237 protein-coding genes, 12 tRNA genes, 3 rRNA genes and 7 pseudogenes (2 of these 259 only partly in view) are annotated in these 230,686 nt (G+C 28.9%); 152 read left to right on the top strand and 107 right to left on the bottom strand.

Annotated elements, in window-relative coordinates:
- From nuoD to ACD570_RS00325, 9 genes are all read right to left on the bottom strand, one after another.
- Positions 1 to 520 carry the start of an NADH dehydrogenase (quinone) subunit D gene (nuoD, locus tag ACD570_RS00285; RefSeq protein WP_200279884.1) on the bottom strand. Its footprint begins 707 nt before the window's first position, so 520 of the gene's 1,227 nt are visible here — the first part of the coding sequence; the start codon lies at positions 518 to 520; the stop codon falls past the left edge of the window.
- A 1-nt stretch (position 521) separates the two neighbouring features.
- Positions 522 to 1,313 carry an NADH-quinone oxidoreductase subunit C gene (locus ACD570_RS00290; RefSeq protein WP_200279881.1) on the bottom strand — a complete coding sequence of 264 codons (792 nt, stop codon included), beginning with the start codon at positions 1,311 to 1,313 and terminating at the stop codon, positions 522 to 524.
- 2 nt (positions 1,314 to 1,315) lie between these two features.
- Entirely contained in the window at positions 1,316 to 1,819 is a 504-nt protein-coding gene (locus ACD570_RS00295) for a NuoB/complex I 20 kDa subunit family protein (protein WP_200279878.1), read from the bottom strand.
- The gene (locus tag ACD570_RS00300) at positions 1,801 to 2,190 is read right to left on the bottom strand and encodes an NAD(P)H-quinone oxidoreductase subunit 3 (protein ID WP_239820769.1); all 390 of its coding nucleotides are present in this window, start codon (positions 2,188 to 2,190) and stop codon (positions 1,801 to 1,803) included. Before ACD570_RS00300 ends, ACD570_RS00295 begins: the two co-directional genes overlap by 19 nt.
- Positions 2,191 to 2,319: 129 nt before the next feature.
- Positions 2,320 to 2,985, bottom strand: a complete 666-nt coding sequence (locus ACD570_RS00305; RefSeq protein ID WP_239820238.1) for an ATP-binding cassette domain-containing protein — start codon at positions 2,983 to 2,985, stop codon at positions 2,320 to 2,322.
- Positions 2,978 to 3,688: an ATP-binding cassette domain-containing protein gene (locus tag ACD570_RS00310; RefSeq protein ID WP_337204943.1), complete on the bottom strand. Its 711-nt coding sequence runs from the start codon at positions 3,686 to 3,688 to the stop codon at positions 2,978 to 2,980. The genes ACD570_RS00305 and ACD570_RS00310 overlap by 8 nt, the downstream gene beginning before the upstream one ends.
- Positions 3,685 to 4,473: an ABC transporter permease gene (locus ACD570_RS00315; protein ID WP_239820236.1), complete on the bottom strand. Its 789-nt coding sequence runs from the start codon at positions 4,471 to 4,473 to the stop codon at positions 3,685 to 3,687. The genes ACD570_RS00310 and ACD570_RS00315 overlap by 4 nt, the downstream gene beginning before the upstream one ends.
- Complete coding sequence (locus tag ACD570_RS00320) at positions 4,466 to 5,401, bottom strand: ABC transporter permease (RefSeq protein ID WP_337204944.1); 936 nt, start codon at positions 5,399 to 5,401, stop codon at positions 4,466 to 4,468. Before ACD570_RS00320 ends, ACD570_RS00315 begins: the two co-directional genes overlap by 8 nt.
- Complete coding sequence (locus tag ACD570_RS00325; RefSeq protein WP_200279859.1) at positions 5,401 to 6,939, bottom strand: ABC transporter substrate-binding protein; 1,539 nt, start codon at positions 6,937 to 6,939, stop codon at positions 5,401 to 5,403. Before ACD570_RS00325 ends, ACD570_RS00320 begins: the two co-directional genes overlap by 1 nt.
- A 270-nt stretch (positions 6,940 to 7,209) precedes the next feature.
- Here ACD570_RS00325 and ACD570_RS00330 point away from each other — a divergent pair, with 270 nt between their 5' ends.
- The 5 genes from ACD570_RS00330 (at position 7,210) to cgb (ending at position 12,126) form a co-directional block, all read left to right on the top strand.
- Complete coding sequence (locus tag ACD570_RS00330) at positions 7,210 to 9,573, top strand: DMSO/selenate family reductase complex A subunit (protein WP_417904302.1); 2,364 nt, start codon at positions 7,210 to 7,212, stop codon at positions 9,571 to 9,573.
- A gap of 10 nt (positions 9,574 to 9,583) precedes the next feature.
- On the top strand, positions 9,584 to 10,243 hold the full coding sequence (locus tag ACD570_RS00335; protein WP_239820232.1) for a DMSO/selenate family reductase complex B subunit: 660 nt from the start codon (positions 9,584 to 9,586) through the stop codon (positions 10,241 to 10,243).
- Positions 10,230 to 11,099, top strand: a complete 870-nt coding sequence (locus ACD570_RS00340; protein ID WP_337200004.1) for a dimethyl sulfoxide reductase anchor subunit family protein — start codon at positions 10,230 to 10,232, stop codon at positions 11,097 to 11,099. Before ACD570_RS00335 ends, ACD570_RS00340 begins: the two co-directional genes overlap by 14 nt.
- On the top strand, positions 11,096 to 11,644 hold the full coding sequence (locus ACD570_RS00345; protein WP_337207610.1) for a TorD/DmsD family molecular chaperone: 549 nt from the start codon (positions 11,096 to 11,098) through the stop codon (positions 11,642 to 11,644). The genes ACD570_RS00340 and ACD570_RS00345 overlap by 4 nt, the downstream gene beginning before the upstream one ends.
- Before the next feature lie 68 nt (positions 11,645 to 11,712).
- Positions 11,713 to 12,126 carry a single-domain globin Cgb gene (gene cgb / locus ACD570_RS00350; protein WP_337207611.1) on the top strand — a complete coding sequence of 138 codons (414 nt, stop codon included), beginning with the start codon at positions 11,713 to 11,715 and terminating at the stop codon, positions 12,124 to 12,126.
- Between the two features lie 210 nt (positions 12,127 to 12,336).
- On the opposite strand, the gene ACD570_RS00355 is transcribed toward cgb, so the two are convergent.
- Positions 12,337 to 13,971: a multidrug ABC transporter permease/ATP-binding protein gene (locus tag ACD570_RS00355; protein WP_337200001.1), complete on the bottom strand. Its 1,635-nt coding sequence runs from the start codon at positions 13,969 to 13,971 to the stop codon at positions 12,337 to 12,339.
- A gap of 125 nt (positions 13,972 to 14,096) precedes the next feature.
- Here ACD570_RS00355 and fmt point away from each other — a divergent pair, with 125 nt between their 5' ends.
- The 26 genes from fmt to ACD570_RS00485 all read left to right on the top strand — a co-directional run bounded on the left by fmt (position 14,097) and on the right by ACD570_RS00485 (position 33,561).
- Positions 14,097 to 15,014 carry a methionyl-tRNA formyltransferase gene (fmt, locus tag ACD570_RS00360; RefSeq protein ID WP_337204949.1) on the top strand — a complete coding sequence of 306 codons (918 nt, stop codon included), beginning with the start codon at positions 14,097 to 14,099 and terminating at the stop codon, positions 15,012 to 15,014.
- Positions 14,995 to 15,630 carry a biotin--[acetyl-CoA-carboxylase] ligase gene (locus ACD570_RS00365; RefSeq protein WP_337196855.1) on the top strand — a complete coding sequence of 212 codons (636 nt, stop codon included), beginning with the start codon at positions 14,995 to 14,997 and terminating at the stop codon, positions 15,628 to 15,630. Before fmt ends, ACD570_RS00365 begins: the two co-directional genes overlap by 20 nt.
- The gene (locus ACD570_RS00370) at positions 15,627 to 16,412 is read left to right on the top strand and encodes a ParA family protein (RefSeq protein ID WP_137624032.1); all 786 of its coding nucleotides are present in this window, start codon (positions 15,627 to 15,629) and stop codon (positions 16,410 to 16,412) included. Before ACD570_RS00365 ends, ACD570_RS00370 begins: the two co-directional genes overlap by 4 nt.
- 3 nt (positions 16,413 to 16,415) lie before the next feature.
- Positions 16,416 to 17,264 carry a ParB/RepB/Spo0J family partition protein gene (locus tag ACD570_RS00375; RefSeq protein ID WP_200279836.1) on the top strand — a complete coding sequence of 283 codons (849 nt, stop codon included), beginning with the start codon at positions 16,416 to 16,418 and terminating at the stop codon, positions 17,262 to 17,264.
- A gap of 76 nt (positions 17,265 to 17,340) precedes the next feature.
- Positions 17,341 to 17,778, top strand: coding sequence for a FoF1 ATP synthase subunit B' (locus ACD570_RS00380; protein ID WP_200279833.1), 438 nt, complete (start codon positions 17,341 to 17,343; stop codon positions 17,776 to 17,778).
- Positions 17,775 to 18,269 (top strand): F0F1 ATP synthase subunit B, encoded by a 495-nt coding sequence (locus ACD570_RS00385; RefSeq protein WP_200279830.1) that lies wholly within the window; start codon positions 17,775 to 17,777, stop codon positions 18,267 to 18,269. Before ACD570_RS00380 ends, ACD570_RS00385 begins: the two co-directional genes overlap by 4 nt.
- 1 nt (position 18,270) lies before the next feature.
- Positions 18,271 to 18,792 carry a F0F1 ATP synthase subunit delta gene (locus tag ACD570_RS00390; RefSeq protein WP_337204950.1) on the top strand — a complete coding sequence of 174 codons (522 nt, stop codon included), beginning with the start codon at positions 18,271 to 18,273 and terminating at the stop codon, positions 18,790 to 18,792.
- A gap of 11 nt (positions 18,793 to 18,803) precedes the next feature.
- Positions 18,804 to 20,309 (top strand): F0F1 ATP synthase subunit alpha, encoded by a 1,506-nt coding sequence (gene atpA, locus ACD570_RS00395; RefSeq protein ID WP_337204951.1) that lies wholly within the window; start codon positions 18,804 to 18,806, stop codon positions 20,307 to 20,309.
- A gap of 8 nt (positions 20,310 to 20,317) precedes the next feature.
- On the top strand, positions 20,318 to 21,202 hold the full coding sequence (gene atpG / locus ACD570_RS00400) for an ATP synthase F1 subunit gamma (protein WP_200279821.1): 885 nt from the start codon (positions 20,318 to 20,320) through the stop codon (positions 21,200 to 21,202).
- Between the two features lie 25 nt (positions 21,203 to 21,227).
- A complete protein-coding gene (atpD, locus tag ACD570_RS00405) occupies positions 21,228 to 22,625 on the top strand; it encodes a F0F1 ATP synthase subunit beta (RefSeq protein ID WP_200279818.1) in 1,398 nt (465 codons plus the stop codon).
- Between the two features lie 2 nt (positions 22,626 to 22,627).
- The gene (gene atpC / locus ACD570_RS00410) at positions 22,628 to 23,014 is read left to right on the top strand and encodes an ATP synthase F1 subunit epsilon (RefSeq protein ID WP_239820226.1); all 387 of its coding nucleotides are present in this window, start codon (positions 22,628 to 22,630) and stop codon (positions 23,012 to 23,014) included.
- A gap of 3 nt (positions 23,015 to 23,017) precedes the next feature.
- Positions 23,018 to 23,572, top strand: coding sequence for a MotA/TolQ/ExbB proton channel family protein (locus tag ACD570_RS00415; protein WP_337198646.1), 555 nt, complete (start codon positions 23,018 to 23,020; stop codon positions 23,570 to 23,572).
- 9 nt (positions 23,573 to 23,581) lie between these two features.
- Positions 23,582 to 23,971, top strand: coding sequence for an ExbD/TolR family protein (locus tag ACD570_RS00420; RefSeq protein WP_200279813.1), 390 nt, complete (start codon positions 23,582 to 23,584; stop codon positions 23,969 to 23,971).
- A 4-nt stretch (positions 23,972 to 23,975) separates the two neighbouring features.
- Complete coding sequence (locus ACD570_RS00425; protein ID WP_337207612.1) at positions 23,976 to 24,752, top strand: TonB C-terminal domain-containing protein; 777 nt, start codon at positions 23,976 to 23,978, stop codon at positions 24,750 to 24,752.
- 13 nt (positions 24,753 to 24,765) lie between these two features.
- The gene (gene tolB, locus ACD570_RS00430) at positions 24,766 to 25,977 is read left to right on the top strand and encodes a Tol-Pal system protein TolB (RefSeq protein ID WP_200279809.1); all 1,212 of its coding nucleotides are present in this window, start codon (positions 24,766 to 24,768) and stop codon (positions 25,975 to 25,977) included.
- 78 nt (positions 25,978 to 26,055) lie between these two features.
- Positions 26,056 to 26,553 carry a peptidoglycan-associated lipoprotein Pal gene (gene pal, locus ACD570_RS00435; RefSeq protein WP_200279807.1) on the top strand — a complete coding sequence of 166 codons (498 nt, stop codon included), beginning with the start codon at positions 26,056 to 26,058 and terminating at the stop codon, positions 26,551 to 26,553.
- A gap of 3 nt (positions 26,554 to 26,556) precedes the next feature.
- Positions 26,557 to 27,516 (top strand): tetratricopeptide repeat protein, encoded by a 960-nt coding sequence (locus ACD570_RS00440; RefSeq protein WP_200279805.1) that lies wholly within the window; start codon positions 26,557 to 26,559, stop codon positions 27,514 to 27,516.
- 12 nt (positions 27,517 to 27,528) lie between these two features.
- Positions 27,529 to 28,086, top strand: a complete 558-nt coding sequence (locus ACD570_RS00445) for a peptidylprolyl isomerase (RefSeq protein ID WP_337198644.1) — start codon at positions 27,529 to 27,531, stop codon at positions 28,084 to 28,086.
- Complete coding sequence (fabD, locus tag ACD570_RS00450) at positions 28,086 to 29,009, top strand: ACP S-malonyltransferase (RefSeq protein ID WP_337196893.1); 924 nt, start codon at positions 28,086 to 28,088, stop codon at positions 29,007 to 29,009. The genes ACD570_RS00445 and fabD overlap by 1 nt, the downstream gene beginning before the upstream one ends.
- Positions 29,006 to 29,692, top strand: a complete 687-nt coding sequence (locus tag ACD570_RS00455; RefSeq protein ID WP_200279800.1) for a 5'-methylthioadenosine/adenosylhomocysteine nucleosidase — start codon at positions 29,006 to 29,008, stop codon at positions 29,690 to 29,692. The genes fabD and ACD570_RS00455 overlap by 4 nt, the downstream gene beginning before the upstream one ends.
- Positions 29,689 to 30,444, top strand: a complete 756-nt coding sequence (locus tag ACD570_RS00460) for an ATP-binding protein (RefSeq protein WP_239820221.1) — start codon at positions 29,689 to 29,691, stop codon at positions 30,442 to 30,444. The genes ACD570_RS00455 and ACD570_RS00460 overlap by 4 nt, the downstream gene beginning before the upstream one ends.
- Positions 30,445 to 30,449: 5 nt before the next feature.
- On the top strand, positions 30,450 to 30,974 hold the full coding sequence (locus ACD570_RS00465; RefSeq protein ID WP_239820220.1) for an isochorismatase family cysteine hydrolase: 525 nt from the start codon (positions 30,450 to 30,452) through the stop codon (positions 30,972 to 30,974).
- Between the two features lie 17 nt (positions 30,975 to 30,991).
- Positions 30,992 to 31,606 carry a recombination protein RecO gene (gene recO / locus ACD570_RS00470; protein WP_200279791.1) on the top strand — a complete coding sequence of 205 codons (615 nt, stop codon included), beginning with the start codon at positions 30,992 to 30,994 and terminating at the stop codon, positions 31,604 to 31,606.
- Complete coding sequence (gene ybeY / locus ACD570_RS00475) at positions 31,603 to 32,007, top strand: rRNA maturation RNase YbeY (RefSeq protein ID WP_200279788.1); 405 nt, start codon at positions 31,603 to 31,605, stop codon at positions 32,005 to 32,007. The genes recO and ybeY overlap by 4 nt, the downstream gene beginning before the upstream one ends.
- A 95-nt stretch (positions 32,008 to 32,102) precedes the next feature.
- The gene (locus ACD570_RS00480) at positions 32,103 to 32,750 is read left to right on the top strand and encodes an SLC13 family permease (protein ID WP_417904303.1); all 648 of its coding nucleotides are present in this window, start codon (positions 32,103 to 32,105) and stop codon (positions 32,748 to 32,750) included.
- Positions 32,644 to 33,561 carry a DASS family sodium-coupled anion symporter gene (locus ACD570_RS00485; RefSeq protein ID WP_417904446.1) on the top strand — a complete coding sequence of 306 codons (918 nt, stop codon included), beginning with the start codon at positions 32,644 to 32,646 and terminating at the stop codon, positions 33,559 to 33,561. Before ACD570_RS00480 ends, ACD570_RS00485 begins: the two co-directional genes overlap by 107 nt.
- A 164-nt stretch (positions 33,562 to 33,725) precedes the next feature.
- Here ACD570_RS00485 and ACD570_RS00490 read toward each other — a convergent pair whose 3' ends face one another.
- The 23 genes from ACD570_RS00490 to mqnP all read right to left on the bottom strand — a co-directional run bounded on the left by ACD570_RS00490 (position 33,726) and on the right by mqnP (position 48,885).
- Positions 33,726 to 33,932, bottom strand: coding sequence for a hypothetical protein (locus ACD570_RS00490; RefSeq protein ID WP_337198642.1), 207 nt, complete (start codon positions 33,930 to 33,932; stop codon positions 33,726 to 33,728).
- A 10-nt stretch (positions 33,933 to 33,942) separates the two neighbouring features.
- The gene (locus ACD570_RS00495; protein WP_337199991.1) at positions 33,943 to 34,365 is read right to left on the bottom strand and encodes a hypothetical protein; all 423 of its coding nucleotides are present in this window, start codon (positions 34,363 to 34,365) and stop codon (positions 33,943 to 33,945) included.
- 194 nt (positions 34,366 to 34,559) lie between these two features.
- Positions 34,560 to 34,883 carry an outer membrane protein assembly factor BamE domain-containing protein gene (gene bamE / locus ACD570_RS00500; protein WP_200279773.1) on the bottom strand — a complete coding sequence of 108 codons (324 nt, stop codon included), beginning with the start codon at positions 34,881 to 34,883 and terminating at the stop codon, positions 34,560 to 34,562.
- Positions 34,883 to 35,086: a YqaE/Pmp3 family membrane protein gene (locus tag ACD570_RS00505; RefSeq protein WP_200279770.1), complete on the bottom strand. Its 204-nt coding sequence runs from the start codon at positions 35,084 to 35,086 to the stop codon at positions 34,883 to 34,885. Before ACD570_RS00505 ends, bamE begins: the two co-directional genes overlap by 1 nt.
- Before the next feature lie 336 nt (positions 35,087 to 35,422).
- Positions 35,423 to 36,361 (bottom strand): thioredoxin-disulfide reductase, encoded by a 939-nt coding sequence (gene trxB / locus ACD570_RS00510; protein ID WP_200279768.1) that lies wholly within the window; start codon positions 36,359 to 36,361, stop codon positions 35,423 to 35,425.
- Positions 36,362 to 36,489: 128 nt separating this feature from the next.
- Positions 36,490 to 36,804 carry a thioredoxin gene (trxA, locus tag ACD570_RS00515; protein ID WP_200279765.1) on the bottom strand — a complete coding sequence of 105 codons (315 nt, stop codon included), beginning with the start codon at positions 36,802 to 36,804 and terminating at the stop codon, positions 36,490 to 36,492.
- A gap of 56 nt (positions 36,805 to 36,860) precedes the next feature.
- Positions 36,861 to 37,199 carry a YraN family protein gene (locus ACD570_RS00520; protein WP_200279763.1) on the bottom strand — a complete coding sequence of 113 codons (339 nt, stop codon included), beginning with the start codon at positions 37,197 to 37,199 and terminating at the stop codon, positions 36,861 to 36,863.
- A gap of 1 nt (position 37,200) precedes the next feature.
- Complete coding sequence (locus tag ACD570_RS00525) at positions 37,201 to 38,448, bottom strand: homoserine dehydrogenase (RefSeq protein ID WP_337207613.1); 1,248 nt, start codon at positions 38,446 to 38,448, stop codon at positions 37,201 to 37,203.
- 2 nt (positions 38,449 to 38,450) lie between these two features.
- Positions 38,451 to 39,653, bottom strand: coding sequence for an LL-diaminopimelate aminotransferase (locus ACD570_RS00530; protein WP_239820217.1), 1,203 nt, complete (start codon positions 39,651 to 39,653; stop codon positions 38,451 to 38,453).
- A gap of 10 nt (positions 39,654 to 39,663) precedes the next feature.
- Positions 39,664 to 40,470: a hypothetical protein gene (locus tag ACD570_RS00535; protein ID WP_239820216.1), complete on the bottom strand. Its 807-nt coding sequence runs from the start codon at positions 40,468 to 40,470 to the stop codon at positions 39,664 to 39,666.
- Entirely contained in the window at positions 40,464 to 41,402 is a 939-nt protein-coding gene (locus ACD570_RS00540) for a hypothetical protein (protein WP_200279755.1), read from the bottom strand. Before ACD570_RS00540 ends, ACD570_RS00535 begins: the two co-directional genes overlap by 7 nt.
- Complete coding sequence (locus ACD570_RS00545; protein ID WP_200279752.1) at positions 41,395 to 42,078, bottom strand: TrmH family RNA methyltransferase; 684 nt, start codon at positions 42,076 to 42,078, stop codon at positions 41,395 to 41,397. Before ACD570_RS00545 ends, ACD570_RS00540 begins: the two co-directional genes overlap by 8 nt.
- 14 nt (positions 42,079 to 42,092) lie before the next feature.
- Positions 42,093 to 42,917: a 16S rRNA (cytidine(1402)-2'-O)-methyltransferase gene (gene rsmI / locus ACD570_RS00550; protein WP_337207614.1), complete on the bottom strand. Its 825-nt coding sequence runs from the start codon at positions 42,915 to 42,917 to the stop codon at positions 42,093 to 42,095.
- Between the two features lie 2 nt (positions 42,918 to 42,919).
- Complete coding sequence (gene rpmE / locus ACD570_RS00555; RefSeq protein ID WP_137624064.1) at positions 42,920 to 43,120, bottom strand: 50S ribosomal protein L31; 201 nt, start codon at positions 43,118 to 43,120, stop codon at positions 42,920 to 42,922.
- Between the two features lie 79 nt (positions 43,121 to 43,199).
- Positions 43,200 to 43,856: a 16S rRNA (uracil(1498)-N(3))-methyltransferase gene (locus ACD570_RS00560; RefSeq protein ID WP_239820213.1), complete on the bottom strand. Its 657-nt coding sequence runs from the start codon at positions 43,854 to 43,856 to the stop codon at positions 43,200 to 43,202.
- Position 43,857: 1 nt separating this feature from the next.
- A complete protein-coding gene (locus ACD570_RS00565) occupies positions 43,858 to 44,265 on the bottom strand; it encodes a hypothetical protein (protein WP_417904304.1) in 408 nt (135 codons plus the stop codon).
- Positions 44,266 to 44,267: 2 nt separating this feature from the next.
- Positions 44,268 to 44,693: a cytochrome c gene (locus tag ACD570_RS00570; protein WP_239820212.1), complete on the bottom strand. Its 426-nt coding sequence runs from the start codon at positions 44,691 to 44,693 to the stop codon at positions 44,268 to 44,270.
- The gene (locus ACD570_RS00575; protein WP_200279737.1) at positions 44,693 to 45,274 is read right to left on the bottom strand and encodes a 6-pyruvoyl trahydropterin synthase family protein; all 582 of its coding nucleotides are present in this window, start codon (positions 45,272 to 45,274) and stop codon (positions 44,693 to 44,695) included. Before ACD570_RS00575 ends, ACD570_RS00570 begins: the two co-directional genes overlap by 1 nt.
- Positions 45,271 to 46,014 carry a 7-carboxy-7-deazaguanine synthase QueE gene (locus ACD570_RS00580; RefSeq protein WP_200279734.1) on the bottom strand — a complete coding sequence of 248 codons (744 nt, stop codon included), beginning with the start codon at positions 46,012 to 46,014 and terminating at the stop codon, positions 45,271 to 45,273. Before ACD570_RS00580 ends, ACD570_RS00575 begins: the two co-directional genes overlap by 4 nt.
- A gap of 2 nt (positions 46,015 to 46,016) precedes the next feature.
- On the bottom strand, positions 46,017 to 46,979 hold the full coding sequence (moaA, locus tag ACD570_RS00585) for a GTP 3',8-cyclase MoaA (RefSeq protein ID WP_337199274.1): 963 nt from the start codon (positions 46,977 to 46,979) through the stop codon (positions 46,017 to 46,019).
- Between the two features lie 15 nt (positions 46,980 to 46,994).
- Positions 46,995 to 47,513 carry a DUF6115 domain-containing protein gene (locus ACD570_RS00590; protein ID WP_200279728.1) on the bottom strand — a complete coding sequence of 173 codons (519 nt, stop codon included), beginning with the start codon at positions 47,511 to 47,513 and terminating at the stop codon, positions 46,995 to 46,997.
- Positions 47,510 to 48,010: a hypothetical protein gene (locus ACD570_RS00595; protein WP_200279726.1), complete on the bottom strand. Its 501-nt coding sequence runs from the start codon at positions 48,008 to 48,010 to the stop codon at positions 47,510 to 47,512. Before ACD570_RS00595 ends, ACD570_RS00590 begins: the two co-directional genes overlap by 4 nt.
- The gene (mqnP, locus tag ACD570_RS00600; RefSeq protein ID WP_200279723.1) at positions 48,001 to 48,885 is read right to left on the bottom strand and encodes a menaquinone biosynthesis prenyltransferase MqnP; all 885 of its coding nucleotides are present in this window, start codon (positions 48,883 to 48,885) and stop codon (positions 48,001 to 48,003) included. Before mqnP ends, ACD570_RS00595 begins: the two co-directional genes overlap by 10 nt.
- Positions 48,886 to 48,955: 70 nt before the next feature.
- Between mqnP and miaA the strand changes: the two genes are divergently transcribed.
- Complete coding sequence (miaA, locus tag ACD570_RS00605; protein ID WP_374260637.1) at positions 48,956 to 49,819, top strand: tRNA (adenosine(37)-N6)-dimethylallyltransferase MiaA; 864 nt, start codon at positions 48,956 to 48,958, stop codon at positions 49,817 to 49,819.
- Here the strand turns inward: miaA and ACD570_RS00610 are convergent.
- On the bottom strand, positions 49,809 to 50,375 hold the full coding sequence (locus ACD570_RS00610) for a manganese efflux pump MntP family protein (RefSeq protein ID WP_200279717.1): 567 nt from the start codon (positions 50,373 to 50,375) through the stop codon (positions 49,809 to 49,811). The two genes, miaA and ACD570_RS00610, sit on opposite strands and share 11 nt — an antisense overlap.
- 129 nt (positions 50,376 to 50,504) lie before the next feature.
- Between ACD570_RS00610 and ACD570_RS00615 the strand changes: the two genes are divergently transcribed.
- Together ACD570_RS00615 and sodB are read left to right on the top strand one after the other, a co-directional pair.
- Positions 50,505 to 50,579, top strand: a tRNA-Glu gene (locus ACD570_RS00615).
- A 116-nt stretch (positions 50,580 to 50,695) separates the two neighbouring features.
- Complete coding sequence (gene sodB / locus ACD570_RS00620) at positions 50,696 to 51,334, top strand: superoxide dismutase [Fe] (RefSeq protein ID WP_337196820.1); 639 nt, start codon at positions 50,696 to 50,698, stop codon at positions 51,332 to 51,334.
- A gap of 11 nt (positions 51,335 to 51,345) precedes the next feature.
- Here the strand turns inward: sodB and ACD570_RS00625 are convergent, their stop codons facing one another.
- Positions 51,346 to 51,540: a hypothetical protein gene (locus ACD570_RS00625; RefSeq protein WP_337202334.1), complete on the bottom strand. Its 195-nt coding sequence runs from the start codon at positions 51,538 to 51,540 to the stop codon at positions 51,346 to 51,348.
- A 382-nt stretch (positions 51,541 to 51,922) separates the two neighbouring features.
- Between ACD570_RS00625 and ACD570_RS00630 the strand changes: the two genes are divergently transcribed.
- Together ACD570_RS00630 and ACD570_RS00635 are read left to right on the top strand one after the other, a co-directional pair.
- Entirely contained in the window at positions 51,923 to 52,126 is a 204-nt protein-coding gene (locus ACD570_RS00630) for a hypothetical protein (protein WP_337204955.1), read from the top strand.
- Positions 52,077 to 52,613, top strand: a complete 537-nt coding sequence (locus ACD570_RS00635; RefSeq protein ID WP_417904305.1) for a methyltransferase — start codon at positions 52,077 to 52,079, stop codon at positions 52,611 to 52,613. The genes ACD570_RS00630 and ACD570_RS00635 overlap by 50 nt, the downstream gene beginning before the upstream one ends.
- A 12-nt stretch (positions 52,614 to 52,625) precedes the next feature.
- Here the strand turns inward: ACD570_RS00635 and ACD570_RS00640 are convergent, their stop codons facing one another.
- On the bottom strand, positions 52,626 to 53,831 hold the full coding sequence (locus ACD570_RS00640; RefSeq protein ID WP_200279708.1) for a saccharopine dehydrogenase family protein: 1,206 nt from the start codon (positions 53,829 to 53,831) through the stop codon (positions 52,626 to 52,628).
- 91 nt (positions 53,832 to 53,922) lie between these two features.
- On the opposite strand from ACD570_RS00640, the gene ACD570_RS00645 reads away from it, so the two are divergent.
- Positions 53,923 to 55,425, top strand: coding sequence for a putative transporter (locus ACD570_RS00645; protein ID WP_417904306.1), 1,503 nt, complete (start codon positions 53,923 to 53,925; stop codon positions 55,423 to 55,425).
- Between the two features lie 63 nt (positions 55,426 to 55,488).
- Positions 55,489 to 56,856, top strand: a complete 1,368-nt coding sequence (locus ACD570_RS00650; protein WP_200279702.1) for a hemolysin family protein — start codon at positions 55,489 to 55,491, stop codon at positions 56,854 to 56,856.
- Here ACD570_RS00650 and ACD570_RS00655 read toward each other — a convergent pair whose 3' ends face one another.
- The 10 genes from ACD570_RS00655 to tig are packed head-to-tail and all read right to left on the bottom strand — an operon-like array spanning position 56,857 to position 65,544.
- Positions 56,857 to 58,041, bottom strand: a complete 1,185-nt coding sequence (locus ACD570_RS00655) for a metallophosphoesterase family protein (protein ID WP_239820203.1) — start codon at positions 58,039 to 58,041, stop codon at positions 56,857 to 56,859.
- An 8-nt stretch (positions 58,042 to 58,049) separates the two neighbouring features.
- Positions 58,050 to 58,259 carry an alkylphosphonate utilization protein gene (locus ACD570_RS00660; RefSeq protein WP_417904307.1) on the bottom strand — a complete coding sequence of 70 codons (210 nt, stop codon included), beginning with the start codon at positions 58,257 to 58,259 and terminating at the stop codon, positions 58,050 to 58,052.
- The gene (locus tag ACD570_RS00665; RefSeq protein WP_337199978.1) at positions 58,252 to 58,971 is read right to left on the bottom strand and encodes a TerC family protein; all 720 of its coding nucleotides are present in this window, start codon (positions 58,969 to 58,971) and stop codon (positions 58,252 to 58,254) included. Before ACD570_RS00665 ends, ACD570_RS00660 begins: the two co-directional genes overlap by 8 nt.
- 12 nt (positions 58,972 to 58,983) lie before the next feature.
- Entirely contained in the window at positions 58,984 to 59,553 is a 570-nt protein-coding gene (gene purN, locus ACD570_RS00670) for a phosphoribosylglycinamide formyltransferase (protein ID WP_239820200.1), read from the bottom strand.
- The gene (locus ACD570_RS00675) at positions 59,544 to 60,899 is read right to left on the bottom strand and encodes an NAD(P)H-hydrate dehydratase (protein WP_200279687.1); all 1,356 of its coding nucleotides are present in this window, start codon (positions 60,897 to 60,899) and stop codon (positions 59,544 to 59,546) included. The genes purN and ACD570_RS00675 overlap by 10 nt, the downstream gene beginning before the upstream one ends.
- Entirely contained in the window at positions 60,883 to 61,581 is a 699-nt protein-coding gene (locus tag ACD570_RS00680; RefSeq protein WP_200279685.1) for an NYN domain-containing protein, read from the bottom strand. Before ACD570_RS00680 ends, ACD570_RS00675 begins: the two co-directional genes overlap by 17 nt.
- A 2-nt stretch (positions 61,582 to 61,583) precedes the next feature.
- Positions 61,584 to 63,089, bottom strand: a complete 1,506-nt coding sequence (locus ACD570_RS00685) for a YifB family Mg chelatase-like AAA ATPase (protein ID WP_337207619.1) — start codon at positions 63,087 to 63,089, stop codon at positions 61,584 to 61,586.
- Positions 63,086 to 63,613 (bottom strand): peptide deformylase, encoded by a 528-nt coding sequence (gene def / locus ACD570_RS00690; RefSeq protein WP_239820197.1) that lies wholly within the window; start codon positions 63,611 to 63,613, stop codon positions 63,086 to 63,088. Before def ends, ACD570_RS00685 begins: the two co-directional genes overlap by 4 nt.
- Positions 63,614 to 63,634: 21 nt before the next feature.
- Positions 63,635 to 64,219: an ATP-dependent Clp endopeptidase proteolytic subunit ClpP gene (gene clpP, locus ACD570_RS00695; protein ID WP_200279676.1), complete on the bottom strand. Its 585-nt coding sequence runs from the start codon at positions 64,217 to 64,219 to the stop codon at positions 63,635 to 63,637.
- Complete coding sequence (gene tig / locus ACD570_RS00700) at positions 64,219 to 65,544, bottom strand: trigger factor (RefSeq protein ID WP_200279674.1); 1,326 nt, start codon at positions 65,542 to 65,544, stop codon at positions 64,219 to 64,221. The genes clpP and tig overlap by 1 nt, the downstream gene beginning before the upstream one ends.
- A gap of 129 nt (positions 65,545 to 65,673) precedes the next feature.
- On the opposite strand from tig, the gene folE reads away from it, so the two are divergent.
- The 5 genes from folE to ACD570_RS00725 all read left to right on the top strand — a co-directional run bounded on the left by folE (position 65,674) and on the right by ACD570_RS00725 (position 69,894).
- Complete coding sequence (gene folE, locus ACD570_RS00705) at positions 65,674 to 66,246, top strand: GTP cyclohydrolase I FolE (protein ID WP_200279671.1); 573 nt, start codon at positions 65,674 to 65,676, stop codon at positions 66,244 to 66,246.
- Entirely contained in the window at positions 66,247 to 67,614 is a 1,368-nt protein-coding gene (gene fliI / locus ACD570_RS00710; protein ID WP_200279668.1) for a flagellar protein export ATPase FliI, read from the top strand. It begins immediately after the preceding gene.
- Positions 67,615 to 67,913: 299 nt separating this feature from the next.
- A complete protein-coding gene (locus ACD570_RS00715) occupies positions 67,914 to 68,387 on the top strand; it encodes a hypothetical protein (protein ID WP_417904308.1) in 474 nt (157 codons plus the stop codon).
- A gap of 18 nt (positions 68,388 to 68,405) precedes the next feature.
- A complete protein-coding gene (locus ACD570_RS00720; protein ID WP_417904309.1) occupies positions 68,406 to 69,179 on the top strand; it encodes a hypothetical protein in 774 nt (257 codons plus the stop codon).
- A gap of 271 nt (positions 69,180 to 69,450) precedes the next feature.
- Complete coding sequence (locus tag ACD570_RS00725; RefSeq protein WP_417904447.1) at positions 69,451 to 69,894, top strand: methyl-accepting chemotaxis protein; 444 nt, start codon at positions 69,451 to 69,453, stop codon at positions 69,892 to 69,894.
- A gap of 166 nt (positions 69,895 to 70,060) precedes the next feature.
- On the opposite strand, the gene ACD570_RS00730 is transcribed toward ACD570_RS00725, so the two are convergent.
- The gene (locus tag ACD570_RS00730) at positions 70,061 to 70,768 is read right to left on the bottom strand and encodes a class I SAM-dependent methyltransferase (RefSeq protein ID WP_417904310.1); all 708 of its coding nucleotides are present in this window, start codon (positions 70,766 to 70,768) and stop codon (positions 70,061 to 70,063) included.
- Between the two features lie 145 nt (positions 70,769 to 70,913).
- Between ACD570_RS00730 and ACD570_RS00735 the strand changes: the two are divergent.
- Positions 70,914 to 71,117: pseudogene (locus tag ACD570_RS00735) on the top strand (class I SAM-dependent methyltransferase); the annotation flags it as partial.
- A 166-nt stretch (positions 71,118 to 71,283) separates the two neighbouring features.
- On the opposite strand, the gene ACD570_RS00740 reads toward ACD570_RS00735, so the two are convergent.
- On the bottom strand, positions 71,284 to 73,260 hold the full coding sequence (locus ACD570_RS00740) for a methyl-accepting chemotaxis protein (protein WP_417904311.1): 1,977 nt from the start codon (positions 73,258 to 73,260) through the stop codon (positions 71,284 to 71,286).
- 121 nt (positions 73,261 to 73,381) lie between these two features.
- Between ACD570_RS00740 and ACD570_RS00745 the strand changes: the two genes are divergently transcribed.
- From ACD570_RS00745 to ACD570_RS00755, 3 genes are read left to right on the top strand one after another with little or no spacing between them, the layout of a single operon-like run.
- Positions 73,382 to 74,245 (top strand): metal ABC transporter solute-binding protein, Zn/Mn family, encoded by an 864-nt coding sequence (locus tag ACD570_RS00745; protein ID WP_337209654.1) that lies wholly within the window; start codon positions 73,382 to 73,384, stop codon positions 74,243 to 74,245.
- 8 nt (positions 74,246 to 74,253) lie between these two features.
- The gene (locus ACD570_RS00750; RefSeq protein ID WP_337197199.1) at positions 74,254 to 75,033 is read left to right on the top strand and encodes a metal ABC transporter ATP-binding protein; all 780 of its coding nucleotides are present in this window, start codon (positions 74,254 to 74,256) and stop codon (positions 75,031 to 75,033) included.
- Positions 75,034 to 75,042: 9 nt separating this feature from the next.
- Positions 75,043 to 75,849 (top strand): metal ABC transporter permease, encoded by an 807-nt coding sequence (locus ACD570_RS00755; RefSeq protein ID WP_337202445.1) that lies wholly within the window; start codon positions 75,043 to 75,045, stop codon positions 75,847 to 75,849.
- Here the strand turns inward: ACD570_RS00755 and ACD570_RS00760 are convergent.
- The 10 genes from ACD570_RS00760 to ACD570_RS00805 form a co-directional block, all read right to left on the bottom strand.
- The gene (locus ACD570_RS00760) at positions 75,820 to 77,202 is read right to left on the bottom strand and encodes an McrC family protein (protein WP_337207687.1); all 1,383 of its coding nucleotides are present in this window, start codon (positions 77,200 to 77,202) and stop codon (positions 75,820 to 75,822) included. The two genes, ACD570_RS00755 and ACD570_RS00760, sit on opposite strands and share 30 nt — an antisense overlap.
- Before the next feature lie 8 nt (positions 77,203 to 77,210).
- Positions 77,211 to 79,295, bottom strand: coding sequence for an AAA family ATPase (locus ACD570_RS00765; protein ID WP_337207686.1), 2,085 nt, complete (start codon positions 79,293 to 79,295; stop codon positions 77,211 to 77,213).
- A 69-nt stretch (positions 79,296 to 79,364) separates the two neighbouring features.
- Positions 79,365 to 79,805: a ribosome maturation factor RimP gene (rimP, locus tag ACD570_RS00770; RefSeq protein ID WP_337197205.1), complete on the bottom strand. Its 441-nt coding sequence runs from the start codon at positions 79,803 to 79,805 to the stop codon at positions 79,365 to 79,367.
- Positions 79,795 to 80,157, bottom strand: coding sequence for a 30S ribosome-binding factor RbfA (gene rbfA, locus ACD570_RS00775; RefSeq protein ID WP_239820313.1), 363 nt, complete (start codon positions 80,155 to 80,157; stop codon positions 79,795 to 79,797). Before rbfA ends, rimP begins: the two co-directional genes overlap by 11 nt.
- Positions 80,154 to 82,733, bottom strand: coding sequence for a translation initiation factor IF-2 (gene infB, locus ACD570_RS00780; RefSeq protein ID WP_337207685.1), 2,580 nt, complete (start codon positions 82,731 to 82,733; stop codon positions 80,154 to 80,156). Before infB ends, rbfA begins: the two co-directional genes overlap by 4 nt.
- Positions 82,720 to 83,016, bottom strand: coding sequence for a hypothetical protein (locus ACD570_RS00785; RefSeq protein WP_234284798.1), 297 nt, complete (start codon positions 83,014 to 83,016; stop codon positions 82,720 to 82,722). Before ACD570_RS00785 ends, infB begins: the two co-directional genes overlap by 14 nt.
- Positions 83,010 to 83,888 carry a homoserine kinase gene (gene thrB / locus ACD570_RS00790; protein ID WP_337207684.1) on the bottom strand — a complete coding sequence of 293 codons (879 nt, stop codon included), beginning with the start codon at positions 83,886 to 83,888 and terminating at the stop codon, positions 83,010 to 83,012. The genes ACD570_RS00785 and thrB overlap by 7 nt, the downstream gene beginning before the upstream one ends.
- A gap of 22 nt (positions 83,889 to 83,910) precedes the next feature.
- Positions 83,911 to 84,339 (bottom strand): tRNA threonylcarbamoyladenosine biosynthesis protein TsaB, encoded by a 429-nt coding sequence (locus ACD570_RS00795; RefSeq protein WP_239820311.1) that lies wholly within the window; start codon positions 84,337 to 84,339, stop codon positions 83,911 to 83,913.
- Between the two features lie 11 nt (positions 84,340 to 84,350).
- Positions 84,351 to 85,235, bottom strand: coding sequence for a UDP-3-O-acyl-N-acetylglucosamine deacetylase (gene lpxC, locus ACD570_RS00800; RefSeq protein WP_417904312.1), 885 nt, complete (start codon positions 85,233 to 85,235; stop codon positions 84,351 to 84,353).
- On the bottom strand, positions 85,232 to 86,599 hold the full coding sequence (locus ACD570_RS00805) for a M23 family metallopeptidase (RefSeq protein WP_337211439.1): 1,368 nt from the start codon (positions 86,597 to 86,599) through the stop codon (positions 85,232 to 85,234). Before ACD570_RS00805 ends, lpxC begins: the two co-directional genes overlap by 4 nt.
- Before the next feature lie 216 nt (positions 86,600 to 86,815).
- On the opposite strand from ACD570_RS00805, the gene bamA reads away from it, so the two are divergent.
- The 6 genes from bamA to ACD570_RS00835 all read left to right on the top strand — a co-directional run bounded on the left by bamA (position 86,816) and on the right by ACD570_RS00835 (position 92,751).
- Positions 86,816 to 89,032, top strand: coding sequence for an outer membrane protein assembly factor BamA (gene bamA, locus ACD570_RS00810; protein ID WP_337214089.1), 2,217 nt, complete (start codon positions 86,816 to 86,818; stop codon positions 89,030 to 89,032).
- Between the two features lie 155 nt (positions 89,033 to 89,187).
- Positions 89,188 to 90,030, top strand: coding sequence for an acetyl-CoA carboxylase, carboxyltransferase subunit beta (gene accD / locus ACD570_RS00815; RefSeq protein ID WP_337202959.1), 843 nt, complete (start codon positions 89,188 to 89,190; stop codon positions 90,028 to 90,030).
- A 1-nt stretch (position 90,031) separates the two neighbouring features.
- Positions 90,032 to 90,484 (top strand): 23S rRNA (pseudouridine(1915)-N(3))-methyltransferase RlmH, encoded by a 453-nt coding sequence (locus ACD570_RS00820; RefSeq protein ID WP_417904313.1) that lies wholly within the window; start codon positions 90,032 to 90,034, stop codon positions 90,482 to 90,484.
- 13 nt (positions 90,485 to 90,497) lie between these two features.
- On the top strand, positions 90,498 to 90,854 hold the full coding sequence (gene dksA / locus ACD570_RS00825) for an RNA polymerase-binding protein DksA (protein WP_200281521.1): 357 nt from the start codon (positions 90,498 to 90,500) through the stop codon (positions 90,852 to 90,854).
- The gene (locus tag ACD570_RS00830) at positions 90,851 to 91,837 is read left to right on the top strand and encodes a hypothetical protein (protein WP_417904314.1); all 987 of its coding nucleotides are present in this window, start codon (positions 90,851 to 90,853) and stop codon (positions 91,835 to 91,837) included. The genes dksA and ACD570_RS00830 overlap by 4 nt, the downstream gene beginning before the upstream one ends.
- Positions 91,834 to 92,751, top strand: coding sequence for a tRNA dihydrouridine synthase (locus ACD570_RS00835; RefSeq protein ID WP_200281517.1), 918 nt, complete (start codon positions 91,834 to 91,836; stop codon positions 92,749 to 92,751). The genes ACD570_RS00830 and ACD570_RS00835 overlap by 4 nt, the downstream gene beginning before the upstream one ends.
- A gap of 46 nt (positions 92,752 to 92,797) precedes the next feature.
- Here the strand turns inward: ACD570_RS00835 and ACD570_RS00840 are convergent, their stop codons facing one another.
- Positions 92,798 to 95,167, bottom strand: a complete 2,370-nt coding sequence (locus tag ACD570_RS00840; protein ID WP_417904315.1) for a ribonucleoside-diphosphate reductase subunit alpha — start codon at positions 95,165 to 95,167, stop codon at positions 92,798 to 92,800.
- A gap of 17 nt (positions 95,168 to 95,184) precedes the next feature.
- Positions 95,185 to 96,513, bottom strand: coding sequence for an adenylosuccinate lyase (gene purB, locus ACD570_RS00845; protein ID WP_337205081.1), 1,329 nt, complete (start codon positions 96,511 to 96,513; stop codon positions 95,185 to 95,187).
- Between the two features lie 79 nt (positions 96,514 to 96,592).
- On the opposite strand from purB, the gene ACD570_RS00850 reads away from it, so the two are divergent.
- The 6 genes and pseudogenes from ACD570_RS00850 (at position 96,593) to ACD570_RS00875 (ending at position 102,053) form a co-directional block, all read left to right on the top strand.
- Positions 96,593 to 97,498 (top strand): RluA family pseudouridine synthase, encoded by a 906-nt coding sequence (locus ACD570_RS00850; RefSeq protein WP_337209647.1) that lies wholly within the window; start codon positions 96,593 to 96,595, stop codon positions 97,496 to 97,498.
- A 76-nt stretch (positions 97,499 to 97,574) separates the two neighbouring features.
- Positions 97,575 to 98,489, top strand: coding sequence for a cytochrome-c peroxidase (locus ACD570_RS00855; RefSeq protein ID WP_337209648.1), 915 nt, complete (start codon positions 97,575 to 97,577; stop codon positions 98,487 to 98,489).
- Positions 98,473 to 99,105 (top strand): annotated as a pseudogene (locus tag ACD570_RS00860) (DAHL domain-containing protein); the annotation flags it as partial. The gene ACD570_RS00855 and the pseudogene ACD570_RS00860, both read left to right, overlap by 17 nt.
- Before the next feature lie 528 nt (positions 99,106 to 99,633).
- A complete protein-coding gene (locus ACD570_RS00865) occupies positions 99,634 to 100,260 on the top strand; it encodes a methyl-accepting chemotaxis protein (protein ID WP_267907002.1) in 627 nt (208 codons plus the stop codon).
- 95 nt (positions 100,261 to 100,355) lie between these two features.
- The gene (locus ACD570_RS00870; RefSeq protein ID WP_200281504.1) at positions 100,356 to 100,523 is read left to right on the top strand and encodes a dihydroneopterin aldolase; all 168 of its coding nucleotides are present in this window, start codon (positions 100,356 to 100,358) and stop codon (positions 100,521 to 100,523) included.
- Between the two features lie 12 nt (positions 100,524 to 100,535).
- The gene (locus ACD570_RS00875; RefSeq protein ID WP_337205085.1) at positions 100,536 to 102,053 is read left to right on the top strand and encodes a disulfide bond formation protein B; all 1,518 of its coding nucleotides are present in this window, start codon (positions 100,536 to 100,538) and stop codon (positions 102,051 to 102,053) included.
- A gap of 20 nt (positions 102,054 to 102,073) precedes the next feature.
- Here the strand turns inward: ACD570_RS00875 and ACD570_RS00880 are convergent, their stop codons facing one another.
- Together ACD570_RS00880 and queC are read right to left on the bottom strand one after the other, a co-directional pair.
- Positions 102,074 to 102,502: a GNAT family N-acetyltransferase gene (locus tag ACD570_RS00880; protein ID WP_337205086.1), complete on the bottom strand. Its 429-nt coding sequence runs from the start codon at positions 102,500 to 102,502 to the stop codon at positions 102,074 to 102,076.
- A complete protein-coding gene (gene queC / locus ACD570_RS00885; RefSeq protein WP_337205087.1) occupies positions 102,495 to 103,175 on the bottom strand; it encodes a 7-cyano-7-deazaguanine synthase QueC in 681 nt (226 codons plus the stop codon). The genes ACD570_RS00880 and queC overlap by 8 nt, the downstream gene beginning before the upstream one ends.
- A gap of 66 nt (positions 103,176 to 103,241) precedes the next feature.
- On the opposite strand from queC, the gene ACD570_RS00890 reads away from it, so the two are divergent.
- The 5 genes from ACD570_RS00890 to ACD570_RS00910 all read left to right on the top strand — a co-directional run bounded on the left by ACD570_RS00890 (position 103,242) and on the right by ACD570_RS00910 (position 107,575).
- Positions 103,242 to 104,468 (top strand): HD domain-containing protein, encoded by a 1,227-nt coding sequence (locus ACD570_RS00890; protein ID WP_200281495.1) that lies wholly within the window; start codon positions 103,242 to 103,244, stop codon positions 104,466 to 104,468.
- An 81-nt stretch (positions 104,469 to 104,549) separates the two neighbouring features.
- The gene (locus tag ACD570_RS00895) at positions 104,550 to 105,068 is read left to right on the top strand and encodes a YagU family protein (RefSeq protein ID WP_337197228.1); all 519 of its coding nucleotides are present in this window, start codon (positions 104,550 to 104,552) and stop codon (positions 105,066 to 105,068) included.
- A 93-nt stretch (positions 105,069 to 105,161) separates the two neighbouring features.
- Positions 105,162 to 105,809: a ferritin family protein gene (locus ACD570_RS00900; RefSeq protein ID WP_200281489.1), complete on the top strand. Its 648-nt coding sequence runs from the start codon at positions 105,162 to 105,164 to the stop codon at positions 105,807 to 105,809.
- A 161-nt stretch (positions 105,810 to 105,970) separates the two neighbouring features.
- The gene (locus ACD570_RS00905) at positions 105,971 to 106,834 is read left to right on the top strand and encodes a beta-1,4-N-acetylgalactosaminyltransferase (RefSeq protein WP_417904316.1); all 864 of its coding nucleotides are present in this window, start codon (positions 105,971 to 105,973) and stop codon (positions 106,832 to 106,834) included.
- A 165-nt stretch (positions 106,835 to 106,999) separates the two neighbouring features.
- Positions 107,000 to 107,575, top strand: coding sequence for a ribonuclease HII (locus tag ACD570_RS00910; RefSeq protein WP_337202962.1), 576 nt, complete (start codon positions 107,000 to 107,002; stop codon positions 107,573 to 107,575).
- Between the two features lie 18 nt (positions 107,576 to 107,593).
- Here ACD570_RS00910 and gltB read toward each other — a convergent pair whose 3' ends face one another.
- Positions 107,594 to 112,021 carry a glutamate synthase large subunit gene (gene gltB / locus ACD570_RS00915; protein WP_337207674.1) on the bottom strand — a complete coding sequence of 1,476 codons (4,428 nt, stop codon included), beginning with the start codon at positions 112,019 to 112,021 and terminating at the stop codon, positions 107,594 to 107,596.
- A 69-nt stretch (positions 112,022 to 112,090) separates the two neighbouring features.
- Positions 112,091 to 113,350, bottom strand: a complete 1,260-nt coding sequence (locus tag ACD570_RS00920; RefSeq protein ID WP_417904448.1) for a Na+/H+ antiporter family protein — start codon at positions 113,348 to 113,350, stop codon at positions 112,091 to 112,093.
- 236 nt (positions 113,351 to 113,586) lie between these two features.
- Between ACD570_RS00920 and ACD570_RS00925 the strand changes: the two genes are divergently transcribed.
- Together ACD570_RS00925 and ACD570_RS00930 are read left to right on the top strand one after the other, a co-directional pair.
- Positions 113,587 to 114,828, top strand: coding sequence for a sulfite oxidase (locus ACD570_RS00925; RefSeq protein WP_200281476.1), 1,242 nt, complete (start codon positions 113,587 to 113,589; stop codon positions 114,826 to 114,828).
- Between the two features lie 2 nt (positions 114,829 to 114,830).
- A complete protein-coding gene (locus ACD570_RS00930; RefSeq protein WP_200281474.1) occupies positions 114,831 to 115,169 on the top strand; it encodes a cytochrome C in 339 nt (112 codons plus the stop codon).
- 46 nt (positions 115,170 to 115,215) lie between these two features.
- Here ACD570_RS00930 and ACD570_RS00935 read toward each other — a convergent pair whose 3' ends face one another.
- From ACD570_RS00935 to dnaA, 4 genes are all read right to left on the bottom strand, one after another.
- Positions 115,216 to 116,172 (bottom strand): HrgA protein, encoded by a 957-nt coding sequence (locus ACD570_RS00935; RefSeq protein WP_239820297.1) that lies wholly within the window; start codon positions 116,170 to 116,172, stop codon positions 115,216 to 115,218.
- Between the two features lie 54 nt (positions 116,173 to 116,226).
- Positions 116,227 to 118,539, bottom strand: coding sequence for a DNA topoisomerase (ATP-hydrolyzing) subunit B (gene gyrB / locus ACD570_RS00940; RefSeq protein WP_417904317.1), 2,313 nt, complete (start codon positions 118,537 to 118,539; stop codon positions 116,227 to 116,229).
- Positions 118,540 to 118,574: 35 nt separating this feature from the next.
- The gene (gene dnaN / locus ACD570_RS00945) at positions 118,575 to 119,642 is read right to left on the bottom strand and encodes a DNA polymerase III subunit beta (protein WP_417904318.1); all 1,068 of its coding nucleotides are present in this window, start codon (positions 119,640 to 119,642) and stop codon (positions 118,575 to 118,577) included.
- A gap of 161 nt (positions 119,643 to 119,803) precedes the next feature.
- Positions 119,804 to 121,126 (bottom strand): chromosomal replication initiator protein DnaA, encoded by a 1,323-nt coding sequence (gene dnaA / locus ACD570_RS00950; protein WP_417904319.1) that lies wholly within the window; start codon positions 121,124 to 121,126, stop codon positions 119,804 to 119,806.
- A 93-nt stretch (positions 121,127 to 121,219) separates the two neighbouring features.
- Between dnaA and ruvC the strand changes: the two genes are divergently transcribed.
- From ruvC to ACD570_RS00980, 6 genes and pseudogenes are all read left to right on the top strand, one after another.
- Entirely contained in the window at positions 121,220 to 121,696 is a 477-nt protein-coding gene (ruvC, locus tag ACD570_RS00955; RefSeq protein ID WP_417904320.1) for a crossover junction endodeoxyribonuclease RuvC, read from the top strand.
- Between the two features lie 131 nt (positions 121,697 to 121,827).
- Positions 121,828 to 124,380 carry a flagellar hook protein FlgE gene (gene flgE, locus ACD570_RS00960; protein WP_417904321.1) on the top strand — a complete coding sequence of 851 codons (2,553 nt, stop codon included), beginning with the start codon at positions 121,828 to 121,830 and terminating at the stop codon, positions 124,378 to 124,380.
- A 194-nt stretch (positions 124,381 to 124,574) separates the two neighbouring features.
- A pseudogene (gene flgE / locus ACD570_RS00965) lies at positions 124,575 to 126,560 on the top strand (flagellar hook protein FlgE); the annotation flags it as partial.
- Between the two features lie 71 nt (positions 126,561 to 126,631).
- Complete coding sequence (gene queF, locus ACD570_RS00970) at positions 126,632 to 127,015, top strand: preQ(1) synthase (protein ID WP_337205128.1); 384 nt, start codon at positions 126,632 to 126,634, stop codon at positions 127,013 to 127,015.
- A 128-nt stretch (positions 127,016 to 127,143) separates the two neighbouring features.
- Entirely contained in the window at positions 127,144 to 127,794 is a 651-nt protein-coding gene (locus ACD570_RS00975) for an outer membrane beta-barrel protein (protein ID WP_337205127.1), read from the top strand.
- A complete protein-coding gene (locus tag ACD570_RS00980) occupies positions 127,778 to 128,758 on the top strand; it encodes a Gfo/Idh/MocA family oxidoreductase (RefSeq protein ID WP_337209752.1) in 981 nt (326 codons plus the stop codon). The genes ACD570_RS00975 and ACD570_RS00980 overlap by 17 nt, the downstream gene beginning before the upstream one ends.
- Position 128,759: 1 nt before the next feature.
- Here ACD570_RS00980 and ACD570_RS00985 read toward each other — a convergent pair whose 3' ends face one another.
- The 5 genes from ACD570_RS00985 to ACD570_RS01005 all read right to left on the bottom strand — a co-directional run bounded on the left by ACD570_RS00985 (position 128,760) and on the right by ACD570_RS01005 (position 130,899).
- Positions 128,760 to 129,392 (bottom strand): hypothetical protein, encoded by a 633-nt coding sequence (locus ACD570_RS00985; RefSeq protein ID WP_200282370.1) that lies wholly within the window; start codon positions 129,390 to 129,392, stop codon positions 128,760 to 128,762.
- A 195-nt stretch (positions 129,393 to 129,587) separates the two neighbouring features.
- Positions 129,588 to 129,663: transfer RNA gene (locus ACD570_RS00990), tRNA-Val, on the bottom strand.
- Between the two features lies 1 nt (position 129,664).
- A tRNA-Ala gene (locus ACD570_RS00995) sits at positions 129,665 to 129,740 on the bottom strand.
- 84 nt (positions 129,741 to 129,824) lie between these two features.
- Complete coding sequence (locus tag ACD570_RS01000; protein ID WP_337205126.1) at positions 129,825 to 130,784, bottom strand: glycosyl transferase family 90; 960 nt, start codon at positions 130,782 to 130,784, stop codon at positions 129,825 to 129,827.
- A gap of 27 nt (positions 130,785 to 130,811) precedes the next feature.
- A tRNA-Ser gene (locus ACD570_RS01005) sits at positions 130,812 to 130,899 on the bottom strand.
- Positions 130,900 to 130,982: 83 nt separating this feature from the next.
- On the opposite strand from ACD570_RS01005, the gene ACD570_RS01010 reads away from it, so the two are divergent.
- From ACD570_RS01010 to ACD570_RS01020, 3 genes are all read left to right on the top strand, one after another.
- Positions 130,983 to 131,059 (top strand) — tRNA-Met (locus ACD570_RS01010).
- A gap of 138 nt (positions 131,060 to 131,197) precedes the next feature.
- Positions 131,198 to 131,494, top strand: a complete 297-nt coding sequence (locus ACD570_RS01015; RefSeq protein WP_337198894.1) for a hypothetical protein — start codon at positions 131,198 to 131,200, stop codon at positions 131,492 to 131,494.
- On the top strand, positions 131,494 to 131,769 hold the full coding sequence (locus ACD570_RS01020; RefSeq protein ID WP_239820288.1) for a hypothetical protein: 276 nt from the start codon (positions 131,494 to 131,496) through the stop codon (positions 131,767 to 131,769). Before ACD570_RS01015 ends, ACD570_RS01020 begins: the two co-directional genes overlap by 1 nt.
- A 166-nt stretch (positions 131,770 to 131,935) precedes the next feature.
- On the opposite strand, the gene rlmN is transcribed toward ACD570_RS01020, so the two are convergent.
- Together rlmN and ACD570_RS01030 are read right to left on the bottom strand one after the other, a co-directional pair.
- Positions 131,936 to 132,943 (bottom strand): 23S rRNA (adenine(2503)-C(2))-methyltransferase RlmN, encoded by a 1,008-nt coding sequence (gene rlmN / locus ACD570_RS01025; RefSeq protein ID WP_417903770.1) that lies wholly within the window; start codon positions 132,941 to 132,943, stop codon positions 131,936 to 131,938.
- A gap of 76 nt (positions 132,944 to 133,019) precedes the next feature.
- Positions 133,020 to 133,565 carry a purine-nucleoside phosphorylase gene (locus tag ACD570_RS01030; protein ID WP_200282385.1) on the bottom strand — a complete coding sequence of 182 codons (546 nt, stop codon included), beginning with the start codon at positions 133,563 to 133,565 and terminating at the stop codon, positions 133,020 to 133,022.
- An 88-nt stretch (positions 133,566 to 133,653) separates the two neighbouring features.
- Between ACD570_RS01030 and rsmA the strand changes: the two genes are divergently transcribed.
- The 3 genes from rsmA to ACD570_RS01045 are packed head-to-tail and all read left to right on the top strand — an operon-like array spanning position 133,654 to position 137,170.
- A complete protein-coding gene (rsmA, locus tag ACD570_RS01035; protein WP_337205125.1) occupies positions 133,654 to 134,436 on the top strand; it encodes a 16S rRNA (adenine(1518)-N(6)/adenine(1519)-N(6))-dimethyltransferase RsmA in 783 nt (260 codons plus the stop codon).
- Positions 134,423 to 136,405: a ribonuclease J gene (locus ACD570_RS01040; protein ID WP_337203014.1), complete on the top strand. Its 1,983-nt coding sequence runs from the start codon at positions 134,423 to 134,425 to the stop codon at positions 136,403 to 136,405. Before rsmA ends, ACD570_RS01040 begins: the two co-directional genes overlap by 14 nt.
- Positions 136,406 to 136,408: 3 nt before the next feature.
- Positions 136,409 to 137,170, top strand: a complete 762-nt coding sequence (locus tag ACD570_RS01045; protein WP_337205124.1) for a pseudouridine synthase — start codon at positions 136,409 to 136,411, stop codon at positions 137,168 to 137,170.
- Between the two features lie 28 nt (positions 137,171 to 137,198).
- On the opposite strand, the gene ACD570_RS01050 is transcribed toward ACD570_RS01045, so the two are convergent.
- Positions 137,199 to 138,242 (bottom strand): type II asparaginase, encoded by a 1,044-nt coding sequence (locus ACD570_RS01050; RefSeq protein WP_337205123.1) that lies wholly within the window; start codon positions 138,240 to 138,242, stop codon positions 137,199 to 137,201.
- A 204-nt stretch (positions 138,243 to 138,446) separates the two neighbouring features.
- Between ACD570_RS01050 and ACD570_RS01055 the strand changes: the two genes are divergently transcribed.
- The 22 genes from ACD570_RS01055 to secY all read left to right on the top strand — a co-directional run bounded on the left by ACD570_RS01055 (position 138,447) and on the right by secY (position 150,014).
- On the top strand, positions 138,447 to 139,832 hold the full coding sequence (locus tag ACD570_RS01055; protein WP_337205122.1) for a dicarboxylate/amino acid:cation symporter: 1,386 nt from the start codon (positions 138,447 to 138,449) through the stop codon (positions 139,830 to 139,832).
- 435 nt (positions 139,833 to 140,267) lie between these two features.
- Entirely contained in the window at positions 140,268 to 140,579 is a 312-nt protein-coding gene (gene rpsJ / locus ACD570_RS01060) for a 30S ribosomal protein S10 (RefSeq protein ID WP_002779353.1), read from the top strand.
- Positions 140,580 to 140,589: 10 nt separating this feature from the next.
- On the top strand, positions 140,590 to 141,165 hold the full coding sequence (gene rplC / locus ACD570_RS01065) for a 50S ribosomal protein L3 (protein WP_200282398.1): 576 nt from the start codon (positions 140,590 to 140,592) through the stop codon (positions 141,163 to 141,165).
- Positions 141,162 to 141,776: a 50S ribosomal protein L4 gene (gene rplD, locus ACD570_RS01070; RefSeq protein WP_337205121.1), complete on the top strand. Its 615-nt coding sequence runs from the start codon at positions 141,162 to 141,164 to the stop codon at positions 141,774 to 141,776. Before rplC ends, rplD begins: the two co-directional genes overlap by 4 nt.
- Positions 141,777 to 141,778: 2 nt before the next feature.
- Positions 141,779 to 142,060, top strand: coding sequence for a 50S ribosomal protein L23 (locus ACD570_RS01075; protein ID WP_200282403.1), 282 nt, complete (start codon positions 141,779 to 141,781; stop codon positions 142,058 to 142,060).
- Position 142,061: 1 nt separating this feature from the next.
- Positions 142,062 to 142,892 carry a 50S ribosomal protein L2 gene (gene rplB / locus ACD570_RS01080; RefSeq protein ID WP_137623852.1) on the top strand — a complete coding sequence of 277 codons (831 nt, stop codon included), beginning with the start codon at positions 142,062 to 142,064 and terminating at the stop codon, positions 142,890 to 142,892.
- Between the two features lies 1 nt (position 142,893).
- Entirely contained in the window at positions 142,894 to 143,175 is a 282-nt protein-coding gene (gene rpsS, locus ACD570_RS01085; RefSeq protein ID WP_002779444.1) for a 30S ribosomal protein S19, read from the top strand.
- 14 nt (positions 143,176 to 143,189) lie between these two features.
- Positions 143,190 to 143,612: a 50S ribosomal protein L22 gene (rplV, locus tag ACD570_RS01090; RefSeq protein WP_200282419.1), complete on the top strand. Its 423-nt coding sequence runs from the start codon at positions 143,190 to 143,192 to the stop codon at positions 143,610 to 143,612.
- A complete protein-coding gene (gene rpsC / locus ACD570_RS01095; protein ID WP_137623850.1) occupies positions 143,612 to 144,313 on the top strand; it encodes a 30S ribosomal protein S3 in 702 nt (233 codons plus the stop codon). The genes rplV and rpsC overlap by 1 nt, the downstream gene beginning before the upstream one ends.
- Positions 144,314 to 144,315: 2 nt before the next feature.
- Entirely contained in the window at positions 144,316 to 144,741 is a 426-nt protein-coding gene (gene rplP / locus ACD570_RS01100) for a 50S ribosomal protein L16 (protein WP_137623849.1), read from the top strand.
- Positions 144,728 to 144,913 (top strand): 50S ribosomal protein L29, encoded by a 186-nt coding sequence (rpmC, locus tag ACD570_RS01105; protein WP_137623848.1) that lies wholly within the window; start codon positions 144,728 to 144,730, stop codon positions 144,911 to 144,913. Before rplP ends, rpmC begins: the two co-directional genes overlap by 14 nt.
- Positions 144,914 to 144,922: 9 nt before the next feature.
- Positions 144,923 to 145,174 (top strand): 30S ribosomal protein S17, encoded by a 252-nt coding sequence (gene rpsQ, locus ACD570_RS01110; protein WP_002779439.1) that lies wholly within the window; start codon positions 144,923 to 144,925, stop codon positions 145,172 to 145,174.
- Positions 145,174 to 145,542, top strand: a complete 369-nt coding sequence (gene rplN / locus ACD570_RS01115; protein WP_137623847.1) for a 50S ribosomal protein L14 — start codon at positions 145,174 to 145,176, stop codon at positions 145,540 to 145,542. The genes rpsQ and rplN overlap by 1 nt, the downstream gene beginning before the upstream one ends.
- Entirely contained in the window at positions 145,542 to 145,775 is a 234-nt protein-coding gene (rplX, locus tag ACD570_RS01120; protein ID WP_137623846.1) for a 50S ribosomal protein L24, read from the top strand. Before rplN ends, rplX begins: the two co-directional genes overlap by 1 nt.
- Positions 145,776 to 145,778: 3 nt before the next feature.
- A complete protein-coding gene (gene rplE / locus ACD570_RS01125) occupies positions 145,779 to 146,333 on the top strand; it encodes a 50S ribosomal protein L5 (protein WP_137623845.1) in 555 nt (184 codons plus the stop codon).
- A complete protein-coding gene (locus ACD570_RS01130) occupies positions 146,326 to 146,511 on the top strand; it encodes a type Z 30S ribosomal protein S14 (protein WP_002779433.1) in 186 nt (61 codons plus the stop codon). Before rplE ends, ACD570_RS01130 begins: the two co-directional genes overlap by 8 nt.
- 9 nt (positions 146,512 to 146,520) lie before the next feature.
- Positions 146,521 to 146,916, top strand: a complete 396-nt coding sequence (gene rpsH / locus ACD570_RS01135) for a 30S ribosomal protein S8 (protein WP_137623844.1) — start codon at positions 146,521 to 146,523, stop codon at positions 146,914 to 146,916.
- Positions 146,917 to 146,993: 77 nt separating this feature from the next.
- Positions 146,994 to 147,530, top strand: coding sequence for a 50S ribosomal protein L6 (rplF, locus tag ACD570_RS01140; RefSeq protein WP_200282422.1), 537 nt, complete (start codon positions 146,994 to 146,996; stop codon positions 147,528 to 147,530).
- Between the two features lie 12 nt (positions 147,531 to 147,542).
- Positions 147,543 to 147,899: a 50S ribosomal protein L18 gene (gene rplR / locus ACD570_RS01145; RefSeq protein WP_200282425.1), complete on the top strand. Its 357-nt coding sequence runs from the start codon at positions 147,543 to 147,545 to the stop codon at positions 147,897 to 147,899.
- Positions 147,900 to 147,909: 10 nt separating this feature from the next.
- A complete protein-coding gene (gene rpsE, locus ACD570_RS01150; protein ID WP_002779428.1) occupies positions 147,910 to 148,353 on the top strand; it encodes a 30S ribosomal protein S5 in 444 nt (147 codons plus the stop codon).
- Positions 148,354 to 148,356: 3 nt separating this feature from the next.
- Positions 148,357 to 148,749: a 50S ribosomal protein L15 gene (gene rplO / locus ACD570_RS01155; protein WP_200282428.1), complete on the top strand. Its 393-nt coding sequence runs from the start codon at positions 148,357 to 148,359 to the stop codon at positions 148,747 to 148,749.
- On the top strand, positions 148,749 to 150,014 hold the full coding sequence (secY, locus tag ACD570_RS01160; protein WP_200282431.1) for a preprotein translocase subunit SecY: 1,266 nt from the start codon (positions 148,749 to 148,751) through the stop codon (positions 150,012 to 150,014). Before rplO ends, secY begins: the two co-directional genes overlap by 1 nt.
- Positions 150,015 to 150,540: 526 nt before the next feature.
- Here secY and ACD570_RS01165 read toward each other — a convergent pair.
- Positions 150,541 to 151,809: an MFS transporter gene (locus ACD570_RS01165; protein ID WP_239820278.1), complete on the bottom strand. Its 1,269-nt coding sequence runs from the start codon at positions 151,807 to 151,809 to the stop codon at positions 150,541 to 150,543.
- Between the two features lie 155 nt (positions 151,810 to 151,964).
- Here ACD570_RS01165 and topA point away from each other — a divergent pair, with 155 nt between their 5' ends.
- From topA to ACD570_RS01190, 5 genes are all read left to right on the top strand, one after another.
- Entirely contained in the window at positions 151,965 to 154,064 is a 2,100-nt protein-coding gene (gene topA, locus ACD570_RS01170) for a type I DNA topoisomerase (RefSeq protein WP_417904322.1), read from the top strand.
- 63 nt (positions 154,065 to 154,127) lie between these two features.
- Positions 154,128 to 154,964 (top strand): biotin synthase, encoded by an 837-nt coding sequence (locus tag ACD570_RS01175; protein ID WP_337198884.1) that lies wholly within the window; start codon positions 154,128 to 154,130, stop codon positions 154,962 to 154,964.
- A complete protein-coding gene (locus tag ACD570_RS01180; RefSeq protein ID WP_239820275.1) occupies positions 154,945 to 156,126 on the top strand; it encodes a cation:proton antiporter in 1,182 nt (393 codons plus the stop codon). The genes ACD570_RS01175 and ACD570_RS01180 overlap by 20 nt, the downstream gene beginning before the upstream one ends.
- 36 nt (positions 156,127 to 156,162) lie before the next feature.
- Positions 156,163 to 156,924, top strand: a complete 762-nt coding sequence (locus tag ACD570_RS01185; protein WP_374263178.1) for a 3'(2'),5'-bisphosphate nucleotidase CysQ — start codon at positions 156,163 to 156,165, stop codon at positions 156,922 to 156,924.
- A gap of 17 nt (positions 156,925 to 156,941) precedes the next feature.
- A complete protein-coding gene (locus ACD570_RS01190; RefSeq protein WP_337209747.1) occupies positions 156,942 to 157,691 on the top strand; it encodes a hypothetical protein in 750 nt (249 codons plus the stop codon).
- Between the two features lie 2 nt (positions 157,692 to 157,693).
- Here ACD570_RS01190 and ACD570_RS01195 read toward each other — a convergent pair whose 3' ends face one another.
- The 4 genes from ACD570_RS01195 to ACD570_RS01210 are packed head-to-tail and all read right to left on the bottom strand — an operon-like array spanning position 157,694 to position 159,819.
- The gene (locus tag ACD570_RS01195) at positions 157,694 to 157,867 is read right to left on the bottom strand and encodes a hypothetical protein (RefSeq protein WP_200282449.1); all 174 of its coding nucleotides are present in this window, start codon (positions 157,865 to 157,867) and stop codon (positions 157,694 to 157,696) included.
- A gap of 36 nt (positions 157,868 to 157,903) precedes the next feature.
- On the bottom strand, positions 157,904 to 158,680 hold the full coding sequence (locus tag ACD570_RS01200; protein ID WP_337199504.1) for a UDP-N-acetylmuramate dehydrogenase: 777 nt from the start codon (positions 158,678 to 158,680) through the stop codon (positions 157,904 to 157,906).
- A complete protein-coding gene (gene fliQ, locus ACD570_RS01205; RefSeq protein WP_200282455.1) occupies positions 158,677 to 158,946 on the bottom strand; it encodes a flagellar biosynthesis protein FliQ in 270 nt (89 codons plus the stop codon). Before fliQ ends, ACD570_RS01200 begins: the two co-directional genes overlap by 4 nt.
- Before the next feature lie 9 nt (positions 158,947 to 158,955).
- Positions 158,956 to 159,819: a menaquinone biosynthesis family protein gene (locus ACD570_RS01210; protein ID WP_200282457.1), complete on the bottom strand. Its 864-nt coding sequence runs from the start codon at positions 159,817 to 159,819 to the stop codon at positions 158,956 to 158,958.
- Between the two features lie 133 nt (positions 159,820 to 159,952).
- Between ACD570_RS01210 and recA the strand changes: the two genes are divergently transcribed.
- The 15 genes from recA to ACD570_RS01285 all read left to right on the top strand — a co-directional run bounded on the left by recA (position 159,953) and on the right by ACD570_RS01285 (position 171,765).
- Positions 159,953 to 160,981 carry a recombinase RecA gene (gene recA / locus ACD570_RS01215; RefSeq protein ID WP_337201623.1) on the top strand — a complete coding sequence of 343 codons (1,029 nt, stop codon included), beginning with the start codon at positions 159,953 to 159,955 and terminating at the stop codon, positions 160,979 to 160,981.
- 1 nt (position 160,982) lies between these two features.
- The gene (eno, locus tag ACD570_RS01220) at positions 160,983 to 162,227 is read left to right on the top strand and encodes a phosphopyruvate hydratase (protein WP_337199502.1); all 1,245 of its coding nucleotides are present in this window, start codon (positions 160,983 to 160,985) and stop codon (positions 162,225 to 162,227) included.
- Between the two features lie 65 nt (positions 162,228 to 162,292).
- Complete coding sequence (locus tag ACD570_RS01225; RefSeq protein WP_200282461.1) at positions 162,293 to 162,496, top strand: hypothetical protein; 204 nt, start codon at positions 162,293 to 162,295, stop codon at positions 162,494 to 162,496.
- A complete protein-coding gene (locus ACD570_RS01230) occupies positions 162,486 to 163,142 on the top strand; it encodes an AMIN domain-containing protein (RefSeq protein ID WP_200282462.1) in 657 nt (218 codons plus the stop codon). Before ACD570_RS01225 ends, ACD570_RS01230 begins: the two co-directional genes overlap by 11 nt.
- Positions 163,142 to 163,981, top strand: coding sequence for a DNA ligase (locus tag ACD570_RS01235; RefSeq protein WP_417904449.1), 840 nt, complete (start codon positions 163,142 to 163,144; stop codon positions 163,979 to 163,981). The genes ACD570_RS01230 and ACD570_RS01235 overlap by 1 nt, the downstream gene beginning before the upstream one ends.
- A gap of 49 nt (positions 163,982 to 164,030) precedes the next feature.
- Positions 164,031 to 164,108, top strand: a tRNA-Pro gene (locus tag ACD570_RS01240).
- Between the two features lie 16 nt (positions 164,109 to 164,124).
- Positions 164,125 to 164,201, top strand: a tRNA-His gene (locus tag ACD570_RS01245).
- Between the two features lie 5 nt (positions 164,202 to 164,206).
- Positions 164,207 to 164,283 (top strand) — tRNA-Arg (locus tag ACD570_RS01250).
- 9 nt (positions 164,284 to 164,292) lie between these two features.
- A tRNA-Arg gene (locus ACD570_RS01255) sits at positions 164,293 to 164,369 on the top strand.
- Positions 164,370 to 164,373: 4 nt separating this feature from the next.
- A tRNA-Leu gene (locus ACD570_RS01260) sits at positions 164,374 to 164,458 on the top strand.
- 191 nt (positions 164,459 to 164,649) lie between these two features.
- Positions 164,650 to 164,919, top strand: a complete 270-nt coding sequence (locus ACD570_RS01265) for a hypothetical protein (protein ID WP_417904323.1) — start codon at positions 164,650 to 164,652, stop codon at positions 164,917 to 164,919.
- 59 nt (positions 164,920 to 164,978) lie between these two features.
- On the top strand, positions 164,979 to 165,728 hold the full coding sequence (locus ACD570_RS01270) for a hypothetical protein (protein WP_417904324.1): 750 nt from the start codon (positions 164,979 to 164,981) through the stop codon (positions 165,726 to 165,728).
- Positions 165,729 to 166,399: 671 nt separating this feature from the next.
- Positions 166,400 to 168,376, top strand: a complete 1,977-nt coding sequence (locus ACD570_RS01275; RefSeq protein WP_417904325.1) for a methyl-accepting chemotaxis protein — start codon at positions 166,400 to 166,402, stop codon at positions 168,374 to 168,376.
- A gap of 287 nt (positions 168,377 to 168,663) precedes the next feature.
- A complete protein-coding gene (locus ACD570_RS01280) occupies positions 168,664 to 169,239 on the top strand; it encodes a cytochrome C (protein WP_337197329.1) in 576 nt (191 codons plus the stop codon).
- 12 nt (positions 169,240 to 169,251) lie between these two features.
- Positions 169,252 to 171,765: a molybdopterin guanine dinucleotide-containing S/N-oxide reductase gene (locus tag ACD570_RS01285; RefSeq protein ID WP_337207774.1), complete on the top strand. Its 2,514-nt coding sequence runs from the start codon at positions 169,252 to 169,254 to the stop codon at positions 171,763 to 171,765.
- A 324-nt stretch (positions 171,766 to 172,089) separates the two neighbouring features.
- On the opposite strand, the gene pyrC is transcribed toward ACD570_RS01285, so the two are convergent.
- From pyrC to ACD570_RS01305, 4 genes are all read right to left on the bottom strand, one after another.
- Positions 172,090 to 173,082 carry a dihydroorotase gene (pyrC, locus tag ACD570_RS01290; protein WP_337207775.1) on the bottom strand — a complete coding sequence of 331 codons (993 nt, stop codon included), beginning with the start codon at positions 173,080 to 173,082 and terminating at the stop codon, positions 172,090 to 172,092.
- Positions 173,083 to 173,148: 66 nt separating this feature from the next.
- The gene (locus tag ACD570_RS01295; RefSeq protein ID WP_337198857.1) at positions 173,149 to 173,388 is read right to left on the bottom strand and encodes a replication/maintenance protein RepL; all 240 of its coding nucleotides are present in this window, start codon (positions 173,386 to 173,388) and stop codon (positions 173,149 to 173,151) included.
- Complete coding sequence (locus ACD570_RS01300) at positions 173,385 to 173,738, bottom strand: diacylglycerol kinase (RefSeq protein ID WP_337198858.1); 354 nt, start codon at positions 173,736 to 173,738, stop codon at positions 173,385 to 173,387. The genes ACD570_RS01295 and ACD570_RS01300 overlap by 4 nt, the downstream gene beginning before the upstream one ends.
- The gene (locus ACD570_RS01305) at positions 173,735 to 175,270 is read right to left on the bottom strand and encodes a phosphoethanolamine--lipid A transferase (RefSeq protein ID WP_337202965.1); all 1,536 of its coding nucleotides are present in this window, start codon (positions 175,268 to 175,270) and stop codon (positions 173,735 to 173,737) included. The genes ACD570_RS01300 and ACD570_RS01305 overlap by 4 nt, the downstream gene beginning before the upstream one ends.
- Before the next feature lie 111 nt (positions 175,271 to 175,381).
- On the opposite strand from ACD570_RS01305, the gene ACD570_RS01310 reads away from it, so the two are divergent.
- Positions 175,382 to 176,140: an exodeoxyribonuclease III gene (locus ACD570_RS01310; protein ID WP_200279643.1), complete on the top strand. Its 759-nt coding sequence runs from the start codon at positions 175,382 to 175,384 to the stop codon at positions 176,138 to 176,140.
- Positions 176,141 to 176,162: 22 nt separating this feature from the next.
- On the opposite strand, the gene ACD570_RS01315 is transcribed toward ACD570_RS01310, so the two are convergent.
- Genes ACD570_RS01315 through moaC form a run of 3 tightly spaced genes read right to left on the bottom strand, consistent with a single transcriptional unit; the run spans position 176,163 to position 178,022 of the window.
- Complete coding sequence (locus tag ACD570_RS01315) at positions 176,163 to 177,296, bottom strand: hypothetical protein (RefSeq protein WP_239820262.1); 1,134 nt, start codon at positions 177,294 to 177,296, stop codon at positions 176,163 to 176,165.
- Between the two features lie 11 nt (positions 177,297 to 177,307).
- The gene (locus tag ACD570_RS01320; protein ID WP_200279640.1) at positions 177,308 to 177,571 is read right to left on the bottom strand and encodes a DUF493 domain-containing protein; all 264 of its coding nucleotides are present in this window, start codon (positions 177,569 to 177,571) and stop codon (positions 177,308 to 177,310) included.
- Positions 177,549 to 178,022 (bottom strand): cyclic pyranopterin monophosphate synthase MoaC, encoded by a 474-nt coding sequence (gene moaC / locus ACD570_RS01325; RefSeq protein WP_200279637.1) that lies wholly within the window; start codon positions 178,020 to 178,022, stop codon positions 177,549 to 177,551. The genes ACD570_RS01320 and moaC overlap by 23 nt, the downstream gene beginning before the upstream one ends.
- A gap of 92 nt (positions 178,023 to 178,114) precedes the next feature.
- Here moaC and ACD570_RS01330 point away from each other — a divergent pair, with 92 nt between their 5' ends.
- Positions 178,115 to 178,258 (top strand): highly acidic protein, encoded by a 144-nt coding sequence (locus ACD570_RS01330; RefSeq protein ID WP_337209683.1) that lies wholly within the window; start codon positions 178,115 to 178,117, stop codon positions 178,256 to 178,258.
- Positions 178,259 to 178,269: 11 nt separating this feature from the next.
- On the opposite strand, the gene cheQ is transcribed toward ACD570_RS01330, so the two are convergent.
- Both cheQ and ACD570_RS01340 read right to left on the bottom strand, forming a co-directional pair.
- Entirely contained in the window at positions 178,270 to 178,746 is a 477-nt protein-coding gene (gene cheQ / locus ACD570_RS01335) for a cheVAW transcriptional regulator CheQ (RefSeq protein WP_200279634.1), read from the bottom strand.
- Positions 178,747 to 178,767: 21 nt separating this feature from the next.
- Positions 178,768 to 179,634, bottom strand: a complete 867-nt coding sequence (locus ACD570_RS01340) for an HDOD domain-containing protein (RefSeq protein WP_200279629.1) — start codon at positions 179,632 to 179,634, stop codon at positions 178,768 to 178,770.
- A 205-nt stretch (positions 179,635 to 179,839) separates the two neighbouring features.
- Here ACD570_RS01340 and ACD570_RS01345 point away from each other — a divergent pair, with 205 nt between their 5' ends.
- Complete coding sequence (locus ACD570_RS01345) at positions 179,840 to 181,852, top strand: methyl-accepting chemotaxis protein (protein ID WP_337199489.1); 2,013 nt, start codon at positions 179,840 to 179,842, stop codon at positions 181,850 to 181,852.
- Between the two features lie 7 nt (positions 181,853 to 181,859).
- On the opposite strand, the gene rplT is transcribed toward ACD570_RS01345, so the two are convergent.
- Together rplT and rpmI are read right to left on the bottom strand one after the other, a co-directional pair.
- Positions 181,860 to 182,213: a 50S ribosomal protein L20 gene (gene rplT, locus ACD570_RS01350; RefSeq protein ID WP_200279623.1), complete on the bottom strand. Its 354-nt coding sequence runs from the start codon at positions 182,211 to 182,213 to the stop codon at positions 181,860 to 181,862.
- A 90-nt stretch (positions 182,214 to 182,303) separates the two neighbouring features.
- Complete coding sequence (rpmI, locus tag ACD570_RS01355; RefSeq protein WP_002777995.1) at positions 182,304 to 182,495, bottom strand: 50S ribosomal protein L35; 192 nt, start codon at positions 182,493 to 182,495, stop codon at positions 182,304 to 182,306.
- 157 nt (positions 182,496 to 182,652) lie between these two features.
- Here rpmI and ACD570_RS01360 point away from each other — a divergent pair, with 157 nt between their 5' ends.
- The 4 genes and pseudogenes from ACD570_RS01360 (at position 182,653) to ACD570_RS01375 (ending at position 186,636) form a co-directional block, all read left to right on the top strand.
- A complete protein-coding gene (locus ACD570_RS01360) occupies positions 182,653 to 183,816 on the top strand; it encodes a hypothetical protein (protein WP_337204570.1) in 1,164 nt (387 codons plus the stop codon).
- A 100-nt stretch (positions 183,817 to 183,916) separates the two neighbouring features.
- Positions 183,917 to 184,325: pseudogene (locus ACD570_RS01365) on the top strand (hemerythrin domain-containing protein).
- 145 nt (positions 184,326 to 184,470) lie between these two features.
- Complete coding sequence (locus ACD570_RS01370; RefSeq protein WP_239820259.1) at positions 184,471 to 185,652, top strand: NifS family cysteine desulfurase; 1,182 nt, start codon at positions 184,471 to 184,473, stop codon at positions 185,650 to 185,652.
- A 12-nt stretch (positions 185,653 to 185,664) separates the two neighbouring features.
- A complete protein-coding gene (locus tag ACD570_RS01375) occupies positions 185,665 to 186,636 on the top strand; it encodes an iron-sulfur cluster assembly scaffold protein (RefSeq protein ID WP_200279610.1) in 972 nt (323 codons plus the stop codon).
- An 18-nt stretch (positions 186,637 to 186,654) separates the two neighbouring features.
- Here ACD570_RS01375 and ACD570_RS01380 read toward each other — a convergent pair whose 3' ends face one another.
- Complete coding sequence (locus ACD570_RS01380; RefSeq protein WP_337207690.1) at positions 186,655 to 188,520, bottom strand: mechanosensitive ion channel family protein; 1,866 nt, start codon at positions 188,518 to 188,520, stop codon at positions 186,655 to 186,657.
- A 5-nt stretch (positions 188,521 to 188,525) separates the two neighbouring features.
- Positions 188,526 to 189,155 carry a carbonic anhydrase gene (locus ACD570_RS01385; protein WP_417904326.1) on the bottom strand — a complete coding sequence of 210 codons (630 nt, stop codon included), beginning with the start codon at positions 189,153 to 189,155 and terminating at the stop codon, positions 188,526 to 188,528.
- A gap of 159 nt (positions 189,156 to 189,314) precedes the next feature.
- On the opposite strand from ACD570_RS01385, the gene ACD570_RS01390 reads away from it, so the two are divergent.
- The 8 genes from ACD570_RS01390 (at position 189,315) to ACD570_RS01425 (ending at position 195,142) form a co-directional block, all read left to right on the top strand.
- Positions 189,315 to 190,007: a Bax inhibitor-1/YccA family protein gene (locus tag ACD570_RS01390; protein WP_417904327.1), complete on the top strand. Its 693-nt coding sequence runs from the start codon at positions 189,315 to 189,317 to the stop codon at positions 190,005 to 190,007.
- A gap of 105 nt (positions 190,008 to 190,112) precedes the next feature.
- Positions 190,113 to 190,454 carry a preprotein translocase subunit SecG gene (gene secG / locus ACD570_RS01395; protein ID WP_239820256.1) on the top strand — a complete coding sequence of 114 codons (342 nt, stop codon included), beginning with the start codon at positions 190,113 to 190,115 and terminating at the stop codon, positions 190,452 to 190,454.
- 12 nt (positions 190,455 to 190,466) lie between these two features.
- A complete protein-coding gene (gene frr / locus ACD570_RS01400; protein WP_200279596.1) occupies positions 190,467 to 191,024 on the top strand; it encodes a ribosome recycling factor in 558 nt (185 codons plus the stop codon).
- A 2-nt stretch (positions 191,025 to 191,026) separates the two neighbouring features.
- Complete coding sequence (pyrE, locus tag ACD570_RS01405) at positions 191,027 to 191,635, top strand: orotate phosphoribosyltransferase (protein ID WP_337207453.1); 609 nt, start codon at positions 191,027 to 191,029, stop codon at positions 191,633 to 191,635.
- Entirely contained in the window at positions 191,636 to 192,058 is a 423-nt protein-coding gene (locus tag ACD570_RS01410) for an RDD family protein (RefSeq protein ID WP_239820255.1), read from the top strand. It abuts the gene before it with no gap.
- Positions 192,051 to 193,073, top strand: a complete 1,023-nt coding sequence (locus ACD570_RS01415; RefSeq protein ID WP_200279587.1) for a ribonucleotide-diphosphate reductase subunit beta — start codon at positions 192,051 to 192,053, stop codon at positions 193,071 to 193,073. Before ACD570_RS01410 ends, ACD570_RS01415 begins: the two co-directional genes overlap by 8 nt.
- A gap of 14 nt (positions 193,074 to 193,087) precedes the next feature.
- Positions 193,088 to 194,464, top strand: a complete 1,377-nt coding sequence (locus ACD570_RS01420) for a nicotinate phosphoribosyltransferase (protein WP_337206717.1) — start codon at positions 193,088 to 193,090, stop codon at positions 194,462 to 194,464.
- Between the two features lie 48 nt (positions 194,465 to 194,512).
- Entirely contained in the window at positions 194,513 to 195,142 is a 630-nt protein-coding gene (locus ACD570_RS01425) for a protein-L-isoaspartate(D-aspartate) O-methyltransferase (protein WP_200279581.1), read from the top strand.
- A gap of 1 nt (position 195,143) precedes the next feature.
- Here ACD570_RS01425 and ACD570_RS01430 read toward each other — a convergent pair whose 3' ends face one another.
- The 6 genes from ACD570_RS01430 to ACD570_RS01455 all read right to left on the bottom strand — a co-directional run bounded on the left by ACD570_RS01430 (position 195,144) and on the right by ACD570_RS01455 (position 202,228).
- Entirely contained in the window at positions 195,144 to 196,232 is a 1,089-nt protein-coding gene (locus ACD570_RS01430; RefSeq protein ID WP_337210245.1) for a DNA adenine methylase, read from the bottom strand.
- Positions 196,233 to 196,242: 10 nt separating this feature from the next.
- Entirely contained in the window at positions 196,243 to 196,968 is a 726-nt protein-coding gene (locus tag ACD570_RS01435; protein ID WP_239820254.1) for an EcoRI family type II restriction endonuclease, read from the bottom strand.
- Between the two features lie 10 nt (positions 196,969 to 196,978).
- A complete protein-coding gene (gene infC / locus ACD570_RS01440) occupies positions 196,979 to 197,497 on the bottom strand; it encodes a translation initiation factor IF-3 (protein ID WP_200279575.1) in 519 nt (172 codons plus the stop codon).
- Positions 197,494 to 199,305: a threonine--tRNA ligase gene (gene thrS, locus ACD570_RS01445; RefSeq protein WP_337207692.1), complete on the bottom strand. Its 1,812-nt coding sequence runs from the start codon at positions 199,303 to 199,305 to the stop codon at positions 197,494 to 197,496. Before thrS ends, infC begins: the two co-directional genes overlap by 4 nt.
- A 126-nt stretch (positions 199,306 to 199,431) precedes the next feature.
- Positions 199,432 to 200,229, bottom strand: a complete 798-nt coding sequence (locus tag ACD570_RS01450) for an undecaprenyl-diphosphate phosphatase (protein ID WP_239820252.1) — start codon at positions 200,227 to 200,229, stop codon at positions 199,432 to 199,434.
- Between the two features lie 7 nt (positions 200,230 to 200,236).
- A complete protein-coding gene (locus ACD570_RS01455; RefSeq protein WP_337202472.1) occupies positions 200,237 to 202,228 on the bottom strand; it encodes an OPT family oligopeptide transporter in 1,992 nt (663 codons plus the stop codon).
- 244 nt (positions 202,229 to 202,472) lie between these two features.
- Here ACD570_RS01455 and ACD570_RS01460 point away from each other — a divergent pair, with 244 nt between their 5' ends.
- From ACD570_RS01460 to ACD570_RS01490, 7 genes are all read left to right on the top strand, one after another.
- The gene (locus ACD570_RS01460; RefSeq protein ID WP_337206718.1) at positions 202,473 to 202,817 is read left to right on the top strand and encodes a hypothetical protein; all 345 of its coding nucleotides are present in this window, start codon (positions 202,473 to 202,475) and stop codon (positions 202,815 to 202,817) included.
- Between the two features lie 126 nt (positions 202,818 to 202,943).
- Positions 202,944 to 203,681 (top strand): hypothetical protein, encoded by a 738-nt coding sequence (locus ACD570_RS01465; protein ID WP_417904328.1) that lies wholly within the window; start codon positions 202,944 to 202,946, stop codon positions 203,679 to 203,681.
- Between the two features lies 1 nt (position 203,682).
- Positions 203,683 to 204,081 (top strand): hypothetical protein, encoded by a 399-nt coding sequence (locus ACD570_RS01470; RefSeq protein WP_417904329.1) that lies wholly within the window; start codon positions 203,683 to 203,685, stop codon positions 204,079 to 204,081.
- Positions 204,081 to 205,256, top strand: coding sequence for a replication-associated recombination protein A (locus ACD570_RS01475; RefSeq protein ID WP_200283645.1), 1,176 nt, complete (start codon positions 204,081 to 204,083; stop codon positions 205,254 to 205,256). The genes ACD570_RS01470 and ACD570_RS01475 overlap by 1 nt, the downstream gene beginning before the upstream one ends.
- A gap of 59 nt (positions 205,257 to 205,315) precedes the next feature.
- On the top strand, positions 205,316 to 206,044 hold the full coding sequence (gene dapB, locus ACD570_RS01480; protein WP_337198869.1) for a 4-hydroxy-tetrahydrodipicolinate reductase: 729 nt from the start codon (positions 205,316 to 205,318) through the stop codon (positions 206,042 to 206,044).
- Between the two features lies 1 nt (position 206,045).
- Positions 206,046 to 207,386, top strand: coding sequence for an amidophosphoribosyltransferase (purF, locus tag ACD570_RS01485; protein ID WP_337198870.1), 1,341 nt, complete (start codon positions 206,046 to 206,048; stop codon positions 207,384 to 207,386).
- 59 nt (positions 207,387 to 207,445) lie between these two features.
- Entirely contained in the window at positions 207,446 to 209,434 is a 1,989-nt protein-coding gene (locus ACD570_RS01490) for a methyl-accepting chemotaxis protein (RefSeq protein ID WP_417903796.1), read from the top strand.
- A gap of 166 nt (positions 209,435 to 209,600) precedes the next feature.
- On the opposite strand, the pseudogene ACD570_RS01495 reads toward ACD570_RS01490, so the two are convergent.
- Positions 209,601 to 210,308, bottom strand: a pseudogene (locus ACD570_RS01495) (class I SAM-dependent methyltransferase).
- Positions 210,309 to 210,442: 134 nt separating this feature from the next.
- Here ACD570_RS01495 and ACD570_RS01500 point away from each other — a divergent pair.
- Positions 210,443 to 210,646 (top strand): annotated as a pseudogene (locus tag ACD570_RS01500) (class I SAM-dependent methyltransferase); the annotation flags it as partial.
- Positions 210,647 to 211,028: 382 nt separating this feature from the next.
- On the opposite strand, the pseudogene ACD570_RS01505 reads toward ACD570_RS01500, so the two are convergent.
- From ACD570_RS01505 to thyX, 4 genes and pseudogenes are all read right to left on the bottom strand, one after another.
- Positions 211,029 to 211,461, bottom strand: a pseudogene (locus ACD570_RS01505) (methyl-accepting chemotaxis protein); the annotation flags it as partial.
- Positions 211,442 to 212,533 carry a cache domain-containing protein gene (locus ACD570_RS01510; RefSeq protein ID WP_417904450.1) on the bottom strand — a complete coding sequence of 364 codons (1,092 nt, stop codon included), beginning with the start codon at positions 212,531 to 212,533 and terminating at the stop codon, positions 211,442 to 211,444. The pseudogene ACD570_RS01505 and the gene ACD570_RS01510, both read right to left, overlap by 20 nt.
- Positions 212,527 to 212,784, bottom strand: coding sequence for a hypothetical protein (locus ACD570_RS01515; protein WP_417904330.1), 258 nt, complete (start codon positions 212,782 to 212,784; stop codon positions 212,527 to 212,529). The genes ACD570_RS01510 and ACD570_RS01515 overlap by 7 nt, the downstream gene beginning before the upstream one ends.
- A gap of 204 nt (positions 212,785 to 212,988) precedes the next feature.
- Positions 212,989 to 213,612: an FAD-dependent thymidylate synthase gene (thyX, locus tag ACD570_RS01520; RefSeq protein WP_337198955.1), complete on the bottom strand. Its 624-nt coding sequence runs from the start codon at positions 213,610 to 213,612 to the stop codon at positions 212,989 to 212,991.
- 123 nt (positions 213,613 to 213,735) lie between these two features.
- On the opposite strand from thyX, the gene ACD570_RS01525 reads away from it, so the two are divergent.
- From ACD570_RS01525 to rrf, 8 genes are all read left to right on the top strand, one after another.
- A complete protein-coding gene (locus tag ACD570_RS01525; RefSeq protein WP_337202548.1) occupies positions 213,736 to 215,370 on the top strand; it encodes a CTP synthase in 1,635 nt (544 codons plus the stop codon).
- Positions 215,357 to 216,958, top strand: a complete 1,602-nt coding sequence (recJ, locus tag ACD570_RS01530; RefSeq protein WP_337202549.1) for a single-stranded-DNA-specific exonuclease RecJ — start codon at positions 215,357 to 215,359, stop codon at positions 216,956 to 216,958. The genes ACD570_RS01525 and recJ overlap by 14 nt, the downstream gene beginning before the upstream one ends.
- On the top strand, positions 216,955 to 217,944 hold the full coding sequence (locus ACD570_RS01535; RefSeq protein WP_417903767.1) for a type II asparaginase: 990 nt from the start codon (positions 216,955 to 216,957) through the stop codon (positions 217,942 to 217,944). The genes recJ and ACD570_RS01535 overlap by 4 nt, the downstream gene beginning before the upstream one ends.
- Before the next feature lie 489 nt (positions 217,945 to 218,433).
- Positions 218,434 to 219,944 (top strand): 16S ribosomal RNA (locus tag ACD570_RS01540).
- Positions 219,945 to 220,038: 94 nt separating this feature from the next.
- Positions 220,039 to 220,114: transfer RNA gene (locus ACD570_RS01545), tRNA-Ala, on the top strand.
- 6 nt (positions 220,115 to 220,120) lie between these two features.
- Positions 220,121 to 220,197 (top strand) — tRNA-Ile (locus ACD570_RS01550).
- Between the two features lie 468 nt (positions 220,198 to 220,665).
- Positions 220,666 to 223,577, top strand: a 23S ribosomal RNA gene (locus tag ACD570_RS01555).
- A gap of 115 nt (positions 223,578 to 223,692) precedes the next feature.
- A 5S ribosomal RNA gene (gene rrf, locus ACD570_RS01560) occupies positions 223,693 to 223,809 on the top strand.
- Together the 16S, 23S and 5S rRNA genes with 2 tRNA genes alongside form the textbook arrangement of a ribosomal RNA operon.
- 1,343 nt (positions 223,810 to 225,152) lie before the next feature.
- Here rrf and ACD570_RS01565 read toward each other — a convergent pair.
- Both ACD570_RS01565 and ACD570_RS01570 read right to left on the bottom strand, forming a co-directional pair.
- Positions 225,153 to 227,720, bottom strand: a complete 2,568-nt coding sequence (locus ACD570_RS01565) for an AAA domain-containing protein (protein WP_417904331.1) — start codon at positions 227,718 to 227,720, stop codon at positions 225,153 to 225,155.
- Positions 227,680 to 227,853, bottom strand: coding sequence for a hypothetical protein (locus ACD570_RS01570; RefSeq protein ID WP_337210410.1), 174 nt, complete (start codon positions 227,851 to 227,853; stop codon positions 227,680 to 227,682). The genes ACD570_RS01565 and ACD570_RS01570 overlap by 41 nt, the downstream gene beginning before the upstream one ends.
- A gap of 155 nt (positions 227,854 to 228,008) precedes the next feature.
- Here ACD570_RS01570 and ACD570_RS01575 point away from each other — a divergent pair, with 155 nt between their 5' ends.
- Positions 228,009 to 230,686, top strand: the 5' portion of a protein-coding gene (locus ACD570_RS01575; protein ID WP_417904332.1) for an Eco57I restriction-modification methylase domain-containing protein. It continues 1,039 nt past the right edge of the window; the window shows 2,678 of its 3,717 coding nt (coding positions 1–2,678); the start codon lies at positions 228,009 to 228,011; the stop codon falls past the right edge of the window.

Below are 230,686 nucleotides of genomic sequence, written 5' to 3' on the forward strand. Positions count from 1 at the left end.
CGCCAATCCTCATTGAAGAATGTGTTAATCTTGCTCCACAATATTTTTCAATCAAATCTAAAACATATTCTCTTTCTCTAAAACAATACAAAAATACCGTCATAGCCCCAATATCAAGTGCATGAGTTGCAAGCCAAAGTAAATGTGATCCAATGCGATTAAGCTCTAAAAGTATCATACGAATAACTTGAGCTCTACGCGGAATTTCTAAACCACATAATTTTTCAACCGCGGCACAATAAGCGTAATTATTTGAAGAAGCTGCAACATAATCCATTCTATCAGTCGTAGGAATAAATTCTTGATAGATCATATTTTCAGCCATTTTTTCCATACCACGATGCATATAACCAATAGTTGGACGTGCCTTAACAACCTGTTCTCCATCAAGCTCCAAAATAAGACGCAAATTTCCATGTGCTGAAGGATGTTGAGGCCCTAAATTAATAATCATCTTCGAATCTTCTTGTTCAAAAGCTATATTTTCATAATAAGGTTTTAACTTGCTAGGAATTTGCATTTTAACGCCTTTTCTCTAAGATTTTTGCTTGATCTCGTTTAACTTTTTTTACAAAAGCAACACCTTCATCTTCTTGATATTCTTGTTTAAAGGATACTTCTTTAGGGTTGGTTCCTTTAGCGGTTTCATGATAAATTCTTGCAAAATTAAGAGTATCTTTATCATCTACAAAACCAGAATCTCTTTGTTCAGGTCCAACAATTTCACGATATTCTTTTCCAAAAATTCTATCAATTTCATACCATTGTGCAAATTCATCTCCCTTTAAAGGATAAGTTTTTAAAAGAGGATGACCATACCAATCATCAGGCATTAGAATACGTTTTAAATTCGGATGATTGATGATAAATATTCCATACATATCATAAATTTCCCTTTCGCTCCAATTAGCCCCTTTAAAAACACTAGTAACACTTTGCAGTCTTTCTTTAACTCCTACAAAAGTTTTGACTCTTACTCTTATTTTTTTATCAATATTTAAAAGTTGATAAAAAACTTCAAAACCGTTTTTAGAAGCAACAAAATCAACAGCACTTGCTTCTGTAAAAGATACATAACCTAAATTTTTAAGAATTTGCAAGGTTTTAATATTGTCTTCTTTATTGATTTTAATCACCCAAAAATCAAGCTCTACAAAAGAATCTAAAATTCCAATTTGATCTTTTAAAATTTCATAATCTTGTTTAAAATCACTATTATCAATATTTATCTTGGTTGTATGTGGAGCATGATAAAACCTATCTTTATAGTAGTTTTTTAATTGAACATCTTTTTTATCGCTATATTTTCTCATCTTTATACCAACCTTTTTGGTGCAATTTTACGACTTGCTTTTTCTTTGCGAATTCTTTTTTGCAAAATCATTAAAGCAAATTGAAAACTTTCAGGGCGAGGAGCACAACCTGGGACATAAATATCTACAGGTATAATACGATCTACTCCTTGTACCGTAGAATATGTATTGAACATTCCTCCAGTATTTGCACAACTTCCCATTGAAATAACCCACTTAGGTTCAGGCATCATATCATAAAGCCTTCTTGTAAATTCGGCGTGTTTTTTGCTTAGAGTTCCTGCAATAATCATCACTTCACTATGACGAGGAGAGGCTCTAAAAATAGTTCCAAATCGGTCAAAATCGTATCTTGAACCCCCTGCTGCCATCATTTCTATAGCACAGCATGCCAAACCATATGATAAAGCCCATAAAGAATTGCTTCTACCCCATTGAACGAGTTTGTCAACACTGGTTAAAACTACCGGTAAACCGCTAGCATAATTTACTTGATGCTCTGCCATGTAAACGCTCCTTTTTTATATGCATATAAAAAACCTACTCCTAAAAGCAAAATAAAAACGAATACTTCTAAAAGTCCAAACCATCCTAAATTTTTAAAAATTAAAGCCCAAGGAAATAAAAATACAACTTCAATATCCAAAAGAATAAATATCAAAGCGACAATAAAAAATTGAGAATTAATTTTATTTGCTTGTTTAACAGGTATAGGGCCGCATTCATAAATTCCAAGTCCTAATCTTTTTCGATTTTTTGACGCAAAATTATTACCAATTTTTGAGGCTAAAAAAACTAATCCAAAAAAGATTATGCTAGCAAGCACTATCATTAAAAAGATACCAAAATAAGGGTGTGCCACATCTATATGAGACATTTGCTCTCCTTCTTCAATTTTAAACATTTTTTATTGTCTTGCAATAAAATTTATCCCAATAAAGATAATATTTTACTCTAAATTTTCTATATTAAAACTTAGAGTAAAAAAAATTGTGTTAATTTTATATTAAAATTGGATTTTTTTATACTTAAATTTATCAAATAAATTTTTATGATGAGTTATAAAAATATAAGAAATATTATATTTTTGCTGATATTGATTTAAAAAATAAAGAATTTCATTAGAATTTTTTGTATCAAGCATTGAAGTTACTTCATCTAAAATCAATAATTTTGGTTTTAAAATTAAAGCACGAATAAGTCCTATACGAGAAGCTTCTCCACCGCTTAGTTCATAAGGTTTAAGTTCTAAAATTTGTTGTTTTAAACCAAAGCGATCTAAAAAATCAAAAATTATATCATTATTTTTTTTTAAATAAAAATTTTCCAAGCCATCCTGTATTAAATGTTTAATTTTTTTATAAGGATTTAAAGCCATTTTTTGATCTTGAAAACAATATTGTATCTCTTTTCTTAAAAGTCTTTGTTTTTCTTTGCTTATCTTGTGCAGATTATGATTTTTATATAAAACTTCACCCTCATTTGGTTTTTCTAAAAAGCAAAGTATTTTTGCTAAAGTCGTTTTTCCGCAACCACTTTGCCCTAAAATCATTAAATTTTCACCTTGATCTAAAGAAAAATTGATATTTTTAAAAATCATATATTTTTCTTTCTTTAAATACCAATGTTTTCTTATTTCATAAAATTTACTTAAATGATGCACTTTAAGCATTATTTTTTTCCAAAAATAGATTCGAAATATAAAGCCTAGCTTGATCTTTTTCTATAAGAAGAAATTTATCAGCTAAAGAATTTGCTAAATGTAAATCATGAGTAATACAAACTAAAGCTTTATCTTTTTTTAAATCTTTTAAAATTTCAATAATTTTTTGATTATTTTTTTCATCTAATGAAGCACTTATCTCATCACAAATTAAAACTTCTGGTCTATGTAACAAAGCCAAAGCTAAACTCACCCTCCTAGCCATTCCTACACTTAGCTCATAAGGATAAGAATGCCACAATAAATCCAAATTTTCAAATCCTAATTTTTCAAAATAAGAAAAAACATATTTTTTATATTCATTTTGATTTAAATTTGTATGAGTTTTTAAAATGAGAGAACATAATTTTCCTATATCTATATAAGGATACAAGCTTGATTCACTATCTTGCAATACTAGCGCTACTTTGGATCTAAAATGCCTAAGTTGATTTTTATTTAGTTTTAAAATTTCAATTCCATTAAAACTAAATTCATCGGCAGTTAAAATAAAATCAGAATTTAAAAGTCTTACTAAAGCTTTACTTAATATACTTTTCCCTATTCCGCTTTCTCCTAATATAACTAAAGCTTGACCTTTTTTTAAATCAAAACTAATATTTTTTAGCAAAATTTTATTTTTAAAACTTATGTTTAAATTTTTAATTCTCAAGATCTTAACCCCCAACGATCCTGTAAAAAATTACCCAACCATAAAAGTGGTAAAAAAAGTAATACAAGAGTTAAAAGCGGAAAAAAAATAATCCACCAAGCTCCTACAAACACTGCTTTTGAAAAATCATTTAATAAAATTCCCAAGGTTGGAATTTCAAATCCTACACCAAGTCCAAAAAAACTTAAAGTAGATTCTGTAGCAATAGCATGGATAATATTAAAAACAAAAAGTATAAAAATCAATGATTTCAAAGCTGGTAAAAGGTCTTTTAAAAAAATTTTCAAAGGAGTTCTTCCTAAAACTATACTCGCTTTGTAAAATTCCAAACTTTGCATTTTTTTTAATTCGCTTTCAATTATTCTAGCGATAAAACACCAATGCAATAAAGCGATTAGCACACTCATTAATAACATATTTATACTAATAAAATTTTGAAAAAACATTAATAATAAAAAAGAGGGTAAAGCTAAAAAAAGATCTAATATCCTCATCCAAAAAGCATAAAAAAATAAGCGAGCTAAAAAAAGATAAAAAATCGCAAAACAAATAGATAAAAACGAACTAAAAACTCCTATTATTAAGGAATTTCTTAAAGCAAAAAGCAAACGAGAATATAAATCTCTACCTAAAAAATCAGTTCCTAAAATATAAATTCGACTAGGAGCTTGATAAGCATTTTGTAAATGTATTGATAAGATATCAAATGAAGCTAAAAATGGCGCCAATAAAGCTAATATGAATAAAGCAATTAAAGGTGAAAGATAAATAAAAAATTTAAACAAGAGAATACTTTCTTAATTTTGGATTTAAAATTTGAGAAATGATATCACTGATAAAAATTAATAATGTTGTAAAAAGAACACTTAAAAAAATTAAAGCCGAAACTACAGGAAAATCTTTATAAATAATACTTTGAATCATTAAAAATCCAACACCGCTAAAATTAAAAATATTTTCTACAATATAAGTTCCCATAACAAAATTTAAAGCAGTAGCTCCAAAATAAGAAACAATTGAACCTAAACAATACTTTAAAACCAAACAATCAATATCCCTTTGCTTTAAAGCTCTAGCGTAAAGATTTTGAATAAAAATTTGATCAAAACATTCATAAATAAGATTTCTTGCTATTCTTAGATATAAGGCTAAATGAGATAAAACAAGAACCAAAATAGGAAAAACAAGATATTTTAAACGACTGAAAAAATCATTTTTAAATTCTATATCATCCATTGATAAAAAATTTCCAAAAAAGCTAAAAATAAATATAAAAATTAATGCGATCACTAAAGGAGGTAGAGCAAAAAAATTTAATGTTATAAAAGTAATTATTTTTTCTATAAAACTATTTTTAAAATGATATTCTACAAAAGCCAAGAAAATACTCAAAAAAAATAAAATACTTAAAGCGCTAAAACTTAAAATCAAAGTATTTAAAAATCTTTCTTTTATGATCTTTAATACCTTTTCTCCACTCAAAAAAGATACTCCAAAATCTCCCCTAAAAGCTTTAAAAAGCCAATTTTTATATTGAATTAATAAAGGTTTATCAAGTCCTAAATTTTTTTCTATTCTTTTAACAAATTCTTTATTTTGAGAATTTAAACCATTTGCATAAGCAATATTACCTTTGCTAAAATAAAGCATAACAAAACATAAAAAAGTGCTTAAAAATGCAACCATAATACCCGAAATAAACCGCAAAAGCACTATTGCTTACTCCAATCATAAATATTCGAGGTAAAACCTACGCCATGATGACCTAAAATTCTAGACTCAATTCCTTTAATCTCAGCATCATAAACTAAAGCAAAATCTAAATAAACGAGAAAAATAAAAGGAGGATCATCATATAAAGCATCAATGAAATCTTTATAGTATTTTTTACGTTCATTTATATTGAAAGTATTTCTAGCCTTAAGCAAAAAATCATCAACTTTTTTATTATGATAATGTCCAAAATTCCAACCTTGTTCATTTAAATCACTATCTTGAGAACTTTCAAAAACTCTAAAAGTATGAAAATCAGGATCAAAAGGACTTCCCCAGCCAATAACAAAACTATCAGCTTTAGAATAATCAAAACTACCAGCTGGTTTTGATATAACTTGCGTTAAAACTCCAATTTTTCTAAATTCACTTTGCAAAATTCCTGCCAAACTTACTCTTAAAGGATCATTACTCATGGCATAAATTTGAAATTTTAACTCTTTTCTATTTTTTTGAAAAATTCCATCTTTATTTTTAGTAAAACCAGCATTTAAAAGCAATTTTTCTGCCTTTAATAGATCATAATTAAAAAAATTAAAATGTTTAGGATTAGCCCAAGAATTTTGCAAAGGATGAAATGCAACTGTGCCATATCCGTGCAAGAGATTTTTCACTATACTTTCTCTATCTACAGCATAATTTAATGCTTTTCTTACTCTCACATCTTTTAAAAATTCATTATTTAAATTAAACATTAAAGCCCTATAATCAACTGATTTTTCTCTTAAAATCTTAAATTTTGGATTATTTTTAAAAATATTTAATAAAGAATTATCAATCAAAGCAGCATCTATTGTGCCATTTTTAAGCTCTATACTTGCAATTAAAGGATCAAAAATATGCTTGATGATTAATTTTGGGGTTTTAACCTTAGCTCGATAAAACTTATCATTAGCTTGTAATTTTACATATTCTCCTTTTTTCCATTCAACAAATTTATATGCTCCAGTGCCTATAGGATGCTCATTAAAATGAGCAGTATTTAAATCTTTATTTTCAAGCAAGTGCTTTGGCAATATTCCTATACTTAAAGCATCTAAAAAAGCTGGATAAGACTTATCGAGTGTAATTTTTATATGATAAGGATTGATTATTTGTATTTTTTTTACATTATCAAAATTAACATATAATGGAGAATTGTTTTTCGAATTTTTAAAAGCATCTATGCTAAATTTGACATCTTGAGCGCTAAATTTTATACCATCATGCCAAAAAACGTCATCTCTTAAAAAAATATCATATACCAATCCATTTTCGCTAATTTTCCAAGATTTCGCTAAATCCGGTTTTAAATTCATGTCTTGGTCAAAATAAACAAGTCCTGAAAAAATCAGATTAATAAGCACATCATGATCTTCGCTATATGCAGGGTTTATCCTTGAAATTTCATTTTCTACTGCGATTATTAAAGTGTCTTTTGGAATCTTTGCTTGTAAATTGATAAATAAAACTAAGATAAAAACCCAAAATCTCAACATCTTTTTCCTTGAAATAATATATTTATTTAATTATAAGATAAAACTAATATAAGCTACAAGCCCCTATGGGGGATAAATTAATATAAAATTTTTAAATTACAAAATTTAAATATTTACAAAAATTAGAATAAATATAAATGATAATTAAATATTAAAATTATACAAATAAATTCCTATTTTTAGATATTTTTATCTTAATTTTATTTGAATTTTATATTTTTTTGGATTATAATAATTAAATATTTTGTAACAAAATATAAAGGAGTACACATGCAGCAAAATCGTAGAGATTTTTTAAAATGGAGTTCCTTGTTTGGTGGTTTAGCTTTAACTCCTATGCAACTAAGCTCAAATTTATTAAAAACTTCTCCTATGGTAATAAAATGGGCAGGATGCAATGTAAATTGTGGAACAAAATGCCCTATTAAAGTTCATACTCAAGATGGAATTATAAAATACGTTAGCACAGACAATGAAGGAAAAGATGAATTTGACACACGTCAAGCTAGAGCTTGTGTTAGAGGTAGAAGTTCAAGATATAAGGTTTATAATGCCAATCGTCTTAAAAGACCTTTAAAAAGAGTAGGAAAAAGAGGTGAAGGTAAATTTATGCCTATTTCTTGGGAACAAGCATTTGACGAAATCGCTTTAAAAATGAAAGAAACTAAAGATAAATATGGAAATGAAGCATTTTTTATCACTTATGCTACAGGAACTACTGGAACTATTATTAATCGCTGCACCTCGGGTCCTTGGGCAAGACTTTTAAGCTTATATGGAGGTTATTTAAATTATCATAATTCTTATTCAACAGCTCAAATTACAAATGCTATGAATTATTTTTATGGAGGATCTCCAGCGAGCGATATTGCGACTCTGCGTTCTGCAAAACTCGCTATCTTTTTTGGTGCCAATCATGTAGAAACTAGAATGGGTGGAGGTGGTATAGGCTATGCTTATCACAAAGCTTTAGAAGAAAGTAATTGTAAGATTATCCATATTGATCCAAGATATAATGACTCTTGCATAGGGCATTGTGATGAATGGATTCCAATAGCTCCTGGAACAGATGCAGCTTTAATTGCAGCTTTAGCTTATGTTATGATTAAAGAAAATTTGCTTGATAGGAAATTTCTTGATACTTATACTATAGGTTTTAGCGAAAGCACCCTACCAAGCGATGCACCCAAAAATTCAAGTTATGAAAGTTATGTTTTAGGGGTTTGTGATGACATAGAAAAAACTCCTGAGTGGGCTAGTAAAATCACAAAAATTCCATCTCGCCGCATCATTCAACTTGCAAGAGAAATTGCTTTAACTAAACCTTGCTTTATCGAGCAAGGGTGGGGAGTGCAAAGGCATTCTAATGGGGAACAAAATGCAAGAGCTATTGCAACGTTAGCCTGTATGATAGGCAGCATAGGCATAGAAGGAGGCAATACAGGTTGTCGCACTGGATCAAGTAAAACTTATGATATTATGGGAATGCCTTATAAAAATCCTATTAAAGATTCTATCCCTTGTTTTTTATATACTGATGCTATTTATCGTGGTAAAGAAATGACAGATCTTAGTGATGGAGTGCGAGGGACAAAACAACTCAAACAAAATATCAAATTTATTTTCAATACAGCAGGAAATTGTTTAACCAATCAACACAGCACTATTAAAGAAGTTGATCGTATTTTAAGTGATGAAAGTCTGTGTGAATGCATTGTTGATATTAATGTTACAAGAACTCCATCGAATAATTATGCTGATTATATTTTACCTGATGCGACTATGCTAGAGCAAGAAGATTTTATTAGACCTAGCGCAGGATATTATAGCAATAGACCTTATATTATTTATTGCCAAAAAGCTATAGAGCCTGTAGGTGAAGCAAAACCTATTTATGAAATGTGTATTGAACTTGCTAAGAGATTAGGCATAGAGCAAGAATTTAGCGAAGGAAAAACCCAAAAAGATTGGTTAAAATATCTTTATGAAGAAAGCATGAAAAAAAATCCACTCTTGCCAAATTTTGAAGAAATGTGTGAAAAAGGACTTGTAAAATTTAATCCAGTCAAACCCGTTGTTGCACTTGAAGATTTTATAAAAGATCCCATCAATCATCCTTTAAAAACCCCTAGTGGAAAAATCGAAATTTATAGTAATGAACTTGCCAAAATGCAAAAAACTTGGAAATTAAGAGAAGGGCAACAAATTGTTCCTATTCCTGTATTTGAAAGTCAAAGAGAGGGTATACTTGATCCTTTAAAAGAAAAATATCCTTTACAATTTTATGGATATCACTATAAAGGGAGGACTCATTCTAGTTTTTGGGAAATTCCACAAATTAGAGAAACAAATCCTCAAGAAATCTGGATAAATCCTATAGATGCACAAGCAAGAGGTATTAAAACAGGTGATATTATCCAAGTTAGAAATGACTTAGGTATTATCCAAGGAATGGCAAAGGTAACGCCAAAAATCATACCAGGCTGTGCAGTCACTCCTCAAGGAGCTTGGGCTAAATATGAAAATGGTATCGATGTGGGAACTTGTGTTAATTCTTTGGCAAGTATAGTACCAACTGCTATTTCAAAAGGTAATGGGCAACATTCTATTTTAGTAGAAATTGCAAAAGTTTAAGGAGTATAAAATGAATTTAGAAGAAAACTCACAATTTGGCTTCATGCTCGATCAAAGCAAATGTGTAGGATGTAGAACTTGTTCTTTATCTTGCAAAGATTATAAAAATATGCCCGTTGGTGTAAATTTTCGTCGTGTTTTTGAAACAGAAGGCGGTAATTGGACTTGCAAAGAAGAAGATGGAAGTGTAGAACAAAATGTTTTTGCTTATTATACTTCTATATCTTGCAATCACTGCTCCGAACCAGCTTGTCTTAAAGCTTGTCCTACAGGTGCAACTATGAAGGTAAAATGGGGTATAGTGAAAGTTGAAGATAGCATGTGTATAGGGTGTAAGGCTTGTGCTATGGCTTGTCCTTATGGAGCCCCACAATTTAATCACGAAAGTGGGCATATGAGCAAATGTGATGGTTGTTATGATAGACTCAAAGAAGGAAAAAATCCAATTTGTGTGGATTCTTGTCCTTTTAGAGCATTGAAAGCTGGAGATATTGCCAAACTAAGAGAAAAACACGGGAATTTAGCTTCGATAACCCCCTTACCTGATGCAAGCATTACGCATCCAAATTTATGCATAGTGCCTGAAAAACATAGCTTACCTTCGGGAAATAAAAGTGCAATTTTTTATTTGCCGCAAAATTATCAAGGAGTAAAAAATGACATCCTTTAATCATATTTTTAGCGAAATGCCTTTGGTACTTTTTACCATACTAGCTCAAGCAGTAATAGGTCTTAGTTTTGTTTATACTCCTGCTTTTTTAAATGGCTATAAGAATTTTACTCATTTAAAATATTTTGGACTTTTTTTAGGTATAGCTATGATCATAGCTTTCATACCTTCTTTTTTTCACCTAAATGATATAAAGCATATTTTTAATGTTATAAATCGTATTGGATTTTTTTATGCTAATAATCAATGGTATATAGGTTGGATGAATAATGAAATTTTATTCTCTTCTCTTGTTTGCATTTTTGGTTTTTTACTTTATTATAAAAATAAAAAATGGATCTTTTTTTTAGCATTATTATCTGGAATTTTAGGAATTTTCTTTATGAGTGGAGCTTATGGTTCTATGGAAAAAAGCGTTCCAACTTGGGATTTTAAAATCACCTTACTTTATTTTTTTGCTAGTGCAATTTTTTTAGGTTCTATTCTTTATTATTGTTTTTTTGAAAAAAGTAAGCATGAAAGAAAAATGTCTTTTTTTGCAGGACTTATAGGTATAGGGCTCCTAAGTACAGCTATTGTTTTACAAACTTTACATGTAGGGCAAACTTGGATTATGGGACTTGTAAATCCTTTTGAGCTTTTAGGAGGAGCTTATATTTGGTTTATTAGCTTATCTTTTGCTTTCTTAGGTTTAAGTATTACTTGTTGGTATTTAAATAACTATCTTTATGAAAAATTCCAAAGCAAATTTTTTACCTATTTTGCCCTATTATGTGCATTTATAGGAGTATTTATTACTAGAATGCTATTTTATGGCTTAATAAGCACACAAATAATGCTTGGATATCCTCAATGAAACATCTAGCAATAGATATTTTCATTACTTTTTTTAAAAATCCGCCTAAGCAAGATTTGTTAAAGAAAATTCAAGAAGAACAACTCTGGCAAAGGTGGTTTTTAAAAAATGAAAATCCTTTGCAAAAACAAGCTCTAAAATTACTAAGCTATTCTAAAGAAGATGAAAAAATAATAGGATATGATTTTACCTGTCTTTTTTTAAGCGATATTGATTTTGTTAAAGCTCCACCTTATGCTTCTTTTTATCTTGATAAAGACAAAGAAATTTATTCAAACAATTCCGAAAAAGTCAAAAATATCTTTTTAAAATATAATTTTTTGACTTTTTTAGAAAACGAACCTCAAGATAGTTTGATTAACGAACTTTTATTTATTAAAGAATTGCTAAAAAACAATAACGAAGAAATATTAAAAGAATTTTTAGAAAAAGAATTTTTTACTTGGTTTAATGCTTGGAATGAAGATTTAGAAAAAGAAGCAAAAAGCGATTTTTACAAAGGCTTAGCTATGCTTATGAGAGATTTTTTTAATAATTTAACATAGGTTATTTTTTTATCCTTTGATTTTATATATAATTACCCTTGTTTTAAAATATTATTTTAAGGGGAAATATGACTCAAGAACAAATTCAAATCATTAAAGATTGTATACCAACTTTACAAAAAAATGGAGAGGAACTTACCAAAGAATTTTATAAAATCATGTTTAATGATTATCCTGAAGTAAAATCTATGTTTAACATGGAAAAACAAATTTCAGGAGAACAACCAAAAGCTTTAGCAATGGCAATTTTAATTGCAGCTAAAAATATAGATGATTTAGAAAAAATGAGATCTTTTGTTGATAAAGTTGCCATAACTCATGTGAAATTAGGAGTTAAAGAGGAGCACTATCCTATAGTTGGAACTTGTCTTTTAAAAGCCATAAAAAGTCTTTTAAATCCAGATGAAGCTACTCTTAAAGCTTGGGAAGTTGCTTATAATAAAATAGCTAAATTTTACATTGATATAGAAAAAACTCTATAAAAAAGTTATTATTTGCTTAAATATAAACAAAAGTTTAAGCAAATAACTATTAAAAATATAAAATTTTATAATATTTCAAAAGTTATTGAATATAAATATTAATTTTTATAAGCATGCTATTTTAATTACAAAGTAAAAATTCTAGGGAATTTTAAAAACTAAAAAATATTATATCATCCACATTATAATCTAAAAAATTATCATTAAATCTCACTCAAATTGATCGATTAAATTTTTAGCTTTTTCTTTAATATTTTCTCCTCTTAGCTCACTTATATTACCTTCTTGTGCGAGTAAAATTCGATCAGCACTATCAAAGTAAGCATCATCGTGTGTAATGGCAAAAATAGTTTTTCCTTGTGCTTTTAGTAAGGGTAAAAGTTTTTTATAAAAAAATTTTCTAAATACCGGATCTTGATCTGCAGCCCATTCATCAAGAATTAAAACATCTCTTTGTTCAAGCAAAGCTATAAGCATAGCTAAACGCTTTTTTTGTCCCGTGGAAAGCTTGGTAAAAGTTAGCTCATTATCTACAACACTTGTTTTATTCTTAAGCTCTAAAAAATTAAGCCAAAAAGCAATTTTATCTTCACTTGCAAAACCATTTTTACTTAAAGTTTTGCTAAAAAGATGAAAATCACTAAACACAGCAGAAATAAGCGATCTATATTGTTTTAAACTTTTTTCATCATCAATTCGTATATTATCTACATAAATTTCACCATTACTTGGCTTAAAAAGTCCCGTTAAAAGCATACAAAAAGTTGATTTTCCACTTCCATTTTTACCGATTAAAAATACAAGTTCGCCTTTTTTTATATCAATATTTACAGGATTTAAACTGAAATTTTTATCATAAGAGAAAGAAACATTTTTAAAAGAAATTTGTTTCCAGTCTTTAATATAATCTATCTTTTCAAAACCTTCTTTATATTCATCTAATTCTAATTTTTCAATTTTATCCAAAGCGATTTTTGCTAAAAGCAAGGTAGGAAAAGAAGAGATCATAGAAACCAAAGGAGTTCTCAAAAATAAAATAGAAAGAGCTATAGTTGTTGCTTCATTTACGCTTGCTAAATCATACTTTAAAGCTAGAAAAAATTCCATGCCTACCAAAGCTAAAAGCGTTATATTGGTCCAATTATTTGATAAATTATTGAAGAGATTTCCTAGGGTGCTATTTATTTTTTTTGCTTTAGCATTATTTTCAAATTCAAGTTCATAATAAAGTTTAGCCCTATCTTGATTAATTAAAAGTTCTTTATGCCCATCGAGTATATTTTGATAATTATTTTGCAAAGCGTCATCATTTTCCCTAGCTTTGCGAAAATAATAATAAACCTTCATCATTAAAAAATGATTTGTTATAAAAATAATCGCAATCCAAACAGCACAAAAAATAAAAATTTCAAAAGAAAGATAACATAAATAAACACTTGTGCAAAAAATCAAAATACTTGATTGCAAAAAATCAGGCAAACGCAAAAGCCCAAAAGATATATTTCTAACATCAGAACCTAAAGATGCTAGAATTCTTGCTTTTCCCACTTTGGCTACACGTAATAAAGGAGTATCTAGAATTTGTTTTACAATGCGTTTTTGCATTTTAAAAATAAAATTTTGCCCAAAAATACTCAATCCAAGCTCTACTATAGTCGAACTTATAAAAAAAACTAAAAGTAAAATTAGAAAGTAAAAAATAGGTATATTTTGCACACTTTTAAGCAAATAATCATTTATAAAAATTAAAGTAAAAACTCCAACAATACTCGTTAAAAAAGAAAAAAATAAAAAAGATAAAAATTTTAACTTATTATTTTTAAGCATTTCAATGATAAAAGACATTTTTCAACTCCAAATTATTTTTTATTATAAACTTTTCAAATAATAAAAAATAAAGAATACTAAAGATAAAGCATTTTTAAATTCAAATTAGATACCATTTTAAAAAAAATATCAAGATGGATCTAATGAAAAAAATAATTTTTATGGGAACCCCAGCTTATGCAACTTGCATTTTAAAAGCTCTTTTAGAAAATAAAAATTTTAATATTATAGCACTTTTTACTCAACCTGATAAGGCTGTAGGTAGAAAACAAATTTTAACTCCAAGTCACACTAAAGCTTTTTTAAATAATCACTCCCCTAATATTCCAATTTTCACACCTAAATCATTAAAAGATGAAGTAATTATTGAACAAATTAGGGATTTAAAACCTGATTTTATTGTAGTAGCTGCCTATGGAAAAATTTTACCTAAAGCTATTTTAGATATAGCCCCTTGCGTGAATTTGCATGCTTCTTTATTACCAAAATATCGTGGTGCTAGCCCTATTCAAAGTGCTATTTTAAATGGTGATGAAAAAAGCGGGGTTTGTACTATGCTTATGGAAGAAGGACTTGATACAGGCCCCATACTTGAAAGTTTAGAATGTAATATTAAAAATAAAAATTCAAGCGAAGTTTTTGAAATATTAGCAAATTTAGCTGCAAAGCTTATCATTTCCACTCTTTTAAATTTTAAAAATTTAATCCCAAAAAAACAAGATGAAAATTTAGCAACCCAATGTACAAAAATAAAAAAAGAAGATGGGATGATTGTTTTATATAATGCAAAAGAAATTTATCAAAAATATCTTGCTTTCAATCCTTGGCCAAATATTTTTTTAAACAATGGTTTAAAATTTTTAGAATTAGAACTTATAGATGAAAATAAGCAATTTAATCAAGAAGGAGAAATTTTAGAATTAGAAAAAGAAAGTTTTTTATTATCTTGCAAACAAGGCATTTTACGTATAAAAAAATTGCAAGAAAGTGGAAAAAAAGTCCTTGATGGACGTACTTATCTAAATGGAAAGAGGTTAAAAGTTGGAGATTGTTTGTATTAAAAGTATTAATTCAACTCATCTTTTTTTATGTGATCAAATTCGCAGTGGAAAAATAAAAAACAATACTGCTTTATATGCTTTAGAACAAACTCAAGGAGTAGGAAGTAGGGAAAATTCATGGCAAAGCTCAAAGGGAAATTTACATCTTTCTTTTTGCTTAAAAGAAGAAGATTTACCTAAAGATTTACCTTTAGCTTCAGTTAGCATTTATTTTGCCTATTTAATCAAAGAAATTTTAGCCAATAAAGGTTCTAAAATATGGCTTAAATGGCCTAATGATTTATATTTAGATGATAAAAAAGCTGGGGGGATTATAAGTACAAAAATTACTAATTTTATCATTGGAGGCATAGGATTGAATATAGCTTTTGCTCCAGAAAATAGGGCTTTATGTGATATTAAAATACCAATTGAAATTTTAGTTAAAGAGTTTGTAAAAAAGCTAGAAAAAAAAATTTTATGGAAGAATATTTTTAGCAAGTATATGTTAGAATTTGAAAAATCAAGACATTTTAGCGTCCATTATGAAGGCAGAATTTTTTCACTTAAAGATGCTTGTTTATATCAAGATGGATCAATTTTATTAGATAATAAAAGGGTATATAGTTTAAGATGAGCGAGATTATTACAATAGCAAATCAAAAAGGTGGTGTAGGAAAAACAACAACAGCTGTAAATTTAGCAGCTTCTTTAGCAGTAGCAGAAAAAAAAGTACTTTTAATTGATGTTGATCCTCAAGCTAATGCTACAACAGGACTTGGATTTAACCGCAATAATTATGAATATAATATTTATCATGTTTTTATAGGCAGAAAAAAGCTTTCTGATATTATTTTAAAAACAGAATTACCACAACTTCATTTAGCTCCATCAAATATTGGACTTGTAGGTATAGAGCAAGAACTTGCTAAGGGCGAAAACAATGAAAAGAAAACCGTATTAAAAAATCAAATTCAAGAAGTTTTAGATGAATATGATTTTATCATTATAGATTCTCCACCAGCACTTGGAAGTATTACTATCAATGCTTTTGCTGCAAGTGATAGTGTTATCATCCCTATACAATGTGAATTTTATGCCTTAGAAGGTGTTGCTATGGTTTTAAATACTATTAAAATCATTAAAAAAACACTTAATCCTAAACTTAAAGTAAGAGGTTTCTTGCCAACTATGTATAGTTCTCAAAACAATCTTTCTAAGGATGTTGTAGAGGACTTAAAGCAAAATTTTAAAAAACAGCTTTTTACAATCAATGGCAATGAGGATGATTTTATCGTTATTCCACGTAATGTTAAATTAGCAGAAAGTCCTAGTTTTGGCAAACCTATCATACTTTATGATATAAAATCGCCTGGATCTTTAGCTTATCAAAATTTAGCTTATTCAATTTTAGGATAAAAAATGGGATTAAATAAAGATAGAGGTTTAAAAAGCCTCATGGGAAATGTAGAAGAAGTATATACTAGAGAACTTGGGCTTGATAAAAATCAAGTTAAACTTATTGAGATTAAAAAAATTATCCCAAATCCCTTTCAACCAAGAAAAGTTTTTGATGAAACAGCTTTAAACGAACTTGCAAATTCTATTAAAGAATATGGATTAATACAACCTATTATAGTATTGCAAAAAGAAGATAAATTTATTTTAGTTGCAGGCGAAAGAAGACTAAGAGCTACTCAAATTTTAGGCGAAGAAAATATATTGGCTTTTGTATCTGATAGAGATGAAATTAAACTTAGAGAACTTGCTCTTATAGAAAATATTCAAAGAGAAAATTTAAATCCTATAGAACTTGCCCATTCTTATAAAGATTTAATCGAGGTGCATAATATTACTCAAGAAAATTTAGCTGAACTTATTCATAAAAGTCGAACTCAAATTACTAATACCTTAAGACTTTTAAATTTAGATAATCGAACTCAAAAACTTATTATTGAAGGTAAAATCTCTCAAGGTCACGCTAAAGTTTTAGTTGGATTAAATGAAAAAGATGAAAAAATGCTAGTTGACAGTATCATAGGTCAAAAACTCAATGTAAGAGAAACAGAAAAAATTGCTCAAAAATTAAAAAATAAAGAAAAAATAGAAAATAATGCTGAAAAAGAAGATACAGAATTTGAAAATTCTATGCAAAGCTTAAAACAAATTTTAAATAAAATCGGCTTTTCTTGCACCCATAAGAAAAATAATTTTATTATTCATTTAGAAAATATCGCTGAAATTAACAAGTTAATTAAAATTTTTAATTAATTTAACACAATTCTTATGTTTTATATGCTACAATAAGAAGTTTTTTAGGAATTATAGCAAAAAAAGGGAAATTTTTATGTTTGAAGATATGCATCCATCTATAATGTTTGCTACTATGGCTATTTTTTTAGCTATGATAGTCATTTTAAATACTATGCTATATAAACCTCTTTTAAAATCTATAGACGAAAGAAATGATTCTATTAAAAATGATGAAGCTAAAGCAAAGCAATACTCTCAAGATATATCAAATGCTAATGATGAAGTTGAAGCAATTTATGCTAATACCAGAGAAGAGGTTTTTAAAATTAAACAGCAAGCAATCAATGCTGCTAAAGAAGAGGCCAATCAAATCATTAAAGCCAAAAAAGAAGAACTAGAGCGAAGAATGAATAGTTTTTATCTAGAACTCGAAAATCAAAAAAAAGAATTTAAAGAAAATTTGAGTCAATATTTGCCAGATTTAAAACAAGCTTTGCAAAATAATATTAAAAAAATAGGAATAAAAGAATGAAAATTTTATATAGTCTCATTTTATTAAGTCCTATATATGCAATGGCTGCAACTGAGTATGATATTGTTCCTAGAACTATTAATTTTTTTATTTTTATAGCTATTTTATATTATTTTTCGGCAAATTTTTTTAAGAATTTTTATAAAAATCGTATTATAAAAATTTCTTCTAAAATTGATGAAATTCAAAAAAATCTCTTAGAAAGCAAAGCGAAAAAAATCGATATAATGAAAAAAATCGAAGAAGCTAAAGCTAATTCTGTAGCAGCTATATCTATGGCTAAAAAAGAAGCAGATATTTATATGCAAAAAATCAAAGAAGAAGCTCAAAATGAAGTTACTTTGCTTGAGCAAAATTTTGAAGATCAAAAAAAATACGAATTAAGAAAAATGAAAAAAGAAGTTGTTTCTTGTGCTTTACAAGAAATTTTTGAAGATATAAGATTAAAACAAAATGAAATTATAGATATAATATCAAAGAAAGTGTCTTAATATGGATAATTTAATTGCAAAAAAATATGCAAAAGCTATTATTAAAAGAACAGATATGGAAGATTTTTATTATCGTTTATCTGTTTTGAATTCTGCTTTTTGTATGCCTAAATTTAAAGATATTATCAATTCTAATCAAATTCAAAAAGATAAAAAATTAGATTTATTAAATTCTTTTTTTGAAAAAATAAATCCAAATTTTATCAATTTTCTAAAAATACTATTAAAAAATTCAAGACTTAATCATATCCCTCAAATTTTTAAAGAACTTCAAAGACAAAGGGCTTTAAAAGAAAATATATGCCAAGGTATTATATATTCAAAAGAAATTTTAAATGATGACAAAATAAAGGAACTTGAAAATAAACTTAATTTAAAATTAAATACAAAAATCAAATTAAAAAATGAAATAAGTCAAAATGATGGTATTAAAATTTATTTAGAAGAATTAGGTTATGAAATTGCTTTTTCAATAAAAGCTTTTCAAAATAAAATAAGTGAATATATACTTAAAATTATTTAAGGAGAATATGTATGAATTTTAAAGCTGATGAAATCAGTTCTATTATAAAAGAAAAAATCGAAAATTTTGATTTAGACCTTGAAATTGAAGAAACTGGAAAAATTATTTCTATAGCAGATGGCGTTGCTAAAGCCTATGGATTAAAAAATATCATGGCCGGTGAAATGGTTGAATTTGAAAACGGCGATAAAGGTATGGCTCTTAACCTTGAAGAAAGTAGTGTAGGTATTATTATACTTGGAAAAGGTGAAGGTTTAAAAGAAGGATCTTCTATAAAACGCTTAAAAAAACTTCTTAAAGTTCCGGTGGGGAATGCTTTAGTTGGAAGAGTTGTTAATGCTCTAGGAGAACCAATTGATGCTAAAGGCCCTATTGATAGTAACGAATTTCGTTGTGTAGAAGAAAAAGCTAAAGGTATTATGGCGAGAAAAAGCGTCCATGAGCCTTTGCAAACTGGAATTAAAGCAATAGATGCTCTAGTTCCAATTGGTCGTGGTCAAAGAGAACTTATTATTGGTGATAGACAAACAGGAAAAACGACTGTAGCTATTGATACTATTATAGCTCAAAAAGGACAAGATGTCATTTGTATTTATGTTGCTATTGGACAAAAACAAAGCACAGTAGCTCAAGTTGTGAAAAAACTTGAAGAACATGGGGCAATGGATTACACTATAGTTATTAATGCTGGTGCAAGTGATCCAGCATCTCTTCAATATATTGCACCTTATACTGGTGTTACCATGGGAGAATTTTTTAGAGACAATGCTAAACATGCTCTAATTGTTTATGATGATCTAAGCAAACATGCTGTAGCTTACCGTGAAATGTCTTTAATTTTACGTCGTCCTCCTGGTCGTGAAGCTTATCCTGGTGATGTTTTTTATCTTCACTCAAGACTTTTAGAAAGAGCGAGCAAGTTAAGTGATGAATTAGGCGCAGGGTCACTTACTGCTTTACCAATTATAGAAACACAAGCTGGAGATGTTTCAGCTTATATTCCAACTAATGTTATTTCTATTACCGATGGACAAATCTTTTTAGAGACAGATTTATTTAACTCTGGAATTCGCCCTGCAATTAATGTTGGCTTATCTGTTTCTAGGGTTGGTGGATCCGCCCAAATTAAAGCAACTAAGCAAGTATCTGGAACTTTAAGATTGGATCTTGCACAATATAGAGAACTCCAAGCTTTTGCTCAATTTGCTAGTGATCTTGATGAGGCAAGCAGAAAACAACTTGAACGTGGTCAAAGAATGGTAGAGCTTTTAAAACAGCCTCCTTATGCACCAATTAGTATAGAAAAACAAATTGTTTTAATTTTTGCTGGCGCTAAAGGACATTTAGATAATATACCAGTTTCAAAAATTCAAGAATTTGAAACTGGAATTTATTCATTTATTGAGACAAAATATCCAGATGTTTTTGAACAAATTCGTTCCAAAAAAGCTTTAGATGCGGAATTAGAAGAAAAATTAACTAAAGTTATTAATGAGTTTAAATCAAATCAGCTATAAGGTCTTTTATGTCTAATTTAAAAGAAATTAAAAGAAAAATAAAAAGCGTTTATAATACACAAAAAACGACTAATGCTATGAAGCTTGTTTCTACAGCTAAATTAAAAAAAGCTGAAGAAGCAGCTAGAAAATCAAAAGTATATGCTGAAAAAATTGATGAAATGTTAAGTGAAATTTCATTTCAAATCAATAAAATTATCTATAATGAAGATGATTCAAGATTTGCCTTATTTCATAAAAGAAATAAAATTCAAAATGTTGATTTAATTTTTATAACAGCAGATAAAGGGCTATGCGGCGGATTTAATATCAAAACTTTAAAAGCAGTTAATGATTTATTAAAAGATTATAAAGCAAAAAATATTAATGTTCGCCTAAAAGCTATAGGCAAAACAGGTGTTGAATATTTTAGCTTTCAAAGAATAGAATTATTTGAAAAATATATTGGATTAAGTTCTACGCCAAGCTATGAACAAGCTTGTTCGATTATTCATTCTTCTGTTAATGATTATATTAATGGAATTACAGATGAAGTTATTTTAATCCACAATGGATATAAAAATATGATCACCCAAGAATTGAAAGTTTCTCATCTCATTCCAGTAGAGCCTAAAAAAAATGAAGCGGAGCCGAGTTCTCTTTTAGAGCTTGAACCAGATAATGTTGGCTTATTAGAAGATTTAATAAAAACTTACTTAGAATATAATATATATTATGCATTAATCGATTCTTTAGCGGCTGAGCATAGTGCTAGAATGCAAGCTATGGATAATGCAACCAATAATGCAAAAACTAGAGTAAAACAGCTTAACCTTGCTTACAATAAAGCAAGACAAGAATCTATTACCACTGAACTTATAGAAATTATCAGTGGCGTTGAATCAATGAAATAGTAAATTTTTAAGGAGAGTATTAATAATGCAAGGATTTATTTCACAGATATTAGGTCCGGTTGTTGATGTAGATTTTGATAACTATTTACCTCAAATTAATGAAGCTATTGTCGTTAATTTTGAAAGCGAGGGAAAAAAACATAAACTCGTTTTAGAAGTAGCCGCACATTTAGGGGATAATAGAGTTAGAACCATCGCTATGGATATGACAGATGGTTTAGTTAGAGGAATGGAAGCTCAAGCTTTAGGAACTCCTATTAGTGTACCTGTTGGTGAAAAAGTTTTAGGAAGAATTTTCAATGTAACTGGTGATTTAATAGATGAAGGTGAAGAAATCACCTTTGATAAAAAATGGGCAATCCATAGAGATCCACCAGCTTTTGAAGATCAAAGCACTAAAAGTGAAATTTTTGAAACTGGAATTAAAGTTGTCGATTTATTGGCACCTTATGCAAAAGGTGGAAAAGTAGGACTTTTTGGTGGAGCTGGTGTTGGAAAAACTGTTATTATTATGGAACTTATCCACAATGTTGCTTTTAAACATAGCGGATATTCAGTTTTTGCCGGCGTTGGTGAAAGAACTCGCGAAGGAAATGATCTTTATAATGAAATGAAAGAAAGTAACGTTTTAGATAAAGTTGCTTTATGTTATGGACAAATGAATGAACCACCAGGTGCAAGAAATCGTATCGCGTTAACAGGTCTTACAATGGCAGAATATTTTAGAGATGAAATGGGACTTGATGTGTTAATGTTTATTGACAATATCTTTAGATTTTCTCAATCAGGTTCCGAAATGTCAGCTCTTTTAGGAAGAATTCCTTCAGCTGTTGGTTATCAACCAACTTTGGCAAGCGAAATGGGTAAATTTCAAGAAAGAATTACTTCGACTAAAAAAGGCTCTATCACTTCAGTGCAAGCTGTATATGTTCCAGCCGATGATTTAACCGATCCAGCCCCTGCTACTGTTTTTGCTCATTTAGATGCAACAACTGTTTTAAATAGAGCTATTGCTGAAAAAGGAATTTATCCAGCAGTTGATCCATTAGACTCTACATCAAGAATGCTTGATCCAAATATTATCGGAGAAAAACATTATAAAGTAGCGCGCGGAGTACAATCTGTTCTTCAAAAATATAAAGATTTGCAAGATATTATTGCTATTTTAGGTATGGATGAACTTAGTGAAGAAGATAAACTTATAGTTGAAAGAGCGAGAAAAATAGAAAAATTCTTATCTCAGCCATTCTTTGTTGCTGAAGTTTTTACTGGAAGCCCAGGAAAATATATCTCTCTTGAAGAAACCATAGCCGGTTTTGAAGGAATCTTAGAAGGCAAATATGATCATTTGCCAGAAAATGCTTTCTATATGGTTGGAAATATTGAAGAAGCAATTGCAAAGGCTGATAAAATCAAAGGTTAATAATGGATAATTTATTTAAAATTGAAATTATCACACCTATGGGTGTAATTTATGAAGGCGATATAAAATCAGTCACTTTACCAGGAAGCGAAGGAGAATTTGGCGTGTTAAAAAATCACGCAGCTTTAGTTTCTTCATTAAAATCAGGTATTATTGATATAGAAAAAAATGATTCTAACCATGAATTAATCGCAATTGATGCAGGACATGTTAAAGTAGATGAAGATAAAACTAGCGTTTTAGCAAAAGGAGCGGTTTGGATTTCGGGATCTGATGAAAGCGAAATACAAAAAAATCTTGCCAAGGCTAAAGAATTGATCAAATCAATGAGTTCAGATAATATTGCCCTAGCTGCCACTTTTTCTAAAATAGACAATATAAAAGGTTAACAAATGAATTTTGAAGCAATATTTAATTTTTTTGGTAATTCAAGCATAATTACCTATGTAGTTCTTATTTGGCTTTCATTGTATTTCATCCTCTCTTTTTCTATTTTTTTTTCAAGAATGAGCTATATAGCAGCTTGGAAAAATAAAGAAAAAGAAAGTTTAGAAACTTTACTTTTAGGGGAAAAGGATTTGAGTCGAACCGATTCTATTTTAAGAAAATGCACAGACACAAGCCTTAATCATTTAGAAATTTATAAAAATTTAGCTACTCGACGTGCTTCAGGTGGTTTAACTTGGCTTAGCATTATTGCTTCAACCTCTCCTTTTATAGGTCTTTTTGGAACAGTTATTTCTATATTAGAGACCTTTGGAGGTCTTGGAAGTCAAAACTCTTTAAGCATTATTGCGCCACAAATTAGCGAAGCTTTAGTTGCAACTGGCTGTGGAATTTTGGTTGCTATTCCTGCTTATACTTTCCATCTTGTTATTAAAGCTAGAGCTTTTGAACTTTTAAGCATTATTGATAGCGAAATTAAAGTTTTATCCAATCATAACTAAGGCTTTACAATGCTATTTGAAGAACATAAACCAGAACTTAATATTACACCTTTAGTAGATATTATGCTTGTTTTGCTTGCCATATTAATGGTCACAGCTCCAAGCATCACTTATGAAGAAAAAATAAATCTCCCTCAAGGAAGTCAAAAATCCACAAGTGCTCCAACTGTAAAAAGCTTGATCGTAAGTATTAATTCTAAAAAAGAAATTTTCTTAAATCAAGAAAAATATAATTTTGTAAGTTTTGCTGATAATTTAGCACAAAAAAAATCACAATTTAATACTGATGAACCTGTTTTTATTAGAGCTGATAAAAATTTAAAATATGATGATGTTATTTATGTTTTAAGAAGTATTAAAAATTTAGGTTTTACCAAAGTTGCATTACAAACAGAATAAAAATATGAAAAAATATGGTTTAAGCAATCTAAATTCTTTTTTATTGGCTTTAGTAGTTTATTTAATTGTTATTGCCTTTGTTTTTTTTAGGCTTGTAACCCAAGTTGCTCCAGCTATACAATATACAGATTTAAAAGATAGTTTTATTGATATTGAACTTTCAGAGCCTTCTAAACAAATTTCTACCAATCCAAATACATCAAAAAATTTACAAAAGCCAAATGATCAAGTTGATATCAATAAACTTTTCGCACAAACAACAAATCAAAGTGTTAAAACCGAAGATATTGATCAACAAGCAAATAATTTCAATGAACTTTTTGGCAATATAAAAGAAATGCAGGATGCAAAAACAACAAAAATACAGGCAAATGCTCAATCAAAAAGCTCAACAACTCTAAAACCTCAAGCTTCAGAGCTTATTAAAAAACTCAATGATAGTCTAATCGAAGAAGAAAATCTCACTCAAGGCGAAAGTACTGAAACTCAAAAAATGGGTGTCTATGATGAATTTCTAGGTAAAGTTGTACGTGTCATTACTCAAAGATGGAAACAGTACTATCCTAACAACAAAGAAATCAGCGTAAGGGTAAAAATATTTATTGATGAAAATGGAAAATTTGGTTATACTTCAGTGGAAAAAAGTGGTGATTCTTTATATGATGCTAAAGTAGCAGAATTTTTAGAAAGTCAAAAAGGAAAATTCATAACTTATCCACCTCAAAATAAAAGTATAAGTATAATTATGAATTTAAAAGATGAAATAAAAAATCAACAATAATTTAGGAGAAAAAATGAAAAAATTTTTTACTGTTTTTTTGCTCTTTGTGGGTGTTCTTTGGGCTGAAGATCCAACAATTACGGTCGTTAATTCAGGTGTAGTTTTACCAAAAATTATCGTTAAAGATAATTCTAATATAAATGATGCTGCTTTAAAACGCAGTTTTTATAATATAATTGTCAATGATTTAAAAGTAAGTTCAAATTTTGATGTTGTAAGCGATGCTACTGAAAAAAATAATTATGTTTTTGAATATGCTCTAAGCCAAAATGGAAATAGCTTAAATTTAAATGTTAAAATTAAAGCTGGAGGAATTGAAAAATCAAATCAAACTTATACATTAAATAGTATTGACCAATATCCTTTTTTAGCACATAAAAGTATCAAAGCTTCTGTTAGTGCTTTAGGTCTACCTCCGATTGATTGGATGGATCATAAAATTTTAATAGCCAGAAATTCAAGCTCTAAAAGAAGTCAAATTATCATAGCTGATTATACTCTAACATATCAAAAAGTTATTATTGATGGCGGTTTAAATTTATTCCCAAAATGGGGCAATAAAGAGCAAACTATATTTTATTACACAGCTTATGATAACAATATGCCTACACTTTATCGTTATAATTTAAATTCTAATAAAGCCAATAAAATTTTATCAAGTGGTGGTATGGTTGTAGCTAGTGATGTAAGCTCAGATGGCAATAAGCTTCTTATCACTATGGCTCCAAAAGATCAACCTGATATTTATCTATATGACCTAAGCAGTAAAAAATTAACACAACTTACTAATTATTCTGGCATTGATGTTAATGGTAATTTTATAGGAAATAATGATGACAAAATGGTCTTTGTCAGTGATCGTTTAGGCTATCCAAATATTTTCTTAAAAAATTTAGATGGCTCTAGTGGTGCCGAACAAGCTGTTTTTCACGGAAAAAATAACTCAGCAGTTTCCACTTATAAGGATTTTTTAGTATATTCTAGCAGAGAAGCTAATCAATATGGAGTTTTTAATATCTATTTAACATCAATTAATGGTAACGATGTAAGACAACTTACAGCCAATGGAAAAAATTTATTTCCAAGATTTTCTAGTGATGGTGGTAGTATAGTTTTTATTAAGTATCTTGGTGCACAAAGTGCTTTAGGTGTTATAAGAGTAAATGCAAATAAAACTTTTTACTTTCCTTTAAAGCTTGGAAAAATTCAATCTATTGATTGGTAAAATTAGTATTATGAGTTGCAATTAATAAAAAATTTAGATATAATACCTTTAAATCTATTCATATTGGAAAGGTCGGAAATGAAAAAAATTATTTTTAGTTCGATTGCCGCGTTTGCAGTAATCATTAGTGGATGTAGCACAAAAAGTACTAGCGTAAGTAGTGATACTAGTGTAGATTCTAACAAAGGTTCAAGTGGAAGAGATAATTGGGATATTGATTCAAGAATTTCTCAACTTAATGATACTTTAAACAAAGTATATTTTGATTTTGATAAATTCAATATTCGTCCAGATATGCAAAATGTTATCAATAATAATGCAAATATCTTCAATACTGAAGTAAGCGGAGCTAATATCACAGTTGAGGGTAATTGTGATGAATGGGGAACTGATGAATATAACCAAGCTTTAGGTTTAAAAAGAGCAAAAGCTGTTAAAGAAGCTTTAGTAGCTCAAGGAGTAAATTCAGATAGAATTTCTATTAAAAGTTATGGTGAAACAAATCCAGTTTGTACAGAAAAAACAAAAGCTTGCGATGCACAAAATAGACGTGCTGAATTTAAACTTTCAAAATAATCTATGAAAAAAATACTTTTAGTAGCTCTTTTTACTGGAGCTACTTTACTTCATGCTGAAAACTCGGCTTTTGGAGCAGGAGATATAACAAGTAATAATGCATATGGTTTAAGCTCGAGCGAAAGATTACTCAAAGAAAAACTTGATTCTTTAAGCAATAACAATTCTCAAATAAATGCAAGAATTGATGAAATTCAAGAAAGAATTGAAGGTTTGCAAAGTACCTTAGAGGGTATTAATTCTCAATATGCAAAATCTAATTCTAGATTAACTCAGTTAGAATCAAAAAATGATAGTTTAGAAAATAACCTAACTGTAGAAATTCAAAATTTAAAAAAATATGTTGAAGAAAGCAGAAAAATCCAAGAAGCCAATAATAAACAGTTTAAAAAAATTTTAACAGAACTTAGTTCTTTAGTAGATTCTATTAATGCAAATTATGTATCCAAGGAAGAACTTAAAGATATAAATTTGAGCATAAACAATATTTCATCAAACACTTCACATAACCATACTGATGATAATTTTAATGAAAAAAAAGACAATCATGCTACAAATAATATAGAAATTCAAGATGTGAATAAAACTATAGATGATTCATGGAAAAAGAAAAAAAACAATGAAATTTTAGACTTAGCAATACAAGATCTCCATAAAGATTTATATGAAGAATGTAAAACCAAATTAAATTATCTTATAGCACAAAAATACAAACCAGCAAGATCAAATTTTTGGCTAGGAGAGATAGAGTATAAACAAAAAAATTACAATGATGCTATTGTTTTTTACAAAAAAAGCTCTGCTATCAGTTCTAAAGGGGATTATTTTCCAAAGCTTTTATATCATACTGCAATTTCATTAGATAAAATAGGCAATACAAAAGCAGCTAATGGATTTTATAAAGCTTTAAAGAAAAATTATCCAAATACACCCGAAGCAAAAGCTTCACCAAATAGAAAATAAAAAAGGAAAAAAATGTCAATAGAAAAAAATAATGTCGTTTCAATGTTTTACGAACTTAAAGATGCAAATACTCAAGAAGTTTTAGAATCTAATTTATATGCTCAACCCATTTCTTTTATAGTTGGAAAAGGACAAATTTTAGAAAGCTTAGAAGAAGAAATTATGAAGCTTAATTGTCCAAGCAATAGCGATGTTTTAATTAAAAAAGAAAAAGGTTTAGGTGAATATGATGCTAATGCTATCCAAACATTACCTAAAGAACAATTTGCAGGAATTGACTTAAAAATAGGTATGGAGCTTTTTGGTGAAGGTGAGAATGGCGAAACCGTTCGCGTAACCGTTAAAGAAATCAATGAAAATGATGTTGTTGTTGATTATAATCATCCTTATGCCGGAAGAGATTTGCTTTTTTCGCTTAATATTGTTGATGTTAGACCAGCTAGCGAAGATGAAATTTTAACAGGAATTATTGCAGGAAGCCATAGTTGCGGTTGTAGTGGAGGACATCACGATCATCATCATCATGGTGGCGGAGGTTGCTGCGGTGGCGGAGGTTGCGGTTGTCACTAATAAATATTGCTTATATATTTCCAGGACAAGGATCTCAAGTTACTGGAATGGGAAAAAGCTTTTATGAAAATTCTAAAAACGCAAAAGAACTTCTTGAAAGTGCAAGTGATTTTTGCAAGATTGATTTTAAGCATTTACTTTTTGAAGAAAATGAACAGTTAAATAAAAGCGAATATACCCAACCTGCTATTGTGTTAAATTCTTTAATGGCCTATACAGCTTTAATAGAACAAAAATCAGATCTAAAGGCTATATTCTCATTAGGACACTCTTTAGGAGAATTTTCGGCTTTGGCAGTTAATGGAGCTTTAGAATTTTTACAAACCCTTGTTTTAGTCAATAAAAGAGGATTGTTTATGCAAGAAGATTGTTCTAAACTTGAAGCAGGAATGATGGTTGTTTTAGGGCTAGAAGATCAAATTGTAGAGAATATTTGCAAAAAAGCTCAAGGAGAAAGCAAAAAAATATTTGCAGCAAACTATAATTGTGATGGTCAAATTGTTGTAGCAGGTTTAAAATCTGATCTTATAAATTATGAAAATGAATTTAAAAAAGCTGGAGCAAAAAGAGTAATGCTTTTAAATATGAGTGTTGCAAGTCATTGCCCTTTATTAGAAAATGCTTCATTAAAACTTTGTATAGAGCTTGAAAAAATACTCAAACCAAATTTTAAAGCTGTAGTTTCAAATGCAAATGCTAAAATTTATACCGATAAAGAACAAGCATTAAAATTGCTTAAATCTCAACTTATTTCTCCTGTTCTTTATAAGCAAAGTATTAAAAATTATGAAAGTGAAATTGATTGCTTTGTAGAATTTGGTTCAAATATCCTTAAAGGCTTAAATAAAAAAATAAGCCCAAAAGAAACTTATTCTTTAACTAATTTTAGCGATATTGATGAATTTTTAAAGGTCATAAAATGAAAATAGCAATTTTAGGTGCAATGCCAGAAGAAATAACTCCTTTACTTGAGATTTTAAAAGAATATAAAAGTATTAAATATGCAAATAATACTTATTATTTAGCAAATTATAAAAATCATGAACTTATCTTAGCTTATTCTAAAATAGGAAAAGTCAATTCAACCCTAAGTGCAAGCATAATGATCGAAAAATTTGGAGCCGAAATTTTACTTTTTACAGGTGTAGCAGGTGCTTTTAATCCAGAATTAGAAATAGGTGATTTGCTCTATGCTACACAATTAGCTCAATACGATCTTGATATAACAGCTTTTGGGCATCCACTTGGTTTTGTTCCTGGAAATGATATTTTTATAAAAACAGATGAGAAATTAAATAATCTTGCTTTAGAAGTTGCCAAAGAATTAAATATTAAACTAAAATCAGGAATCATTGCAACTGGAGATGAATTTATCTGTGATGAAGCAAAAAAAGCAAAAATAAGAGAAATTTTTAAAGCTGATGCTTGTGAAATGGAAGGTGCAAGTGTTGCTTTAGTTTGTGATGCTTTAAAAATACCTTGTTTTATTTTAAGAGCTATGAGCGACAAAGCTGGAGAAAAAGCTGAATTTGATTTTGATGAATTTGTAATTAACTCTGCAAAAATTTCAGCTAATTTTGTTCTTAAAATGTGCGAGAAATTATGATAAACCTCAGCAAAAAGCTTATAAGACAAGTTGCTCAAGCAAATGCTAAATTTGGACTTATTAAGGATGGAGACCGTGTTCTTTTAGGTTTAAGTGGTGGCAAGGATTCTTTAGCTTTAGCACATCTTTTAAATCGTATGCAAGCTCATGCTCCTTTTAAATTTGAGCTCGAAGCTGTCACTTTAAGTTATGGTATGGGAGAAGATTATTCTCAATTGCATGCTCATTGTCAAGAACATGGAATTAAACATAATATTCTTGATTCTAATATCTATGAAGTATCAGGCGATACCATAAGAGAAAATTCTAGTTTCTGTAGCTATTTTTCAAGAATGCGTCGTGGAGCTTTATATACTTATGCTCTTGAAAAAGGTTTTAATAAGCTTGCTATTGCTCATCATTTAGATGATGCGGTAGAAAGTTTTTTTATGAATTTTATTTACAATGGATCATTAAGAACGCTAGCTCCAATCTATAAAAGCAAACGTGGCATAACAGTAATACGTCCTTTAATTTTTGTTAGAGAAAGGCAACTTAGAGATAATGCCATACAAAATGAACTTCAAGTCATAGGAAATGAGTTTTGTCCAGGTATGAAACTTAGTGAAAAAAATATAAAATTTCCACATGCAAGAGAAGAATCCAAACAACTATTAGCTAGCCTAGAAAAAGAGCATCCTAAACTTTTTACTAGTTTAAAAACTGCTTTTTCTAATTTACACATGGAAACCTTTTGGATTAATCAAAATTAAAAGTTATGGAAAAAGCTTTTGTTATTGTTGATTATCAAAATGATTTTATCAATGGAAGCTTAGGTTTTAAAAAAGCTTTAGAAATTAAACAAAATATTCTTAATCATTTAAATCAAATTGACTTTAACACTACACATCTTCTTATTACTTGTGATACACATGATCAAGATTATTTAAAAAGCAAAGAAGGATTAAATCTTCCTATAAAACATTGCATTAAAGGAACTCTTGGTTGGAAAATGCCTAGTGAATTTGATCCTTTTTTGCAAAAAGCCCATAAAATTTTTTATAAAAATACTTTTGGTAGTTTAGATTTTGCCAATTTCATCAATCAAAATTCATATAAAGAAATTTATTTTTGCGGTCTTGTTTCACATATTTGTGTATTTTTTAATATTATTTTGGCTTTTAGCGCAAATCCTGATTCTAAAATTATCCTATATCAAAATTCTACTGCTAGTTTTGATAATAATTTAGAATATTCAGCTTTTTCTTTGCTTAAAGCTTATGGAGTTAAAATAATAAGTTAAATTTCTTATAAATTGCTATGCAGGGTTTTATACTTCATACTCAAAAGGTAAAAGATGAGGATTTGATCGTTTCTATCTTAAGTCCAAAAAGATTTATAAAAACTTATCGTTTTTATGGAGTAAGACATTCTAGTATTTTAAATGGATATAAAATTGATTTTTCCTTAGATGAGCATCCAAATTTTCTTCCAAGACTTAAAGATGTATTACATTTAAATTTTTCTTGGATTATGCATAGAGAAAAAATGTTTATTTGGCAAGAATTTATTCGTCTTTTATTTAATCATTTAAAAGATACGGAAGTGATTGAAGAATTTTATTTTTTACTTTTAGAAGAATGTGTTAAACGATTTGAAAAACAAAATCCTAAAAGAGTTATAGTGGATGCTTATCTTAAAATTTTAGAATTTGAAGGTAGATTATTTCGAGATTTTATTTGTTTTTCTTGTGAAGAAAAAATTCAAAATCAAATCACTCTTATAAGAGCTTTTTTACCTTCACATAATCACTGTGCTTTAGGATATGAATTTGAAGAAAAAAAAATTAAATATTTTTATGAAAATCAAAATTCTCGAATTTTTAATGATGAAGAAATTCAAAATTTATATAATTTAATCAAGGAAGGTCTATGATACTTAGCGATGAAAAATATGAATTTTTGGAAAAAATAGCCAATTTTTTAAGTCCGAAAGATATTGAACTTATTTTTGTTAATAATAAAGAAATGCAAGAAATTAATTTAAATCAAAGAAATCAAAATAAAACAACTGATGTCTTATCTTTTCCACTTGAAAATATAGATGAAAATATTCCTTTAGGCTCTATAGTCATCAACACAGAATTAGCCCAAGAAAAAGCGAAAGAATTTGGCCATAGCTATGAAGAGGAATTAAGCTTGTTATTTATTCATGCTATGCTTCATTTATTAGGCTTTGATCATGAAAAAGATAATGGAGAAATGCGAAAAAAAGAAGAAGAACTTATAAAATACTTCAAATTACCTACAAGTTTAATTGTTAGAACCATAAGTTAAAAATTTATTTTTAACTTTAAATATTTTATTAATTTAAAATTTAAATATAAGATTCTTAAGATATAATTTATTTTTAAATTCTAAAAAGGACAAATATGTTTTATGTAAAACTTTTTATACCTTTTGTGGTTGGATTAATCGTTTATTTTATTCCAATACCAGAAGGTTTAAATGCTAACGCTTGGCTTTATTTTAGTATTTTTATAGGCCTTATTATAGGCTTGATTTTAGAACCTATTTCACCTGCTTTAATTGGAGTTATAGCGGTTACCTTAGCTGTTTTATTTAAAGTTGGACCTGTTGGTTCTAATAACATAGAAACCATTATTAAAGATTCTGTCGCGATAAAATGGGGACTATCAGGATTTTCTGATTCTGTAGTTTGGCTTATTTTTGCTGCTTTTACTATAGGACTTGGTTTTTCAAAAACAGGATTGGGTGAAAGATTGGCTCTTTATCTCGTTTCAAAACTTGGAAAATCTACCTTGGGTTTAGGTTATGCTATTGCTATAGTAGATTTAGTTTTAGCTCCTTTCATACCTAGTAATGCTGCAAGAAGTGGAGGAACGGTTTATCCTATAGTCAGCAACATCTCCCCTATGTTTGAAAGCTATGCGGATAAAAATCCTAGAAAAAATCGGTGCTTATCTTGTATGGATGGGTCTAGCAAGTTCTTGCCTTACGAGTTCTATTTTTCTTACAGGTCAAGCTCCAAACCCACTTGCTCTCTCTTTAATCTCTAAAAATGGAGTTATGGTCGTAGATTGGCTTAGTTGGTTTTTAGCCTTTTTGCCAGTAGGATTAATACTTTTTGTTATTACTCCAATTTTAGGATATTTCATATATCCACCAGAAGTTAAAGGATCAAAAGAAATAGCTATTTGGGCAAATGAAAAATATCAAGCCTTAGGAAAAATGCCAACTTCTCAAATTTTTATGCTTATTATTGCTCTTATTGGATTAGTGCTTTGGGTTGGATCAGGCTTTTTTAAAATCAATGCTACAACTACAGCTTTAATCATGATTATTTTAATGATAGCTTGCAAAATAATTACTTGGCAAGATTTTTTAGGCAACAAGCCAGCTTGGAATACTCTCGTATGGTTTGCAACTCTTGTTACAATGGCAGGTGGACTTAAAAATGTCGGATTTTTAGATTATTTAGCTAATTCTTTAGGACATAAACTTTCAGGTTTTGAGCCATTTATTGCCACAGTTTTACTTTTAATGTTATTTTCTTGGCTTAGATATTTCTTCGCCTCAGGAACTGCTTATGTTACAGCCATCATCGCCGTTTTTGTATCTTTGGCTAGCTCTATCAAGGGAGCAAATCCAGCAGAAGTTATGCTAATACTTACATTACCAATGGGCTTTATGGGTATCATCACTCCTTATGGAACAGGATCTTCTCCTTTATGGTTTGGAAGTAATTATATCAAAGGACCTCAGTTTTTCTTATTAGGTGGAATTTTTGCTTTAATTTACATGGTAATTTATTTTCTTGTGGGAATACCTTGGATTAAATTTATTATGCCTTATTTGAGTTTTCATTGAAAAATTTAATTTTCTCCTTTTTTGGAGAAAATTATTATATTTTTACTATTTTATTTCTTTACATTATTTTTTTGATTAATCCTGTTATTTCGTTTAACAAGGTGTATATAAAGAAAGAATTAATATTATCATTTATATCTTTAAATGTAAGAACATTTAAATCATTAAAATGCTATATATCCATTTTGCGTTTGTCTTAAAAGCCATATAATGCAATAAATTGCAAAAATACTTGCTCCCATTCCACTAAACAAGGCGTTATGAACGCCTTGAAACATTTTTTGAAACATAGGCGATACTGCATTTTCTATATAATAGCTTAAGGTATCTATCCAGTTTGAAGGCAAAATTGAAGGGGTTAATTGTTTCATATTCAGTCTTTTATTTTTGTAATATTGGTATTTCCATTATTTCGCATTTATCTTTATCTGGACTTTTTATTTTTACACCAAAGGCATTTGTATCACTATACGCTTTGTCGCATTTAACTTTTATTAATCTATATCTTCCATTTTTTTCTAATAAGATATAATTACTATAATGTTCTTCATCATTTTTGAAATATTCTTGATCAGAAAATTTATCTTCAATAGTATTCATTCTATATTTAGCTTCTTGAATACTTGAAATATTTTCTAGCGATTTCCATGAGTAAAGATTATAATTTGGATATTTTTCTTTAATAAGATTATTTGCCTTTTCAAATAATTCTTTATTCCCTTTTTCGTATTCAAATTTAACAAGTTTATCTCCACCACAAGCAATAAAAAATACTGCAACTATCGCAAATAACATTTTTTTCATTTTTTTCCTTTATCTAGTAATTTGGTATGTTTCAGTCTTTGTGATTTCTTCTTCCCCATCAGGACTGATTGATGTTTGAGTCTTTACTCTAAATAATTTATTGTTTTTATTGACAATTTCTTCTTTTTCTATAAAAACTCTTTCTTTTTTAGCATAAAGTTCGCTTCTTTTTTTGACTTCTTCTTTGATTTAAATTACCCACCTAACAAAGGATTTGAATTTCCAGAACCTGAAGTTTTATATTTTTTAACTACTATGCCTTTTTTATTAAATTCAAAAACTGTGCTTTCGTCTTTATCAAATCCAGGAACAGAAGAAATTCTAGTAAAATCATAATACCATACCTCTTTATTGCCCAAACTTGTTTTTCTTACAGGATAACCTATAATTTTTTCTACATCTTCTTGAGTACTCTTTCCTATAACAATAGAATTTAATTTATCTTGATTAACTTCTAAACCTTTTTGATAACAAGCGCCTAAAATAAAAGCTAAAATAATAGATAATAAATATTTCATTAAATTTTCCCTTCTTGGTTTTTTAAAATATTTGCAATTTTTTTATCTGTTTTATATTGGTTAAGAGCATATACAGCCCAAACCATAGCGGGTAGCCAGCCAATAAGGGTAATTTGCAAAATAAAACATATAATTGCAGAAAAGGGTTTGCCTATAGTAAAAAAACCGAGCCAAGGCAACAAAATACAAATGATTAATCTCATTCTTTCTCCTTAAAATTAAATTCGAAAAAATTATAACCCCCCCCCCTATTAATTTACACTGAAATTAAGAAATATTACATATAAAATCATAAAAATTATGAATTATTCTAAGCTCTTATTAATTATTCAATAACAAATAATGAGATTTCTTATAAATTTTTTAGTATAAAATTTTGATAAATTGATTTATTAAATAATGAAGTTAAAATAATGCTAAATATTTAAGCAATACTTCTGTATTAATGTAAAAAATTTTTAAAATAAATTATTTTTATTTTTGAAAGAAGATTTTTATAATTATCAAAATTAGGTTAGAAATTTTCTAACCTAAAAATATTAATGTAGGCTTTCTATATAAGCCATAGCACTAAGTGCAGCTATAGCCCCATCTCCTGCAGCACAAATAACTTGCTTTGGAGCATCTTTTCTCAAATCTCCTGCAGCAAAAAGCCCAGAAACACTCGTTTGCATTTTAAGATCAACACTCACTTGCCCACCTTCTTCCATAGAACATAAAAATTGGCCATTATCTTGCTTTAAAATTTCATTTCTCACATTTAAACCAACAAAAGTAAAAATTCCTGGAACTTTTAAATCTCTAATGCTCCCATCTTTTAGCTTCACTTTTACTCCGCTAACACCCATTTTATCACCATAAACTTCATCAATACTCGCGCTAGTGATCAATTCAATTTTTTCATTTTTCTTTACTTTTTCAACCGTTGAAGGAGCGGCTCTAAATTCATCTCTACGATGGATAAGATAAACTTTAGAACAAATATTAGCAAGATATAAAGATTCTTCTAATGCTGTATCTCCACCACCTAAAACAGCTACTTCTTTATTTTTATAAAAAAATCCATCACACGTTGCACAAGTACTCACTCCTTTTCCAAAAAATTCATCTTCTCCTTTAAAACCTGCTCTTTTTGGAGCTGATCCTGTGCAAACAATTACAGCTTTTGCTGTTTCTGTTTTTCCACCTTCTAATTTAATAGTGAAAGTTTTATCATCATTTTGTAAAATTTGCTCCACACCGACCATTTCATGTTTAAGACCAAAACGCATACATTGTTCATTCCAAGGAGCCATAAAAGAAATTCCATCCATAACTTGCGCCACACCTGGATAATTTTCAATTTCAGAACTTGAAGTGATCTGCCCTCCTGGCATACCTTTTTCAAACATTACTACATTTTTTAAGCCACCGCGAGTTGCATAAAGACCAGCACTAAGACCAGCTGGACCTCCACCTATAATTGCTAAATCTAACATATATTTTCCTTTTATTTTTATTTTTGTCAATAATAATATAAAAATTATTCTTAATAGTAGATAATAAAAATTATTATTTAGTATAAATTTGAAATTTGAAAAAGCTAGAATATACTAGCTTTTTAAGATTAAAGTAGAGAATTAAGTTTATCAGTGATAGCTTGTTTTGATTGCGCACCTACAAGTTGATCTACAACCTCTCCATTTTTAAAAAATATTAAAGTAGGAATTGATCTTACTCCATACTCTGCTGCTAAATCACCTTGTTCATCTGTATTGATTTTACAAATTTTTGCTTTTCCTTCAAAATCATTTGCAAGTTCATCAATTACAGGAGCAAGCATTCTGCAAGGTCCGCACCAAGGAGCCCAAAAGTCAACTAACGCGACACCTTCTTTTACTTGTGAAAAATTTTCAGAAGTTAATTCTATATACTTTCCCATTTTTTTATTCCTTTCGTAGTTTTATCTAATTTTAATTTATTTTTTTAAATATCAGCTTAAAAACTAACATTTTCAATAAATTCTATTATATTATTTTTAACGCAAATTAGATCAATTTGAAAATCATTATTTAATCTTTTTTTCAATAGATAAACTTTAATAGTTTTGATGATTTTTTGATATTTATTATAATCAAAACGTTCATAAATATCATAGCTATTTTGGGTAAATTTAACTTCTATGAAATGCAATATATCATCTTTTATAGCGATAATATCAATTTCACCAAATTTAGAATGAAAATTCCTCTCTAAAATAGTAAATTTATGTTTTTTTAAAAAAATACAAGCTTGATCTTCTCCTTTAATTCCATCAAGATAAGCTTTTAATCCCATTTTACTCTTCTATACGCATCATAAAAGGCTTATCTTTAACAAAGTCTTGTTTTTCTAATATTTTAATCAAGGCTTTGATACTTTTTTCATAAGTAAAATGTGTGGTAAAAAATAAAGTTGTATAGTTTTCATCTTTTTTAGATTTTTGTAAAAAACTATCTATTGAAATTAAATTTTTAGACATAAGTTGTGTGATTTCAGATAGCACACCTATTTTATCTTCAACTTTAATTCTTAAATAATATTTTGTATAAATTTCATCTTGTTTTAAAAGTTTAAATTCAATATTTTTTCTAAAACCTAACATAGGTGATCTAAGATTTTCCTTTGCAACATCAATTAGATCTGAAATAACAGCACTTGCAGTTGCCATTCCTCCAGCTCCAGCTCCATAATATAAACTTTCTCCTAGCAAATCTCCTTCAATAGAAATCGCATTCATCACACCATCTACTTTTGAGAGAATTTTATCCTTGCTGATCATAGTAGGATGAACTCTCAATTCTACACAAGAATTCTTTAATTTAGCAATACCTAAGAGTTTAATTGTAAAATCAAACTCTTTAGCAAAATACATATCTTCAGGTCCTATGTTTTCAATACCTTCAATTAAAATATCTTCAGGCTTGGCATCCAAATGATAAGCAATACTGGCTAAAATTAAAAGCTTATGGGCAGCATCTTTACCTTGTATATCAAAACTTGGATCTGATTCGGCATAACCTAATTCTTGAGCTTTTTTTAAGGCCTTGTTAAAATCCATTCCCTCTTGCATACAAGTTAAAATATAATTACAGGTACCATTTAAAATACCTTTTATACTTATAATATTATTAGCACTTAAGCCCTCTTTTAAAACTTTAATAATTGGAATACCTCCAGCCACACTAGCTTCATATCCAAATGCTAAATTTTTAGCTAAATTTTCAAGCTCATAACGATGATAAGCTAATAAAGCTTTGTTAGCTGTTACAACACTTTTTCCTTTTTTTAAAATTTCACTTATAAGTTCATAGGGTTTATCGATTCCACCCATAAGCTCAACAAAAACATCGATATCATCTCGATTTAAAATTTCATTGACATTTGTTGTTATTGGAATTAAAGCATTATTTTTTGGAGTTTTTGCTAAAGCAATTACTGGAATAATATCCTGTCCACATCTAGCCTTAATTATCTTTTGATTTTCTAGTAAAGTTTTAACAACTGCGCTACCTACGGTTCCATAACCTAAAATCGCTACTTTCATGATTATTCTTTAAGATATTTTTTTATATTTCTGGAAGCTTGACGTATACGATTTTCATTTTCTATTAAAGCAATACGCACATAATCATCGCCAGCTTCTCCAAAGCCAACTCCTGGGCTAACAGCCACATTAGCTTCTTGTAAAAGTTGCTTTGAAAATTCTAAACTTTTTAAATAAGCTTTTTGAGGTGGAAGTTTTGCCCAAACAAACATGCTTGCTTTAGGTTTTGATAAATTCCAACCTATATTAGAAAAAGACTCGATTAAAACCTGCATTCTTTTTTCATAATTTAATCTAATTTTTTCAACACAACTTTGATCAGAATTTAACGCAACGGTTGCTGCTACTTGTATTGGAGTATACATGCCATAATCAAACCAAGATTTAATTTTTTTTAAAGCATTAATTAAACGCTTATTTCCTGCTACAAAACCCACTCTCCAACCAGCCATATTATAAGATTTTGAAAGAGTATAAGTTTCTACAGCTACATCTTTAGCACCATCGATTTCTAAAATTGATGGAGTTTTGTAAGAATTATATGTTAAATCAGCATAGGCAATATCTGAAATAATATAAAATCTTTCTTTTTTTGCAATTTGAACTAATTTTTCATAAAAACTTTTTTCACAAATTACTGTTGTAGGATTATGCGGAAAATTAACAACTAAATATTTAGGTTTTGGAACACTTTCTTGTAAGGTTGTGTTTAAAATTTGAAAGAATTTATCTTCATCTAATTCAAAGTTTTCATTATAAATCAAAGGCATTTTAACTACATTGCCCCCAGCTATAATAAAAGCTTGAGTATGTATAGGATAAGCAGGAGTTGGAACTATGGCTACATCACCTGGATTAATAATTGCTCTAGCAAGATTAACAAATCCTTCTTTAGAGCCCATAGTTGCAACAACTTCGGTTTCAGGATCAAGGCTAACATTATATTTTCTTTGATACCAATCACAAATAGCTAATCTTAATTTAAAAATTCCAATTGAAGCGGAATAACCTGAGGTTTTATCTTTATTAGCACTTTCGCATAATTTATCAATAATATGCTGCGGAGTCTTTCCATCTGGATTTCCCATAGAAAAATCGATAATATCTTTCCCTAAACGTCTTGCATTCATTTTTATTGCATTAACTTCTGCAAAAACATAATTTGGCAATCTTTCTATAGTATTAAAACGAATTTCATCAAACATTTTTTTCCTTTTATTTTTTCAAAAGCACCTTTAAACCTCTACGAATATTATCTAAACTATACATATCACTTACTATAACATAAACCGACCCACTTGGAATAAATTCTTCAAAATGATTATTTTGTTTATTATTTTTTATACTTTTAATTAAATTGAGATTTTTATCCAAAAACAATATTTTAGGAAACCAAAAATCAGCATCGCTTGCATCTATGACTAATTTAGAGGCATTTTTAGTTGTGAAAATATAATCCTTAAGAGGTCTTTCCAAAATAGTTAAAGAATTTAAAGCAATGTTAACATTAGTATCTAATTTTGCATTATCAAAATTTAAATCATATTGATAAAAATAAGGTCCAATTTGTTTGATATCATCTATATAAACTGAATTTTTTTTCAATAATCTATACAAGGTTCCTGGATCCAATATATACTGGGAATCAACTTGCACTGTATAATCAATATTTCCCTCATGTAAAATTAACTCTGTAGGAATAAAATAAACATATCCACTCTCAACCAAAGCATCAGATAAAATTTTAAAAAAAATAACCGAATCAGCTTTTGCTCTAAAATTTAATTTTAAAGTTTGAGAATTTGGCAAATTTAAATTAAGCAAAGAATTGGTTTTTAAAACTCTTGAAATATTAGCAATATCTAAATTTCCCTTATCATCTAAATAAGAAGAATTTGCAAATAAAAGATTAAGTTGAGAATTTTTACTAGAATCATTAACTAAATTTTGGGCTAATTCTAAACTTGAAATCGCAAATACCGTCTGTATAGAAAAGAAAAAGGAAAAAAATATTCTTACCATTCTCTGCCTTTATTAAATTTCATAAATTCAGCTAATGTAATATTTTTAATTTTACCATCTTTAATTAAAAAGCGTTTAGGGCTTCCAGCTGGAAATTGATGCTCTTTATTGTTTTCATCAATAATACTTAAAGCAGAAGGACCCGTTAAAACCAGCTGATCAACATCTAAAGGAAGGGTAAAATCTTGACTTTTAACAAAACTTGTTTTTTTATATTTTTGCAATTCAATAATACCAATCCAAGTTTTAGTAGAAATTTTAAAATGAGCATTTTTATTAATACTATCTAATTCAGTATTTTGTTCTTTGGGTATAATATCTTCGTCAGTTTTGTTATTTTCTATTGTTATATTTTCATCTGTTTCTTGAATTGTATTTTGACCTTGTGTTTGAGAATCTTGATCATTAGATATTATTTCAGAACTTACGTTTTCATCTAATTTTTCTTTAGTTTCATTATTAATTACAACTACATTGCCTTCTAAAGATTTTAAATTATTTTGCGCCTGTCCTATAATATCTACAACTGCTGTGCTAGAATTATTTTGTTCGTTTTTAAAAAAACCTTTAATTGTGTCAAAATAATAAATTCCTAAAGCTAGAATAATAGCTATAATACAAAGTATAATCAAAGCGGCAAAATTAGTTGATTTTTGATGGTAAGCATCAAGCTTTGGAGTTGTAATTTTTATATTATTATTTTTAACGGTATTTAAATTATTTTCATTTAAATAAGCTTCGTATTCTTCATTAAAATCAGTAAAATCAAGATCATATTCTCGACTCAAAATTTTTATAAAACCTTTTACATTAAAACGGTGCAAAGTTGAAAAATCTTTTTTAATCAAGGCATTTAAAAAATCAAGTTCAATTTGTGTTTTATCCACAACTTCTTTTAAATTAAAATCTTCAATTTTTTTCCAATTAAGCATTTATCATCCTATCACAAAGTATTGCAAAAGCTGCGCTGACATTAAGACTATCAAAACCATGTTTCATCTTTATACCTAAACAGTCATCACACTTATTTATTATTTTTTGGCTCAATCCCAAGCTCTCGCTTCCTAAAATGAGAGCTTTTTTATTTTTTTCAAATCTAAAATCATGAATTTCTTTCCCTCCATTTGCACTAGCAAAAATTTTAAATCCAACTTGTTTTAACTCATTTATAACTGATAAAATATCACGATTTAAAACAATATCAAGATCCAAAGCCGCACCACTACTTGTACGTATCACTCCCTCCATATTTAATCTTTCTCCAATAAAAATAATTCCACCAGCTCCTAAAGCATAGCTAGTTCGTGCAATAGAACCTATATTTCCAACATCACTAATACCGCAAAGTATCACTATAAAATCGCTTTTTTTTAAGGAAGTTAATTCTTTAAATTGATATTCCTCAATGTCAAGTAAAAAACCTTGATGATTTCCACCTTTAGCATAAGCTTGAGCTGTTTTAAAATCAAGTTTTTTAATTTTAAATCCAAAATTTGCAATTTTCTTAAAAATTTCTTTATCACATTCTTTAGCCAAATAAAGCTCTTTAATTAGATCTTTATGATGCTCCAGAATGTAAAAAAATATTTGTTTTCCATAAACTATCATAAATTTGATTGTATCTAATTTTGACTTAAAAGCAGTTTTGCATAAATTTCTTTTGGACTTTTTCCATTGATTTTGGATAAAAGTTTGCTTTTGGTTTTCAGAGGAATATCAAGCTCTAAAATATCACTTTCTAATAAAGAATTATAATTTAAATTTTGATGATTTTTTGAAATAACAAGTACCCATTCTCCATTCAAATTTGCTTCTTTTAGTTCATTAAAAACTTCTTTGGCTTTACCTTTAAATTTTGTTTCAAATTTTTTAGAAATTTCTTTTATTGCAAAAATTTCACGATTTTCATCTATAAAAGAAATTTGCTCCACCAAAGATAAAATTCGCTTAGGCGATTCATAAATAATACTCGCATAAGAATGATTTAAAGCTCTTTGAATATCTTTTATACGATTTTTGCCTTTATTAGCTAAAAAACCCATGAAAACAAATTCTTTTTCACTTAGAGCTGAACTTACAAGAGCAACTAAAGCTGCATTTGCACCTGGTAAAACTTCAAATTTAATACCATTTTTTAAAGCAAAATCAATTAAAGCATACCCAGGATCGCTAATACCTGGCATACCTGCATCACTTAAAAAAGCTATATCTTGAGAAAAAATTTCTGGATTTAGATTCTTTAAAATTTCCTTTTCATTATGAGAATGAAAGGAAATCATTTTTTTAGTTTTAAAATCAATTTTAAATTTATGAGAAAGTGATAAAAGCAAAGACTTGCTTATTCTTGTATCTTCGCAAAAAAAAATTTCACAAGTCTTTAAAAGTTCTAAAGCACGAAAAGATATATCGCCTAAATTTCCTATCGGAGTAGGAATAAAATAGAGCATAATTATTGCATTGCGTATTTTTTCTTAAATTTCTCTACACGACCTGCAGCATCAACTATTTTTTCACTTCCTGTAAAAAAAGGATGACAACTCGAACAAATATCTACTCTTAATTCATTTTTATTAGACTTAGTTACAAAAGTATTGCCACAAGCGCAACTAACTTTACATTCTACATATTCTGGGTGAATTTCTTTTTTCATAACTTTTCCTTAAAAAATAAAACAATAAACGGTGATTATAGTAAATATAATATAAAAATTAGATTAATTTAAGTGTTTTTTAAAGAAGTATTTTTGAGGCAATTGATATAATAGCAGTTTGACTTTTAAGAATATTTTGAGCTTTCAATCTAATTTTTTCTTTAAAAATTTGTTTCTCACTTTGACTAAATCCTCCTTCAGGACCCACAAAATAAATTTTATTTAAATCAAATTCCTTTACTTCTCCTTCAAAATCAACCAAAACAGCTTCTGGAAATTTTTCATAAAAATCTTTTACATGGTTATAAATTTGTATTTTCATTTTACTTTCTCTTCCGCATTGTTCACAAGATGCGATGATAATTTTTTCAAAGCGACTTAAATCTATTTTGAAATTTCTTTGCGAAAAATCAGTAAAAACAAGATGTAAAGTTTCGACCCCAAGTTCATTTAAAAAAGGAAGTGTTTTTTCTAAAATCTTGATATCTATCACAGCTAAAGCTAAATTTAAAGCGGTATTTTTATATGTTGTTTTATTTTCCTTACCTAAAAAATGCAATTGGCAAGAATGACGTTCCACATTAGAAATTTTATAGGTATAAGCAAACTTATCCTTTAAATTTCTTAAAATTAATATTTCGTTTTCTTTAACCCTTCTTGCCTTTAAATGAGCAAATTCTTCACCTTTTAATTTTAAAATTTCCTCACCAGCCTGTTCATGATACAAAAATTGCATTTTATAAATATTTTTTTAAAACAAAAGGCAAAAATAACAATAACATTTCACAAAATAAAATCAAAAAACTCATCCATCTAAAAGCGATATAACGTCTTATTCTGCGAGCTTTTTTAAACTGTATAAAATGAAAAATTGCCAATGCTAAAATTAAAATCCAAGATGCAATCATTAACCAAAAATTTAAACTCATTTGAAATTTTTTTATGGCTAAAAGTAAAAAACCTGTAAAAAGCATAAAAGCTAAAAAAGTATAGTATATAGGCAAAAATAATCGAATTCTACGAATAAAAATAAATTCTGTTTTGAAATTGCCTTGAGTTAAAATCAAATAAAAAAACATTAAAAATCCACTTGCATATAGACTATAAAGATGTAATGCTATAAAAAAATGATAACTTTGTTCCATAATTATTTTACCTTAATAATATATTTTGCTAAATTATCGCTTTGTTCTTTTGTTAAAAAAGCATGAGAATTATCTTTTAATTTTTGAATTTTTAAAGTCCAATTTTCAAAACTTAAGTTCCTAATAGCTACACTTTTTTTAGGTTTTAATTCTCCTTTTTCTCCATGACAACTGGCACATTTTTGTTTATATAAAGAACCTACTATACTCGAATTTGTATTATAAGTTATATTAAAATTGTCCGATTCATCATCCACAGGTAAAGGCAAATTTGTATCGCTTAGTTGCGTTGTTTCATCATTTTTTTCTAACTCAACTTTATCCTCTATAGAATTTTGTTTTTTAGAATTTAACTCATCATTATCACTGCAAGCACTAATTGATAAAGCAATAAGAAAACTTATAATAGTAATTAAAATTTTGCCCATTAGATCTCCTTAGGATTTGTAAAAATATATGAATTTTTTAATTTGTCATAAAAATCTATATCATTCCACTCTGCTTTAATAGCTGGTGAAAATTCAATATCATTAAGAGAAATTTTTGGCAAAATATCTGAATAAGCATCATCTTTAAAAGCTTGAGCATAGCCTGTTCTTGTTTCATGGACTATAATACTTTGCAAATTCACGCCTTGCTCTCCATTAACCATCTTTGTTTGCTTAAGCAAAGCATCAATAAGTATAAAAAACACGCGACAAAAATTTTCAGCACTCACATTAACAGGCAAAGTAATCCATCTTTGAGAATATTTTTTCATCTCGTGCAAATAAGATTGATCATCTTGATTAAAAAGTGTAATAGCGTGATCAAAACTATCAATAATTTGACGAATATAAGTTTTTAAAAGTCCAAAATCATAAACCATTCCAGCATTATCCAAATATTTACTCTCAAGCAAAACTTCGACTTTGTAAGAATGTCCATGTATGCTACTTTTACAACGTTTTGAAGAGCAAAATCTAACAATATGGGCATTTTCAAATTCAAATAATTTTCTAATAATCATACGCTCTCTTTATCATTCCATAAACGAATATGAATTCTATCAGAATAATTATATCCATTCTTGATACAAAATTCAGCAATTTTTTTAGCATTTTTATCTAAATTAATCTGATTTTCCCCCATAGGCATACAAAAAACTTCATTAGGAGCTTCTTTTAAAATTTCTGAAATTTCTTCCGAAGAGGTTTTTAATGTATTTGCATCCAATACAAATTTATAAAAACTATCTTTGGAATTATTTTTAAATGATTTAAGAGCTTTAAAATTCAAACGTTTATGACGATCTACTCCGCTATTTTCTAATTTAACACTTAATGCAAAAATGCATTCTTTGTAAAAAGAATATTTTAAAAAATCAATTTCTATACTACCATTGCTTTCAAAATGAACTTCAAAATTTTCCTCTAATAAAGATTTGATTAAAGTAATAAATTCAGGATTTTGATGATAAATTAAAGGCTCTCCACCTGTAATTACTATGATAGGATTAAACTTATCTTTAAGTTTTATTACTTGATTAAAAATTTCATTTGCATTTAAAATTTTATATTTTTGCTTAAATTCTTGAGTAAAAACAGCTCTTATAGTATCACAACCTTTTAGAATTTTTCCATCTTTTTTAATTTCAACCCCAAAACCACTACAATTGAAATTACAACCTGCAAAACGAATAAAAATAGCTAATTTTCCAGTATATTTGCCCTCTCCTTGGATACTTAAAAAAATTTCAACAATTTGCAATTTTAACCCCCGGTTTGATAAAAGGCACGCATTGAAGTCTCATTATCTACAACACTCCATTTATTTTTTTCAGGCTTATTACGTAAAACTTCTTGTAAAATTTCTACAGCAGCTTTAACATCACCTTTTTTAATTGCTTCTTTGATGCTCAAAGCTTCATCAAAATAAAGACAAGGTATTAAATGTCCTTCAGCACTAAGACGGATACGATTACAAGAATCACAAAATTCATGACTGTGTGGATCTATAATCCCAAATTCATAACCATTAGCACTATAAAGACTCACTGGAGCTTTTTCTGCTTTTTTAATCAGTTTTATATCATATTTTTGACTTAAAATTTGAATGATTTCATCTCTTTTTAAACCTTGTAACTTACCATAGGCATGAGTATTTTCCATAAATTCTATAAAACGAATTTGCATATTTTTAGATTTAGCAAATTCTAAAAGAGCTATAAGCTCATTATCATTTAAATTTTTAAGTGCAACGGTATTTAATTTAACTTTTAATCCGACATTTAAAGCCTCTTCAATTCCAGCTAAAACACTCGATAAAACATCTTTTTGTGCTAATTTTTTTGCCTTTTTTTCATCCAAAGTATCTAGAGAAACATTTAAGCGTTTTAATCCTGCATTTTTAAGATCTTTAGCAAAATCTTTTAATAAAAATCCATTAGTTGTAATAGCCAAATCAAGCTCTTTTTTATAATCATGAATCATTTTGATAAAAATGCTTAAATCTTTACGTAATAAAGGTTCACCTCCAGTGATACGAATTTTTTCAATTCCTTCATCAATGGCTGCTTTTACAAATAAAAAAAGTTCTTCAAAACTCAACAAATTTTCTTTTGGTTGGTGATTAAATGGAATTTTTGGCATACAATAAAGACAACGAAAATTGCATCGTTGTGTTACTGAAATTCTAAGATAATTAATTTTTCTACCAAATTGGTCTATTAGCATTAAAACCCCTAAATATCATTTTATAAGCTGTTTAAATTTTAAAACAAGTTCGACATTTCCAATTCCTATTCTTAAGTCTTTGGCAATTTGCTCTATAGTTTTTCCTTCTTTAAACAGATCAATAATTTTTTGCTCTTCTGTATCATAATTTGGAGTAAGCTTGGTCATACTTTGTGCTTTTTGTTCTAAATTTAAAAGACGATTTTGTTGTTCATTTTGAAAATCTTCTATAATATGCTCCATCGTTTTAAGAGTTCTTAAAACAGGAGTGATTTTAGCGCTGATTTGTTTTTCAAGTTCAATTTGCATTTCTTCCTTTAAAAGTGTGATTTTGTAGTCTTCTTCATCATTTTCACCTTCTTCTTTTACTCCAAGCTCTTTACGAAAATAATGCATTTCCTTAGTTATATCCTCTATCACTCCTTGAAGTTTTGCAAGCTTTGTATTATTTTCTCTTTCTTTAATATTAATATAAGCTAACATTGCAACTAAAAGCACAAATACAAAAACTAAATAAATCACATCATTACTCATAATTCTAGCTCCTTTTTATTCCTAATCATATCTCTTTGTACCTCAACTACAAAGGCATCAAATGCTGTTTTATCTTCAGGTTTAATCTTAATAATTTGTGCTAAAGTTTGACTTTTAGCTTTTGCAAAAAGCGCCATTTTTTGATTATTAAGACTAAACCTTATATAATATTCTTTATCAATTTCTAAAATATTTTCTAAAAAATTAAGATGTTCAAAATTTAAAGATTCTACAATAGCTTTTTGTTTTAAAGGTATAAATTTTTCATTCTTATTTATAGCACTTTCAACTCTTAAAATATCTTCTTTTAAACTTAAAATTAAATCAAAAATTATTTTTTCTCCATCGCTAAAATCGATACGAGTTGCCATTTTTTTCCATTTTGAAAGTTGTGAAATAGCCCCTAATTTAAGATATTCTTGTAAAAAATAATTATCTTCTATTTTGCAACTTTCTAATTCAGCTTCAAATCCGGCTTTAAATAATTTTAATTCCATAATAAATCAACCAAAATAAAAATAAAAAATATCATACTCAAATAACCATTTAAAGTAAAAAATGCCTTATTAATATGATTAAAATTATTGCGAACAATTTTATGTTCAAAAAGTAAAATGACAGCACAAACACATATACCTAATAATGAAATATATCCTAAAGCTATACCCCAAACTTGCCAGACAAAAAGCAACCAAAATAACACCGCTAAAATATGAAAAAAGGCAGAAATTAACAAAGTTGCTTTAGCTCCAAATTGTGCAGGAATTGAAAAAAGTCCTGTTTTTTTATCATAATCCATATCTTGTAAAGAGTAAAGTAAATCAAAACCAGCAGTCCAAAAAGTAACACTTAAACACAAAATAACACTATAAATATGAATTTTGCCCATCACGATAACACTTCCAGCTATAGGTGCCAAACCTAAACAAAAACCTAAAACCAAATGCACTAAAGAGCTAAAACGCTTAAAAGCAGAGTAAATTGCTAAAATAAAAAGCACTGGCAAAGAAAGATAAAAAGCCAAAGTATTGATAAAATAAGAACAAAGTATAAAAATCAAAGCATTTACAATAATAAATAACCAAATACTTTTTTTACCAATTTTTCCACTTATATTAGGGCGATTAGCACAACGTGGATTATCTTTATCTATATCTTCATCCATTAAACGATTGCTTGCCATGGCAAAATTTCTAGCACTCACAGCACAAATAATACCTAAAATTAAAGCCTTAAAACCAAACCAAGCTGTATCATTTGCAAGTTTTGAGCCTACAATCATAGATGAAAATAAAAAAGGTAAGGCAAAAATAGAATGCTTAAATACAATGAGTTCTAAAATATCTTTAAATTTTGTCCAAAATAAATTCATTTTTCCGCTTTAAAAATTTTTGCTATGATTTTACTCAAATTTTAATAAATTTTAGGATAAATTTATCGTTATGTTTTTTGAAATAGCTATTATTGGAACAACTGCGAGCGGAAAAACTCATCTAGCTAATTTATTGGCCAAAAATTTTGATGCAGTTATTTTAAGCCTTGATAGTCTTTGTGTATACAAAGAAATTAATATTGCAAGTGCTAAACCGTCCAAAGAAGAACTCGAAAATTTTCATTATTTTGGCATAAATTTAATCAGCGTTAATGAACATTTTAATGTAGATTTATTTATTAAAGAGTATCAAAAAGCTAAAGAATTTGCCAAGCTAAAGAATTTGCCTTTAATTATAACAGGTGGAACTGGATTTTATTTAAAAACTATGATAGATGGTCTAAGTCAAAAAATAGAAGAAATAAAAACTGATCTAAGTAACGATGAAATTTACTCTTTAATATGTAAAATTGATCCTGATTTTAAAATAGAAAAAAACGACACCTATCGTTTGAGAAAATGGTTAAGCATCTATGAAATCACAAAAGAAATTCCAAGTATTTTTTTAAAACAAACTCGCAAGCAAGGAATTTTAAAAAATATAGAAATTTATGAAATTATTTGGGAGCGTAATTTGTTAAGGGATCGTATAAAAATAAGAACTGAAAAAATGCTTAAAAATGGTCTTTTAGAAGAAGCTAAAGAACTTTTTTCTAAATTTCATCATGATGCTAAAGCTTTAAATTGTATAGGTCTAAAAGAATGCAAAGAATATTTAAATGGCAAAATTTCTCTTAATGAACTTGAAAATTTAATCACAACACACACTGCACAACTTGCCAAACGACAAAGAACTTTTAACAAAAAATTTCAAAGTGTATCTTTAAATTTTAATGAAGCTTTCGAGTTTTTAAAACAAAAATTTATGCATTAAAAAATAAATGCTCGATTAAAATTTTCACACCCAAAATAATTAAAACAGCTCCTCCTAAAAATTCAGCTTTATTTTTTAAGAAAACTCCAAATTTATTACCTATTTTTAAAGCTAAAATACAAAATACAAAAGTAATAAAACCGATAAATAAAACTGCTATAAATAAGGGAGTTTCTAAAAATGCAAAGCTAATTCCAACCGCTAAAGCATCAATGCTGGTTGCAATAGCTAAAGAAAACATGATTTTAAAATTAAATTGATTGGCATTAATATCACAATCTTCGTTTTCAAATGCTTCTTTAATCATTTTTATTCCAATAAAGCCAAGCAAAATAAATGCTATCCAATGATCAATACTTGCTACAAAAGATGCAAAACTTAAACCAATAATATAACCAAAAACAGGCATTAAAGCTTGAAAACCGCCAAAATAAGCACCTACAATACAATAATGTTTTAAATTTAATCTCTTAACACTAAATCCTTTGCATAAAGAAACTGCAAAAGCATCCATTGCTAAAGCACAAGAGAGTAAAATAAGACTCAAATAATCCATAAAAACTCCAAAAAAAATGAAATTATAATCAAAAAATATTAATTTTTTCATATAAAAAATAATTTTAATGAATATTTAAGAATTAAAAATATATAATTTCGCTTTATTAATTTTTAAAATACAAAAAAAGGCCCATTCGTCTAGCGGTTAGGACATCGCCCTTTCACGGCGGTAACACGAGTTCGAGTCTCGTATGGGTCACCACTATAAATCTTTCAAAAATTAACCTAAAAAATATTTTTCATAAAAGCTTATTAAATTACTTTATTTTATGATTTTTTATGCTACAATTTTTTACCAAAAATAAAAAAGGAGAAAATATGTTTGAATTAAGAAAACTACCTTATGATATCAATGCTTTTGGCGATTTTTTAAGTGCTGAGACGTTTAATTATCATTATGGGAAACATCATAATACTTACGTAACCAATTTAAATAATCTTATAAAAGAAACTGAATTTGCCAACAAAGATCTTGTAAGTATTATCAAATCATCAAATGGTGGAATTTTTAATAATGCAGCTCAAGTTTATAATCATGATTTTTATTTTGATTGCATTACTCCTAATGCCTGTGAGGCAAAAGGGGATTTAAAAGCAGCCTTAGAAAAAGAATTTGGTTCTTTAGATAATTTTAAAGCTGAATTTATTAAAGGTGCTACTGGTCTTTTTGGATCTGGATGGTTTTGGCTTGTTTATAATAGCAAAAATCAAAAACTAGAATTAGTTGCGACTTCAAATGCTGCTACTCCTATCACTGAAGATAAAATTCCTTTACTTGTAGTAGATGTTTGGGAACATGCTTATTACGTTGATCATCGCAATGCCCGTCCTGCTTATTTAGAAAAATTCTATGCTCATATTAATTGGGATTTTGTATCAAAAGCTTATGAATGGGCTCTAAAAGAAGGAATTAATTCTATTAGCTTTTACGCTAATGAACTTCATCCGGTAAAATAATTTATTCCGCTTTATGCGGAATAATTAAAATTTAAAATTCCATTCTCTTTATCTGTTTTTCTTATAATTTCTAACAATTTACCGCATCCATTTATAGTCCCAAATTTCCCATATTTGAATACTTTATCAATTTTAAATTTACCTTCATCTAAGATACCCAAAACTTTGCATTTTTCATGATTAGGAATTATATCAGTGATTTTCACAGAATCCACCAAATAAGTAATTTTTAAAAATTTTGATTTTGAATGAAAGATATGGATTATATTGTTCAAAAGTTTCAATTTAAATAGGAGGTTTTTCTCCGCAACCTAAAAAAAATAATACTAAAATATACTTTAAGTCTTTTTATAAAAAACTTCCTTTCTCATTTAATAAATAAAAAAACATAAAACAAATATACTTAAAAATCTACAATAATAGATTAAAGATAAAAAATGACTCAAGATGAAATTGAAATTTCTAATTTTTAAAAACATTAAAGTCTAAATCAAAAATATTTATTTGCTAGCATCTTTATTTTAAGGTTATAATTTTTATTTTATTTGTATAATATTAAACTTTACATCTAAATATAAAGGAGAAATTATGGATAATTCTTTATCTGCTTATACTCAAAAATATGAAAAAGAGGGTTATGGATTACAATATCCTGATGGTCATGTTATAAGATTTTACGAAAGAATTTTAAAATACAAACTCAATAAAACAAGTGGAAATTTACTAGATTTTGGTTGTGGCAATGGTGTGCATTCTAAATATCTTCAAGATATTACTGGGGGGGGGGTATAAGGCTTATGGCTTAGATATAGTTCCTAGTTTAAAAGAAATTTGGGAAAGAGATCCTAAATTAAACTCTAATAATTTTCATGTTATTACTCCTAATTCAAGCATAAAAAATCTTTTTAATGTAAAAATGGATTTAATTTTAGCCAATCAAAGTCTTTATTATCTTCCTTTTGAAAGCTTTAAACAAACTGTTCAAGAATTGTATGATATTTGCAATAAAGGTGCTATCATCTTTGCAACTATGATGAGCGATAAAGGTTATAGTATGTATGAAAGAGGAGAAATCATGGAAAATGGCCTATGTGAAGTCAAAGAATGTCCAAGTGGTAGATTAAGTGGATCTTCTTTTATTCGCTTCACTAAAGATATTGAAGAATTAAAAGAAGAATTTAAGCCTTTTAAACCTTTATTTTGGGGTGATTATGAACTTATCAATCTTTACAATTTTGAAGGAAGTGTCCAACATTTCATTTATATAGGACAAAAGTAAGTGATTTTACACTTACTCTCCTAAACTTGGCGTCATTTCGATAATTTTCCAAGGAAGCCCGCTAGAATTAAGCTCATCCATGAAAGGCTTAGCATCAAATTCTTCCATATTAAACACGCCTTTACCTTGCCAAATTCCTTTAGCAATGAGTTTAGTCCCTATCATTGCTGGAACTCCTGTAGTATAACTTACAGCTTGTGCGCCAGTTTCTTTATAACATTCTTCATGATTACAAACATTATAAATATAAATTTGCTTATCTTTGCCATCTTTTATTCCACGTATTACACAACCTATATTTGTATAACCTTTAGTTCTTGGTCCCAAGCTTGCAGGATCTGGCAATAAAGTCTTTAAAAATTCTATAGGAATAATTTCTTTTCCTTGATGCATTATAGGTTTAATTCCAAGCATTCCAACGTTTTCAAGACATTTCATATGAGTAAGATAACTTTGGCCAAAGGTCATAAAAAATCGAATTCTTTTAAGCCCTTTAATATTTTTAACTAAACTTTCAAGTTCTTCATGATAAAGCAAATAACTATCTTTAACCCCAATTTCTGGATAATCCCACTCCATTTTTATTTGCATAGGCTCTGTTTCTATCCATTGTCCATTTTCCCAATAACGCCCTTTAGCTGATACCTCACGTAGATTAATTTCAGGATTAAAATTAGTTGCAAAAGCATAACCATGATCGCCTGCATTACAATCTAAAATATCAATATAATGAATTTCATCAAACAAATTTTGTTGCGCATAAGCACAAAAAACATTGGTAACTCCAGGATCAAATCCACTTCCTAATAGTCCTAAAATTCCAACTTCTTTAAATTTTTCATTTCTTGCCCATTGTTCTTTATACTCAAATTTGGCCAAATCAGGATGTTCGTAGTTTGCCGTATCTATATAATGAATTCCTGCTTTTATACAAGCATCCATTAAACTTAAATCTTGATAAGGTAGAGCAACATTAAGTAAAATTTGCGCCCCAGTTTTTTTAATAAGCTCTACAACTGCATTACTATCATCAGCATCAATATGAGCAGTTTCAATGTGCACTCCTAAACGTTCTTTAATAAAAGTGGCAATTTCGTCACATTTGCTTTTAGTTCTACTAGCTAAAGTGATTTTAGAAAAAGTATCAGAATTCATCGCACATTTTACGGTAGCTACGCGGCTAACTCCTCCTGCACCTATGATTAAAAGATTTTTCATTATTTATTCCTTTAATAAGCTAAATGCCGTATTATATCATTTTTTACCTTGCTAAAGTAGAATATCAAAATATAATTAAATAAGGGGATTAATGTTTTGTTCTTTTTTTGCTTCTAAAAAATGGGCTTTATGGGCTTATTTAGGACTCTTTTTGCTTTTGCTTTTTTTATATCTTCAAACAAGTTTTAATGTAGCGCTTAATTCTTGGTATAATGACTTTTATAATGCTATACAAAAACCAAAAATTAATGCTATTATTTTAAATTTTGACGAAGCAAAATTTAAACAAAATTTTAAAATCACACCTTCTTTACTTAGAGAACTTCATATTAACTCTAAAGATTATAATCAAAGTCTTATATATGAAAAAGCTAAAGCTAAAAAAATTCAAGAAATTCAAAATGAAAACAAACAAAGACAAGATATTGAGGCTATGCAAAATTCATCCTATATTGACAAAGATATTTTTAAGCAAATTATTACAATTTTAAAAGATCAAAAATCCTATAAAGAACAAAATTCAACTCGAATTTCTCAAGAAATTAAAGATAAAAATATTTTAAAACAAAATTTATCTCTAGATCAAATTAATTCAGTGGTACAAAGCATTATCAAAGCTAACGAACAGGCTCAAAATTCTTTTGAAAATGCGAATTTTATTAATAAATTGGCAATTTATTATTATCAAACCCTATTGCAACATTTTCTTTATACACCCGCAATACTTGAGAAACCTTTCTATGATTTGCAAGATTTTTATTCACTCATTTTTGTTTTTTTAGGAATTGCTATCCCTTATGTTATTATTGCAACAATCAATATTTATTTCGCGAGTATTTATGCTTTTAAATGGCGAGAAGCTATGACTTTTTCTTATTTAAAATTTTGGAAAAATAAAGATGATAATATCGAAGGAAGTTCTCAAAGAATTCAAGAAGATGTTTATAATTTTTCCAAAATTGTAGAAAGCCTTGGACTTTCATTTGTAAAAGCCTTGATGACTCTTGTGGCTTTTATTCCTATTTTATGGAATTTAAGCGATTTAGCTACTAAAGCATTATTTTTCAATTTAAATGAAAATTCAAGTTTATATTTTTTAAAAAATATAGATGGCTTGCTCGTTTATGTTGCTCTTTTTATTTCTTTAGGCGGCTTGATAGCCTCTTGGTTTGTAGGGATTAAACTTCCAAGCTTAGAATATAACAATCAAAAATCAGAAGCAGCTTTTAGAAAAGAATTGGTCTATGCAGAAGATAATCGAAAAGAATTTGCAAAAAACGAAACCATAATAGAACTTTTTACTGGACTTAAATTTAATTACAAAAGGCTTTTTTTACATTATGGTTATTTTAATATTTGGCTAATTTTATTTGAGCAAATCATTGTTATTATTCCTTTTTTAATCATGGCTCCAAGTCTTTTTGGAGGTATTATAACACTTGGAATTGTAATGCAGATAAATAATACGTTTGATCAGGTAAGAAGTTCTTTTAGTGTTTTTATTACAAATTGGACAACTATTACTCAACTTAGAAGTATTTATAAACGTTTAAAAGAATTTCAAATCAGCATAGATTATAAAATAAAAAATTAAGCAAAAATTTTACTTTTAATTGTGTATAATTAAATATTTTATTTTAATTTATAAGGAGTTTCATTGGACCCCAGTCAGGTTTTTGATTTAAATCAAACTTTACCTTCTTCATCTTTTGATTTAGGATATTCTATATTTATGGTTTTTGTTGCATTATTTTTAGTGCTTTTAAATGGATTTTTTGTTTTATCTGAATTTAGTATTGTAAAAGTAAGACGAACAAAAATCGAAGAAATGATTAAAGAAAAAAAACCAGGTGCCAAAAAGGCATTAGAAGTTACTTCTAAACTTGATACTTATCTTAGCGCTTGTCAATTAGGTATAACTTTAAGTTCCCTTGCTTTGGGTTGGATCGGTGAACCAGCAATTGCAAAAATGCTTGAATCTGCTTTATTAAAACTAGGTTTTAATGCTGTTTTTATCCATACTATTTCTTTTATTATTGCTTTTAGCATTATCACTCTCTTGCATGTGGTTTTAGGAGAGCTTGTACCAAAATCTATAGCTATAGCTATAGCTGATAAAGCAGTACTTTGGATAGCCAGACCTCTAAATTGGTTTTGGATATTGTTTTTGCCTTTTATTAAAATTTTTGATTTTCTAGCGGCAATTAATTTAAAAATTTTTGGAATTAAACCTGCTAAAGAAAGTGAATTAACCCATAGCGAAGAAGAAATTAAAATCATTGCAAGCGAAAGTCAAAAAGGCGGTATTTTAGACGAATTTGAAACTGAAATTATCCGCAATGCAGTTGATTTTTCAGATACAGTTGCAAAAGAAATTATGACACCACGTAAAGATATGATTTGTTTAAATAAGCAAAAAACTTATGAAGAAAATATGCAAATTATTTGTGATCATAAACACACACGTTTTCCTTATATAGATGGTTCTAAAGATAGTATTTTAGGGATGATTCATATACGTGATATAGTTCAAAATGAACTTAATTCTAAAGATAAAAATTTAGACTCTTTTGTTAAACCTCTTATTTTAGTTCCTGAAAACATCAGTATTTCAAAAGTTTTAGTAAGAATGAATAAAGAAAGATCCCATACTGCACTTGTTGTTGATGAATATGGTGGCACTGCTGGAATTTTAACCGTAGAAGATATTATGGAAGAAATTATTGGTGAAATTAAAAACGAAAATGAAGAAGATAGCTATAAAAAACTCGCTGAAAATATTTATGAATTTCAAGGACGTTGTGATATAGAAACGGTTGAAGAGATGCTTTTAATTAGCTACGATGAAGATCTTGAACAAGTAACTATAGGGGGTTATGTTTTTAATTTATTAGGTCGTTTACCGGTAGTAGGTGATCGTATTGAGGATGAATTGTGCTATTATGAAGTTAAAAAAATGGATGGCAATTCCATAGAACGAGTTAAAATTGTAAAAAAAACTGGCAATGAAGAAGAGATAGATTAACTATTTCTTCTTGTAAATATTATTTTTTATTTCTATGCATTTAAATCCTTGCTTATTTAAGGTTACAACACGCAAATATCCCCCAGCATCAATTTTTCCTTCACATAAAAAAACACGCTTTGCAATTTGAGTTGGTAGTTTTTCTCTGTTTCTGTGTCCGAAAATTTGATAAATATTTTCTTTATTTAAATTGCAAAACTGATTAGCGATGCTTTGACTATTTTCATAATGTCCAACTCCATAAATAAAATCATAACTTGGCATAAAGCTAATCTGAGAAGGATTAGAAGGTAAAACATCCACACCCCCATGAGAACAAAAAATTAATTTATCTTCGAATTTATAGTACAAACATTCTTTTAAATAAGGATAAAATTTCTGTGCATCATTTGGAGTGAGTTTTTCTTTTCTAAAATCTTTTAATGTATTTTCATTAAATTCCTTGGAATTGGCAAATTCTCCATTTGCCCAATTTATAAGATATTTTTCATGATTTCCTTCTAGTAAACACACATTTTCTTTTTCACAAATTTTTAATAAAAATTTTAAAACCTTACCATTTTCTATGCCTCTATTGATATAATCTCCTAAGAAAATATAATACTCATCTTCCTTAATCTTTTTAATATATTCTCTTAAAACGCTATAGCATCCTTGGATATCTCCTATATGATGAATTTTTTTATAATTGCTTAAATTAGGAACCTTATAAAGACATTCCCTCCAATTATCTGGAGCTAAAATTGGATACTTTTTAGGAATTTTCTCTAGTAAAAAATGCATTCTCTCTAAAAGATCATAAGGAATTAAAAAGCCTTTTTCTTTAGCTTTTTGTATATTTTTTTTAAAGCATTGCTCTAAAGAACTTTTAAATTCTACAATATAAATTGAGTAACGATACTTATTTGCTAATTCTTTATAGTTTTTTAAGATTTGATCATATGTATTAACAACACAAAATTCACCTTTTTGCATACGTAATTCTAAAAGAGTGAATAAAATTTTATAAAGTTGAGTATCATCTTTAGTGTTTAAATTTCTATATTCACTCGGAATTTCTTTCACACTTCCAGAAAGAGAGCGAAAAAAATTCAAATCGAGTGTAAAATCTTGCAATTGATTTTCAATGATAAATTCTTCTTGTCCTGCATAATAATTTCCTCGCAGTATGAGCAAAATTCGCAATTTTTTACCTAAATCTTCTTTAAAAATTCTGTTTTAAGAACAATGGTTCCAAATTTATCTACTTTTGCTTCAATTTCATTATCTTTTGAGCTTAATTTAATATTTTTTATTGTTGTTCCTCTTTTTAAAGTAGTACTAGCCCCTTTTACTTTAAGATCTTTAATCACATTTACATTATCTCCTAAATTTAATTCAACTCCATTAACATCTTTAGGCATTTTTTTCCTTTCTTTGATCTAAAATATTTAACATTTGCACAATTAAAGCAAAAATCATGGCAACATAAACATAAGCTTTATTTATATGTATATCAAAACCTTCAGCTACTAACACACCCCCGATTAATACTAAAAATGTAAGTGCTAAAATTTTTATACTAGCATATTTTTCAACAAAATTAGCAATGGGTTTAGAAGCAAAAAGCATTACCCCTACGGCAAAAATTACTGCTATAATCATAATCGTAACATCTTTAGCAATTCCTACAGCTGTAATTACACTATCTAAAGAAAATACTATATCTATAACTGCTATTTCAGCTATAACTACCCATAATTTATTGCTTGCCTTAAATTGACTTTCATTTTCTTCTTTGTGCAGAATTTGATCTTTAATTTCTTTCATTGATTTTACAATCAAAAAAAGTCCACCAAGTAAAAGTACCAAATCTCTACCAGAAATTTCATTACCCACGATATCAAATAAAGGTTTTGTAAGTTTCATAACCCAAAAAAGCGATAAAAGAAGTAAAATTCTTGTTATCATTGCAAAAGCAAGACCTAAAATACGACCCTTATCCCGAGATTTTGGAGGTAATTTAGCTACCAAAATAGCTAAAAAAATGATATTATCGATCCCAAGCACAATTTCAAGCGCTGTTAAGGTAATCAAAACAATCCAAGAATCAAAGTTAAAAATCCATTCAAACATTATTTTTCCTTATTAAGATTCAAATATTTTTATCACACTATCAGGTAAAATCTCATACTCTAAATCATGAATTTTTTTTTCAAATTCACTAAAATTCATTTCTTCTTTTTCAAAAGCTTTTTGTGAAATGATTTTTCCACCATCAAGTTCTTCATTAACCCAATGCACACTCACTCCAGCTACCTTCATGTCACTCTTAAAACTCTCCTTTATGGCATGAGCTCCTTTAAAAAGTGGGAGTAAGGAAGGGTGAAGATTAATTGCTTTAATATTTTTTGTAAAAATAGGACTTAAAATTCTCATAAATCCAGCTAATATTGTCAAATCTGCTCCACTTTGCTGAATTTTTTCTACCAAAACTTGATCAAATTCTTCTCTAGAAGAAAAATTTTCATGCTCAACAATCACACTTTCAAGTCCATATTTTTTAGCTCTTTGTATACCAAAGGCATTTTTTTTATTACAAAGACAAAGTACTACTTCATAAGTATTACCTCTTATGGTTTTTTGGTGAAGTTTTTCTAAAATATTTTCTAAATTACTTCCGTTTCCGCTAAAAAGAATTGCTAATTTTACAAGCATTTTAATCCTTTTATAAGTTTAATTGCATCAAAGCTATTTTTGTTAAATTTATATTTTTTAGCAACTAGAGCATGGGCTAAACAAGCATTTTTAGCCGCCTTTAAAGCTTTAAATTTAGCCCCTAAAAGTGTAGCTATCATTCCACTTAAAACATCCCCACTTCCACCTTTTGCCAAAGCTTCATTGCCTAGATTAATTACAAATATTTTTTCTTTTTGTATTACAATAGGATTTGCCCCTTTAAGAACTAAAACACAATTATAATTTTTAGCAAATTTTTTGGCATAAAAGAAACGATTTTTCTGTAAATTTTCCACACTCAACTCTTCATCAAAGCACATTTTCCAAAGTCTTGTAAATTCTTTAGGATGTGGAGTAATTACAACATCTTCTCTATTTAAATACCACAAAATTGCTTCGCTTAAAAAACAATTGGCATCTAATACCAAAGGAATATTTTGCAATATTTCATCTTTTAAAAAATCCAAATTTTCAAGCCCCATACCCAAAGCTATAGCTGTGGCTTCTTTTGAAATTTTTCGCTTTAGCATTAACAGAGGAGAGAAAGTTTTTTTAGCAACTAAAGATACAAGTCCGCTCCCAAAATTAAGCGCTCCAAGTCCTGCTAAAGTTCCTGCACTTGAATTTCCAACTATATAAACATGACCAAATTTGCCTTTGTTAGAATTTACATTTCTTTTGATCGTTTTTAGATCTTTTTTTTCCAAAAGATTGCATTGACTAGGGGCAAATTTTTTCATATTTACACCCAAATTTAAAAGTTTTATTTTCCCTACAAATTCTTTAGTAAAATCTTCTAATAAAATTTCTTTTAGGGCACCCATACAAACTGTAATATCAGCTTTAAAACAAGGATTAAAATTTAAATTTGTAGGAATATCGCAAGCTATTTTTAAAGCTTTACTTTTATTGATTTTTTCCAACAATAAACAATACTTTTCATCTAAAGCCCTATTAGAACCTGTACCTAAAATACAATCAACAATAATTTTAAATTTATGAATTTTAGGTTCTTTTTTTATCATCTTAAAGCCAAAATTGATTAAAATTTGCTCTTGCTGTTTAAATGTATCATTTTCCCTAAGACCCAATTTATAAGCTTTAACTTTTTTAAGATGTCTTATAGCAACAAGCCCATCTGCTGCATTATTGCCACCACCTAATAAAAATAAAATTTCAGAATTTTTAACTCCTAATTTTTTAGCTTTTTGTGAAACAAACCTTGCCAAAGCTGTGCCAGCGTTTTCCATTAAGATAGTTTCGCTTAAGCCTTTATTTATAGCATTTTGTTCTAAAAGTCGTATATTATCAGTAATAGCTTTCATCGTCTTTGGCCACTAAAAAATAAATATTTTTTTCTCTTTTTTCTTTAAATTTTTTCATCTTGGATAAAAATTTTTGTATCAAAGCACGAAAATTTTTAAATCCATAATTTTGAGGATTAAAATCAGAATATTTTCTATTCATATTGGTGCGAATTTGAGCATATTCTGCACGACCTTTTTCATCAATAAGTTGTTCTGTTATATTGACTAAAGTCCTTAAATAATCACTGCTTAAAACAGTTTTTTTCTTATTTTCATTTTGATCTAGATAAAAGAATTCGCTAAAGGCATTCACATAAGATTGAATTGATTTTTCAAGCCCCATTCCAATAACTTGCTTTTTATTTTCTCTAAGTTTTTGAATGAGTGAAGTATAATCACTATCACTTGAAACAATTACAAAAATATCAATATTTTTCTCATAAAATATACTCATGATTTCTGTAATCAAATACATATCACTAGAATTTTTATTGGCTGCAAAATTAAATTGTTGCATAGCAATGAGCGAATATTGCGCAATTTGCTCTTTCCAATTTTGGATACTTTTTTGGGTCCAATCTCCATAAATTCGCTTGATAATAATCTCTCCATAATCTGAAGCAATATCAAAAATACTTTGAGCATATTTTGCAGGAATATTTTCCGCATCAATAAAAATAGCTATGCTTTTATTTTCCATCATTAACCTCTTATTCTGAAGCTTAAAGTTTCTAAAATATGACTTTTATTAATAATTTCTTTTTCTTGTAAATCCGCTATACTTCTTGAAACTTTTAAAACTTTATTAACAGATCTTAAAGAAAGGTTATAGCGAGAAATTGCTAAATCAAGTGTTTCTTTAGCATCTTTTTCCAAGGGGCAAAAATTTTGCAAATCTTCATCCTTTAATTTTCCATTAAATTCTTTTTGTCCTCGTTTTTTTCCAAAAATAAAACCTTGCAAAATTTTTTCACTCATTTCTTTTGAAGTCATACTTGCTTTATCATCTTTGCTAATTTCATCCATAGCAACATACAAATCAATACGATCCATCACAGCAGATGAAATATGGTTTTTGTATTTTTTAATTTCATTATCTGTACAAGTGCAAGATAAATTTTTCGAAAATAAATTAGCACAAGGGCAAGGATTTTGTGCTGCAACAAAACTAAATTTTGTTTCATAAGTAGTCTTAGAATTTACTCTTGAAATATGAATTTTATAATCCTCTAAAGGCTCTCTTAGACTTTCTATGATTTGTTTATTAAAATGCGGAAATTCATCAAAAAATAAAACCCCTCCATTTGCAAGCGCTACTTCTCCAATTTTAGCATTTTTAGCACCACCCCCAAAAATACTTGCCCTAGTAGAAGTGTGATGTGGATGACGAAAAGCCCTTGTCTTAGCAAATTCACATTCTTTAGAATTTAAAGACATATAAGCATTTTGTATTAACACTTCACTTAAGCTTTGAGGAGGCATAATATAAACTAAGCGTTTTGCACACATACTTTTTCCACTCCCAGGACTCCCCTCAAAAAGTATATTATGCATTCCAAGTGCAGCAATCATACAAGCTTTTTTAGCCTTCTCTTGCCCTTTTACGTCTTTAAAATCTAAATCAAACTGATTATTAGAGATAAAAATTTCACCATTGATTTTTAAAGGATTGTTAAATAAGGGATGATTTTGTAAAAATTTAAATTTTTCATAATTCTTTTCTTTAAAAAATTCAATTGCCTCGTTCAAATTTTCAAGTCCATAAATCTCTAAATTAGGAATCATAGACGCTTTTAAAGCTATGCTTTTTGGGACAACAACTTTAGCATGATTTACTTTAGTAGATAAAAATAAAAGGAGAGAAAAAAGTTCATTTGTACTTTTTATACTTCCATCAAGTCCTAATTCTCCTACTACAAAGAAATCATCTAATTCTTCATTTTGAAGTAAAATAAGTATAGCAATAGCTAAATCAAAATGCGATCCTTTTTTAGGAATTCCTGATGGGCTTAAATTGATAGTAATTTTCTTAGCTGGAAATACAAAATCGCAACTTAAAAGTGTCGCTTTTATACGTTCAATGCTTTCTTTTATCGCTGTATTTGCAAGTCCTACTATACTTAAATTAGGCAAACCTCTTGTAAAGGTTGATTCTACATCAATAATATCTAAATTTTCATCATAACTGATGCATTTTAATTTTTTCATTTAATTTTTTTTTGATTTTTCAATTTCTTTTTAAAATCTTTATCAAATTTTTGTCTTTTTAAAAAAGAAATTTTTTCTATAAATAAATGACCATTTAAATGATCATTTTCATGCTGAATGGCTACAGCTAAGAAATCTTTAGCTTCTAATTCTTTGTGTTCTCCAAAACGATCTTGATATTTTAACAAAATATGATTATAGCGCCGTACTTCTTCAAAAAAATCAGGAATACTCAAGCAACCCTCAGTATAGACAATTGTTTCTTCGCTTAAAGGTATAATCTCAGGATTAATGATTTCAAGCAAATCTTCTTTTTTTTGCTCTCCGTTTTCATCTAGAATATTAACCAATAAGACTCTTAAGGGGATATCAACCTGTATGGCAGCTAAACCTACTCCTTGACTTGCAATCATTGTTTCATACATATCATCAAGCAAATGATGTAAATTTGAATCAAATTCTATAACAGGTTCTGATTTTAAAAATAATCTCGGATTAGGATAAGTAATAATCTTTCTAACCATAAAATGCTATCACCTTAAAAATTACTTAAAACTTTTTTCTAAAACCTTATCGATTAAACCATATTCTTTAGCTTCTTGCGCCGACATAAAAAAATCTCTTTCTGTATCTTTAGCTATTTTAGCAACTTTTTGCTTAGTATTTTCAGCCAAAATATCATTAAGTATAGTCTTAAGTCTTAAAATTTCTTTAGCTTGAATTTCTATATCTGTTGCTTGTCCTCTAGCACCACCTAAAGGCTGATGAATCATAATTCTTGAATTAGGTAATGCAAAACGTTTGCCTTTTGCACCGCAACTTAATAGAAATGCCCCCATAGAAGCTGCTTGACCTATGCAAATAGTACATACATCCGGTTTGATGTAATTCATAGTATCATAAATACTAAAACCGCTTGTAATCACTCCACCTGGAGAGTTAATATAAAGGTAAATATCTTTTTGTGGATCTTCGGCCTCTAAAAAAAGAAGTTGAGCTACAATTGAAGCCGCAAGTTCATCATGAATTTCACCGCTAAGCATTACGATTCTATCCTTTAGAAGTCTAGAATAGATATCATAACTTCTTTCTCCACGACTTGATTTTTCAATAACATAAGGAATAACCATTATTTATCCTCTTTTTGTTTTTTACTCGATTTTTCTGTTTTTGGCATAAAAATATCATTAAAAAGTTTTTCTTCAACCAAAGCCATTTTTACAGCTGGTAAAGCTCCTTGTTTTTTATAATTATCCAAATGTTCTTTTGGATTCATTCCATAACGATATGCCTCAAAATAAATTGCTTGAACAAGTTCTTGATCGCTTACTTCTATATTTCGAATTTTTGCAAGTTCATCAATAATAAAAGTTAATTTTACGCTTTTTTGTGCTTCTTCTTTAAAAGAATCACGTTTTTCTTGATATTTTTCCTTATCAGCTTTAATCTCTTCAATTTCTTTTTCGCTAAAAGTATTAAATGCTGCACGGAATTGCATGTCTGTTTCTTGCTCTACTATACCACGCGGTAAATCAAAATTATATTCCGCAATTAAAGCATCTGCAAATTTAGCTTTTAACTCATCATTTACAAGTTTAAATAATTTTTCATTTTTAATTTGCTCTTTTAATTTTTCCTCTAAAAGCTCTACGCTAGGTTTTTCTTCGTTTGGTAAAAGTTTTTTAATCATTTCTTCATCAAGTTCTGGCATTTTAAGTTCTTGAATTTCATGAAGCTTTACTTTAAATACTGCATCTTTTCCTGCTAAATGAGAGGCGCCGTATTCTTTAGGAAAGGTAACATTAATATCTTTTTCTTCTCCTATTTTCATTCCTACCATACCTTCTTCAAAACCTGGTATAAATTGTTTAGAACCTATTTCTAAAATATAGTTTTCAGCTTTTCCACCATCAAAAGGCTTTTCATCCACAAAACCTTCAAAATCAAATTTGGCAAAATCTCCTTCTTTTAAAGCTCTTTTTGTTTTAATAGCTTCAGGAGTTGCAAATCTTTTTAATAGTTCTTCTTTTTTTTCATCAATTTCTTTTTTTGTAACCTTAGGGGTTTGATATTCTGGGATAAGCTTTTCATAACCATCTAGCTTAAGAACTGGTTTGAAAGAAAGTGCTAATTCTGCAATGATTTCTCCATTTTGACGATCAAATTTTTCAAAATAAGGCTCACCAACAAGCTCTTTGGCTTCTTTTTTTAACTCTTTTAAAGCATTATCTACAGCAGATTTAAAAAGATTTTGTTCTGCATCTTGAGTCAATTCTTTTTCATATCTTTTAAGCACAGCTGCGACTGGAACTTTTCCTGGTCTAAAACCATCCATTTTTATATTTTTAGAAGCTTTTTTTGCTAAATTTTCTACTTCACTTTTAATCATTCCCGAAGGAATTTTTACACTAGCAGTCGCATTTACAGAATCTAATTGCTTTGCTTTTACTTCCATGATTATTTTTCCTTACAAAATAAAATTTAGCTTTAATAATAGCAAATTTTTCCTTATTACTTGCATAAAATTTTAAAGCAATTTATGATAAAATGATAAAAATTAAAATAAACCTTTATGGAGATAATTTTGCAAAAAGAATTTGAAAAATGTATAGCAACTATACTTAAATCCGTAGGAGAAAATCCTAATAGAGAAGGATTATTAAAAACTCCTAATCGTGTTTTTAAAGCTTTTCAATTTTTAACTAAAGGTTATCATGAAAATATTAAAGATATTTTAAATAATGCCCTATTTGAAAGCTCTAATAATGAAATGGTTTTAGTCCGTGATATAGAATTTTATAGCCTTTGCGAACATCATCTTTTACCATTTTTTGGACGTGTTCATGTAGCTTACATTCCTGATCAAAAAGTTGTAGGTTTAAGTAAAATTCCTCGTTTGGTAGAAATTTTTGCAAGACGTTTACAAATTCAAGAACAACTTACAGAACAAATTGCTGATGCACTTATGGAAAATGTTAATGCAAAAGGGGTAGGAGTTGTTATAGAAGCACGCCATATGTGTGTAGAAATGCGTGGAGTTCAAAAAGTTAATTCTACTACTTCTACTTCAGCTCTTAGAGGATTATTCTTAAAAAATGAAAAAACACGTAAAGAATTTTTTGAACTTATCAATTCTCCCAAACAGGTTCGTTTTTAAATGAATTTAGAAAAACTTCGATCTAAACTCGGTAAAGAAAATTTAAGTGCCGTTTTTGGAGAGATTACAAAAATATCAGCTACTAGTATAGAAATTCGAGGACTTAAAACAGGGGTTGGAGATATTGTCAAACTTGTTTCTAATGAAAATCCAAATTTAAATACTCTAGCTATGGTTGTAGAAATAAAAGAGCAATTTAGTTATTTAAGTCCTTTTAGTTTTATCGAAGGTTTTAAAATTGGCGATCGTGCTTTTATTAGTGATGCTGGAATGCAAATAGGAGTGAGTGATGAACTTTTAGGGCGTGTAGTTGATCCTTTTATGCGCCCTAAAGATGGAAAAGCTCCTATTGAAGTGAGTAAATATATGCCCATTATGCGTGCTCCTATTGATGCAATGAAAAGAGGTTTAATTGAAGAAGTTTTCCCTGTAGGTGTTAAAACTATTGATGCTTTATTAACTTGCGGAGTAGGACAAAAATTAGGTATTTTCGCAGGAAGTGGAGTGGGAAAATCTACTCTTATGGGTATGATAGTTAAAAATTCAAAAGCTCCTATAAAAGTGGTAGCTCTAATCGGTGAAAGGGGTCGTGAAATTCCTGAGTTTATTCAAAAAAATTTAGGTGGAAAACTTGACGATACTGTTATTATCGTAGCAACGAGTGATGATAGTGCTTTGATGCGTAAATATGGTGCATTTTGTGCTATGAGTGTAGCAGAATACTTCAAAGAACAAGGTAAAGATGTTCTTTTTATTATGGATAGTGTAACACGTTTTGCCATGGCTCAAAGAGAAATAGGACTTGCCCTAGGAGAACCTCCTACAACCAAAGGATATCCGCCTAGTGTTTTAAGCCTTTTGCCACAATTGATGGAAAGAACCGGAAAGGAAGAGGGAAAAGGCACCATAACAGCCTTTTTTACTGTTTTGGTAGATGGGGATGATATGAGTGATCCTATTGCAGATCAAAGCAGATCGATTTTAGATGGACACATAGTTTTGAGTCGAGAACTTACTGATTTTGGAATTTATCCCCCTATTAATATACAAAATTCAGCTTCAAGGGTTATGGGAGATATCATCACACCCGAACACAAACTCTTAGCAAGAAAATTTAAAAGATTAAATTCTTTATTAAAAGAAAATGAAGTTTTGCTTCGTATTGGTGCTTATCAAAAAGGAAGCGACAGAGAACTTGATGAAGCTATTGCTAAAAAAGATTTTATGCAAAAATTTTTAGGACAAAATCCTGAAGAAAGTTTTGAATTTGATGAAACTATAAAACTTTTAGAACAAATCGATTCAACTCCTCAAAATACAAATATGGGTAGTATGAATGCTGTTTTACCAAATCCAAATCAATCCTAAATAATAAATTTTCTAAAACTTTTTACTTTAAATTATTCTCAAAAATTAAAAATATTAATACGAAAAATAAATTTTTAAAAATTTTTTATCATTAAAAGCAACAAAAAATAAATAATTTAATTTAAAAAATTTAATATAAATTTTTTAAATATGATGAATATTTTATGAGTATTTTTGTAACATTTTTTAATATCAATTTTTGATTTTTAATAAATTTTATTTATTTTTAATTTTTACTTTTTATATAATTAAGAGTTAATATATCTTATTTGATTTTTAAAAAAAGGAGAAAATTTATAATGAAAAGTTTAAAATTTAAACTTTCACTTGTAACAAATGTCATAGCAATTATTGCTTTAGTTATCTTAGGAGTTGTGGGTTTTTTATTTACAAAAAACGCATTATTTAAAACCATAGAAAAGACCGAAATCAATGCCTTAAAAGTTTCAAAAACTGAAATGGAAAATTTTAGAGCTAAAAATCTTTCATCTTTACAAAAACTTAGTGAAGATATTTTAGCACTTCCTTATGAAAAGTTAAATTCTCAAGAGGCTTTATTGGCGAATATAGGAGATATGTTTAAATCTTACAAACGCTCTGCAAATCTTCTAGCTGTTTATATAGGTTTGCCAAATGGTAATAATATTGTAAGTGATATTGAGAGTGAAAAACATGGAAAAAGTTTAAGGATAAATGGCAAGGATAATGGATATAATGCAACCACAAGAGAATGGTATCAAGGAGCCAAAAGAATAAATTCAATTTATGTGTAACCTTATTATATTGATCCTGTGAGCAATGAAACTGTATTTACTTATTCTAGAGCTCTTTACAAGGATGGTAAATTTATAGGCGTATTAGCAATTGATATCTTAACAAAAGATTTACAAAAAGAATATGAAGCAAATCCAGGAAGAACTTTTGCATTTGATAAAAATAATAAAATTTTTGCAGCTACAGATAAATTTCAATTAACTGAAGATTATGATGCTTCTCATATTACAGTTCCTGCTAGAACAAAAGCAGATTTTGAACCTTTTGAATATATAAGAAAAAAAGATGGCTCTCGAGGGCTTGCCATGTGTGTTAAAGTAGGAGAAAACAGAGTTTGCACAGGTCAATCAATTAATAAAATCGAAGAACCTATTAACAAAATGAGTTATATTCAAATTGCAATTATATTAATTGCAATTGTGATTAATTTTATATTGATATACGTATTAGCGGCCAAACTTCTCTCCCCACTCACCATCATCCAAAACGGTCTTAATGCCTTCTTTGATTTTATCAATCATAAAACAAAGAATGTCTCTACTATTAATATAAAAACTAATGATGAGTTTGGTCAAATCTCAAAAGCCATTAATGAAAACATCCTTATTACTAAACAAGGTTTAGAACAAGATAATCAAGCTGTAAAAGAATCAGTCTCTACAGTTCAAGTTGTAGAAAAAGGAGATTTAACAGCAAGAATTACTGCAAATCCAAGAAATCCTCAACTTGTAGAACTTAAAAATGTTTTAAATAAACTCTTAGATGTCTTTACAAGAAAAAGTAGGTTCTGATATGAATGCTATTCATAAAATCTTTGAAGAATATAAGAGCTTAGATTTTAGAAATAAATTAGAAAATGCTAGAGGTAGTGTTGAAGTTACTACTAATGCTTTAGGTGAAGAAATCATTAAAATGTTAAAACAAAGTTCTGATTTTGCTAATCACTTAGCAAGTGAAAGTTCTAAATTACAAAATGCTGTTCAAAACCTAACTAGCTCTTCTAATTCTCAAGCAGCTTCTTTAGAAGAAACTGCTGCTGCTTTAGAAGAAATTACTTCTTCTATGCAAAATGTTTCTGTTAAAACCTCTGATGTAATCACTCAATCAGAAGAGATTAAAAATGTTACAGGTATTATTGGAGATATTGCAGATCAAATCAATCTTTTAGCATTAAATGCTGCTATAGAAGCAGCGCGTGCAGGAGAACATGGACGAGGCTTTGCCGTTGTGGCTGATGAAGTTAGAAAACTAGCAGAAAGAACTCAAAAATCATTGAGTGAAATAGAAGCTAATACTAACTTACTTGTTCAATCTATTAACAATGATATGGCAGAATCTATTAAAGAACAAACTGCAGGTATTACTCAAATCAATGAAAGTGTAGCTGCTATTGATCAAACTACTAAAGATAATGTTGAAATTGCTAATGAGAGTGCAATCATTTCTAATACTGTTAGTGATATAGCTAATAATATATTAGAAGATGTTAAGAAGAAAAGATTTTAAGAATCTTTTCTTTAAATTATAATCAAATGATTATTCTTTAAATCATAATCTTTAAACTATTATCTTAAATCATTATTTTTAAATAGTTATTTTTAAATAACTATTTTTTATGATAATTGAAGATTCATTATTAAATTAAGCAATTAATCTTTTAATGGATTTTTTATTAAAAGATTAAAAGCTTTATTTTTGATTTAATAATTTCTTTAATTTTATCTTTTGTAACTAAATTTTTAAGTTCATTACTTTCTGCTTTAATTCCATTCATACTTAAATGCCATAAAGCATTTTCTATAGCTTCATCTTTTTTTCTTTCTACTATGCGTGTTTCATCAAAAATAAATTTATAAAAAGTTATATTTTTTTCTAGTAAAAAACTTTCTAAATCTTGTTTATTAAATCCTTTAAATTCAGTATTAAAATGTTTAAATATTGGGTCTAAAAAATCACTTTTTCTATAATCAGCCCAGCCAAGATATATTCTTTGAGAAGCTAAATTTAAAAAAGCTTTGAAATCATTTTCATTTTGCAAAGCTAAAGACATACTCAAAAACGCTATATCAAAGTTTTCTTGATTTTCTTTATAAAAATTTTCAAAATCTAAATGAAGTATTTTAATATTATTAATATTATTTTTTATAACATCTTCTTTTAAAATTTCAAGCATAGCTTTAGAATTATCTATACCTAAAACACTTTTTGCTTTTTGTGCTAAATGTAAAGTCCAAACACCTGTGCCACAACCTATATCTATAATATTTTTATTTGTAAAATCAATATTTAATTCATTTAACTTCTTAAAAGTTTGCTTTTGGATATCGTTTAATTTTGCATATCTTGCATAGCTTTTAGCCTTTTTATCCCACAAATTCATATTCATTCCCAAAAAATAATTAAAATATAATTGTAAAATGTTTCTTTTTTTTTTTTTTTTTTTAACTATACAAATAAATAAAACTAATATCAATAAATCTTTAATTTAAAGTAGTATTAATAAAATAAATAAAAATCTTTAATATTTAGAAAAAAATATAACTTTTTATAAATTTATTTTTGATGAAACACGCATAGTAGAAAGAAAAAAAGATGAAGCTATAGAAAATGCTTTATGGCATTTAAGTATGAATGGAATTAAAGCAGAAAGTAATGAACTTAAAAATTTAGTTACAAAAGATAAAATTAAAGAAATTATTAAATCAAAAATAAAGCTTTTAATCTTTTAATAAAAAATCCATTAAAAGATTAATTGCTTAATTTAATAATGAATCTTCAATTATCATAAAAAATAGTTATTTAAAAATAACTATTTAAAAATAATGATTTAAGATAATAGTTTAAAGATTATGATTTAAAGAATAATCATTTGATTATAATTTAAAGAAAAGATTCTTAAAATCTTTTCTTCTTAACATCTTCTAATATATTATTAGCTATATCACTAACAGTATTAGAAATGATTGCACTCTCATTAGCAATTTCAACATTATCTTTAGTAGTTTGATCAATAGCAGCTACACTTTCATTGATTTGAGTAATACCTGCAGTTTGTTCTTTAATAGATTCTGCCATATCATTAATAGATTGAACAAGTAAGTTAGTATTAGCTTCTATTTCACTCAATGATTTTTGAGTTCTTTCTGCTAGTTTTCTAACTTCATCAGCCACAACGGCAAAGCCTCGTCCATGTTCTCCTGCACGCGCTGCTTCTATAGCAGCATTTAATGCTAAAAGATTGATTTGATCTGCAATATCTCCAATAATACCTGTAACATTTTTAATCTCTTCTGATTGAGTGATTACATCAGAGGTTTTAACAGAAACATTTTGCATAGAAGAAGTAATTTCTTCTAAAGCAGCAGCAGTTTCTTCTAAAGAAGCTGCTTGAGAATTAGAAGAGCTAGTTAGGTTTTGAACAGCATTTTGTAATTTAGAACTTTCACTTGCTAAGTGATTAGCAAAATCAGAACTTTGTTTTAACATTTTAATGATTTCTTCACCTAAAGCATTAGTAGTAACTTCAACACTACCTCTAGCATTTTCTAATTTATTTCTAAAATCTAAGCTCTTATATTCTTCAAAGATTTTATGAATAGCATTCATATCAGAACCTACTTTTTCTTGTAAGACATCTAAGAGTTTATTTAAAACATTTTTAAGTTCTACAAGTTGAGGATTTCTTGGATTTGCAGTAATTCTTGCTGTTAAATCTCCTTTTTCTACAACTTGAACTGTAGAGACTGATTCTTTTACAGCTTGATTATCTTGTTCTAAACCTTGTTTAGTAATAAGGATGTTTTCATTAATGGCTTTTGAGATTTGACCAAACTCATCATTAGTTTTTATATTAATAGTAGAGACATTCTTTGTTTTATGATTGATAAAATCAAAGAAGGCATTAAGACCGTTTTGGATGATGGTGAGTGGGGAGAGAAGTTTGGCAATAAAAATATACAATAAGAAAGAAATGATTACAACCATTATCACAGAAGAAACGATTTGTATATAAGTCATTTTAAGAATAGGTTCTCTTATAATATCAAGTGGTTCTCCTATACAAATGGTTGAGTTTTCATATTTTGCACACATAGCAAATCTTTCACTATTATCTTTTTTTCTTATATATTCAAAAGGTTCAAAATCTGCTTTTGTTTTGGATAAGGCTGCAATTTGATCGATATTATAGCCTTCTTGAAGCTGCTCCTTATCTGTAGCTGCAAAAATTTTATTATTTTTATCAAATGCAAAAGTTCTTCCTGGATTTGCTTCATATTCTTTTTGTAAATCTTTTGTTAAGATATCAATTGCTAGAACACCTATAAATTTACCATCTTTATAAAGAGCTTTAGAATAAGTAAAGCATGGAAGTTTTGAAGTAATATCAATATAAGAAGGAGTGATATAAATATCATTTGTTTTTAAAGCTCCTTGATACCAATCTCTAGTTCTTGCATCATAATTATCTTTTTTGCCATAAGTTCCAAAATCAACTCCCTTGGCATCTGAATCTGTATCTGATACAACCAATTCTCCATTTGGCTGAGCGATATATGCTGCTAAAAAACCGCCAGTATCTCTTAAAATCTTAAGCTCTTCTCCTACATTTTCCATAAGAGCTTTTTCATTATCTAATTCATTAATTGGAAAATGTAAAATTCTTGCACTATAACTTTGTAAAACTTTTAAATTAGCTTCTTGAAATCCCATAAGTGAATTTTTAGCTACTTTTATATAATTAGTTTCTGATTTTATCACCTGATCATAAATTAAAGTTTTAGCAAAAAAATAAGTAATAACACTTAAAACACTTAAACAAATTATAATAATTAAACTCGCAACAAAAGAAACTTTAAATTTTAAATTCCCCATAAATATTCCCTTTTCAATTTTAAATAATTTTTACAAAAAAAATGATATTATAGCGAATCAAAAATTTATTTTATATTAAAAAATAATCTCATAAAATATTTAAAATATAAGGTTTTTAATGATAAAAAAACTATTTTTTCTGTTTATAGTTTTAGGTTCTTTAAATTTAGTTTTGGCTCAAAATTTTAACACAAAAAATAATAAAAATACTCCCATTGTAAGTGTAAGCATACCACCTCAAGCCTTTTTTATTGAAAAAATAGCTGCAAATACTTTAAAAGTTAATATTATTTTACCCCCTAAGACCAATGAACATCATTTTGAGTTTAAACCAAGTATTATGAAAAAATTGGAGCAAAGTGAAATTTATTTTACCATAGGTTTAGAATTTGAAAAAATTTTTATAGATAAATTTCACCATAATTTTCCTAACTTAGAAATTATTAATATGCAAAAGAATATTAAATTATTAGATTTTCAAGATTCTCATCATGGTGAACAAAAAGATCCTCATACCTGGCTAGATCCTATATTGGTTCAAACTATGGCTTTAAATATTTATGATGCTTTAGCTCAAAAATATCCTGAAAATAAAAATTTTTATAAGGAAAATTTAAATAAATTCTTAGCAGAATTAGATAATCTCAATTTACAAATCTCTTCAAAACTTGAAAATACCAAACAAAAAGAATTTATTGTCTACCATCCTTCATGGGCTTATTTTGCCAAACGCTATCATTTGATTCAAATTCCTGTAGAAATTTTAGGAAAAGAACCTAAAATAAAAGAATTAAAACAACTGATAACTTTTATTAAAAATAAACACATTAAAACTATTTTTGTTCAAAATGGTTTTCCTGAAAATGCGGCAAAAGCCTTAGCTCGTCAATGCGATGCTCAAATTTATGTTATCAATCATCTTTCAAAAGATTGGGAAAAAGAACTTTTAAATGTCAGCGATGCCTTATCTAAAGCTTTAAAATAGGTAATTTTATGGAATTTTTTTCTATTAAAAATCTTAATTATTCTTACAATAAAGAATGTGTTTTAAAAAATATCAACCTGACCTATAACAACCAAGATTTCTTGTCTATAATAGGCCCAAATGGTGCTGGAAAATCTACACTCATAAAGTTGATTTTAGGACTTTTAAATTCGCATAATTCAATCACATTTAAACAAATAAAAAAAACTGAAATTGGCTATGTTCCACAACATACCTTAGCTAATCCGAATTTTAATCCTAGAGTCCTAGAGGTTGTACTTATGGGACTTATCAATAAAAAAAAATTTGGTTTTTATAAACAAGAAGATAAAAACAAAGCCTTAGAAGCTTTAAAAAAAGTCCAAATGCAAGATTTTTGGAATAAAAAAATCAATCAATTAAGCGGAGGACAAAGACAACGCGTATTTATAGCAAGGGCTCTGGTAGATGAATGCAAAATGCTTATATTAGATGAACCAACTGCGAGTGTTGATAGCAAATCAGCGATTCAAATTTTTGAACTTTTGAAATCTTTACATGAAAAAGGTATTGGCATTTTACTTGTTTGTCATGATATCAATTTAGTCCTTGCTTATAGCGATAAAATCGCGCACTTAAATAAAGAATTATTTTTGCACTCCAATCAAAAGGAAAAAAAGAAGAATGATTTTTTAAAACATTTATACGAAAATCATTCTCATTTTTGCGATGTAGAAATGAGTTTAAATTCTTGCCTATGTAATCATAAATGCAAAGATGAAAATTTAAAAACCACTGTGTCTTTCTAAGGAAAAATAATGTTTGAAATTTTTCATTTTACTATATTTCAAAACGCTCTTTTTGCGGCAATTTTAGTCAGTATTGCCTGTGGAATTATAGGCACTCTAATCATGATTAATCGGCTTTTTTCAATGGCTGGAGGCATTACGCATGGGGCTTTTGGAGGTATAGGGATTGCTTTTTATTTTTCTTTACCTATTTTGCTTAGTACAAGTATTTTTACCTTAATTTTAGCCTTTATTGTTGCCTTTTTAGTCAAACGTTATGAGCATAGAAGTGATAATATTATTGCTGTGATTTGGGCATTTGGTATGGCAATTGGTATCATACTTATAGATTTAAGTCCCAGTTATAATACTGATCTTATGGCCTATCTTTTTGGAAATATTTTAGCAGTTGAAAATCAAGATTTATATTTAATGGGACTGATTGATGCGATTGTGATTTTTTTAATGCTTTTATTTTATAGACAATTTGAAGCAATAAGCTTTGATGCTGAATTTGCAAAGGTACGTGGAATCAACACAACTTTTTTTCACTATCTCTTAATCGCACTGATGGCATTTTGTATTTGTATTTCGATCCGTCTTGTTGGACTTATTCTTATTATGGCATTACTGAGTATCCCTAGCTTTATTGCTGAAAATTTTAGCAAAAAACTTGGCTTTATAATGATTCTAGCAAGTTTTTTAAGTATGATTTTTTGCTTAAGCGGGCTTTTACTTAGCTATTATTTTGATCTTTCTAGCGGAGCTTGTATTATTATCATCGCTTGTTTTGGTTTTTTAATCAATTTAGGTATAAAAATCATTTGCAAAAGGTAAGGGTGCGAATAAGATTTTTAATTTTATGCGATCTTTTGTAGAATTTGCAAGATCACTTGCTTTAAAAAAATACTCATCCTTTTTGCTTTTCTCTTTTAATTCTAAAGTCCTCCCGCACAAAGGATAAATAAGCCAAACCTCTTTTACCTTGAATGTAACAGCATAAGCAAACATTTGATAAAGATCACTTTGTACGATAGGGTATTGTTTTTTATCATCACTATCGCTTAAAATTTTCCATTTAGTATCTGCGATTATATGATCTTGGATATGAAGATCTGGCTTAAGTAAAAAACAATCTTCAATATTATTTTTACTCATTAGAAATTTTGTTTTATCTTGAGTCTTAATCTTAACTTGCTCATTGGCTATTTTAAACATATGAGCTACATAGTCTTCAAAAAGTTTTTCCATGGGAAAAAGCAAAGCAAAAGCTTCGTTGCTTCCTTTATAAGGAGTAAAAGTTTCATTTTGTAAAAAAATTTTACACCAAGAAAGCAAAGTTTCATAATAATCAAAATGTCTTGAAATTTTATACTCGAAATCTTTTTTATAATTTTCAGATAACTGCACCTCATCAAACATTTGCAAGACTTTTATGACTTTAAATTTATGTATTGTTGTTTTGGATTTTAGAAATTCAAGAGTAGATTTTATCAAACGATTTGGCGGAACATCCAAGATAAACTCATCACTTTGTGTGAAAAATCTTTCTTTATGAGTGAGATTGTATTTTAAATTTTCTCTAAAAAGCAATTTTCCCTTTAAAAAAGCCCTGTTATCTTGTATACTCACATAATCTTTTTTTAATCCTTTTTTAAAAACTATATCTAATTCTTCTAAAAACATAGAAATAAAAATTTCAAATAAAGGCATTTTAGAAGTTTTTAAAGATGAAATATGACTTTTTTTAAAAGGAGAATTTTTTAAGGTTGTAAGCAAATTTAACAAAAGTTGCTTAGAAGGAAAGTTGTAATTTTTTTCATAGTTAAAATTTACAAATTTTTCTATTTTAATCTCGTTTTTAGACCCGTTCTTTTGTATATCTAGTTTATAAATTTGTTTTAGTTGATGAAAATTTATTTTTTTAAAATTCTCATCTTTTTCTCCTTGATAATTTTCTAGATCGGTGCACTTGGGCAAAATCTCCAAAATCCCGCTTTTTGTTTGTATCATGCCTACATAATTTTTAGCTTTTAAAGTATTTTTATTTTTAAAACCTAAAAAAATTTCATTATTTTTAGCAAATTCTTCTAATTCTTTATAAAATTTATTTGCCCTATTTCCAAAATCTTTTTTTAAGTCATTCTCACCAAAAGCTTGATACTCAATAACTTGAAAAACATTAGTCATTGTTTTAGTTAATTTTCTTTGGTTTTATTATCGCTAATTTGATTTTTATAAATTTTTTGATACGTTATTTCATTATCCCAAATTTTACTATCAAAAGAGGTAATATTATAAATAATTTTCTCGTTATATATTTCTAGCTTCCTAATACTATGCAAATAATCATTTTCTTTATTTTCTACAACTTCTTCAATCATGCCATTATTATTTAAAACAGCATTGATTAAAGCATAATCATCATAAAAATATTCTTGCAATAGAGGGATAATTTTATTTTGAAAAACCCATTTTAAATCATTTAAATTTTCAATATTCATAAAAAATGCATGTCCTATAGTCTTTTCTCTATCTAGCAAGTATTCTATGCGAGTATTTATTGCTTCAAGTAATTGTTGCAATTCTACTTTTTCTTGATCTTTTTTTACAAATTTATTACTTAATTTACTTAAATCAGGCATCATCTCTACAAATTCAAAACGCCTTCTTAAGGCTGTATCAAGCGAAGTTATGCTTCTATCAGCTGTATTCATGGTACCTATAATATAAACATTTTCAGGTACCCCAAATTTTTCACCACTATAAGGCAAAGTTACCCTTAGCTCTTCTTCCTTGCTTATTCTTTTGCTTGGTTCTATCAAAGTTATAAGCTCACCAAAAATCTTACTCACATTACCGCGATTGATTTCGTCAATAATAATAACAAATTTCTTTTCTGTATTATCATCAATAGTTTTTATATCAATTTGTTCTTTTTCGTTTTTTATTTTTTCTAATAAATCATTAGCCCTGATTCTCCACAATTTATAAACTGTTTTTAAGGTTAAATTTTTATTATCATTAAGCTCATATAAGCTAATTTCGCTATCTTTTGATATCCATTCAACATCTCTGTAAGTTCGATATTCTTCTTTATCGTCGCCGTATTTGACATCACTTTTTATAATACCAACGCCTTTTATAGTTTTTAAAGAATTAAACACACATACCAAATCGCCTATTTGCATTTCATCTTTAAAATTATTAATGGTGCTTTTATCATTTGTACCAAGTGCTAAAAATTCTTCATTCATATTTTCTGGAATTTTATTCCACCCTATATAAATTTTATTTTCCTTAAAACACTTGTCTCTTAGTGAAGCGTTAGGTCCTAAAGAAATTTTCCATATTGGAGTATCATTATTAATAGTTATATCATCAATTTCATTATTATCAACTTTTCTTTCTTTATTCAACGCTCTATTGCATATTCTTTTAAAAATTCCATCTTTTATTTCATAATCTAATTCTTTGGAATTTCCATTATCTTTATTTATAATAGGTTTTATGCCTTCTATAAATTCTTCATATCCATAACTTTGATGAAAGGTCGTAAAAACTATTTGTCCATTTTTTACATACTCATCAAATTTTACTTTTTTGTCTATTCTATTTTCTAAATTTTCACCCAAAATTTCTAAAGCTTTATCTATAGTATGATAAGTTTTTCCAGTACCTGGAGGCCCGTAAAGAATTTGATTTTTAAAAATTATTTTATTATTTTTATTTAATCGAAAATCATTTTCACTGAAAGAATTAAAATAATTCATCATTTTTAAAAAGTCTTTTAATAATTTATCTTTATCGCTCAAATCACAAATAAAATCAAATTTTTTTAAATATCCATCATTTTCCATTTTATTTATGGCTACACATCTAGAATTTTCAATATTTCCTTGCGGAAAACCAAATTTCAATACGATGTGTTTATTATCTTCTAAATAACCAGAATATGCTATAAATATATAAACCCCTTTTGTCGGAGTTATTTTTTTACCATTAATTAAGCCTTCCTTTAGCAAATCATTTCTGGCAAACATAATCCAACTATCAGAATTTAAAAAGCCTCCAGAATTTCCTATAGCAATTTTAAAAGAATAGTTATATTTTTTATCAATAAATTCTAAATACTGCTTAATATTTTGACTAGAGGAACCCTCGATGCTAATTTTACCTTGTTTTGTTCTTTTATTTCTTGAAATACAATCATCTACCTGTTTTATTAACTCATCTATAGCTTTTATAAATTCTTCTTTATCTTCATTTGAAAATTCAATCATAAATTATTCCTTTTTTTATCAATCATAATTTAAAACTTGTAATAAATTATTATTTAAATCATTTTCAAACTACCACTGCACAAAAGTTCTAGCTTTTTTTATATCACTAAATTTAAGAGTGATTTTTTCATTATCTAAGGTTTGTAAATTTATATTTCCATTTTCAACGCTAAGAATTTTTGCTTCGATTTTTTCTTTTTCATTGGTTGTGATTTTTACAAGCTCATTGATACTTTTTTCAAAATGTTCTATTTTACCAAGCTTTCTTTCAAGCCCACAGCTTGAAACTTCTAAAAAATACTCTCCACTTACAGGTGGTTCTACATCAAAAATAGGCGATAAAATCTCACTAAGTCTAGCGCAATCATCCAAATTTATCCCCACTCTTTCACCTTTTTCATTTAAAGGATTCATCACATAAATTCGATAAATTTTTTTTCCATTTTCACTGACTAATTCACTATCATAAAGTTCTAAATTTGCTTCTTTGCATAAGGCCTCAAGATTCATTTTTTTCCTTTTTTATCTTTTCAAAAAGTGCATCCATATGATTTTGATATTCAAGCCTATCATCAAATTTAAAATGAAAATTCGGACAGCGATACCAACCTTGTTCACTCATACAATAATTTTGCAATGCCTTTGATGCCTTTTTTAAAGTATTGAGAATTTTTTCTTGCTCATGAGTGTTAAAAAACATCTTATCAAGATATACAAAAGCATCATATCTACCCTTTTTGCATTCTACATCCACAACGCAAAGATTTTTCAAATTTTCGTCATCTAAATTTGCCAAAGCTTCAGGAATAAGCTCTTTTAAAATGCTTTCTGTGCGTAATTTTTTAATCTCAGATGGATTCATAGACTCACTTTTTCTTCAACTTCTTTATAGCTTTCTATATAATCGCCTACTCTCATATCATCACATCCTTGTATACCAACTCCACATTCATAGCCTTTTGCAACCTCTTTAACATCATCCTTAAAGCGTTTTAAAGAGCTTACGCTTCCTTCAAAAACCACCACGCCTTCTCGTATGAGACGAATTTTAGCTCCTCTATTAATCACACCCTCTGTAACCATACAACCAGCAATTTGACCCAATTTTGGCACATTAATAACTTGTCTGATTTCAGCTTGACCTAGTTGCTCTTCAGAAATAATAGGACTCATCATACCCCCGAGCAATGCTTTAACATCATCTAAAAGATTATAAATAACATTATAAGTTTTTATTTCAACGCCTTTATCTTTAGCGCGCTCTTTGATTTCTCCTGTTGGACGTATATTAAAACCAAGTACGATAGAATTTTCACTTGCACTAGCAAGTTCAATATCACTTTGCGTGATTCCACCTACTCCACTATGGATAATATTAACTTTAATTTCATCATTTTTTAACTTTTCTAAACTAGCTTTTAAAGCCTCTAAAGTTCCTTGAACGTCCGCTTTTAAAATAACAGGCAAGGCTTTAATATTGCCTTCTTTGATCTTAGCTCCAAGTTCATCAATACTAACTTTTGTAGATTTGCTAAGTTCTTTTTGACGATTATATTCATAACGTTTAGCTGCATACTCTCTTGCTTCTTTGTCAGTTTTAACAGCGATTAAAATTTCGCCTGATTGTGCTACTTCACTTAAACCAACTATCACTCCACATTCGCCTGGTTTGATCTCTTTAAGAGCTTTTCCTTGATCATCGCTCATAGCTTTTATTTTTCCATAAGAAACACCCGCTACAACCGTATCACCTACTTTTAAAGTTCCATTTTGCACTATTACAGTGGCCACAGCACCACGACCCTTTTGTATAGAAGATTCTATAATACTTGCTTTTGCATAATTTTTAGGATTTGCCTTTAATTCCAAAATATCAGCTTGCAAAAGCACAATTTCAAGTAAATCTTCTATCCCCATTCCAGTTTTAGCAGACACACCTACAAATTCATAACTTCCACCCCACTCCACTGGCATGATCTCAAGTTCAGCAAGTTGAGTTTTTACCATATCAGGATTTGCGCCTTCTTTATCCATCTTGTTAATCGCTATAATAATAGGCACATTGGCAGCTTTTGCATGATTAATCGCTTCTTTTGTTTGAGGCTTAACCCCATCATCAGCAGCTACAACAATAATAACAATATCGGTAATACTCGCACCTCTTGCACGCATTGCTGTAAAAGCTTCGTGACCTGGAGTATCGATAAATGTGATTTTGCGATCATTTTTTTTCACCATATAAGCACCCACGTGCTGAGTAATTCCACCTGCTTCGCCACTTGCAATACGAGATTTTCTAATAAAATCTAGCAATGAAGTTTTACCATGATCGACATGTCCCATTATCGTAATAACAGGCGCTCTAGTAATTAAATCTTTTTCATCATCTTGAGCTTCATAATCTTTTACATAATCAAATTCATCTGCTTCATTGGTAATGCTTACTTCTATACCAAATTCAGAGCCCAAAATCTCAATAGCATCTTCATCTAAAAAATCATTCTTAGTTGTCATCATGCCAAGCATAAAAAGTTTTGAAATTACTTCACTTGTGCTTTTACCTATTTTATCGGCAAATTCATATACTCTAATTTCTTTAGGAATTTCAACACTTGTAATCGCTTCATTTTCTTTTTTTTCTACTTTTTTAGGTGGCTTTTTGCGACTTCTTCTTTGAATTCCACCCTCAGCAAAATTAACAGAATTACCAACAGCTTGACGTAAAAAATTAGGCTGTTTTTTAATTGCATTATTTGGTTTTTCCTCTTCTTTGACACTAAAATCAGGTAAAACAACCTCATCTTCATCATCTAAAGAAATTTCAGCAAAATCTTGATTTCCTAGCAAATCCATTTTTTGGGCACTTTCTTTTTTTACTGCAATATTAGATTTTTTATCTTTTTTCTTTCTTTTTGCAGAATCATCAAGATCAGTATTTGAAAACATCGTTTTTAAATTAATTCTTTCTTGATTTGAAGAAAGCTCAGAGACATTTTTTGATTCTTCTTTTTTTACAAGCTCTTCTTCAGTTTTTTTCTTTTTAACGATCACGAGACCTCTTCTTTTTGCTAAAGTAGCACTTGCTAAACTTTCTTGAACTTTTTCTTTAGATTCTTCTTTAATTTCTTCTTTTGGCTTGATCATTTCTTTTTTTTCTACTTTTTCTTGTTTTGCTGAAGTCGTGATTTTTGTAGCTTGAACTTTATCTTCTTTTATTTTGGCCTTTGTTTTTTTTGCCGGAGTTTGCTTAATATTTTTTTTAAAAGCTTCGGGGATAACTTTGGTTTGTATATATTCATAAATTCCGGCAGCAACATCAGGTTCTACGGCATTTGATGCAGTTTTAATATTAAGCCCTAATTCATTTGCCTTTTCAATGATTTCTTTGCTATCATATCCTAATTCTTTCGCGATTTCATGAATTCTAATTTTTGCCATTTAAAATGATCTCCTTTATATTCTGCTGAGTGATTTTTATATTTAATTTTTTACATATTTTCGAGAATGTGGCTTGAAATTTTTCATCTTCAATTAAAAGACAATGATCGCACAAATAAATACTACGACCAAAAGCTAAATTTTGGTATAACCCAGCCTTAAAAACCTTTAATCTATGCAATTCTTTTTGAAAAAAACGATTTTTGCAAACCACGCACATTCTAACTGGTTTATGTTTGTCTGCATTTTTAGAATTATATCTTTTTTTTTCATTTTTTAGCAAATTTCAAAACCTTTATTATCAAATTCTAAAACTAAAATTTTAAAATTTTTAAATTTTTGCTCAAGTTGCTGTTTTAAATAATTTGCATCTTCTTTATATACAAGATTAAAAAAACTAGAACCTGATCCTGAAAGAGTACTCATTAAAGCTTTATTTTCTAGAGCAAATTTTTGCACCTCAAAAAGTTCAGGTAAATTTTTCATTCTACAGGTTTGGTGTATTAAATCCTTACTAGCTATGGCTAATAAATCATATTTTTTTTCCAAAAAACAAGCTGTAAGAAAAGAAGAATGAGATAAATTAAACACACATTCTTTAAGATTAAAACTTGATGGCAAAGCTGTGCGACTTTGATCTGTACTTATAAATACATTTGGAATAGCCACAACAGCACTTAAATTGTCATCTATAGGTTTTTTTATACTAAAAACACTTTCATTTTCAATCACAGAAACTACAAATCCACCTAAAGTTGCTGGAGCTATATTATCTGGATGATTTTCATATTTTAAAGCCTCATTTAAAATTTTTTGTTTTTCAATCTTAAATCCAGCCATTTCAAAAGCTGCACCAATAGCCCCAACAATCACAGCAGAAGAACTCCCAAGTCCTCTAGATAAAGGAATTTTATTTTCAAAAATAAAGCGAAATTTTTCTTTTTTTCCACTCAATCTTTCATAAAATTCATTAAAAATACTCACAAAAATATTATTTTTTTTAAGACTTAAATTTTCGCTACCTTCTCCATAAACGCTAATACTAAAAAAATTGGATTTTTCGATAATAGTGCTATTAAAAAGCCTCATACTTAAGCCAAGACAATCAAACCCTGGCCCTAAATTTGCACTCGTTGCCGGTACTAAAATTTTCAATATTGATTCCTAATAAAATGATTTAAATTGCAGGTAAAAAATAAAAAGGTAGATTATCATTTTTTTTATTAAGCTTGCTTAAATTTAAAGGCAAAACAAACTCTCCTGAAGTAGCCTTTTCTAAAAAAATTTCATCCCCTTTTTTTACAAAACACATTTCTTTATGAGCACTAATAGGCTGATTGTTATTTAATTCAAATGCACTGATTGCAAATAATGGGATATTTCTAACTATACTTAAAGTACTCAAACTCACATAAGAAATTTTAATTCCCATAAAAGAACCTGGACCATTAGCATAAATAAGCTCATCAAAGGTGAAATCTTGAAGTAATTCTTGTAAAATTTTAGGTATAAATTCACTCGCTTTTTCATAACTTGTTATACTTTTTACTAGAAGATTGTTTTTATAAATACCAAGCATTAAAGGCTTAGATAAGGCATTAAGCAAAAGAGAAGTTTTTATGCAAAAACCTTTTCATAAGCTTTTACATTTGCTTTTTCAAGGCTAACTATCTCATAAGCTTCTTTATCTTTTAATACCTCTTTAGTAAGCAAATGATTTAAATGATGGCTTCCAGCAAAAGATATATAATCACCAAAAACTCTATATCCAAGCAAGGTTAAATCCCCAATAGCATCTAAAATTTTATGTCTTACGAATTCATCTTTAAAACGCAAACCTTCCGGATTTAAGATTCTACTCTCATCTACAACTATAGTATTTTCCAAACTACCGCCAAGGGCTAAATTTTTATCTCTAAGCATTTGAACATCTTTTAAAAAACCAAAAGTTCTAGCTCTTGCTATATTTTCTATATAGTTTTTTTTACTGAATTCAAAATTATAAGTTTGCTCACCTATAACAGCATTATCAAATTTAATTGTATAATTAATACGAGGTTCTTTAGTTGGTATCAATCTTACAAATTTATTTCCATCTCTTACTTCTATTGGTTTTTTAATAACCATAATTTTTTTAGGCGCATCTAGTTCCATAGCTCCTGCTTCATCGAGCATCATGCAAAAACTAATACTTGATCCATCCATAACCGGAGCTTCATTTGCATTTAAAACAATTCTCACATTATCAATTCCATAAGCATTTATTGCGCTCATTAAATGTTCTATAGTTGAAATAAAACCACGATCATCTCCTAAAACAGTAGCCATTTGAGTATTGATTACATTTTCAGGAATCGCTTTATAACTTACATTTAAATCGCTCCTAAAAAAAACTATACCACTATCAGCCTCTAGAGGCTCAAGAGTAATCTCAATAGGTTCACCTTTGTGCAACCCTATGCCCACACCTTTTACTGATCTTGCTAAAGTTAATTGCTTCATTGTTGCTGTCCTAAAATTATTTTTTTTCCAGTATTTAAAACTTTATAAATATTTTCCTCGATCCATTTTCTATCTTGCCACTGCTCTGGACGCGTTTCTACCCCTTGAACTAAAACTCCAAAATGCAGATGATCTCCAAGAGCCAAACCACTTTTTCCTGTTCTTGCAATCACACTTTGACTGGCTATATTTTCACCAACATTAATATTTTTAGATGAACAATGTCCATAAAGACTATAAACACCAAATCCATGATAAACAATCAAATTAAGTCCATAAATTCCATTTTTTTGTGCAAATATGACTTTTCCAGAATTATTGCTAATTATTGGGGCTTCTCTAACACTAGCTAAATCTATACCCATATGATAAGAATCGCTAACAAATTGACCATTGTAAGAATAATATCTATGATCAGCAAAATCCCCAACTTTTAACGCATGTTTAAGTGGCAAAAATAAATTAAGAGAAAAATCATTAATTTTGTCCTCTAAAACATTTGACGTAATTTCATGTATCAATTTTTCATTATCATTTCTTAAGGTTTCATTGACAAATTTAAATTTATCAAAACGCGTGAAATTATTATCTTTTGGAGCGTATTCTTGGGCTAAATTTTCAATTTTACCATCTAAAAATCCATCAGTAAGATTGATATTAGAAACTTTGTATTTTCTGTTTAAAAAATAATATCTTATACGCTCTTTAGAAATATTTCCAGCCTTATCCGTTGCAATAACATAAGCCCTAAATTCATCATCTCTTGCATCCCAAGCAATAAGAGCTGCATAATAACCATCTTTAACATAAGGAGTTGCTTTAAAAATTTTTCCTCTATTAGTCTGGATATAAACTTGATCTAAATTAGTATCTTTTGCAGAAAATACAACGCTTGCTGCTCCACCTTGTTCAATTTGATAGGAATTGCTTAAAATATTTATTTTAGGAGCAGTATTATCAATTATAATTGCGATTTGCTTCTTTGCCTTATCTTTATCAAAAATATTCCAAAAACAATCATTTTTAACAATAATCTCCATAATAAAAGATTTTGATTTTTCACTACTTTTTGGCAAAACAACTTGTAAAGTAATATCATTTAATTTTTTTATTTTTTCATCTGCAATTAGTGTTCCAGTATCTTGATCATCTTTTTTTAAAATGATTTGTACATTCTCAATAGAATGATTCTCATCTTTAATGTGTACAGAAATAGGTTTTTCAAGATTTGTATAGACAATATCAGGCATAAGAATTTGAGGCAAACTTTTTTTAACTATATTTTCTTTTACAATAAAAAAAGCTACCAAAACAACAAGGATTAAAAAATACAGATAAAAAGCTTTTTTCTTTCTTCTTGCCATCTTTTCTTCCTAAAAATCAATAAAATAATTTAATTTAATTTTTAAAAAATTTTATAAAAATATAGTAAATACTTAAAATTATGGAAAATTAAAAATCTTGAAGAAGTTTAATTTAACCAATTTTAAACAACCTTAAAATATCTTGTTTTTGTTAAAATTTTTCTGATATAATCATAACTTTTTAATATAAAGCTTATTTATTAGGTAAAAAAATCAATGAAAAAAATTATCAGTGTTTGTTTATTGGCCACTTTAAGTGGTGCTACTGTTATAAAAGAAATTAAATTTAGCGGCTTAAATCATCTTTCAAATACAAGTGCGCTTAATATTACTGGCTTAAAAATTGGAGAAAAACTAGATCTTTCTAAGGTTAATAAAGCCATACTTAATCTTTATAAGCAAAATTATTTTGATAATATTGCTGTAAAAGAAAATAATGGAATTTTAAATATTATTGTTACAGAAAAACCAAGTATTGCTAAAATCACTGTTACAGGGATTGCCTCTAATGACCGTAAACAGATTGAAAGCATACTTGGGATTAAAAAGGGTAATTTATTTGATGAATCAAGTGCTAAAGAAGCATGTGATCGAATTAAAAATTACTATGAAGCAAGAAGTTATTTTGACACTATTGTAGAGTATAAAACAAAAACTCTAAACAATACAGATGGCTTAGAGCTTGAATTTATAGTAAATCGTGGGGAAAATATTATTATCAACAATGTTTATTTAAGTGGAGCTAAAAAGCTATCTTATTCCAACATAGAACCTGCCGTAATTAATAAAGAAAAAGAATTTATGGGCTGGATGTGGGGAAGAAATGATGGAAAGCTTAAAATATTTGAATTAAACAATGATAGTGCAAGAATTAGCGATGAATACATGAAAAAAGGCTACTTGGATGTACAAGTTTCTGCGCCCTATTTAAAAACTTATACTGATATATATCAAGCCGATTTAACTTATTTTATCAAAGAAGGTAAACCCTATAAAATTAAAAATATTTCTATAGAAAATCCTTTATTTGAAGAAAAACAAAATTTAAAAACAATTAAAAATCTGCGTTCTAGCGTTGGCAAGATTATTAATATTGAAGATGTTAGAAAAGATGTAAAAACTTTAGAAACGCAAAGTGCTGATTTGGGTTATGCCTTTGTTGAAGTTTATCCAGATATCCAAAAAAATGATGAAACTCATGAAGCTACAATTAATTTTAAAGTCATTCCTCATGAAAAAGTCTATATCAGAAATGTAATTATTGCAAATAATTCTCGCACAGTGGATCGTGTTATACGTAGAGAATTATATATCACCGAAGGTAATTTATACAATAGAACAGATTTGACTGAATCTAAAAACGCTCTAAAAAGAACTTCTTATTTTGATGATGTTAATATTAAAGAAAAAAAAGTTGATGATACACATATTGATCTTATTGTCGATGTTAAAGAAGCCTCTACAGGTGCAATTTCTGGGGGTATAGGATATGGATCAAGTGATGGATTGCTTTTAAATGCTTCTCTTTCTGATACAAATATTTTTGGCTCAGGGATTAAAAGTTCAGTAAGTGTAGACAAAAGCAATGATACTTTATCAGGAAGAATCAGTTTGCTCGATCCAAGAGTTCTTGATAGCCAATATAGTTTAGGAGGGACTCTTTATTCTAATGATTATGAATGGGATAATTATTCAGAAAAAAACTATGGGTTTGATATTACCCTTGGGCGTCAATTTGCAAGATATTATAATGTAAGTCTAACCTACAATCTAGAGCAAAGTGATATCTACCATCTTAGCCCAACTCTTTTAAGAACAGGTTATGATCTTGGAAAAAGTATTAAAAGTTCTATATCTCCAGCCCTTTCATTTAATAATACGGATGATTATTATCTACCAAGATCAGGAATCATTGCTTCAACAAGCCTTGAATACGCTGGAATTGGCGGAGATCAAAAATTTTTATCCTCAAGTACTAGATTTAATTTTTATCAAGGTTTGCAAGATTATATAGGTTATGACCTTATCTATCGCTACAAAGCAAGTTTTTATAAAGTTTGGAATAGAGGTTATTTACCGATTAATCAAAGAATTTATTTAGGCGGTATTCGCTCAATTCGTGGTTTTGAAAGCAGAACCGTAAGTCCTAAAAATGAATGGGGTGATGAAGTGGGTGGAACCATAGCTTTTGCTAATTCCGTAGAACTTAGCTTTCCTTTAATAGACAGAATAAAACTCCGTGGAAGCATGTTTTTTGATTATGGTATGATTGGGCGCAAAAATTTAGATGAAATCAAGAGAATGAGTACAGGCGTGGGCTTAGAATGGATAACTCCTATTGGGCCTTTACAACTTATCTTTGCTAAACCGTTAAATAAGAAAAAAGGCGATGATACAAGTACTTTTGAATTTAATCTAGGAACACGTTTTTAATATTTTTAGATGCGTTAAAACATCTAAAAATTTAAATATTTATCATAAATAAATTCCATTGGATGGAAATTTATATTAAAAAATATCTTTTGCAAGAAAAGATAAGAAAAATTTGATATAATTCTTAAATCTTTTAAATCTAATTAGGTGATTTTATGAATTTTGCAGATATTTTTTCAAAAATTAGAAGACAACAACCTAGCGTAAAAGAAGCACCAAATCATTGGATAAAATGCCCAAGCTGCCATGCTTTAATGTATTACAAAGAAATAGAATCTTGTTTTAATGTATGTCCTAAGTGTTCTCACCATATGAGGATTTCTCCTACAGAAAGAATTAATCTTTTAAGCGATGAAAATAGTTTTATAGAATTTGATACAAATTTAGAAGCTATTGATCCTTTAAAATTTGTTGATAGTAAATCTTATAAAAAAAGATTAAGCGAAAATCAAAGCAAAACAGGTAAAAAGTCAGCAGTTGTAAGCGGAGAATGCACAATCAATGGAATTAAAACCCAATTAGTTGTGTTTGATTTTTCCTTTATGGGTGGTTCTTTAGGATCAGTAGAAGGTGAAAAAATAGTTCGAGCTATACAAAGAGCCATTAGCAACAAAAATCCTTTAGTAATTGTAAGTGCAAGCGGAGGTGCTAGAATGCAAGAAAGCACTTATTCTTTAATGCAAATGAGTAAAACAAGTACCGCTTTAAAACTTTTAAGTAAAGAAAAAATTCCTTATATTAGCATTTTAACAGATCCAACTATGGGAGGGGTTAGTGCTTCTTTTGCTTGGCTTGGAGACTTAGTAATTGCAGAACCAGGAGCTTTGGTAGGCTTTGCAGGAGAAAGAGTTATAAAACAAACCATAGGGGCTGATTTGCCACAAGGCTTTCAAAGAGCCGAGTTTTTACTAGAACATGGGCTTATAGATGCAATAGTTGAGCGATCTGAAATGAAAAAATATCTTAGTGATGTACTTAAGTTTTTTTGCGGAAATTGATTTGCAAATTAATATTTTTTATATACAAAAAAACGATGAATTTGAAATTTTAGATCAAAAATATTTCAAATTAATATCTAAATTTGCCACAATTAAAGAATATAATCTTTTTAATAAAAAAATAGCCAATGCGCAAAATCTTAACAATCCAGAATTAGCAAAAAAAAGCTACGAAGAAGCATTTAGTACACACAAAAAAGGTTTTAATATAGCTCTTGATGAGAGAGGTAAAGAACTAACGAGTTTAGAATTTGCCAAAATGATACAAGATAAAATTGAATTAAGTTTTTTTATAGGTGGGGCTTATGGACTAAGAAAAGAATTTACAGAAAAATTAGATTTTAGCTTTTCGTTGAGTAAATTGACTTTGGCACATTATTTTGTTAAAACTTTGCTTTTAGAACAAATTTATCGCGCCTTTTGCATTAACTCCAATCATCCCTACCACAAATGAATTAGGAAATTTTATGAAAAAAAATGACTTAAACTTTTTTAAAGATAATTTAGAACAAAGAAAAAAAGCTATCAAAGAAGATTTACAAAGTAATTCCAAAGAAATCGAAGCCTTACACAATAGCGTTCCTAGCGATAGTGTTGATTTTTCAGTTATAGAAACAAATTCTCAAATTGATCTTGCTATTAGTGCCAACTTAAAACAAGAATTAAAAGAAATTGAAGAATCTCTTAATAAAATCAAAAATAATACTTATGGTATTTGTGAATCTTGCGATGATGAAATTGCCATTGAAAGACTTAAAATAAAACCTCATGCAAAATATTGTATTACTTGTCGCGAAAATTTAGAAAAAGGAAAAAATTTATGAAAGTTAAATTATTTTTGGGTGCTAGCCTTATTTACACTCTTATAATTTTTGCATTTGCTTGGTATTTAAAACTTGGTAGCTATACTCTAAATTTTAGCACTTATAATTTTGAACTTCCAATTATGATTTGGCTGATTTTACCTTTAATTCCCTTGATTTTTTTTGCCACTTTTCATATAATTTTCTATCATTTTTTATTAACTTTTAAATTTAAACATTTCTTTAAAGATTCTGCTAAGTTTGAAAGTTATATTCAAAATTTACTTCTAGAAAAAGAGTTAAATATAAGCTTTTATACTCAAGAATTTAGAAAAGTAGCACAATTTGCAAAAATTTTAAAGACTCATGAAAAAATTCCAAATGAAACTAAAATCAATGAAATTTTAGATCTCATTGACGCTTTAAATAATCAAGAATATAAAAATATTTCTAAATTTAAACTTCCAAATAATAATATTTTATTTTTAAAAAATGAGCAAAATCGCATTCAAAATGATATTAATTATGCTTATTCTAAAATAAAAAATATTACTGAAATTAAAGATGAATTTGAAGAATTAGCCTTTAATACCCTTCTGCAAAAAGGTAATTATGAACAAATTAAAAATATTAAAATTTCTAAAAATTCTCATCAAGTTTTAAACTTAATAAAACGCTTTAAAGATGGAAGTCTTGAACTTAATACTGCTGAATTTGAAGTTTTATTGTCTCATTCTCTCTTAAACGAAAAGGAATATTTAAGCATTGCAAAAATAAGCACTAAATTTTTTAATCCAGATGCAATACTAGGAATTTTTTCCAAAATAAAAAATGAAAAAAATGAAGCTTTAAAAGCATACTTATATTTACTTGCCGAATTTGGCCTTTTAGATGAACTAAGAGAGCAAATCAGAAAAGATGAAAAAAAATTTAACGATTTTAAAGCTTTTTTAATCCTTAAAGAAAATAATATTAAATTTGATTTAAATCATCTTATACAATGATAGATTTTACCAATAAACCTTTATTTCTAGCTCCAATGGCAGGTTTCTCAGATCTACCATTTAGAAATGTAGTTAAAAAATTTGGAGCTGATGTAACTATCAGTGAAATGATAAGCTCTAATGCTTTAGTTTACGAAAGCTCTAAGACTTTACATATGCTAGAACGTTCAGAATTAGAAAAACCCTATATTGTGCAAATTGCTGGAGGCGATAAAGAAATACTTAAAAAAGCTGTTGAAATACTTAATGAGATGGATTTTATAGACGGTATTGATTTTAATTGCGGCTGCCCTGTGAATAAAGTAGTTAAGCAATGTGCTGGTAGTGCTTTATTAAACGATTTAGAACTTTTTAAAACTTTAGTGGGAGTAATCAAGCAAACCAATAAAAAAAAATTAACAAGTGTCAAATTTAGATTAGGATTTAATGAAAAATATCCTGAAAAAATGGCAACAATTTGCGAAAATTTAGGTGTTGATTTTATAAGCATCCATGGGCGAACAAGAAAACAGCTTTATAGTGGAAAATCTGATTATAATTCTATAGGCTTTGCTAAAGCAAGTGTAAAAATTCCAGTAATTGCCAATGGAGACATCGATGCAAACAACGCTCTTGAAGTTTATAATATTACAAAATGCGATGGATTGATGATAGGAAGGGCAAGTATAGGTAACCCTTGGATATTTTATGAAATAAAACACAACAAAAAAGTTGAAGAAAAATTAAAAAAAGAAATCATACTAACTCATTTTGAAGAAATGTTAAAGCATTATCAAAATCAAGCCGTAAGTATATTTCGCAAACATTTACATGAGTATTCCAAGGGTCATAAAGAAGCTTCAGCTTTTAGAGATGAAATCAATCGCATCAATGATGCAAAAGAAATGATTAAAAAAATAGATTCTTTTTTTTAATCATTTTAAATTTAAAGTTTTTAAAAATAAAAACTTTAATAAATTTTTACTGACATCCCTCACACTCTATACTACGATCAGCCACATTTACTTTTTCGCTATTAGGGCTTTCACTTCTTAAATAGTATGTAGATTTAACACCAAGCTCCCAAGCGAGCTGATAAATTTCATTAAGATAGCCCCCGCTTGCCTTATCCAACGATAAAAAGATATTTAAGCTTTGCCCTTGATCTATCCACTTTCCGCGTATAGCAGCTGCTTTTACCAAAATTCTTTGATCAAGTTCATAAGCTGGAGTATAATATTCCCAAGTTTCAAGACTTAAATTTGGAACAACAACAGGTATCATACCGCTCAAATTTTGTTCAAACCATTTACGCTTATAAACAGGTTCTATAGTTTGAGTGGTCCCTACTAAAATAGATATAGAGGAAGTAGGAGCGATTGCCATTAGATATCCATTTCTCATGCCATCTTTTTTAACTTTTTCTCGAAGCTTATTCCAATCACAATCGCTTTGATTAAACAAACCTTCTCTTAAAGTTAAAGCTTTAGCCTGTTCATTAGCAACATCAATAGGAAAAATTCCCTTGCTCCAGTTTGATCCTTGAAAATCAGGATAAGATCCCTTTTCTATGGATAAATTAGAACTTGCATTTATAGCTTCAAAACTAATTTTTTCCATAATCTTATCAATTATTTCAAAATGCTCTTCACTCCCCCAATGAATTCTAGCTTCAGCAAGCATTTGTGCTTCACCCATAACTCCAAGTCCTATGGAGCGAGATTTTAAATTTATATCTTTAACTTTCCTATGAGGATAAAAATTCAAATCAATTACATTATCAAGCATACGAATAGCTGTAGGTACAACGCGTTCGATATCTTCATTAGAATGCACCTTGCTTAAATTAATACTTGCTAAATTACATACAGCGGTTTTACCATCATTTTTATACTTTTCAACTATATAAACTTTATTACCATCAATACTATCTAAAGTTGAAATTTTCTTGGCTGATTTTTCATAACCACCGTCTATAATTACACGCTCTTCTTCGTCAAAATGTCTTTCATCTCCATTTTCAAAAACAACTTTAATTTGATAATAATTAGGATCAGTATTTTGAAAAATTTCTGTACATAAATTTGAACTTCTAATAATTCCTGCATGAGAATTTGGATTAGCTTTATTAGCAGTATCCTTAAAACATAAAAATGGCAAACCTGTTTCAAAATAATTTAACAATATTTTCTTCCAAAGCTCTTTTGCCTCTACAATTTCTTTAACAATACTTTCATCTTTTTCGTATTCTTCATAACGTTTTTCAAATTCTTCCCCGTACAAATCACATAAATCAGCTGTATCGGCAGGATCAAAAAGTGTCCATTTGTCGTTAGCTCTAACTCTTTTCATAAAAAGATCATTAATCCATAAAGCAGGAAAAAGCTCGTGCGCTCTACGTCTTTCTTCTCCAGAATTCTTTCTTAAATCTATAAAATCGCTTATATCCATATGCCAAGGCTCTATATAAACTGCGATAGCACCCTTTCTTGTTCCAAGTTGATCAACTGCAACAGCAATATCGTTTGTAATTTTTAAAAAAGGAATAATTCCTCCAGCGGCATTTTTATGTCCGTCTATACTTCCACCCATAGCACGAACTTTGGACCAATCCCAACCTATACCACCACCAAATTTTGATAAAAGCGCCATTTCTTGATAAGAGTCAAAAATTCCTTCAATATTATCAGGAGTACTCCCTATATAACAAGAACTAAGTTGATGTCTAGTAGTTCTAGCATTTGAAAGAGTTGGAGTAGCCAGCATAATTTCAAATTTGGAAATCAAATCATAAAATTTTTTAGCCCATTCTCCAGGATTGAATTCATTTTGTGCTAAAAACATAGCTATAGCCATAAACATTTGTTGTGGAAGCTCTATAGGCATACCTTTACTGTCTTTAATTAAATAGCGATCATATAAAGTTTTAACACCCAAATAAGTAAATTGCATATCACGCTCAGGCTTGATATAATCATTTAAATCATCTAAATCATATTTTTCTTTTAAACCTAGTAAAATTCTCCCCTCTTTTTCACCTCTTTCAAAATAATCACGTAAATGATTATAACGATTCATGCCATTAACTTTTTTATATAAGTCAAATAAAAAAAGCCTAGCTGCAACAAAAGTCCAATTTGGACAATCAATATCTATCTTATCTACAGCTGTTTTAATAAGAGTTTTTTGAATTTCTTCAGTTGAAATTCCATCTCTAAATTGAATTTTAGCATCAAGCTCTAATTCACTTAAACTTACACCCTCTAAATCTCTTACAGCATCGGAAGTACATTTTTTAATTTTAGCAATATCTAATTCTTCTGTTCGTCCATTTCTTTTTATAACTTTCATTGTTTTCCTTAGCCTAATTATTTAAATGTTCTTGCAAAAATAGCATCAATATTTTTTGTATAGTAATTATAATCAAAACATTTACGTATATCCTCTTCATTTAAACTTTTTCTCAAATCCTCATCATGTAAAAGCGCTATTAAAAATAAACTTTCATTTTTATCATTAATTGCCTCTTTGCCATTTTGCAAATCAGACCATACCTTCATAGCATTTCTTTGAACGATTTTATAAGCTTCTTCACGACTAATTCCCTTGAAAGGAAGCTCTAATAAAACACGTTGAGAAAAGACAAGTCCTCCGGTAAGATTCAAATTTTTCATCATATTTTCCGGATATATTAAGAGATTTTCAATTAAATTTGTAAGACGTGTAAGCATAAAATCAGCTGTTATAAAAGCATCTGGTAAAATAAATCTCTCTACACTAGAATGAGAAATATCTCTTTCATGCCAAAGCGCAACATTTTCCAACGCTGGATTAACAAAAGATCGAAGAACTCTGCAAAGTCCCGTAATATTTTCACTCAAAACTGGATTTCTTTTATGCGGCATCGCTGAACTTCCTTTTTGCCCTGTGCTAAAAAATTCTTCAGCTTCATAAACTTCTGTTCTTTGAAAATGCCTTATTGCTACAGCAATTTGTTCGCAAGATGAAGCTAAAATAGCAATAGCTGAAATCACTTGCGCGTAACGATCTCTTTGGATAATTTGATTAGAAACCGGAGCAGGCTTAAGATCTAAATTTCTACAAACCTCTTCTTCAAATTCTAAAGGAGCATGAGCAAAATTTCCCATCGCACCACTAATTTTACCATAGCTAATCACTTCTTTAGCATGCATTATAAGATCTTTAGCATGTAAAATTTCATCATACCAAATTGCCATAACAAGACCAAAAGTTATAGGTTCGCCATGAATTCCATGACTTCTTCCAACCATCAAAGTATTTTTATGCTCCATAGCTCGTTTTTTAATGGCCTCTAAAAGCAATGAAATATCCTCTAAAATAAGTTCTAAACTTTCTTTGATTTGCAAAGCAACAGCAGTATCAATACAATCAGAACTCGTCATTGCATAATGCACAAAACGACTCTCTTCTCCTAAACTTTCACTCACACTTGTAAGAAAAGCTATAACATCATGTTTAGTTGTTTTTTCAATTTCATCGATTCTATCAATATCAAATTTTGCATTTTTTAAGATTTTTTCACAGTCGGTATCATTAATAAGACCTAATTTATTCCAAGCTTTAACAGCAGCTAATTCTACTTTTAACCAAGCATCATATTTAGCCTTAATATCCCATTTTTTAGCCATAACTTCTCTGCTATATCTTACAACCATGCTTTATAAACCTTTTTAGCTATAATTTTAAATCATAAAAAATAGAATTCTATCTAAAAAATTCTAAGAAAGAAGTTAAATGCCCTATATAAAAATAAAACTACCTAATAATGGAAAAAAGGCGTTTCAAGTCTTAATGGAATCTTTAAAAATTCCCATAAATGAAGCGCAAAGATTGATTGATAAAAAAAGACTTTTTTGTAATGGAAATTTAGTTGAAGAAAAAAATAAAATTTTAAATGGAATTGTAGAGCTCATTGTTTATGAAAATCATCCAAGAGGAGTGGAAATCGTATTTGAAAATGAAGATTTTGCTGTGCTTGAAAAACCGAGTGGTGTTTTAAGTCATCCTAATGGAAGGCATTGCCAATATAGTCTTAGCGACGAAATTTGGCATTTATGGGGAAAACAAGCTTGCATAGCCCATCGCCTTGATAAAGAAACAAGTGGGTTAATTCTAGTTACAAAAAATAAAAATGCCCAAATTGAATTTAAAACCATGTTTGAAAAAAGACAAATTCAAAAAGAGTATTTAGCTTTAGTTTCAGGGAAAATAGAAAAAAATTTTAAGATTGATGCCTGTATTGATTTAATCCAAAATTACGATGATGTTAAAACCAGAATGCAAATCTGCGAAAAAGGAAAAAAAGCTTTGACCGAATTTGAAATTTTAAATTTTTTTCCTAAATATAATTGCACTCTTTTGCTTTGCAAACCTTTAACAGGAAGGCAGCATCAAATAAGAATTCATTTATATCATGCAAAATATCCTATATTAGGTGATCCGCTTTATGGTTTAAAAAAGGAAGAAATTGAAGCTATACTAGATGGAAAAATAAATCCTAGCGAAAGAATCCGTCTAACAGGTGCCAAACGTTTATGTTTACATGCTAATGCTTTAAAATTTACTTTTAAAAATAATCAATTTATTATCAATTCTAAAAAAAATATTGAAAATGAATTTATACAAATCTTACATATCTAATGCTTTAAAAATTTATTATTAATTAATAAATTTTACATTATGATTATGAAACTTTAAAAATTAAGGAAACTAAACAATGAAAATATTTTATACGATGTTATTTTTAATAACGACAACATTTGCAATTGATATGATCACTCCGCTTCCAAATAAAATAAACTATAACAAAGAAAAAGCTATTCTTGGAAAAAAATTATATATGGACACCTCCTTATCTAAAGATGGAAAGATATCTTGCAATACTTGCCATAATATTAATAATTATGGGGTTGACAACACTACAAATTCAATAGGAGTAAACAATCAACTAGATACGCCTTTTAACACACCAACAACTTTTAATTCTGTATTTAATTTTGTCCAATTTTGGAATGGACGAGCACAAAATCTACAAGAGCAGGCAAAAGTACCTTTGTTTAATCCTAAAGAGATGGGATTAACTCCAGAATTTCTTTTAAAACAAGTAAATGCAAATCCTGACTATGTAAAGAGTTTTAAAGATATTTATGGAGAAATTACTGTAGATAATATAGCTGATGCGATTAAAGAATTTGAAAAAACACTTATTACTCCAGATTCTCCTTTTGATAGATATTTAAAAGGGGATAAAAATGCAATTTCTGAAAAAGCAAAAAGAGGCTATGAAGAATTCAAAGCTCAAGGTTGTATTTCTTGCCATCAAGGACAAAATATAGGTGGTAATATGTTTCAAAAAATTGGTATTTTTCAAGAATATCCTAATCAAGAAAATTTAGGACGTTATGAAATCACAAAAAAAGAAAGCGATAAAATGGTATTTAAAGTACCAAGCCTTAGAAATATTGCCAAAACAGCTCCTTATTATCACGATGGAAGTATACCAACTTTAGATGCTTGTGTCCAGTTTATGGCTTATTATCAACTTGGAAAATTTTTAAATCAAGAAACTGTAGATGATATAGTAGCTTTTCTAGAAAGCTTAACAGGAGAATACCATGACAGCATCCAATAAAAAAATTTCTTTTTTATATCAATTTATTTTTTTGGCAATTTGTACATTGATTGCTATTTTTATATTATTAGGAATTATTTTTAATAACTACACCTCAAGCAAAAATGCTAAAGAAATTATAAATACCTTGCAGACACTTCAAATTTTAAATACCCGTATTGATAAAGTTTTTCAAAATAGTTTTAATTTTATCAATTATGATGAAAGTGTTGCAGCAGTTGAACAAATGGAAAATATGCTAAAAAACTTAAAAAAATTAGGGATTGATGGTTCTCGCACTGAAACTATTTTTCAAGAAAAATTAGCACAATTAGATCATTTCAAATCAGCAAATTCAATTGCAGTAAATTCTAAATTTTATCTTTTTGAATTAGCTAAAGATTATTTTGATGAAACTGAAAATAATTTAAGCAAAAAAGATATTCAAAATATAAAAACAATGAATGCTATTCTTAGGATTATTGCGACAGAAAATGTTTTAGAAAAAACCACCTTAAAACATTTAGATGCTTTAATACAAAATTTATCGATGATGAAAAATAATGATACCCTAGAGCTTTTTGCAACCCATTATAGAATGATTTTAAAACAAATTCAAATTATGCAAGGTGATTCAACTATTTATACTGATGCTACACTGGCCAAAGAGCTTAATCGCCTCAATCAAATCACACAATCAAATATTGATAAAATTAATATACAAAAATTATATGTGGCAATTGGAGTTTTTGCCTTGATTTTTGTTTTATTAATCTTATTTATTTCTATTACCTTAAAAAAAGTTATTATTCCTGTAAGAATCTTAGAAAAATTAAGTACTAATCTAGCTAGCAAAGAAGCTAATTTATCCTCTAGATTAAATATCGATCCAAAAAGTGAATTAGGAAAAAGTGCTGCATATATTAATACTTTTATTTCGGTTGTTCAAAATTCTGTACTTGAAGCAATTGAAAATGCAGAAGCCAATCATAAAAATTCTGAACAATTGAAAAACAATGCTAACACTCTTGAAGAGAGTTCAAATTCTCAAAATAATCAAATTGAAAATGTTAAAGAAATTACCAATGTCTTAGATGATCATATCGTTTTAGCTGGAAATTTAGCACAAGAAAGTGTTGATAATATGCAAGATATGCATTTACTGATGAATAAAGTCGGAAGCACCCTTACTCAACTTGTTGATCTTATTAATGAAAATAATGCAAAAGAACAAAATGTTGTTGTTAATATGGATAACTTAACTCAAAGTGCTGACAATATTATAGAAATTACTGACTCTGTTAGAGATATAGCAGATCAAACCAATTTACTTGCCCTTAATGCAGCTGTTGAGGCAGCTAGAGCGGGTGAGCATGGTAGAGGTTTTGCAGTAGTTGCCGATGAGGTTGGAAAACTTGCTGAGAAAACAAGCAAATCTCTTTTAAGTATTAATGCTACTGTTAATACTATTGTACAACAAATCAATGATAATAAATCTTTGATGGATCTTATTCACGAGTCCATGAAAGAAACTTCAGACAAAACTAATAGTTTGCAACAAGAACTTATTAATTCTATGCATAAGCTAGAAAGCTCTATACAATCGACTCAATTTATGAAAGATAAAAGTACAGAAGTGCAAGAAAAAATGATTGTTTTAAGAAATAGCGTTGATAAGGTAAATGAACTTGCTAATCTTATTAAAAATCTTTCTTGTGAAATAAATAATATTTCTAGCAATGTTTTCAATGGGGCTTCTAAGCTTTCGCAAAAACTTAATAATTTTAAATAATTTTTTCTGTATTTTATAAATACAGATTAAATATTTTATTTTTATTTTATTTTAATGAGGTACAATTTAATAACTTTAGCTAAAAAGGAGTTATTATGGAGTTTTTGGAACTTTTATTAATTTTTGTTGCCTTAATACTCATTATTAAAAAACCAGAAAAAGAAAATTTGGCTTTTAGTTTAGTGATGATAGCTTGGCTTATGATGATTATTTTTTATGTTGGTCACAAATCAACTGGACTTTTAACCATAATGAATTTGTAAAAAGGATAAAAAATGAACGAAATTAATAAAGCAAAAAAATTTTATACCTTAATGTGTCTAGCAGGTTTTTTAATCATACTTTTACCTGTAGGAACTGCAAATATTATTTTTGGTTACTTTCTAGCTGATAGCCCTTGTGTACTTTGCTGGGGACAAAGAGAAGCGATGATTTTTATCGGGGTAATGGCTCTTTTCATAGTTCGTTATGGTATGAAAGGAAAATATTTAGCTGCTCTTTTGATTATGACTGCAGCGGGTCTTTATCAGTCTTTTGCTCATTTTGGAAATCATGCTATGGAAGATTTAGATCAAGGTTTTGGCTTACCTGTTTTTGGAATTCATACCTATTTTTGGGCCGAAGTTGTATTTTGGGCTGTTGTATTGCTTTTAGGTTTTATTTTTATTTTTGCGCCAAAATTCAGTGCTTTTGATAAAGAATTAAATGGTGAAAAATTTAGAAAATATACCGGCTTCTCACTTGCCGCTGTTGTTATTAGTGCTATTATTGTAGCTTCTAATGTTTTTCAAGCTTTTGTAGGAACTGGAATATTCCCTTATGTAGGCCAAGGAGATCCTGTAAGATTTACCCTTAATCCAAAATATATTATTTGGAGTACAGATAGTTGGCATGGATTATGGCAAAATATCTCTTTCTTAGGAAAACGCGATGTTAAAGCTCCCGATTATGCTTTTGCACCAGCAAGCGATAAACTAGGAATTAAATTTGATAATGATGTCAATAATTCTCCATTTGCAAAAATCGATGAAAATCTTAAAATATTAGATGAGCAAACTATTAATTTCAATAAAGCAATCAATACTCTAGACTTTATCAATAATGAATTTGTAGCAAGTTCTAAATGGGATGTGTATTTCTTAGATAATAATTTTACCACAAAAGATAGTTTTGAACTTGATCCATATTTTTCAGCAAGCATTGATCCTATTATAGGAATCATTCCTTATATGAATGATAAATTTATCCTTATGGGCTCTAATAAATCTTTCTTAAGATTTAAGAAAAATCCAAATGCAAATGATACTTTACAATATGCTGATTTTGTAAAAGGAGCCAATCACTTTGAGGGTCAAGGAAAAGATTTGGGTCGTGGAAGATTAAGCACTGTAAGATCTAAATTTAATCACGTAGCAAGTATGACTACAGATGATAAATATTTTTATCTTGCTACAGTTCCAAACAATAAAGATGCTAAAACCTTTGTTATCTCTAAATACTCTTTAAAAGATCTTGTTTTATCTGGAGAATTCACACCAAAAGCAGATCTTAAAGAAGGTAGAACTTTGGGCGATCTTTATATCACTTCAATGACTGATAAAGATGGAAAAATATATGCTCTAAGTAAAAATCATAATGTTATAGCAGTGATTGATCCAGTTAAAGAAGAAGTTGTTAAAACTCTATCTTTTCCAAATACTATAACTAATGCAAGAAGTATTTTCTTTAAAGATGGAAAAATCAATATTCTTTCTTACCAAGATGGAGCAAATAAACTCTTTACTCTAAATTAAAACTTAAGTTCTAGTTAAAGCTAGGACTTTTGCATTTTTAAAAGCTTAAATCCGAAATCATCTTGATATTCCCCTACGATTTGAAAACCAAATTTTTGATAAAATTTTAAAGCTTTTTTATTGTCAAAATTAACTTCTACTTTATTTAACTTAAAATCCTGCATCGCCTTTTTTAAAAGTTGAGATCCAAAACCTCGATTAAAAAACGAAGGGTGTATAAAAAGCATTTGAATTTCTTCTTGATGAAAACCTAAAAAACCTGCCAATTCATCTTTTTCATAAGCAAATAAAAAATCTAATCCTTTAAAATCAAAATCCATTAAATATTTTTTAATGATTTTAAAATTCTTTTCATCTAAAAAATCATGACTTGCCTTAACACTTTCTTCCCAAAGCCCCAAAAGCTTTTCTATTTGAGTTTTGCTTAATTCTTTATAGTGTCTAATCATTTTTATATTTAATCCTATCTTTTATTCCTGCTTTTTTAAAACCTTTTAAACGAAGCAAACAGCTATCACATTCCCCACAAGCTTCATTATTGCTTTCATAACAAGACCAAGTAAGCTCCAAAGGCACATTTTCTTTTAAAGCTAACTCAACGATTTGCCCTTTATTGAGATTTATAAGCGGAGTTTTTAGTGAAACTTTAAAATTTTTACTCGTTCCGTTATTGATAAAATTCTCTGCTTTTTTTATAAATTCAAAAGTACAATCAGGATAACCACTACCATCTTCTTCCACAACCCCTATAAAAATACTTTCACAGTTTTCTTTTTCAGCTAAAGATCCCGCGATGCTTAAAAAAATTCCATTGCGAAAAGGAACATAAGTTATAGGTGGATTGACATTATTTAAAAGAAGTTCATTTTTAGGTATACTTAACTCTGTATTAGTTAAAGCATTTCCACCTATAGTTTTAATAAAACTTACATCCAAAATATAAGTTTTTTCAACTTTTAGAGTCTGACAAATTTTTTCAAAACATTCTCTTTCTTTTTTTTGAGTTCTTTGTTCGTAATCAAAATGCAAAGCTACAATCTCATAGCCTTCTTTTTTAGCTAAATAAGCACATAAAGTACTATCCATTCCTCCGCTGATTATACAAAGTGCCTTTTTACTCATTCTTATCCTTAATTTGTTATAATTTTTGTTATTTTAACGAATTTTTTTAATCTAAAAGGTAATTATATGATAAATATAAAACTTATAGAACATATTTTTAAAGCCGCTTCTATTAGCCGCTGGAATGATTATCCAAGAATGGCAAATTTAGTTGAACTTGACAAACAAGCGCATAAATTTATTATCGCATATTTTATTGCCAAAATGGAAAAAGATATTGATATGAAAATGATTATAGAAGGGGGTATTTTTGAATTTTTAAGTCGTGTTGTAGTAACTGATATACGCCCTGATGTTTATCATGAAATCGTACGCCAAAAAAAAGATGAAGTGAATGCTTGGGTTTTAAGCAAAATTGAACCTATGATAATAGATATTGAAGATGGGGAATTTCTTAAGCGTTTTGAAAACTATCTTAATAGCAATTCTTATGCCAAAGAAAGGCTAATTTTAAAAGCCGCTTCTTATTTTGCTACAAAATGGGAATTTAATATTGTCTATCAAACCTCAGCTTTTTTAAGCGATATTGATGAAATTAAAAACAAAGTTGAAGAAGAATTAGAAGACTACTATGAATTAATAGGAGCTAGAAAAATCGCATTAAATCAAAAAATAGCAAAGATAATTGATCTTAGCGGGAGACTTCGTTTTCAAAAACGCTGGGCACAAACTCCAAGAATTCCAGAAACTGCGGTACTTGGACATATGCTAGTAGTTGCGATTTTAGGTTATTTTTATTCTTTAAAAATCAAAGCTTGTGATAAAAGATTGGAAAATAATTTTTATTGTGCTTTATTTCATGACTTACCAGAGAGTCTTACAAGAGATATTATTAGTCCTGTTAAATATGGGATAGAAGGTCTTCATGAAATTATAAATGATTACGAAATGAAATTAATCAATGAAAAAATTCTCCCTTTTGTACCTGAAAATTTAAGAGCTGAATTCTCTTTTATACTTGGCATTAGAGAAGGAAGAGCAGGGGAGCCTAATTTTGTTAAAAATGAATTTGAAAATCGCACTTATAAAAATAAAAAAATAGAGCTTTGCAGTGGCAGCTTAAGTTCTTTTAATGAAAATGATTTTGGAGCAATTGACGGTAAAGCTTTGAAATATTGCGATAAGCTCGCTGCCTTTATAGAAGCTGGACTTAGTATCAGCTATGGCGTTAAATCCAAAGAACTTGAAAATGGTTTTTTAGGAATGTATGATTTTTTTGAAAAAAACCGCACTATAGATGGAGTAAATTTTTTTGAAATATGCACAAAGCTTAAAGAATATTTTAAAATTTAAAATAAATTAAATATATTTATTGACAAAAAAAATTGAAAGCAGTAGAATTAATTGTAATCAAATCCAAAAAAAGGAGAGACTATGAAAACTGATAGAAAATATACTCTAGCATTTTTTATAGGGATTTTAGCAGGTATTTTTGGTGCAATTGTAAAATGGGGATGGGAAGTACCTTTTCCTCCTCGAAATCCTAATATATTTTGGCCAATAGATGCATTAGAGCGCACAACTCCGCCTAAAATTTTTCTAGAACAATTAGGATTACCTACCGATTGGACTTATACATTTTCAGGCATACAAATGCCTTTGTCGATTTTTATAGTTCATGTGGGATTTTCTATTATATTTGCAATAGCATATTGTATGATAGCAGAAAAATGGCACAAAATAACAATGTGGCAAGGAGCTGTTTTTGGTTTTTTTGTTTATCTTTTTGCTCATGTAATTGTTATGCCTTTAATTGCAGAAGTTCCTCCTCTTTCAGAAATTCCTTTTGATGAGCACTTATCTGAATTTTTTGGGCATATAGTTTGGCTTTGGGGTATAGAAATTGTACGTCGTGATATAAGAAATCGTATCACAAAAGAAATCGAAAATTAAAAATTTTTATCTTTATAATTGATAAAAATTATCAATTGACAAAAATATTTTTTTATAATATAATACGTGCTCATATTTAAAAAAGGAGTCTAAATGAGACAGTATGAAACTTATAAATGCTCAAAATGCGGCAATGAAGTTGAAATTCAAGTTGTAGGTGGAGGCAAACTTACCTGTTGTGGCGAAGAAATGCAATGTATAACAACAGATTTAACGGCTGTAAATCTTATGAAAGCTTTTGCGGGAGAGTCTATGGCTAGAAATAAATACGACTTATTTGCTGATGTTGCAGAAGAAGAAGGATGGCATGCAGTCGCTAGACATTTTAGAGAAGCTGCTGAAAATGAAAAATGGCATGCAAGAGCTGAATTTAAAGCTTATCATGAAATCGTAGATGGAAAACCTTTAGAAGTAACAACAAAAAATCTTGTAACCGCAGCAGAAGGTGAAAACTATGAACATACAACCATGTATCCAAATTTTGCTAAAATTGCAGAAGATGAAGGTAAAAAAGCTATAGCAAGACTATTTACCGCTATTGGAAAAGTAGAAATTGAACATGAAAGAGAATATTTAGCTCTTAAAAAAATGCTTGAAGAAGAAGAATTCTTTAATAGCGAAGAAGAAGATTTATGGGTTTGTGAAGTTTGCGGACATATCCATCGTGGTAAAAAAGCTCCAGCAGCCTGTCCTTTATGTAAAGCTCCAAGAGAATATTTTAAAAGAGAATTTTTAGGCTAATTTAATAACACTGCTTTTGTATTTTAATAATGCAAATTTAAATACCTAAGCAGTAAAAAATTTTCACTCTTTCTTTAATAATTTAAATAAATAAAATTCTAATTAATAAAAACATCTATTTGTGTTAAAATATTTCAAAAATTAATCAGGATTGTTAAAATATGATAAAAGATATTAATCTTAATGATATTGATATTTTAATTGACTCAAAATTATTAAAACAAATTCATTCTTTTTCTAATGAATATTTTATTAAAAAAATGAACAATATGGGGGGGGGTCATTATGGATTTTTTAACCTCGATAAAAATTCAAAAAATACAAAATCGCCACTAAATCCTTGGGCTTTTATAAGGGTAAAAAATGAAATTTCAACTTTAAAAAGTTCCTTAGAAGGTATTCTTCCAGCAATACAAAGAGGTATCATTGCTTATAATGATTGCGATGATGGAAGTGAAGAATTTATTTTAGAATTTTGTAAAAAATATCCAACTTTTATTCCTAAAAAATATCCCTTTTCTATACAAATTCAAAACCCTAAAAAAGAAAAAAATAAACTTTATTACTATTATAATTGGGTTCTTAGCTTTATTCCTAAGGGAGAATGGTTTATCAAAATCGATGTAGATCAAATTTATGATGCCCAAAAACTTTATAAAAGTTTTTATATTCCCAAAAATGAAAATGATGTTGTATCTATAGCAAGAATGGATTTTGCTGTAATTAAAGAACAAGTTTATATCATTCCCAAACCAACAAGTAAGACTTTATTTATAGATGAAATAGATCATTGGCTTATTAAAAATGAAAATTTATGTTTTAGAGAAGCTCTAGTTAAAGGAGATTCTCGTAATTGGAATGAAATTGATCCTGCAAAAATATCAAAATATAATAATCTAAAATCATATGAAGCAATAATTATCAATAAACCTCATATCACTTTTTACCAAACACAACTTACAAACTATCATTTTCCTTTTGTAAAAAAAGACAAAGTGATTTATAAAACCAAAAAAACTGGATAAAATTAGAAAAATATATTGACAAAAATTTAGATAATCTAATCGGTATAAAAATCGATCCTTCTTTTTTAAAAAAAGAAAAAATTATACAAATTTACAAAACTTTCAATCTTGAAAATTTCAAACAAAATAAAGAACATAAAATAAAAAACTGGTTAAAATATTTTTATGAAACTTTTATTTCCAGAAAATGAACTTTTACCCGAATATGATGAAAATTTAGTAGGTATTGATGAAGCTGGACGTGGAGCTTTGGCAGGTCCTATGATGATGGCAGCTTGCAAGCTTAATAAAAAAATAGACGGACTTTGCGACTCTAAAAAACTTAGTGAAAAAAAACGCGAAAAACTTTATGAAATAATCATACAAAATTCAAACTATCTCATTCTAGCTTTTTCATCTGAACAAATTGATAATCTAGGACTTAGCGCTTGTTTAAAAACAGGTTTAACACTTATAAAAAGACATTTTAAAACATATTCTCATTTTTTGTATGATGGCAATACGAATTTTGGAATTAACAATATCAAAACTCTAGTTAAAGCGGATGCTAAAATTTTACAAGTAAGTGCAGCTAGCATACTTGCCAAAGTAAGCAAAGATAGAGTTATGAATTTTTTGGCTAAAGAATTCCCCTATTATGAATTTGAAAAAAATAAAGCCTATGGTACCAAAATTCATAGAGAATTAATAGCCAAATTTGGAATTTGTAAATTACATAGAAAAAGTTTTAAACTAAAATGATAAATTCATTTTAGTTTATTATCCTTGTGTGATTTTCAAAAAAGCTGCCAAATCTGGATCTTTTTCATGCTTACAAATTTCAAGCATTTTTAACATTTTTTCATAATCCCTTGGCATAATTTTAAAAAAATCTTTCTTATCAAATTTATCTAATATATCTTTAGCTTTTTTAGAATCAGTATAAAAAATATGCTTTTCTATCATATTTTTTAATTCTTTTTCATCTTTAGTGCTCAAATCTTTAATATCTACAAACTCAGTATTAACATGAACTTCATTGTGTCTTCCTAATATATAAGCAACACCTCCACTCATACCAGCTGCAAAATTAGCACCTATATCACCAAGCACAACCACAAGCCCACCTGTCATATATTCACATCCATGAATTCCCATTCCTAAAACCACAGCTTTAGCACCTGAATTTCTTACACAAAATCTCTCTCCAGCTATACCATCAAGATATACTTCACCTTCGGTTGCACCATACAAACAAGCATTTCCTGCAATAATATTTTCTTCAGGTGAAAAAGTTGCTTCATCTGAAATTTTAGCGATGATTTTTCCTCCACTTAAACCTTTTCCTAAATAATCATTGCTATCCCCGATAATCTCAAGCTTGATCCCTTTTATCAAAAAAGCTCCAAAACTATTTCCAGCATTTCCTATAGCTTTAATATGAATATTATCTTCCATTAAAGCGTCTTTTCCATAAATTTTTAAAATTTCACTTGAAAGCATAGTAGCAAAAGTTCTACTTTGATTGCCTACTTCTAAAGAAAGTTTAATCGGTTTTTTTATAGCATTTTTGCAAAGTGGGAGTAAAATTCTATAATCAATCGTTTTTTCAAGTTTATTATCTTTATAATCTTTAAAATGCACCGCGGTTTTATTGTAAGTGGATAAAGATTTTAAAATTTTATCTAAATTAATTTTTCCTGCTTTAGCTTGAACATTTTTTTGATAAAGTTTATCTACGCGACCTATCATATCATCTAAGCGTTCAAAACCTAATTTAGCCATATATTCTCTCAATTCTTCAGCTATAAAATACATAAAATTAACAACTTCATCCACTTTTCCTTTAAAATTCTTTCTAAGATTGATATCTTGAGTGGCGATTCCAACTGGACAAGTATTAAGATGACAAACCTTATTCATACTACAACCCATTACTATCATAACTGCAGTAGCAAAACCAAATTCTTCAGCTCCTAAAAGTGCTGCTATAGCTAAATCTCTTCCTGTCATAAGTTTGCCATCAACTGCTAATTTTATTCTATCTCTCAGTTTATTTAAAATAAGAGTTTGATGCGCTTCAGTAAGGCCTAATTCCCAAGGAATTCCGGCATGCAAAATAGAAGTTCTAGCACTTGCTCCTGTTCCTCCATCATAACCTGAAATTAAGATAGAATTTGCTCCTGATTTTGCAACACCAGCAGCAACAGTTCCTATACCGTTTGCACTAACAAGCTTTACTGAAATTTTGGCATCTTTATTTGCATTTTTTAAATCATAAATAAGCTGAGCCAAATCTTCAATAGAATAAATATCATGATGTGGCGGCGGAGAAATAAGCGTCACAGCTGGAGTAGAATGTCTAGCCTTGGCAATCCAAGGATAAACTTTAAAGCCTAATAATTGACCTCCTTCTCCTGGTTTTGCACCTTGGGCAACTTTAATCTGAATTTCTTTTGCATGAATTAAGTAATTTAAATCTACTCCAAAACGCCCACTTGCAACTTGTTTTATAGCAGAATTTTTATTGCTTTCATAGCGTTGTTCATCTTCACCTCCCTCACCTGAGTTTGATTTTGCACCTATTTTATTCATTGCCATAGCCAAACACTCATGAGCTTCTTTAGAAATTGATCCATAGCTTATAGCACCTGTTCTAAAACGTTTTACTATGCTTTCTATGCTTTCTACTTTATCAATACTAATAGCTTCATTAAAATCAAATTCCATTAAAGAACGTAATGTAATTTGTTTTTCATCGACCAAAGAAGAATATTTTTTAAAAATTTTATAATCATTGTTTTGACACGCTTTTTGAAGATTGAAAACAATCATAGGGTCGATTAAATGTTCTTCTTTAAAATCTTTGTCATTAAAAACATTTTTATAAAAATAAAGAAACTCTTTTTCAAAATCATGTAAGCTAATACCCTCTATACGAGAAACAGTAGAACCAAAATATTTATCAATCATTTTAGAATTTAATCCCAAGCATTCAAAAAGTGCTGATCCATTATAACTTTGCAAAGTAGAAACGCCCATTTTAGAAGCAATTTTTACTATACCATTTGAGCTTGCATGGATGAAATTTTCAACCGCTTTTTCATAACTTAAATCAAGTTCTTTATCTTGAATAAGTTTATAAATACTTTCATAAACCAAATAAGGATTAATCACTGTAGCACCATAGCCCAAAAGACAAGCAAAATGATGAATTTCTCTTGGCTCTGCACTTTCTATAATAATACTTGTATGTGTTCTTAAATTTTTTCTAACTAAATAATTATGCACTCCAGAAACTGCAAGCAAAGCAGGGATGTAAGCATTATTTTCATCAGCTCCTTTATCACTTAAAATAACAATAGAAGTCCCTTTTTTTATCTCTTTTTCTATTTCTATAAAAAGATTATCTAAAGCTTTTTCTAAATTCATTTTAGAATAATCATAAAGTATAGAAAATTCTTTTACTTTAAAATTTTTCAGAGATCTAATCTCAAATAATTCTTCATTACTGATAATTGGTAAAGAAATTTTTACACGTTTAGCATTTTTTTCATCGGGTTTTAATAAATTTCCCTCACAACCTAAATAAATTCTTGTTGAAGTTACAATTTCTTCTCGTATAGAATCAAGCGGAGGATTAGTCACTTGTGCACAAAGCTGCTTAAAATAATTATACAAAGGCTGGTAATTTTTAGATAAAATAGCTAAAGGCGTATCAACTCCAGTAGAAATGATTGCTTCTTTACCATTTTGTGCCATAGTTTTTATGCTAAGCTCGACTTCATCCCAACCAAAAATTTTTTGAAGTTTAAAAATTTCATCTTGTTTTAAAAATTTGTGTTTATAAACTCCACTATTTTGTTTTTCAAGATCGATCAAATTTGTAAGCCATTTTTGATAAGGCTTAGCATTAGCATAATGCTCTTTAATTTCATTATCAGTTACCACCCTTCCCCTTGCCGTATCAACAAGTAAAAGCTTTCCTGGCTCCAAGCGTTTTTTAGCTTTAATATTTTTTTCATCTATTTTTAAAGCCCCTGTTTCGCTAGAAAGTATTAGCATATCATCTTTTGTAAGATAATATCTTGAAGGACGAAAACCATTTCTATCTAAACTTGCCCCCATAATCACACCATCTGTAAAAACTATGGCTGCAGGACCATCCCAAGGTTCCATCAATAAAGAATGATATTCATAAAATGCACGCTTATGAATTTGCATATTTTCATTTTTATGCCAAGGTTCAGGTACCATCATCATAAAAGCTTCTTCTAAAGTTCTACCATTTAAAGCTAAAAATTCTAAAGTATTATCAAACATGGCAGAATCACTACTTTCTTTAGCAATAATTGGAAAGATTTCATCCAAATTTTCAAAATAATCGCTTTGCATCAAATCTTGTCTTGATCTAATACCATCAACATTACCTCGTATAGTATTAATCTCACCATTATGCACCATATAACGATTTGGATGTGCTCTTTCCCAGCTTGGAAAAGTATTAGTAGAAAAGCGAGAATGTACCAACGCTATGGCTGATTTCATATTGACATCTTTAAAATCAAGATAAAAATCACTCAATTGCGTTGAAAGCAACATCCCTTTATAAACAATAGTTCTAGAAGAAAAACTAGAAAAATAAAATTTAGGCACATTTATGGCCCTTTTTTCTATAAGACGACGGCAAGCATAAAGCACTCTTTCAAATTCAATTCCTGCATTAACCTCATCAGGCTTTTTCACAAAAGCTTGTAAAAAATAAGGCATAGCTCTTAAAGCACTCTTTCCTATATCGCTAGGATTAAAAGGAACTTCTCTAAATCCTAAAAATTCAAGATTTTTGTCTTTTAAACCTTGTAAAAATATGGCTTTAGCTTCTTCTTTAGCCTCTAAATTAGGAGATAAAAACATTTGTGCAACAGCGTAATTGCCTTTTTTAGGAAGTTCAAAGCCTAATTCTTGAGTTTTAAAAAAATCGTGTGGAATTTGGATTAAAATTCCAGCTCCATCTCCTGAATTTTCTTCAGCTCCAAAACCTCCTCTATGCTCAAGATTCATTAAAATTTCTAAAGCATTACAAATAACTTTATAAGAAGCAATACCACGTATATTAGCAACAGCAGCAATCCCGCAAGCATCATGCTCATTTTTAGAATCATAAAGTCCTACGCTTTGATTTTTTTCTAAAATATCCTCTAAATTCATCTTCACTCCTTATAAATTAATTTCACTATTTATAAGGATTATAGCATAAATAAGAATATAAACTAGATGCTATAAAAACATAGCAATAATACTTCCTAAAATCAGTAAAGGACCATTGTAAAAAATAAAAGTTGGTATGCAGGTATCTTTAATATGATCGTGTTGTCTATCGGCATTTAAACCTACAGTTGTTCCCATTGTAGTTTCACTAGCAGGGCTCCCAGCATCTCCTAAAGCTCCAGCTACTCCTAAAATAAAAATCGTCAAAGGAATGCTAAAACCAAGCTCTATACAAATAGGGCAAAAAAGCGTAGCAATGATAGGTATAGTACCAAAAGAAGTTCCTATGCCCATAGTTACAATAAGTCCAATTAAAAGCATTAAAAAAATAGCTAAAAATTTACTTTGCTTTATCCATGGAATCACAAAATTAACAAGTTCTTGCACTGCTCCACCATGTCTTAAAACTTCTCCATAACCTGCTGCTACAAGAATAACAAAGGCGATAAATCCCATAGTCTTAAGCCCATCATCAAAAATCTCATTAACATTGCTATATTTAATTCCACCTAAAATAACCATTAAAATAAAGCCTAAAAGTCCTGATAAAGGTAAATTCATAGTAACAATTTGCAATACTAAAGTTAAAATCAATCCAGCTAAAACACCCCATTCTTTACGTGTCATTGTTAAATTTTCTAAGTCGATTTTAGCTAGTTCAATTTCTTTGTATTCTTTTGGTTTACGATAAAAAACAAAAATTGCTAAAAAAAGTCCAGCGATCATACAAATAGCTGCAAAATACATAGTATGGGTGACATCATTTAAAGTCACATTAATACCATTTTTTTCAAGATTATCTCTTAAAAGATCTTGAAAAGTCAAACCAAATCCAACAGGCAAAACCATATAAGGAGTTGTAAGACCAAAAGTTAAAGCACAAGCAACCGCTCTACGATCTATCTTTAAGCGATTAAACAAACTTAAAAGTGGCGGTATCAGCAAAGGGATAAAAGCCACATGAATAGGAACTAAATTCTGAGAAAAACAAGAAATTAAAGCAATAGATAAAATCAATAAATATTTTTTATGAGAAATAAAATGACTTACTATTTTAATCAAATATGCTGTTAATTGAGTGCGAGAAATCGCCGCAGCAATTGCACCTAAAATAACATAGCTTAAAGCCGTTTTTAAATTTCCTTGCATACCATCAATTAGAACGTTCATGCTTTCTGTTAATGGCATATGATCTAGCATTCCTGCTACAAGTGCTGAAATTAAAAGGCTTAAAAGTACATTAAAACGAAACAAACAAAGTAAGCTCATCAACAAAACACTTACTATAACTGGATTTATAAGTAAAGTCAATTTTTCTCCTTAAATAATAAAAATTTTGATTATATAAAAATCATCGAAATGTTATTTTATTATAAAATACTTAGTTTTGTATCATTATTTTAAAATAATAATTTTTTTTAATGAAAAACATTAATATTATAAATTATTTAGATTATTTAAATTATACTAAAATTATCGTATTTAAAAAATTAAAGGAAATTACAATGAAAAAAACTGATCACAATGAAGAAAATAGAAGAGATTTTCTAAAAAATTTAGGAGTTAGTTTGCTTGGAATAAGCGTGTTATCTAGTTTTTCTTTCAAAAATTTTTTAGGCAGCAAAGCTTTAGCGAAAGAATTATCAAATTTTAAACTAGAAGGAAAAAAAGATTTGATCTATCATGGTGATAGACCAATGACTGCAGAAACAGAAATTTATGCTTTAGATAGTGATTTTACAAAACCTGAAAATTTCTTTGTTAGAAATAATGGTGTTCCACCTACTCTAGAAACTATCAAAGCAAGATTAAAAAAAGGTTGGACTTTAGAAATTGGTGGCGAAAGTGTTGTAAATTCTAAAACTTATACTTTGGATGAATTGAAAAAGAAATTTAAAACTTATACTTATGCTTTAACCGTTGAATGTGGTGGAAATGGAAGAGCAGAAGTTTTACCTAGCACTAAAGGAACTCAATGGGGTTATGGTGCTGTAGCTTGTGGTAGATGGACTGGAGTAAGATTAAAAGATATTTTAGAAGATTGTGGTCTTAAAAAAGATGCTGTTTATATTGGATATTATGGAATAGACACTAAATTAAATGGTGAAGAAAGTGCTCCTATTAGCCGTGGTGTTCCTATTTCTAAAGCTTTACAAGATGAAACATTAGTAGCTTGGGCTTATGAAGGAAAAGACATCCCACTATATAATGGCTATCCTTTACGTTTAGTTTGTGGGGGTTATCCTGCAAGTACAAGTGGAAAATGGTTAAGCAAAATCGTTGTAAGAAATAAAGTTCATGATGGTGAAAAAATGGAAGGATCTTATAGAGTTCCTGTAAATCCTGTTAAACCAGGTGATTTTAACTATAAAGGCGAAACAAAAATCATAGAATCAATGCCGGTAAGATCTGTAATCACCAATATAAAAAATGGCACTCAAGTAAAAGTTAATAAAAAATTTGAAGTTAGAGGAAAAGCTTGGGCGGGAGAATTGTTTGTAAAAGATGTTTTTGTAAGTTGTGATTATGGTGTAACTTGGACTAAAGCTAAAGTAGAAAAACCACTTAATCGTTTAGCGTGGCAAAAATGGAGTGCTGAAGTTTCTATTCCGACAAAAGGATATTATGAAATTTGGGCTAGAGCGGTTGATAGTGAAAACAAAAGCCAACCTATGGTTTTAGCACAATGGAATCCAGGCGGTTATTTAAACAATGCTTGCCATAGAGTGAATGTATACGGAGTTTGATTATGTTTAAAAAAATTTTATTTTTACTTGCTTTAAGCTTGAGTTTTTCTTTTGCTCAAGATTATAAAGTAAATCCAGAAACAGGTTTAATCATCGATCCTGTTTCACCTTTAGTAGAGGCTAATTGTCTTGCTTGTCATAATTCAGGACTTATTACAAATATGCACGCTAACAAACAAGCTTGGTTAGCTGCTATTAGATGGATGCAAGCAGAAGAAGGCTTGTGGGAAATTCCAGCTGAAGATGAAGAAAAGATTTTAAATTATCTTGAAAAATACTACGGAGAACAATACAACACTAGAAGAAGAGTTCCTCTAGCTGTTATTTTAGAAAATAAATAATTTTAATTTTATCAAAAAAAGTGAATTTCTTTTTTTGATAAAACTCTTAAATAATTTTTTTATCTTTTAGATATTTTTGCATTTTTTCATCATTATAAATTTCATCATAAAATTTATATCCTATTCTTTCAATATCTGATATATTGATATCCTTATTTAAATTTTGTATAAATTCGTTAAAATCTTTATTTTTATTTACTAATAAATCTAAAGTAATAAGATCTAAATTCGATTTTTCTCTAGCTTTAATAATCACTTTAGAATCATTAATATCTCTAACATCAAGCTTAATAAAACCTATTCCAAAAGCATTATTTAATCTCCAAAGCTCATTCATAATCTCATCATCAAATTCCAAAGCAACCAAATAACCTTCATTTGCCCAACTAGAATTACTCACAGCTTGAAAATAACTTTGTCTTAAATTTGAAAAATCAAGTTTTATTTTAAGCTCAAAACTATAAATTTTATAAGAAATTTGATTTAAATTCTTGCAAAGTTTAAAAGTTTCATTTTCATAATCTTTAAAAGGAAAATGCACACCTACTATATCAGGATGAATCCATTCATTTTCACCACTTTTTCCTTTATGAGATTTTTCATGAAAAATAGTTTTAGAATAAAGATTAAAATCAGGACTTTCAAATAAAAACTTAACTACTAAAGGATGTAAATCCCTTTCTCTAAATTTACTTTCTTCTTTTTGAATTTCTATATTTTTTGATTTTACTAGATTGAGTTCATTTTCTCTTTCTTTTAACCAAAATTTCGTTGGATTTTTAGAAACAACTAAAATTGAAGAATTTTTACTGTTTAAATTAACATAAATTTTAGCAGTTAAACTTGCAATAGGAGTTTTAGTTAAAGTTCCATTTTGATAACTTTGGAGTTTTTTATCAAAATTTTTATCTAAAGCATATTGCCAAATTTCATTTGCACTTAAAGGAAATTCAGTTTCTTTTAAAACATCTATGATCAAATCTAAAAAACTATATTTTTTCATAAAATTATCTTTAAATCAGTTTCTAAATAAAGAAGAAAAATCTTCTTTATTTGATTACACATCCAAATGCTTCACATCTTTAGCGTGTGCTTGGATATAATCACGTCTTGGCTCTACCTCATCGCCCATGAAAAGATTAAAAGTATCATTAGCACTTTGTGCATCTTCTATAGTAATTTTAAGAAGTCTTCTTATGCTTGGATCCATAGTCGTTTCCCAAAGTTGTTCAGGATTCATCTCACCTAAACCTTTATAACGTTGGATATAAGCTCCTTTTTTAGCATTTCTTTCAACTTCATCTAAAATTTCTAAGATATCTTTTTCAAAAGTTAAATCGCGTTCTTTGATTTTACTAAAGATATAATTTGCTTCTTCATAAAGTGGATGCGCAAATAAATCATCATTGATGATTAGCTCTTCTAAGCCATTTTCAGTTTGTATATACATACGAATTTCATTTTCATTGATATAATGATTTAAGATATTATGCCCTTGCTTGTCTAAAAATTCTTTGATGATTTTAAAAAGTTCTTCATTATTTTCTTTGATAAAATCAGGATTTTCTATAAGATAACGAATCACAGAAATCACATTAAAACGTTTTTTTAGATCATTTAAAACCGATCTATAAGCAGCAACGATTTTTAAAAAGTCTTTAAGATCATTTAATCCTATACCTTCATAATTAGAACTTTCAATTCCTGTTTCGATCAAATAATCATTTAAAGCTTTTTCATCTTTAAGATAAATTTCTTTTTTTTGCCCTTTTTTATAACGATAAAGTGGCGGTTGTGCAAGATAAATATGTCCATTAGCTACAAGTTCGTTCATAAAACGGAAAAAGAAGGTTAAAAGCAAGGTTTGTATATGCGATCCATCCACATCCGCATCCGTCATAATGATGATTTTATGATATCTTAATTTTGAAATGTCAAAATCATCACCTATACCACAACCAAAAGCAGTAATCATATTTTGAATTTGTTCTGATTTTAAAATTTTATCCAGTCTTGCTTTTTCAACATTAAGAATTTTACCACGCAAAGGCAAGATCGCTTGAAAAGATCTTTCACGTCCTTGTTTTGCAGAACCACCCGCAGAATCACCCTCAACAAGATAAATTTCACTTTCACTTGGATCTTTACTTTGACAATCAGCTAATTTTCCTGGCAAAGTTCCAACGCTTAGACTTTCTTTTTTACGGGTTAATTCTCTAGCTTTTTTAGCTGCTTCTCTACCGCGTGCAGCCATTAAAGCTTTATTCATAATAGCTTTTGCTTCGATAGGATTTTCTTCAAAATATTTAGTCAAATATTCAAAACTAGCTTTTGAAACGATAGGACGCACATAAGAAGATCCTAATTTGCCTTTAGTTTGTCCTTCAAATTGTGGTTCAGGTACTTTTACACTTACAACAGCGATTAAACCTTCTCTTACATCTTCACCTGTTATTTTATTGTCTTTTTCTCTAGCACTAGCATTAGCTTCGATATAATTACTAATTACACGAGTTAAACCCATTCTAAAACCAGCTTCATGAGTTCCACCATCTGGAGTTTTGATATTATTTACAAAAGAAAGTAAATTTTCACTATAAGTATCATTATAAAGCAAAGCTACTTCGACATTGACATCTTCTTCATCTACGCTAAAAAAAATTGGTTTTGTTAGAGCTTCTTTTTTATTCATATCGCTTACAAATTGTGAAATTCCGCCTTCAAAATGAAAACTTTCACTTTTTCCTACACGATTATCTTTAAAATTAATAGTGATTTTTGGATTTAAATACGCAAGTTCTCTAAATCTTTTAGCCAAAATTTCATAATCAAATTCAGTCACTTCAAAAATAGTATTATCAGGCCAAAATTCAATTGTAGTTCCTGTTTTTTTACTTTTTCCTATCACACCAAATTCACTTGTAACTTTACCTTCTGAAAATTCTTGACGATAAATTTCTCCATTTCTTTCAACTGTAGCTACAAGTTTTTTAGAAAGAGCATTTACAACAGAAACTCCAACTCCATGTAAACCGCCTGAAACTTTATAAGTATCTTTATCGAATTTACCTCCTGCATGAAGAACGGTTAAGACAACAGTTAAAGTAGGCATATTTTCAGTCGGATGCATATCTACAGGAATACCACGTCCATTATCACTTACGATACAACTTCCTTCAGTAGTAATTTCTACATCAATAGTATCACAATGTCCAGCCATGGCTTCATCGATAGAATTGTCTACTACTTCATAAATCATATGATGAAGTCCACCTATATTGGTATCACCTATATACATTCCTGGACGTTTTCTAACAGCTTCTAAGCCTTTTAAAACTTTAATATTACTTCCACCGTAATTTTCTTGCATAATTTTCCTTTTTATCTAAGCTTTTAAAAAATTTCTTACAAAATCATAGGCATAATGATCATAGATAAACCTTGAGATTTAACTACGAAAGCTAGATTAGATTCATTAACATTTAAGCTGAATTTTTCTTCTTCTATAGACATTAAAAAATCTAATAAATATTTTATTTTTATAGTTAAAGTAAATTCTTCACTTACACCTGTTTGCATTTCAAGTTCAGTTTTTGCTTCCATGTTATCTAAGCTTATACCTTCAAAGATAATCTTATCTTTATTAAAATGAAGTTTCATTTTTTCAGTTACAACGCTAATTTTTTTAAGACTGTCAATAAAATCTTCGGTTGAAAATTCAAGATTTTGTTTAAATTCCTTTGGTATAACTTTTTCATAATCTGGAAATTTATCATTAATCAATTTAGTAAAAAATTCAAAATTATCGTTTTTAGCAATAAGCATATTTTGATCATAGTAAATTTCTATTTTTTCATAAAAAAGTTTTTGCATTTCCATAATAGCTTTTTTAGGAATACTTATAGAAAATTCTTGAGAATTATTTTTATCAAGAGTATAAACAGCAAGGCGTCTAGTATCAGTTCCAACAAAATTAATTTTATCTGTTTTAATATCTAAAAAAGCACCATTTAAAGAATATTTTGGATTATTAGTATCAATACTTGGTAAGATTTTTTTAAGAGAACGACTTAAATCACTTGAATCAATATCAAATTGATTTTTCCCTTCTGTTTTTGGGAAATCTGGAAAATCTTCATAATTAAACATAGGCAATTTATATTTTGTTCTTTTTTGTCTTATAAATAAAAAATTATCGATGGTTTCTAAGACAACTTCTTCATTATTTAAACTTTTAATAACATCAGCTATATTTTTTGCATTTGCAGTTGCAAAACCACTGCTTTCAACGCGAATTTTTCTTATTTTATAGTTAATTCCTATTTCAAAATCACTTGCTTTGATGATAAGTTTATCTTCTTCAGCTTGAAAAAGTAAGTGTGAAGTAATCGTGCTAGAATCTTTTTTTTCAACGTAGGCATTACATAAAAGTATAGCGGATTCAAGTATATTTTTATTAATACTAAGTTTCATTTTTTCTCCTTGCTTATATTTAATTTTAAAATTCGTCGTAATAATAGGGTTGTTGAAATTGTGAAATTTTTCAGCAAAAAATCATTAAATTTGTATTTTATCATACTTTGCTTAATTCTATTTTTTTCACATAGCCTTTCTATTTTTTCACCTTTTTTCACTTAAATTTGACTTTTTACTAAAATTTTATTTTTTAATTCTTCTATTTTGATTTTTGTTTCGCTATTTTTTTCCATTAATTCTTTGATTTTTTTCACATTATGTGAAATAGCTGTATGATCTTTCATTACGAAAAAATTAGCCAATTGCGAAAAAGTAAGACTAGTAAGTTCTCTTGCTAAGTAAATTGCAACGCGTCTAGCAGTTACTACATTTTGTTTTTTATTGTTTGATTTCACATCACTTGGTTTGATGTTAAATTCTTTACAAACTAAAGCTAAAATATCTTCTATACTGATATTTTCTTTTTTTTCTTTGATGTGATCTTTCATAACACTTTTTGCAAGTTCAAGTGTAATTTCTTGTCCGACTATATTTGCATAAGCGTTTAAACTGATGATAATTCCTTCAATTTCTCTTATATTATCCCCTAAAGAAGTTGCGATGTAATTTATGATGTCATTAGAAAGATTGATATCATTAAATTCGCATTTTTTTCTTATAATAGCGATTTTAGTATCAAGTTGTGGTGGAGTGATATCAGCGATAATCCCATGTGCAAAACGACTCTTTAAACGTTCGGTGATGCCTTTTAACATATTAGGTGGATTATCTGAAGTCATTATGATTTGACCATTATTATTTTTGATTTCATTAAATATGAAGAAAAATTCTTCTTGAATTTTATCTGTTTTTCCTAAAAACTGCACATCATCTATGAGCAAAACATCACAATTTCTATATTTATCATGAAATTTATCTAAAGAGCCATTTTTTAAATTTGAGGTAAATTCATTGACAAAATTTTCACTTGTTGCATAAATAACTTTTTTACCCATTTCTAAACTAGCATTACCTACAGCTTGAAGCAAATGGGTTTTACCAAGTCCTGTAGGTCCATAGATAAATATAGGATTATAAAGCTTACCAAGTTTATCTTTATGTGCGATTGCCTTACAAGCTCCATAAGCGTATTTATTAGAGTCTCCAACGACAAAACTTTCAAAAGTAAAAGAAGGATTTAAAATCGTGCTTTGTGCTTTGATATTTGCGATATCGATTTTAGTTGTATTTTTACTATGTTTTTGATTTTGTGCTTGTATGTTGATATTAGCTTTAATTCCACTTTGTACTTCATAAAAATGTGAAATTTGGCGGGCGTATTTTGTTTGTATGAATTTAGCGATAAGTTCATTTGGAGCATTGAAAACTAAAAAATCAGCTTTGCTTAGCTTTTCATTGAATTTTAACATAGATATATAATTTTCATATTCGTTTTGATTTAATTCTTTTTTTAAAGCTAGGAGTATTTCGCTTGGGTTCATAATCTCTCTTTGAATTTTTTAATTGTATAAATTTTATCTTAAATTTTATAAAAAAAGGTTAAAATCTTTATTTTATCTTTATTAAGGCTAGTTATGAAAATTTTAGGGATTGATCCAGGTTCAAGAAATTGTGGTTATGCTATTATAGAAGCAGATAAAAATAAAAATGTATTGATAGAAGCAGGACTCATTAAAATGAAGCCTAGCACTTTACAATATCAAATCACAGAGCTTTGCGAAGGTTTAGATCTGATCTTTAAAACACATCAATTTGATGAGGTAGCTATAGAGGATATTTTTTTCGCTTACAATCCAAAAACCGTTTTAAAACTCGCGCAATTTCGCGGGGCTTTGAGTTTAAAAATTTTACAAATTCATGGAGATTTTGCAGAATACACCCCTTTACAAGTTAAAAAAGCCGTCACAGGTAAGGCAAAAGCCACAAAAGAACAAGTTGCCTTTATGGTAAAAAGACTTTTAGGACTAAGTAAAGAAATCAAGCCTTTAGATATCACAGATGCTATAGCAGTAGCCTTAACTCATGCTGCAAATTTAAGAATAAGAGTTTAAGGCTATATTTTTAAAATTTCAAAAAATTTCTTATATTTATCTCAAAAATTTCAAAAGTTGGAACAGAACTTGCTTATAAAATTGCATAAACGCGAATGCGTTAAAAGCAATATTTTATAAAGGATTCAATCATGATGAGATCACTTTGGTCCGGAGTGAGCGGACTTCAAGCACATCAAACAGCAATGGATGTTGAAGGTAATAACATCTCTAACGTTAATACAACAGGTTTTAAGTATTCTCGTGCTGATTTTGGAACCATGTTTAGCCAAACTGTTAAGATTGCTACAGCGCCAACTGATGGTAGAGGCGGACAAAATCCACTTCAAATTGGTTTAGGTGTTTCTGTAAGTTCTACGACAAGAATTCATTCTCAAGGATCGATTCAAACTACCGATAAAAATACCGACGTTGCGATCAATGGTGATGGATTTTTTATGGTGAGTGATGATGGAGGTTTGACAAATTACCTTACAAGAAGTGGGGATTTCAAACTTGATGCTTATGGAAATTTTGTCAATAACGCAGGTTATGTTGTCCAAGGTTGGAATATCAACTGGGATACTCAAAGCATTGATTCATCAAGATCCCCTCAAAACATCTTCATCGATCCAGGCATGCATATCCCCGCCGCAAAATCAACCGAAGTAGCCATTAAAGCAAACCTAAACAGCGGTCTAAACATAGGCACAGCTAGCAGACCCTTATATTCTTTAGATTCTATCCATGGTTACAATAAAAAAACTGGTGAAACCAAAGACGAAAACGACACAGGCACTACTCAATTTTACACCACTTCTAAAAATGCCATCGATGTAACCGAAAAAGGGGTTGATTGCGCTTCTTTATTTAACGCTAGCGGTCAAGGACTAAATTTACGAGAAGGCCAAGGCATTTGGGTATCTTATGCTGATGCGAAATACCAAACCAATAAATTAGGTGTAAGCGCCTTTGATGCAAACAATCATACTAATCAAACAAATATTTTTTGGGGTGATGAAAACCAAAAAACTAAACTAAGTATAGTCTTAAATGGAGTTAAAATTGAAAATGAAGATATTAAAAGTATCGATGAGGCGGTAAATTATATTAATACCTTTACCGTAGCTAATGATAGCAGACCAGGCACAGGAGTAAAAGCCGTTAAAAATAAAGATGGTAGCGGTATAGAATTTGTTAATGACAATTCAAACGGCACCACCGATAATATGAAAAACATTAATTTAGTAGTAAATAAAGAAAATACAGCAGGTGAAGTTTGGACTTCAAATTGGCAACAAGGAGCAGATGGAAAAGAAGGTAGTTTTACACACACCATTGTAACACAAAATAATGCTTCTATTTGGACAGCTACGACAGGAACAGCATCAACACCTAATAATTTACAAGGTGGTTTTAATGCAGAAGTTATTACCGCCCATAAATATATCTACAGCTCTTCAGCCCAAGATCTTCCTCCTATGTATAATCCTGATGGAGGTGCAAATTATGTTCCAGGAACAAATGGACAAGCTCCTACTGATCCTGCCTCTAAAAATTATTATGAGGCAGTAATGAATGGATCCTTATTAAATACCAATGAAAGAACTTTCCATTCCACCGAAGATCTAAGAGAGCTCTTACAAAGAGATGCCAGATACGGGGTGGATTATGATGGCAGTGGTTCTTTTGCAGCAGCTGATGTCAATGAAGCTGTTAAAGTAGTAGTCAATGACTCAGGAGCCTTTTCTATCACCAATCCTAATGAAACTAGCACAAGTCCTACTCTTTCAAATACTCAAGGACCATTAAATTTCACTGCCCACAACATGAATTTTAACATCACCTCCTACACAGACAGCCAAGGTAAAGTAAGCACTAATGATGCCTTCACTAAAATCTTTAAAGGCCTTGATGGAGTTTTCCCTGCAGGAAACCAAGTCAAACAAAGCGAACTTTTAAAACTAAGCTCTTTCTCAGCCGGACTTGAAATTTATGATTCTTTAGGTTCTAAACACACCCTAGAAGTACAATTTGTAAAACAAAGCACCACTCAAGATGGAGGAAATGAATGGCAAATGATCATCCGTGTTCCTGAACCTGCTGAGATTAATACCACAGGTGAAGGCCCAAGCAATATCGTTGTAGGAACAGCAAGATTTAACAATGACGGATCTTTATCCTCATACAATCCTAGAACCCTAAATTTCTCACCAAATAACGGTGCAGCACCAAATCAACAAATCAAACTCAGCTTTGGTACAAGTGGTGCTAATGATGGTCTTGTAAGCTCAAATTCAGCTTCAGCACTCACAAGCCAAGCAACCGATGGTTATCCATCTGGAAATTTAAAACCAGATGCTATACGTGTAGATGATAAAGGAAATATCTTAGGTGAATTTACCAATGGTAAAACCTTTGCCGTTGCAAAAATGGCTATGGCTTCTGTAGCAAATAACTCAGGACTTGAAGAAATTGGCGGCAATCTTTTCAAAGTGACTGCTAACTCTGGTAACATAGTAGTAGGTGAAGCAGGAACAGGCGGTCGCGGCGATATGAAAACCTCGGCGCTTGAAATGTCAAATGTGGATTTGAGTCGTTCTTTGACAGAACTTATCATCATCCAAAGAGGTTATCAAGCAAATTCGAAAACTATTTCAACTAGTGATCAAATGCTTCAAACTTTGATCCAATTGAAACAATAAATTTTTGATCTTTTGATTCTTTATAAAATTTTTCCCACTTTTGTGGGAAACTAATCTTGCTTTACAAGTCTATTTTCTGGTAGATTTGTAATACTGGATTGGACTTGACTACCTTCAAAATTATTGCTAACTCGCTCTTTTTAGAGTGAGTTGCAAATAATTTTGAAAAAAATTATAAAAAGTATCGATTCATTTGGAATATCAACTGGGATACTCAAAGCATTGATTCATCAAGATCCCCTCAAAACATCTTCATCGATCCAGGCATGCATATCCCCGCCGCAAAATCAACCGAAGTAGCCATTAAAGCAAACCTAAACAGCGGTCTAAACATAGGCACAGCTAGCAGACCCTTATATTCTTTAGATTCTATCCATGGTTACAATAAAAAAACTGGTGAAACCAAAGACGAAAACGACACAGGCACTACTCAATTTTACACCACTTCTAAAAATGCCATCGATGTAACCGAAAAAGGGGTTGATTGCGCTTCTTTATTTAACGCTAGCGGTCAAGGACTAAATTTACGAGAAGGCCAAGGCATTTGGGTATCTTATGCTGATGCGAAATTTACTACTGAAAAAGGTACTGTTTTTGATGAAACTAATCATGCAACTCAAAATGATGTTATTTTTTGGGGAAATACGGATAATCCTGTAACTTTAGATATCACTTTAAACGGAGTTCATATCCAAAATTCAACTATTAAAAGCATTGATGAAGCAGTAGCTTATATTAACACTTTTACTGTTCCAAATGATAGCCGAGATGGCACAGGAGTAAAAGCTGTTAAAACAGCTGATGGTAGCGGTATAGAATTTGTTAATGACAATTCAAACGGCACCACCGATAATATGAAAAATATCAATTTAGTAGTAAATAAAGAAAATACAGCAGGTGAACATCAAAATCTTACTTGGAGTGAAGATAATAAAAAATTTACAGTCCAATTAACTCAAGCAGGTCAAGATAGTGATTGGTTTAATGATAACCTGATGGAGGGTCGAGTAAATAATCATGTAGAAATCATCACAGCTCATAAATATATCTATAGCTCTTCCCAGCAAAATTTATCTCCTATGTATAATCCTGATGGAGGAAAAGGATTTGAAGCAGGAACGGGTGGGAATGCTCCAACGGATCCTGCCTCTAAAAATTATTATGATGCTATACAAGGAGGCTTAAGAAATACTGATGCGAGAATCTTTCATTCCACCGAAGATCTAAGAGAGCTCTTACAAAGAGATGCCAGATACGGGGTAGATTATGATGGAGATGGTTTAAAAGGATATGATGCTGATGATATTAACCAAAGTGTAAAAGTAACTGTCAATGACTCAGGAGCTTTTTCCATCACTAATGCGAATGAAAAATCAACTATACTTGCTAATGCAGGTGCTGGAGCTCAAGCTGTTTCAATAGATGCTAAAAACATGAATTTTAACATCACCTCCTACACAGACAGCCAAGGTAAAGTAAGCACTAATGATGCCTTCACTAAAATCTTTAAAGGCCTTGATGGAGTTTTCCCTGCAGGAAACCAAGTCAAACAAAGCGAACTTTTAAAACTAAGCTCTTTCTCAGCCGGACTTGAAATTTATGATTCTTTAGGTTCTAAACACACCCTAGAAGTACAATTTGTAAAACAAAGCACCACTCAAGATGGAGGAAATGAATGGCAAATGATCATCCGTGTTCCTGAACCTGCTGAGATTAATACCACAGGTGAAGGCCCAAGCAATATCGTTGTAGGAACAGCAAGATTTAACAATGACGGATCTTTATCCTCATACAATCCTAGAACCCTAAATTTCTCACCAAATAACGGTGCAGCACCAAATCAACAAATCAAACTCAGCTTTGGTACAAGTGGTGCTAATGATGGTCTTGTAAGCTCAAATTCAGCTTCAGCACTCACAAGCCAAGCAACCGATGGTTATCCATCTGGAAATTTAAAACCAGATGCTATACGTGTAGATGATAAAGGAAATATCTTAGGTGAATTTACCAATGGTAAAACCTTTGCCGTTGCAAAAATGGCTATGGCTTCTGTAGCAAATAACTCAGGACTTGAAGAAATTGGCGGCAATCTTTTCAAAGTGACTGCTAACTCTGGTAACATAGTAGTAGGTGAAGCAGGAACAGGCGGTCGCGGCGATATGAAAACCTCTGGTTTCAAAGACAATATAATTTTTTTGTAAGATGGAAATTTGCTATAATTTGGATTTTAAATTATTGCAAAGGAAAATAAATGCGTTATGGTGAAAAAGAAATCAAAGAATTTAATGTAGACAATATGGAAATTTGGCCAAATGATGTTAAAAATGATTATATCATAAAGATTACTTTGCCAGAATTTATGTGCTGTTGTCCTAGGAGTGGTTATCCTGATTTTGCAACTATATATCTTGAGTATATGCCTGATAAATTTGTAGTAGAGCTTAAGGCTATAAAACTTTATATCAATACTTTTATGTATAGAAATGTTTCACATGAAGCAAGTATCAATGAAATTTACAACACCCTAAAAGATAAACTCAAACCAAAATGGATCAAAGTTATAGGAGATTTTAATCCTCGTGGAAATGTTCATACAGTTATAGAATGTCGTAGTGATATTGTAGTACCTAAGTGAGTAAAATATTCCCATTTTTGAATAAAAAATTAAAATTTATTTAAAATAAATTTGATATTAAATATTAAAATTATATAATTTAGAAATCTAATTATTTTTTTAGATTGATTAAAATTTTAAGGGAAAACATGAATAAAAAATTATTGAGTATAGTTGCTGGCACGTGCTTATTTGCTAATCTAGCTATGGCAGATGAAAGATCAGGATTTTTTATAGGTGTTGATGCTGCTTTAATGAATGCTAAAGTAAAAGCTGATCTTAAGCATAGTAATAAAAATAAAAACTCTACTTTTAATGGTAATATTTCACAAACAATTCCGGTTTTAGATCTTAAATTGGGATATCGTTTGAATGAATCTCATAGAATTTATTTTACTTATGCTGGCTCTGATGATTTTAATGATTTTATAAAAACTTCTGTGCTTTCTATAGAGGGTGATTTTTCTACGCAAAAATTTTTATTGGGTTATGATTTTACTCCAAAGCTTTTTACAAATACAAGGGCGGTTTTAGGTGTGTATTCTGGTTATGCAAAAACAGATGTTGATTTGAAAACTTCATTTTTAACTTTATCTCAAAATTATGATGGTTTTGTTTATGGGGCAAAATTGGGTGCTATCTATGAAATCACTCCGCATAATGAAATAGAATTGGGTGTTAAAGCAGAACAAATACACTATAATACTAAGAATTTTTACCAAAACCAAGTTGGATCAAATTTCTATGATCCTAAAGAAACAAATTATAGTGCTTATTTAGGATATGCTTACAAATTCTAAGCGAAAAAATGTCGCTTTTTTAGGTGCTGGTTCTATAGCAAACAAAGTTGCACCAATGCTAAAACAAGCTAGATTCCATCCTTATGCGGTGGGATCTTTAAATCATGCAAAAGAATTTGCTTTTAGACATGGTTTTGAAAAATTTTATACAAATTATGAAAAATTGCTTGAAGATAAAAATATAGATCTTGTTTATATCAATACTCCGCATTCTTTGCACTACGAACATATAAAAATTTGCCTTGAAAATTATAAAAATGTCCTTTGTGAAAAATCCTTTACTTTAAATTTCAAACAAGCCAAAGAGCTTATAGAATTAGCAAAGACTAAAAAATTACTTTTGGCTGAAGCTATTTGGACGCGTTATATGCCTTATATAAACATCATTAAAGATTTTTTAGCAAAGGATTTAATCGGCGAAATAGTTAGCATAGAAGCAAATTTAGCCTACAATGTCATGCATAAAAACCGCATAACAAGCTTAGAGCTTGGTGGAGGTGCTTTGCTTGATGTTGGAATTTATACTCTTAATTTTGCACTTAGTTTTTTAAAAGATGAAATTAAAAATATAATCGCAACTTGTAAAAAAATGCCTAGTGGCGTAGATGAAAGCAATGGAATTATTTTAGAATTTCAAAAGGGTGCTTTTGCTTTTTTAAATTCAAGCGTAGCTGCTATTAGCGATAGAAAAGGCGTTATCAATGGAACAAAGGGTTATATTTGCGTCGATAATATCAATAATCCTAAGTCTATAAAGGTTTATAACAAAGAAAGAAAGCTAATCAAGCATTCTCTTGTACCAAGTCAAATCAATGGCTTTGAATATGAATTTCAAGCCTGTTTTAAAGCTCTAGAGCAAAATAAAATAGAATGTGATGAAATGAATCATGAAGAAATCTTAAAAATGATGAATTTGATGGATAAAGTGCGTGAAAAAATGGGAGTAAAATTTATCGGTGAGTGATTTAATTGCCTCCACCGATAAAATATTTTTCAACATCGTCGAGTAATTTTTCACAAATTCTTGATTCTGTGTTTTTATCTACAACAAGATTGATTGCAGTTTTTGTATCTCTAAAGCTTCCAGCTGATTTTGAATTTTCGCGTGAAAGTTTTTGATTGTCCCTAGTATATTCTATAGTGATATTAAATTTAAGAGCAGCACTTGCTTCACCTAGATTGGTTTTTACTAAAACATTCATTTGAGAAGCTTTAGCTAAAGTCGCTTGAGTTTTATTGACTATTTCTTTAAAGCGTTGGCAAGAGCGGATTAAAGAAGAGATAAATTTATTATCAAGTCCTTCATAAGCAACTTTGAGTTTGTTTTTAATATCTTTCGTGCTTTCTTTTTCTGGTGCAACAAAAACCATATAAAAACCATTTTTTATTGGAACATTATCGCTTTTTGTATCACGTCCACTTGACATTACCTTAACATAAATTGCATTATCAAGATATACACGATCAACCATAGGACCGTAAATTTCATATTCTTTTCTACGAACAATAACTTCTCTTGCTAAGACATTGAGCTTGACATTAGCTTCATGGATAATTGGCTCCATTTCTTTTTTAATTTCAAGTAATTCTTTTAACATAAAAAATCCTTTTCTTGTTAAACGCGTTTAAGGTTGATTTTGAAAAATTTCTTTAAAATATCAAATCTTAGTTTTTATATTTTTAAAACTAATAATTATATCATAACTAATTTACTATATCGTTTTAATGAGAATTTATTTTAATCCATTTTGTATTAGAATGATCAAATTAAGGATTATTAAAAGTTTAAAAAATGGTGGCTCCGATTGGACTTGAACCAACGACCACTACCATGTCAAGGTAGTGCTCTACCAACTGAGCTACGGAACCATGGTGGAGCATAGCGGGTTCGAACCGCTGACCCCAACGCTGCCAGCGTTGTGCTCTCCCAGCTGAGCTAATGCCCCTTATTTTTAAGGAAATTGAATTCTAATAAAATATTACTTTTTTTTGCCTGAAAATTTTAAGTAAAAATTAAATTTTTTGTAATTTTATTGGAATATTTGCAAAATTTCTTTTTGATTGATTTTTAATTGGTCTGAATAATAAAAATATTTGGCTAAAACTAATATGCTAATATGAAATTCTTTTTTTCTATTTAAAAATTGATTGATAAAATTATGAGCATTATTGATAATTTCAATCGCTTGTTTTGGGTGTTGTATAAAATAATTTATTGTATCTAGTAAATTTTCATTATTAATTAAAACAAAATGTTCATTGGCTTTTAATTTTCCTTCCATAAACCAAGTTTCACAAGTCATTTTTGTAGATAATACTAAAGAATTTGAACTCATTGCCCATTTTAGATTTGTTGCAACATCGTTTCCTTCTAAAGAGATAATAAATTTATATTTGCTTTGTTCTTTTTTACTTAAAAAATTTTTCTTATAAAGGCTATCATGTTTTCCAGTATCTCCTATATCGCAAAAATTTGCATTAAAATAGCTTTCAAAAAATTTTTTTCTATGTTCTTGATATACTGCACCTCTATAGATGGCTATATCTTTTTTTTCTTTAAATTTTAAAGGATCTTTAATAAATACAAAATGTCTATTTTTATCAAGATTGAGTAAAATATTATTAGAACTTTCTTTTATAGGTCTTGATTTGCAAATTGTGGGATTTGAAAAGATATAATTGACATCTGAAAATTTTTTATTCCATAAAAAGCTATCTTTGAAATATTTACTAATTTCATAAGCATCATATGCATAAGATGTATTTTTAAAAGGCAATTTTCCTATTTTGTTTACTTTGTTATTTTCAATACTAAAATGACTTTTTATTTTATTGTAGTAATTGACTCTAGTAGCTATATGTTCTAATTCAAAATCTTTGTATTTTAAAATTTCATTAAAAATTTTATCTAAATTTTTTTGAAATATAAATCTTGGAACAAAAGCACTTGAAATTCCTTTTAAATTCATAAATAATCTAGATTTAAACATATTTTTTCTTAAAATATTTGTAATCGATGGCAGACAGGAAGGGATTCGAACCCTCGAAAGCTTGCACTTTACACGCGTTCCAGGCGTGCTCCTTCAACCGCTCGGACACCTGTCTAAAATCGTTATTATAACTAAAATTTTTTAGAATAAAGAAAAATTTTAGAAAAAAAAGCTATAATTTTGACTCAAAAACTTTTTGTCAGGGTAGCTCAGCTGGTTAGAGCGCTGGTCTCATAAGCCGGAGGTCGGGAGTTCAAGTCTCCCCCTTGACACCATTTCTCAATTTTATCTCGCTTTATTTAATAAATTTTAAATTATTATTTTATAAATATTAACTTATTAAAGATTTTTTATAATTTTGCTAATTTTTAAGTAATTTATGCTAAAAATAAGTTATGGAAAAAAATATTATTTTGGAGAATAATTCGTATTTAGAAAGATTCTTTTTATATCTAAAAATAGATAAAGAATCAGTTTATAAGACTATTTGTGAAAATACAAAAACCTTTATCAATCAAGCTCCACATAAAATAAAAAAAGTTAAAGGATGTAAATATCAAGATAAAACGATTTATGAGTATAAGTTAAAATTACCCAAACAAGCTTACCGTTTGGCGTATATTTTTGATGGAGATAAAATCAAGATTTTTTATATTTCTAAGACTTTAATCAAGGCTGATTTTGTAAAAGAAATATCAAAAGTAGTGTAATGATACAAAATAAAGATTTTATTCAAATTTGTTTTAAAAATTTGAAACAAATAAGTCCTTTAGATATTTTGATTTTCCAAACCTCTAAAAAAGATAGATCTATAAAAATTCAAAAAATATCAGATGAAAAATTCAATATTTATGAGGAAGGTTTCTTTCATAATGAATTTTTAGATTTGGACTTTAAAGAACTCAAAAAAATCCTAAAGCAACTTCAAAAAATAGAATTTCCAAGATCAAATCAGCTTTGGTTAAAAATAGTTAAAAATAAATGATTGATTTTATTTTTTGTTGCAGATTAAGGAGTATCAACTAATAAAGTTAAATAGCTTTGGAATTAATTTTTATTTGTTTTATCTTTAAAAATTACCCAAGCCATTCCAGAAAAACCAACAATCACTACTATTGATACAAAAATAATTTCAAAAATATCTAAACTTGTCACGATGTTTTTATCCTTTCTTTTAATTGTCCGCAAGCAGCCGAGATATCAAGACCTTTACTTTCTCTTATGGTGCAAGTTATACCTTTTTGACTAAGTAAATCTTGAAATTTGATAGCATTTTCTAATTTAGGACGTTGGTATAAACTTCCTTCATGAGGATTAAAAAGTATTAAATTTACTTTAGCTTTAATACCATTTAAAAGCTTAACAAGCTCTTTGGCGTGTTCTATTTTATCATTTATATTATCTATCAATAAATATTCAAACATTACTCTTTTTCTTTGATCTATAGGAAATTCTTTAACCGCTTCCATGATAGCAGCGATATTGTAAGCTTTATTGATCGGCATTAATTCTGTGCGAAGTTCATCATTTACTGCATGTAGAGATATAGCAAGAAGTACTCCTAAATTCATCTTGCCTAGTTCTTTTATTTGTTTAGCTAATCCGCTTGTGCTGATAGTTTGTCTGCGAGGGCTGATAGCTAAACCATCATTACAGGAGAGTATTTTAACTGCTTTAGCTACATTTTTAAGATTATCAAGAGGTTCTCCCATCCCCATATAAACTATATTGATTCTTCTTTCATAAGGAATTTGATTATCCTTTTTAATGTAAAGAATTTGTGCAACAATTTCTCCAGCGCTAAGATTTCTTTTAAGCCCTCCTTTTGCGGTTAAACAAAAACTACATCCGCTTTTACATCCTACTTGAGATGAAACACAGATTGTAAATTTTGCATGAGCTATTCTTTTTCCCTCTTCATTAAATTTCTCTTTTTTCATCGGTAGCAAAACGCTTTCTATGCGTAATCCATCTTTTAATTCAAAAAGATATTTAATACTTTCGTCTTTACTTTTTTCTTTAAAAACACATTTTACTGCATCAAAATAATATTCTTTATTTAATTCTTCTCTTAAATTTTTAGGTAAAGAGCTCATTTCTAAAAAACTATCAGCGTATTTTTGATAAATCCATTGATAAATTTGTTTCACGCGAAACATTGGTTGAATTTTATTTTCTAATTCTTCAGGAAGGAAATCTAAAATATTAATACTCTTTTGCAATATTCTTCCTTGATTAAATATATTTGTGTTCTTGTAAGTAATTTTCTAATTTTTCTTTAGCTTTTTTATGATTTTTTAGAAAATCTTCATGAGCATTTTCATTGCAAAAATTTGTCGCACACAAAATACATTTTGCTTGAATATTAAATTTTTTTGCGACGCTAAAGACAGAAAAAACTTCCATGTTTTCAAAATCCAATCCAAATCGAGCTAATTTTTTAGCTGCAGAAGTGTTTTGACAAATATAATTTGAAGAATTTATTTTATAAGATGTTTCTTGTGAAACATTTTTAACATCAGAATTAAAATGAATTTCATTAAGCGTTGGTGTATAAAAATTTTCGCTGATTTGAGAATATTCTATATTAAAAACATGAGAACTTTCATAAATTCCAAGAATTTCTCCTTTGTCGTAAATTCCACAACTTCCTATAAAAAGTAGGCTTTTAGGTTTTTCTTTTAAACAAAGTTCTGTTAAGTTAATGCTCGATTCTATGAGACCAATTCCAATACTTTTAGCAAAGGAAAAATTTTCATTACCGCCAGCACAAACAGTCATAAAGTTCTCCTAAATATATTTTTAGTATAATTTTAACTAAATAAGACTTAAAATTAAGAATTTTTGGCTAAAATAAAAATATTGAATTATGGTAAAAGCGAAAAAACATTACGGACAAAATTTTTTAAATAATAAAAGCATATTAGATAAAATCATCCAAGCCATACCCAATAGTGTAAAAAATATAGTAGAAATTGGGCCTGGCTTAGGTGATTTAACGCAAGAGCTTTTGAAAATTTCTAATGTAAAATCATATGAGATTGATTCAGATCTTATACCTATTTTACAAAACAAATTTCAAAAAGAGTTAGAGTGCGGAAGGCTTAATTTAATTCATAAGGATGCAAGTGAAGTTGCATGCCTAGATGAAAAAAAGTATTTTTTAGTTGCCAATTTGCCTTACTATATAGCAAGTCATTTGATTTTGAAAGTTTTAGAGGATGAAAATTGCTTCGGCTTAATAGTAATGGTACAAAAGGAAATGGCATTGAAATTTTGTGCCAAACAAGGCGAAAAAGATTTTTCTGCTTTGGGAGTTTTAAGCACTGTCATTTGTGATTGTGAAATACTTTTTGATGTTAGTCCTGAATATTTTTCTCCACCGCCTAAAGTGATGTCAGCGGTGATAAAAATGACTAAATTTAGGGAATACAAAGATTTTTGCCATATCGACACTTTTAAGAGATTTTTAAAAGAATGTTTCAAATCTCCAAGAAAGCAACTTATGGGAAATTTAAAAAACCATAAGATAGAATTGGAAAAGATTTTTAAAGAGTTGGAAATTAAATTAAATTCAAGACCACATGAAATCTGCGTTGATTCATACCTTAAAATTTACGAAAGAGTAAAGGAAGACTATGAACGAAAATAACAATGAAAATACTGAAAATTCTGTAAAAACAAAAAAAAATAGATTTTATAATAAATTTAAAAATCGCAAGAAAAAAACAACAGATTCTGAAAATTCTAATGAAGCGCAAGAGCAGGCAAAATTTAAAAATTCAAATGAAAAGATTAATGCCAATGAAGAATTTAAAGAAAAAAGAAAAAAGAAAAATCGCAACCTACCTTCTAAGCTTAGCGGAAATGAAGATTGGCAAATAGCTCTTGCAGAATGTATAGAGGCAAATCGTGTTTCACATGAAAATCGTTTACATCCATTAAAATATAATAATTCTAGCGAACACAAAATTCGCGTTATTCCTCTTGGGGGGCTTGGCGAAATTGGTGGAAATATTACCGTTTTTGAAACCAATAATGAAGCAATTATTGTAGATATTGGTATGAGTTTTCCAGATGGAACAATGCACGGGGTAGATATAATCATACCTGATTTTAGCTATATTAGAAAAATTAAGGATAAAATAAAAGGTATTATTATCACTCATGCACATGAAGATCATATAGGAGCTGTGCCATATTTTTTCAAAGAATTCCAATTTCCTATTTATGCTACGCCTTTAGCTCTTGGAATGATTTCAAATAAATTTGAAGAACATAATCTTAAGGCTGAAAGAAAATGGTTTAGACCAGTTGAGAAAAGAAAGGTCTATGAAATAGGCGAATTTAGTGTAGAATGGATTCATATTACTCATTCTATTATTGATGCTTCAGCTTTGGCAATCAAAACCAATGCGGGAACAATTATCCATACAGGAGATTTTAAAATAGACCAAACTCCAATAGATGGTTATCCTAGTGATTTAAATCGTTTGGCCTATTATGGAGAAGAGGGCGTTTTATGTCTTTTAAGCGATAGTACTAATTCTTATAAAGAAGGTTATACTAAAAGTGAAAGTTCAGTAGGACCAACCTTTGATCAAATTTTTTCTAAGACTAAAGGTAGAGTGATTATGAGTACCTTTAGTTCAAATATACACCGTGTTTTTCAAGCAATAAGTTATGGGCTAAAATATGGTAGAAAAGTTTGTGTTATAGGTCGCTCTATGGAAAGAAATCTTTATACGGCTATGGAGCTTGGCTATATTAAATTAGATCGTAAAATTTTTATCGATGCAGATGAAGTGAATAAATTTAAAGATAATGAAGTTTTGATTGTAACCACTGGAAGCCAAGGTGAGACTATGAGTGCACTATATAGAATGGCAACGGATGAGCATAAATTTATCAAAATAAAACCTACAGATCAGATTATTATTTCTGCTAAGGCAATTCCAGGTAATGAAGCTAATGTATCTGCAGTTCTTGATTATCTTTTAAAGGCTGGAGCTAAAGTTGCATATCAAGAATTTAGCGAAATTCATGTGAGCGGTCATGCAAGCATAGAAGAGCAAAAATTAATGCTAACACTTGTAAAACCTAAATTTTTCTTACCAGTACATGGAGAGTATAATCATATTTTAAAGCACAAAGAAACAGCTATGAAATGTGGAGTTCCAGAAAGAAATATTTATCTTATGAGCGATGGAGATCAAGTTGAAATTTGTCAAAAATATATCAAGCGCGTTAAAACGGTTAAAACCGGTAAAGTTTTTGTAGATAATCAAATCAATAAGCAAATTGCTGATGATGTTGTAATCGATCGTCAAAATTTAGCGGATAATGGTATTGTAGTGATTATTGCTCAGCTTGATAAAGCGACAAAAACTCTTATTAACAAACCTAGAGTTTTTAGCTATGGACTTGTAGCTGATAAGCATGATCATGCTTTTTCTAAAGAAATGGCGGATATTTTGAGTCAGTTTTTTGCCAATGTAAAAGACGAAATTTTAAATGATCCAAGATTTTTAGAAAATCAAATCAGACAGGTATTAAGAAAGCATATTTTTAGAAAAATCAAAAAATACCCAACTATAGTTCCAACTATTTTTGTAATGTGATCAATGAGAATCAATAAATTTATATCGCATAATAGTCGTTATTCTCGTCGCGAAGCTGATGAGCTTATTAAACAGGGCTTAGTGAAAATCAATAATAAAATAGCTCATTTAAGTGATGATGTTAAATTTGATGATAAGGTTTTTTTAAAAGGAAAAAGGCTACAAAAAAGAACGCAATTTAGCGTCATCATTTATCATAAACAAAAAGGCGAAATAGTCAGTAAAAAAGATGATCGCGGAAGAAAGACGATTTATGATACTTTGCCAAGACAATTTAATACTTGGCTTAGTGTAGGAAGACTTGATTTTGCAAGCGAAGGTTTGCTTTTACTAACAGATTCTCCTGTTATAGCTGATGCTTTAATGCATAGTGATTTAGAGCGTGAATATTATCTTAAAGTCAAAGGCATAGTAAATAAACAAGTCATAGAAGCTATGCAAAATGGCTTAGAGATAAAAAATGAAAAAAAAGGCGCTCATGTAAAAACCAAAATTACCTCTATGACTTTTTCTCCTTTTTTGGATTTCGAAATTTTTGGCTCTAGCGGTGGTTATACTAAGTTAAGAGTAGTTATTAATGAGGGTAAAAATAGAGAACTTAGGAGATTTTTTGGGCATTTTGATTTAGAAGTTATGGATCTTAAACGTGTGGCTTTTGGGGCTTTAGATTTGGGTATTTTAAAAGCTGGAAAATATCGCTATTTGGAAAATGGAGAATACGATAAATTAAGAGATTTTTTACAATCCAATGAAATCAAATATTAAAAAGTCCTTTTTTGGACTTTTTAATATTTTAGTATTTTTCAAAATATTTTTGAATTTGAGTATTATTGTGAGTTTTTGTAAGAGCCAACATCAAAAGAACTCTTGCTTTTTGCGGGTTTAAATTTTGAGCACTAATAAAGCCTAAATTTTGATCATCTTTATTTATTGCTACAGATCCTGCAACGACTCTAGTGCTTACAACTACTTTCAATCCTTTTTTTATCAAATCCTTTAAGACTTCTTTTTGATTCTCATGAATGCTTCCAGCTCCACTTCCTGCTATAACTAAACCTTGTGTACCATTTTCAAATAAAGCTTTAGCTGCAACGCCACTTCCATCATTAGAATAAGTATAAAGTATATCAACTTTTGGCAAAGTTTTTAATTTACTAACATCAAAAGGAGTTTTTGTAGTGTGATCCTTTGAAATTGTATTGTAGAAAAAGACTTTTCCATCAACAATATAACCTAAATTTCCAAAATCAGGTGAAGTAAAAGCATCAACATTAAGAGTATGGGTTTTAACTACTCCTCTTGCACCTAGTATTTTATCATCCATTGCAATCATTACACCTTTATTTTTTGCATTTTCGTTGGCTGCTAAAGCTACAGCATTGTAAAGATTTTTAGGACCATCTGCGCTCATAGCAGTTGCTGGACGCATAGCGCCTACTAAAACAACAGGCTTATTGCTTTTTACGGTTAAATTTAAAAAATAAGCAGTCTCTTCCATAGTATCAGTTCCGTGAGTAATTACAATACCATCAACATCTTTTTTAAGTAATTCATTGATTTTTTTGGCTAATTTTAACCAAATCTCATCATTCATATTAGAACTATCGATATTAGCAATTTGTTCTCCACTTACTTGAGCTATATCTTTAATTTGAGGAACAGCCTTGATTAAAGTTTCTACTCCTATAACTCCAGCTTTATATCCTGTTGTTTCAAGTTCACTATCAATTGAACCAGCTATGGTTCCACCTGTGGCTAAAATTACAATTTTTGGCTTAGCTTCTAAGCAACTGACACTCAATAGTAAAAATACTATCAATGAAATGATATTTTTCATATCTTACCTCCTTTTTTAAATATTTAATAATTATAATATAATTTAAATAAAAATAAACAAATTTTAAATTAAATATTTAAAATTAAGCAAGTATTTTTTTATTGTATTTATATAAAATAATAAAATTGATTTTTAAAATTTTAATGCTATAATTTAGCCCTTTTAAGTTTGCAGGTTGCAAAATAACATTTTTAGAGGTTTTTTATGGAAAATTTTTTAATTAATTTTTTTCATTTATCCCAAATTAAAAGTTTATTGCTACTTTGTTTTATCACTTGTCTTTTTGCTTTGCTTAAATTTTTTAAAAAAAAGCTAAAATTTTATTTGATTATGGTAATTTCTTTAATTTTAGGTTTTGCTTTGGGATATTTTTTGCTTTATTTGGCAGATTTTCCTAATGAGGAAATATCAAAATTTAATTCTTTGAATTCTTTGCGTTGGTTTTATGAAATTCATATTTGGATGAATTTTTTAAATACTTTGTACATAAGTATTTTAAGACTTTTAATTATCCCTTTAGTGTTTATTTCTTTAATCCATGTTCTTATACATTTGGATGAAAAAATTCAAGTGAAAGCTTTGTTTTCTCGGGCTTTTTTTTGGTTTTTGTTTTCAACAGGTATTTCAGCTTGTATCGGAATTACTATTGCAATAATTGCAAATCTTGGAAATAATATAGCCCTTCAATCAAATTCAAAAAATCTTCATGAACTTAAAAGCCTAGATGAGATTATTTTAAATTTAATTCCAAATAATATTATTAGCGCTATGAATTCAAATAATATTTTGGGAGTAATTATCTTCGCCTTTATTTTATCTTTTGGAATCAGAAATTTAAAAGAAAATCGCGGATTTAGAATTTTTTCTTTACTGACTAGTTTTTTACATCAAGTTATTATGAAAATTAGCCTTTATGTGATTAAAATCATGCCTTATTTTATTATTACGATGATTGCTAATGCGTTGATTTTAAATGGCTATAAAGTACTTATTGATTCAATTTATTTTATAGCTTTGCTGTATGTCGCTTTTATGGCCGTTTTTATTTTGCATGCATTATTATTATTATTTCATGGATTAAATCCTTTTATATATTATAAAAAAGCCTTTCCAGCTTTGTTAATGGCTTTTAGTTCAAGAAGTTCAGCAGGAACTTTGCCAGTTACTATTTCTACTTTAACTCAGAATTTAGGCGTTACCCATACTAATGCTTCTTTTGTTGCAAGTCTTGGTACAACTATGGGAATGAATGGTTGCTCCGGATATTATGCAGGTATGATAGCTGTTTTTATGTTTCATGCCCTAAATATACCCATAGGAATGAGTGAAATATTGACAACTGTTGCTTTATGTATTATTGCTTCTTTTGGGATAGCTGGAATTCCTGGTATTACAATAATGATTATTTCTGTGATGCTTTCAGGACTTGGAATGCAAAGTCATTTTGCTTTATTGGCAGTCATTTTAGCTATAGATCCTATACTTGATATGGCAAGAACTTGTAGTAATGTTTCAGGCGCTATGGTTGTAAGTCTGATAACAGATAAGGAAATGAAAAATTTAGATATAAAAAAATATCAAGAAAGCTAAAATATAAATTTTTAAATATGGAAAAAATTTTCAAAGAATTTAATTAGAATTGTTAAATTCTTTGAATTAAAATTAAATCGTAAAATTTTTACCAGATATGTAAATTTTGATATTTTGTTAAAAAGTTTTTATATATCTAAAAATACAATTATTAATCTAAGTTTTAATATTAAATTTTAGGCATATAATACCACTAAAATAAAATTTCAATTAAAAATAGCGAAAATTTGTATTTTACTTATTTTAATTAAAATTTATTTTTTTAGTATTTGCAAAATTTTTATTACAGATATAATTATATTATTTTCCTTTTTAAAAGGATAAAAATATAATTTTTTATTAAATTTTCTTGACTTTTGAAAGCCAAATTTACTATACTCTCATTTTTATTTTTGGTTAGTTTAAAGCTAACGAGTTCTTTTTAAAGGAAAAATTATGGAAAGAATCAGGCTTAAGCTAAAAGCTTATGACCATCGAGTACTAGACAGAACAGTTGCAGCAATCGTAGAAGCTGTTAAAAGAACAGGTGCGGATATTAGAGGTCCAATACCAATGCCTACAAAAATCAAACGCTATACAGTTTTAAAATCTCCACATATTAATAAAGATTCTCGTGAGCAGTTTGAAATTAGAATTCACGCTCGTATGCTAGATATAGTAGCAGCGACTCCAGATACAGTTGATTCTTTAACTAAGCTTGATTTGGCGCCAGAAGTAAGCGTTGAAGTTAGAGCTATGGGTAAATAAAGGATAGAATATGGAATATATTGTAGAAAAAATTGGAATGAGTAGAACTATCAATAGTCCAAGTATCGCTGTAACTTTGCTAAAGGTTGTTAATACAAAAGTATGCGAAGTTGAAAATGGAAAAGCGATAGTAGCATATTCAAAAGGTAAAACAAATAATAAATGTATCGCGGGACAACAAAAAAAATACAATCTTTCTGCTGAATTTAATCGTTTTGCAACTTTAGAAGTGGCAAATACTGAAGCAGGCGATTTAGATGAAACCCCATTGAGTGAAGCTAAAATTTTAAAAGTAAGTTTCAATTCTAAAGGTAGAGGTTATAGCGGTGTTATGAAACGACATAATTTTGCTGGAGGTCCGGCAAGCCACGGTTCAAGATTTCATAGACGCCATGGTTCTATCGGTAACAGAGAATGGCCAGGTCGTGTTCAACCAGGTATGAAAATGGCAGGGCATTATGGAAATACAAAAATAACTGTTAAAAATGAAGTTGTGTCTTATGATAGTGAAAATAAGATTTTAGTTGTTAAAGGTGCAGTTCCAGGATATAATGGAGCTATGGGTAAAATAAGGATTGCAAAATGAGTAAAGTAACCGTTTTAAATGATAAACTAGAAAAAGCAGGTGAACTTGATTTACCTTCAAAATACGCAGAAGTAAATCCACATAACCTTTACTTATATATAAAATCTTACCTTGCTAGTCTTAGAGCAAACACAGCTCATACTAAAGGCAGAAGCGATGTAAGTGGTGGAGGTAAAAAACCTTGGAGACAAAAAGGTCGCGGTGGTGCTCGTGCAGGTTCAACTAGAACAAATGTTTGGGTAGGCGGTGCTGTTGCTTTTGGTCCAACAAATGAAAGAAATTACTTTCAAAAAGTAAATAAAAAACAAAAAAGATTAGCGCTTGAAAGAGCTTTGGCAGATAAGGCGGCTAAAGGTGCTTTATTTGCTACAGATTCTTTAACTATAGAGAGCGGCAAAACTAAAGATGCAAATGCTGTTATTAAAAAACTTGGCGTAAAAGATGCTTTAATTGTTAAAGATTTACTTGATGAAAAAACACTTTTAGCTTATAGAAATTTAGCAAATTGCTATGTTGTAGATGTAACCGAAGTTAATGCTTATTTGGTATCTGTGTTTAATGCTGTTATCGTAGAAAAATCGGCATTAGAATCTATTACAAAAGAAGGATAATTATGGCAGATATTACTGATATTAAAACAATACTTTATACAGAAAAAAGTTTGAATTTGCAAGAGCAAGGTGTCGTAGTTATTCAAACTTCTCCAAAGATGACTAAAACGGGTTTAAAAGCTGTTTTAAAAGAGTATTTTGGCGTAACTCCACAAAGTATTAATTCTTTAAGAATGAGTGGAAAAGTTAAGCGTTTTAGAGGTCGTTTGGGGCAAAGAAACGATTATAAAAAATTCTATGTTAAGCTACCTGAAGGTGTTAGCTTAGAAAATGTGGAGGCTTAAAATGGCAATTAAAACTTATAAACCATATACTCCAAGTAGAAGATATATTACTGGTTTAAGTTCAGAGGATATTACAGCAAAACCAAGTGTTCGTTCATTACTTGTTAAACTTCCATCTCATGCAGGACGCAATAGTTATGGAAGGATTACAAGCCGTCATAAGGAAGCTGGTGCTAAGAAACTTTACAGAATTATAGACTTTAAACGTCGTAAATTTGGTATCGAAGGCAAAGTAGAAGCAATCGAATATGATCCATATAGAAATTGTAGAATCGCTCTTATTTCTTACAGAGATGGCGAAAAAAGATATATTATTCAGCCACGTGGGTTAAGCGTAGGTGATATTGTTGCTGCAGCAGAAGGCGGACTTGATATTAAACCAGGTAATGCAATGAAGCTTAAAAATATTCCTGTGGGTACTATTGTTCATAATATTGAGTTAAAGCCAGGAAAAGGTGGTCAAATGATCCGTTCAGCAGGTGCTTATGCTCAGCTTATGGGTAAAGAAGAAAAATACGTTATCTTAAGACTTGCAAGCGGTGAAATGAGACAAGTTTTAGCTGAATGTATGGCTAGTATTGGTGAAGTAGGCAATGAAGAATGGTCTAATATTACCATAGGTAAAGCGGGTAGAAATCGCCACAGAGGTATTCGTCCTCAAACTCGTGGTTCTGCGATGAACCCAGTTGATCACCCACACGGAGGGGGAGAAGGTAAGAAAAATTCTGGACGTCATCCAGTAACTCCATGGGGTAAGCCAACCAAGGGTGCAAAAACTCGCCGTAAAAAAGCTAGTGACAAATTAATAATTTCAAGAAGAAAAGGAAAGTAAGATGGCTAGATCACTAAAAAAAGGTCCTTTTGTTGATGATCATGTAATGAAAAAAGTCATCGCTGCTAAAAAGGCTAACGATAATAAACCTATAAAAACTTGGTCTCGTAGAAGCACTATTATTCCTGATATGATAGGTTTAACTTTTAACGTCCACAATGGAAAAAGTTTTATTCCAGTTTATATAACTGAAAATCATATTGGTTATAAGCTTGGAGAATTTGCTCCAACTAGAACATTTAAAGGCCATAAAGGTTCTGTTCAGAAAAAGATAGGTAAATAAGGAGAGGGGTATTTATGAGTAAAGCTTTAATTAAATTCATAAGATTATCTCCAACTAAAGCAAGACTTATTGCTAGAGAAGTTCAGGGGATGAATGCAGAACTTGCAATGGCTAGTTTAAAATTTATGCCAAATAAAGGAGCAAAGTATATTGCAAATGCAATTTCAAGTGCAGTAGCAAATGGTGGCTTTGAAGCAAATGAAGTGATTGTAAAAAGTTGTCGTGTGGATGCAGGTGCTGTCTTAAAAAGATTTAGACCACGTGCTAGAGGAAGTGCAAGTCGCATAAGAAAACCTACTTCGCATATTTTAGTTGAGGTGGCGAAAGTAGAAACAAAGATCGAAGAAAAAGCAGCTAAAAAAGCTTCTGAAAAAAAGGCGACTGCAACAACTAAAAAAACAAGCACTAAAAAAGTAACAGCGAAAAAGGAAAGCTAATGGGACAAAAAGTAAATCCAATTGGTCTAAGACTAGGAATCAATAGAAATTGGGAGTCAAGATGGTTTCCAACTAAAGCTAATTTAGTAGAAAATATTGGCGAAGACTATAAAATAAGAGCTTTCTTAAAAAGAAAACTTTATTATGCAGGAATCAGTCAAATTTTAATTGAAAGAACTGCTAAAAAGCTTCGTGTAACTGTAGTTGCAGCAAGACCAGGTATTATTATTGGTAAAAAAGGTAGCGATGTTGATAATTTAAGAAAAGAATTACAAGATCTTATTGGAAAAGATGTCAATATCAATATTAAAGAAGAAAGAAGAGCGGGAGCTTCTGCGCAACTTGCAGCTGAAAGTGTAGCAACTCAGCTTGAAAAAAGAATTGCTTTTAGAAGAGCAATGAAAAAAGTAATTCAGGGAGCACAAAAAGCGGGTGCTAAAGGAATTAAAGTTTCAGTTTCTGGTCGTTTGGGTGGTGCTGAAATGGCAAGAACAGAATGGTATCTTGAAGGGCGTGTACCACTTCATACTTTAAGAGCAAAAATTGATTATGGTTTTGCTGAAGCTAGAACGACTTATGGTAACATAGGTGTTAAAGTTTGGATTTTTAAAGGTGAAGTATTGCAAAAAGGTTTGCAGGCTGAAAAAACCGAAGAAAATGCTCCAGCTAAAAAACCAAGACGCACAAGAAGGAGTAAGTAATCATGTTAATGCCAAAAAGAACAAAATATCGTAAAATGATGAAAGGGCGTAACAGAGGTTATGCTAATCGTGGAACTGAATTTACTTTTGGCGAATTTGCTTTAAAAGCAACTGAAGCTGGAAGAATTAATTCACGTCAAATTGAAGCGGCTCGTATCGCTTTAACTCGTTTTGTTAAAAGACAAGGTAAGACTTGGATCAGAGTTTTTCCTGATAAACCTTTAACTAAAAAACCTTTAGAAACTCGTATGGGTAAGGGTAAAGGTGCTGTTGAAGAATGGGTAATGAATATCAAACCAGGTCGTATTATATATGAAATGGCAGGAGTAAGTGAAGAAATGGCTAAAGAAGCATTAACTTTAGCAATGCATAAATTACCATTTAAAACTAAGTTTGTTACAAGAGAGAGCCAAAATGAAATATACTGAGATTAAAGATAAAACAGCAGCTGAGCTTGCAACAATGCTAAAAGAAAAAAAGGTGCTTTTATTCACTTTAAAACAAAAGCTAAAAACAATGCAACTAACTAATCCTAAAGAAGTTAGTGAAGTTAAAAAAGATATTGCTAGAATAAATACAGCAATTAACGCTTTAAAATAAGGATAAAAAATGGCATTTAAAAGAGAAATTCAAGGCGTTGTTGTAAAAATTGCTGGAGAAAAAACAGCAAGTATTTTGGTTGAAAGAAAAGTTGTTCATCCAAGATATAGAAAAATCGTAAAACGCTTTAAAAAATATCTAATTCATGATGAAAGAAATGAAGTTAAAGTTGGTGATACTGTTGTTGCTGTAGAATGCAGACCACTTTCTAAAAGAAAATCATTTCGCTTAAAATCTGTATTAGCAACAGGAGTTGAGTAATGATTCAAAGTTTTACAAGACTTGCAGTAGCTGATAACAGCGGTGCAAAAGAACTTATGTGTATTAAGGTTTTAGGAGGTAGCAAAAGAAGATATGCTACTGTTGGTGATGTTATTGTTGCATCTGTAAAAAAAGCTTTGCCAAATGGTAAAGTAAAAAAAGGTCAAGTTGTAAAAGCGGTTATTGTTAGAACTAAAAAAGAAATTCATAGAGATAATGGTTCTTTAATTCGTTTTGATGAAAATGCTGCAGTAATTCTTGATAATAAAAGAGAACCTATAGGAACTCGTATTTTTGGACCAATAGGTAGAGAAGTTAGATATGGTGGCTTTATGAAAATTGTTTCACTAGCACCGGAGGTATTATAATGGCGGTTAAATTAAAAATAAAAAAAGGTGATAACGTAAAAATTATCACAGGAGATGATAAAGGTAAGACTGGTAAAGTTTTAGCTGTATATCCAAAAACTCTTAAAGTGGTAGTTGAGGGATGTAAAATTGCTAAAAAAGCGATTAAGCCTAGTGATAAAAATCCAAATGGTGGATTTATTAATAAAGAAATGCCAATGGATATTTCTAATGTGGCAAAAATTCAGGAGTAAGCAATGATGAGATTGAAAGAAAAATATAATCAAAGCATTAAGCCTGCATTGGTTAAAGAATTTGATATTAAAAATCCTATGCTTATTCCAGCAATTGAAAAAGTAGTTATTAGTGTAGGAGCTGGAGAGCTTGCCAAGGATCAAAAAGTATTGCAAAATATTGCCGACACAATTTCTTTAATTGCTGGGCAAAAAGCTGTTATTACTAAAGCAAAAAAATCTGTGGCTGGTTTTAAAGTTCGTGAAGGGTTTCCAGTTGGAGTTATGGTTACTTTAAGAAAAGACAATATGTATGCTTTTCTTGACAAATTAATCTCTATTGCTCTTCCAAGAGTAAAAGACTTTAGAGGTTTGAGTAGAGATGGCTTTGATGGACGCGGAAATTATAATTTTGGTCTTGATGAACAACTTATGTTTCCAGAAGTTGAGTATGATAAAATTTTAAGAACCCATGGTATGAATATTTCTATAGTTACAACAGCACAAAACGATAAGCAAGCTCAAAAACTATTAGAACTTATCGGTGTACCATTTGCAAAAGGAAGAAAAGATGGCTAAAAAATCAATGATTGCAAAAGCAGCACGTAAGCCTAAATTTAAAGTAAGGGGCTATACTAGATGCCAAATTTGTGGACGTCCGCATTCAGTTTATAGGGATTTTGGAATTTGCAGAGTTTGTTTAAGAAAAATGGGCAATGAAGGTTTAATTCCAGGTCTTAAAAAAGCAAGTTGGTAAGGAAATAAAATGATAAATGATATAATTTCAGACTCATTAACAAGAATTCGCAATGCGGGAATGAGAAAACTTGAAACAACTAAACTTTTACATTCTAAAGTTGTTGAAGCTTTAGTTGGAATTTTTCAAGCTAAAGGTTATATTGAAAGTTTTAATGTTATCGAAGAAGATAAAAAGAAATTTATCAATGTGATCTTAAAATATGATGAAAAAGGCAAAAGTGTTATTAATGAACTTAAAAGAGTTTCAAAGCCTGGTCGTCGTGTTTATAAAGGAAAAGATGAAATTAAACGTTTTAAAAATGGTTATGGTACTATTGTAGTAAGCACAAGCAAAGGTGTTTTGGCTAACGATGAAGCTTATAAAGCTGGAGTTGGCGGCGAAATTTTATGTACCATTTGGTAAAAATCTGCTTTTTATGGCATTGGGTATCCATTCTTTACAAAAAGTAGAAATATCCTAGACAAATAAAAAGGAAAAATATGTCTCGTATAGGTAAACAACCAATAGTTATTCCTAGTGGAGTAGAGGTTAAATTAGAAGGAAATTTACTTAAATTTAAAAAAGGAAATTTAGCAAAAGAGCTTGATACAAAAGCTCATGTTAATGTTGAGATTAAAGATAATAATATTCTTTTTTCTCCAAAAGGTGAAGATAGACAAAGCAGAGCTTATTGGGGAACTTATAGAGCTTTAGCTTATAATATTGTAATAGGTTTGACTCAAGGTTTTTCAAAAACTCTTGAAATCAATGGAGTAGGTTACAAAGCTGCTTTAAAAGGAAAAATTTTAGAACTAAGTTTAGGTTTTTCACATCCTATTAATTATAATATTCCTGAAGGCATTGAAATTGTAGTTGATAAAAATAATGTAATTGTCAAAGGAAGCGATAAGCAAGTAGTAGGACAAGTTGCTGCTCAAATTCGTGAATTTAGACCACCTGAGCCATATAAAGGAAAAGGCGTTAAGTATTCAGATGAGCGTATTATCCGCAAAGCCGGTAAGACATCTAAGAAATAAGAGGACTAAAGAATGAGAGCAAATATATTAAAAAGAAAATTAACTTTAAGAATTAAAAGAAAAAAGAGAATCAGAGCAAAAATTTCTGGTTGTGAAAATTTTCCAAGAATCTCTGTATTTAAATCAAATAGAACTCTTTATATCCAAGCAATCGATGATGTTAAAGCTGTAACTTTGGCTGCAGCAGATGGACGCAAATTAGGTATTAAAGCAAATAAAGAAGGAGCTAAAAAAATTGCTGCTGAATTTGCGAAATTATTGAAGGCTAAAAAAATTGAGCAAGCTGTGTTTGACAGAAATGGTTATGTTTATCATGGGGTAATCGCAGTTTTAGCAGAATCTTTAAGAGAAAATGGTATTAGGCTATAAGGGGTAATTGATGGAAAAATATAATAGAGAAGAATTTGAAGAAGTCATTGTTGATATTGGTAGGGTTACTAAGGTAGTTAAAGGTGGTAGAAGATTTAGATTTACTGCTTTAGTGATTGTTGGTAATCGCAAAGGTTTAGTGGGTGTTGGTTATGGAAAAGCTAAAGAAGTTCCAGATGCTATTCGCAAAGCAGTCGATGATGCATTTAAAAATATTGTTGAAGTAAAAACTAAAGGTTCGACTATTGCTCATGATGTAGAAGTAAAATACAATGCAAGTAGAATTTTACTTAAACCAGCTAGCGAAGGTACAGGAGTTATTGCTGGTGGTTCTACACGTCCTATTGTAGAGCTTGCTGGTATTAAAGATATTTTAACTAAATCTTTAGGCTCAAATAATTCAGCTAATGTGGTTCGTGCTACCATTAAAGCTTTAACAATGTTAAAAGGATAAGTAATGAATTTAACAAAAGCAGCGGGTTCAACGCATAAAACTAAAAGAATTGGCCGCGGTCAAGGTTCTGGTATGGGTAAGACTGCTACCAGAGGAGGTAAGGGTCAAACTGCTAGAAAAGGTTATAATGAAAAAAGAGGTTTTGAAGGAGGTCAGCAACCACTTCAAAGAAGATTACCAAAAGTGGGTTTTACATCTAAAATTGAAAAGCCTTATATAATTAATGTTGAAAAAATTACAGCTATAAAAGATTTGGCTGAAATTACAATTGAAAATATTAAGAGTGTTCATAAGCTTTCAAAATCTGTAAAAAAAGTTAAACTTATCGGTGCTAGTGCTAAAAGCTTAGTATCAAAAATTAAAGACGAGAATATTAGCGTCACTGGAACAAAATAATGAATAGAGCATTGACGAATAAGATCTTAATCACTTTAGCTTTTCTATTTGCTTATAGGGTTCTGGCTTATATTCCAGTTCCTGGCGTCAATGCTGATGTGATTGCAGATTTTTTTAATCATAATCAAAATAATGCTTTAGGTTTATTTAATGTTTTTAGTGGTGGGGCAGCTCAACGTTTTTCTATTATTTCTTTAGGGATTATGCCTTACATCACTGCTTCTATTATAATGGAACTTTTCGCAGCAACTTTTCCAAGTATTGGAAAGATGAAAAAAGAACGCGATAGTATGCAAAAATATATGCAAATTATCCGCTATGCTACCATATTAATAACTTTAGCTCAAAGTATAGGTGTAGCTATAGGTTTGCAAAGCTTGCACGGCAAGGGTGGATCAAGTGCCATTATGATGGAAAATTTAAATATGTTTATTGCACTTTGCGCTATTTCAATGCTTGCAGGAACTATGCTTTTAATGTGGCTTGGTGAGCAAATTACTCAAAGAGGCATAGGAAATGGTATTTCTTTAATTATTTTTGCAGGTATTGTATCAGGAATTCCAAGAGCCATTTCAGGAACTATAGGGCAGGTTAATTCAGGAGAAATGAATTTCTTAACCGCTTTTGCTATTTTTGTTTTGATTTTAATTACAATAGGTGCTATTATTTATGTTGAACTTGGAGAACGTAGAATCCCTATTTCTTATTCTCGTAAAGTAGTAATGCAAAACCAAAATAAACGCATCATGAATTATATTCCAATTAAGATCAATCTTAGCGGAGTTATTCCTCCAATCTTTGCAAGTGCGATTTTAATGTTTCCAACAACCATTTTACAAACTAGCACAAATCCTTATATACAAGCTGTCAATGATTTTTTAAATCCTAATGGATATATATTTCACATTTTAACCTTTATCTTTGTGATTTTCTTTGCTTATTTTTATGCTTCTATAGCATTTAATGCTAAGGATATTGCAGACAATCTTAAAAAACAAGGCGGTTTTATCCCAGGAATTCGTCCAGGAGAAGGAACTTCAAATTATTTAAATGAAATTGCTTCCCGTTTAACTTTATCTGGCTCTATTTATTTGGGAATCATAGCAACTTTACCTTGGGTTTTAGTAAAATTTATGGGAGTACCTTTTCAATTTGGTGGCACTTCTGTGCTTATTGTGGTACAAGTTGCACTTGATACAATGAGAAAAATTGAAGCTCAAATTTATATGAATAAGTATCAGACTTTAAGTGCGGTAGGTTTGTAAAATAATAATACAAAAAATAAGCAAGGAAATCTAAATTCCTTGCTGTCATTTTAAAAAAGTAATGCTATTATTTTTTAAATCAAAAATTTAGTTAGTTTAAAATTTAAGTCGATTTTCTTTAATACAGAAAGAAAAAGATATTAAAATTAAGGTTAAAATAGAGAGCAATAATTTTAAAACTTTAATTTGCGACATCTAAAGAATATTTCAAAACCTTATACATTTAAATTTTTTTATAAAAATACATTTAATTTTTCAAGATAAATATCTAACTGTTAAAAATTAATATATTTAAAGTAGCATGACTTTGAAAAAAAATATATTGATAGAATTTAAAGGATAAAAAATTAGAATAAATTTTTAAAGATATTATTCAAAATTTGCAAGATTTTAAAATTTCTAAAAAATCTATTTTTAAATTTAGACAAAATAAGATAAAGTAAATTTTTAGATAAATATGAAGTCAAGAAGTATTTTTTTTGGTATTCATGGCAGAATTTGATAGTGGAAAAGCTAAGATTTATTCTTAATTAATCCTAGCTTTCTGTTTCAAAAATATAAATATTATACAAACTGTAAAAATTACAATAGCCCATATTAAAAAAGCATCAACCAATCCTATTTGTCTTACTAAGGGTTGAGATATAATAGGGCTTAAAAATTGTCCAAGAAAAATACAACTTGCTAAAATTCCATAAGCTCTAGCTCTTGCATCTTCTGGACATATAGAAAAAAGATAAGCAGTATTGTTAACAAGCATGATGCCCCCTCCAGTTCCTAATAGCGCTAAGGCTATTAAAACTGCTATAAAATTATGGACTAAAAACAATAACAAAAAGGAGCATCCTACTATAAATAACGTTAAAATATAAATTTTTTTAATACTTAAAAAACGCATAATATATTTATAACTGAGTGAAAAAACCCCATAACAAAGAGCAGAAACAGACATTGAAATTCCTATATATTTAGGATCTAAACCTAAGTGCCCTTCTATATAATAAGGAAGTTGTGTTGGAGAAATATAATATACAACCATGATAAAAAATCCTATAAAATAAATAGGAAGAAACTGCCAATAATTTGTCTTTGTTTCTACTTTAGTGTGATTGTAAAATTTAAAATGTGGCTCAAAAAGATAAAGTATAGCTATAAGAGTAATAAGTATCCCGAGTCCATAAACTAAAAAAGGATAACGCCATGAATAACTAGAAACAAAACCTGCAATAGAGATAAAAACAGCACCTCCGACTGCACAGAAAAAACCTTGCAAACTTAAGGCGTTTTCGCGTCGATTAAAACCACCATGGCTGTAATAATCTCCAAGCAGAGCTGAAGCTCCTGTCATGATAAAAGCTGTAGCCATCCCAAAAATAGCTCTAGAAAGCAAAATAGCATAAATATTATTAAGAAAAAATCCACTCACACCAGCTATAGTCCATATTATCATTGCAGGAAAAACAAATTTTAATTTGCCAAATTTATCCATCAAAATTCCAGCAAAAGGCGATAAGATAACGACGAAAATAGCAGGCATAGTTAAAACTAATCTTACTAAGATATCAAGGTGGGCTAAAGTAAAACTTGTTGAGCTTGTAGCACCTGCTTGAATTAAAAGATTTTCAAAATGTTTGCTTATGGCTGGCAATGCTGAAGAAATAACTACGCTACCTAACATAGTCATAGCTGCCATAGAAAATACTGCGATTTTAAAGGTAGATTTTTCAGTAATTTCAACTATTTTTTTATCTAATTTTGTATCATTGGGGTGAAATTGATAATGTTTTTTTTGCATTTTAAAGCCTTTTTTATTTTATTATACTCCAAATTAATTATATGTTTCTATTTTTGGCAATTTATAAGTAAATTTTTAAATTTTTTTAGCTAAATTCAGCTTTTGTTTATTAAGATAATGAAATGTTTTTAAAATCAGCATTTGAGGTTTAGCTCATGAAAAAAAATTTAATTATAGTAGAATCTCCCGCTAAGGCTAAAACTATAGGTAATTTTTTAGGAAAAAATTATGAAGTTATAGCTTCTAAAGGACATATAAGGGATCTACCTAAAACAAGTTTTGGTATAAAAATAGAAAATGACGAATTTATACCAGAATACAGAATAACAAGTGATCACAGTAGTTTAGTTAAAGAGCTTAAAGAAAAAGCAAAAAATGCTGCACAAATTTATCTTGCAACAGATGAAGATAGAGAAGGTGAGGCTATAGCATATCATATTGCAAAAGCTATAGGAAAAGATGAAAATATTTTGCCTCGTATCATATTTCATGAGATTACTAAAAGTGCTATTGAAGATGCTTTAAAAAACCCAAGAAAACTTAATATGCATTCGGTTAATGCTCAGCAAACAAGACGTTTATTGGATCGTATAGTGGGCTATAAATTAAGTCCTTTATTGGGGCAAAAAATTCAAAGAGGTTTGAGTGCTGGACGAGTTCAAAGCGCTGCTTTGAAAATTATAGTTGATAGAGAAAAGGAAATTCGTGCTTTTGTGCCTTTGGAATATTTTAGCATTGATATGATTTTTAATTCTGATTTGGATGCTGAGTTAGTTGAATTTGATAAAATAAAAATTGAAAAGCTTACTATTACCAATAAAGATCGTGCAAAATTAATTCTTGAAGCTTGTAAAAATGATATTTATACGATAGAAAATATAGAGAGCAAGGAAAGAAAAATTGCTCCACCTCCTCCATTTATGACTTCAACTTTGCAACAAAGTGCAAGCAATCGTTTGGGGTTTAACCCTAAAAAAACAATGATCCTAGCTCAAAAGCTTTATGAAGGGGTTAATACTCATCAAGGTATGATGGGTGTGATTACCTATATGAGAACTGATAGTTTGAATTTGGCCAAAGAAGCGGTAGATAAGGTAAGAAAATTAATCCAAAAAGATTTTGGAAAAGATTATTTGCCTAGTAAGGCTAATATTTATGTAACAAAAGCTAAGGGTGCGCAAGAAGCACACGAGGCTATCCGTCCTACAAATTTGGATTTTACACCACAAATTGCAGCTAATTTTTTAGATAAAGATGAATTAAAGCTTTATACACTTATTTATAATCGTTTTTTAGCTTGTCAAATGAATCCTGCTATTTCTCAAACACAAAATGTCTTTGTAAAAAATGATAGAGCTTTATTTAAAATAAGCGGTAGAAAAATTCTTTTTGATGGATATTATAAAGTTTATGGGGATATGGATAAGGATAAAATTTTACCTAATCTTCAAAAAGGTGAGAAGTTAAAAATTCAAAAACTAGAAATGAATTCACATTTTACTGAACCACCTTCAAGATATTCTGAAGCAGGGCTTGTGAAAAAATTGGAAAGCTTAGGTATAGGCCGTCCATCAACTTATGCTCCAACTATTTCTATACTGACAAGCCGTGATTATGTCAAAATTGATAAAAAACAGCTTATCCCTAGCGATATTGCTTTTAATGTAACTGAAGTGCTTGAAAAAAATTTTAGTGATATTGTGGATAGCAAATTTACTTCAAATCTTGAAAATACTTTAGATGATATTGCTGAAGATAAAGCAGATTGGCAAAATATCTTAAAAGGATTTTATTATCCTTTTATGAAAAAAATTGAAGAGGGAAAAACAAAAATTGCAAGTCAAAAAACAGTGACAAAATTAGGCGAATCTTGTCCTGATTGCGGAGGAGAATTAGCTATAAGAAAAGGGCGTTTTGGTGAATTTGTGGCTTGTTTAAATTTCCCAAAATGTAAATATTCTAGAAATTTAAAAAATGAAAATAAAACAAATGATGAAAATATCACTACAAAAAAAATCAATAGTATAGGCATAATCTGTCCTAGCTGTCAAAAAGGTGAAATTGTAGAACGTTTTTCTAAGCGTGGAAAATTTTATGGTTGTAGTGCTTATCCAAAATGTAATTTTATTTCAAAATATAAACCAAGCGATGAAAAATGTGAAGAGTGTGGTGAAAATTTGGTAATTAAAGAATTAAAAAAAGGTACTTTTTTAGAATGTCTTAAATGCAAGATAAAAAAAGAAATAAAAGAATAAAAGAAATTTGTTTAAGTCTTTTTTTGCTAGAATGCAAGTTTTAATTGTTAGATAGGAGAAACGATGCAAATCATGCTTTGTGCTATTTCTAATATAGCAAGCGGAAATTGCTCAGAAGATTGCAAATATTGCACTCAAAGTGCTTATGTAAAAACAGATATTCAAAAATATAGACGTAAAGAAATTTCTCAAATTGTTTTAGAGGCTAAAATTGCTAAGAAAAACGAGGCTTTAGGATTTTGTTTGGTTACCGCTGGACTTGGTCTTGATGATAAAAAGTTAGAATATGTTTGCGAAGCTGCAAAGGCGGTTAAAAAAGAAGTTCCTGATTTATTGTTAATAGCTTGTAATGGTATGGCTAGTGTTGAACAACTTAAAGAGTTAAAAAAAGCAGGAATTTTTTCTTATAATCACAATCTTGAAACTTCTAAAGAATTTTTCCCTCAAATTTGCACCACGCATACTTGGGAAAGTCGCTTTCAAACTAATCTTAATGCTAAAGAAGCAGGACTTATGCTTTGTTGTGGTGGAATTTATGGCATGGGTGAAAGTTTTGAAGATAGGATAAGTTTAAGAAAATCTTTACAAGAATTACAACCTTTCTCAAGTCCGATTAATTTTTTTATTGCTAATGATAATTTAAATTTAAAAGTTCCTAAATTAGATGCTGATGAAGCTTTAAGGATTATTAGTGATACTAAAGAAGCTTTACCTCAAACTGTAATTATGGTTGCAGGTGGAAGAGAGGTTGTTTTAGGTCAAAGACAATATGAAATTTTTAAAGCAGGTGCAGGTGCTATTGTTATAGGCGATTATCTTACAACAAAAGGAGAAGAACCAAGTCGTGATATAGTCGAGTTGAAAAAGATGGGATTTACATTTGCATCAGAATGTCATTAATACACAAGGTTTAATTGATTTAAAAATTCTTATAGTTATAGCGCTTTGTTTATTATTTTCTCCACATATTGCTAAAATTCTACGTTTGCCAATTTCAGCTACTGAAATTATTTTAGGATCTATTGTAGCTTATTTTGGTTTTATTGGTAAGAGCGAGAATTTTTCTATTTTAGCTAATGTGGGTTTTTATTATCTGATGTTTATTGCGGGTATGGAAATTAATTTAAGAACTTTTTTTAGTCTCGATAAAGAAATTATTAAAAAAAGTTTTTTATATATTATTTTGCTCTATATTTTATCTTTGGTGATTGTGTGGATTTTTAAACTTGCTTTTGTCTTTGTTTTGATTATCCCTGTTATGAGTGTAGGACTTTTATCCTTGCTTTATAAGGATTTTGGAAAGGAATGCCATTGGCTAAATATAGCAATGATAGTTGCAACTTTAGCTGAGGTTATTTCTATAGTCTTTTTAACAATAGCGGGAGCATTTTTGCAAGAACAAACAAAAATTGTTGATGTAGTACAAAGTATTTTATATCTCGGTATTTTTTTAAGCCTTTGTTTTTTGATTTTTAAATTTCTTGGCGTTCTTTTTTGGTGGTATCCTCAATTTAAAATTGTTTTAATGCCTTGGGAAGATAAAAATGAAAAAGATATTAGGTTTTGTATGGCAATTTTTATTTTAATTATTGTAGCTATGATTATCACAAAACTTGAAATCGTTTTAGGATCTTTTATAGCAGGATCTTTTATAGCAACTTTTTTAGGTCATAAAAAAGATTTAGAATATAAAATTTCGACTTTTGGTTATGGTTTTTTAATTCCAATTTTTTTTATTTATACAGGTTCAACTTTTAATTTATCAATGATTTTAAATTATCATATTGTATTAAAAGCTATTTTATTAATGTTAGTGATGATAGGATTAAGAATTTTATGCGCCAGTGTTTTTATAAAAATAATTGGTTTTAGAAATATAATTTTATTTGGACTGGGTCATTCTATGCCTTTAACATTACTAATTGCAACAGCCACTCTTGGATATTCTGCAAAAGTGCTTGATCAAGAAATTTATTCAGCACTTATATTAACGGCTTTATTTGAGGCGATTTTGGTGATGAGTGTGATTAAATATATCTCAAATATTAAAAATAATTTTTGATATTTAGATTTGTAAAATTTGAAATTAAGGAAAATAATGCGCTTGGATTATTGGTTAGAACTTGCTATTGAGGCTGCAAATAAGGCTTCTAAGGCTATTATGCAAGAGCGAAAAAATTTAAAAGATTGGAAAAAGCAAGATGGCTCAGTTTTAACTTCAGCTGATTTAGCATCTGATCAAATTTTAAATGATATTTTAGGAAAAACAGATATAAAAGTTTTATCTGAAGAAAAAATTTTAAGCCAAAAAGAAAGTAAAAATTTACAAACTTTTTGGCTGATTGATCCGCTTGATGGAACAAGTGGATTTTTAAAAGGTTCGGATGAATTTTGCATCATGATTTCTTTGATTCATGAGAATCGACCTATTTTATCACTTATTAAAAGTCCATCAACTGAAGATATTTATTATGGACATAAAAAAAGCAAAGTTTATAAAAATAACCAGTATTTAAATATAGATGAAAAACAGTTTAAGAATAATCAATTTAAAGCTTTATTAAGTGTCAATCATTTAAGCAAAATTGATTTAGAATTTGCACAAAAACATAAATTAGAAGCTATTAATATTGGCTCTGGACTTAAATTTTGTGCTATTTTAGAGGGTAGAGCAGGAATTTATAGACGTCTTGAGAGATTAAATATTTGGGATATAGCAGCTGGAGATTTTTTAGTCAATTTAAATGGTGGTTTTATGGGGATGTTGGATAAAAATTTAATTTCTTATAGTCCTTTAGAGCATAGATCGCAATTTTTCATATGTGTTTCTAAAAAAAACTTTTTAAAAGATTTTTTATAATTATTAAAGGATAATTAATGAAATTATTGTTTGTTTTATTTATAAGTTTGTTTTTAAATTCGAATCTTTTTGCCAGTAATTTATCGCAAAAAAAGATTATTAAATTAAAGTCAAGTGAAGATAATTTCGAATTGATAGATCTTGGACAAAATGTAATTAATTCTAATTTAGATGATCAAAAAGCAGTTTTTGATAGCTCAAGTTTGATTGAAAAAAAGCCTATTTTAGTTAAAGATAAAGACAAGGATTTTGCTATTGTTTTAAGCTTTAGAAAAAATTTTGGATATTTATCTGATGGGGTTAGTGTTGATGCTAAAGAGTTTTCAACTTTATTTTCTAAAAGATTGATTAATGATTTAAAATTAAATTTTGCAAATTCTATAGCAAATAATTTATATCAAAATTCTAAAATTTTATCAAGATTTAGCCCTAAAGATGCTAAAATGATAAATGTTAGCCCTTTTTTGATGCATGAAAAAAATAAAATTTATACCAAATCAATAGATTATCTTATCGTGATTAATTTGGATGATTTTTATGTAATTACTACGAATTATTTCATAACCCTAACTAAAGATGCTGTTGCTAAAATCAATTTCAAGATTATTTCTTTAGATAATGGTAAAATTCTTAAAGCAAAAAATGTAAAATTAAATTTTGCCCTTGATGTTAAAAATTTAAGCAAAAATTATCAAAATGTCATAGATGAAATGCCTAAAATGCTATCAGAAGTTATCGATAAAGAAGTAAAAACATTGATGCATTAATTTTATGCATTAATGTTTTTAATTTTTTCTTGTAATTCTTCAATGCTTAAAAATTCTTCTCTTAATTCTTTTGCTATTTCATGTGCACTTATAGGATCAAGTTGAGATAGAATTTTTCTAAGTTCATCTTTGATTTGCCATTTATTCATTTCTTCTAAATTGATATAAATTTGCATATTTTTTCCTGTATTTTGAATTAATAAGAATAAAAATTAAATAATAATGACTTCATTTTCTAACATGATTCCAAATTCTTCAAAAACTTTTTTTCTTGCAAGTTCAATCAAAAAGATCGCATCTTCATAACTTGCATGTTTTTTATTGATGAGAAAATTAGCGTGTTTATCGCTTAGCATTGCATCACCTTTGCTAAAACCCTTTAAGCCAACAGCCTCAATTAAACGTCCAGCAAAATCTCCTTGAGGGTTTTTAAAAATGGAGCCAAAACTTGCTCCACTAGGTTGATTGTTTCTAGCATTTTTTAAAGTTTTATCTTTTACGTGATCAAAGCCAAATTCTAATTTAAATTCTGCCCAAAAAAAAGGCATTTTTAAAGGACAAAATCTATAATCAAAATCGATATTTTCACGCAAAATTTCGCCTTTTGAAGTAGCGATTTTGATTAAATTTTGACTGATGCATTCTCCTTTAAGCCCCGCATTCATTTTCAAAAGTCCTCCTAGGGTGCCAGGAATTTTACTAAGGTATTCAAAGCCGCAAAGATTATTTTGTTTAGTAAAATTATATATTTTTCTAGAATTAGTTCTGCACCCTATGCGAAGATGCAAAAAATCTAATTTTTGATCTAGAATTTCAATAAAATCAAATTTTTCACCTAAAATTCCTATATTTTTTGGCTTAGGGCTCATGAGTAAATTATTAGCCCCTCCTATTAAAAAACCTTCAAAATCACTGATTTGATCTAAAATTTGAACTTCAAATTCATCGCCTATGCGAATAGATGAATATTTTTTAAAATCAATAATCATTTAATAAAAGTTGGAATTTGATTGAGGATATTTCGCGTAAAATCAATCATCGTAGTTGTCATCCAAGGCATTAAGAAGATGATTACAATGACTACTAAAATAATTTTAGGCACAAAAGAAAGTGTCATTTCATTGATTTGTGTTGTTGCTTGAAATATACTGATAATCAAACCCGCGATCAAACCTGCTAAAAGCATAGGTAAAGATAGCAAAAGTGTGATTTTAAAAGTTTGGACCCCTAATCCAACTAAAGTACCTTCATCCATGTTTTCTCCTTAAGAATTTCTTGCTTGTTTATATTCGCTAGGTATAAGATAATCATTGACATTTATAATTTTATCATAGAATTTGTAATCATAACCCAATCTAAACAATGTATCAATAGCTTTAAATTGAATTTCATTCATACTAATAGAATTCTTATTTGCATAGAGATTAAGATAAGTATCAAGTTTTTCTTTATCCACGCGGATTAGATTTCTTTCTAGTAACATTGGAGCTATAATTTTGCGATTTGAATCGGCGATTTTTACGGCAAGAGTTAAATCTTTTTCAATTTCAATAGCATCATTTAAAGGCAAAGATCGACGCAAAGCCATTCCACCCAAAGGTAAAGGTAAATTTTCTCTAGCTAATTCCAGCCATATATCCCAAATTTCAGCCTCTACGCAAAGATTTTGATTAAAGTCTAAAATACTTTCATGAATTAATACCCCAGCATCCACTTCTCCACTTAAAACTGAATTTTCAATATCTAAAAAGTTTTTATAAATGATTTTAGCTTCGGGATATTTCATGCGAAAAATTAAGGCATTGGTTGTATTAGCGCCACTAAGGGCAACTTTGAAATTTCTTTTTAACCGGCTATTTTTTTTCTTAATTAGTTTAGGACCATAGCCTTGACCAAAACTTACTGCTGTGCGTAAAAGTGCGTATTCTTTGGCGATTAATGGATAAAGTCCAAAAGAAATAGCACTAGCATCAAATTCATTTTTTAGCGCAAATTCATTAAGAGTTTGTATATCTAAAGCAGTATTTTTATAATTAAAATGATTGCCTACCCAGCCAAAATGAATCGCCATAAACATAAATATATCATCAGCATCTGGAGAGTGTGCAACTGTTATCGTTTTTTTCATTTGTGTAGTTTAACCTTAAGTAATTTTTTTATTGAAATTATTTTATAAAATTTCATTTAAAAATTTATAAAAATAAAACATTATTTAATTTTATTTTGTAGAATTCTTAAATTAAAATTTTTTAAGGAATATAATGGACGATAATAAGAAAAAATCTTTAGATGCAGCCTTAAAAAGCCTTGATAAAGCTTTTGGAAAAGGGACAATTTTAAGGCTAGGAGATAAGGAAGTTGAACAAATTGATAGTATAAGTACTGGATCAGTTGGCTTAGATCTTGCTTTAGGTATAGGAGGCGTACCTAAAGGAAGAATTATTGAAATTTATGGTCCTGAAAGTTCTGGTAAAACAACTCTTACTCTTCATATTATTGCAGAATGTCAAAAAGCGGGTGGAATTTGTGCTTTTATAGATGCAGAGCATGCGTTAGATGTTAAATATGCTAGAAATTTGGGTGTTGATACGGATAATCTTTATATTTCTCAACCTGATTTTGGCGAGCAAGCATTGGAAATTGTAGAAACAATAGCTAGAAGTGGTGCTATCGATCTTATTGTTGTTGATAGCGTAGCTGCTTTAACACCAAAAGCAGAAATTGAGGGTGATATGGGAGATCAGCATGTAGGTCTTCAAGCAAGATTGATGTCGCAAGCCTTAAGAAAACTTACTGGTATTGTGCATAAGATGAATACAACGGTTATTTTTATTAATCAAATTCGTATGAAAATAGGTGCTATGGGTTATGGAACTCCAGAAACGACAACTGGAGGGAATGCACTTAAATTTTATGCCTCTGTGCGTTTAGATGTTAGAAAAGTAGCAAGTTTAAAGCAAAGTGAAGAGGTTATAGGCAATCGCGTGAAAGTAAAAGTGGTTAAAAATAAAGTCGCTCCTCCATTTAGACAAGCTGAATTTGATGTGATGTTTGGAGAGGGCTTGAGTCGTGAAGGTGAATTGATTGATTATGGTGTTAAACTTGATATTGTAGATAAAAGTGGTGCTTGGTTTTCTTATAAAGATAAAAAATTGGGACAAGGTAGAGAAAATTCAAAAGCATTTTTAAAAGAAAATCCTGAAGTAGCTGAAGAAATTACTAAAGAAATTCAAAATTCCATAGGTGTTGAAGGTATGATCAGCGCCTCTGAAAACGATGAAGAGGATTAAGATGTTATTGATTGAAGATGTAAGAGCTTTTGAGGTTTTAGATAGTAGGGGTAATCCTACTCTTAAAACAGAAATAATGTTAAATGATGGGAGTATTGGATCTGCTATAGTTCCAAGTGGTGCAAGTACTGGTTCAAAAGAGGCTTTAGAATTACGCGATAATGATGAAAGATTTTTTGGAAAAGGTGTTTTAAATGCTATCTCAAATGTTAATGAAATTATCGCTGAGAATATTATAGGGCTTGATGCGTATAATCAAACTCAACTTGATGAGGTATTAAAAGAGCTTGATGGGACTAATAATTATTCTAAAATTGGAGCCAATGCGACTTTAGGTGTTTCCATGGCCTTAGCACGTGCTGCTGCTAATTCTTTAAATATCCCCCTCTATCGTTATTTGGGTGGAGTTAATGCAAGTATTTTACCTATTCCGATGTGTAATATTATTAATGGGGGAGCCCATGCAAACAACAATATAGATTTTCAAGAATTTATGATTATGCCTTTTGGTTTTTCAAGTTTTAAAGAGGCTTTGAGATCAGTTTGTGAAATTTATGCTAATTTGAAAAAAGAATTAGCAAGTCTTGGATATTCTACAGCTTTAGGAGATGAGGGCGGTTTTGCCCCTAATTTATCTAGTAATGAAGAAGCATTAGAACTTTTAATGACATGTATTAAAAAAACCGGATATGAAAAAAATATTAAATTAGCTTTAGATGTAGCAAGTACTGAATTTTTTAAAGATGGTAAATATCGTATAGAAGGTAGGGCTCTTTCTAGCGATGATTTGATTGAAAAATATATTGAACTTTGTTCAAAATATCCTATTTTTAGTATTGAAGATGGTTTAGCTGAAAATGACTTTGATGGATGGATTAAGCTTACTCAGAAATTAGGAGATAAAATTCAGCTCGTTGGAGATGACTTATTTGTCACCAATGAAGATATTTTACGAGAGGGTATTATTAAAAAAATAGCTAATGCTGTTTTAATAAAGCCAAATCAAATTGGAACTATTACTCAAACAATGAAAACTGTGCGTTTAGCTCAAAGAAATAATTATAAATGTATCATGTCTCATAGAAGTGGGGAAAGCGAAGATACTTTTATTGCTGATTTTGCTGTTGCTTTAAATACAGGACAGATTAAAACTGGTGCTTTGGCACGTGGGGAAAGAACTGCAAAGTATAATCGTTTGCTTGAGATAGAGTTAGATAATGATGAATATTTAGGAGAGAAACTCTGAGTGATTTATTAAAAGAATATGATGAAAGCACTAAGAAAAAAGGCTTTTATGTTCATATTGTAAAAATGTTTTGTTGGGCTTTAATAGTTGTTGTTGGAGCGATTTATTTTGGAAATATGCTTTTTGGACAATATTCCTTAGATACTTTACTTTCCTTAGAGGCCACCAAAGAAGATTTAACTAAGCAAATATCTTTACTTAAAAAGCAAAATGCTAAAGCCCAAAAAGATTATTTTGAATTAAAAGGATTGTATCCAAATGAAAACTAGAATTTTGACAATATTTTTAATTTTTACATCTTTTTTGAATGCTGATGAAAATCCCTTTAAAGTAGAAACAAAAGAAAAAATGATTGTACCACAAGAATTTCAAGAAAGAACTTTTAGATTTAATTCTGATGCAAGAATTTTAAAAGGCATTACCTTTCACTATATTAAAGCAGATGGCAGTGAAGATAAATTAAGTGTTGATATTAATAAAAGCATCGATTGGCATGATGCTTATGTTTTAACACATTCTAAAACTCCAGAGCCTTCAAAAATTTTAGATGTTTCTGTTACTATACCGCAAAATACTAGTCAAGAAACAAATAAAACAACAGAAGTCGATATTCCTTTGCAAATTGCTAAAATTTATGATTTTATATCTTATACTGTTTATAAAAATAAGATTAAATTAAATACTCAAGATGACCTTATCAGTGATTTTTCAGTAGGCAATCCTAGTAAGATTATTATTGATTTTAAATCCACATCAATTTATCCGACTAAAAATATACGTCTTAAAAATTCTATATTTAAACGTATAGATTTTGGATCTCACAAAGGATATTATAGACTCGTGATTTATCTTGATGGTGTGTATAATTATAATATACAAAAAGATTCTACAGGATATATGGTTCATTTATCTTGATTAAAATTTTCTTTTTATTTTGCTTCTATTCTTTGTCTTTTGCTGATGAAATCTTGCTTTTAACCCAATTTAACAAGCAAGATTTTCAAAATAAAAATTTGCATGAATATGTAATGAGTGAAAAGCTTGACGGTGTTCGTGGAATTTGGAATGGAAAAACCTTAAAAACTCGAAAGGATCAAATCATAACACCACCTTCTTTTTTTATGAAAAATTTTCCTTCCTTTGCTCTTGATGGAGAACTTTGGATGGGTAGAAATAATTTTGATTCAATTTCTTCTCTCATAAGAACAACACATATAGATATAAATTTATGGAAAAAAGTGAGCTATAATGTTTTTGATGTACCTAATGCTTGTGAAGAATTTAATCTTAATCCTTGCAGTCTTGAAAATAGACTTCAAGTTTTAGAAAAATACTTACAAGAAAATTCTAATCCATATATAAAAATCATTCCACAAATTCCCATTAAAAATGAAAAACATTTAAATGATTTTTATGAAAATATTGTAAAAAATAAAGGCGAAGGTGTGGTTATACGCAAAAATTTAGGTTCTTATGAAAGAGGTAGAAGCAAACAAGCTTTGAAATTAAAACCCTATAATGATGCAGAATGTCAAGTGATTGGCTATACAAAGGGTAAGGGCAAATTTGAAAATCAAATCGGTGCTTTAATATGCAAAACAACAGATAATAAAATCATCAAAATAGGTAGTGGATTAAAAGATAAAGATAGAAAAAATCCACCTTCCATAGGAGCTATTATTACCTATAAATTTAGCGGATTTACTAAGAATTCACTTCCACGCTTTCCAGTTTTTTTACGCATTAGAGAATAAATTTCTTGACTTATGATTTCTTTTTTGATAGAATACTAGTTTTTAAATTCGGGGTGTAGCGCAGTCTGGTTAGCGCACTTGGTTTGGGACCAAGGGGCCGAAGGTTCGAATCCTTTCACCCCGACCATTTTAATTATAAAATGGTGAGTGTAGCTCAGTCGGTTAGAGCATCAGATTGTGGTCCTGAGGGTCGTGGGTTCGATTCCCATCACTCACCCCATCAGAGCGCCCGTAGCTCAACTGGATAGAGCGACAGACTTCGGATCTGTAGGTTATGGGTTCGATTCCTATCGGGCGTACCAACCTTTTATGCGTTCATAGCTCAGCTGGATAGAGCAACGGCCTTCTAAGCCGTAGGTCAGAGGTTCGAATCCTCTTGAGCGTACCACTTTGCGGATGTGGTGAAATTGGCAGACACGCCAGACTTAGGATCTGGTGCAGCAATGCGTGAAGGTTCAAGTCCTTTCATCCGCACCACTTCATTTTTCTCGTTTTTAAAATCATTTATAAATTAAAGCGATAATAAATTAACTAGAGACTTTAAAAAATATACTTATTTAATTTATTACAAAGTAAAAAACAATAAATATATGCTAAAATACACATCGAATAAATTAATGTTAATTTATAAAAAGTAAGTGATATAAACATACAAAAAAGGAAAAACTATGAAAAAAATACCTGTAAGCTTAAAAGATATATTTAATATAAAAAAAGAAGCATCACGTGAATATAATAGTTTTATATTATATTTAATAAGAATTTTATTTAATAATGATAGAGAAAGAACTCTTTCTGAGTATGATATAATATCTAGTACAACATTTATTAATTTTATAAATCCGAAAATACCTTCTATAGAATTGGATAATTATCAAGGAGTATCTTCAATACATGGATTTTATTACACTTTGAATTTTTTAAAGTATTCAAATTAAACCATCCAGCTATTAAATTCTCTGAGTATATTTGGTATGATAGTATTTCATCGGATACTATGTTTATAAATGAATCTTATAATAATCTTATTAACACTAGAATTCCATATTTTAACCCAGATTATAACGGTTTGGATTATGTGGATATTAATAGAGGTGAATTTAATAAGTTAATAAATAAAACCCATAAATTAAAATTAATGCTAAAAAAATATGAAAATTTAAAATTAGATAATCATGTTAAAAATAATATAGAAACTATAATTTGTTTATTGTGTATTTATTGTAGCGAGTTAGCAGATGATATTGAAGTATCTTCGTTAAATGATGATAGGATAGTGCTAAATGTAGCAGGATATTTTAGTATACTTACTTTTAAATTTAATCTATTTAAACCAAGTTATATTAAGATCATAGGGCATTATGATATAAAAAAGGATATTAAAAATGATAAATTAAATATATATACACTGAATGATGAGTGTATAACACTATTTGGTTTTATCAAATTTATTACTTTGGTTAATTATATATATAAAATGAAAAAAGATATAATGGGATATATTGCAAAAAATAAAATAGATATCAACTCATTAGATACAAAAAATCCTAATATAATAAATGATACTAAGTTTGCAACTATTTATAAAATTATTTTAGATAAATATGTGAATAATTACAAGAAAGTTGTAGCTGAAAATAAATTGAGAATAGATAAAAATAGTTATTTTTATAAAAGATTTATTAAAACCGCTGAAGATATTTCTATACTTCTTACATTAGATATTGTATCCAATATGAAAAAATAGTTTTATGATGTTAGTTTAATATTAATTTTTATAGGCTTTATTTTCTAAAGTATTTATTTTTCGTCGGTGGTTTTAGTAGCATTGTAAATTATTTCAGAAATAATATCCTTAGGATCATGGGTCTCGTAAGTATTTTTTACTTGATCATGTTATTTTTTAAGTTTAGCTTCTGTATATCCTATAATACTTATGCCTAAAATTAAAGGTAACATTCTTTCTCTTTGATTTAAGATTGCAAAGAAAGCAAAAGATATCTTTGTGACAGATTATGTCATGAATTTTTATTTTGTTTTTTAACATGATTTTTCATACAATAATTTACCAAAGTAGTAAAGATACTATTCTTTTAATTGCAGGTTTAATTTATTTAATTATGATAAGAATTTTTGGGAATTGTTTTATTATTTCTGAATTTTATACAAGTAAATATGGATTTAAAATTTTTTTCAAATGATTTAGTGTTATTAAAACCATATATGGTTGTTAAAAAAATTAAAATAATTTACATTAAAATTAATTAATTTTTATAATTTATTTCTTAATTTAAATACACAAAGTTTACATTGTAAAAAATATTTTTTATTTTTATCATTATAAATTTTTATTATTAAATGTAATAATTATTACTGTATAATTGTAGTTTTTATTTAAAAATCAAAAGGAGAAAAATTTTGAAAAGCTTAAAAATTAAATTCTCACTTATTGTAAATATAATATCAATTACAATTTTAGTGATTTTAGGAGTAGTTACTTATTTTTTTGCTAAAACTTTAATTTATGATCAGGTGATAAAATCAGAAACTAATTATATAAAAGTAGCTAAAAATTCACTTATGGGATTTCAAGAAGCTAATTTAAAAGTTTTACAAAGTTATAGTGCAAGAATTTTACATTTTCCAATTAATGAATTAGATAATGAAAAAGCTCTTATGGAAAATGTAGGAGAAGAGCTTAAGATTTTAAGAGATACTGGCGGTTTTTTAGCAGCATATATCGCTCAGCCAAATGGAGAATTGGTTGTATCAGATACAGATTCAGATGCCAAGGGAGTTGATTTTGGAACTTATGGCAAAAAAGATAATTATGATGCAAGAACTAGAGATTGGTATCAAGGAGCTTTAAAAACAAATGATATTTATATCACTCCTTCTTATATTGATATTACTTCAAAACTTCCATGCTTTACTTATTCTAAAGCTCTTTATAAAGATGGTAAATTTATAGGTGTTCTAGCAATTGATATCTTAACAAAAGATTTACAAAAAGAATATGAAGCAAATCCAGGAAGAACTTTTGCATTTGATAAAAATAATAAAATTTTTGCAGCTACAGATAAATTTCAATTAACTGAAGATTATGATGCTTCTCATATTACAGTTCCTGCTAGAACAAAAGCAGATTTTGAACCTTTTGAATATATAAGAAAAAAAGATGGCTCTCGAGGGCTTGCCATGTGTGTTAAAGTAGGAGAAAACAGAGTTTGCACAGGTCAATCAATTAATAAAATCGAAGAACCTATTAACAAAATGAGTTATATTCAAATTGCAATTATATTAATTGCAATTGTGATTAATTTTATATTGATATACGTATTAGCGGCCAAACTTCTCTCCCCACTCACCATCATCCAAAACGGTCTTAATGCCTTCTTTGATTTTATCAATCATAAAACAAAGAATGTCTCTACTATTAATATAAAAACTAATGATGAGTTTGGTCAAATCTCAAAAGCCATTAATGAAAACATCCTTATTACTAAACAAGGTTTAGAACAAGATAATCAAGCTGTAAAAGAATCAGTCTCTACAGTTCAAGTTGTAGAAAAAGGAGATTTAACAGCAAGAATTACTGCAAATCCAAGAAATCCTCAACTTGTAGAACTTAAAAATGTTTTAAATAAACTCTTAGATGTCTTACAAGAAAAAGTAGGTTCTGATATGAATGCTATTCATAAAATCTTTGAAGAATATAAGAGCTTAGATTTTAGAAATAAATTAGAAAATGCTAGAGGTAGTGTTGAAGTTACTACTAATGCTTTAGGTGAAGAAATCATTAAAATGTTAAAACAAAGTTCTGATTTTGCTAATCACTTAGCAAGTGAAAGTTCTAAATTACAAAATGCTGTTCAAAACCTAACTAGCTCTTCTAATTCTCAAGCAGCTTCTTTAGAAGAAACTGCTGCTGCTTTAGAAGAAATTACTTCTTCTATGCAAAATGTTTCTGTTAAAACCTCTGATGTAATCACTCAATCAGAAGAGATTAAAAATGTTACAGGTATTATTGGAGATATTGCAGATCAAATCAATCTTTTAGCATTAAATGCTGCTATAGAAGCAGCGCGTGCAGGAGAACATGGACGAGGCTTTGCCGTTGTGGCTGATGAAGTTAGAAAAATAGCAGAAAGAACTCAAAAATCATTGAGTGAAATAGAAGCTAATACTAACTTACTTGTTCAATCTATTAATGATATGGCAGAATCTATTAAAGAACAAACTGCAGGTATTACTCAAATCAATGAAAGTGTAGCTGCTATTGATCAAACTACTAAAGATAATGTTGAAATTGCTAATGAGAGTGCAATCATTTCTAATACTGTTAGTGATATAGCTAATAATATATTAGAAGATGTTAAGAAGAAAAGATTTTAAGAATCTTTTCTTTAAATTATAATCAAATGATTATTCTTTAAATCATAATCTTTAAACTATTATCTTAAATCATTATTTTTAAATAGTTATTTTTAAATAACTATTTTTTATGATAATTGAATAGATAATTTTTATGCTTTTTATCTTTCTTTCCAATGTAAATACTTAATTTTGACTATTGATTTTAGCTAACACAAAAAAATATTAAAAATTAATTATATTAATAAAATATTAAATATTTTAATTATAGAATGATTATTTATTAAATTTTTATTTAAGGATTTGCAATGAAGAAAATTTTTATTTCTTTACTAATTCCAGCAATTTTTTTATGGGCTAAAAATATCGCTTATAGCGATGAAGTTGTTTCTCTTTATCTTAATAAAGATGATGCTAAAGTTATTGGAAAATTACTTCCTACTAATCCTTTTGAAATTTTAAAAGATCAAAATAACAAGGTAATGATTAGAATTAGTGGCTATATTAATCCAAAATTTCCTTCAGTAATTTATTTTAATAATTCTCAAAGAATTATAGTAGCTGCATTTTCTAAAAATATTAAATTAAATTATTCTCAAATAAAAAAAGGAGAGAAAGGAAAATGGGATAAAGTAAATCTTGAAATTTGGGCAGATAAGAAAGATTTTTCTAAAGATAATAGAAAAATGTTAAATCATGCTAAAGAGCTCTTTGTTAATAATTGCGGAATTTGTCATGCTTTGCATTCTGAAAAAGAATTTAACGTTAATGCTTGGCCAGCAATCTTTAAATCCATGGTTAATAGAACAAGCATAGATAAGAAAGATCAATGGTTAGTTATAGAATATTTACAAAAAAATGCAAAAGATTTTAAAATAAAATAAAAAGGAAGAAAGATGTTAGATAGAAGAAAATTTTTAAAGATTGGTGTAACTTTAAGCACTTTACCATTTATTCCATCCTTTGCTACAGGAAAGAGCATTGAAGCTTCTAAAGTGAGTCTTGGACTTGTTAAGAATGGAGAAGTAATTACAGCAGCTCATTGGGGAATTTTAAAACTCACTATTAAAGATGGTAAGGTGATTAAAAGTGAACCTTGGGAAAAGGTGACAAAAATGGACAATCCTCTGCAACACTACACCTTAGATATGATTTATAAATGTCGCGTAAAATATCCTTATGTTCGAAAATCTTATCTTGAAAATCCAGATGATCCAAAACCAGAACTTCGTGGAAAAGAAGAATTCGTACGTGTAAGTTATGATAAGGCTATAAAACTCATTGCTAAAGAACTTAAAAAAACAAGAGATGTAAAAGGTACGAGTGCTATTTTTGGCGGAAGTTACGGCTGGAAGTCTAGTGGAAATATGCAAAATTCCCGTATTTTGCTTCAAAGATTTCTAAATGTAACCGGTGGTTTTGTAGGGGTTACAGGTGATTATTCTACAGGAGCATCTCAAATTATTATGCCTTATGTGGTAGGTTCTATTGAAGTTTATGAACAACAAACTTCTTGGGAAAATATTTTAAAATATTCTAAATATGTTGTGATTTGGGGTGCCGATCCGCTTTCTACTTTACGAATAGCTTGGACATCTACAGATCAAAGAGGTTTAGCTTATTTTGAAAAATTAAAAGAAAGTAAAATTAAAATTATTTGTATTGATCCTGTAAGAACAGAAACTGCTAAATTTTTAAATGCCAAATGGGTTTCTCCTCGTCCAAATACTGATGTAGCTTTGATGATGGGAATGGCAAGCCATTTAATTGCCAAGAAAAAGGTTAATTATGAATTTTTGCAAAATTATACTATTGGTTTTGATCGATTTAAAGCTTATTTAGATGGTCAAGAAGATGGAATTAAAAAAGATGTTAAATGGGCTAGTCAAATTTGTGGTATTGATGAAAAAACCATAACAAATTTGGCAGAAATTTTTTATGATAATCCAACTATGATAATGAGTGGATGGGGTATGCAAAGAGCGCATCATGGAGAACAACCGCATTGGATGCTTGTTACTTTATGCTGCATACTTGGACAAATTGGAACCAAAGGGGGTGGTTTTGGCTTAAGTTATCATTATAGCAATGGTGGTGTTCCAACTTGCAAAAGTGGGATTATAGGCGGTATAAATGCTGGAGAACTAGGAATTTGGAAAAATGGTAAATTTAAAGGTTTAGCAAAATCAAATCAAACTGATCAAGGTGCTGAGTGGTTGCAAAATTCTGCAAAATATTCTTTTCCAGTGGCTAGGATTGCTGATGCGCTTTTAAATCCAGGTAAAACTATAGATCATAATGGAAGCAAAATTACTTATCCTGATATCGATTTTATTTATTGGGTTGGTGGAAATCCACTTGTCCATCATCAAGATACCAATAATAATATAAAGGCTTGGAGAAAACCGAGAACTGTAGTTGTTAATGAAATTTATTGGACTCCAACTGCAAAAATGGCGGATATTATTATGCCTACAACTTCATCTTATGAAAGAGATGATATTACTATGACGGGTGATTATTCTAACATGCATATAGCTCCTATGAAACAGGCTATTGAGCCTATTGCAGAAAGCAAAGATGATTATGTGATTTTTTCTGATATTTGCAAAGAGTATGGAAAAGATGTTTTTGATGCTTATACTCAAAATGGCAAAAAAGCTAAAGATCTAATCAAAGAATATTATAATAGTGCTTTAAAACAAACTAAAAATTTTGGAAAAGCTTTTACAACGCCTATGCCAAGTTTTGAAGAATTTTGGGCAAAAAATGAACCTATTGTTTTTAAGCCTTCTATGGAAAGTTTAGAATGGACTCGTTTTACAGATTTTATCGAAGATCCAATTTTAAATACATTAGGAACAGATTCTGGACTTATAGAAATTTATTCAGAAAAAATTAAAAAATACAATTATGATGATTGCAAGGCACACCCTACTTGGTTTGAACCAATTGAATGGCTTGGAAATGCTGACAAACAAACGCCTTTTCATTTGATCACAAGTCATCCAAGAAATCGTTTGCATTCTCAACTTTGTCAAACAAGCTTAAGAGACACCTATACTGTAAAAGATAGAGAACCTATACTTATAAATTCTAAAGATGCTAAAAAACTTGGAATTAAAAATGGTGATTTGGTTCGAGTATTTAATAAGCGTGGTGAAGTTTTAGCAGGAGCTGTTGTTAGCGATGATATTATGCAAGGAGTAGTGAGACTTTGTGAGGGAGGTTGGTATGATCCAGATGAAAATGGACTTTGCAAATACGGAAGTGCAAATGTTTTAACTATTGATATGCCAACTTCAAAACTTGCGAATGGGAACATTTCTCATACAGGGCTTGTAGGCATTGAAAAATTTACACAAAAAGTGCCCAAAGTTACAGCATTTACAAATCCTAAAATATTGTGAAGGATTTTTTTAGTTAAAAATTTGAAATTTTTAAAGGAATCTATAAAAATGCAAGTAAAGACAAACTTAACTCTCTTGCTATTTTTTTACCTTTAAAAACCATATTATTGGTTTGATTTTGAGATTTTCCTTTAATATTTTTGCAGGTGGATAAAATTTTAAAAAGGAAATATAGGCTTAGGTGTTTTTTTGCATAATTTAAGCTCTTTTGATTTTTTAAAATCGAAATTTAGGTTATTATATAGTTTTTAGCATGGAAAGATGTTAAAAAAGATAATCTTTAATTGAATCAACAATTTCAATAAAACTAGTTAAAAACTAGTTTTATTTAACTTTAAATTCCAATTTTTTCCCAGCCATGAAAGGCACCACGTCACCATATTTTTGCGGTACCTGCCATTCTTTTTTTTCTAATTTTATAATCTTTTCTTTTTCAAACTTAAAATTATAAATTTCACTAGCATTATCGGAGATAAATTTTTGTAATTTTTTTTCATTGGAATTTTTTTCAAAAAGTTCAGCTAGAGTAGGCAAAATAACAGGTGCACTAAAAACTCCAGCCGCACAACCGCAACATTCTTTGGTATGCAGTGGATGCGGTGCGCTATCACTTCCAAACATCACTTTTTCATATCCACTAAAAGCAAGTTCACAAAGAGCATCTTTGTCTTCATAACGTTTTGCTATAGGTTTGCAAAATAAATGAGGATCCATTTTTCCGCCTATAACATCATCTAAAGTAATCATTAAATGATGTAAAGTTATGGTTGCATATAAATTTTCATAATCTTTGAGTAAATCGCATAAAACTTTAGTAGTAATGTGTTCCATGACTATTTTTAAATTTGGAAAATTTTGAGCTAATTTTTCATAGATTTTTGCAAAATTTGCTTCTCTATCCATTACAAAATCATTAGTTTCTCCATGTACCAGCAAAGGAATATCAAGTTCACTCATTATATTGAGTGTGGGTTTTAAATTTTGTAAATCAAAACTTGAAATTCCTTTATCTGAATTTGTAGTAATACCAGCAGGATAAAGCTTGATAGCAAAAATTTCATCTTTTGCATTCTCTAAAAATTTTTCATCATATTCTTTAAAAAATAGAGTCATTAAAGGTGTAAAATCTTCATTATTGCAAGCTTTTATAATCCTTTGTTTGTAAGCTTTTAAAGAATTTATATCTGTAATAGGAGTGATCAAATTCGGCATTATAACGCCTGCTTTAAAGTCCTTTGCACTAAATGGCGCTACTAAATCAAGCATTTTTTCATCGCGTAAATGTAAATGCATATCCAAAGGATTTTTTAGTACCATTGTTTCTCCTTATTTAGAAAAATAATTATTTAAATTTATCAAAATATATAAAAAAGATAAATTAAATTATATTTCTTCTTTAATATAAATTTGGTATAAACCATTTTTAAGGCGTCTAAAAAGCTTTTTTTCTTCTAAAAATTTAAAAGTAGCAATAATAGTTGGCTTACTTAAATTAAGTTTGCTTTGAATTTCGTTAATTTTTATCATGATAAAGCCATTTTCATCAGCATTTTCACATAAAAATTTTAAAAGCTCATAGCGTTTTTTACCAAAAATAGCACATATTAATTTTTCAAAATTCATATCAAGCCTACTATAATAAAAATCCAAGAAAAAAGAGCCAAAATCACACTAAAAAAGACTCCAGCGCTAGCACAATCTTTAGCGATTTTTGCTTTTTGATGCCATTTATCGGTTATAAGATCAACACAAGCTTCAATAGCTGAGTTAAAGGATTCTGCGATTAAAACTAGAATTAAAACTGCTATTAAAATAAGATGCTCTATTAAGCTTATTTTTAAAAAAAAGCTGATAAAAATAGCAGGGATAATGATACAAATTTCAATGCGAAAAGCCATTTCATTTTTAAACAAAGCTATAACTCCTTCTAGGGCATATTTGGCATTATTAAAAATATGATATTTTGGTTTCATGGATTTGCCTTGAGTTTAGGATTAAATAAATCATAATTTGATTCATAAACATGAGTTTTTATATCAAAATAGCCTAAAAGCGTGCTAAAAAGATTATCTTGAGAAAGCTTTAAATTTTTATGTTTTTTAGCTAAATTCATAAGCTCACTATCATTGCTCCAAAAAATCATAGGAATATGAGTTTGTGTACTTGGTGCGAATGCGTAAGGCATACCATGTAAATAAATTCCATTTTCACCTAAACTTTCTCCATGATCAGAAAGATACAATAAAGAACTTTGAAAACCTTTTTTTTCTTTTAAAAGAGAGATAATATTGCTTAAAATATAATCTGTATAAAGTAAGGTATTATCATAGGTATTCATCAAAGCATCTTCAGTGCACTTTGATAAATCATTTGTATCACAAGTTGGATTAAATTTTTTAAATTCTTTAGGATAACGTTTATAATAAGCTGGGCCATGAGAACCTTGCAAATGCAAAACAATTATATTTTGAGTGCTTAAATTGTCTAATTTGTTTTTTAATGGACTCAGTAAATTTTCATCATAGCCACTTGAGAGCTGAATTTTTTGTTTTAATCGACTACACACTCCTTTGCATCCTCCTGAATTATTATCTATCCAGCTAACATCTACACCACTTTTATTAAGTATATCAATGGCGTTTTCTTGATATTCTTTATTTGAAAAATCGATTCGTTTTGAAACTGAAAACATACAAGGTAAGCTAATAGCAGTGGCTGTTCCGCAAGAAGATACTTGATTGAAAAATACAACATTGTCTTTTTTGGTGTAAAAATTAGTATCATTTTTTGCATAACCACCAAGCGAGTAATTTGCAGCTCTTGCAGTTTCCCCAACTACTAAAACTAAAATTTTTTTAGTGTGATTATCATCCTTATAAGCGTCATTTTCTATAGCTTTAAACTGAGGCTTAGCTTGAACAAAAAGAGTATAATAACGATATAGAGCATATAATTGATAAAAAGGGATATTATACATTCTTATTTCATTATAGTTTCTAGCAAAAGGAATAAAAGTTTTGCTCAGTGGAAGAAAAATAGCAAAAATAAAGATCAAACCTAAAATAATATTAATAAATTTAATTTTAAGATGAGATTTCATAGACTTATAATCAATTTTAATTTTTAAAATATAAATGATAAAAATTAAAATTAAAATTATAGTGACTACTAGTTTGAAATTAATCAAATCTTCTACTTCTTTAATATCGGTTTGTACAGCATTTTGAATCATATTTGAATCGATCAAAACCCCATAAAAACTAATAAAATAAACACTTAAAAAAGATGCTACAATAAAAAAAATTGAAAAAAATTTGCTTAAGTATTTGATAAAAATCAAAGAAAAAATAGTATGCACAAAACCAAAATAAATCAAAATGAAACTAAAAGTGATGAAAAAATTTTGAGAGCTTTTTTCATACACAAAATGAAATAAATTAAAATTAAGTGCCACAATCAACAAAGAGTTTAGAAGTGTAAATTGAAGCCAAGTGAATTTAAACATTAGAATTGCCTTAAATATAGATTATTTATTGTATAAAAGTTTGTTTAATCGCCTGTAAAAATTTAATTTTTGTGCTATGATTTTGGAATTATTATTTTATTAAGGATAAAGATGAAACTATTATCGTGGAATGTCAATGGCTTAAGAGCAATTTGCGATAAAAATGCACTTGATTGGATAGAAAAAGAAAATATTGATTTTATAGGTTTTCAAGAGATTAAAGCTCATGAAGATAAATTTCCTAAAAGAATTTATGAATTTCCTTTTAAACATATGTATTCTAATTCTGCAAAAAGAGCAGGATATTCAGGTGTTATGAGTCTTTGCAATTTTGATTGTGAAGTAAAAAAATGTGAATTTTTTGATGATGATGAAGGTAGGGTTTTAGAACATAGGTTTAAAAATGTGGTGCTTTTTAATATTTATTTTCCAAATGGACAAAAAGATGAAGAGCGTTTAAATTTTAAAATGAAATTTTATGCGGATTTTTTAATTTATCTTAAAAAACTTTTAGATGAGAATAAAGAAATAATCATTTGTGGAGATGTTAATACAGCTCATCGCGAGATCGATTTAACCCATCCTAAAGCAAATGCAAATACCTCAGGTTTTTTACCCATAGAAAGAGCTTGGATTGATGATTTATTAAAACTTGGTTTTTTAGATACTTTTAGAGAAATCAATGGAGATGTTAAGGAAAAATATTCTTGGTGGAGTTATAGAATGAAAGCAAGAGAAAGAAATGTTGGTTGGAGAATTGATTATTTTTTCATTTCAAATAATTTAAAAAATAAATTAAAAAATGCTTTTATAAGAGATGATATTTTTGGATCAGATCATGCTCCAGTAGGTATAGAAATAGATATTTAATATCCTATATAAAATAGGATATTTATTTTTTGATTAAATTTTTAGCTTTTTCCCAAAGTCTTATGCCTAATTTTTTTGCCTTTTGGGAATTTATATCTTTGTATTTTTCATTGGCTATATTTTCTAATTCATAAATTTCTTGTTTTAAACGATAGAGCTTACTTTGAGTTAGTCTATTAAAATCATTGATTTTTGGATTTTTCTTAATATCATTTAAAACTAAAAGAAGCTGTTCTCTACTTTCACTTGCAAGACGTTTGAATTTTGCAAAAAGATTATCTAGCTCGTATTCAAGTAAATTTTCAACTATTTCTTTAGCTGGATTATTTTGTTTTTTAATTTCTTTTTTTAAGAGTGTAATAAAATCATCTTCTATGCCTATTAATTCTTTGCTTTTTAAGTTAATATCTTCTTCAAAAGCTGCATAGTTTAACGAGGATTTAAATTTTTCCATTGCTAGAGCAATTCCATCACGTGTTCCTTTGATTACCCCTAGGCAAAGATCTTTTGCATAAGCCATTGATTCATTAGCTATTTCAAAAGCTGTATTTAAAACAATACTTGAAATTTTTAAAATACGTTCTTTTTCAAAATGTGCTTCACAAATCGCATTATAAACAAGATTTTTAGCAATTTCGTTGCTCGTAAGTTCTATATCTTCAGCTTTTTCTAAGGTTGTCAAAAAAGCACTTTCAGCTGTTTCTTTTAAAATTCCAAGCATTTCTATATCAAATAAAATTGCATCATTTAAGCTACTACAAATTTGATTGTCAAGATGTTCTTGTAAAATATTTTCAAATTCAAAAAAATGATTACTGATTTGATTTTTTATCAAATTTTTTTGATTTTCAACTTGTTTATTTAGAATTTCAATTTCATTCATATAATCATAAAGCGTATTTTGTGCATCTTGGATGCTAGCTTTCACTAAGGCTTTAATAACTTTTGTAGTATTTTCATCATCGAGCAAATCTAATTTTTTTAAAATATTTAAAAATTCAACTAGAAGAGAATTAAGAATTTTTTGCGTATAATGAGAATTGTGAGTGATTTGTTTATAAGCAAGATTAAAACACAAATCCTCTAATAAATCTTTAGCTTCTTTTTTACTAAGATTCAATAAAGAATTTTCAAAAATAATCAAAGTATTTTTCATTAAATTTTCCTTTAAATAACAAATTTTGCTTCAGACTTAAGCTTTTCAAAAATATCAAGACGATCTTGTTTGCTATCAACATATACGCTTAACAAAAAACTTTGATATTTTCCATTGGAACTTGTATTAGAGTGTTTGTATTTAAATTCTCTTTGACCTAATATTTTTTCAAAAATTTCACCTGCATGCACATGAATATCAAAAATAACCTTATAATCCCAAAATGTTGGATAATTAATAATGGGTTCTTTATTAAGATCGCACAAATTCACCACTTTTACCCCCTTGCTTATTTTCAAGAATAATTTCGCCTATTTTCATAGTTTTATCAATAGCTTTAACCATATCATAAATGGTTAAAAGCCCTATGCTTACCGCAGTTAAAGCCTCCATTTCAACTCCAGTTTTCCCCTCACATTTAATTGTAACAATAAGTTTAAAAGCAAATTCTTTTTCAAATTCAATTATATCAGTTTCAATTTTAGAAAGCATCAAAGGATGGCACATGGGTATTAATTCACTTGTTTTTTTTGCCCCCATAATAGCTGCTATAATTGCTGTTTGCAAAACAGGACCCTTTTTAGCTGTATTATTTTTAATACTTTCAAAGGCTTCTTGAGACATACTTATCATTCCACTTGCTTTAGCAAGTCTTTGAGTGATATTTTTTGAGCTTACATCTACCATTTTTGGACGATTTTTATCATCTAAATGAGTTAAATTCATAAATAAACCTTTTAAAAAATTCAAAAAATTATATCAAAAGCAAACAAATTTGAGTTAAAATAATTTTATAATTTTAATTTTAGGAGAAAATTATGGAAAATGAAGAAGAAAATTTAGATTATGATACTTATGAAGAAGAATATACTCATGCTAATCATCGATCTTATAATTACGATGATGATGATTATTCCTATGATGATGAATCAGACGAAGATGAATTTTATGAAATGGATTAAAATTCATCGCTTCAATAATATCCAACACACATACTATCAGTAATTTTTATACGTTTTTCAAAAGGGGCTGGGCTGAAAAAATGGCATTTTTCTATGTAAATATGCTGATGGTAATCAAGCCCTAAAAAATCATAAAATTTTTTTAAATTTACAAATTTAATCCCTTGCACTTCTTTAAGTTCTAATAACTTATAAATAGAAGAATCATTATTTTTTACTAAATGCGAAGGAGCAAGGGTAGTAAAAGAACAAAAAGCACTGGCTAATACAAAACCATTTAAATTTGTGCATAATTTTAATTTTTCTTGATGTTTTTTTAGAATAGAATTTTTATGCAAAAAAATAACACGTGTTCCTTGGTATCTTCCTATTTCTACATTTTTCCAAAATTTATAAGCATTTTTAGAAATGCCTACTAAACGGTGAAATTCAGCATTTAAAACATAATGATCTAAAAATTCATTAGGAGGTAAAATAATACTTTTCATTAAATCAAAGAAAAAATAAACTTATTTTTTTTCTTTTTCTATTTCTTCTCTAATTTGTTTTGGAAGTTTTGAAATAAAATTATCTAAATTAAATTTTACACCTTGAGTTTTAGCTTCTTCGATTAAAGCAATAGACGCTTTTACATTAAAAACAGAAAAATTTCTATGCGGCATAAATAAATGATCAAGTACGGCTAAGGCATAAGCTGATTTTTTAACTTCATTACGTGCCGCATGAGGGGATCTTATAAAACAAATTGTCTCTGTTAATATATCATCAAAATTCCAACGATAAAGCAAAAAGCCTAAAAAAGAAATATGATCAACTCCTAAAAATTCATTTTCTACTAAAGAAAGATCTCTAAAATCTATTTTTTTTAAATGTTCTAAAAATTCAGCGTCTTTATTATTTTGAATTAAAAAATTAGAAAAAATAACTATACCAAGTCTTAATATCAAAGCACAAGGAACCAAAAAGTGAGACAGTTTTTTATCTTCTTCATTGAGCCAATCTGTAATAAAAGCAGTTTCTTCGCTGCATTTATTTATAAAATCTTTAGTATTTAAACCATAAGGCGAAACATCGATTTTAAAATTATCTCTTATAGAATCTGCCATAATGGTATTAATAATATTCCCTATACCCAGTAAAGATACAACTTGATTCAAAGAAGTAATTTCTCTTGAGAAGCCGTAAAAAGGAGAATTGGCTAAACGTAAAAGTTTGGTTGTCATTAAGGGATCACTTGAGATAATATCAGCGATCTTATTGATTTCTAGATTGCTTCTTGATTCTTCAATATATTTTCTTAATTTGCTGATTGTGTCAGGCAAAGAAGGTAGAACTTCAACACTTTGTAATAAAATTTCATTCATATCTGATGCCATAGATTTTCCTTGACTAAACTAAATTACAAAATTTCTCACTAAAAAATGTATTATAACTAAATTTCAATTTACTTAGTATATAAAATTTTATAATTTTTATCATTAATAAAATTTTACTACAATTAAAAACAGTTTTAATTATCTTATTAAAATCTTATTTACAGATATATAGATTTAATAAGAATAACATTTATCGAGGTTAATAATGTTTCACAGCTTTTTTAAAAAAAATGAAAAAAAAATCATAAAAACAAAACCTTTGGAAACTCTTTATTTTTTAGAAGACGAAATTGAAAATACTTTAAGTAATTTGCAATTTAAAACTAAGTTAGCCATAGGATTTGCTTCCTATCAACTTGATTTAAAAAATATAGCAACAAAGATAAAAAATTATTTACCTCAAGAATGTGAATTAGTTTTAATTTCTGCTTCTGATTTATTATGCAATATCAATCAAAATAAACAAATCATTGATAATCCTTATTTACATAATGTTCAAGGTATCGCTTTAATTCTTTTTGGCAATGAAATGATAGAAAATTTATATATCCACAAAATCAATCTTTTTGATCATATAGAAGATTATCAAGATAGAAGAGTTTATATAGAAAAAGAAATTGCGTCAATGCATGTTCCTTTTAAGGCACATTGTAGTAATACTTTGCACTATTTAATTCATAATGGAGTAAGCGGAAGCGAGAGCATGGTCATAGAAATGCTTTATAAATACGCTCAATATCCTTGCCCTATTTTAGGAGCTGGTGCAAGTGGAGACTTGGATAATCTTCAAGGAACCTGCATTGTTTATAATCACGAAATACTAGAACATCATGCTGTTAGTATGCATATTCAATTTAAACCAAAATATCGTTTTGATTTTATGAAATCTCAAAATTTTTCTGAAACTCATGATAAAAATACAACATTTACAGTTTTAAATGCAGATCCTAAAAATAGATTAGTATATGAATTCTTAGATACAAAAACTTTTCAGTCTGTAAATGCGATTGAAGCTTTATGTAAGCATTTTTCTTGTAGCTTTGAAGAATTAAAGCTTGATAAAGCACAAAATTATACTTTAGGTATTAAAATTAGTAATGATTATTTTATTTCCCCTATGAAAATCATTTCAGATAAGGTTTTGTTTAGTTATGGCGCAATAGCCAATGGTCAAGAAATTGTTTTATTAAAAAGAACTGATTTTATCAAAGATCTTGAAAAAGATTATGAGAAATTTATCCAAAATAAACCCAATATGAAGCCTATGGCAGCAATTTTTAATGATTGTATCCTAAGAAGATTCCAAAATAGTAAATTTATAAAAGATATTAAATTAAATCAATTTCCCATTGTAGGTTTTTCTTGTTTTGGAGAAATTTATGGCGTTGGAATTTTTAAAAGTTTAGTAGCGATATTTTTTTACGAAGTAGATGAAAAAACTGAATTTAATCCTGTATATATGCAAACTTTTGTAAATAAATATAGCGACTTTAAATATTATTATCTTAGTTTTAAAGTACAAAAACTTGAAATTATTAATAAGGTTAATAAGCTCGTTTTAGATAGATTGAAAAATACCACTGTTAGTATAGACAATAATTCCAATATTTTTAAAGAAACTTTCAAAGATTTTCAAAGTATTAAAGAAAGCCTTTTAACTATTGATGAAAATTTTATTAATTTTATTCACTATTTAGAATATAACTTATATCAAAGTGAAGAAAAAATGAATTTAGAGAAAGAAATTCAATCTTCTTTTAAAAATATTGATCAGCTTAATAAAATGCTTAACCTTATTTCTGGCATTGTTGAACAAACAAGTCTTTTATCTTTAAATGCGGGCATAGAAGCTGCAAGAGCTGGGAAAATGGGTAGGGGTTTTGCTGTTGTTGCTGATGAGGTAAGAAAGCTTTCTGATAATACCCAAGAAAGCTTAATAGAAATGGAAGCGGCTATAAAATTAGTAATTCAAACTATACAGTCTATTGCTAAAAGCTCGAATTCTAGCACCCAAGAAATGAATTTTATCAGAGATAAATCGAACGAATTTTCAAAAACTATTTCTGAACTTATTAGTTTAGGGAAAGAAATTTCAGATAAGCTTGAACAAAAAAGTGATACAAGCACTCATTTGGATAAAAATTTAAATGAATTAAAACTTTACGAAAACGTTTTAGCGAAATTAAATACGACGGGGGGGGGTAATCCAAGAAAATAATCTTGGATTAAAGCGCTTTTTTAACAGCCTCCACAATTTTTGAAAATGCAGCAGCATCATTCATTGCTAAGTCTGCTAAGATTTTTCTATCAAGTTCAATACCTGCTTTTTTAAGTCCATTAATAAATCTTGAATAACTTAAATCATTTAATCTGCAAGCAGCATTGATACGCACGATCCAAAGACGGCGAAAATCTCTTTTTTTGCGACGTCTGTCACGATAAGCATAGACGAGACTTCTTTCTAATTGTTCTTTTGCTTTTCTAAAATGTTTGCGACGTCCGCTATAAAAACCACGTGCTAATTTTAAAACTTTTTTGTGTCTACGACGTCTTACAACACCTGTTTTTACTCTTGCCATTTTTATTTCCTTTCATAAAGTGGCGTCCAAATTTGGAGCTTGCCCTTAATTTTATTTTTAAGGGGAGTTTGAATGACTTTGGTCAAAAACTTAAATTCCTAACATCTTTTCTACAGCTTTTACATTTGTACTATGAACGTATTTAGCTGTACGAAGATCACGCATTCTTTTAGCAGGTTTTTTAGTCAAAATATGGCTTCTAAATGCTGAACCTCTTTTGATTTTATTTTTACCTACCTTAAAGCGTTTAACAGCGCTTTTAACGCTTTTCATCTTTGGCATACGCTTTCCTTTCGGATAAAATTTATTTTCCAAAAAATTTAGAAAAGCTAAATAATAATAAATTTTTACTGATTTTTGACTGAATTTTTATCATCTTATAAACTTGGCACACCTTTTGCTTGTTAAAAAATAGCAATATTTTTGGAAAGATTAAACAATGACAATAAATTCGGCAAATCCTTATCAAAATTTGGCTTTGTCTAATCCTTTAAATAATAGTTCTGCTTTGAATTTGATCAAGGATAGAGAAATTTCAAATTTGAAAGAGGATCATCATTTAGAACAATTAAATTACATTTTTAATAATGTAAGTTATGCGAGTGAGTTTGGTTTTAGAATCAATGAGCAGGGCTTTTTCGATAAAGATTTAAATAAAATAGCTAATATTCCAGAATCCTATGATATTCATATCAAAAGTGTTAGAAATATAGCAAAAGAATTAACAAAGCAAGATGAAAATTTTAACTATAATAAAATAGATTTGCCCTATCTTTTAAATAGTTATTACAACTCCTTAAAAGCAATCAATAATGAATTTATAGGAGATGATAATATCAATTTAAGTCGCAATAGCATTTCAAAACTTTCAGCAGGTTTTTCCACGGAAAATGGAGAATTTTTAGGTAAAATTACAAGAATTTATAATAATCAAGAAGAGTTAAATTCTGCATTAGATAAAAATCTTCATCTTAATACCTTAATGCTTGATAATAAAGTTATTAGTTTTCATTTTGATAAAACCTTAAATAATACTTCTTCTAATGAAATTTTAAAACCTTATTTAACAAAAAATTCAGAGGTCTCAAAATCAGGACTTTTAATGAATTTTATTTATCAAGATATCAAGACTCAAAATGAGAATGAATTTAACTTTTTTATGAAACCAGTTAACTTAGATATTACCTCTCGTCAAAATTTGCAAAAAATTCTTGATGGAAAAATGGATATTGAAGATTATATTAAAAAAAATAATGAAGAAAAAATGAGTTTTGATTTATATCTTTATGTTAATGGGGTCAATAAAAAAACTATTTCTAAAGATAAGCTTTCTGTTTTTTTTCAACAATATATTAATTATCAAAAAGATATGGATTTGAAAGAATTTGCTAATTCTAGTTCAATTTTTCAAATTTATACCGATCAAATAAAAAATGATTTTAATGATTTAAAAAATGAGTATAAAAAACAAAGCGAAGATGTATCCAGAATAGATAAAGCAAATTTTATGCGCTCTAGCTCTATAGATCATTTTCTAGATCGTCGCCAAAAGCAAGCGAATTTAAATAAAATACTTAACTCTTATATGTCTGTTATGATGTAAATATAAAAAAATAATGTGAATTTAAGTATTTAAAAATTATAATCTAAATTTTAAACAATAATTTAAAATTTGAAATTATCAGTAAATGAAAGTTTAAATTATGATTTCTAACCAAAAAATTGTTTCTATGAATAACGAGCTTTTAGATTCTCAACATCAAGATATTTTTGAAATTTCTATTAAACTTTCTTTAATGAATCATCGACATATTAAATTCTAAAGAATTAAAAGAAGTTTTAAAAGAATTGCTTGTTATGCTAAATCGGCATTTTTCGGATGAAGAAGCTTTTATGAGAGAAATTAATTATCCTTTTATTAAAGAGCATATGAAAATTCACCGAAGTATTATTTTTGAAATTGAAGAAATAATCGTAAGAGAGGCAAGAACAATCCACGTTTTAACTGAAAAGTTGGATTTAGTAGTGAGGGATTTTATTATAAATCATACCTCAAAAGAAGATTCTAAAATAACAAAATACTATGAAAAAAAATTAAAAAATTTAATTTAATATTTTTTTATTTTTCTTAATTTATAATTTAATTTTTAGTATTTAAACTAAAATTAATAAATTTCTGTTATTATCTGCTATGTGATTAACAGGATAAAAAATATCCTAAATTAAAAATGGATATAATTTTATTAAGGATGAAAAAGTGAAAGTTTATTTAGATAATAATGCAACAACAATGATTGATCCTAATGCTTATGAGCTTATGTTGCCATTTTTCAAAGAAATGTATGGTAATCCAAATAGTCTTCATCAGTGGGGAAGTACAACGCATCCAGCCTTAAAAGAAGCTTTAGATAAGCTTTATATAGGACTTGGTGCTAATGATTTAGATGATATAGTTATCACATCTTGTGCAACTGAAAGTATCAATTGGGTCTTAAAAGGTGTATATTTTGATCATATTTTAAACAAAGAACGTAATGAAGTGATTATTTCTAGCGTAGAGCACCCAGCTGTAACCGCAGCAGCATATTTTTTAAAAAGTCTTGGCGTTAAGGTTATAGAGCTTCCGGTAAATGAAGAGGGTGTTTCTACTGTAGAAGATTTACGTAAGGTAATTTCTGATAAAACTGCACTAGTTAGCGTTATGTGGGCTAATAATGAAACAGGCATGATCTTTGACATCAAAGCTATGGCTGAACTTTCTCATGAATTTGGAGCCCTTTTTCATACAGATGCAACACAAGCAGTAGGTAAAATCAAGGTTAATTTAAGAGATGTTGGCGTTGATTTCGCATCCTTTTCAGCGCATAAATTTCATGGGCCAAAAGGTATTGGTGGATTGTTTATTAAAAAAGGACTTAAACTTACTCCATTATTGCATGGTGGAGAACACATGGGTGGTAGAAGAAGTGGGACTTTAAATGTACCTTATATAATAGCCATGGGAGAAGCTTTACGCATAGCTAATACTATGCTTGATTTTGAAGATTCTCATATACGTCGTTTAAGAGATAAATTAGAAGATAAAATTTTAGCTTTGCCTGATACAACCGTGGTTGGAAGAAGAGAACATAGAGTTCCAAATACTATTTTAGCAAGTATAAAAGGTGTTGAAGGTGAAGCTATGCTTTGGGATTTAAATAAAAATGGCATAGCAGCAAGTACGGGTTCAGCTTGTGCTAGCGAAGCACTTGAAAGTAATCCTATTATGGAAGCAATCGGCGCAGAGCATGATTTAGCACATACAGCATTAAGACTTTCTTTATCAAGATTTAATACAGAAGAAGAAATTGATTATGCTGCAGAACAAATAAAAAATGCAACACAAAGATTAAGAAAAATTTCTTGTACTTATGCTTACAATCCAAATAATTATAAATAAAAAGGATAAAAAATGGGAAAGAATAGTTTAATTGGAGGATCGATTTGGGATGAGTATTCTCAAAAAGTTCAAGATAGAATGAATAACCCTCAACATATGGGAGAATTCAGTGAAGAAGATGCTAAAAAACGTAATGCAAAACTTATTGTGGCTGATTTTGGAGCAGAAAGTTGTGGAGATGCGGTAAGACTTTTTTGGCTGGTTGATGAAAAAACAGATAAAATTATCGATGCAAAATTTAAAAGTTTTGGTTGTGGAACTGCTATAGCAAGTAGTGATACTATGGTGGATCTTTGTATAGGAAAAACCGTAGATGAAGCAGTAAAGATTACAAATTTAGATGTAGAATTTGCCATGCGTGATAATCCAGAAACTCCAGCTGTACCACCTCAAAAAATGCATTGTTCGGTTATGGCTTATGATGTTATTAAACAAGCTGCTGCTCACTATAAAGGAATTGATCCTGAAGATTTTGAAGATCAAATTATAGTTTGTGAGTGCGCTAGAGTAAGCCTTGGAACCATTAAAGATGTTATTAAACTTAATGATTTACACACAGTTGAAGAAATCACTCAATATACCAAAGCTGGTGCTTTTTGTAAATCTTGTGTAAAACCAGGTGGACATGAAAAAAGAGATCATTATCTTGTAGATATTTTAGCTGAAACAAGAGCTGAAATGGATAGAGAAAAATTAAAAAATGCAACAAAAAACGACGTTGCTTTCGATGAAATGACTTTAGTGGGTCAGTTAAAAGCAGTAGAAAACGTTTTAGATACAGAAATTCGCCCTATGCTTCATAATGATGGAGGTGATTTAGAGGTAATTGATATACAAAAGGCTGAAGGTGGCGCTATTGATGTTTATATTCGCTATTTGGGTGCCTGTAGTAGTTGCTCTAGCGGAAGTGGCGCTACTTTATATGCTATTGAAAATATTTTACAAGAGGAATTAAGTTCAAATATTCGCGTTATGCCAGTATAAGAATAGCAAGTGCTATTCTTATGGTTTTAAATTAAGCGGAGGTAAATTTTCTATATAAATACTACGACTTGGGAAGGCAAAGGTTAAACCATTTCTTTCAATAATACGCATAAATTCAAGCATTAATTCTTGCTTAGCTTCTCTAAATTCTTTTGAATGGATGGATTTGGTATAAAAGTATAATTCTATATTAATACTACTGTCTGCAAATTCACTTAAACCTACATAGCAAGCATTTTTATAACCTTCAAGATCATTAATTGATACTAAATTTTGGCGGTATTTTGTTGTATGATCTCCATATTTTAAAGCACCATCATCTTCGTGAGCTACTAATGGACTTGAATTTAAAAGCTCTTTTAAATCTTTAATGCAATTATCTAATTTTTCAGGGGTAGCATCATATCCTACTCCAAGATACATTTTTATATGACGTCCCATACGACGTTTGCTCCAGTTTTTAATATTAGCACCCATAATGGTTGAATTAGGTAAGAAAACTAAGCAATTATCAAAAGTTCTTATAGTTGTTTTTCTAAGTCCTATTTCAACAACAGTTCCTTCAATACCTGAAACCTCAACCCAATCTCCTTGATTAAAACTATTATCAAATAATAATAAAATTGATGCAAAAAAATTAGCAATAATATCTTTAGCTGCCAAAGCAACAGCTAAACCACCAATCCCTAAAGAAGCAATGATAGCTGAGATATTAAAACCAAGTTGAGCCAAAATATAAAGTAAAGCTATGATAATAATAATAAAATATAAAATTTTAATGACTAAATTAACTACTTCTTTTTTCTCACTTTTCTTAGCTAGTTTGGATACCAAAACCACACCATAACCATCAAGAATTTTTAAAATAAGCCAAGCTATTAAAACAGCGTAAATTATATTAAAAAGATTACTCAGGCCTATATTTAAAGGTGCAGGATAAAACGCTATAGTAAGGCAAAGTGAGAAAGCATAGCAAATGAGTAAAATACCTACTGGCTTTTTAATATTTCCAATAAAAATAACTTTAATATCATCAGCTTCTTTTTTATTACGATAAATTAAGCGTACAAGAAAAAAATAAACTATATTGGAAAAAAAGCGTCTTAGGGAAATAAAAAAAATCAAAACTAAAATAGAAATACTTATTTTTCCGACATTTAAAAAATCAATATTGACAAAGGCATTGATTTTATCAATCCAAATTTGAAGCCCTAAAAGAGAGAAAAGATAATTGCTTTCTAATAAATGAGCATTGGAACGTAAATATTTTAAAATTTCCACATAAGCATTAAAGGTATTGTTGATCATTGCTTCTTTAGTGGCAATTTTTTCAAGCTCTTTTGGATTTGTAATTTTATTTTTATATTCATCTAAATCAATATTAATTAAGTTCTGCAAATCCTCCATTGCTTTATCAACTGCAGATACTATGCTTTCACTATCAGCTGCATTTTTAAAAAGTTTTTCTAACTCAAATAAAGACGAAAAAAAACTCTCAACCATATTAAAATAGGTAAGATTTAAGGTTGTGTCTACATAAATAAAGGGTTTATTTAAACTTTTTTGCTGCAATTTCAATAATTCTTGTTTTCTTTTTAAGAAATTTTCTATAGCCTTTTCATCAATTTTTTGTTCGACTATCATATCAGGTATTTCAGATAATATCGTTTTTTTATCTCTTTCAAATTCTTTTAAAATTCCACTATAAGAACTTGAATTTTCATCGTTATTTTTTCTAAATTCTCTAATTTGATGTTCAATTCCAATATATTTTTGAATTAAACCATAAATTCCAGAATTTTCGCTTGCATTGGTGTCAATGAGTTGTAAATCATCGCCATGAAGATATAAAAAACTTAAAAAAATTAAAATTATTTTTTTCATTATTATCATCTCCTATTTTGAATTAAAGTAAAGGTTTTTTCTTTAAAATTATATTCATAAATTTCGCCTGTTTCGATAATATAATACCAAGCATGAAGTTCTATTTTTCCCTGATTTAAAGCTTCTTCAACTCCAGGATAAGTAAGAATATTTTGCAAAGAATTGACTAAATTTAATTTTTCTGTAAGCCAAGATCTCATAGCTATATCGTTTTTTGATATCGATTTTATATCTTGTTTAATAGGTTCAAGCAACATAAGCCATTTTTTTACATTTGGAATTTTACTTAATTCCTCATCAGTATAATAAAGCGCATTACATCCACCGCAATTACTATGTCCGCATACAATAATATTTTTAATATGCAAAGAATTTAAAGCATATTCTATAGCAGAAGTGGTTGCTAAAAAATCCTCTCCTATGCGATAAGGTGGTACTATATTTGCAATATTTCGAATGACAAAAAGTTCTCCTGGTCCTGTATTGGTGATTAAATTAGGAATTACTCTTGAATCAGAACATCCTATAAAAAGAGTATGAGGATTTTGCTTATTTTTGAGACTTTCAAAAAGCTCTTTATGCTCTTTAAAATCTTGCTGCATAAATTTAATTGCACCGCTAATAAGATTTTCCATAAATACTACCTAAAAATAAAATTAAGATAATTTATAATTATAACAAAATCTAAAAAATGTATTTTAAAATACTTAATATGAATTTTATTTTAAGAAAATAAATTGTTAAATCAAATCTGATATAATTTCGTTTGTACAATTATATCAAAGGAGAATGATATGAATCTTTATGATAGAGACTATTCAAAATCAAGAGAATTTGAAAATACAAGAACTAGTGATCTTGGCATTTTTATCAAGCAAACATACCAGCTTTTTGCAGCTTCACTTTTAGCTGCTACGGTAGGTGCTTATGTAGGAATTTTTGCTTTAGCATCATTTTTCATTGAATCTTTAGCAACATTTTGGATTCTTTTTTTTGTGGAAATAGGATTATTATTTGCTTTAATGTATAAGAAAAAAGAAGCTCCATTAAATCTTATTTTACTTTTTGCTTTTACCTTTTGTTCAGGTTTAACACTTACACCTTTACTTATTTCTGTTCTTGCTTTACCTGCAGGAGGAATTATTATAGCTCAAGCTTTTGCTTTAACTACTGTGGCATTTGCAGGTCTTAGTATTTTTGCTATGAATACTAAAAAAGATTTTACTATGATGGGTAAAGCTTTATTTATAGTTTTTTTAGTTGTTTTTGCAGCATCTTTGATTAATATTTTCTTACATAGTAGTATATTTAGCTTAGTGATTTCATCAGTATCTGCAATATTGTTTTCATTTTACATTCTTTATGATACTCAAAATATTATTCGTGGAAACTATGAAACTCCAATTGAAGGAGCTGTAGCACTTTATCTTGATTTTGTAAATTTATTTATTAATTTACTTAATATTCTAAGAAGTCTTAACAGATAATTTTTGCGTCGCAATGACGCAAAAATACAATAATTTCAAATCTTTTCAAGTTTTATTTCGCTAAAATATTTTAAGTTAAAATTATTTCAAAGATTAGGAAAACTTATGATTACTCTTTTAACTGTCCTGCAATTCGTCATTGTTGTCATTATTTGTATAGCTGTTTTATTGCAAAAAAGTTCAAGCATAGGTCTTGGGGCTTATAGTGGAAGCAATGAAAGTCTTTTTGGCGCAAAAGGACCTGCAAATTTTTTGGCTAAATTTACATTTATAATGGGAATTTTGTTAATTGCTAATACTATAGGTTTAGGATATTTGTATAATCATACAAAAAAAGATTCTTTAGCAGAAAAAATTAAAATAGAAACTAATGCAAGTATTCCAAGTACAATCAATTTGTCAAAAATTCCATCTATGCCACAAAATGATACAAATGCAAGTAAATAATTAAGGAAAAATATGATTAATGAAATTTTAAATAAACAAAAAAGTCAAAATGATAAAAGTTTAGAAGCTTTAAAAAAAGACTTTACAACCTTAAGAACTGGTAAGGTTAATATTCATATATTAGATCATATTCAAGTTGATTATTATGGTAGTTTAACACCCTTAAATCAAGTTGCAACTGTTTTAGCTAGCGATGCTTCAACTATTAGTATCACCCCTTGGGAAAAACCTATGTTAAAAATCATAGAAAGTGCTATTGCTGCAGCAAATATAGGCGTTAATCCAAACAATGATGGAGAAAATGTTAAATTGTTTTTTCCTCCAATGACTAGGGAGCAAAGAGAAGAAAACGTTAAACAAGCTAAAGCTATGGGTGAAAAAGCAAAAGTTTCTATAAGAAACCATCGAAAAGATGCTAATGATAGCATTAAAAAACTAGAAAAAGACAAAGCAATTTCAGAAGATGAAGCAAAAAAAGCATACGATGAGGTGCAAAAGATTACAGATTCTTATACTTCTAAAATTGATGAAAGTGTTAAAAATAAGGAAACAGAGCTTTTAAAGGTTTAATAATGAATTTGGAAGAAATTTACAAAAATTGTCAAGCTTATTTAGAGGGTCATTTTTTATTAAGTTCTGGAAAACATTCTCAATTTTATCTTCAAAGTGCAAAGGTATTAGAAGATCCTGCTTTAGCTGAAAAATTATGCAAAGAATTAGCAAAAATAATTTTTGCTAATTCTATAGAATTTGATAGCATTTGTTCTCCAGCTTTAGGAGGAATTTTAGCAGGATATGAATTAGCTAGAGCCTCTAATAAACGTTTTATTTTTACTGAAAGAGTTAATAAGGAAATGACATTAAGAAGAGGTTTTGCGGTTAAAAAAGGTGAAAAATTTATCATTTGCGAAGATATTATTACTACAGGTGGTAGTGCTTTAGAAAGTGCAAAAATCATAGAAAATCTTGGAGGAATTGTAGTTGGCTTTGCTGCTTTGGCAAACCGCGGTTTTTGTGCAGTTAAAAATCTAAATACTCAAGCAAAAGATAATGCTAAACTTCCTAGCAATATCCCCCTTTTTACTTTAGGAAATTTTGACTTTGAAATTTATGATGAAGAAAAATGTCCACTTTGTCAAAAAGGAAGCAAAGCTATTAAACCTGGAAGTCGCGGGAATTAAATGAAAAAGACAAAAGCTAGAATAGCTTCGCGTTTTTTGCGATTTAAAGCTTTTGTTATTGATATTTTTCTTATTTATGTGCCCATTTTATATTTAAGTTATTTTTGGTTAGGATCTAAGGATGCTTTTTTACATAGTAGTTTTACTACAGCCTTATGTTCCTTTCTTTTTGGATTAATTCAAGCTTTATTTTTGCAAAGAACGGGTCAAAGTCCTGGTTTAAAAGCTTATGATCTTTATTTAGTGGATTTTAAAAGCGGAAAAAAAATTTCTTTTTTAAAAATTGTACTTAGATATGTTATATTTTTTATAAGTTTTGGTTTATTGGTGGGAATATTTTTTAGTTTCATTAGAAAAGATTCTCTTAATTTACATGATATATTAACTCAAAGTTGTATATTAGAAAGGTTAAATAATGCATAGAAAAAGAATTTATAATCCCAATTCAAATGAAACTCTTGGAGAAAGAAAAGTTTTTGATGGAAATCCTCATGGAATTCTTAATTTTACAAAAGCGAAATATACTTGGGCTTTAAAACTTTGGGATGTTATGGAAGCAAACACTTGGTTTCCTAAAGAAGTTGATACAACTAAAGATGCTCTTGATTATCGCTGTAATCTAACTTCTGGCGAGAAAAGAATGTATGATTTAGTTTGGTCTCAATTGATTTCTATGGATAGTTTTCAAACTAATAATCTAGCAGATAACATAAATCCTTATATTACCGCTCCTGAAATTAATGCAGTTTTAGCAAGACAAGCTTATGAAGAAGCCAATCATTCAAAATCTTATGCAGTTATGGTGGAAGCAATTTGTGAAAATACGGATTTAATCTATGAAATGGAAAAACACGATGCAACTCTAAGAGAAAAAAATGATTTTATCTCTAATATCTATGAAGAATTGGCTGGTGATGTAGATGATAATAAATTGTTGCTTGCGATGGTAGCAAATCAAATTTTGGAAGGAATTTATTTTTATAGTGGATTTACTGCAATTTATGCCCTTGCTAGAGCCGGTAAAATGCTGGGTTCAGCACAAATGATTCGCTTTATACAAAGAGATGAAATTACACATTTGCTTTTATTTCAAAATATGATTAATTCAACACGAAAAGAAAGACCGGATCTTTTTAATGAAACCAATATTAATAAAATTTATGAAATGTTTCAAAAGGCAGGAGAATTAGAAATTAAATGGGGTAAATATATCACTCAAAATCAAATTATGGGATTTACAGATGATATTATTGAAGAGTATATTCATTATTTAATCGATCAAAGATTAATAGCAATTAATCTTGATAAAATTTATAATGCTAAACATCCTATCAAATGGGTTGATGATTTTTCTAAATTTAATGATCAAAAAAGTAACTTTTTTGAAAGCAAGGTGACTAACTATTCAAAAGGTAGCATTAGTTTTGATGATTTTTAAAATTTAGGCAATTTATGGAGAATTTTTCTACAAAAAAATCTAATTTAACCTTGCTTTGTGATTTTTATGAACTTACTATGATGCAAGGTTATTTTTTAAATGGATTTGAAAATAAAATTTGCTATTTTGATGTATTTTTTAGAAAAACTCCAGATAATAATTCTTTTGCTATATTTGCTGGATTATCTGAAATCTTAGATTTTGTTGCAAATGTAAGTTTTAATGCAGAGGATATAGCATATTTACGTTCAAAAAATATTTTTTGTGAAGAATTCTTAAATTACTTACTTGATTTTAAATTTAATGGAGAAATTTACTCTGTACAAGAAGGTGAAATTATTTTTCCTAATGAACCCTTTATGATTGTTAAAGCTAATCCCATAGAGGCACAATTTTTAGAAACTTTTTTATTATTAAATATCAATCATCAAAGCCTTATTGCTACAAAAGCAAATCGTATAGTAAGGGCAGCTAAAAATCGTCCTGTTTTTGAATTCGGATCACGCAGGGCGCATGGAAATGATGCTGCAATTAAAGGAGCTAAAGCCGCTATTATAGGCGGATGTTTTGCAAGCTCTTGCACCTTAGCAGGAAAAAAATATGACATCAATATAAGCGGAACAATGGCACATTCTTGGATACAAATGTTTGATAATGAATTCGAAGCTTTTTGTCATTATATAGAACTTTATCCCAAAAATCCTATTTTGCTTATAGATACCTATCATTATGAAAGTGGTTTAAAAAATGCTATAAAAGCTTTTAAAAAATACAATATTAAAGAGTGCGGAATTAGAATAGATTCTGGCAACTTAGCCTTTTTGAGTCAAAATATCCGTAAAAAGCTTGATAGTGAAAATTTGAAAGAATGTAAAATTATTGTTTCCAATTCTTTAGATGAATTTGAAATAGAAAAATTACAAAATTTACCTATAGATGCTTTTGGCGTAGGAGAAAGATTGATTACTGCTTCAAGCAATCCAGTATTTGGTTGTGTTTATAAACTTGTGGCTATACAAGAATTTGATATAATAAAACCTAAAATTAAAATCAGCGAAAATAACTCAAAAACAACCTTACCTCATTTTAAAAAAATTTTTAGAATTTATAATAAAAAAACAAAAAAAGCGCTTTATGATGAAATTTATATTTATGATGAAAAATTAGATGAGTTAGATGATGATCTAGAAAGAAAAGAAATGCTTCAATGTGTTTTTAAAAACAATCAAATTCAAATAAAAAATTTAAAAATATCTCAAATTGCATTATATACAAAAAATCAAATTAATTCCTTAGAAAAAAATATACTTTGTGATAATTCTCAATATTTGATTAAAATTTCTCATAAATTACAAATTTTAAAGACCAATTTAACTCATCAAGCTGATTAATTTTTTAGAATAATTTTGTTACAATTTTTCGTTTATTTAGGAGAGAAAATGAATTTATTTGAACAAAAAAGATGTAAAGCTATGGCTGAAGAAATCGCACAAAAAGTTTTTATCAACCATGAACTTTTTAATGCCTTTTGTCAAGTACCGCGTGAAATTTTTTCTCCTTTAAAAGCACACGCTTATCGTTTAGATGCTCTACCCTTAGCAAATTCTCAATGGATTAGCTCTCCTTTAACTGTTGCTAAAATGACTATGGCGCTTGATTTTAAAGATGCTGATAGTGTTTTAGAAGTTGGTTGTGGTAGCGGCTATCAGGCTGCTATTTTAAGTCGTGTGATTCGAAGAGTTTTTACAATAGAACGTATAGAAAAATTAGCAAAAAGTGCTTCAGAAACTTTTAGAACTTTGGGATTTAGTAATATTAATGTTCGTTTTGATGATGGGCAGCTTGGATGGCCAAATTATGCACCTTATGATAGAATTTTATTTTCTGCTTATGCGACATCTATTCCAGAAATTTTGCTTGATCAGCTTGCAGATGGTGGGATATTAGTTGCTCCTATTTTTCATAATCAAAAACAATACATTACCAAAATAACAAAAAATGGTTTGAAACTACAAAAAGAAATTCTTGAAGAATGTCTTTTTGTGCCTATAGTTGATGGAAAAGAATAGATCACTTAACTAAAATATATAATTGCTCTTTTACATAAAGAGCACGATTTCTTAAATTTCTACTTCCTCTAAAGGCATTATATTTTTGTTCAATAATATAACATTTTCCTAATTTTTCTAAACGCTTGATAAAATTTTCTTTTTTTATAAAGCCTTCGCAATTATAAGATAGTAAAATAATTTTAGCTTTAAGTTTGAAAATCAAATCAAATAGTGCATCTTCAGCACTTTTAGCATTATTATAAATACTTCTATTCCAATTTTTTGGAATTCCACTTATTTGAGAAATTTCAACAGGTTTTTGATAATTTGCAACTAAATTAAGCATAAAATAGTTAGATCCATAAGGATGTTGGTTGTAAGGTGGATCAAGATAGATCACATCTAACAAATCTATTTCTTTGGCTAAACAATTAGCGTCTTTTTGTTCTACAACAAAAGGACATTCAAAATTTGAAAATATTGGCAATTTTAAATCAATTTTACCTTTGATACGCTTTAAAGCATTTTCCCCTTCACCGCCAAATTTTCCTATTCCATTTTTATCTTTATAAAATCCTTTAAAAACTCCACTTGTATTAGAATGAACACTCGCTTCATATAAAAGTGGCGCGATAAAAAAATGTTTAAATTCATTTGGAATTTCTTGCTCAATTTTTTTTCTTAAAGTATCTAAATATATAGCATTTTCTATGGTATAAAAAACTCGGTCATTTTTTTGAATTCGTTTTTCATCTTTTGGAGCGTATAATTCGCTTATAAAACCTTTTTCAAAAACAAGATTTGATAAAAGTTTTTCATAAAAAAAATATAGGTGATTTTTTAATTCTTTGTTTTGATTACTCAGATAGCATTTATTAATAATTTTAGAATAATCTTCTAAATCATTAGCGAGTATAAAATTTGAATGAGCTTTAGCAAAGCGACTTACAATTCCAGAACCACTAAAAATATCACAAAAACTAAATTTATCTTTTTTAAGTTCTTTTTTGGCAAATTTAAAACCTTGTCCTAAAAAATCTAATAAAGCTCTTTTATTACCAAGGTAAGTAATGATTTGTTCTTTTAAAAAGGCAGGATTTTCTTTCATGATACTCTTTTTAAAAAATATAATATCTTAAGGAAGTTTCAGCAATTTCTTTCATAATAGCATACATTTCATCTACTTCCCATTTTTCTTCCCTAAAATACATGCTTACTGGAGAAAAATAATTATGATCACTATTGCCATCGGTTTTAAAAATATAAGTTTTATTAAGATAGTAAAATTCATTTAAAACGTTTAATTTGGCCAAAACCGTTTTTTCATTACTTGCAAAATCACAACCCCAACCAAAACAAACAAAAGGAGTAATTTTTTCATGATTTAACATAGCTTTAATTCCTGTTAAATTTTTACCCAATCTTTCAATGGCATTTCCTGTAGCTTGTTTATTTTTCCCTTCTTTTTTTCGTAAATCATTTGTACCTTGACGCTTAGCTTCCGTAATAAGTAGAATTTTTTTATATAAAGGGTCATCTTGTTTTCTCAAGAAAAGGACTCCACCGTCAGGTTTGATTTTATTATTAAGAAATGTAGTATCAAATTCAGCTCTAATTTTAGTTGATTTTATATTATTGATCATAAAAGAAATTTCTATATGTTTTTCTATTTCAAAATAATAATTTCCATCTATAAAATTAGAGATTCCTTCTTTTAAAAATCTTTGTTCTAAATACTCTTTTGTTTTATTCATAGCCAAATCAATATTTAAATCATCTAGTTTTGAATATTTATTTTTAGGCTGATGTTGATTTATATTTTGTATTAAATTTTCCCTAGGCATTGAAAACCCGTTAAGATTTTTTAGGTGTTACAAGCATATTGACATAACGACCTTCAAAATTAGGTTCTTTATCACGATTTGCTTCATTTTCTATCATGATCCAAATTTTTTCAAGCAAAGCAATTCCTGCTTCAGGAGTAGCCATTTCTCGACCTTTTAAAAATACGCGAAATCTTACATGCTTACCTTGAGATAAAAATTCAAGAGCGTGTTTAACTTTATAATTGATATCATTTTGAGCAATTTTAATCGAAAGCTTAATTTCTTTTATATCAATAACCTTTTGCTTTTTCTTAGCTTCTTTTTGCTTTTTTTCTTGTTGATAACGGAATTTTCCATAATCCATGATTTTACATACAGGTGGTTTAGCATCAGGGGCTATCATAACCAGATCAAGCCCTAGTCTATTAGCTATTTCTAAACCTTCATCACTACTAATAATGCCATAAACTTTGCCATCATCACCTATACATCTTATTTCATCCGCTCTTATCTCATCATTGAGCAATACTTCTTTTTCTTTACTCAAAAATATACCTCACTTATTTTCTCCTTAATTAAAGTTATAAAATCATTTAAACTAAGATTTCTTTGTTCTTTAGCTCTTCTATCTCTTAGAGCAACGCTGCGTTTTTCCAACTCTTCATCACCTAAAACCAAAATCATTGGCAATTTTTGTTTTTCTGCAATTCGAATTTTTTTATTTAAACTTTCATTTTTATCATATATTTCACAATCTACGCCAAGTTTTAAAAGCATATCATTGATTTCTTGTGCATAAGAGATATGATTATTTGAAATTGGTATGATACCTACTGCTGTTGGAGCTATAGAAAATGGAAATTCTCCTGCACAATGTTCGGTTAAAATTCCTATAAATCTTTCAAAAGAACCCAAAATAGCACGATGAAGCATAACAGGTTGTTTTTTCTCATTATCTGTATCAGTATATTCAAGTTTAAAGCGATTTGGTAAATTAAAATCTACTTGTATGGTTCCACATTGCCATTTTCTTTTTAAAGCATCAGTAATTTTAATATCAATTTTTGGTCCGTAAAAAGCTCCACCACCTTCATCAATTCCATATTTTAAGCCCTTTTCATCTAAAGCTTCTTTTAAAGCATTGGTTGCTATATCCCAAATTTCAAGATCTCCTATAGCTTTTTGAGGTCTAGTAGAAATTTCCATTTCGTAAGTGAAGTTAAAAAATTTCATTAGCCCATCAACAAAATTTAAAATCTCTAAAACTTGATCTTTGATTTGGCTTGGCATACAAAAAATATGTGCATCATCTTGAGTGAATTCACGCACCCTTAAAAGCCCATGTAAAACTCCACTTTTTTCATGTCTATGTACAACACCATATTCAAAGAATTTTAAAGGTAAATCCCGGTAACTTCTAATATCGCTTTGATAAACTTTTATATGCCCAACACAATTCATAGGCTTAATGCCGTATTCTTGTTCATCAATTTGTGTAAAATACATATTTTCTTTATAATTATCATAGTGTCCACTTATTTTCCATGCATCAGCTTTTAAAAGTTCGGGCCCTCTTACAGGCTCGTATCCCCGAATTCTATGGGCTCTATAAAGCATTTGTTCTAATTTACTTCTAAGTCTTGCACCATTGCTTAACCAAATAGGCAAACCGCCTCCTATTTCATCATCAAAGGTGAAAAGTTTTAATTCGGTGCCTAATTTTCTATGATCTCTTTTTTTAGCTTCTTCAATGATTGTTAAGTATTCTTTTAAACTTTCTTTATCGGCAAAAGCTGTCCCGTAAATACGTGTTAACATTTCTCTTTTTTCATCACCACCCAAATAAGCTCCAGCAACTCGAGTGAGTTTAAAAAAGCGTAAAAATTTTGTATTTGGTACATGTGGACCACGGCATAAATCTTCAAAATCGCCTTGAGTATAAATACTTACTTGTCCATCAGGAATACGAAGCAAAACTTCTTGTTTTAAATCATCATTTTGAAATTTTTGCAAAGCTTCTTTTTTACTTATTTTATATTTGCCAATTTCAATCTTAGATTCGACAAGTTCTTTCATCTTTTTTTCTATTTTTATTAAATCCTCTTCATTGATTTTAGAATCAACACGAAAGTCATAGTAAAAACCATCTTCTATCACAGGGCCAACAAAAAATTTAGCTTCAGGATATAAAATTTTAATCGCTTGTGCCATTAAATGTGCGCAAGAATGGCGTATTACTTCTAAGCTTTCTTTAGAATTATCAAAATAAATTTCTTTTAAGTTATTTTTAGATTGAACACTTTGTAAATCAACTATCTTTTCAGTATCTAAAAATGCAATAATTTCTTTTTCCATATTAAATTTCACCTTTAAGCTCACTAACTCTGCGAGTTTTAATTTAAATTTATAATTTTATCTTTGTCTGCCTTAATTTTTTTTAAAAATTAATTTTATTAAATGATTTTAAAACAATATTTGAATTTAAAATTGATCCCCTGAATTTAAAATTCCACTATAATACAAATAAAAAAACAAAATTCCTAAAATAATTCTATAAATTCCAAAAGGGATGAAATTAAATTTTGTGATAAATTTTAAAAAAAACTTTATAACAAAAACAGCAACTACAAAAGCTGTAATAAATCCTATTGATAGAGGAATTAAAGAATTAGCATCGCTAAGTAAATTAGGCTCTTTATAAATTTTATATAAAGTAGCTATAATCATCGTTGGAACAGCTAATAAAAAGCTAAACTCTGCTGCACTTTTGCGATTTAAACCCAGTAATAACCCACCAATAATACTCGATCCACTTCTTGAAGTACCAGGTATAATGGCCAAAGATTGAATAATTCCTATGCAAAATGCTTTTTTATAAGTTATTTCATCAAGTGAATTAATCTCGTATGTTTTATTTTTATGGTATTTTTCAATGATGATAAATATTATCCCACCAATAATAAGCATACTAACTACAACATAACCATTAAATAATTCTTTCAAATATTTTTCGGCAAAAAGTCCAATAAGACCTGTAGGGAAAAAACCTACTGCTAATTTAAACCAAATATCAAATCCTTGAATCAAACGTTTCCAAAAGACAAAAATGACAGCTAAAATAGATCCAAGTTGTATAATGATTAAAAAACTTCTCCAAAAATCATCCATTTTAAGTCCCAAAATCGTTCCACCTAAAATCATATGACCAGTTGAAGAAACAGGTAAAAATTCGGTTAATCCTTCAATAATTCCTAATATTAAAGCGTAAAAATTTTCCATAAACAACCTATCTATTTTTAATGATTCTTTTAATAAAATATAATATCACAGCTACAAAAAATATAAAAGCAAATAATGCGCTATCATGAAAATTTTTAAAATTTAAAGCCAGAATATTTTCATCTCCACCCATACTAACAGAAAAAACTGTAATAGCTGCAATAATAACACCAAAAATACTTTCTCCAACAATTAATCCTGAAGCGAATAAAATACCATTTTGTTCACATGCAGCTATTTTTTCTTCTTTTTTAGAATTATTTTTATATTTTCTTTTTAGATATTTCATCACGCAATATTTTAAAATTCCTCCAATAATTAATGGTATATTAACATCAGGCGGCAAGTATATACCAATTCCCACTGCTAGAGGTGGTAAAGACATTTTACTCATCTTTTTTAAAACTTTATCTATAACAACAATGATAATACCCACACCTACACCAAAAAGAATATAGTTCCACTCTATATTGTGATTAAATATTCCTTTGGCTATCGTACTCATCAAATTAGCTTGTGGTGCATTTAAGGCTAAAGAGGCGTCCATATTTGCTCTTGGCATTGCTCCAACAAAACCATAAGCTTGATAAAGTAAATTTAAAACAGGAACAATGGCTAAAGCGCCAAAAACACAACCTACAAGCAAGGAAACTTGTTGCTTCCAAGGAGTTGCACCTACTAAATATCCTGTCTTTAAATCTTGTAAATTATCATTAGAAATTGCTGCAGTAGCCAAAATAACACTTGTAGTAAAAATAGCTAAGGCAATGGCAAAATTCGAAAGAATCGGATCTTTAAAAAGTTCTGCACCTAAAAGTAAAAAAATGATTGAAGATGCAATAATACCGATTAATCCTATACCTGAAATAGGACTTGAGGATGAACCTACAAGTCCAGCCATATATCCGCAAGCTGCTGCTACAAAAAAACCTATTAATACTGCAATTAAAGTTCCAGCTGCTGTAAAAAGCAAATGATAAAATAAATTTAAATGCGCATCGCCAACAAAACTATAAAATGTGATAAAAAGTCCTACAACCATCAATAAAAAAAGTATAAAAATATTTTTTATTGATAAATCTATATTTCTAGAATCACTGTTATTTGCATGAGGGCTTTTGACATTACGAATAATTTCTTTAATTCCATCAAATACAGGTTTTAAAAGCTCTATCAAGGTCCAAAGTGCAGCTATAGCTATAGCACCAGTCCCTATAAGCCTAACTTTACTACTCCAAACTCCTGAGGCAAGCTCTGCTGCTTTTTTAATCCCATCAAATTCAAAACTTGAAAGATAAGGAGTAAAAACTCCCCAAGCTAAAAACATTCCTACTAAAAGCGCCATAGCTCCCGCTAATCCAACAAGATAACCTGCTCCCAAAAGAGCTAAAGAATATCCCATTGAAAAACCAAATGCCATTTTATTCCATATGAAAGCAAAACTACTTTCACTTGCAATCAATTTAAAACCGCTACTAAATAAGCTATAAGAAGCTGCTATAATTCCACCTAAAGCAATTTCTTTAACACCTTTTTTACCTTTTTTTATTTCTTGATCTTTGTTGGCCATTTTTAAAATTTCAGCTGCTGCTCTACCTTCTGGATAAGTAAGTTTACTTTCTACAACCATAGCTCTTCTTAGAGGTATAGTAAAAAGAACTCCTAAGCCTCCGCCACATAAGCAGATCATAAAAGTTTGCCAAAGAGGAAATTCGCTCCAATATCCACATATAAAAAGTCCAGGTATAACAAAAATAACCGAAGAAAGAGTTCCTGCTGCAGATGCTTGAGTTTGAACCATATTATTTTCTAAAATATTTGAATTTTTAAACAAACTCAAAACAGCCATAGAAATTACAACAGCAGGTATAGAGGATGAAAAAGTAAGACCTACTTTAAGTCCCAAATATACATTTGAAGCTGTAAAGATAATGGTTAAAATACTTCCTAATAAAAGCCCTCTAAAGGTTAATTCGGGTAAAGAATGCTTTTTGCGCATAGTTTCTCCATTATTGAGTATATAATTAAATTATACAATTTATAAAATGTTTTTTAGCATCGCGATAATAAATAATTAAATTTCTATTTGTTTAAAGTTTGCGCAGATAAAAAACTACTTATAATTTTAGCATATTTTATATTTTAATAAAATAATTCTGTTTTTTAGTTAAAACTTCACTTTCGCTTCACTTTATTTTTTTAACATTTCGACAAATTAAACAAAAAAAGGAGAAAATATATTTATGAAAAAAACATTCTTTTTAGCAGCTAGTTTAACAAGTACTATTCTTTTAGCTGATAGTGTTAAACTTGAAGGCACGATTGCACAAGTTTATGATAATAATAAAACTCTACTTATAGATTCTGTTTATGGTGGGCAAATTGCGATTAAAGTTTTGCCAAACACAGAAATTGAAATGGATGATTGTGGAATTTTTGGCACTGATAAAGATGGGACGTTTAAAGATTTAAAAGTAGGTGATTTTCTTGAAAGTAAAATTTTCTATGGCATGCCTATCACTCCAAATACTCCGGCTATTCCTGTAGCTAGAAAAATAGAAATTCAATGCTATAAAAAAGCTTATTAATAATTACTTTGTTTGCTCTGTCAAACAAAGTAAATTTTCTTAATCTTACATTATATTTAATATTTTTAAACTTTTTTTAACAAGGAATTTGTAAAATAACATTGAAATTTGTCAAGGAATAATATTTTGAAAAAATGGATGATAATTCCTGTTTTAATAGGATTTTTCTTTGTTATCCATATTTTTTATATGGGTTATGCAAATGAAAATATTTTAAATAATCTTGTAAATAATAAAAATTCTAATTATAAAATTATAAATTTAAACTTTAAAAAAGGTTTTTTGCGCTCTGAAGCAAATTTTACTATAAAAGATAGCGTGGGTTTAAATTTTACAACTGAAGTAAATGTAGTTTTTAATAATAACTATTTTTCAAAATATATCGCACAGGGAGATTTAAGCAACCCCTTTTATTTTTTAGATCAACATTTAAAAAATAAGAAATTGGCTAGTTTTATATTGACAAGCAAACAAAAAGATTTTAATTTAAGGTTACAATTTCAAGATATAAATTTAAGTAATGAAGGCGGAGATACTTTATTAAAAAATGCTTTTATTTCAATTTTAATTGATAAAAATATGCAGGTTAAAAATATTTATTTTAATATAGATAAAGCTCAATTTACACAATTTTATTCAAAACTTTCCATGCAAGATTTCAACTACAAGCAACATTTCAATCATCCCATACCTTTAAATGATTTATTGCAACCTAAAGAAGGTGTTGAAGAATTGCAATTTCATTCTTTTGTATTTAATAACAATAAAATAGCTTCATTTTACAGTAAAAATACTTTTCATTTTCAAGATAAAAATAAATTAAAAATTCATTTTCAAGGTAAAGCTTGTGATATAGTTTCTTGATATGAATTCAAAACTTTATCGAAATTTAAATTTTGATAAAGTTGATTTTGATATTATTTGGAATGAGATAGCTAAATATTCTTACAATAAATTCGATTTAGACTCTCTTATTAAAGAAGGATTAAAGTTAGATATTATTAATTTAACTTTTTATAAAGACAAACAAAACATAGATATCAATGGCAATATTATATTAGGTAAAAACAATAAGGCTAATATTCAAATTTCTAGCACAGAAGAGCCAGATAAAATATTTACTTGGGGACAATTTTTTGGAGGATTAAATCAATATTTTATTAAAAATAGTGATTTATTTATTATGAATTTATTTTATGATAGTCTTTCAAATCCTCAACTTAAAATTAATGGCAATCAATTTTCTTATATAGACTTAAACTGATGAATTTAGCTTTAGAATTTCGTCCTAAAAAATTAGATGAAATTATAGGTCAAGAAGATCTTGTTAATATATTTAAAAAATTTATCACTATGCAAAAATTGCCTCATAGTTTATTTTATGGTGTTGCAGGATGCGGAAAAACAACATTTGCAAGAGCTATAGCAAAAGATTTTGGATTAGATTTTTATGAATTTGATGGAGGAAATTTTAAACTCGAAGAACTTAGAAAAATACTCGATCGATATAAAAATAGCCTTTATAAGCCTTTGATTTTTATTGATGAAATTCATCGCCTTAGCAAAACTCAACAAGAAATGTTACTCATTCCTATGGAAAATTATCGTTGTATTATCATAGGTGCAAGTACCGAAAATCCTTATTTTGTTCTTTGTTCCGGTATTAGAAGTCGTTCTATGCTTTTTGAATTTAAAACGTTAAAAGCTAAAGATTTAGAAATTTTGCTAAAGAAAGTTCAAGAAAAGCTTAATTTTAATATTGATGATGAAGCTAAAAATTTTTTGATTAAAAGTGCCGATGCAAGATCTATGCTAAATTTACTTGAATTTGCACTAGTTTTAGATCCTAAAAATGTTAATTTAAATCATTTAAAAAAACTTAGAAATGGTGTCAATAGCGAAGGGGTTAATCAAAAAGATACACATTATGTTTTAACCAGTGCTATGATCAAAAGCTTACGTGGAAGTGATGTAGATGCTGCACTTTATTATCTAGCAAGATTAATTGATGCTGGAGAAAGTGCCGATTTTTTAGCTAGACGTTTAATTATTTTCTCGAGTGAAGATATAGGAAATGCAGATCCTAATGCGCTCAATATTGCTACTTCTACACTTATAGCTGTAAAAAATATAGGCTACCCAGAAGCACGTATTATTTTAAGTCAGTGTGTGGTTTATTTAGCAAGTGCCTTAAAATCAAATTCAAGCTATAAAGCTATCAATAAGGCGTTAGATTTTGTTAAAAACAATGAAACTTTAGATATTCCAAATTATCTTAATAATAATCATGCAGAGAGAAAAAAATATCTCTATCCTCATGATTTTGGAGGTTGGGTTGAACAAAAATATTTAAGTAAAAATTTAAAATTTTATGAAAGTAAAGGGATTGGAGAAGAACAAAGATTATTAGAAAATTTAAATAAATTGAAAAAACAATGATTATGTGGAAATTTATGGAATAAATGATAAAATAAACATTTATTAAAAAGGTAATTAATATGATCAATATAGGAATTTTTGGCGCCAAAGGTCGCATGGGAAAACAAATTAAGGAATGTTTAGAAGAAGAAAACAATGCAAAAATAGCCATGCTTTACGATAAAGGGGATAATATAAATGAACTCTTTAAGAAAAGCGAAGTGATTATTGATTTTTCTTCACCTAAAGGCACTTATGAACTTTTAAATCATGCAAGAACAAATTCTAAGCCTTTAGTAATAGGAACAACAGGACTTGATTTAAAAACGATGAATTTAATGCATGAGCTAAGCACAATAATGCCAATATTTTATGCAACTAATATGTCGTTGGGCGTCGCTGTTTTAAATTATCTCGTCAGTAAAGCAAGTGCTATGCTTGAAAATTTTGATATCGAAATTACAGAAATGCATCATCGTTATAAAAAGGATGCTCCAAGTGGAACAGCTATGACTTTAGCTCAAAGTGCAGCAAAAGCTAGAAATTTAGATCTTGAAAAAGTAAGAGTTAGCTCAAGAGATGGCATTATAAATGAAAGAAATAAAAATGAAATAGCTATTATGAGTTTAAGAGGTGGTGATATTGTGGGTCGCCATACTGTTGGATTTTATGAAAATGGAGAATTTTTAGAATTAAGTCACGTTGCAACATCAAGAACAACATTTGCTAAAGGCGCTATTAAGGTTGCAATTTGGCTTCAAAAACAAAATCCAAAATTATATTCGATTAATGATTTTTTAGGAATTTAATATGTGTGCAGTTGTTGGAGTTATCAATTCAAAAAATGCAAGCACTTATGCATATTATGCGTTATTTGCTATGCAACATCGCGGACAAGAAGCAAGTGGAATAAGTGTTAGTAATGGCCAAAGTATTAAAACAATTAAAGCCAAAGGCGAGGTAAGTCAAATTTTTAATCCTCAAAATTTACAAAATTTACAAGGAGAAATCGCTATAGGCCATAATCGTTATTCCACAGCAGGTAATTCTAGCTTAGATGATGCACAACCCATAGCAGCAAATTGTGCCTTAGGAGATATTGCTTTGGCACACAATGGAAATTTAGTTAACAAAGAAGAAATTAGAAATCAATTGATCCAAGATGGAGCAATTTTTCAAACCCATATGGATACTGAAAATGTTGTTCATTTAATCGCTAGAAGTAAAAAAGAAAATTTAAAAGATAAATTTATTGAAAGTTTAAAAAGTTGCTTGGGGGCTTATTGCTTTGTTTTGGCAAGCAAAGATAAACTTTACGTTGCAAGAGATCCTTATGGGGTTCGTCCTTTATCTTTAGGGAGATTAAAAGATGGGGGCTATATAGTTGCAAGTGAAACTTGTGCTTTTGATCTAATAGAAGCTGAATTTATACGCGATGTAAAACCTGGAGAATTAATCATTTTTACCCAAGGCAATGATAGATTTGAAAGTATCATTTTAGAAACAAAGAGTCCTAGAATTTGTGCTTTTGAATATGTTTATTTTGCAAGACCTGATAGCATTATAGAAGGTAAGAGTGTTTATGAAATTCGTAAAAAAATGGGTGAAACTTTAGCTAAAAAATTTCCCTACAAAGCTGATTTTGTTGTGCCTGTTCCAGATAGTGGAGTCAGCGCTGCTATAGGTTTTTCCCAATACTTGAAAATTCCTCTTGAAATGGCTATAGTAAGAAATCATTATGTAGGAAGAACTTTTATAGAGCCTACCCAAGAGCTTAGAAATTTAAAAGTAAAATTAAAATTAAATCCTATGCGTAAGGTTTTAGAAGGTAAAGAAATTGTGGTCATTGATGATAGTATAGTCCGCGGAACTACTTCCAAAAAAATAGTTTCTTTGCTTCGTGCTGCAGGAGCTAGCAAAATTCATTTAGCAATTGCGTGTCCAGAAATTAAATTTCCTGATATATATGGAATAGATACTCCAACATTTGAAGAGTTAATTAGCGCTAATAAAAATATTGAAGAAGTCAAGAAACATGTTGAAGCTGATTCTTTAACTTTTTTAAGCATAGAAGAGCTTGTTGAAAGTATAGGAAATGAAAGAGAATATTCTTTGATAAGTTTTGATGGAAATTATTTTATTTATAATTAATAAAGTTATATTATTATTTTTAATTTGTTATATCAAAGATATTAAATAAGGAGTTTTAAATGATTATAAAGAATTTTAATGTTTCTTCAAAACTAGTATCTTTTACCGGATTGCTCATTGTTATTATATTAGCCATAGTAACTTTTACTTCATATTATAACTTTAAACAAACATCTTTTGAATTGCTTAAAAATAATCAATTAAAAGTTATGGATGATGTACAAATAACTTTTGATAATTATTCCAAATCTAAACTAGAAGTTATCAAAGTTTTAGCTGAAGAACTTAGTGATACAAATTCTGAAACAGATATAGTCGAAATTGTTAAATTGCTTCATGCTTTTAAAGAAGCCAATGGATTTGATTTAATTTATGTGGGTTTTGATAAAAACGGAAAGACATTTTTATCAGATGGAACTATGCTAGATCTTTCCAAGGGCTTTGACACAAAAAATACCATATGGTATAAACAAGCTTCATCTGAAGGTAAAGCAATAGCCTCATCTCCTTATAAATCAGTATCAAATAATCACGCAACTTTAACTTACGCAGCTCCTATCTATAAAAATGGAAAATTAATTGGAGTTGTTGGTGGCGATTATGATTTAAAAAGATTTTCAAAAGATGTTTTGGTTTTGGGTCATACCACAAATTCTTATGCTAGTGTTTATGATACAGAGGGTAAAATTATTTTTAATGAAGATGATAAAAAACTCTTGACAAAAAATACTTTAAGTATGAATATTAAAAATGCTTTAGAAAACAATCCAAAATTATTAGATCCAAATATCAGAGACACTTTATTTTTTGCTGATAATGATAAGGGTGAAACTCAAGCAATTATGTGCAATCCATCAAGCGTAAATCCTATATATAGAATTTGTAGCGTTGTTAATAAAAAAACTTATGATAATACAATTAATAATATTTTATATAGTCAATTAATAATTGGTTTTATTGCTTTAATTGCAGCTTTAGTTTTAATCAGAATCCTAATCACAAAAAGCCTCTCCCCACTCACCATCATCCAAAACGGTCTTAATGCCTTCTTTGATTTTATCAATCATAAAACAAAGAATGTCTCTACTATTAATATAAAAACTAATGATGAGTTTGGTCAAATCTCAAAAGCCATTAATGAAAACATCCTTATTACTAAACAAGGTTTAGAACAAGATAATCAAGCTGTAAAAGAATCAGTCTCTACAGTTCAAGTTGTAGAAAAAGGAGATTTAACAGCAAGAATTACTGCAAATCCAAGAAATCCTCAACTTGTAGAACTTAAAAATGTTTTAAATAAACTCTTAGATGTCTTACAAGAAAAAGTAGGTTCTGATATGAATGCTATTCATAAAATCTTTGAAGAATATAAGAGCTTAGATTTTAGAAATAAATTAGAAAATGCTAGAGGTAGTGTTGAAGTTACTACTAATGCTTTAGGTGAAGAAATCATTAAAATGTTAAAACAAAGTTCTGATTTTGCTAATCACTTAGCAAGTGAAAGTTCTAAATTACAAAATGCTGTTCAAAACCTAACTAGCTCTTCTAATTCTCAAGCAGCTTCTTTAGAAGAAACTGCTGCTGCTTTAGAAGAAATTACTTCTTCTATGCAAAATGTTTCTGTTAAAACCTCTGATGTAATCACTCAATCAGAAGAGATTAAAAATGTTACAGGTATTATTGGAGATATTGCAGATCAAATCAATCTTTTAGCATTAAATGCTGCTATAGAAGCAGCGCGTGCAGGAGAACATGGACGAGGCTTTGCCGTTGTGGCTGATGAAGTTAGAAAACTAGCAGAAAGAACTCAAAAATCATTGAGTGAAATAGAAGCTAATACTAACTTACTTGTTCAATCTATTAATGATATGGCAGAATCTATTAAAGAACAAACTGCAGGTATTACTCAAATCAATGAAAGTGTAGCTGCTATTGATCAAACTACTAAAGATAATGTTGAAATTGCTAATGAGAGTGCAATCATTTCTAATACTGTTAGTGATATAGCTAATAATATATTAGAAGATGTTAAGAAGAAAAGATTTTAAGAATCTTTTCTTTAAATTATAATCAAATGATTATTCTTTAAATCATAATCTTTAAACTATTATCTTAAATCATTATTTTTAAATAGTTATTTTTAAATAACTATTTTTTATGATAATTGAAGATTCATTATTAAATTAAGCAATTAATCTTTTAATGGATTTTTTATTAAAAGATTAAAAGCTTTATTTTTGATTTAATAATTTCTTTAATTTTATCTTTTGTAACTAAATTTTTAAGTTCATTACTTTCTGCTTTAATTCCATTCATACTTAAATGCCATAAAGCATTTTCTATAGCTTCATCTTTTTTTCTTTCTACTATGCGTGTTTCATCAAAAATAAATTTATAAAAAGTTATATTTTTTCTAGTAAAAAAACTTTCTAAATCTTGTTTATTAAATCCTTTAAATTCAGTATTAAAATGTTTAAATATTGGGTCTAAAAAATCACTTTTTCTATAATCAGCCCAGCCAAGATATATTCTTTGAGAAGCTAAAATTTAAAAAGCTTTGAAATCATTTTCATTTTGCAAAGCTAAAGACATACTCAAAAACGCTATATCAAAGTTTTCTTGATTTTCTTTATAAAAATTTTCAAAATCTAAATGAAGTATTTTAATATTATTAATATTATTTTTTATAACATCTTCTTTTAAAATTTCAAGCATAGCTTTAGAATTATCTATACCTAAAACACTTTTTGCTTTTTGTGCTAAATGTAAAGTCCAAACACCTGTGCCACAACCTATATCTATAATATTTTTATTTGTAAAATCAATATTTAATTCATTTAACTTCTTAAAAGTTTGCTTTTGGATATCGTTTAATTTTGCATATCTTGCATAGCTTTTAGCCTTTTTATCCCACAAATTCATATTCATTCCCAAAAAAATAATTAAAATATAATTGTAAAAAAATGTTTCTTTTAACTATACAAATAAATAAAACTAATATCAATAAATCTTTAATTTAAAGTAGTATTAATAAAATAAATAAAAATCTTTAATATTTAGAAAAAAATATAACTTTTTATAAATTTATTTTTGATGAAACACGCATAGTAGAAAGAAAAAAAGATGAAGCTATAGAAAATGCTTTATGGCATTTAAGTATGAATGGAATTAAAGCAGAAAGTAATGAACTTAAAAATTTAGTTACAAAAGATAAAATTAAAGAAATTATTAAATCAAAAATAAAGCTTTTAATCTTTTAATAAAAAATCCATTAAAAGATTAATTGCTTAATTTAATAATGAATCTTCAATTATCATAAAAAATAGTTATTTAAAAATAACTATTTAAAAATAATGATTTAAGATAATAGTTTAAAGATTATGATTTAAAGAATAATCATTTGATTATAATTTAAAGAAAAGATTCTTAAAATCTTTTCTTCTTAACATCTTCTAATATATTATTAGCTATATCACTAACAGTATTAGAAATGATTGCACTCTCATTAGCAAATTTCAACATTATCTTTAGTAGTTTGATCAATAGCAGCTACACTTTCATTGATTTGAGTAATACCTGCAGTTTGTTCTTTAATAGATTCTGCCATATCATTAATAGATTGAACAAGTAAGTTAGTATTAGCTTCTATTTCACTCAATGATTTTTGAGTTCTTTCTGCTAGTTTTCTAACTTCATCAGCCACAACGGCAAAGCCTCGTCCATGTTCTCCTGCACGCGCTGCTTCTATAGCAGCATTTAATGCTAAAAGATTGATTTGATCTGCAATATCTCCAATAATACCTGTAACATTTTTAATCTCTTCTGATTGAGTGATTACATCAGAGGTTTTAACAGAAACATTTTGCATAGAAGAAGTAATTTCTTCTAAAGCAGCAGCAGTTTCTTCTAAAGAAGCTGCTTGAGAATTAGAAGAGCTAGTTAGGTTTTGAACAGCATTTTGTAATTTAGAACTTTCACTTGCTAAGTGATTAGCAAAATCAGAACTTTGTTTTAACATTTTAATGATTTCTTCACCTAAAGCATTAGTAGTAACTTCAACATCTACCTCTAGCATTTTCTAATTTATTTCTAAAATCTAAGCTCTTATATTCTTCAAAGATTTTATGAATAGCATTCATATCAGAACCTACTTTTTCTTGTAAGACATCTAAGAGTTTATTTAAAACATTTTTAAGTTCTACAAGTTGAGGATTTCTTGGATTTGCAGTAATTCTTGCTGTTAAATCTCCTTTTTCTACAACTTGAACTGTAGAGACTGATTCTTTTACAGCTTGATTATCTTGTTCTAAACCTTGTTTAGTAATAAGGATGTTTTCATTAATGGCTTTTGAGATTTGACCAAACTCATCATTAGTTTTTATATTAATAGTAGAGACATTCTTTGTTTTATGATTGATAAAATCAAAGAAGGCATTAAGACCGTTTTGGATGATGGTGAGTGGGGAGAGAAGTTTGGCAATAAGTGTGTAGATTAATATCACACTAATAATAATTACTACAATTACTATAATAATTTGCATATAAGCTATTTTGGAAACATATTTTTGAACTTCTTCTTCTGATTCGGATGAGCAGATTGTATAATTATTAAATTTAGAACACATCGCTAGTCTATCACCCCCTTGAACTCTTGTATAGGAAAAAGATTTGTATTCACCCATGTTTTCAAATTTCTTTTCAATATTTAAAATATTGGAATTTTGTCCTAAAAATGCTTTATTTGAAGAAGCGAAAACATAATTTCCTTTATCATATACAAATACATCTCCTGATAATTTATCAAATTGTTTTTGTAAATTAGCATTTGAAACATCAATTGCTAATACGCCTATAAATTTACCATCTTTATAAAAAGGCATAGAATAAGTAAAGCATGGAAGATTGGATGCTGCATCTATATAAGCAGGGGATTCATATAAATCATTTTTATCTTTTGCATTCTTAAACCAATCCCTAGTTCTTGCATCATATCCATTATCTTTACCATAAATTATAGCATTGACATTTTTTTTATCGCTTCTTAGATCACTTCCAATATATTCACCATTTGCTAATCCAATATAAGCCGCTAATAAATCACCTCCTTTTCTATAATTTTGAAAAATTATACCAGCACTCTCTAAGATTGATTTTTCGTCAGCAAAACTACTAGAAGATAATTTATTAAACTTTTAGAAAGTTCTTTAAGAACAGATAATTTAGTTTCATTATAATTTGCCATAGAACTTTTTGCAGTTTTAACATAATTAGTTTGTATTGAAACAATTTGTGCCAACAAAGCTTCTCTAACAAAGATAAAAGTAACTATACCTAAAGCAACTAAACAAAAAATAGTTATAAGGTTAGCTATTAAAGACATTTTAATTTTTATACTCATTTTAATACTCCTTTATTAATTAATTTATAAATATAAAATTACCCAATTTTATTATATAGAAATATTTTATTTATTAATAAAAATTTTTATATAATAAATATTAATATCAAACTATAATGATAATTTGGGTTAAAAAGTAACAAAAATTAAAGAAATTCTTATAAATTTATTGAATTAAATCATAAAAATATTTTTAATTTAAGGTTACTCTGTATTTTTATTTAAACAGTGTTCGAAGATAAATTTATGTTCTTCTGGCAAAGCCTCAAATAAGGCATTAGCTAAATTTCTAATCTCCCAAAGAGCGGATTTTGAGCTGCGAAGTGAAATGAAATTTTGCAAACTCCTAGCGTTTATAGTTAAAGTTAGCTCGGTTTTATAGCTTTCTGGTAAGCAGTATTTAGCTATATCTAGACTAATACTTTTTTGTAAAATTAGTCTTAAATTTTCCAAAGCTTTAATGCTAGCGTTATCCACTTCTTCATTTTCACAAAGTACCAAATATCGACTAGCATTTTCAAAATCTCCAACTTTAAATTCATTTTCATTGCGAAGCTCTTTTAAAGTATATCTTGTGCTTTTTACACTAGGGCTAGTATGACGATGACGTGCAACTTCTTGTAAGCAAGCTCTTGAAATCCCTTGGATATAAAAAGTATAATTTAAATGTTCTAAAGTTGAAGCATGCTTAAATTTATTGCCAACTCGATCAATAAGTTCTTTATCTTTTTCGCCACCACAATCACCTTTTTCAAAACTTTGCCAACAAGTTCTTGTCGCATGAGAGCATACAGAAAGTGGAGTATGGAAAAGCAAGGTAATTTTCATAATTTTTCCTTGAAAAGTGAAATTTTATTTTTTATAATTCTTACATTTTTTACTTAAAATTCTAATGAAATAAAAAGTTTTATCAAGTTATAATTAAATTAAAAAATAAGGTTGATACAAGCAATGAAAAAACAAACAAAATATATCTTTGTAACTGGTGGCGTTTTAAGTTCTTTAGGAAAAGGAATTGCTGCAGCTTCCATCGCAACGCTTTTAAAAAATTCGGGTTTGAAAGTAAGCATACTTAAAGCAGATCCTTATATTAATGTTGACCCTGGAACTATGAGTCCTTTTGAGCATGGAGAAGTTTTTGTAACTGATGATGGAGCCGAAACGGATTTAGATTTGGGTCATTATGAGCGTTTTTTAGATGAAAGTTTATCTCAAGATAATAATTTTACAACAGGACGCGTTTATCAAAGCGTTATTGAAAAAGAAAGGCGTGGAGAATATCTTGGAAAAACAATTCAAGTTATCCCTCATATTGTAGGTGAGATTAAAGATCGCATTCAAAAAGCCGGCGAAGGAAAAGATATTTTAATTGTAGAAATTGGAGGAACGGTTGGTGATATAGAAGGACTTCCCTTTTTAGAGGCTATTCGTGCTTTGCGTTTAGAGGTGGGTAAAAATAATGCCATGAATATTCATCTTACTCTAGTACCTTTTATAAAAGCAGCAGGGGAATTAAAAACTAAGCCTACTCAACATAGCGTAGGGGAATTAAGACGCATAGGGATTAGTCCTGATATGATTATTTGTCGTAGTGAAAAATCTTTAGATAGAGATTTAAAAGATAAAATTGCTATTTCTTGCGGAGTGGAAAAAAATTGCGTTATAGAAAGTATAGATGCGGCAAGTATTTATCAAATTCCGCTTAATTTTTTAAAACAAGATATATTAAATCCAATTGCAAATATATTAAATCTTAAAATTTTAAAACCTGATATGCAAAATTGGAATAGTTTAGTAAAAAGAGTGATTGCACCAAGCAATGAAGTTAAAATTGCATTTGTAGGAAAATACGTTGATTTAAAAGAAAGTTATAAAAGTCTTACTGAAGCAATTATACATGCGGGTGCAGCACTTGATACTAGAGTAGATCTTAAATGGATTGATAGCGAAAAGCTTGAAAATTTAGAATCATCTGAGGTGTTTAAAGATGTGAGTGGAATTTTAGTTGCAGGTGGTTTTGGATGCCGTGGTGTAGAGGGAAAAATAAAAGCAATTAGTTATGCAAGAGAAAATAAAATTCCTTTTTTAGGAATTTGTTTAGGTATGCAACTAGCTTTAGTGGAATTTGCTAGAAATGTTTTAAAATTAAAAGATGCCAATTCAAACGAATTTGATGAAAAATGTGAAAATCCTATCATTTATTTAATTGATGAATTTATTGATTTTAGTGGAAAAAAACAAATTAGAACAGCGAAAACACCTTTAGGCGGAACGATGCGTTTGGGCGCTTATGAATGTGAAATTAAGCCTAAAACGATTTTAGCAAGAGTTTATAAGAATGCAAAAAGTATAAAAGAGCGTCATCGTCATCGTTATGAAGCTAATCCAAAATACCGTAAAGAATTTGAAAATAATGGCCTTATTGTAAGTGGGGAAAGTCAAGGACTTATTGAAGCTATAGAATTAAATTCTCATCCATTTTTTCTAGCCGTGCAGTTTCATCCTGAATTTACTTCAAGATTAGAGCATGCAAATCCAGTAATTTTTGGATTTATTGAGGCAGCGATTAATTATGAAAAAGATTGATAAAAGTGAAGTTAAAAAAATTTTAGCTTCACGTTTTGAAAAAGACCTTCATACTAAACTTTGTGATTTGCCCTTGCCATGTTGTTTAAAAGATATCTATAAAGCAGCAGAGCGTATAAAAGTTGCGATAGAAAAAAATGAAAAAATTGCTATTGTGGGCGATTATGATGTCGATGGTATAGTATCATGTGTGATAATGGCAGAATTTTTTGATGATATAGGTTTTGATTATATAGTTAGAATTCCAAATCGCTTTAAAGATGGTTATGGATTAAATTCTGAAATTATTAATGAATTAAATGTGAATTTAATCATTACTGTAGATAATGGTATAGCAGCACTTGAGGCTGCCAAACTCTGCAAAGAAAGAAAAATTGATTTAATCATTACTGATCATCATATGCCTCAAGATATTTTGCCTGATGCTTTTGCAATAATTAATCCTAAGCAAAAAGATTGCGAATTTCCAGATATTGAAATTTGTGGAGCACAAGTGGCATGGTATTTAATTGCTGCTTTAAAAGAGGTTTGTAAATTAAAATACGATATGAGTCGATTTTTAGAATTATTAGCTATTGCTATTATTGCTGATATGATGGAACTTAGAGATTTAAATCGTGCTCTAGTAAGAAGAGGAATTGATTATATTAACAAATCAAAAAGAGCAGCTTTTAAGGCTATTAAAAATTATTATCAAAAGGATAAATTTTCTTTAGATAGTATAGGTTTTTTGATCGCTCCACTTATTAATAGTGCTGGAAGAATGGACGATGCTAGCATTTCTTATGAATTTTTACATACAAAAGATTTAGATAAAGCTTTAGAGTATTTAGAGCAAATTGTTAATTTTAATGAAAATAGAAAAGATGAAGAAAAACAACTTTTTGAAGAAAGTTTAAGTCAAATTAATGACCAAGATTCCTGTATTATGGTTTCTGGGATAAACTGGCATGAAGGGGTTTTAGGTATAGTAGCTAGTCGTTTATCTAAGCATTTTAATAAACCAGCTTTTGTATTTTCTCAAAATGATGATTATTTAAAAGGAAGTGCTAGGAGTGTTGGGAAGATTGATATTTTATCTTTAATTTCTAAGGCTAATTCTCTATTAAGTAATTATGGGGGGCATAAAGGTGCTGCAGGTATGAGTTTAAGTGCTGAAAATTTTGAAAAATTTAAAATTCTTATTCAAGAAGAATGTGCAAAAATTCCTGATAATGAATTTTTAGATACTGATGAAATTTTAGGGATTTTAGATCCAAATGAAATTGATTTTGAAATGTTGGAAATTTTAGAAGCTTTTGAACCTTTTGGACATAAAAATCCTCGCCCCTTTTTTATTTTAGAAAATGTGAAAGTAAAAAATAAAAAAATTCTAGGAAAAAATGAAAAACATTTGAAATTAGTTTTATCTAAAAAAAATAAAATTGTTGAAGCTTTGTTTTTTAATTTCGATAAAGAGCCAAATATTAATGAAAATATTAACATATTAGGAAGTATTTCAAAAAATGAATTTAGAGGGCTTTTAACTCCTCAATTTATCATTAAAGAAATTTTGACTGAAGAAAAAATACGTAGGATTGATCAATGAAACCAAGAATCGCGATTTTAGCAACAGGTGGAACCATAGCAGGAGTTATAAATGATGCTATTAGTACAACAGGATATAAAGCAGGAGCTCTAGATATAGAAGTTTTACTTAATGCTGTGCCGCAAGTTAAAGAAATTGCATCAATTGTAGGTTATCAAGTATCTAATATAGATAGCTCTGATATGTCTAATGAAATTCAGTTAAAACTTGCTAAAAAAATAAATAAGCTTTTAGCTAAAGATGAAATAGATGCTGTTGTTATAACTCATGGAACGGATACCATGGAAGAGAGTGCATATTTTTTACATTTGACAATTAAAAGCGATAAACCAGTAATCTTAACTGGTGCTATGCGTCCTTCTACGGCCATGAGTGCAGATGGATCAAAGAATCTTTATAATGCTGTAGCTTTAGCTATTAATGTAAAATCTAAAAGCAAAGGTGTTATGATTGTTATGAATGATCGAATTCTAAGCGCTAGAGCAGCAGTGAAAACCCATACTTTAAATTTGGATGCTTTTTCTTCTCCAGATTTTGGAGATTTAGGATATATTTTAGATGGAAAGGTATATTTTTACAATACAATTGAAAAATTGCATACTAAAAATACACCATTTGATATTGATTATCTTGAAGATTTACCTAAGGTAGATATACTTTATACTTATTCTAATGATGGAAATGGTATTGCAGCAAAAGCTTTGTTCGAAAATGGAAGCCAAGCTTTAGTAATTGCAGGAAGTGGATCAGGGAATATACATAAAAACCAAAAAAATATCTTAAAAGAGCTTATGAAAAAAAATCTTATTGTTGTAATCAGTTCACGCATACAAACAGGAGAAGTTATTTTAAGCAAGGAAGATGAAAATTTGGGTTTTATTTGTGCTCAAGATTTAAATCCTCAAAAAGCTAGAATTTTGCTTATGTTGGCATTAACTAAAACTAAAGATCTTAAAACAATTCAAAATTTCTTCCAAACTTATTAACACTTTAAACCCCCTTTAAGCTTAATTAGTTATACTTTCATTTCCTTTTTTAGAAGGGCTTAAAATCTTAAAAGAAGTTTCATAAATATTTTAGAATAAATTATAGTTTTAATTTTTAATTAAAGCTTTGCTTTAATTTATAATTATTAAAATATTTTTTATTTTAAAGTTATTATTAAAAATAAAACTTCTCATATAATCATTATAAATGTTTTAATTTAAAAAATTAAAAAGTATTTTATTTTTTAATGATTTAAAAAGATTTTTTGTTTTTGTTCTTTTAATTTAATATTGTTATTCAAATCTTATAGTCAATCTTTGAAATCTAAATAAGTGATCGATTGAGCCAGATTAATAGATTTATTATTTTATAATCAATAATAAATCAAAATTTATATTAATTATTAGGGTTAATAAAGTTTTCTTTATTAATCTAAAATATATTAAATACTTTTTCTTTGAAGAAAAAGATTAAACTTTTCTATAATTTTTATGGAGAGTTTGATCCTGGCTCAGAGTGAACGCTGGCGGCGTGCCTAATACATGCAAGTCGAACGATGAAGCTTTTAGCTTGCTAGAAGTGGATTAGTGGCGCACGGGTGAGTAAGGTATAGTTAATCTGCCCTACACTGGGGGACAACAGTTGGAAACGACTGCTAATACCCCATACTCCTACTTAACATAAGTTGAATAGGAAAGTTTTTCGGTGTAGGATGAGACTATATAGTATCAGCTAGTTGGTAAGGTAATGGCTTACCAAGGCTATGACGCTTAACTGGTCTGAGAGGATGATCAGTCACACTGGAACTGAGACACGGTCCAGACTCCTACGGGAGGCAGCAGTAGGGAATATTGCGCAATGGGGGAAACCCTGACGCAGCAACGCCGCGTGGAGGATGACACTTTTCGGAGCGTAAACTCCTTTTCTTAGGGAAGAATTCTGACGGTACCTAAGGAATAAGCACCGGCTAACTCCGTGCCAGCAGCCGCGGTAATACGGAGGGTGCAAGCGTTACTCGGAATCACTGGGCGTAAAGGGCGCGTAGGCGGATTATCAAGTCTCTTGTGAAATCTAATGGCTTAACCATTAAACTGCTTGGGAAACTGGTAATCTAGAGTGAGGGAGAGGCAGATGGAATTGGTGGTGTAGGGGTAAAATCCGTAGATATCACCAAGAATACCCATTGCGAAGGCGATCTGCTGGAACTTAACTGACGCTAAGGCGCGAAAGCGTGGGGAGCAAACAGGATTAGATACCCTGGTAGTCCACGCCCTAAACGATGTACACTAGTTGTTGGGGTGCTAGTCATCTCAGTAATGCAGCTAACGCATTAAGTGTACCGCCTGGGGAGTACGGTCGCAAGATTAAAACTCAAAGGAATAGACGGGGACCCGCACAAGCGGTGGAGCATGTGGTTTAATTCGAAGATACGCGAAGAACCTTACCTGGGCTTGATATCCTAAGAACCTTATAGAGATATGAGGGTGCTAGCTTGCTAGAACTTAGAGACAGGTGCTGCACGGCTGTCGTCAGCTCGTGTCGTGAGATGTTGGTTAAGTCCCGCAACGAGCGCAACCCACGTATTTAGTTGCTAACACTTCGGGTGAGCACTCTAAATAGACTGCCTTCGTAAGGAGGAGGAAGGTGTGGACGACGTCAAGTCATCATGGCCCTTATGTCCAGGGCGACACACGTGCTACAATGGCATATACAATGAGACGCAATACCGCGAGGTGGAGCAAATCTATAAAATATGTCCCAGTTCGGATTGTTCTCTGCAACTCGAGAGCATGAAGCCGGAATCGCTAGTAATCGTAGATCAGCCATGCTACGGTGAATACGTTCCCGGGTCTTGTACTCACCGCCCGTCACACCATGGGAGTTGATTTCACTCGAAGCCGGAATACTAAACTAGTTACCGTCCACAGTGGAATCAGCGACTGGGGTGAAGTCGTAACAAGGTAACCGTAGGAGAACCTGCGGTTGGATCACCTCCTTTCTAGAGTACAAAGTAATAAGTCTCACAACTATTACTTCATATAAACTCAATCGTCCTTGTTTAGATTTCAAAGATTGATGAAAAGCTAATTTATGGGGAATTAGCTCAGCTGGGAGAGCGCCTGCTTTGCACGCAGGAGGTCAGCGGTTCGATCCCGCTATTCTCCACCATGATAAGGGCCTATAGCTCAGCTGGTTAGAGTGCACCCCTGATAAGGGTGAGGTCACAAGTTCAAGTCTTGTTAGGCCCACCATTAAATTAAGATTTGAAATTAAAACCTAAAATAAGTATATAAATTGATTTAAAAACTAAAATAATATTTTATATGTTTATTTTAGGTTTTAAACCTAAATGTTCTTTTACTTACCAATGTTAAGAGTCACAAGCAAGTTTTAAAAACAATTTTACTGAACTTGTTAAAGAATAAAACTTCACTGTCTTTTTCTTTAAAAAACTAAAAAGAATTTAAAATTAATGTTTTTAGTGCTTTATTAATTATTTTTTATCATAAATAAATATTTAAATAAAAAATTAAAAAATATATTTAATTTTCTTTCTTTATTTCTTTTTTAAAGAATAAGTTTTAAACTTCACAGCTTATATTGTTGCTTAATATAAGTGTTTAAATGCTTTCCGTCTTAAGACAGATATTAAAGAAGTCTTATTATAAAAACTTTAACAAGGAAGTGATGCGTTTTAGAATCAACTAAAAAAGGTAAAAAGGTAAGCTACTAAGAGCGAATGGTGGATGCCTTGACTGGTAAAGGCGATGAAGGACGTACTAGACTGCGATAAGCTACGGGGAGCTGTCAAGAAGCTTTGATCCGTAGATTTCCGAATGGGGCAACCCAATGTGTATAGAGATATACATTACCTAATATAGGAGCGAACGAGGGGAATTGAAACATCTTAGTACCCTCAGGAAAAGAAATCAATAGAGATTACGTCAGTAGCGGCGAGCGAAAGCGTAAGAGGGCAAACCCAATGCTTGCATTGGGGGTTGTAGGACTGCAATGTGCAATAAGTGAGGTTAGCAGAACATTCTGGAAAGTATAGCCATAGAGGGTGATAGTCCCGTATGCGAAAACCAAACTTTAGCTAGCAGTATCCTGAGTAGGGCGAAACACGTGGAATTTTGTCTGAAGCTGGGTCGACCACGATCCAACCCTAAATACTAATACCAGATCGATAGTGCACAAGTACCGTGAGGGAAAGGTGAAAAGAACTGAGGTGATCAGAGTGAAATAGAACCTGAAACCATTTGCTTACAATCATTCAGAGCCCTATGGTGCAAACCAGGGTGATGGACTGCCTTTTGCATAATGAGCCTGCGAGTTGTGGTGTCTGGCAAGGTTAAGCACACGCGAAGCCGTAGCGAAAGCGAGTCTGAATAGGGCGCTTAGTCAGATGCTGCAGACCCGAAACGAAGTGATCTATCCATGAGCAAGTTGAAGCTAGTGTAAGAACTAGTGGAGGACTGAACCCATAGGCGTTGAAAAGCCCCGGGATGACTTGTGGATAGGGGTGAAAGGCCAATCAAACTTCGTGATAGCTGGTTCTCTCCGAAATATATTTAGGTATAGCGTTGTGTCGTAGTATAAGGGGGTAGAGCACTGAATGGGCTAGGGCATACACCAATGTACCAAACCCTATCAAACTCCGAATACCTTATATGTAATCACAGCAGTCAGGCGGCGAGTGATAAAATCCGTCGTCAAGAGGGAAACAACCCAGACTACCAGCTAAGGTCCCTAAATCTTACTTAAGTGGAAAACGATGTGAAGTTACTTAAACAACCAGGAGGTTGGCTTAGAAGCAGCCATCCTTTAAAGAAAGCGTAATAGCTCACTGGTCTAGTGATTTTGCGCGGAAAATATAACGGGGCTAAAGTAAGTACCGAAGCTGTAGACTTGACTTTGTCAAGTGGTAGGAGAGCGTTCTATTTGCGTCGAAGGTATACCGGTAAGGAGTGCTGGAGCGAATAGAAGTGAGCATGCAGGCATGAGTAGCGATAATTAATGTGAGAATCATTAACGCCGTAAACCCAAGGTTTCCTACGCGATGCTCGTCATCGTAGGGTTAGTCGGGTCCTAAGCCGAGTCCGAAAGGGGTAGGTGATGGCAAATTGGTTAATATTCCAATACCAACATTAGTGTGCGATGGAAGGACGCTTAGGGCTAAGCAAGCTAGCGGATGGAAGTGCTAGTCGAAGGTTGTAGGAGCTTATACAGGCAAATCCGTATAAGAATACTCCGAGAACTGACAGGCTTTTTGAAGTCTTCGGATGGATAGAAGAATTGCTGATGCCGTCGAGCCAAGAAAAGTTTCTAAGTTTAGCTAATGTTGCCCGTACCGTAAACCGACACAGGTGGGTGGGATGAGTATTCTAAGGCGCGTGGAAGAACTCTCTTTAAGGAACTCTGCAAAATAGCACCGTATCTTCGGTATAAGGTGTGGTTCGCTTCGTACTAGGATTTACTCCGAAAGCGAAGAAACTTACAACAAAGAGTCCCTCCCGACTGTTTACCAAAAACACAGCACTCTGCTAACTCGTAAGAGGATGTATAGGGTGTGACGCCTGCCCGGTGCTCGAAGGTTAATTGATGGGGTTAGCATTAGCGAAGCTCTTGATCGAAGCCCGAGTAAACGGCGGCCGTAACTATAACGGTCCTAAGGTAGCGAAATTCCTTGTCGGTTAAATACCGACCTGCATGAATGGCGTAACGAGATGGGAGCTGTCTCAAAGAGGGATCCAGTGAAATTGTAGTGGAGGTGAAAATTCCTCCTACCCGCGGCAAGACGGAAAGACCCCGTGGACCTTTACTACAGCTTGACACTGCTATTTGGATAAGAATGTGCAGGATAGGTGGGAGGCTTTGAGTATATGACGCCAGTTGTATATGAGCCATTGTTGAGATACCACTCTTTCTTATTTGGGTAGCTAACCAGCTTGAGTTATCCTCAAGTGGGACAATGTCTGGTGGGTAGTTTGACTGGGGCGGTCGCCTCCCAAATAATAACGGAGGCTTACAAAGGTTGGCTCAAAACGGTTGGAAATCGTTTGTAGAGTATAAAGGTATAAGCCAGCTTAACTGCAAGACATACAAGTCAAGCAGAGACGAAAGTCGGTCTTAGTGATCCGGTGGTTCTGTGTGGAAGGGCCATCGCTCAAAGGATAAAAGGTACCCCGGGGATAACAGGCTGATCTCCCCCAAGAGCTCACATCGACGGGGAGGTTTGGCACCTCGATGTCGGCTCATCGCATCCTGGGGCTGGAGCAGGTCCCAAGGGTATGGCTGTTCGCCATTTAAAGCGGTACGCGAGCTGGGTTCAGAACGTCGTGAGACAGTTCGGTCCCTATCTGCCGTGGGCGTAAGAAGATTGAAGAGATTTGACCCTAGTACGAGAGGACCGGGTTGAACAAACCACTGGTGTAGCTGTTGTTCTGCCAAGAGCATCGCAGCGTAGCTAAGTTTGGAAAGGATAAACGCTGAAAGCATCTAAGCGTGAAGCCAACTCTAAGATGAATCTTCTCTAAGCTCTCTAGAAGACTACTAGTTTGATAGGCTGGGTGTGTAATGGATGAAAGTCTTTTAGCTGACCAGTACTAATAAGAGCGTTTGGCTTATCTTTTAATAAGCATCACTTCCTTGTTAAGGTTTTTACCTTAAAAAGAAAGAGTAAAGTTTTTAACTTGCTTTTAACATTGTTTTTTAAGTATTTTTAATAAGAATATTTAAATAACAATGTCCGTGATTATACAGATGTGGAAACGCCTTGCTCCATCCCGAACCAAGAAGCTAAGCACATCGTGGGTGATGATACTACGCCTTACTGGCAGGGGGAAAGTAGCTCATTGCGGACTTGTTATTATTCTACTTCTTAATTATAATCTTTATTTAATCTTTTATTCTTTTTAATATAATAAGTTTAGTTAATGTTAGTTTGCTTAGTTATTTATATAGATTTATTTTACTTTTTAAGTTATTAATTGGTTTAAGGTTTTTATTTGTGTCTTAATTTAGATTATAGTTTTTAACTAATGTTTGATTGATTTAGTTTAATCTTTATTTTTTATATCTTTGATTTGGTTATTTAATAAAAGAATTTAGTTTAAGGTTTGTATTTGCTTGTGTAGCTTTATCTTGTTTCTTTAGCTAATGTTTGATTAGTTTTTGTTTTTCTTGGTTGTTATCGTTAAGTTAGTCTTGTATAGTTAAGCTTTTTAGGGTTAGTCTTATTAAAATGAGTTTTATGGATCTTGTTAAATTAGCCTTTTATTTTTTTATTTGAATACTTTGTATGTTTTAGCTTTTGTTGTTTTAGTTTGTGAATTGATTGTATATAGGAGTTTTTAGTTTAGGATTTTAGTTTATTTAATGATTTAATAAGATAGGTGTTTGTAAAAAATAGTTTTTAAAATTTAACCTAAACCCTAGTTTGTCCTATAAGATTATTAAGTCTATCCATTATATTATTTACAAAAGAATTTATACTTTATTTTTCATATCTTTTATTTAGGCTTTAATTTATTTAAAAGGATTTTAGTTTAGAGTTTGAGTTTATTCAATGATTTATGAGAAATGTTTTAGTGTTTTTTTGGAATTTATTTTATAGTTTGTTTAAAAGTTAGTTGATTAATAGTAGTTGCTCTTAAGATCGGTTGTCTAGTTAAGGTTATACTTTTTAAACAATAAAAAGTTTTTGGTTTTATAATATAGGTTTTTATTGTTATAGGTTAAAGTTGATTTTATGTTTTTAATTAATAGTTCTTTTTAAAGTTTTATTCTTAAAAATATTATTATATTGAGTTGTAACTATGGTTTTTAAAGTTTTATAATTAGAAAAATATTTATCTTTTTAGTTTTTATTCGTATGGGTTTTTGCTTTGATTTGGTTAGTTTTATTTCAAAGTTTTAAGCTTGTATTAAAAAATAAAAAAGCATTTTATTTTTTAATAGAGATTAGGCTTTTAATTGTGCTCATTTTAACTAAAATTTTTAAAGAATTATTAAAAATTTTAGTTTGGGGTTTTAGTTAAATTTTAAAAAACATTTTGCTAAATTATTTAATTTCAAATTTAATCAAATAAATTTGGTGTGATTGTATTTATATTTTTTAAATGATTAAAATAATCAAGCTCGATGTAGTTTTCTTTGTTTCCTATTATAAAAATAATATTTTTTGCTCTAGTTAATGCGACATTAATTAAATTTGGCTTAGATGATACCCATTTTCTTGCATTTTCATTATTGCCACCCTTAGATGATACCCATTTTCTTGCATTTTCATTATTGCCAAAATAAGTATGATTATATCTGCTTCTTTTCCTTGCATTGTATGAATAGTACCGATTTTACTATGTTTTAAATTTTTATATTTTTCAGTTATATCAGTTAAATTTTGTCTGATATCTACAAATGGAGTAATAATTCCAATGTCCATATTATGTTGATTTATTTCATCTAAAAGTGTATATAAGAATTCTATTTCTTTTTTGTTGCAATTACCTTCCCATTGTTCTTCTTTGATATCAAACCAAGTATTTTGTAATTCAAGATTTTTTTTGATTTTTTTTCCATATATCATCATATTATCATAAGCGATTTTATTAGATAATTCAAATATTTCTTTATCACAGCGATTGTGAACGCGCAATGGAGAGCCAAGCCATATTTTTTGATTATTTTGATAAATATATTTTCCATATGATTGTAAGAAATCGCATCTATTTTGCAAAGATGTATTTTTAATATTAAAATTTTCATCTATATTAAAATACTTGGTAAAAAAATTATTAATGTTATTAGGAATATTCACTATTGGTTCAAGCTGAAGTGGATCTCCTATTACAATAGCTTTTTTTGTTCTATATATAGCACCAATTGCACTTGTTATAGTGCTTTGTCCAGATTCATCGCTAATTAAATATCCAAATTCATTATAGCCTATATCTTTAAAACAATAACCAAAAGAAGCATAAGTTGAGCTTATCGAGGGAATAACAAAAAACAAGCTTTTCCATATTTCTACAATATTATTTTTTGAAAGATTTCTATAATCAGTACCTCCTAATAAATCGCTCAGTATTTCTAAATTTTTAGCAAAATATGAATTATTGCTTAATATAGCTATCTTATGAAGATTTAATGCTTTTATAAATAAATTATTTCGCGCTTCAAAAAGTTCTGTTTTTTCATTGTTTTCTATCATAAAAAAAGAAGATTTTTCTTTATTTGTTTCATCATTTAAATAAAATTCTTTCTCAAGAGATAGAATATTTTTTTGCATATTTTTTTCATAATTTTTTCCTATGACTTTATACAAAAATATTTTAGATAAATAAATAATATTATTAAATAGATTTGCTTTATTTTTTAATTTATAGAAATTCTTTATTTTTTGAATTTTATGTTTATATTTTTTATTTTGATTTAACAAGAGATTAACTTTATGTAATGCTTGATTAAAATCATTTTTAGCTTGATTAAAATCTTTATCGGTAAATTTATTTTTTTTAATATAATTTATAAGACCGATAAAATTACATTCTTTTGAGTTAAAATCTTTTAAAATATTATATATAAAAGAAGATTTGTTTGAACCATTTCCTAGTACTCCACAGATTAAGCCCCAAGCTTTAATTTCTGTTTCATTTTTTTTGTTTAAAAATCTTGTAGCTATTGTGCCAAAATAATCAAAATCTTCGATATATTTGCAATTTATAGCGTCATTTTTTGGAAGTTCTTTGCTTATATTTTCTATAGCTTTATTATTGCTAGAGCATAATAAAATTTCATAGCCTTTTAATTTTTCATTTAGTTTATAAATACCATCCTCATTTTTGATAATTTCATCATAGTTTAGTTTAGAAAGTTCTATAGCTCTTTGAGTGATAATACCAGCTATGACATCTTTTATAAGAGTTGTTTTTCCAGTTCCTGGAGGCCCATTAATAGAATAAATATCATTATGATCTTTATGGATTTTAAGTATTTTATTGACTGCAAATTGTTGAGAATACATCAATGCAAATTTGCTTGCAAAAGAACTAAGGGATAATTCATCAATATAATTTTCTAGAATTTCTAATTGATTTTTGTCCATATCTATACGTTGTTTAGGTTGGTTGCTTAGATATTTGTCTATCGTATGAAATTTATTTTCTTTGTAATTTTCTAAAATATTTACCAAATCTTGTATATAAAAACTATTTAAAAATACATTTTCATTTAAAGTTTTAGTAAGATTCATTGATATTCTAAATTTATTTCCAAGTAATGGAAAATTATCATTTATGATTTTTATAGCTTTACTATAAAAATAACTAATAGATATATCCTTTAAGCTAGATAATTCATTGGCAATGCTTTGACTTAAATCGATAAAAACATGATGGGGTAAATTTATATTTTCAATATCATTTGCAATCCAAGGAGCAGTAGATAAATAAAAATTTCTTTTATCAAAAGTAAAGTTATTATCGATTATAGGGATAAAATTTTTATGATCATTGAGATTAAATTCATTAAATTTGATAATTTCATTTTTATATTTAAAATTTAATTTTCCATTAAATTTCAGCACAAAAGATGCATATTCTGCATTTAAAATATTATAAAAATCCTCTAATTTTTCAGTAATATTAAATTTATCTATAATTTTTTCAAATAAAATTTTATTAGTGTATATTCCGCCTTGTATGATGATTTCTATATAATAATTATTTAAAGGATCATCTAAAATTTTTTTTATTTTTGTCGCAAATTTGTTCAATATTATTTTTAATATAATCATCAATGCATGAAATTTCAAATGCATCATGACAAAATTTTATATCTTTGAGGCTTTGGGGAGTGAGGTATTCTATAAAAAGTAAATATTTTAAAATATTAATATTATTGCTCATTTAATTCCTTGAAAATAAAATCATATCTTAGCATGTTTTTATGTTTTTTTAATTCTTAAATTGGATTTTTAACAAATATTAAAGGTAAAGCATAAAATCAAATCAATAAAAAAAGATTTTTTGCTAAAATTATACAAAAATAAAAAAGGAAAATAATGCGTTTTAAGCTAGAGAGTTTAGAGGATTTTGCTAAAAAATATCATATTAAAATTCCTACTAAAGATATCATAGAGGATTTTAAAAATCAAATCAAAGATTTTTTAAAACAAGCGTTAAAACAAAATTTAGAAGAATTTCAAAAAAACGAGATTTCTCATTTTTTAAAAAAGATATATGGATATGAAATAAATATAAAAGATAGAATAGATTTAGCTATTTATCAAGAAGATATCGCTAATGTTATTTTTGAGGTAAAATCCACTACTAACAAAAAAGAATTTCCACAATCAAGCAAAAATTTACTCTCTAAAGCCTTTTATGAAAGCATACTTTATTTTTTAAGAGAAAGAAAAAATAAGAAAAATAATTTTATCAAACATATTATTCTTTGCAATGCTAAGGAATTTTTTATTATTGATGCGAGGGAATATGAAAGATTATTTTACAATGACAAAGAAATTAACAAACATTTTAAAAATTGCGATAAACAAGAAGGCACAAGCGTAAAAACTGAAGTATTTTTTGAAAAAGTTGCAAATTATTTATTGGATTTTGATCAAGAAATTTGTTATACGTATTTTGCATTAGATGAAAATTTGCATGATAAAGATTTATCCTATATTTATCAGATTTTATCCCCGCAAGTTTTATTGCGTCAAAAACAAAATTATGATGCTAATGCTTTAAATTCAAATTTTTATAAAGAATTGCTTTACATCTTAGGTTTGCACGAAAATGATAAGAAAAATATCATTTTATCCGATATCCCAAATACATTAAGCGACGCTATAAGGCAAGCTTATAAAGATATAAGTTTTGATGATATTTTTGCACTTTTGATTACATGGAATAATAGAATTTTATTTTTGAGATTATTTGAATCCATGCTTTTATCATTTGAGCATATAAAAATACCATTTTTAACCGCGAGTAAAATTCCAAATTTTATTAGATTATCAGAGCTTTTCTTTGAGGTTTTGGCTAAAAAAGAAGACCAAAGAAAATCCCAAGAATTTGACTTTATACCTTATATGAATTCATCCTTGTTTGATAAAAATACACAAGAAATGCAAGGTAGGGATATAAGATTTTTAGATTCTAAACCACTTGAAATTTATGCAAATTCTATACTTAAAAAAGATAAAGACTATGTAAATTTAAAACATTTGCCGCTTTTAGAATATCTTTTTGCATTTTTAAGGGCTTATGATTTTACCACTACAAACAAAGATATACAAAACAATCAAAAAATAAATCATGACAAGCTTATAAATTCAAGCGTTTTAGGAAATGTTTTTGAAAAACTCAATGGCTATAAAGAAGGAAGTTTTTACACGCCAAGTTTTATAACTTCTTATATGTGCGAAGAGAGCATTACAAAAGTGGTTCTTGATAAATTCAATGCTAAATTTGATCTTGAGGCTAAAGACATAAGCGAGTTAAGAAAAGCTTTGAGAAAAGAAGATAAAAAGGCACAAAAAGAGCTTTTAAATTCCATCAAAATTTGCGATCCAGCCGTAGGAAGCGGACATTTTCTAGTTTCTGCTTTAAATGTTATGATTAAAATTTATGATCAATTGAATTTATTTGAGCATGAATTTTATTTAAAATTGGAAAATGATGAGATTTTGATACAAAATAATTTTAATGATTATATATCTTATAAATGTCCAATTAGAGAAGATGACAAAGCGCATTTGATCCAACAAGAACTTTTTCATATAAAAAAAGACATTATAGAAAATTGTCTTTTTGGTGTGGATATCAACCCAAATTCTTGCGAGATCACTAAACTAAGACTTTGGATAGAGCTTTTAAAATTTAGCTATTATATCTTTGAAAATGGCAAAAATACTCACACTCTTCAAACCCTACCCAACATCGACATAAATATAAAATGCGGAAATTCTTTGATCGCGTATTTTGATACTCAAAAATCTTTATCGCATTACCCTAACATCAAAGAGCGTATGAAAAAGTATCAACATATAGTTAAAGACTATAAGGAAGGATTTTACACCGATAAAAATCTCATCGCTAAAGAAATCAAAAACCTCAAAGAATCTTTTAAAAATTTTTGTCTTAAAGACAAATTTGCCAAAGAAATCAAACAACTAACCAACAACGCAAACGAGTATTCTAAAAAATATGGCGATTTTTTAGCCGATGAACATCACGATGAAAAATTTAAAAGCTTTTTTTCTAAAAATATGTTTGAATTCAGTTTTGATGAAAAAGCCGCAAGAAAAGAATTTAAAAAACTTTTAGATCTTTATGAGCGTATTTTTGAGCTAGAAAAATCACATCCTTTTGAATGGCGTTTTGAATTCCCTGAAGTGCTTGATAATAACGGAAATTTTCAAGGCTTTGATCTCATCATCGGCAATCCGCCTTATATCAGACAAGAAGAGATAAAAGAGCTTAAGCCAAATTTAGCAAAAAATTATAAGGTTTATAAAGGCACGAGCGATATTTATACGTATTTTTACGAGCTAGGTTTTAACGTGCTTAAAGAAAACGGCGTCCTATCTTTCATCACATCTAACAAATACACTCGTGCAGGATACGGCGAGGCTTTGCGTGAATTTTTACTCAAAAATACTCAAATTTTAGAATACATCGATCTAAACGGCGTCAAAGTTTTTGATAGTGCCACAGTGGATACAAGCATACT

The organism is Campylobacter sp. LH-2024, from assembly GCF_048270605.1.
Lineage (GTDB): Bacteria > Campylobacterota > Campylobacteria > Campylobacterales > Campylobacteraceae > Campylobacter_D > Campylobacter_D molothri.

What these genes read in the sequence shown, in the direction of transcription:
- ACD570_RS01200 (WP_337199504.1), bottom strand. Translation starts at nt 158,680, where the DNA reads ATGATTATTGATTTTAAAAAATATTCATCTATTCGCATAGGCGATGAA.
- rplT (WP_200279623.1), bottom strand. Translation starts at nt 182,213, where the DNA reads ATGGCAAGAGTAAAAACAGGTGTTGTAAGACGTCGTAGACACAAAAAA.
- purN (WP_239820200.1), bottom strand. Translation starts at nt 59,553, where the DNA reads ATGCTTGTAAAATTAGCAATTCTTTTTAGCGGAAACGGAAGTAATTTA.
- rpmC (WP_137623848.1), top strand. Translation starts at nt 144,728, where the DNA reads ATGAAATATACTGAGATTAAAGATAAAACAGCAGCTGAGCTTGCAACA.
- rplN (WP_137623847.1), top strand. Translation starts at nt 145,174, where the DNA reads ATGATTCAAAGTTTTACAAGACTTGCAGTAGCTGATAACAGCGGTGCA.
- ACD570_RS00455 (WP_200279800.1), top strand. Translation starts at nt 29,006, where the DNA reads ATGAAAATAGCAATTTTAGGTGCAATGCCAGAAGAAATAACTCCTTTA.
- topA (WP_417904322.1), top strand. Translation starts at nt 151,965, where the DNA reads ATGAAAAAAAATTTAATTATAGTAGAATCTCCCGCTAAGGCTAAAACT.
- dapB (WP_337198869.1), top strand. Translation starts at nt 205,316, where the DNA reads ATGATCAATATAGGAATTTTTGGCGCCAAAGGTCGCATGGGAAAACAA.
- rplC (WP_200282398.1), top strand. Translation starts at nt 140,590, where the DNA reads ATGGAATATATTGTAGAAAAAATTGGAATGAGTAGAACTATCAATAGT.
- ACD570_RS01045 (WP_337205124.1), top strand. Translation starts at nt 136,409, where the DNA reads ATGAGAATCAATAAATTTATATCGCATAATAGTCGTTATTCTCGTCGC.
- ACD570_RS00595 (WP_200279726.1), bottom strand. Translation starts at nt 48,010, where the DNA reads ATGGAATTAAAATTATTTAAAGCCGGATTTGAAGCTGAATTAGAAAGT.
- rimP (WP_337197205.1), bottom strand. Translation starts at nt 79,805, where the DNA reads ATGAATCTTGAGGCCTTATGCAAAGAAGCAAATTTAGAACTTTATGAT.
- ACD570_RS00765 (WP_337207686.1), bottom strand. Translation starts at nt 79,295, where the DNA reads ATGATTGAATTTTCAAATGAAGATAAAGAAGAATTTATAAAAGCTATA.
- ACD570_RS00925 (WP_200281476.1), top strand. Translation starts at nt 113,587, where the DNA reads ATGAAAAAAACTGATCACAATGAAGAAAATAGAAGAGATTTTCTAAAA.
- ACD570_RS01265 (WP_417904323.1), top strand. Translation starts at nt 164,650, where the DNA reads ATGAAAAAAATACCTGTAAGCTTAAAAGATATATTTAATATAAAAAAA.
- atpC (WP_239820226.1), top strand. Translation starts at nt 22,628, where the DNA reads ATGGATAATTTATTTAAAATTGAAATTATCACACCTATGGGTGTAATT.
- ACD570_RS01305 (WP_337202965.1), bottom strand. Translation starts at nt 175,270, where the DNA reads ATGTTTAAATTCACTTGGCTTCAATTTACACTTCTAAACTCTTTGTTG.
- ACD570_RS01450 (WP_239820252.1), bottom strand. Translation starts at nt 200,229, where the DNA reads ATGGAAAATTTTTACGCTTTAATATTAGGAATTATTGAAGGATTAACC.
- ACD570_RS01570 (WP_337210410.1), bottom strand. Translation starts at nt 227,853, where the DNA reads ATGAGCAATAATATTAATATTTTAAAATATTTACTTTTTATAGAATAC.
- ACD570_RS01190 (WP_337209747.1), top strand. Translation starts at nt 156,942, where the DNA reads ATGAAATTATTGTTTGTTTTATTTATAAGTTTGTTTTTAAATTCGAAT.
- ACD570_RS00535 (WP_239820216.1), bottom strand. Translation starts at nt 40,470, where the DNA reads ATGGTAAGAATATTTTTTTCCTTTTTCTTTTCTATACAGACGGTATTT.
- queC (WP_337205087.1), bottom strand. Translation starts at nt 103,175, where the DNA reads ATGAGTAAAAAGGCACTTTGTATAATCAGCGGAGGAATGGATAGTACT.
- ACD570_RS00375 (WP_200279836.1), top strand. Translation starts at nt 16,416, where the DNA reads ATGGGATTAAATAAAGATAGAGGTTTAAAAAGCCTCATGGGAAATGTA.
- ACD570_RS00685 (WP_337207619.1), bottom strand. Translation starts at nt 63,089, where the DNA reads ATGAAAAAATTAAAATGCATCAGTTATGATGAAAATTTAGATATTATT.
- rpsE (WP_002779428.1), top strand. Translation starts at nt 147,910, where the DNA reads ATGGAAAAATATAATAGAGAAGAATTTGAAGAAGTCATTGTTGATATT.
- mqnP (WP_200279723.1), bottom strand. Translation starts at nt 48,885, where the DNA reads ATGAATTTATTTTGGACAAAATTTAAAGATATTTTAGAACTCATTGTA.
- ACD570_RS00830 (WP_417904314.1), top strand. Translation starts at nt 90,851, where the DNA reads ATGAAAGTTAAATTATTTTTGGGTGCTAGCCTTATTTACACTCTTATA.
- ybeY (WP_200279788.1), top strand. Translation starts at nt 31,603, where the DNA reads ATGATACTTAGCGATGAAAAATATGAATTTTTGGAAAAAATAGCCAAT.
- dksA (WP_200281521.1), top strand. Translation starts at nt 90,498, where the DNA reads ATGAAAAAAAATGACTTAAACTTTTTTAAAGATAATTTAGAACAAAGA.
- ACD570_RS00560 (WP_239820213.1), bottom strand. Translation starts at nt 43,856, where the DNA reads ATGCAATTTTTGTATCATGAACAGGCTGGTGAGGAAATTTTAAAATTA.
- ACD570_RS00725 (WP_417904447.1), top strand. Translation starts at nt 69,451, where the DNA reads ATGCAAAATGTTTCTGTTAAAACCTCTGATGTAATCACTCAATCAGAA.
- eno (WP_337199502.1), top strand. Translation starts at nt 160,983, where the DNA reads ATGTTATTGATTGAAGATGTAAGAGCTTTTGAGGTTTTAGATAGTAGG.
- ACD570_RS00980 (WP_337209752.1), top strand. Translation starts at nt 127,778, where the DNA reads ATGCTTACAAATTCTAAGCGAAAAAATGTCGCTTTTTTAGGTGCTGGT.
- trxA (WP_200279765.1), bottom strand. Translation starts at nt 36,804, where the DNA reads ATGGGAAAGTATATAGAATTAACTTCTGAAAATTTTTCACAAGTAAAA.
- ACD570_RS01020 (WP_239820288.1), top strand. Translation starts at nt 131,494, where the DNA reads ATGATACAAAATAAAGATTTTATTCAAATTTGTTTTAAAAATTTGAAA.
- recJ (WP_337202549.1), top strand. Translation starts at nt 215,357, where the DNA reads ATGAAAAAGATTGATAAAAGTGAAGTTAAAAAAATTTTAGCTTCACGT.
- ACD570_RS01435 (WP_239820254.1), bottom strand. Translation starts at nt 196,968, where the DNA reads ATGCCTAGGGAAAATTTAATACAAAATATAAATCAACATCAGCCTAAA.
- cheQ (WP_200279634.1), bottom strand. Translation starts at nt 178,746, where the DNA reads ATGAAAAGTATTATTTTACCTCCTAATGAATTTTTAGATCATTATGTT.
- ACD570_RS00530 (WP_239820217.1), bottom strand. Translation starts at nt 39,653, where the DNA reads ATGTTTGATGAAATTCGTTTTAATACTATAGAAAGATTGCCAAATTAT.
- moaC (WP_200279637.1), bottom strand. Translation starts at nt 178,022, where the DNA reads ATGAATTTAACTCATTTAGATGATAAAAATCGTCCAAAAATGGTAGAT.
- ACD570_RS00520 (WP_200279763.1), bottom strand. Translation starts at nt 37,199, where the DNA reads ATGGGATTAAAAGCTTATCTTGATGGAATTAAAGGAGAAGATCAAGCT.
- ACD570_RS01360 (WP_337204570.1), top strand. Translation starts at nt 182,653, where the DNA reads ATGACAATAAATTCGGCAAATCCTTATCAAAATTTGGCTTTGTCTAAT.
- ACD570_RS01515 (WP_417904330.1), bottom strand. Translation starts at nt 212,784, where the DNA reads ATGAGTATAAAAATTAAAATGTCTTTAATAGCTAACCTTATAACTATT.
- ACD570_RS00675 (WP_200279687.1), bottom strand. Translation starts at nt 60,899, where the DNA reads ATGAAAGCTATTACTGATAATATACGACTTTTAGAACAAAATGCTATA.
- ACD570_RS01525 (WP_337202548.1), top strand. Translation starts at nt 213,736, where the DNA reads ATGAAAAAACAAACAAAATATATCTTTGTAACTGGTGGCGTTTTAAGT.
- ACD570_RS00975 (WP_337205127.1), top strand. Translation starts at nt 127,144, where the DNA reads ATGAATAAAAAATTATTGAGTATAGTTGCTGGCACGTGCTTATTTGCT.
- ACD570_RS00750 (WP_337197199.1), top strand. Translation starts at nt 74,254, where the DNA reads ATGGAATTTTTTTCTATTAAAAATCTTAATTATTCTTACAATAAAGAA.
- ACD570_RS00440 (WP_200279805.1), top strand. Translation starts at nt 26,557, where the DNA reads ATGAAAAAAATACTTTTAGTAGCTCTTTTTACTGGAGCTACTTTACTT.
- atpD (WP_200279818.1), top strand. Translation starts at nt 21,228, where the DNA reads ATGCAAGGATTTATTTCACAGATATTAGGTCCGGTTGTTGATGTAGAT.
- ACD570_RS00540 (WP_200279755.1), bottom strand. Translation starts at nt 41,402, where the DNA reads ATGCTTAATTGGAAAAAAATTGAAGATTTTAATTTAAAAGAAGTTGTG.
- ACD570_RS00610 (WP_200279717.1), bottom strand. Translation starts at nt 50,375, where the DNA reads ATGGATTATTTGAGTCTTATTTTACTCTCTTGTGCTTTAGCAATGGAT.
- ACD570_RS00325 (WP_200279859.1), bottom strand. Translation starts at nt 6,939, where the DNA reads ATGTTGAGATTTTGGGTTTTTATCTTAGTTTTATTTATCAATTTACAA.
- secY (WP_200282431.1), top strand. Translation starts at nt 148,749, where the DNA reads ATGAATAGAGCATTGACGAATAAGATCTTAATCACTTTAGCTTTTCTA.
- ACD570_RS00480 (WP_417904303.1), top strand. Translation starts at nt 32,103, where the DNA reads ATGTTTTATGTAAAACTTTTTATACCTTTTGTGGTTGGATTAATCGTT.
- ACD570_RS00730 (WP_417904310.1), bottom strand. Translation starts at nt 70,768, where the DNA reads ATGAATTTGTGGGATAAAAAGGCTAAAAGCTATGCAAGATATGCAAAA.
- ACD570_RS00935 (WP_239820297.1), bottom strand. Translation starts at nt 116,172, where the DNA reads ATGAAAAAATATAGTTTTTTAGATTTGATCATAGATGTTTTAAAAGAA.
- ACD570_RS00330 (WP_417904302.1), top strand. Translation starts at nt 7,210, where the DNA reads ATGCAGCAAAATCGTAGAGATTTTTTAAAATGGAGTTCCTTGTTTGGT.
- ACD570_RS01535 (WP_417903767.1), top strand. Translation starts at nt 216,955, where the DNA reads ATGAAACCAAGAATCGCGATTTTAGCAACAGGTGGAACCATAGCAGGA.
- ACD570_RS00575 (WP_200279737.1), bottom strand. Translation starts at nt 45,274, where the DNA reads ATGATTATTAGAAAATTATTTGAATTTGAAAATGCCCATATTGTTAGA.
- accD (WP_337202959.1), top strand. Translation starts at nt 89,188, where the DNA reads ATGAATTTTGCAGATATTTTTTCAAAAATTAGAAGACAACAACCTAGC.
- moaA (WP_337199274.1), bottom strand. Translation starts at nt 46,979, where the DNA reads ATGCTAATAGACCAATTTGGTAGAAAAATTAATTATCTTAGAATTTCA.
- ACD570_RS01050 (WP_337205123.1), bottom strand. Translation starts at nt 138,242, where the DNA reads ATGAAAAATATCATTTCATTGATAGTATTTTTACTATTGAGTGTCAGT.
- ACD570_RS01225 (WP_200282461.1), top strand. Translation starts at nt 162,293, where the DNA reads ATGTTTTGTTGGGCTTTAATAGTTGTTGTTGGAGCGATTTATTTTGGA.
- ACD570_RS00630 (WP_337204955.1), top strand. Translation starts at nt 51,923, where the DNA reads ATGGATAATTCTTTATCTGCTTATACTCAAAAATATGAAAAAGAGGGT.
- ACD570_RS00930 (WP_200281474.1), top strand. Translation starts at nt 114,831, where the DNA reads ATGTTTAAAAAAATTTTATTTTTACTTGCTTTAAGCTTGAGTTTTTCT.
- ACD570_RS00355 (WP_337200001.1), bottom strand. Translation starts at nt 13,971, where the DNA reads ATGTCTTTTATCATTGAAATGCTTAAAAATAATAAGTTAAAATTTTTA.
- ACD570_RS00850 (WP_337209647.1), top strand. Translation starts at nt 96,593, where the DNA reads ATGCCCTATATAAAAATAAAACTACCTAATAATGGAAAAAAGGCGTTT.
- ACD570_RS01380 (WP_337207690.1), bottom strand. Translation starts at nt 188,520, where the DNA reads ATGAAAAAAATAATTTTAATTTTTTTAAGTTTTTTATATCTTCATGGC.
- recA (WP_337201623.1), top strand. Translation starts at nt 159,953, where the DNA reads ATGGACGATAATAAGAAAAAATCTTTAGATGCAGCCTTAAAAAGCCTT.
- ACD570_RS01175 (WP_337198884.1), top strand. Translation starts at nt 154,128, where the DNA reads ATGCAAATCATGCTTTGTGCTATTTCTAATATAGCAAGCGGAAATTGC.
- ACD570_RS00870 (WP_200281504.1), top strand. Translation starts at nt 100,356, where the DNA reads ATGGAGTTTTTGGAACTTTTATTAATTTTTGTTGCCTTAATACTCATT.
- frr (WP_200279596.1), top strand. Translation starts at nt 190,467, where the DNA reads ATGATTAATGAAATTTTAAATAAACAAAAAAGTCAAAATGATAAAAGT.
- ACD570_RS00490 (WP_337198642.1), bottom strand. Translation starts at nt 33,932, where the DNA reads ATGAAACAATTAACCCCTTCAATTTTGCCTTCAAACTGGATAGATACC.
- recO (WP_200279791.1), top strand. Translation starts at nt 30,992, where the DNA reads ATGCAGGGTTTTATACTTCATACTCAAAAGGTAAAAGATGAGGATTTG.
- ACD570_RS01470 (WP_417904329.1), top strand. Translation starts at nt 203,683, where the DNA reads ATGAATTCAAAACTTTATCGAAATTTAAATTTTGATAAAGTTGATTTT.
- ACD570_RS01130 (WP_002779433.1), top strand. Translation starts at nt 146,326, where the DNA reads ATGGCTAAAAAATCAATGATTGCAAAAGCAGCACGTAAGCCTAAATTT.
- ACD570_RS01055 (WP_337205122.1), top strand. Translation starts at nt 138,447, where the DNA reads ATGGAAAATTTTTTAATTAATTTTTTTCATTTATCCCAAATTAAAAGT.
- ACD570_RS01285 (WP_337207774.1), top strand. Translation starts at nt 169,252, where the DNA reads ATGTTAGATAGAAGAAAATTTTTAAAGATTGGTGTAACTTTAAGCACT.
- pyrC (WP_337207775.1), bottom strand. Translation starts at nt 173,082, where the DNA reads ATGGTACTAAAAAATCCTTTGGATATGCATTTACATTTACGCGATGAA.
- ACD570_RS00570 (WP_239820212.1), bottom strand. Translation starts at nt 44,693, where the DNA reads ATGGGCAAAATTTTAATTACTATTATAAGTTTTCTTATTGCTTTATCA.
- ACD570_RS01430 (WP_337210245.1), bottom strand. Translation starts at nt 196,232, where the DNA reads ATGAAAGAAAATCCTGCCTTTTTAAAAGAACAAATCATTACTTACCTT.
- ACD570_RS01030 (WP_200282385.1), bottom strand. Translation starts at nt 133,565, where the DNA reads ATGACTGTTTGTGCTGGCGGTAATGAAAATTTTTCCTTTGCTAAAAGT.
- ACD570_RS00635 (WP_417904305.1), top strand. Translation starts at nt 52,077, where the DNA reads ATGGTGTGCATTCTAAATATCTTCAAGATATTACTGGGGGGGGGGTAT.
- rpsJ (WP_002779353.1), top strand. Translation starts at nt 140,268, where the DNA reads ATGGAAAGAATCAGGCTTAAGCTAAAAGCTTATGACCATCGAGTACTA.
- ACD570_RS00345 (WP_337207610.1), top strand. Translation starts at nt 11,096, where the DNA reads ATGAAACATCTAGCAATAGATATTTTCATTACTTTTTTTAAAAATCCG.
- ACD570_RS00890 (WP_200281495.1), top strand. Translation starts at nt 103,242, where the DNA reads ATGATAAATATAAAACTTATAGAACATATTTTTAAAGCCGCTTCTATT.
- ACD570_RS01330 (WP_337209683.1), top strand. Translation starts at nt 178,115, where the DNA reads ATGGAAAATGAAGAAGAAAATTTAGATTATGATACTTATGAAGAAGAA.
- ACD570_RS00425 (WP_337207612.1), top strand. Translation starts at nt 23,976, where the DNA reads ATGAAAAAATATGGTTTAAGCAATCTAAATTCTTTTTTATTGGCTTTA.
- ACD570_RS01000 (WP_337205126.1), bottom strand. Translation starts at nt 130,784, where the DNA reads ATGTTTAAATCTAGATTATTTATGAATTTAAAAGGAATTTCAAGTGCT.
- rplF (WP_200282422.1), top strand. Translation starts at nt 146,994, where the DNA reads ATGTCTCGTATAGGTAAACAACCAATAGTTATTCCTAGTGGAGTAGAG.
- ACD570_RS01195 (WP_200282449.1), bottom strand. Translation starts at nt 157,867, where the DNA reads ATGCAAATTTATATCAATTTAGAAGAAATGAATAAATGGCAAATCAAA.
- ACD570_RS00380 (WP_200279833.1), top strand. Translation starts at nt 17,341, where the DNA reads ATGTTTGAAGATATGCATCCATCTATAATGTTTGCTACTATGGCTATT.
- bamE (WP_200279773.1), bottom strand. Translation starts at nt 34,883, where the DNA reads ATGAAATATTTATTATCTATTATTTTAGCTTTTATTTTAGGCGCTTGT.
- ACD570_RS00295 (WP_200279878.1), bottom strand. Translation starts at nt 1,819, where the DNA reads ATGGCAGAGCATCAAGTAAATTATGCTAGCGGTTTACCGGTAGTTTTA.
- clpP (WP_200279676.1), bottom strand. Translation starts at nt 64,219, where the DNA reads ATGGTTATTCCTTATGTTATTGAAAAATCAAGTCGTGGAGAAAGAAGT.
- dnaA (WP_417904319.1), bottom strand. Translation starts at nt 121,126, where the DNA reads ATGAACCCAAGCGAAATACTCCTAGCTTTAAAAAAAGAATTAAATCAA.
- miaA (WP_374260637.1), top strand. Translation starts at nt 48,956, where the DNA reads ATGTTTTTTGAAATAGCTATTATTGGAACAACTGCGAGCGGAAAAACT.
- ACD570_RS01210 (WP_200282457.1), bottom strand. Translation starts at nt 159,819, where the DNA reads ATGAAAAAAACGATAACAGTTGCACACTCTCCAGATGCTGATGATATA.
- ACD570_RS01475 (WP_200283645.1), top strand. Translation starts at nt 204,081, where the DNA reads ATGAATTTAGCTTTAGAATTTCGTCCTAAAAAATTAGATGAAATTATA.
- ACD570_RS00565 (WP_417904304.1), bottom strand. Translation starts at nt 44,265, where the DNA reads ATGGAACAAAGTTATCATTTTTTTATAGCATTACATCTTTATAGTCTA.
- ruvC (WP_417904320.1), top strand. Translation starts at nt 121,220, where the DNA reads ATGAAAATTTTAGGGATTGATCCAGGTTCAAGAAATTGTGGTTATGCT.
- ACD570_RS01425 (WP_200279581.1), top strand. Translation starts at nt 194,513, where the DNA reads ATGAATTTATTTGAACAAAAAAGATGTAAAGCTATGGCTGAAGAAATC.
- purF (WP_337198870.1), top strand. Translation starts at nt 206,046, where the DNA reads ATGTGTGCAGTTGTTGGAGTTATCAATTCAAAAAATGCAAGCACTTAT.
- ACD570_RS00590 (WP_200279728.1), bottom strand. Translation starts at nt 47,513, where the DNA reads ATGAGTAATGATGTGATTTATTTAGTTTTTGTATTTGTGCTTTTAGTT.
- fmt (WP_337204949.1), top strand. Translation starts at nt 14,097, where the DNA reads ATGAAAAAAATAATTTTTATGGGAACCCCAGCTTATGCAACTTGCATT.
- secG (WP_239820256.1), top strand. Translation starts at nt 190,113, where the DNA reads ATGATTACTCTTTTAACTGTCCTGCAATTCGTCATTGTTGTCATTATT.
- ACD570_RS01385 (WP_417904326.1), bottom strand. Translation starts at nt 189,155, where the DNA reads ATGGAAAATCTTATTAGCGGTGCAATTAAATTTATGCAGCAAGATTTT.
- ACD570_RS00390 (WP_337204950.1), top strand. Translation starts at nt 18,271, where the DNA reads ATGGATAATTTAATTGCAAAAAAATATGCAAAAGCTATTATTAAAAGA.
- ACD570_RS01270 (WP_417904324.1), top strand. Translation starts at nt 164,979, where the DNA reads ATGTTTATAAATGAATCTTATAATAATCTTATTAACACTAGAATTCCA.
- purB (WP_337205081.1), bottom strand. Translation starts at nt 96,513, where the DNA reads ATGGTTGTAAGATATAGCAGAGAAGTTATGGCTAAAAAATGGGATATT.
- rplB (WP_137623852.1), top strand. Translation starts at nt 142,062, where the DNA reads ATGGCAATTAAAACTTATAAACCATATACTCCAAGTAGAAGATATATT.
- ACD570_RS00665 (WP_337199978.1), bottom strand. Translation starts at nt 58,971, where the DNA reads ATGTTTGAATGGATTTTTAACTTTGATTCTTGGATTGTTTTGATTACC.
- ACD570_RS01340 (WP_200279629.1), bottom strand. Translation starts at nt 179,634, where the DNA reads ATGGCATCAGATATGAATGAAATTTTATTACAAAGTGTTGAAGTTCTA.
- ACD570_RS00525 (WP_337207613.1), bottom strand. Translation starts at nt 38,448, where the DNA reads ATGAAAGTAGCGATTTTAGGTTATGGAACCGTAGGTAGCGCAGTTGTT.
- thyX (WP_337198955.1), bottom strand. Translation starts at nt 213,612, where the DNA reads ATGAAAATTACCTTGCTTTTCCATACTCCACTTTCTGTATGCTCTCAT.
- rlmN (WP_417903770.1), bottom strand. Translation starts at nt 132,943, where the DNA reads ATGTTTCGCGTGAAACAAATTTATCAATGGATTTATCAAAAATACGCT.
- ACD570_RS01315 (WP_239820262.1), bottom strand. Translation starts at nt 177,296, where the DNA reads ATGAAAAATACTTTGATTATTTTTGAAAATTCTTTATTGAATCTTAGT.
- rplO (WP_200282428.1), top strand. Translation starts at nt 148,357, where the DNA reads ATGAATTTAACAAAAGCAGCGGGTTCAACGCATAAAACTAAAAGAATT.
- dnaN (WP_417904318.1), bottom strand. Translation starts at nt 119,642, where the DNA reads ATGAAACTTAGTATTAATAAAAATATACTTGAATCCGCTATACTTTTA.
- rsmA (WP_337205125.1), top strand. Translation starts at nt 133,654, where the DNA reads ATGGTAAAAGCGAAAAAACATTACGGACAAAATTTTTTAAATAATAAA.
- ACD570_RS00335 (WP_239820232.1), top strand. Translation starts at nt 9,584, where the DNA reads ATGAATTTAGAAGAAAACTCACAATTTGGCTTCATGCTCGATCAAAGC.
- rplE (WP_137623845.1), top strand. Translation starts at nt 145,779, where the DNA reads ATGATGAGATTGAAAGAAAAATATAATCAAAGCATTAAGCCTGCATTG.
- flgE (WP_417904321.1), top strand. Translation starts at nt 121,828, where the DNA reads ATGATGAGATCACTTTGGTCCGGAGTGAGCGGACTTCAAGCACATCAA.
- ACD570_RS00385 (WP_200279830.1), top strand. Translation starts at nt 17,775, where the DNA reads ATGAAAATTTTATATAGTCTCATTTTATTAAGTCCTATATATGCAATG.
- ACD570_RS01415 (WP_200279587.1), top strand. Translation starts at nt 192,051, where the DNA reads ATGCATAGAAAAAGAATTTATAATCCCAATTCAAATGAAACTCTTGGA.
- trxB (WP_200279768.1), bottom strand. Translation starts at nt 36,361, where the DNA reads ATGTTAGATTTAGCAATTATAGGTGGAGGTCCAGCTGGTCTTAGTGCT.
- ACD570_RS01460 (WP_337206718.1), top strand. Translation starts at nt 202,473, where the DNA reads ATGAAAAAAACATTCTTTTTAGCAGCTAGTTTAACAAGTACTATTCTT.
- ACD570_RS01310 (WP_200279643.1), top strand. Translation starts at nt 175,382, where the DNA reads ATGAAACTATTATCGTGGAATGTCAATGGCTTAAGAGCAATTTGCGAT.
- cgb (WP_337207611.1), top strand. Translation starts at nt 11,713, where the DNA reads ATGACTCAAGAACAAATTCAAATCATTAAAGATTGTATACCAACTTTA.
- rpsS (WP_002779444.1), top strand. Translation starts at nt 142,894, where the DNA reads ATGGCTAGATCACTAAAAAAAGGTCCTTTTGTTGATGATCATGTAATG.
- ACD570_RS00900 (WP_200281489.1), top strand. Translation starts at nt 105,162, where the DNA reads ATGAGACAGTATGAAACTTATAAATGCTCAAAATGCGGCAATGAAGTT.
- ACD570_RS00760 (WP_337207687.1), bottom strand. Translation starts at nt 77,202, where the DNA reads ATGACTAATGTTTTTCAAGTTATTGAGTATCAAGCTTTTGGTGAGAAT.
- ACD570_RS00920 (WP_417904448.1), bottom strand. Translation starts at nt 113,350, where the DNA reads ATGAGCTTACTTTGTTTGTTTCGTTTTAATGTACTTTTAAGCCTTTTA.
- ACD570_RS00290 (WP_200279881.1), bottom strand. Translation starts at nt 1,313, where the DNA reads ATGAGAAAATATAGCGATAAAAAAGATGTTCAATTAAAAAACTACTAT.
- ACD570_RS01390 (WP_417904327.1), top strand. Translation starts at nt 189,315, where the DNA reads ATGAATCTTTATGATAGAGACTATTCAAAATCAAGAGAATTTGAAAAT.
- ACD570_RS00300 (WP_239820769.1), bottom strand. Translation starts at nt 2,190, where the DNA reads ATGTCTCATATAGATGTGGCACACCCTTATTTTGGTATCTTTTTAATG.
- rpsQ (WP_002779439.1), top strand. Translation starts at nt 144,923, where the DNA reads ATGGCATTTAAAAGAGAAATTCAAGGCGTTGTTGTAAAAATTGCTGGA.
- ACD570_RS01345 (WP_337199489.1), top strand. Translation starts at nt 179,840, where the DNA reads ATGTTTCACAGCTTTTTTAAAAAAAATGAAAAAAAAATCATAAAAACA.
- rsmI (WP_337207614.1), bottom strand. Translation starts at nt 42,917, where the DNA reads ATGCTCTATTTTATTCCTACTCCGATAGGAAATTTAGGCGATATATCT.
- ACD570_RS01420 (WP_337206717.1), top strand. Translation starts at nt 193,088, where the DNA reads ATGGAGAATTTTTCTACAAAAAAATCTAATTTAACCTTGCTTTGTGAT.
- ACD570_RS00645 (WP_417904306.1), top strand. Translation starts at nt 53,923, where the DNA reads ATGTTTTGTTCTTTTTTTGCTTCTAAAAAATGGGCTTTATGGGCTTAT.
- rpsC (WP_137623850.1), top strand. Translation starts at nt 143,612, where the DNA reads ATGGGACAAAAAGTAAATCCAATTGGTCTAAGACTAGGAATCAATAGA.
- ACD570_RS00985 (WP_200282370.1), bottom strand. Translation starts at nt 129,392, where the DNA reads ATGTTAAAAGAATTACTTGAAATTAAAAAAGAAATGGAGCCAATTATC.
- ACD570_RS00840 (WP_417904315.1), bottom strand. Translation starts at nt 95,167, where the DNA reads ATGAAAGTTATAAAAAGAAATGGACGAACAGAAGAATTAGATATTGCT.
- rplV (WP_200282419.1), top strand. Translation starts at nt 143,190, where the DNA reads ATGAGTAAAGCTTTAATTAAATTCATAAGATTATCTCCAACTAAAGCA.
- rplD (WP_337205121.1), top strand. Translation starts at nt 141,162, where the DNA reads ATGAGTAAAGTAACCGTTTTAAATGATAAACTAGAAAAAGCAGGTGAA.
- ACD570_RS01040 (WP_337203014.1), top strand. Translation starts at nt 134,423, where the DNA reads ATGAACGAAAATAACAATGAAAATACTGAAAATTCTGTAAAAACAAAA.
- ACD570_RS01490 (WP_417903796.1), top strand. Translation starts at nt 207,446, where the DNA reads ATGATTATAAAGAATTTTAATGTTTCTTCAAAACTAGTATCTTTTACC.
- pal (WP_200279807.1), top strand. Translation starts at nt 26,056, where the DNA reads ATGAAAAAAATTATTTTTAGTTCGATTGCCGCGTTTGCAGTAATCATT.
- ACD570_RS00680 (WP_200279685.1), bottom strand. Translation starts at nt 61,581, where the DNA reads ATGGAAAATAAAAGCATAGCTATTTTTATTGATGCGGAAAATATTCCT.
- atpA (WP_337204951.1), top strand. Translation starts at nt 18,804, where the DNA reads ATGAATTTTAAAGCTGATGAAATCAGTTCTATTATAAAAGAAAAAATC.
- ACD570_RS00660 (WP_417904307.1), bottom strand. Translation starts at nt 58,259, where the DNA reads ATGCCTAAAGATGTTAATGGAGTTGAATTAAATTTAGGAGATAATGTA.
- ACD570_RS01280 (WP_337197329.1), top strand. Translation starts at nt 168,664, where the DNA reads ATGAAGAAAATTTTTATTTCTTTACTAATTCCAGCAATTTTTTTATGG.
- pyrE (WP_337207453.1), top strand. Translation starts at nt 191,027, where the DNA reads ATGAATTTGGAAGAAATTTACAAAAATTGTCAAGCTTATTTAGAGGGT.
- ACD570_RS00505 (WP_200279770.1), bottom strand. Translation starts at nt 35,086, where the DNA reads ATGAGATTAATCATTTGTATTTTGTTGCCTTGGCTCGGTTTTTTTACT.
- ACD570_RS00740 (WP_417904311.1), bottom strand. Translation starts at nt 73,260, where the DNA reads ATGGGGAATTTAAAATTTAAAGTTTCTTTTGTTGCGAGTTTAATTATT.
- ACD570_RS00875 (WP_337205085.1), top strand. Translation starts at nt 100,536, where the DNA reads ATGAACGAAATTAATAAAGCAAAAAAATTTTATACCTTAATGTGTCTA.
- ACD570_RS01295 (WP_337198857.1), bottom strand. Translation starts at nt 173,388, where the DNA reads ATGAATTTTGAAAAATTAATATGTGCTATTTTTGGTAAAAAACGCTAT.
- ACD570_RS00855 (WP_337209648.1), top strand. Translation starts at nt 97,575, where the DNA reads ATGAAAATATTTTATACGATGTTATTTTTAATAACGACAACATTTGCA.
- ACD570_RS00715 (WP_417904308.1), top strand. Translation starts at nt 67,914, where the DNA reads ATGAAAAGTTTAAAATTTAAACTTTCACTTGTAACAAATGTCATAGCA.
- ACD570_RS01185 (WP_374263178.1), top strand. Translation starts at nt 156,163, where the DNA reads ATGCGCTTGGATTATTGGTTAGAACTTGCTATTGAGGCTGCAAATAAG.
- ACD570_RS00880 (WP_337205086.1), bottom strand. Translation starts at nt 102,502, where the DNA reads ATGATTAGACACTATAAAGAATTAAGCAAAACTCAAATAGAAAAGCTT.
- ACD570_RS00445 (WP_337198644.1), top strand. Translation starts at nt 27,529, where the DNA reads ATGTCAATAGAAAAAAATAATGTCGTTTCAATGTTTTACGAACTTAAA.
- gyrB (WP_417904317.1), bottom strand. Translation starts at nt 118,539, where the DNA reads ATGCAAGAAAATTACGGTGGAAGTAATATTAAAGTTTTAAAAGGCTTA.
- rpmE (WP_137624064.1), bottom strand. Translation starts at nt 43,120, where the DNA reads ATGAAAAAAGAAATTCACCCAGAATATGTAGAATGTAAAGTTAGTTGC.
- ACD570_RS00895 (WP_337197228.1), top strand. Translation starts at nt 104,550, where the DNA reads ATGAAAACTGATAGAAAATATACTCTAGCATTTTTTATAGGGATTTTA.
- queF (WP_337205128.1), top strand. Translation starts at nt 126,632, where the DNA reads ATGCGTTATGGTGAAAAAGAAATCAAAGAATTTAATGTAGACAATATG.
- rplX (WP_137623846.1), top strand. Translation starts at nt 145,542, where the DNA reads ATGGCGGTTAAATTAAAAATAAAAAAAGGTGATAACGTAAAAATTATC.
- ACD570_RS00370 (WP_137624032.1), top strand. Translation starts at nt 15,627, where the DNA reads ATGAGCGAGATTATTACAATAGCAAATCAAAAAGGTGGTGTAGGAAAA.
- ACD570_RS00415 (WP_337198646.1), top strand. Translation starts at nt 23,018, where the DNA reads ATGAATTTTGAAGCAATATTTAATTTTTTTGGTAATTCAAGCATAATT.
- ACD570_RS01455 (WP_337202472.1), bottom strand. Translation starts at nt 202,228, where the DNA reads ATGCGCAAAAAGCATTCTTTACCCGAATTAACCTTTAGAGGGCTTTTA.
- ACD570_RS00465 (WP_239820220.1), top strand. Translation starts at nt 30,450, where the DNA reads ATGGAAAAAGCTTTTGTTATTGTTGATTATCAAAATGATTTTATCAAT.
- ACD570_RS01230 (WP_200282462.1), top strand. Translation starts at nt 162,486, where the DNA reads ATGAAAACTAGAATTTTGACAATATTTTTAATTTTTACATCTTTTTTG.
- ACD570_RS00640 (WP_200279708.1), bottom strand. Translation starts at nt 53,831, where the DNA reads ATGAAAAATCTTTTAATCATAGGTGCAGGAGGAGTTAGCCGCGTAGCT.
- ACD570_RS00905 (WP_417904316.1), top strand. Translation starts at nt 105,971, where the DNA reads ATGATAAAAGATATTAATCTTAATGATATTGATATTTTAATTGACTCA.
- ACD570_RS00495 (WP_337199991.1), bottom strand. Translation starts at nt 34,365, where the DNA reads ATGAAAAAAATGTTATTTGCGATAGTTGCAGTATTTTTTATTGCTTGT.
- ACD570_RS01165 (WP_239820278.1), bottom strand. Translation starts at nt 151,809, where the DNA reads ATGCAAAAAAAACATTATCAATTTCACCCCAATGATACAAAATTAGAT.
- sodB (WP_337196820.1), top strand. Translation starts at nt 50,696, where the DNA reads ATGTTTGAATTAAGAAAACTACCTTATGATATCAATGCTTTTGGCGAT.
- def (WP_239820197.1), bottom strand. Translation starts at nt 63,613, where the DNA reads ATGGTTAGAAAGATTATTACTTATCCTAATCCGAGATTATTTTTAAAA.
- ACD570_RS00305 (WP_239820238.1), bottom strand. Translation starts at nt 2,985, where the DNA reads ATGCTTAAAGTGCATCATTTAAGTAAATTTTATGAAATAAGAAAACAT.
- ACD570_RS01375 (WP_200279610.1), top strand. Translation starts at nt 185,665, where the DNA reads ATGGGAAAGAATAGTTTAATTGGAGGATCGATTTGGGATGAGTATTCT.
- ACD570_RS00460 (WP_239820221.1), top strand. Translation starts at nt 29,689, where the DNA reads ATGATAAACCTCAGCAAAAAGCTTATAAGACAAGTTGCTCAAGCAAAT.
- ACD570_RS01410 (WP_239820255.1), top strand. Translation starts at nt 191,636, where the DNA reads ATGAAAAAGACAAAAGCTAGAATAGCTTCGCGTTTTTTGCGATTTAAA.
- gltB (WP_337207674.1), bottom strand. Translation starts at nt 112,021, where the DNA reads ATGAATTTAGAGGATATTTTAGAAAAAAATCAAAGCGTAGGACTTTAT.
- rpmI (WP_002777995.1), bottom strand. Translation starts at nt 182,495, where the DNA reads ATGCCAAAGATGAAAAGCGTTAAAAGCGCTGTTAAACGCTTTAAGGTA.
- rplP (WP_137623849.1), top strand. Translation starts at nt 144,316, where the DNA reads ATGTTAATGCCAAAAAGAACAAAATATCGTAAAATGATGAAAGGGCGT.
- ACD570_RS00420 (WP_200279813.1), top strand. Translation starts at nt 23,582, where the DNA reads ATGCTATTTGAAGAACATAAACCAGAACTTAATATTACACCTTTAGTA.
- rplR (WP_200282425.1), top strand. Translation starts at nt 147,543, where the DNA reads ATGAGAGCAAATATATTAAAAAGAAAATTAACTTTAAGAATTAAAAGA.
- lpxC (WP_417904312.1), bottom strand. Translation starts at nt 85,235, where the DNA reads ATGAAGCAATTAACTTTAGCAAGATCAGTAAAAGGTGTGGGCATAGGG.
- tolB (WP_200279809.1), top strand. Translation starts at nt 24,766, where the DNA reads ATGAAAAAATTTTTTACTGTTTTTTTGCTCTTTGTGGGTGTTCTTTGG.
- tig (WP_200279674.1), bottom strand. Translation starts at nt 65,544, where the DNA reads ATGGAAGTAAAAGCAAAGCAATTAGATTCTGTAAATGCGACTGCTAGT.
- bamA (WP_337214089.1), top strand. Translation starts at nt 86,816, where the DNA reads ATGAAAAAAATTATCAGTGTTTGTTTATTGGCCACTTTAAGTGGTGCT.
- ACD570_RS00835 (WP_200281517.1), top strand. Translation starts at nt 91,834, where the DNA reads ATGATAGATTTTACCAATAAACCTTTATTTCTAGCTCCAATGGCAGGT.
- rbfA (WP_239820313.1), bottom strand. Translation starts at nt 80,157, where the DNA reads ATGAATCCATCTGAGATTAAAAAATTACGCACAGAAAGCATTTTAAAA.
- fliQ (WP_200282455.1), bottom strand. Translation starts at nt 158,946, where the DNA reads ATGGATGAAGGTACTTTAGTTGGATTAGGGGTCCAAACTTTTAAAATC.
- fliI (WP_200279668.1), top strand. Translation starts at nt 66,247, where the DNA reads ATGAATTTAGAAAAACTTCGATCTAAACTCGGTAAAGAAAATTTAAGT.
- atpG (WP_200279821.1), top strand. Translation starts at nt 20,318, where the DNA reads ATGTCTAATTTAAAAGAAATTAAAAGAAAAATAAAAAGCGTTTATAAT.
- ACD570_RS00755 (WP_337202445.1), top strand. Translation starts at nt 75,043, where the DNA reads ATGTTTGAAATTTTTCATTTTACTATATTTCAAAACGCTCTTTTTGCG.
- ACD570_RS00865 (WP_267907002.1), top strand. Translation starts at nt 99,634, where the DNA reads ATGAATAAAGTCGGAAGCACCCTTACTCAACTTGTTGATCTTATTAAT.
- infB (WP_337207685.1), bottom strand. Translation starts at nt 82,733, where the DNA reads ATGGCAAAAATTAGAATTCATGAAATCGCGAAAGAATTAGGATATGAT.
- ACD570_RS00910 (WP_337202962.1), top strand. Translation starts at nt 107,000, where the DNA reads ATGAAACTTTTATTTCCAGAAAATGAACTTTTACCCGAATATGATGAA.
- ACD570_RS01075 (WP_200282403.1), top strand. Translation starts at nt 141,779, where the DNA reads ATGGCAGATATTACTGATATTAAAACAATACTTTATACAGAAAAAAGT.
- ACD570_RS00805 (WP_337211439.1), bottom strand. Translation starts at nt 86,599, where the DNA reads ATGGCAAGAAGAAAGAAAAAAGCTTTTTATCTGTATTTTTTAATCCTT.
- thrS (WP_337207692.1), bottom strand. Translation starts at nt 199,305, where the DNA reads ATGGAAAAAGAAATTATTGCATTTTTAGATACTGAAAAGATAGTTGAT.
- ACD570_RS00340 (WP_337200004.1), top strand. Translation starts at nt 10,230, where the DNA reads ATGACATCCTTTAATCATATTTTTAGCGAAATGCCTTTGGTACTTTTT.
- rpsH (WP_137623844.1), top strand. Translation starts at nt 146,521, where the DNA reads ATGATAAATGATATAATTTCAGACTCATTAACAAGAATTCGCAATGCG.
- ACD570_RS01300 (WP_337198858.1), bottom strand. Translation starts at nt 173,738, where the DNA reads ATGAAACCAAAATATCATATTTTTAATAATGCCAAATATGCCCTAGAA.
- ACD570_RS00545 (WP_200279752.1), bottom strand. Translation starts at nt 42,078, where the DNA reads ATGATAGTTTATGGAAAACAAATATTTTTTTACATTCTGGAGCATCAT.